The sequence below is a fragment of the Streptomyces hesseae genome, assembly GCF_031845785.1.
Lineage (GTDB): Bacteria > Actinomycetota > Actinomycetes > Streptomycetales > Streptomycetaceae > Streptomyces > Streptomyces hesseae.
In genome coordinates, this window is sequence record NZ_JAVRFI010000014.1 from 1 (window position 1) to 188363 (window position 188363).

The following is a 188363-nucleotide window of genomic DNA, read 5'->3' on the forward strand; positions in this document are numbered from 1 at the left end:
CGCCCGCCCGTACCCGCCGCCGCGCGACGCGCACGGCGACGGCTCCGGCCGGCGCGCCCGAGGGCGCTGCCGAGCCGGTCGCCGAGGAGGCGCCCGCCGCCGCTGCGGCCGAGGCCGAGGAGACTCCGGCCGCCGCTCCCGCCCGTACCCGCCGTCGCGCCACCCGTAAGGCGACCGCCCCGGCCGGTGCGCCGCAGGCCGCCGTCGAGCCGGCCGTCGAGGCCGCGCCCGCCGAGGCTGTCGCGGCTCCGGCCGAGGAGGCCCCTGCCGCCGCGCCCGCCCGTACCCGCCGCCGTGCCACGCGTAAGGCGACGGCTCCGGCCGGTGCGCCGCAGGCCGCCGAGGCCGCCGCCGCTGAGCCGGTCGTCGAGGAGGCGCCCGCCGCCGCTGCGGCCGAGGAGGCCCCTGCCGCCGCCCCCGCTCGTTCGCGCCGCCGCGCCACCCGTAAGGCGACCGCCCCGGCGGGTGCGCCGCAGGCAGCTGAGGTCGTCGAGGCCGAGCCTGTCGTTCCTGCTGCTGTGGAGGCCGTGATCGAGGCTGAGGCTGAGGTCGAGGAGGCTCCGGCAGCCGCGCCCGCTCGTGCCCGTCGTCGTGCCACGCGTCGTGCGTCCGCTCCGGCGGGTGCGCCGCAGGCAGCTGAGGTCGTCGAGGCCGAGGCCGTCGTGCCCGCTGCTGTGGAGGCCGTGACCGAGGTCGAGGCTGAGGTCGAGGAGGCTCCGGCAGCCGCGCCCGCTCGTGCCCGTCGTCGTGCCACGCGTCGTGCGTCCGCTCCGGCCGGTGCGCCGCAGGCCGCCGAGGTCGTCGAGGCCGAGCCCGTCGTGCCCGCCGCCGTGGAGGCCGTGACCGAGGCCGAGGAGCCCGAGGCCGCCGAGGCGCGCCCTGCTCGTTCGCGTCGTCGTGCCACCCGTAAGGCGACTGCCCCGGCGGGTGCCCCGAAGGCCGCCGAGGTCGTCGTCGAGGCCCCCGAGGCAGAGGAGGAGGCGGAGGAGGCCCTGGAGGCCGCCGCCGAGCCCGTCGCCGAGGAGGCCCCGGCCCGTCCGGCCCGTACGCGTCGCCGTGCCACGCGCGCCGCCGGTGCCGCCGAGCGGCCCGCCGAGGAGCCCGAGGCCGCCGCCGAGGCGCGCCCCGCCCGTTCGCGCCGTCGTGTCGCCCCCGAGGCCGCGCCGGTCGAGCAGGCCCCCGAGGGCGGCCGTCGCCGCCGCGCCGTCCGTCCGCCGACGGCCGTCTTCCAGGCGCCGGTCTTCGCCGAGCCGATGTTCCAGACGCCGGAGACCGCTGCCGCCGCCGCTGCGGCCGAGGCCGTCGTCGAGCAGCCGGAGGAGGAGGCGGCAGCCGTCGAGCCCGTCGTCGAGGAGCGCGGCCGTCGTCGCCGTCGCCGTCGTGGCGAGCCCGCCGAGCCGGTCGCCCAGGCCGCCCCGGCGGTCGAGGAGGAGCCCGAGGCCCTGGAGGAGCAGGCCGAGGAGGCCGTCGCCGAGGACGAGGAGCTGGGCGAGCGCCCGTCGCGCCGTCGTCGTCGCGGTGGCCGCCGTCGCCGTCGTGGCGAGGCCGCCGAGACCGAGGGCGCCGAGGAGGAGCCCGAGGCTCTGGAGGAGCAGGCCGAGGAGGAGGTCGAGGACGAGGAGTCCGAGGAGGCCTACTCGTCCGCCGGCAGCCGTCGCCGTCGCCGCCGCCGTCGTCGCAGCGGTGAGGCCCTGGAGGAGCCGGGCACCGACGAGCCGGAGCGCACGGTCGTCAAGGTCCGCGAGCCGCGCGAGCGCGCCTCCCGCACCGAGGGCGGCACGGGCTTCGACGAGGTCCAGTCCATCAAGGGCTCGACCCGTATGGAGGCGAAGAAGCAGCGCCGCCGTGAGGGCCGCGAGCAGGGCCGCCGCCGGGTGCCGATCATCACCGAGGCCGAGTTCCTGGCCCGCCGCGAGGCCGTCGAGCGGGTGATGGTCGTGCGTCAGCACGGCGACCGCACGCAGATCGGTGTGCTCGAGGACAACATCCTCGTCGAGCACTTCGTCAACAAGGAGCAGGCCACCAGCTACGTCGGCAACGTCTACCTGGGCAAGGTCCAGAACGTGCTGCCGTCGATGGAGGCCGCGTTCGTCGACATCGGCAAGGGCCGCAACGCCGTCCTGTACGCCGGCGAGGTCAACTTCGAGGCGCTCGGCATGGGCAACGGCCCGCGCCGCATCGAGACCGCGCTGAAGTCCGGCCAGTCCGTGCTCGTCCAGGTCACCAAGGACCCGATCGGCCACAAGGGCGCCCGGCTGACCAGCCAGGTCTCCCTGCCCGGCCGCTACCTGGTCTATGTGCCCGAGGGCTCGATGACCGGCATCAGCCGCAAGCTGCCCGACACCGAGCGCGCGCGTCTGAAGCAGATCCTCAAGAAGATCGTCCCCGAGGACGCGGGCGTCATCGTGCGCACCGCCGCCGAGGGCGCGAGCGAGGACGAGCTGCGCCGTGACGTGGAGCGCCTCCAGGCGCAGTGGGAGGACATCAAGAAGAAGTCCAAGCAGATCTCGACGAGCGCGCCGAGCCTGCTGTACGGCGAGCCGGACATGACCGTCCGGGTCGTCCGCGACATCTTCAACGAGGACTTCTCCAAGGTCATCGTGAGCGGTGACGAGGCGTGGCAGACCATCCACGGCTATGTCTCGCACGTCGCTCCCGACCTGGCGGACCGGCTCCAGAAGTGGACGTCGGAGGTCGACGTCTTCGCCACGTACCGGATCGACGAGCAGCTTTCGAAGGCGCTGGACCGCAAGGTCTGGCTGCCCAGCGGTGGCTCGCTGGTGATCGACCGGACCGAGGCGATGGTCGTCATCGACGTCAACACCGGCAAGTTCACCGGTCAGGGCGGCAACCTCGAGGAGACGGTCACCAGGAACAACCTGGAGGCGGCCGAGGAGATCGTGCGCCAGCTGCGGCTGCGCGACCTCGGCGGCATCATCGTGATCGACTTCATCGACATGGTGCTGGAGTCCAACCGGGACCTGGTGCTGCGGCGCCTGCTGGAGTGCCTGGGCCGGGACCGTACGAAGCACCAGGTCGCCGAGGTGACGTCGCTGGGCCTGGTCCAGATGACCCGCAAGCGGGTGGGCCAGGGCCTGCTGGAGTCCTTCTCCGAGTCCTGCGTCCACTGCAACGGCCGCGGTGTGATCGTCCACATGGAGCAGCCCACCTCCGTGGGCGGCGGTGGCGGCGGCGCCGTCGGCGGCAAGCGCGGCAAGAAGAAGGGCAAGGCCGCGGCCGAGCCGGTCGTCGAGGCCGCGCCGGCCGTCGCCGAGGCTCCCGCCGAGGAGCCCGAGCTGGAGCCGGTGACGGTGGCCGAGGCGGATCTGGTGCCCACGGTCGGCGGTGAGGACGAGTGGTTCGGCAGCCCTGCCGAGGCCGAGGCGGCCGCCCGTAGCCGCGGTGGCCGTACGCGTCGCCGGGCGACCCGCAAGGCGTCCGCGCCGCGGCCGGAGGCGCAGGCCGAGCCGGAGGTCGTGGTGGTCAAGGCCGCCCCGGCCGAGCCCGCCCTGCGGCCCGAGCCCGAGGCGGCCCCCGCGCCGGTCGTCGAGCCCGAGCCCGAGGTCGTGGCCGAGGCCGCCGCGCCGGTGGCGGAGGAGGCCGCCCCGGCCCGTCCGCGCCGTCGTGCCACCCGTAAGGCGTCCGCTCCGGCGGGTTCGCCCGCCGGGACCGAGGAGTCCGCTGTGGTCGTCGTCGCCGCGCCGGAGCCCGAGGCCCGGCCGGCCGAGGAGCCCGTGGTGATGGCCGAGGCCGACGTCGAGGTGATGGCCGACGCGGAGCCCGAGGCCGCCCCCGCCAAGAAGACGGCCCGTAAGACGGCCGCCAAGAAGGCGCCGGCGAAGAAGGCGACCACGGCCAAGAAGGCGGCGGCGAAGAAGACCACCACCGCCAAGAAGGCGACGGCGAAGAAGGCGGCCACCAAGACGGCCGTCAAGAAGGCGCCCGCCAAGCGGACGGCGAAGAAGGCCGTGGCGGCCGAGCCCGCCGCGGAGGACTGAGTCACCGCCCTCGCCGGGGCGGGCCCCTGAACGGGCCCGCCCCGGCGAGGGGGTCGGTTTGACCCCCTGGTCAAGGCCCCGTAACCTTGACCGTCGGCGTCTGTGCAAACCTGTACGACGCCAAACCCCTGAGCAAACACCCCCCGGCTCTGCCGTGGGAGGCCGCTCGTCCTCCGGGACAGTCACGGGCCGCGCCCGTGCGAACGGCTGGCATCAGAGGTCCCGTTCCTAGCGAGAGAGAGTTCCGCGTGTACGCGATCGTGCGCACCGGCGGTCGTCAGCAGAAGGTTGCTGTCGGCGACGTCATCGAGGTTGACCGTATTTCCACCAGCAAGGTCGGCGACACCGTCGAGCTCTCCACGCTGCTGGTCGTCGATGGTGACGCTGTCACCAGCGACCCGTGGGTCCTGGCCGGCGTGAAGGTCCAGGCCGAGGTTGTCGACCACCACAAGGGCGACAAGATCCGGATCCAGAAGTACAAGAACAAGACCGGTTACAAGAAGCGCATCGGCCACCGCCAGCTGCACACCGCGCTGAAGATCACCGGCATCGACGCCCCGGCGAAGTAAGGGACTGAGAACACATGGCACACAAGAAGGGCGCATCGTCCACTCGGAACGGTCGCGACTCCAATGCTCAGCGGCTCGGCGTGAAGCGCTTCGGCGGTCAGGTCGTCAGCGCCGGTGAGATCCTGGTCCGCCAGCGCGGCACCCACTTCCACCCGGGCGCCGGTGTCGGTCGCGGTGGCGACGACACCCTGTTCGCGCTGAACGCCGGTGCGGTGCAGTTCGGCACCCACCGCGGCCGCAAGGTCGTCAACATCGTCCCGGCCGTCTGATCACATCTGATCAGTACGCCGTAGAGCGATGAGCGAGGGCGGACCTCGCTTCCCTGCGGGGAAGCGGGTCCGCCCTTGTCGCGTTACAACAGAGACATTCCCGCACTTTCTGCGTATCTGGAGGCACCCGCTATGACCACCTTCGTGGACCGCGTCGAGCTGCATGTCGCCGCGGGTAACGGAGGCCACGGCTGCGCCTCCGTGCATCGCGAGAAGTTCAAGCCCCTCGGTGGCCCCGACGGTGGCAACGGTGGCCGTGGCGGCGATGTGACGCTGGTCGTCGACCAGTCCGTCACCACGCTTCTGGACTACCACCACAGCCCGCACCGCAAGGCCACCAACGGCAAGCCCGGCGAGGGCGGCAACCGCTCCGGCAAGGACGGCACGGACCTGGTCCTGCCGGTCCCGGACGGCACGGTCGTCCTCGACAAGCAGGGCAACGTCCTCGCGGACCTCGTCGGCGAGGGCACCACCTACATCGCCGCCCAGGGCGGCCGCGGCGGCCTCGGCAACGCCGCGCTGGCCTCGGCCCGCCGCAAGGCCCCGGGCTTCGCGCTGCTGGGCGTGCCGGGCGACGCCCAGGACATCGTCCTGGAGCTGAAGACCGTCGCCGACGTGGCCCTGGTCGGCTACCCGAGCGCGGGCAAGTCCTCGCTGATCTCGGTGCTCTCCGCGGCCAAGCCGAAGATCGCGGACTACCCCTTCACCACCCTCGTGCCCAACCTGGGCGTGGTCACCGCCGGCGCGACCGTCTACACCATCGCCGACGTCCCCGGCCTGATCCCCGGTGCCAGCCAGGGCAAGGGCCTGGGCCTGGAGTTCCTGCGCCACGTCGAGCGCTGCACGGTGCTGGTGCACATCCTCGACACCGCGACGCTGGAGTCCGAGCGCGACCCGCTGAGCGACCTCGACGCCATCGAGGCCGAGCTCAAGGAGTACGGCGGCCTCGAGAACCGGCCGCGCCTCGTCGTCCTCAACAAGGTCGACATCCCGGACGGCCAGGACCTCGCCGAGATGGTCCGCCCCGAGCTGGAGTCCCGCGGCTTCCGCGTCTTCGAGGTCTCGGCCGTGTCCCGCCTGGGCCTGAAGGAGCTCTCCTTCGCGCTGGCCGACATCGTGGCGAAGTCGCGTGCCGCGAAGCCGAAGGAGGAGGCGACCCGAGTCGTCATCCGCCCGAAGGCCGTCGACGACGCGGGCTTCACGGTCACCCAGGAGGAGGACGGCCTCTTCCGCGTGCGCGGCGAGAAGCCGGAGCGCTGGGTGCGCCAGACCGACTTCAGCAACGACGAGGCCGTGGGCTACCTGGCCGACCGCCTCAACCGCCTCGGTGTCGAGGAGACGCTGATGAAGTCCGGTGCCCGGGCGGGCGACGGCGTGGCCATCGGTCCCGAGGAGAACGCGGTCGTCTTCGACTGGGAGCCCACGATGGCCTCCGGCGCCGAGATGCTGGGCCGCCGCGGTGAGGACCACCGCTTCGAGGCCCCGCGCCCGGCCGCGCAGCGCCGCCGCGACCGGCAGGCGGAGCACGACGAGGCGGACGAGGAGTACAAGGGCTTCGACCCGTTCGCTTAAATCTTGTTCTCAAACGCCGGAGGGGCTGCGAATGCAGCCCCTCCGGCGTTTGAGGAGCGGGGTCCGGGGCGGAGCCCCGGGAAAGAACCTCAGCCACCCCTGGCGGCGTCAGCCCCCTCCGCGGTGGCGAGACGGGGGGCCGGGATCTCCGAGGTGCGGGCCTCCATCCGGGCCCGGCGCTCGTCCGACTTCGCGGCCAGCGCCAGCGCCGCCGCGTTGAAGCGGACGATCGAGGGCGGGTCGGCCGGGCCGAGCAGCCGGACCTTCAGCTCCGCGCGTGCCGCCGCCAGGCGGTCGAGGGCGGGGTCGCGGACGGCCGCGAGGAGCGCGGGGACGCCCTCGGCGCCGGGGGTGAGGATCGTGGCCGCCCCGACGGTGGGGAAGGCCGCCCGGAACTCCTCCTCCGTCAGCCCGCTCGTATTCGCGACCGCATACGGCTTCTCGCTGATCAGGTAGTCGGAGACGACGCTGGAGACATCGCTGATCAGTAGATCGGAGCGGTTGAAGCAGCCGAAGAGCGAGGGACGGGCGTCGGTGACGACCTGGTGTTCCCACTCCGGCAGCGACGCCCAGTACGCCTCCTCCCAGGCGGCCGCGGCGGCCTCGACGGTCTCGGCGCGGCCCTTGTCCGGCGTGCCCTGGAGCAGCATGCGCTCGATCTCATCCGCGCTGTCGTGGAAGGCGCAGGTGGTGAGCCGGTCCAACTCGGCCGTACGACGGGCGAGTCGGGCGGCCGCCTCCGGCCCCGGGCAGGCGCCGGACCGTTCGGCCGCGGCCTGGCGGATCAGCGCCTGGATGCGCTGGTCGGCGCGGCCCGCGCGCGGGTCGACGGAGCCCGTCATGGGGTGCGGCTTGTACAGCAGGCGCACACCGGGGTCGGCGAGCAGGGCGCGCACGATGTTCTCCCCGGCGAGAATGACCGACGTGTTGCCGGGATTGCCGTCCCAGCCCTCCCAGGTGGGGGCGTAGAGCACGGTCAGGTACGGCCCGGCGGGCGTGCCGCAGGCGGCGGGTTCGATCGGCGCCAGCTGCGGGCGGCCCACCTCGACGATGTCCTTGTCCTCCACGCCGATGTCGGCGAGCCGGTAGCGTTCCCGGGCGGCGGGGCCCGCGACCCAGACCTCGTCGTAGGCCTTCGCGTAGGGATTGCAGCTGGAGAGCTTGTCGCTCTCGCCGTGGTTGACGAAGGCGTGCTTGATGGACGGCATGCGCAGCACCTGCGAGGTCTTACCGGAGTTGGCCGGGTGCAGCATCATCTTCAGCGAGGACTTCTCCAGGGCCATCAGATGCACGACCTTGGGGATGCAGAGCACGGGCACGTCGGTGGCCTCGATCTTCTGCATCATGAACCGCTCGCGCAGCACGATCAGCGGATTGCCGTCCAGTGCGCCCAGGGTGGAGAGCCACATGTTCGCCTGGTACGCCGAGGTCGTCCCGCCGGAGAAGTACATGCCGACGCTGGGGCGGTAGTCGGCCAGCCAGCGGTCCAGCCACTCCAGCGCCCGCGCCTCGTCGACCGGCCGGTTCCCCGGGCGCAGCCAGCCCGCCAGGTACGCCGCGCCGCCGAGGGCGAGGGCGAGCGAGGCGCTGACGCCGGCCGCGGCCCAGAACTCCTCGCCGGTGGCGGCGGCCGTCAGCATCCCGGCCGTGGCCGGGACGGCGAAGCGCAGCAGCCGGCGGCCGTGCTGACGGGCCAGCAGCCGTGGCGGCGCGGTGGTCAGCCGCAGCCCGGTGGTGTCGATGTTCCGGGTGAGGAAGGGCAGGGTGCGGCTGCGGCGGACGAGGATCGCGGTGACCTGGCAGGCCAGGTGGGCGCCGTAGAAGAGGACCAGTCCGGCGACCACGGGGGCGTAGTCGCGGGGCGCGTCGTCGCCGCCCAGGCGCGTCAGGCCGAGCAGGATCAGTATGTCGCGTTGCAGCTGCCGGACCATGACATCGAAGCGGATCTTGCCGAGCACGGCGACCAGCCCCGGGTCGCGGTGCTGGAGGACGAGATCGAGCCCGAGGGCGGCCGCCGAGGAGGAGATCAGCAGCGGGACGTCCGGCAGGAGGGCGCCGACGAGCTGGGCGACGAAGAGGGCCAGCATCGAGAGCAGCGCCGCGAGCTGTGCCGCCCGGCGGGAGGCTGTTCCGGCAGAAGGCACGGGAAGGCTCCTGGCAGAAGTGCGTGGGGGAGGGACCGTCTGTGCTCTCCGGTGAGCAGCGCGGGGTGAACGGTCGGTGACAGACCGTATGACGGTGGCAGGCCGGTGGGCAATCTTCCATCCGGCCGATCGGCCCAAAACGCCTGCGAACGGACGCAATCGTCAGACGGTAGATTTGCGGGTCCGGAACAGGCCGCCGACCGGCGGGGCATCGAGGATCACAGGGGTGTACGTACGTTGACTGGGGCAGAGCAGCCGGAGGAGGCCCGGCGGGAGGTCGTCGCGGCCCGCAGGATCGTGGTCAAGGTGGGGTCCTCCTCACTCACCACCGCGGGTGGGGGGCTGGACGCGGACCGGGTTGACGCGCTCGTTGACGCTCTGGCCAAGACTCTGGCCGCGCGGGGTGCGGGGGAGAAGGAGATAGTCCTCGTCTCCTCCGGTGCCATCGCCGCCGGCCTGGCCCCGCTGGGCCTTCCCAAGCGCCCCCGCGACCTGGCCCGGCAGCAGGCCGCGGCCAGCGTCGGCCAGGGGCTGCTGGTCGCCCGCTACACGGCCTCCTTCGCCCGCTACGGCCGCCGGGTCGGCCAGGTGCTGCTGACCACGGACGACACCAGCCGCCGGGCGCACTACCGCAACGCCCGCCGGACCCTGGACCAGCTGCTGGCCATGGGCGCGGTGCCCGTCGTCAACGAGAACGACACCGTCGCCACGGACGAGATCCGCTTCGGTGACAACGACCGGCTGGCGGCGCTCGTCGCGCATCTGGTCCGGGCCGATCTGCTCATCCTGCTCTCGGACGTCGACGGCCTGTACGACGGCGACCCCAGCATCCCGGGTACCTCCCGGATCGCCGAGGTCACCGGCGAGAAGGACCTGGAGGGGATCTCCATCGGAAGCGCGGGCAAGGCCGGCGTGGGCACCGGTGGCATGGTCACCAAGGTCGAGGCCGCCCGGATCGCCGCCGCGGCCGGCATCCCCGTGGTCCTCACCTCCGCCAGCCAGGCCGCCGACGCGCTGCGCGGGCGTTCCACGGGCACGTACTTCCACCGCACCGGCCGCCGCTCCGCCGACCGGCTGCTGTGGCTCGCGCACGCCTCCACGCCGCAGGGCGCGCTGACCCTGGACGAGGGGGCCGTGCGGGCTGTCGTCAAGGGCACCGGCTCGTTGCTGCCGGCGGGCATCGCGGCGGTCGAGGGCGAGTTCAGCGCGGGCGATCCGGTCGAGCTGCGGGACCCGGCGGGCCGGGCCGTGGCGCGCGGGCTGGTGACCTATGACGCCGGGGAGATCCCCCAGCTGCTGGGCCGCTCCACCCGCGACCTGGCGCGCGAGCTGGGCCCGGGCTACGAGCGCGAGGTCGTGCACCGCGACGACCTGGTCGTGCTGCGCGCCTGAGCGTCGCGGTTCCGGTCGCGAATGCCGTGTCACTGACGGGCGTTAGCGGCCGAAGAGAGGGTCCCGGTAAGTCCAGCCTTTCCATTGACCCTTTCCGCAAAACCGTCACGCGGCCGCCCGCCGACTGGTCAACTTTGATACACGGGGCCGTCGTCGACGGGCGGACCCACGGCACCACACGGCTCCGCCGCACGCGCGCGGAGCGGCGAGCAACAGGAGGCCGCCGGTGAGACGAGGGCGCCCGGGGGCGCTGCCCCGAGGGACGGCTGGGCGGACACTGACCAGCGTCGGGACGGCCGGGACGGACGAGTGGACGGGGGAGTGGACGGGGGAGAGGGCCGAGGGCGCCGGCGGCGGCGCGGCCTCGCGGCTGTGGCACATCACCCTCAGCGTCTCGGGTGCCGAGGCGCCGCTGGGGGAGGTCCGGCGGGCGCTGGAGCAGCTCGCCCACGACCACCCGTTCCTGCTGACCAGCCGCTACGCCAACGACCACGCCGAGATCCGCTACTGGGAGGAGGCGCGTGACCTCCACGACGCGGCGGCCGTGGCGCTGCGGCTGTGGGGCGAGCACCGTTCCACGGCCCGGCTGCCGCCGTGGGAGATCGTCGGCCTGGAGGTCATCGACCGTGAGACGTATCACCAGCGGATCGCCGAGGGCTACGGCCCGCTGCCGGCCACCCCGGTCGGGGTGCACCCCTTCTGACCGCCGCCGGCGCAACTGATCGCCGCTGATCGCCGCTGATCCTCCAGGGGTCCGCGTGGTCGCGGCCGTCCCGGAGTGTGGAATTCCGGGTGGTCGCGGCCCGCCCGGAGTTAGGCTGCGGCCATGAGCAGCGTTTTCCCCTCCCCCCTCGCCGACCCCATGCCGCAGTCCCCGGTGCTGCGAGCCGCCTACCGTGCCCGTGCCGCGGCCGCCGAGCTCGCGCCACTGCCGCGCTCGGTGAAGGACGAGGCGCTGCTGGCGATCGCCGACGCGCTGGAGGTCCGTACCCGCGAGATCGTCGAGGCCAACGCCGAGGACGTCGAGAAGGCCCGGGCCGCCGGTACGAGCGAGAGCGTGGTCGACCGGCTCACCCTCACCCCCGAGCGGGTGCGGGCCATCGCCAAGGACGTCCGCGACGTGGTGGCGCTGCCCGACCCGGTGGGTGAGGTGGTGCGCGGCTCCACGCTGCCCAACGGCATCGACCTGCGTCAGGTGCGGGTGCCGCTCGGCGTCGTCGGCATCATCTACGAGGCCCGGCCGAATGTGACGGTCGACGCCGCCGCCCTGTGCCTGAAGTCCGGCAACGCCGTGCTGCTGCGCGGCTCGTCCTCCGCGTACGCCTCCAACACCGCCCTCGTGCGGGTGATCCGCGACGCCGTGGGCGGCGCCGGGCTGCCGGCCGACGCGGTGCAGCTGGTGCCGGGCGAGAGCCGGGAATCCGTACGGGAGTTGATGCGCGCCCGGGGCATGGTCGACGTGCTCATCCCGCGCGGCGGCGCCTCCCTGATCCGTACGGTCGTGGCGGAGTCGACCGTCCCGGTGATCGAGACGGGCACGGGCAACTGCCATGTGTACGTCGACGCCGAGGCCGACCTGGACATGGCCGTGGACATCCTCATCAACTCCAAGGCCAGCCGCGTCAGCGTCTGCAACGCCGCCGAGACCCTGCTGGTGCACCGGGACATCGCCGAGCGCTTCCTGCCGCGCGCCCTGGAGGCGCTGGCGGCGGCGGGCGTGACCGTCCACGGCGACGAGCGGGTGCTGGAGCTGGCGGAGGGCTCCCCGGCCACGGTCGTGCCCGCGACGGCCGAGGACTGGGAGACCGAGTACCTCTCGTACGACATCGCCGCCGCCGTGGTGGACGACCTGGACGCGGCCGTGCGCCACATCCGGCTGTGGACCTCCGGGCACACCGAGGCGATCGTCACCACTTCCCAGGCCGCGGCCCGCCGCTTCACCCAGCTGGTGGACTCCACCACGGTCGCGGTCAACGCCTCGACCCGGTTCACCGACGGAAGCCAGTTCGGTTTCGGTGCCGAGATCGGGATCTCCACGCAGAAGCTCCACGCGCGCGGCCCGATGGGGCTGCCCGAGCTGACGTCGACGAAGTACATCGTCACGGGCGACGGCCACGTGCGCTAGCCGCGCCCGGCGGCCGGTGCGGCGGACGGCCCCTCGTGGGCCGAATTCCCGTACCGGCCGCGCGGATTGACCGGTTCGGGTCTACGCTGGACGGGTGCCGGACGACGTGGGGGGCAAGCCGTTCCCGGACGGCGAGGAGCCCGACAGCCACCGCCGTGGGGGTGCGGACGACCCGTTCGCCTCCACGGTCTTCGACGAGGATTTCGTGCGGTCCGCGACGATCCACGAACCCTCCGCGGTCGAGCGGATGCTCGCCGCCGACCGGGCCCGCGCCGAGGCCGACGCCGCGCGCTCCCGGGCCGGGGGCGGCCCCGCCGACGACGATCCGTACGACCCCTACGACGCGCGCGGCGGCCCGGCCGGGCGCCACGGCCGGCTGGACGGGCCGCGGGGCCTCGCCCGGGACCTCGACCCGGACGAGGCCTACGGCCCCTACGGGCGCTACGGCATCGCGCGCGGGCCCTACCGGGGGCACGCCCGCTGGCACCGCCCGGTGGCCTGGGTGCTCGCCGTCGTCATGGGCATAGGCGTGATCGCCCTCGCCTTCACCGCCGTCTACCGGGGCGCCTCCTCGGGCGGCCGGCAGAGCCCCGCCCCGCCGCCCGCGACCACGGGTGTGGACGTCCCGGTGGGGGAGCAGCGGGCGCCGCTGCCGTCGGTCTCGGCGGACTCCGAACCGCCGGTGGCCTCCGCCGTGCCGCCCTCCCGCTGACGCCCTGATTCCCGGGCCGAATCGGTCACCGAAAGTGATTTTCCGTCGCCCGGAAGTCGCTTTCTGTCATCCGGTGACTGATCGCAGCAGTCCTGGCCAAGGCTCGGGTCCCCCGCCCGGCCCCTTGAAATTTCGTCGGAACTTGTCGTGTACCAGGGCGTTTACCGAAGCCGCCACGGACCTACTCTTGAGATATGAACGGGCCCGGAGACCCCCCTGAGGGCACGCCCGAAGGCCCCCAGGGAGGCGGCGACGAGGAGTACCGATCCGTCGTGTTCGACGAATCGTTCGTCCGGGCTGCCCGCCTCCAGGAGTTCTCCGCCCGCGAGCGGATGGACGACCACGCCCCCGCCGTCCGCACTCGCCACGCCTGGGCCCGCGTCAGCGCCTCCCGGCAGGTCCTGCTGCTGGTCGTACTGATCGCCCTCGCCTTCGGCACGGCCGTCTACATGGGGCTGCGCCACCCGTACAAGGAGCCGAAGCCGCCCGCCGCCGAGGCACTGCGGATCGCCCTCGTCCCCCTCGCCCCCCGCGACCCGGTGCCCGGCGCCCCGGCCGCGAAGGACCTCTTCGACAACGGTCCGGCCGCACGGCTGCGCGACGGAGTCGAGGGCGTCACCCTTCCGGCCGCACGGCGCACCCAGAATTTCTCCGAGAGCCTGGTGATGGCCGCGCTCGCCACGGCCAAGGAGTACACGGTCAAGTCCGCGCTCGACCCGGGCGTGCTCGTCGGCGGCAACCAGCGGGCCGTACGGCTGCTGCTCGCCCCCTCCCAGCTGGAGCAGTTCGACCACAGCTTCAGCCGCCCCACCGACGACGGGCGGCACGCGGCCACCGGCTGGCTGATCCGCTTCGACCCGGGCCAGGTGTCCCTCGCCGACCGGACCGTCCGCAGCCAGGGCACGTTCACGGTCGTGGAGGCGTCACCGGCCGCGCTGGAGGTCTCCTCCGACCACACCTTCGTCTACGCCCTCCGCCCGGCCGCCAAGGCGGGCGCGGCGGACGTCTCGCTGTTCGTCGTACGGCGCACGATGCGCTTCCGCTTCGACCGCGACGACCTCCAGGAACACCACGTCCAGGTGCTGCAGAGCCAGACGCAGGCCGGGCCGGAGTCCTGCTCGGCCGACGACGCGTCCTTCCTGCGCCCGCTGTTCGCGGGGGAGAAGGCCGCGACGGAGGGCCCGGCGGGCACCGACCCCTACGCCACGGGCACCACGACGGCCGATCTCTGCGGCACCCTGGCGCCCTCGGCCCAGCCGACGCCGCCCAGGCACTAGACCGCGGCCGAGGCGCTAGCGGTCCGTGGTGTCGTCCCGCTCCTGCCCGCCCTTGGGGCCTCCGCCCTTGGGACCGGGCCCGCGCCCGAACAGCTTGCCGCCCAGGTCGCTCGCCCCGCCCGCGATGTCCCGCACCAGCCCCATCAGCGGGTCCTTGCTCGCCCGCACCGACTCGGCGTAGTGGTTCGCCGACTCCCGGAAGGAGTCGGTCACCGAGGTGTCCTTGTCGTCCTCGCGCCGCGCGTAGTGACCGTCCATGATCCGCTGGTAGTCGCGGCTCTCGGACCACTTCTTCAGCTCCGCCGCGCGCACGGTGGTGAAGGGGTGGCTGCGCGGCAGCACGTTCATGATCTTCAGGACGGAGTCGCGCAGATCGCCGCCGCGCTCGTACTCCTCGGCCTGGGCGAGGAACGCGTCCACGTTCATCTCGTGGAGGTGGTTGCCGCCCGCGACCTTCATCAGGCCGCGCATCGACGCCCGGGGATCCTGGCCCGCCAGCAGCCCCGCCCGGTCCGCCGACAGCTCCGACTTCCGGAACCACTCGCGCAGCGCCGTCACGATCGCCGTCACCGCCACCCCGCCCAGCGGGATCCAGGCGACCTTGACCGCGAGCTCGGTCAGGAACAGCAGGATCGTGCGGTACACCGCGTGCCCCGAGAGGGCGTGGCCGACCTCGTGGCCCACGGCCGCCCGCATCTCCTCCTCGTCCAGCAGCTCCACCAGGCCCGTGGTCACCACGATGATCGGCTCGTCCAGGCCGACGCACATGGCGTTGGGCCGGGGGTCCTGCGCGACGTACATCGGCGGGACCTTCGGCAGGTCCAGGACGGCACAGGCGTCCAGCAGCATCGCGTGCAGACGGGGGAACTGGCGCTCGCCCACCCGCACCGAGTCCGACAGGAACAGCAGCCGCAGACTGCGCTCCGGCAGCAGCCCGCTCAGCGCCTTGAACACCGTGTCGAAACCGCTCAGCTTGCGCAGCGCCACCAGGGCGGAACGATCGGCCGGATGCTCGTAGGCCCGCGAGGAGATACCGGGGAAGTGCTTGCGCTCACGGCCGGGCAGCCGCTCCGGGCCCCCGTGCACGTACTCCTGGTCGTCGCTCATCGAGACCCCCTGACGTCGGCCGGCCGCGGTCCGCACCGGGCTTTCCGGACCCCAGCCTAGGCCGTGCCACCGACATGGCTACCGTGGAGGCATGCCCGACATCACCACTCTCGCCGCCCACCCCGGACTCACCGAGGTCCTCGCCGTCTCCAAGGGCGACCAGGGCCCCGGCGCCCTCCTGCGCACCGTCCTGCTCGTCGGGATCGTGGGCATCGTCCTCGTCGCCTGGTTCCTGCTGCGGGGCTATCGCAAGTAGCCACCGGCGCACCCGCCGGCCGGCCCCGGAGACGCCCTGGCGCCGGTCCCGTCGACCCCCGCACGTGGAGTCGGCGTGAGCTCCGCATAAGGGCCCGCATACGATGTGGCAGAAGTCTCCAACCGTTAACCCGATCCCTCCCGGATAGGTTCTGCCGACGTGAACATCGCCACCGCCCACAGCGCCCTGGTCTCCCTCGCCGCCGAGGAGCACCACGTGGACAACCACGAGAGCATCAGCCCCTTCATGACCGGCGGCGCCGCCCTCGTCATCCTGCTGCTCCTGCTGTGGATCACCACCCGATTCAACCGCGACCGCTGATCCCGGCGGTCCCTGGCTAACAGGCGTGGAAACGCGCCCAGTAGGGTCTGCACGCATGGGAGAGCAGACAGGGCCCGGGAAGCGGCGGCTCGGAGTGATGGGCGGGACGTTCGATCCCATCCACCACGGTCACCTGGTCGCCGCGAGCGAAGTGGCCTCGCAGTTCCACCTCGACGAGGTGGTCTTCGTGCCGACCGGGCAGCCGTGGCAGAAGAGCCACCGCGCGGTGTCCGCCGCCGAGGACCGGTATCTGATGACGGTGATCGCCACCGCGTCCAACCCGCAGTTCTCGGTCAGCCGGATCGACATCGACCGCGGTGGCCCCACCTACACCACGGACACCCTCCGTGATCTGCGGCGGCTCAACGAGAACGCGGACCTGTTCTTCATCACCGGCGCCGACGCCCTGGCACAGATCCTGACCTGGCGGGACACCGACGAGCTCTTCTCGCTGGCCCACTTCATCGGCGTCACCCGGCCGGGCCACATACTGGCCAACCCGGGGCTGCCCGAGGACCGGGTCTCCTTCGTGGAGGTCCCCGCCCTCGCCATCTCCTCCTCCGACTGCCGCGCCCGCGTGGCGCAGGGCGATCCCGTCTGGTACCTCGTGCCCGACGGTGTGGTGCGCTACATCGACAAGCGCAAGCTGTACCGTCACGACGGCTGAACCGCACGACGGCCGGCTCCGGCCCGCCGGCCACTTAGGGGCACTGGTGAACGACCGACAGGACCCGTACGCGCACGACCCGTACGCGCAGGCGCAGGTTTATGGCTACGACGTCTACGGACAGCCGGTCTACCGGCCGGACGCCCCTGAGCGCGTGTACGACGCCTACGGTCAGCCGATCCAGCAGCAGGTGTACGGCTACGACCCGTACACCGCACAGCCCCAGCAGCCGCAGGCGGCGTACGACTCCTACGCGACGCAGACCCAGCAGGCGCAGCAGGCTCAGCAGGAGTGGATCCCCCGGCAGACGGGCCCTGTCGGCGACGGGGACCCGGAGGGGGCGGTGGCGGACGGCCGCATCCCGGAGCCCCGGCCCGCGGCCGACTCCGTACCCCCGGCCGACTCCGGACCCGGTCCCGCGCCGGAGGCGGACGCGGAGGCGGAGGCGTACCGGACCGGGCAGTTCTCCTTCATCGAGGAGCCGGACGAGGGCTCCGAGGACGTCATCGACTGGCTCAAGTTCAGCGAGAGCCGCACCGAGCGCCGCGACGAGCGCAAGCGCAAGGGCCGCAACCGCGTCGTCGCCCTCGCCGTGGTGCTCGTGCTCGCACTGGGCGGCGGCATCGGCTGGTTCCTCCTCTCCGGAGGAGAGGAGAAGAAGAACACGGCCGCCGCGACGGGCGCGCAGAAGCGGGACGTGATCGTCGTGCATCTGCGGCAGACCCAGGGCGGCGACAGCTCCACCGCCCTGCTGGTCGACAACGAGACCACCAAGAAGGCCACCACCCTCCTGCTGCCGAACTCGCTGGGGCTCACCACCAAGGAGGGCGGCACCGCCACGACGCTCGGCAAGGCCGTCCAGGACGCCGGCACCGGGGCGACCAGGGACGCCCTGAACACCCTGCTCGGCGCGGACATCAAGGGCAGCTGGCGGCTGGACACCCCCTACCTGGAGAACCTGGTCGAGCTCGTCGGCGGCATCACGGTCGACACGGACGCGACCGTGCCCGGCGCCAAGCAGAGCGACGGCCCGCTGGTCGAGCAGGGCAAGGGGAAGACCCTCAACGGCCGGGCCGCGGTCGGCTACGCCACCTACCGGGCCACCGGCGAGGACCAGGGCCGGCAGCTGGCCCGGTTCGGCCAGGTCATGCAGGCGGTGCTCCGGAAGCTGTCCACCGACCCCCAGGCGGCCACCACGACCGTGGACTCCCTGGCCCAGATCCCCGACCCCTCGCTCTCCGTCCAGCAGCTGGGCGCCTCCCTGGCGCACCTCGCCGAGAAGGCCAAGGAGGGCTCGTACGCCACCTCCGTCCTGCCCGTGAAGACGGACGGGGCGCTCGGCGGGCAGGCGGCCGACACCATGGTCAAGGACGTCCTCGGCGGTACGGTGCGCGCCACCGCCAAGGGCGCGCCGCCCCGGGTGAGCGTGAAGAACGCCACAGGCTCCGCCGCCGCGTCCGGAACGGCGCAGGTCACGCTGGTCAACGGCGGCTACACCTACGTCGACGGCGGCGCCTCGGGCACGGCGGAGGCGGCCTCCTCGGTGACCTACACGGACGACGCCCGGGCGGCCGAGGCCAAGCAGGTCGCCAGGACTCTGGGCCTGCCGGAGAAGGCCGTGCGCAAGGGCACGGGGGCGGGCAACGCGGACGTCGCCGTGGTCCTGGGCAAGGACTACAAGAGCTGAGGGCCGAAGGCCGAGGGCCGGGGCCGGGCCGGGGCCGTGGAAAAACGCCGGGAGTGCCGTCGGTGGGTCGTGAGACCCTTGAGAGGTACTGACCCTCTTTACGAAAGCATGGCTTGTGACCGCCACGGACCGCTCCATCGAGCTCATCCAGGCCGCCGCCCAGGCTGCCGCCGACAAGCTCGCGCACGATGTCATCGCCTATGACGTCAGCGACGTACTGTCGATCACCGACGCCTTCCTGCTGGCCTCGGCCCCCAACGACCGCCAGGTCAAGTCGATCGTCGACGAGATCGAGGAGCGGCTGCTCAAGGAGCTCGGCGCCAAGCCGGTGCGCCGTGAGGGCGACCGCGACGCCCGCTGGGTGCTCCTGGACTACGTCGACATCGTCGTGCACGTCCAGCACAGCGAGGAGCGTGTCTTCTACGCCCTGGAGCGGCTGTGGAAGGACTGCCCGGAGATCGAGCTGCCCGCCGACGCCGTCGCCACCCGTGGCAAGGCCGAGGAGCACAGCCGGGACCAGGCCGCCGGCGGCGACCTGGACGGAGAGCTGAGCTGAACGGCCGCCCGGGCGGCCGTGGCCGCCGGCTGGTGCTGTGGCGCCACGGCCAGACCGCGTGGAACGTGGAGCGCCGTTTCCAGGGCACCACGGACATCGAGCTGACCGGCACCGGTGTCGCCCAGGCGCGCCGGTCCGCCCGGCTGCTGGCCGCGCTGCGGCCCGACGTGATCGTCTCCTCCGACCTGGACCGCGCCAGGACCACGGCGGCCGAGCTGGCGGCCGTCACGGGCCTCACGGTCACCCACCACTCGGAGCTGCGGGAGACCTACGCGGGCGCCTGGCAGGGGCTGACCCACGAGGAGATCGCCGAGCGCTACGGCGAGCAGTACGCGGCGTGGAAGCGCGGCGAGCCCGTGCGGCGCGGCGGCGGCGAGCTGGAGACCGAGGTCGCCGACCGGGCGGCGCCGGTGGTGCTGTCGCACGCCGACAAGCTCCCCGACGGCGGCACGCTCGTCGTGGTCAGCCACGGCGGCACGATCCGCACCACCATCGGCCGGCTGCTGGGCCTGGAGTCCCGCTCGTGGGAGTCGCTGGGCGGCCTCTCCAACTGCTGCTGGTCAGTGCTGGGCGAGGGCGCGCGCGGCTGGCGGCTGCTGGAGCACAACGCCGGGACGCTGCCCGAGCCGGTGCTCGGCGACGACGACTGAGCGGCGGCCTGGGTGCCCGCCGTGGGGCCGCGGTGGCCCGATTTCACATCCGGGCAGGTCACAGGCTAAAGTTCTTCTTGTTCGCGGGGAACGCGGGGGGAAACCACCGGGGAAACCGAGAACAGCGGGGCTATAGCTCAGTTGGTAGAGCGCCTGCATGGCATGCAGGAGGTCAGGAGTTCAATTCTCCTTAGCTCCACACTTCACGACGATCCCGTCTCCCCTCCCGGGGAGGCGGGATTGTTGCTGTTCCGGCGCGGTCCCGTGGCAGAATCGGACACCCGGGAGCGAGCGGGGCCGAGGGGGAGGGGAGGAGCGCGGTCATGGGTGCTCACAGCCGGAAGTGCGACTGGTGCGGCAGCGGGACGCCGATCGTCCGCGACATGGAGCCGCTCAACTCCGCATATCAGTACTGGTGTGTGGAGTGCGCGCGGGCGCTGATCATAAAAGGCGACCCCATCGAGACCTACCGGGAGCTCGAGGGCGAGCCGATCTACGGACGACTGCTCGACGAGCACTGCGCCCTCAAGCGGTTCTACTCCTTCGTCACCGCGTGAAAATCGGTCATACCGGGGCGTTGCGGGACGCCCGATGAACCGATTTGGCAGATGGGGGGGAGGTCCGTGTAATGTAATCCGTGTCGCCAGGGAGACCGCGAGGAAAACCCCGGCGGAAAACAAAACAAGGGGCTATAGCTCAGTTGGTAGAGCGCCTGCATGGCATGCAGGAGGTCAGGAGTTCAATTCTCCTTAGCTCCACAGTGGTTGAGAGGGTCGTCCGCGAGGACGGCCCTCTCGGCGTTTATGTGCTCATGCGCTCATATGCTCACGTGTTCCTTGTCAGGTGCCGTCGAGTCGTAGCGCCAGCGCGGGGCAGCGGCGTACGGCCCGCTGTGCGCGCCCCCGCAGATGTCCGGGCACCCCGGCGTCCGCGAGCGCCGGAAAGCCGTCCGCGCCCATCCGTACGAGCTCGGGCAGCAGTCCCGCGCACAGCCCGTGCCCCTCGCACATCGTCCAGTCCACCGCGAGCCGCTGCCCGGGCCCGTCGCCCGGCTCCGCGCCCCCGGCGGCGGGCAGCGGCAGCAGCCCGGCCGTGGGGCGCCCGCAGCCGCCGCCCAGGACATGCGCGGCCAGATCGTCCGTGAAGGCCGCCAGCGCGCTCAGCGCGAAGCGCGCCGCCCCGTCCGGGTGCCCGCACGCCCCCCGCCCCCGGACGGCCCCCGCCGCCTCCCGTACGGCCTCCAGGGCCCCGCGGCCGCCCCCGGCCACCACATCCGCCAGGGCCCCGGCCAGCGTCGGCAGGCCCAGCCGGCACGGGCCGCACTGCCCCGCCGACTCGGCCGCCAGCCAGTGGGCCACCCGCACCGCCTCGCCCAGCGGGCAGGTGTCGCCGGACAGCGGCAGCACCGCCCCCGCGCCCAGGGCCGCGCCGCGGGCGGCGAGGGCATCCCTGGAGAGCACCGTCCCGGCAGCGGCGGCCGCGTCCAGCCAGCCGCCGTGATAGCCCCCGACCAGCACGCCCTGGGGCGCGGCCCCGGCACCGCACTGGGCGAGGACGTACGACAGCGCCACCCCGCCGGGAGCCTCGACCACGCGCGGGAATGGCACCGCGCCGGAGACGGTGAGCAGGATGGTCCCCGGCTCGTCCGGGGTGCCCGTCGAGGAGTAGCGGGGGGCGCCGAGCCGGGCGGCGAGGGCGAGTTGGGCGTACGTCTCGGCGTTGGACAGCAGCGTCGGCAGGCCGCCCAGCCCGGCCGTCGTGGCGTGCCCGCGCCGCCCGGGCGGGAGCGCGGGACCGCCGCCCACGGCGCGCAGCAGCGCGGAGGACTCCCCGGAGACCATGCGCTCGGGGAGGCGTACGACCCGGGCGCGTACGGCCCGCCCGCGCCGGTGGGACAGGCCGCGCTCGCCGAGCGCCTCCCGTACGGACGCCTCCGTGCCCGCGCGCGTCACCCCGACCACGAGCGTCCGCGCGCCGAGCGCCTCTGCGGCCAGTAGCGCGCCGTCCAGCACGAGGTGCGGGGCGCGCCGGAGCAGTACCGCGTCCTTGCGGCACGCGGGTTCGCCCTCGCACCCGTTGACCACCACCACAGGCCGCACCCCACGCCGCCGCGCGGCCCCGCCCACCGCCCGCAACTTCCGCCCGAACGGAAACCCGGCCCCACCCCGCCCGCGCAACGCGACGGTCTCCGCCAGCCGCGTCAGCTCGTCCTGGCCGAGGGCGGGCATCGACCCGTGCACGGCCAGATGAGCGCGGCGATCGAGCCGCGCGGCGTCGTCGAGCCCGGCGGTGAGCCGGGGCAGCCCGAGGGTGAGCAGGTCGGGGAGCTCGGGGAGTGGGCCGTTCATGCGGACCGCCGGGGCGACAATTCAGTCCTTCCGGACGACGCACTCAGCCTCTCCGGCGTTTGAGGAGCGGGGGTCCGGGGGCGGAGCCCCTGGGAAACGGTGAAGGGGCGGGACTGGGGCCTCCTCCCCGCCGCATGAGCCCCCACCGGCCGACGATGTACGGCGAACCTCAGCGCCCCCGCCCCAAAACGCCGAAGCGCGAGCGCCCCCGCCACTCCCACCAAACACCCCACATAACACCCCGTCACCCACCCCGCCGCCTCCCGCCCCGCGTTCAACCCGTGCAGCAGCCCCGCGCACCACGCCCCGTACGCGCTCGCGTGCAGCATCCGCCAGCGGTGCGCCGCGCGCCCCCGCCCGGCGAAGGCGCTGCGCAGGGCGCCGGTCGCCGCCGCGAGCACCAGCAGATAGCCCGCGAGCGAGCCGAGCCCGATCAGCCCGGCCTGGCCGGCGGTGCCGGAGACGAAGGGGATCAGGGCGGCGGTCGCGGAGGCGTGCGCCTCGGCGACCTTGACGCCCACGTGCACGAGGAGGAAGCCGAGCGCGCCGACGGCGAGGGCCCGGTGCACGGCCTGGGCGAGCAGCCGGCCGCGCGGGCCGAGGGCCAGGCGGTCGGCGGCGACGAGCCCCCAGACGACGGTCGCGGTGAGCGAGACCAGGGCGAGCACGCCCCCGGCCTGGTCGAGGAAGCGGTGGAGTTCCATGCCCCGGCAGGCTAGGCAGCGCTCCGGCCCGTGCGGCCCGCTTCGCGCAACCCCGGTGCGCGGCGCTCCACCGCTGCTAACGTCTATCCGTTCGGCGGCAGTTCGATCCGTAAGCCGCCGCTTTCCCAACAAACCACCCTCGCAGGCGATTTGATTGCGTGCCCGTGGTTGTCCTTTGGTCACTTCTTGGTGAACACATGTCCCCCGAGTGAACGGTTTATCGGTCAGAGTGTGGCCGACCATTCGCATCGCAGGGGGTTTTCCTTGACTTCACGTCGAAGCCGTTCCGGCAGTCGTTCCAGAACGCGCGCGGCTCTGTCCCTGACGGCGGCTCTGCCGCTGGTCGTCGGGGCGCTCGCGCTCGGTGTGCCGGCGGCCCACGCCGCCTCCGGCCCGCACGACCGTCAGTCGCTGGCGGGCACCAAGCCGCTGTGGGCGACGCCCGGGGCCGACCGGGGTGCCGTTTCGGAGCAGAAGGCCGTCACCGCCCGGGTCTACCTCGCCGGCCGTGACGCCAAGGGTCTGGCCGCGTACGCGCGTGCCGTCTCGGACCCGAAGTCCGGCTCGTACGGCAAGTACTTGACGGCCCAGCAGGCGAAGGAACGTTTCGGCGCGACCAAGGACCAGATAGCCAAGGTCACCGGCTGGCTGAAGTCCTCGGGCCTGACGGTGACCGGCGTCAACGACCACTACGTCACCGTGACCGGTGACGCGGCCGCTGCCGAGAAGGCGTTCGGCACCGAGCTCCACAACTACGTCAAGGACGGGAAGACCTACCACGCCCCGGCGCGGAACGCCTCCGTCCCGGACAGCCTCGACGGCGCCGTCCTGACCGTCGTGGGCCTGAACAACGCCCCGCGCCTGAGCCACCACCGCGACACCCTGCCCGGCCCGAGCGCCGGCTTCCGCAACGCCGGGCCGTTCTCCACGTACTACGGCTCGAACGTGAACACCGGCCTTCCCTCCGCGTACGGCGAGCACGCCCCGTACGCCATCAAGGGCTACACCGGAAAGCAGCTGCGCGCCGTCTACGGGGCGAAGAACTTCACCGGCAAGGGCGTGACGGTCGCCATCACCGACGCCTACGCGTCCCCGACGATCGCCGCCGACATCCAGCAGTACGCCAAGCGCAACGGCGACAAGGCCTACCGCAAGGGCCAGTACTCCCAGGTGCTGCCCGCCGCCTGGACGCACGCCGACCCCAAGGAGTGCGACGCGGCCGGCTGGTACGGCGAGGAGACCCTCGACGTCGAGGCCGTCCACGCCGTCGCCCCGGACGCGAACATCGTCTACGTCGCCGGTTCCTCCTGCCAGGACGACGACCTGATCGACTCCCTGCACAAGATCGTCGACAACCGGATGGCCGACATCGTCTCCAACTCCTGGGGCGACGTCGAGGCCAATGAGTCCCCGGACGTGGCCGCCGCCTACGACCAGGTCTTCCAGAAGGGCGCCGTCGAGGGCATCGGCTTCTACTTCTCCTCCGGCGACGACGGCGACAACGTCGCCAAGCACGGTGTGAAGCAGGTCGACACGCCCGCCAACTCCCCGTGGGTCACCTCGGTGGGCGGCACCTCCCTGGCCGTCGGCAAGGGCGACAAGTACCTGTGGGAGACCGGCTGGGGCACCCACAAGGCCGCCCTGTCCAAGGACGGCCTGACCTGGGAGGGCATGCCCGGCGCCTTCACCGGCGGCGCCGGCGGCGGCACCAGCAAGGTCTTCGAGCAGCCCTTCTACCAGCGCGGCGTCGTCCCCGACACGCTGGCCAAGGCGAACGGCACCGACAAGCCGATGCGCGTCGGGCCCGACATCGCGGCCGTCGCTGACTCCACCACCGGCTTCCTCGTCGGCCAGACCCAGACCTTCCCCGACGGCACGGTGAAGTACGACGAGTACCGCATCGGCGGCACCTCGCTGGCCGCGCCCGTGATCGCGGGCGTCCAGGCGCTGGCCCAGCAGGCCCGGCACGGCGTCCCGATCGGCTTCGCCAACCCCGGCATCTACGACCGCTACGGCACCGGCGCCTACCACGACGTCACCGACCACCCGCTCGGCCAGGGCCGGAGCATCGGCGACGTCCGCGTCGACTTCGCCAACGGCGTCGACGCCAAGGGCGGCCTGCTCACCTCCCTGCGCACCCTAGGCGGCGACAGCTCACTCTCCGCGACCGTCGGCTACGACAACGTCACCGGCGTCGGCACCCCCGCCGACGGCTATGTGACCTCGTACGTGCCGGGTCAGCGCCGCTGACCCACCTGGCCCCCGGGGCCCGCCCGCACCACGCTTCGGTGCGGGCCCCGGGGCCGCTGGGGTAACCTGACCCCATGCGTGCCGTACGCCTTCTGCTTAGCGAGCCGCGCTGATCAAGCACCGGCAGGTGACCGCCGACCCTTCGGCGGTCCGGACCGGCATCGGCGCGGCATCCCCTCCTGTGCGAGGGGTTTTTTCATTTGCGGCCCCATCCCGGAGCCGCGAGCGGACAGGCGACATACGACGATCGATGGAGCTTTGAGGACGATGAGCGAGACCCCCACCGCCGCCGAGGTGGCCGCCCCGCACCGCTACACGGCCGCGCTGGCCGCTGACATCGAGGCGCGCTGGCAGGACTTCTGGGACGCCGACGGCACGTACGCCGCGCCCAACCCCAGCGGTGAGCTGGCCGGCGACGAGGCCGTCGTCGCCCGGCCCAAGAAGTTCATCATGGACATGTTCCCGTACCCCTCGGGCGCGGGCCTCCACGTCGGCCACCCCCTGGGCTACATCGCCACGGACGTCTACGCGCGCTACCACCGCATGACGGGCCACAACGTCCTCCACACCCTCGGCTTCGACGCCTTCGGCCTGCCCGCCGAGCAGTACGCCGTGCAGACCGGCACCCACCCCCGGGTGTCCACCGAGGCCAACATCGAGAACATGAAGGCCCAGCTGCGCCGGCTGGGCCTGGGCCACGACAAGCGCCGCTCATTCGCCACGATCGAGCCGGAGTACTACAAGTGGACCCAGTGGATCTTCCTCCAGATCTTCAACTCCTGGTACGACGCGGAGGCGAAGAAGGCCCGCCCGATCGCCGAGCTCGTCGCCGCGTTCGAGAGCGGCCGGCGTGAGGTCCCCGGCGGCCGCGCCTGGAGCGAGCTGAGCCCCGTCGAGCGCGAGGAGGTGCTGGGCGGCTACCGCCTGGCCTACGCCTCCGACGCCCCGGTGAACTGGTGCCCCGGCCTGGGCACCGTGCTGGCCAACGAGGAGGTCACCGCCGACGGCCGCTCCGAGCGCGGCAACTACCCCGTCTTCAAGTCCAAGCTGCGCCAGTGGAACATGCGGATCACCGCCTACGCGGACCGCCTGATCGACGACCTGGACGCCCTGGACTGGCCCGAGGCCATCAAGCTCCAGCAGCGCAACTGGATCGGCCGCAGCGAGGGCGCGCGCGTCGACTTCCAGGTCGCCGGCGCCGACGGCCGGAAGATCACCGTCTTCACCACCCGCCCCGACACCCTCTTCGGCGCCACCTACATGGTGCTGGCCCCCGAGCACGACCTGATCGACGCGATCGTGCCCGCCGCGTGGCCCGAGGGCACCAAGGACGTCTGGACCGCCGGCGCGGCCACCCCGGCCGAGGCCGTCGCCGCCTACCGCAAGCAGGCGCAGTCCAAGACCGACGTCGAGCGGCAGACCGAGGGCAAGGACAAGACCGGTGTCTTCACCGGCGCGTACGCCCTCAACCCGCTGACCGGCGAGCGCGTCCCCGTCTTCGTCGCCGACTACGTCCTGATGGGCTACGGCACCGGCGCGATCATGGCCGTGCCCGGCCAGGACGAGCGCGACTGGGAGTTCGCCACCGTCTTCGAGCTGCCGATCGTCCGCACCGTCCAGCCGCCCGAGGGCTGGGAGGGCGAGGCCTACGGCGGCCAGGGCCCGGCGATCAACTCCGCCAACGCCGAGCTGAACCTCGACGGCATGCAGATCGACGAGGCCAAGCGCACCGTCATCGCGCACCTGGAGGCGCGCGGCATCGGCGAGGGCACCATCAACTTCCGCCTGCGCGACTGGCTCTTCAGCCGCCAGCGCTACTGGGGCGAGCCCTTCCCGATCGTCTACGACGAGGACGGCGTCGCCCACGCGCTGCCCGAGTCGATGCTCCCGCTGGAGCTGCCCGAGGTCGACGACTACACCCCGCGCACCTTCGACGCGGACGACGCGGACACCTCCCCGGAGACCCCGCTCTCCCGCAACGAGGACTGGGTCAACGTCGAGCTGGACCTGGGCGACGGGCCGAAGACGTACCGCCGCGAGACCAACACCATGCCCAACTGGGCCGGTTCCTGCTGGTACGAGCTGCGCTACCTGGACCCGCACAACGACGAGCAACTGGTCTCCGCCGACGCCGAGCGGTACTGGATGGGCCCGCGCGAGGGCCAGCCGCACGGCGGCGTCGACCTGTACGTCGGCGGCGCCGAGCACGCCGTGCTGCACCTGCTGTACGCCCGCTTCTGGTCGAAGGTCCTCTTCGACCTGGGCCACATCTCCTCGGCCGAGCCGTTCCACAAGCTCTACAACCAGGGCATGATCCAGGCGTATGTCTACCGCGACGCGCGCGGCATCGCGGTGCCCGCCGCCGAGGTGGAGGAGAACGGCGGCGCGTTCTACTACGAGGGCGGCAAGGTCAGCCGACTGCTCGGCAAGATGGGCAAGTCCCTGAAGAACGCCGTCACCCCGGACGAGATCTGCGTCGAGTACGGCGCCGACACCCTGCGCCTGTACGAGATGGCGATGGGCCCGCTGGACGTCTCCCGCCCGTGGGACACGCGCGCCGTCGTCGGCCAGTACCGGCTGCTCCAGCGCCTGTGGCGGAACGTCGTCGACGAGAACACCGGCGAGGTCACCGTCGTCGACACCGAGGCCGACGAGGCCACGCTGCGCGCCCTGCACAAGGCGATCGACGGCATCGGCCAGGACATGGCGAACCTGCGCTTCAACACCGCCATCGCCAAGCTGACCGAGCTGAACAACCACGTCACCAAGCTGAGCGAGGTGCCGCGCACGGTCGCCGAGGGCCTGGTGCTGCTGATCGCGCCGCTGGCCCCGCACATCGCCGAGGAGCTGTGGCGCAAGCTCGGCCACGAGGGCTCGGTCGTCCACGCGGACTTCCCCGCCGCCGACCCGGCCTACCTGGTCGACGAGACCGTGACCTGCGTCGTCCAGATCAAGGGCAAGGTCAAGGCCCGTCTGGAGGTCGCCCCGTCGATCTCCGACGAGGAGCTGGAGAAGCTCGCGCTGGCCGACCCGGCGGTCGTCGCCGCGCTGGGCGGCGCGGGCATCCGCAAGGTCATCGCGCGGGCGCCGAAGCTGGTGAACATCGTCCCGGCGTGACGCTCGTGCCGTGACGCGCTGGAGCGCTAGGGGTATGTCCCTACGGGCAGGTTGGGGGTTCCGAAGGAACCCGCGGCCTGCCCGTTGCGTTTACGGTGGAGAGGAGGCGGGGGCGGCCCCGCCGACGGGCCTTTCGGGGCTCGCCGAGTGTCCCGCTTGTTGAGGAGCGCGTATGGCAGCCGCGGCCGTGATAATCGCCCTGATCTGTGCGCTCGTCGTGGCGCTGACGGTGATCGCCACGGTCAAGGCGGTCCGGACCGTCAAGAACGGCGTCGACCAGGCGGTCACCCAGGCCCGACGCACGGTCGAGGACACCCGGCTCAAGGCACGGCAGTACACCCAGAGCGGCCCGGCGGGCGAGGTCGCCGAGCTGCGCCTCTCGCTGCGGACATCGATGCGCGCCACGCAGGAGGTGCTGCGCGAGGGCCTGAAGGACGACCCCTCCCTGACCGAGTCCCTGGCCCTCTTCGACCGCCTCAGCGCACACGGCCGTGAGGTCGACGACGATCTGCGCAAGCTGGAGTCCGAGCCCGACCGGGACCGTGTCACCGCCTGCCTGCCCGACCTGCGGGAACGCACCAAGCAGATCACCCACTCCGCCGACTCGCTGCGCTTCGCCGCCCAGGACCGGGCCCGGCAGTTCGCCGGCGACGAACTGTCGCTGCTGAGCGAGCAGATCCGCATGGAGACGGGCGCGCTCCGCCACTGGGAGGCCGACGAGGGCCCGGGCGCGGAGCCCAAGGCGGAGCCGGGGGCGGGCTCGTCCCCCGCCGGTGCCGCCGGCTCCGCCGCGAGGCCGGAGCGACCCGCGATCAACGGGAGGGATGAATCCCGGCAGTGGGGGTACGGATGGGAAAAGGTCAAGCGTCCGGAAAGCCCCGCCTGAGCGAAGCGGCTCTGACCAGCGGAAACGATCAGGCGGCCCGGGCCCCGCACTGCCGGGGCGGCGGCCCGGCGGGTAACCTCCGGGGCATGTCCCGCCATGTCGCGATCATCACTGATTCCACGGCCTATCTGCCCGCTCAGGCGATGGAGCGGCACAGCATCGTCGCCGTACCGCTGACGGTGGTCCTGGGCGACGAGGCACTGGAGGAAGGCACCGAGATCTCGGCCCGGTCGGTCGCCCAGGCCCTGCAGAAACGCCGGCCGGTGACCACCTCACGCCCCGCCCCCGAGGACTTCGCGGCCGCCTACCGCGCCGCCGCCGAGGCCGGCGCCGACGGCATCGTCTCCCTCCACCTCTCCTCCGAGTTCTCGGGCACCTACGACGCGGCGGTCCTCGCCGCGAAGGAGGCGCCGGTGCCGGTACGGGTCGTGGATACCGGCATGGTCGCGATGGCCCTCGGCTTCTGCGCCCTCGCCGCCGCGGACACCGCCGAGGCGGGCGGCACGCTCGACGAGGCGGTGGCCGCCGCGGAGAAGCGCGCGCAGGGCACGGCCGCCTACTTCTACGTCGACACCCTCGACTACCTGCGCCGCGGCGGGCGCATCGGCGCCGCCCAAGCGCTGCTCGGCTCGGCGCTCGCCGTCAAACCGCTGCTCCAGCTGGACGGCGGCCGTATCGAGCTGAGGGAGAAGGTCCGTACGGCCTCGAAGGCGATCGCCAGGCTGGAGGAGATCGTCGTCGAGCGCGCGGGTGCCGCGCCCGTCGACGTCGCGGTGCATCACCTGGCCGCCCCGGAGCGGGCCGAGCTGCTCTCGGAGCGGCTGCGGGAGCGGGTGCCGGGGCTGGTGGATCTCCATGTGAGCGAGGTCGGCGCGGTCATCGGGGCGCACACGGGGCCGGGGCTGCTGGGCGTGGTGGTCTCGGCGAGGTGAGGAGGGGGCTGTGCCCCTCCTGTGAGTGACGGGATTTTCCACAACCGGCCGGTGTTCCACAGGAATTGAAGGCTCCGGACAGAATCGGGCGACGTCACCTAGCGTGACGGCATGACCTCTTTCGCACCCTCTTCGGCACGTACCGTGACCGCCCTCGACCTGGGCCTCGGCTCGCTGCGCGACCGCGCGGCGGCCGAGCCCGGGGCTGGGGCCGCGCGCCCGCGGAGGTGGCCGGTCCAACGCGGCGCGATGGCCGCGCTGGGGGACCGGCTGCCCATGTGGGTGCGGCTGCGGTGCGGCATCGCGCCGAGGACGCTCGCGGCGTTGACGGCCGTGCTGGTCGTGGCGGTCGCCCTCGGTGCGTACCACTTCTGGGCGGGGCGCCCACGGACGGTCCGGGTGCCGGCCCGCGAGGGGCCGGTCGCGGCACCGCCACCGGCGGCCGTCCCGACGGTGCCCGGTCCGACGGTGCCCGGTCCGGGGTCGTCCGCCCGGAGCGTGGTGGTGGACGTGACGGGCAAGGTCCTGCGCCCCGGGGTCCAGCGCCTGCCGCCGGGCTCACGGGTCGAGGACGCGCTGGAGGCCGCCGGGGGAGCCCGCCCGGGAGCGGACACGACGGGGCTCAATCAGGCGCGTGTGCTGATGGACGGGGAACTGATCGTGGTGGGCGCGCCGGCTCCGGGCGGCCCGGCGCCGGCGGCGGGAGGTTCGGCAGCGCCTTCGGGCGGGGGCGTGGCCGCCGGTCCGGTCAGCCTCAACTCCGCGACGCTCCAACAGCTCGACGCCCTCCCCGGCGTGGGGCCGGTCCTCGCCCAGCACATCCTCGACTACCGCACCCAGCACGGGGGCTTCCGCTCGGTCGCCGACCTCCGTCACGTCAACGGCATCGGAGCCCGCCGCTTCACGGACCTCAAGCCACTGGTCCAGCCATGACGCGGGCCGCTGTCCCCCGGGTTGATGCCCCACGGGCCTCTGTCACGCGGGACTCTGCCACCGGTCCCGGCGGTGAGGGCCGCACCCCGGCCGACCTGCGGCTGGTCGGCCCAGCGCTCGCCGCGTGGGCCGCCGCGGCCGCTGCCCTGACGGCGGAGGGCCGGACGGTGGCCATCGCCTGCGGGGCGGCGGTGCTCGTGTCCGGCGTGCTGCTTCTCGCGGCCGCTGCCCGCTGGAGGAGCGGCAGGGGCTCGGCGGAGTCGGCCGGAAGGGCCGGGAAGGCAGGGGCGGCGGGAGTCGCCGGCGCGGTGGCGGCCGTGCTGCTGTGTGCCGTCGCCGGGGCGGCCGTCGGGGCGTTGGCGGGGGCCGACACCCGGCGCGGGCCGGTGCCGGAGCTGGCGCGGCGCCACGCCGAGGCGACCGTAGAGGCGACGGTGACGGGGGACCCGAAAGCCACTCGGCCACGGGTGCGGGGCTCGGTGCGGGCCGTGCCCGCCGTCGTGGTGGAGGCCGAGGCGAGCCGGGTGACCACCACGCACGGGGTGACGACAGCGGTCCGCACTCCGGTGCTGCTGATGGCCCATCAGCCGTGGCTCGGGCTGCTGCCCTCCACCAAGGTGAGGGTGGAAGGCCGGCTCATGTCGCCCTCCCGGTCCGGTGACCGTGTCGCGGCCGTCGTCCGGGTCGGTGACAGCGGCCCGCCGCAGGTCGTCGCGGGGCCGTCCGTGGTGCAGCGGGCAGCGGGGAGGCTGCGCGCCGGGCTCCGCGAGGCGACCGACGGGCTGGCGCCGGACGCCCGGGCGTTGCTGCCCGGCCTGGTCGTCGGGGACACCTCACGCGTCCCATCCGACCTCGAAGAGGCCTTCCGGACCACGGATCTGACGCACCTTCTGGCCGTGTCCGGGGGAAACCTCGCGGTACTGCTGGCCGTGCTCATCGGACCTCCGCATCTCGCCTCGCGCGCGGAGCGCCGAGGGCTCGCGGCCCGGCTGGGGATCCCGTTGAGACTGACAGCGTTGCTGGGCGGCGGGCTGGCGCTCGGTTTCGTGGTGGTGTGCCGCCCCGAGCCGAGCGTGCTGCGGGCCGCCGTCTGCGGGCTGATCACCCTGCTGGCCATCGGTACGGGCCGCTCCCGCGGTCTGCTCCCCGCGCTGGCGGGTGCCGTGCTCCTGCTGGTCCTCTACGACCCGTGGCTGGCGCGGGGCTATGGCTTTCTGCTCTCGGTCCTGGCTACCGGCGCCCTGCTGACCCTCGCCCCGCGCTGGGCGGCGGCCCTGCGGCGGCGCGGGATGCCGCCCCGGGTCGCGGAGGCCCTCGCGGCGGCGGGCGCTGCGCAGGCCGTGTGCGCGCCGGTGATCGCCGTGCTGGCGGCGCGGGTGAGCCTGGTGGCGGTGCCGTGCAATCTGCTCGCCGAGCCGGCGGTCGCCCCGGCCACGGTCCTCGGGTTCGCCGCGCTCGCCGCTGCCCCGCTCGTGCCGCCGCTCGCCGAGGGTCTCGCCTGGCTGGCGGGCTGGCCCGCGCAGTGGACGGCGACCGTCGCCCGGACCGGCGCGGGGCTGCCCGGGGCCGAGCTGGCCTGGCCCGGCGGCTGGGCCGGCGGGCTGTGGCTGGCGGCGGCGACGGTGGTCGTCCTCCTGATCGCCGGGCGGGTGCTGCGCAGCCCGTGGGTCTGCGGGGCGTGCGCGCTGCTCCTGCTGCTCGCCGTGGTCCGTCCGGCGCCCCTGACGAGGGGCCTCACCGGATGGCCGCCGCCGGACTGGCGGATGGTGGCGTGCGACGTGGGCCAGGGGGATGCCCTCGTGCTCGCCACCGGCCCGCACAGCGCGGTGCTCGTCGACGCCGGACCCGAACCGAAGGCCATCGATCGCTGCCTGCGGCGGCTGGGTGTCGACGAGGTGCCGCTGCTGGTTTTGAGCCACTTTCACGCCGACCATGTCGACGGCCTGCCGGGGGTGCTGCGCGGCCGCGCGGTGGGGGCGATCGAGACGACGCCGTACGCCTTGCCGCCGGGCCAGGCGGCGTTCGTCCGGCGGGAGGCCGGGCGGGCGGGTGTGCCGGTCGTGGAGGCGGTGCCGGGGGAGCGGCGGAGCGTGGGCGGGCTGTCGTGGGAGGTGCTGTGGCCGCCGCCCGCCGGGACGTCCGCCGTGGCGGAGGACGGGCCCAACGACGCCAGCGTCGTCCTCCTCGTCCGTACGGGCGGGCTCACCCTCCTGCTGCTCGGTGACCTCGAACCGCCCGCCCAGCAGGAGCTGTGGGAGACGCATCCCGGGCTTCCGCCGGTGGACGTCCTCAAGGTCGCCCATCACGGTTCCGCTTATCAGGACCCCCGGCTGACGCGCGGGCTCCGCCCACGGCTGGCGGTGATCTCCGTGGGTGCTGGCAACCCCTACGGCCATCCGGCCGCCCGCACGATCGGCGCGCTGCGGGAGCAGGGGGCGGCGGTCCTGCGCACCGACACCGACGGCCCGGTGGCCGTCACGGGCGGGCACGGCGGGCCGATGGCCGTCACGGGGCAACGTCGCGGGAGGCGGAGGCGGCGACGCCCGGTACAAAGGCCGAGACGATCCAGGACCGTGGACGGATGCGGTGCCCTCCCCGCCCGGGGGATAACGGAATCATGCACGCAGCGAACATCGACGCCTATCTCCGTCACATCGACGCCACCCGCCCGGCCGCCCCCACCGCGGAGGCGCTACGGGACCTTCAGTTCCGCCACCTCGTGGCGGTGCCCTTCGAGAACCTCTCGATCCACCTCGGTGAGGAGATCGTGCTGGAGGGCGGGGCCCTGGTGGACAAGGTGGTGCGCAGGGGGAGGGGAGGCTACTGCTACGAGCTCAACGGCGCGTTCGCGGAGCTGCTGACGGCGCTCGGCTACCGGGTGACGCTGCTGGCGGCACGGGTGATGGGGCCGGACGGGAAGTTCGGGATCCCCTTCGACCACTTGGCCCTGCTGGTCGGGGCCGAAGGCGGGCAGGGCCGGGAGTGGCTGGTGGACGTCGGCTTCGGCCGGAACAGTCACCACCCGCTGAGCTTCACCGAGCGCGGTGACCAGCTGGACCCGGGAGGGGTGTTCCGGATCGCCGAGACGGAGGAGGGGGACCTGGACGTCAGCAAGGACGGCGCGGTGCAGTACCGCCTGGAGCGGCGCCCCCGGGCGCTGGCCGACTTCGAGGCCGGCAACTGGTGGCACCGGACCTCGCCGCTGTCGCCGTTCGGGCAGTCGGTGCTCTGCTCGCGGCTCACCGAGGACGGCGGGCGGGTCACCATCAGCGGCCGCACGCTCGTGACGACGACGGATGCCGGCGGGCGCGTGGAGCGGACGCTGGCGGAAGGGGAGGTGGCGGCCGCCTACCGGGAGCACTTCGGCCTGGAGCCGGAGCGGATCCCCGAGGTCCGGGGCACGGGCCAGGGGAACTGATCCCCTCCCGGCCACCGCCGCTGCCTCCGGTCATCGGTCCGGGGTGTCACTCCACCTCGGTCCAGCCGTCGTACTCCTCGGCGAGCTCGCGCAGCGCGGCGCGGTCGAGCGTGCCGTCGGCGTCGTCGATGACGACCAGCCACTGGGCGTCCTCGGCGTCGTCCTCACCGGCGAGCGCCTCGCGGACGATCTCGGGGTCGTCGTCGAGGACGAACCGCCGGCCCGCCTCCTCGGCCGCCTCCTCGGCGGCGTCGCGGTCGGGCAGCACCAACAGGTGCCGTACGGAGTCGGAAGACTGTGCAGAGAAGGGAGAAACGCTGGTCACCCGCTTATTGTGCGGTATGCCTCCGGCGGCTTTCGGAGGGGCCTGTCACTGGCGCATGGGATGCTGGTCCCGATGGCCAGGAAGACTGCAACCGACGACCTGCTCGCGCCCGTGACGATCGCCGTGGGCCAGGAGGATCTCCTCCTCGACCGCGCCGTTCAGGAGGTGGTGGCGGCCGCCCGCGCGGCCGACGCGGACACCGACGTCCGGGATCTCACCCCCGACGCGCTCCAGCCCGGCACGCTGGCCGAGCTGACCAGCCCCTCGCTCTTCGCCGAACGCAAAGTCGTGATCGTCCGCAATGCGCAGGACCTCTCCGCGGACACGATCAAGGACGTGAAGAGCTACTTCGGCGCGCCCGCCGAGGAGATCACCCTTGTGCTGCTCCACGCGGGCGGCGCCAAGGGCAAGGGGCTGCTGGACGCGGCCCGCAAGGTGGGGGCCCGTGAGGTCGCCTGCCCGAAGATGACGAAGCCGGCGGACCGGCTCGCGTTCGTCCGCGGGGAGTTCCGCGCGACGGGCCGCTCCGCGACGCCGGAGGCCTGTCAGGCGCTGGTCGACGCGATCGGCAGCGATCTGCGCGAGCTGGCGAGCGCCTGTGCCCAGCTCGTCGCGGACATCGAGGGCGTCATCGACGAGTCCGTCGTCTCCCGCTACTACACGGGCCGGGCGGAGGCCTCCAGCTTCACCGTCGCCGACCGTGCCGTGGAGGGCCGGGCGGCCGAGGCCCTGGAGGCCCTGCGCTGGGCGATGTCCACGGGCGTCGCCCCCGTGCTGATCACCAGCGCCCTGGCGCAGGGCGTCCGCTCGATCGGCAAGCTCGCCTCCGCGCCGCGTGGCGCCCGTCCCGGGGATCTCGCCCGTGATCTGGGCATGCCGCCGTGGAAGATCGACCGGGTGCGTCAGCAGATGCGCGGCTGGTCGGCGGACGGGGTGGCGGCCGCTCTCACCGCGATCGCCGAGGCCGACGCCGGCGTCAAGGGCGGCGGCGACGACCCCGAGTACGCCTTGGAGAAGGCGGTAGTGGCAGTGGCCCGAGCGGCCCGTAGCCGCACGTAGAACGCCGCACGTAGAACATGGGCCGGGGCCCCGAGGGCCCCGGAAACGCCCGGAGGCCCGCCTCCGCCCTGGGGAAGGGCGGAGGCGGGCCTCACGAGATCGTTCAGACGAGCCCAAAGGGCTCACACCGCACCCGCGTGGCGAACGACCAGGCGCGGCGGGGTGCCGGGAAACGGAGCGGTAGAGGGGCCGCTTCAGTCCGTTCCGGCGGGGGACCGGGGCTCACGCCCCGGAAAGGCTTCAGGCCTGGAGGGCAGCAGCCTGCTTGGCCAGCGCCGACTTCTTGTTGGCGGCGGCGTTCTTGTGCAGGACACCCTTGCTGGCGGCCTTGTCGAGCTTCTTGCCGGCGAAGGCGACGGCGGCGGTGGCCTTCACGGCGTCACCGGCGACGATGGCCTCGCGGGCCGCACGGACGGCGGTCTTGACCGAGGACTTGACGGCCTTGTTACGCAGGCGCGCCTTCTCGTTGGTCTTGTTCCGCTTCATCTGGGACTTGATGTTCGCCACGAAAAGAGCCTTTTCAGGTTCGTTGGATTTCGATAAGTGCGTGATCACACGGCCGGTGGCCATGGGATCCCGTCGTGTGAGAGGCACGACAGGCACAGTGCACCAGGCTACCAGCAGCCACTCGGCCGTCCCAAACCGGACCGTACCCGCCGCTCATGGGACCATGGTGGGGTCGTATACCCGACTCCCGCCGAGACCAGCGTTCAAACGCCGAAGTCACCGAATGGATCCTGCGTGCCCGCGACCCCTACCAACGTGCCGGAGCCGAGCCGTACCGACCCGGCTCTGATCCGTAACTTCTGCATCATCGCGCACATCGACCATGGCAAGTCGACGCTCGCCGACCGGATGCTCCAGCTGACCGGCGTGGTCGACCAGCGGCAGATGCGCGCGCAGTACCTCGACCGGATGGACATCGAGCGCGAGCGCGGCATCACGATCAAGTCCCAGGCGGTCCGTCTGCCCTGGGCGCCCACCGAGGGCGAGGCCGAGGGCACGACCCACATCCTCAACATGATCGACACGCCGGGCCACGTGGACTTCACCTACGAGGTCTCGCGCTCCCTCGCCGCGTGCGAGGGCTGCATCCTCCTCGTGGACGCCGCCCAGGGCATCGAGGCCCAGACCCTCGCCAACCTCTACCTGGCGATGGAGAACGACCTCACGATCATCCCGGTCCTCAACAAGATCGACCTGCCGGCCGCCCAGCCCGAGAAGTTCGCCGCCGAGCTGGCCAACCTCGTCGGCTGCGAGCCCGAGGACGTCCTGCGGGTCTCCGCGAAGACCGGCATGGGCGTCGAGGCGCTGCTGGACAAGGTCATCCGCGAGGTCCCGGCGCCCGTCGGCGTCAAGGACGCCCCGGCCCGCGCGATGATCTTCGACTCGGTCTATGACTCCTACCGCGGCGTGGTCACCTACGTCCGTGTCATCGACGGCGCGCTCAAGAAGCGCGAGCGCATCAAGATGATGTCGACCGGCGCCACCCACGAGCTGCTGGAGATCGGCACCAACTCGCCCGAGATGCTCCCGGCCGACGGCCTCGGCGTCGGCGAGGTGGGCTACATCATCACCGGTGTGAAGGACGTCCGTCAGTCCAAGGTCGGTGACACGATCACCTCCCAGCAGAACGGCGCCACCGAGGCCCTGGGCGGTTACAAGGACCCGAAGCCCATGGTCTTCTCGGGCCTGTACCCGCTGGACGGCTCGGACTACCCGGAGCTGCGCGAGGCCCTGGACAAGCTCCAGCTCAACGACGCCGCGCTGGTCTACGAGCCGGAGACCTCGGCCGCCCTCGGCTTCGGCTTCCGCGTCGGCTTCCTCGGCCTGCTCCACCTCGACGTGGTCCGCGAGCGGCTCGAGCGCGAGTTCGGCCTGGACCTCATCGCCACCGCGCCCAACGTGGTCTACAACGTGCGGATGGAGGACGGCGTCGAGTACGTCGTCACCAACCCGAGCGAGTTCCCCGAGGGCAAGATCGCCGAGGTCCACGAGCCGGTCGTCAAGGCGACCGTCCTCGCGCCCACCGAGTTCGTCGGCGCGATCATGGAGCTCTGCCAGTCCCGTCGCGGCACCATGATGGGCATGGACTACCTCTCCGAGGACCGGGTCGAGCTGCGCTACACCCTCCCCCTCGCGGAGATCGTCTTCGACTTCTTCGACCAGCTGAAGTCCAAGACCCGCGGCTACGCCTCCCTGGACTACGAGCCCACCGGCGAGCAGACCGCCGAGCTGGTCAAGGTCGACATCCTGCTGCACGGCGACAAGGTCGACGCCTTCTCCGCGATCACCCACAAGGACAAGGCGTACGCGTACGGCGTCCGCCTCGTCGCCAAGCTGCGCGAGCTCATCCCCCGGCAGAACTTCGAGGTGCCGATCCAGGCCGCCATCGGCTCGCGGGTCATCGCCCGTGAGACCGTGCGCGCCATCCGCAAGGACGTCCTCGCCAAGTGCTACGGCGGTGACATCTCCCGTAAGCGGAAGCTGCTGGAGAAGCAGAAGGAAGGCAAGAAGCGCATGAAGATGGTCGGCAGCGTGGAGGTCCCCCAGGAGGCCTTCATCGCGGTGCTGTCCAGCGACGAGAGTGGCGAGAAGGGCAAGAAGTAGCCCCCGCGCGAGCCCTCACGCGCTTTCGGCGCAGCGCACGACGTGCCCCGGCCGGTCCCGGTCGGGGCACGTCGTCGTTTGTGGGGTCCGGTGATCCGTCGGCCCGACGGTGACCCAAACCGTGTGTCCTCGCACTCTTACGCGAGAAGCCCTTCCGCTCTAGTCTGATCACTGCTCGCGGAGGTTACTCACCAGTCACCAGCGTGGGTCATGGCCGGCGCAGGTCATGAGCAGCCGAGCAGTCGAGCAGTGAAAGCAGTCCAGCAACGAAGCGGGCTCCGGAGGATGCCGTGACCGAGACACAGGCTCTGATCGAGAACAGGCCGCCCTCCGTGGCGACCCTCTTCCTCGAACGGGTCGAGGCCACACCGGACGCGGAGGCCTACCGCCACCCCGTGCCGTCCCCCTCCGGCGAGGGCCCCGACGCCTGGGCCTCGCTCACCTGGCGGCAGGCCGCGGACCGCGTCTTCGCCATGGCTGCCGGCCTGATCGACCTCGGCGTCCTCCCTCAGGAACGTGTCGCCCTCGCCTGCTCCACCCGGGTGGAGTGGATCCTCGCCGACCTCGGCATCATGTGCGCGGGCACCGCCACCACCCCCGTCTACCCGAGCACCAACGCCGACGAGACCGCCTTCATGCTCTCCGACGCCGATGCCCGGATCCTGATCGCCGAGGACGCCGCCCAGCTCGCCAAGGCCCGGCTGCGCCGCGCCGAACTCCCCGGTCTCGCCCACGTCGTCGTCATCGAGGCGGCCGACGCCGTCCCCGCCGAGGGCGACCCGGAAGGCTGGGTGCTCTCCCTCGCCGACCTGGAGAAGCGCGGCGCCGCCCACCTGGAGCGCCACCCTCAGGCCGTCAAGGACCGGATCGCCGCCCTGCGCCCCGAGCAGCTCGCCACCCTCATCTACACCTCCGGCACCACCGGCCGCCCCAAGGGCGTACGGCTGCGCCACGACGCCTGGTCGTACATGTCCCGCGCGATCCAGGCCACCGAGCTCGTCCGCCCCGACGACGTGCAGTACCTGTGGCTGCCGCTCGCCCACGTCTTCGGCAAGGTGCTCACCGCCGGGCACATCAGCGTCGGGCACATCACCGCCGTGGACGGCCGGGTCGACAAGATCATCGAGAATCTGCCCGTCGTCCGGCCCACCTATATGGCCGCCGTCCCCCGGATCTTCGAGAAGGTCTACAACGGGGTCGCGACCAAGGCCCGCGAGGGCGGCGGCGCCAAGTACAAGATCTTCCGCTGGGCGGCCGAGGTCGCCCGCGAGTACGCCAAGGTCTCCCAGGACAACTACCGCCGCACCGGCAGCAAGGCCGTCCCCTTCGGGCTCGCCGCCAAGCACCGCGTGGCCGACGCCCTCGTCTACTCCAAGATCCGCGACGCCTTCGGCGGCCGGCTGCGCGCCTGTGTCTCCGGCGCCTCCGCCCTCGCCCCCGACATCGGCTACTTCTTCGCCGGCGCCGGCATCCACATCCTGGAGGGCTACGGCCTCACCGAGACCAGCGCCGCCAACCTCGTCAACCCCGGCGAGGCCTACCGCACCGGCACGGTCGGCAAGCCCCTGCCCGGCACGGAGGTGCGCATCGCCGACGACGGCGAGATCCTGCTGCGCAGCCCCGGCGTGATGGAGGGCTACCACGGCCAGCCCGAGAAGACCGGCGAGGTCCTGGAGCCCGACGGCTGGTTCCACACCGGGGACATCGGTGAGCTCTCCCCGGACGGCTATCTGCGGATCACCGACCGGAAGAAGGACCTGATCAAGACATCGGGCGGCAAGTACATCGCCCCCGCCGAGATCGAGGGCCGCTTCAAGGCCGTGTGCCCCTACGTCTCGAACATCCTGGTGCACGGCGCCGACCGCAACTACTGCACCGCCCTCATCGCCCTGGACGGTCCCTCCCTGCTGGCCTGGGCCAAGGAACAGGGCATGGAGGACCGCTCGTACGCGGAGATCGTCGCCGCCGAGGAGACCGAGAAGCTCATCGGCGGCTATGTGCGCGAGCTCAACGAGGGGCTCCAGCGCTGGCAGACGATCAAGAAGTTCCGGCTGCTGCCCCGCGACCTCGACATCGAGCACGGCGAGCTGACCCCCAGCCTCAAGCTCAAGCGGCCGGTCGTCGAGCGTGCGTACAAGGACCTGATCGAGGACATGTACGCGGGCGCCAGGGAGAACTGACAGCCAGGACCGGCGAGCAGGGCCGGCAAACAGGCCCGACGGGGAGACCCGGGCGGCCGGCGTACTCCCATAGCGGTCACTTACTCAACTCGGCGCACCTGAGCACCGACAGTCTGTCAGTCTGTCGGTGGCGAAATCCGCACTATGCCGTACGCGGTCAGGAGCGCCACTGTGAGGACATCACCGAAGCCCCGGACGGACGGGCCGGTTCCGCGCACCCCGGCTCGTAGTCCCGACCCGCCGTCGTCCGGACCGCCCACGGCCCGTACCAGCCTGCCCGGCGACGCCCGCGCGCCCTCCGCCGCCCGGCGGTTCGTCCGCAGCGTGCTCGCCGGGTGGAACGCCCACGCCGTGGTCACCGACGACGCCACGCTGCTGGTCAGCGAGCTGGTGACCAACGCCGTGGTGCACGCCGGCACATCGGTCGACCTCGAATGCCGGCTCGACCCCGCGCGCGGCGGCAGCCTCGTCGTCGAGGTCACCGACCACCACCCCACCCGGGAGTTCCGCGCCCGCCCCCGCCAGGGCTGCGGGGACCGCGCCGACGGGCCCGCCCACGGCGGCCAGGGCCTGCGGCTCGTCGCCGAACTGGCCGAGACCTGGGGCACCGCCTACCGCCGCACCGACAAGACCGTCTGGTTCCACCTCCCCACCAGCCCCAGGGACCCCACGGGCCCCGCCTACGCCGTCGACCAGACCCTCCTCGGCGACCTCCGCGTCGCCGAGATCCTCGCCCCCGGCACCCCCTGCGAACCACCCGTCCGACGCCTCGGCGACAGCGGCCCGCACCGCGCCCTGTCCTTCCTCGCCGAGGCCTCCGAACTGCTCTCCGGCCAGTTCGACGAGGACACCGTCGCCTCCCTCGCCACCCAGCTCGCCGTCCCCCGCCTCGCCGACTGGTGCGCCGTCTGGCTCGACGCCGAGAGCTCCCCCGGCGGCCTCCGCCCCGCCCCGCGCCTCTCCCGCGTCTGGCACGCCCGCGAGAGCAGCATCGAACCCCTTCGGATCGCCCTCCAGCGCACCCCGCCCGCCCTCGCCGCCGCCGGCCGCGCCGTCCCCTGGCCCCACGCCCCCGCCGGCACCTCCGACGGCCCCGCCGGGGGCTCGGCCCTGGCCTGCCGGCTGGTCGCTGGCGGCCGGGGCGTCGGTACCCTTCTGCTGGGCCGCTCCGGCCCCACCGCCATGAGCGGCGACATCGTGTCCCTCACCGAGGACTTCGCCCGCCACCTCGCCCTGTCCCTCGCCTCCGCCCGCAAATACACCCGCCAGGCCACCATCAGCCGCATCCTCCAGCGCGGGCTGCTCCCGCGCCGCGTCGCCGAGATCCCGGGCATCGACAAGGCCGTCGTCTACGAACCCCGCGGCGACGCGGCCGCCGGCGGCGACTTCTACGACGTCTTCGCCGCCGGCCGCGGCCGCTGGTGCTTCGCCCTCGGCGACGTCTGCGGCAGCGGCCCCGAGGCCGCCGTGACCACCGGCCTCGTCCGCCCCTGGCTGCGGCTCCTCGCCAAGGAGGGGTACGGCGTCGGCGACGTCCTCACCCGGCTCAACCGGATGCTCGGCGAGGAGGCGGCCGAAGCGGAGACCGCCGGTACGGGCCCGCGCTTCCTCTCCCTCCTCTACGGCGAGCTCGCGCCCCACCGCGACGGCGTCCGCTGCACCCTCGCCAGCGCCGGCCACCCGCTGCCGCTGCTCCTGCGCCCCGACGGGTCGGTGCGCAGCGTGGCGGCGCCGCAGATGCTCCTGGGCGTCGTCGACGACGTCGGCTACGGCAGCCAGGCCTTCGACCTGGCGCACGGCGACACCCTGCTGTGCGTCACCGACGGCGTCACCGAGCGCAAGGCCGGAAACCGCCTCTTCGACGACGGCGACGGCCTCGCCGCCGCCCTCGCGGGCTGCGCGGGCCTCACGGCCGAGGGCGTCGCCGGGCGCATCCGCCGCGCCGTCCACGGCTTCGCGCCGACCCCGCCGGACGACGACCTGGCCCTGCTGGTGATCCGGGCGGAGTGAGACGGGGACGGCGCGGCATGCCGGACAATGGACGGTATGCCTTCCGTACTGCCCGATGGTGAGCCCATGCCCGAGGACGGGTCCCTGCCCCGCCATGCCCTCGACGGCTCCGGGCAGCGGCCCCTCGGCTTCTATCTGCACGTCCCGTACTGCGCCACCCGCTGCGGCTACTGCGACTTCAACACCTACACCGCGAACGAGCTGCGCGGCTCCGGCGGCGCCCTCGCCTCCCGCGACAACTACGCGGAGACGGTCGCCGAGGAGATCCGCCTGGCCCGCAAGGTGCTCGGCGACGACCCGCGCCCGGTCGAGACGGTCTTCGTGGGCGGCGGCACGCCCACGCTGCTGCCCGCCGCCGACCTGGGCCGGATGCTCGCCGCCATCCGCGACGAGTTCGGGCTCGCGCCCGGCGCCGAGGTCACCACGGAGGCCAACCCCGAGTCCGTCGACCCCCGCTACCTGGAGGAGCTGCGGGCCGCCGGCTTCAACCGCGTCTCCTTCGGCATGCAGAGCGCCCGGCAGCACGTCCTGAAGATCCTCGACCGTACGCACACCCCGGGCCGCCCGGAGGCCTGCGTGGCCGAGGCGCGCGCGGCGGGCTTCGAGCACGTCAACCTCGACCTGATCTACGGCACGCCGGGCGAGAGCGACGACGACTGGCGCGCCTCCCTGGACGCGGTCATCGGCGCGGGCCCCGACCACGTCTCGGCCTACGCCCTGATCGTCGAGGAGGGCACACAGCTCGCGCGGCGCATCCGGCGGGGCGAGGTGCCCATGACCGACGACGACGTCCACGCGGACCGCTATCTGATCGCCGAGGAGGCGCTCTCGGGTGCGGGATTCTCCTGGTACGAGGTCTCGAACTGGGCGACGAGCGAGGCGGGCCGCTGCCGTCACAACGAGCTCTACTGGCGCGGCGCGGACTGGTGGGGCGCGGGCCCCGGCGCCCACTCCCACGTGGGGGGCGTGCGGTGGTGGAACGTCAAGCACCCCGGCGCGTACGCCCAGGCCCTGAGCGAGGGCCGCTCCCCGGGAGCGGGCCGTGAGCTCCTCGCCGAGGAGGACCGGCGGGTCGAGCGGATCCTGCTGGAGCTGCGGCTGGAGGAGGGGTGCCCGCTGTCACTCCTGAAGCCGGCCGGCGCGGCGGCGGCCGCGCGGGCGCTGGCGGACGGCCTCCTGCGGCCCGAGGCGTACGAGCGGGGGAGCGCGGCGCTGACGCTGCGCGGTCGTCTGCTGGCCGACGCGGTCGTCCGCGACCTGGTGGACTGAGGTCCGCTGCCGGGTGCGGCCCGGTGGTCGGCTTGTGCCCACCCGTTCCGCCCTGCGGAACGCCTGCCCACAAGCCGGCCCGCTATCCCGCCGTCACGAAGTCGATCAGCTCCTCGACCCTCCCGAGGAGCTGGGGCTCCAGGTCCTTGTACGACCGCACGCCGGAAAGGATCCGCTGCCAGGCGGCCCCCGTGTTCTCCGGCCACCCCAGCGCCCGGCACACGCCCGTCTTCCAGTCCTGCCCGCGCGGCACGGACGGCCAGGCGGGAATCCCCACCGACGCCGGTTTCACGGCCTCCCAGACGTCCACGTACGGGTGACCCACGACCAGCACGTGCGCGGATTCCCCCGTCACCTCCGCCGCGATCCGTGACTCCTTCGAGCCCGGCACCAGGTGGTCGACCAGGACGCCGAGCCGGGCGTCGGGGCCCGGGGCGAAGGAACGGACGATCGACGGGAGGTCGTCGACGCCCTCCAGGTACTCGACGACCACGCCCTCGATGCGCAGGTCGTCGCCCCACACGCGCTCCACGAGCTCCGCGTCGTGCCGGCCCTCGACGTAGATGCGGCCCGCGCGGGCGACCCGGGCGCGGGCGCCGGGGACGGCGAGGGAGCCGGAGGCGGTACGGGCGGGGGCCGCCGGGGGAGCCGCGAGCGGGCGGACGAGGGTGACGACCCGGCCGTCCAGCAGGAACCCGCGCGGCTCCATCGGGAACACCCGGCACTTGCCGAAGCGGTCCTCCAGCGTCACCGTCGGCCCCTGGGCCGTCTTCTCGCAACGGATCACCGCCCCGCAGAAACCGGTCGTGACCTCCTCGACCACGAGACCCGGCTCGGCCGGGACCTCGGGAACGGGGGCGGACCGCTTCCACGGCGGAGTGAGATCAGGGCTGTACCGCTTGCTCCACATGCGGGCCATTCTGGTTCAAGATCCACACCCCGGTCACGACACGCCGAAGCGCTCCGCCAGCGCGTCGCGCTGCGCCCGTACGAACGCCGCGTCCACCACCGCGCCGTGCCCCGGCACGTACACCGCGTCGTCCCCGCCGAGGGACAGCAGCCGGTCCAGGGCCGCCGGCCAGGCGTGCGGGAGGGCGTCCGGGCCCGCCTGCGGCTCGCCGGACTCCTCGACGACGTCGCCGCAGAAGACGACCTCACGTTCCCCCGCGACCAGTACGGCCAGGTCGTGCGCCGTGTGCCCCGGGCCGATGTTGGCGAGCAGCACCCGCCGCCCGCCGCCGAGGTCGACCGTGAGCTCCCCGGACACCGGGTGGTGGGGGATGACGAGGAGGTCCACGGCCTCCGCCGCGGTGTCGGGGTCCATGCCGTGCCGGACCGCGTCGTGCCGCAGCTCCTCCCGCTCCCGCGCCATCAGCCCCTCGGCGCCCACCGCCGCGTGCACCTGGACGCCGGAGAACGCGGCCGTGCCCAGGACGTGGTCGAAGTGGGGGTGGGTGAGTGCGATGTGCGTCACGGGGAGCCCGAAGAGCTCCTGCACCTCGCGGCGGATCTCCACCCCCTCGTGGAGCGACGAACCCGTGTCGACGACGAGCACGCCGTCCGTCCCCGCGATCGCCCCGACGGTCGCGTCCCAGCCCGGCAACCTGCGGCGTACCACCCCCGGCGCGAGCCGTTCCCAGTGCTCCCCGCCGGCCGGCGCGGTGCCGGAATCCCCTTGCGTCTGCATACCGTGACGCTAGCGGCAGGACGGTACGGTTGCCTGCCCGGCGGCGGGCCGGGAAGGCGCCCGGAGGCTCGCGGCGAGGACGGCCCTTGCCCTTGCCGTGGGGCCCGGCCGTACACTGGCTGGAGGGATCTGGCACTCGTGACCATTGAGTGCCAGGGGTGAAGACCCTGTGAGACCCCGGTAAGAAACCGTAGGGACCTTACGGACCCGTATGGCCCCGTACGGTCGTACGACGGCTGGACCACTGGACTGGAGGTGCGCGCGAGATGCTGAGCGAACGCAGGCTCGAGGTATTGCGCGCCATCGTCCAGGACTACGTCGGCACCGAGGAGCCCGTCGGCTCCAAGGCGCTCACCGAGCGGCACAAGCTGGGCGTCTCCCCGGCCACGGTGCGCAACGACATGGCCGCGCTCGAGGAGGAGGGCTTCATCGCCCAGCCCCACACGAGCGCCGGCCGTATCCCGACCGACAAGGGCTACCGCCTCTTCGTCGACAGGCTCGCGGGCGTCAAGCCCCTGTCGACGCCGGAGCGGCGCGCCATCCATAGCTTCCTGGACAGCGCCGTCGATCTGGACGACGTGGTGGCCCGTACCGTCCGGCTGCTGGCGCAGCTGACGCGTCAGGTCGCCGTGGTGCAGTACCCCTCGCTGACCCGTTCGACGGTGCGTCATGTCGAGCTGCTCTCCCTGGCCCCGGCCCGGGTGATGCTCGTCCTGATCACCGACACCGGGCGGGTCGAGCAGCGCATGGTCGACTGCCCGGCGCCGGTCGGTGAGAACGCGCTGGCGGATCTGCGCGCGCGGCTGAACAGCCGCGTCGTGGGCCGCCGGTTCACGGATGTGCCGCAGCTGGTGCAGGACCTCCCCGAGTCCTTCGAGAAGGATGATCGCGGAACCGTTTCGACAGTCCTCTCGACCCTGCTGGAGACGCTGGTCGAGGAGACCGAGGAGCGGTTGATGATCGGCGGTACCGCCAATCTCACTCGTTTCGGTCATGACTTCCCGCTGACGATCCGGCCCGTGCTGGAGGCGCTGGAGGAGCAGGTCGTGCTGCTCAAGCTGCTCGGCGAGGCCAAGGGCTCGGAGATGACCGTACGCATCGGTCATGAGAACGCCCATGAGGGGCTGAACTCCACATCCGTGGTCGCCGTCGGCTACGGTTCGGGCGGCGAGGCCGTCGCCAAACTCGGCGTGGTCGGACCGACCCGCATGGACTACCCCGGAACGATGGGAGCGGTACGCGCAGTGGCACGTTACGTCGGACAGATCCTGGCGGAGTCGTAAGTGGCCACGGATTACTACGCGATCCTGGGCGTCCGGCGCGACGCCTCCCAGGACGAGATCAAGAAGGCCTTCCGCCGTCTCGCGCGCGAGCTCCACCCGGACGTCAATCCGGACCCGAAGACCCAGGAGCGGTTCAAGGAGATCAACGCCGCTTACGAGGTCCTCTCCGACCCGCAGAAGAAGCAGGTCTACGACCTCGGCGGCGACCCCCTGTCCTCCTCGGGCGGCGCGGGTGCGGGCGGTGGCTTCGGCGCGGGCTTCGGCAACTTCTCCGACATCATGGACGCCTTCTTCGGCCAGGCCTCGCAGCGCGGTCCGCGCTCGCGTACGCGCCGCGGCCAGGACGCCATGATCCGGCTCGAGGTCACCCTGAACGAGTCGGCCTTCGGCACCACCAAGGACATCCAGGTCGACACCGCCGTCGTCTGCACCACGTGCAGCGGCGAGGGCGCGGCCCCGGGCACGTCCGCGCAGACCTGTGACATGTGCCGCGGCCGCGGCGAGGTCTCCCAGGTCACCCGGTCCTTCCTGGGCCAGGTCATGACGTCCCGCCCCTGCCCCCAGTGCCAGGGCTTCGGCACGGTCGTGCCGACCCCGTGCCCGGAGTGCGCCGGCGACGGCCGCGTCCGGTCCCGGCGGAACCTGACGGTGAAGATCCCCGCCGGTGTCGACAACGGCACCCGGATCCAGCTCGCGGGCGAGGGCGAGGTCGGCCCCGGCGGCGGCCCCGCCGGCGACCTCTATGTGGAGATCCACGAGAAGCCCCACCCGGTCTTCCAGCGCCGCGGCGACGATCTCCACTGCACGGTCACCATCCCGATGACGGCGGCCGCGCTCGGCACGAAGGTGCCGCTGGAGACCCTGGACGGCGTCGAGGAGATCGACATCCGCCCGGGCACCCAGTCCGGCCAGTCGATCCCGCTGCACCAGCGCGGCGTCACCCACCTGCGCGGCGGCGGCCGCGGTGACCTCGTCGTCCACGTCGAGGTGACCACGCCGTCCAAGCTGGACCCGCAGCAGGAGGAACTGCTGCGCCAGCTCGCCAAGATGCGCGGCGAGGAGCGTCCGACGGGCGAGTTCAAGCCGGGGCAGCAGGGGCTGTTCTCGCGGCTGAAGGACGCGTTCAACGGCCGTTAGGTCCGATGACCACGGGGTAATCGGGGGCGGAGCCCCCGGTTACCCCACCTGTGACACGATGTGCTCATGGCCCCGTTGAACGGACTGTTCGAGCACCCGATCGTGCAGGCCCCCATGGCCGGCGGCGTCTCCACCCCGGCCCTCGCCGCCGCTGTCAGCGACGCCGGCGGCCTCGGCTTCCTCGCCGCCGGCTACAAGACTCCCGGGGCGATGTACGAGGAGATCAAGCAGCTCCGCGCCCGTACGTCCCGCCCCTTCGGCGTGAACCTCTTCATGCCCCAGCCGCCCGCCGCCGACCCGGCGGCCATCGAGGTCTACGCCGAGCAACTGGCCGGCGAGTCCACCTGGTACCGGACGCCGCTGGGCGAGACCGACCAGGGCTCCGACGACGGCTACGAGGCCAAGCTCGCCGTCCTCCTCGACGACCCCGTCCCCGTCGTCTCCTTCACTTTCGGGTGTCCCGACCGCACGGCCGTGGACGCCCTCGCCAGGGCCGGCACCGTGACCGTGGTGACCGTGACGTCGGCCGCCGAGGCGCTGGCCGCGCGGGAGGCGGGCGCCGACGCGCTCTGCGTCCAGGGCATAGAGGCCGGCGGCCACCAGGGCACCCACCACGACGATCCCCACGCCGACGGCGCGGGCGCCGGGGTCGGCCTGCTGGCGCTCGTGGCCGAGGTCCGGGAGACCGTCCCGCTGCCCGTCGTCGCGACCGGCGGACTGATGCGCGGCGCCCAGGTGGCGGCCGTCCTCGCGGCGGGCGCGAGCGCCGCCCAGCTCGGCACGGCCTTCCTCGCCTGCCCGGAGTCCGGGGCCCACGAGCTGCACAAGCGCGCCCTGACCGATCCGCTGTTCGTCCGCACCGAGCTCACCCGCGCCTTCTCCGGCCGCCCCGCCCGAGGCCTGGTGAACCGTTTCCTCCGGGAGCACGGCCCCTACGCCCCGGCCGCCTACCCCCAGATCCACTATCTGACCTCCGGCCTGCGCAAGGCGGCGGCCGCCGCCGGCGACCCCCAGGGCATGAACCTGTGGGCCGGCCAGGGCCACCGCCTGGCGCGGGAGCTCCCCGCCGGCGATCTGGTACGACTCCTTACGGCCGAACTGGACGCGGCGCGCGTGTCGTTGACCGTGCGGTGACGGCCGGAGGTACGGAAGTGGACACGAGTGTGATCACGAGTGTGATTCGGCGCGGCGAGAGAGCGAGTACGTCATGACAGCCCCGGTCTTCCTGGTCGAGGAGGACGCCCTCACGGGTGTCTTCCCCGGCACCGTCTTCCCGCTGGACGGGCCCGAGGGCCGCCACGCGGTCTCGGTGCGCCGGCTGCGCGTGGGCGAGGAGATCGTCCTGACCGACGGTTCCGGCACGGGCGTCCACGGCACCGTCGCCGCCGTCGAGGGCAAGGACCACCTGGACGTCGCCGTCACCTCCGTACGCTCCGAGCCGGAGCCGCAGCCCCGGATCACCGTCGTCCAGGCCCTGCCCAAGGGCGACCGCGGCGAAGTGGCCGTCGAGACCATGACCGAGACCGGCGTCGACGCGATCGTGCCCTGGTCCGCCTCCCGCTGCGTCACCCAGTGGAAGGGCGACCGCGGCCTGAAGTCCCTGGGCAAGTGGCGCGCGACCGCCCGCGAGGCCGGCAAGCAGGCCCGCCGGCTGCGCTTCCCCTCCGTCGACGAGCTCGCCACCACCCGGCAGGTCGCCCAGCTCCTGGCGGGCGCCGACTTCGCGGCCGTCCTCCACGAGGAGGGCAGCACCCCGCTCGCCACGGCGCCCCTGCCGGAGACCGGCGACATCGTCCTGGTCGTCGGCCCGGAGGGCGGTGTCTCCCCCGAGGAGCTCGCCGCCTTCGCCGAGGCCGGCGCCCACCCCTACCGCCTCGGCCCGAGCGTCCTGCGCACCTCGACCGCCGGCACGGCGGCCGCGGCCCTGCTGCTGGGCCGCACGGGGCGCTGGGGCTGACGGGCAGTGAAGCCGGGGGGCGGACGGCGGGGATGACGACACGGACCCAGCAGGGGATGGCACGGACCCAGCAGCTCCAGACGCGGGACTACGAGCGGATGCTCGACCTCGCCGTCGCCGTTCTGGAGAGCGACGACCCCGAGTCGTCCTGGCAACTGATCACCGCGCAGCTGCTGGAGACGGTGGGCTGCGACTCGGTCACCTTCTCGGTCGTGGACGTGGCCCGGCTGACCGGAAAGGTGGAGGGCTGGGCCCCGCCGCGGCTCGCCGCGTTCGTCGGGGACCTCGTCCAGCGCCGGGTGACCCAGCGCCATCCGCTGGTGTCCTACACCCTGAGCGGCGAGTCCGAGCCGGTGACCGTCGGCGAGATCTACGCCGGCTGGCGGCACACCCAGTGGTACAGCGAGGCGCGCCGGGACTTCGGCATCACCCAGCAGATGGGCCTGCCCCTCCCCGGCGCCCCCGGCACGGCACGGCTGGTGCTCATGGGCCGCGACGGCCGGTTCCGCCCCCAGGACGTGGCCTTCGCCGCCCGCCTCCAGCCCCTGCTCATCGGCGCGGCCAACCACATCCAGGAACTGCGCCGCCTGCGCACCGCCGCGCCCGACCTCACCACCACCCACCCCTCCGGGCACGGCCTGACGCCGCGCGAGCTGACGGTCCTGGGGCTGCTGGCGGAGGGCCTGACGGCGGCGGGGATCGCCCGCCGGCTGACGATCTCGCCGCACACGGTCAACCGCCATCTGGAGAAGATCTACCGGAAGCTCGGCACCAACAACCGTGTCTCCACCGTGCTCCTGGCCCAGCAGGTGGGCATCGTCCCCTGAACCGGCCCCGGGGGTATGGCTGGCCCCACCCCCGGGTGGGTAGTTCTTCCCATCGTGCGGCGGAGGGCCCGCGTGCGACCCTGACAGGGACGCGCGATCGCGCCGACGCCGGCCACGGGGGATTCGACGTCGGCGCGGTCCGTGTCCTCGGGTCTCGGCGTCCTTCCAGCGTTTTCACCGGTGTCCGGGCTCTCTTGGGCGTGATTCCCGCTGCCGGTAGCATGCGGCGGAGGGGGACCGAGAGGGGCGGGCCCGCCATGCCAGGACATCGTGGACACGGACTCCACGCGCGCGACTACGAGCGCATGCTCGATCTCATCGTCGCCGTCCTGGAACACGACGACCCCGGATCCCTCTGGTACCTGATCTCCGGACACCTGGTCGACACCCTCGGCCTCAACACGGTCGTCTTCGCCGTGGCCGACCCGGCGCGGGGCCGGGGCAAGGCCCAGGGCTGGGCGCCCCGGTCGCTGGGGCGGGACGTGAGCGACGTGGTCCAGCGCCGTGTACGACAGCACCACCCTCTCGTCTCCTATCTCGCCGCCCGCGCACTCCGTCCCGTGACCGCGAGCGAACTCTGCGACGACTGGCGGGACTCGCCCTGGTACAGCGAGGCCCGCCGCGACTACGGCACGACCCAGCAGCTCGGCGTTCCCGTACCGGCCGGCGACGGCACCCTGCGCGGCCTCGTCCTCGGCCGCGCAGGCGACTTCACCGACCACGAACTCGCCTTCGCCGCCCGGATCCAGCCACTTCTGATCACGGCCGACCGGCACGCGAGAGAGCTGAGACGATTACGCGAGGCGGCCTCGCCCCAAGCGGCCCCCGCCGTGTTCCCGGCCGTCGCCGTGCCCCGTCACGACCTGACGCCGCGCGAGCTGACCGTGCTGGGCCTGCTGGCGGAGGGGCTGACGGCCGCCGGAATCGCCCACCGTCTGGCGATCTCCCCGCACACCGTCAACCGTCACCTCGAAAAGGTCTACCGGAAGCTCGGCACGAACAACCGGGTGTCGACGGTTCTCAGCGCCCAGCAGGCGGGAATCGTGTCCAGGGCGCGGATTTTCTCCCACCCCGCCGACCGCGGGTAGCATGCGGCGAGCGGGGACCGAGAGGAAGCGGAACCCCCATGTCAGGACTTCACGCGCAGGACTACGAGCGCATGCTCGACCTCGTCATGGCCGTCCTGGAACACGACGACCCCGACTCCCTCTCCCATCTGATCGCCGGGCACCTCCAGGACGCCCTCGGCTGCGACACCGTCATCTTCGCGGGCATCCGCCTCACCGGCCGGGTCGGCTACGCCCAGGGCTGGGCTCCCGTGTCCCTCGGCCCGGGCGTCAGCGACGTCATCCAGCGCAGGGTCGAGCAGCGGCACCCCCTGATCACCTATATGGAAGCCGCCCACTCCAGCCCCGTCAGCATCACCAGCATCTGCGACGGCTGGCGCAACTCCTCCTGGTACAGCGAGGCCCGCCGCGACTACGGCACCACCCACCAGCTCGGCGTCCCCCTCCCCGGCGCCCCCGACGAGATGCGCGCCATCAGCCTCGGCCGCCGCGGCGACTTCACCGACCACGAACTCGCCTTCATCACCCGAGTCCAGCCCCTGCTCGTCAGGGCGGACCGCCACGTCCGCGAACTCCACCGCCTGCGCGGGGCGGCGGCTGCGGGGGCCGCGGCTTCCCCGGCCGCGCTCTCCCCGGCCCTCGCCGTGCCCGGCCACGACCTGACGCCGCGTGAACTGACCGTGCTGGGGCTGCTGGCGGAGGGCCTGACGGCGGCAGGGATCGGCCGCCGTCTGACGATCTCGCCGCACACGGTCAACCGCCATCTGGAGAAGGTCTATCGAAAGCTCGGTACGAACAACCGGGTCTCGACGGTGCTGGTCGCGAAGCGGGCGGGGATCGTGCCGTAGCCAGGGAGGCGGCCCGGCGGGGGGAAAGTCGCAGGCGGCGGCGACACCCGGCCCCTACCCTGGGGCCGCACCCCTCCCTCATCACGGAGACACCTTGCCCATACGCGTCACCGCCCTGACCGATCCCGAAGAGACCTCCGCCGGCCGCCGCCTGGCCTGGCTGGCCTCCGGCCCCGACGGCTTCCCCCTCGGATCCGCCTTCCTCCGCCTGTTCACCAGGGAGGGGCAGCGGCACCTCGCCGAACTGGACGTTCAGGTCCACCCCGCCGAACGCCGCCACGGCGCGGGCTCCCTGCTGCTCGACGCGGCCGTCGCCGCCGCCCGCCAGGACGGCCGCCGCAGCGTCATCGCCCAGGCCGAGGCGGACTCACCGGGCGCGGCGTTCCTCGCCGCGCGAGGTTTCCGCACGGCGCTGACGTTGACGTACGCCCGGCTGCCGCTGGCCGAGGCGGACCTGCCCGCCCTCGCGGCCGTCGCCGAGGCCCCGCGTGCCGGGTACCGGCTGACGGCATGGGAGGGAACGGTCCCCGACGCCCTCGCCGACACCTTCGTGGCATCGCGCCGGGCCATGGACGACATGCCCATGGGAGCCGTCGACTACGGCACGGTGGTCTGGGACCTCGACCGCGTACGGGCGGCGGCCGCCGCCGTGGCCCGGCGCGGGGACGTCCTCCACACCGTGGCCGTCGTCGACGAGTCGGACGAAACCATCGTGGGCTTCACCGAACTCGTCGTCCCCGGCGCCGGAACGGGCGACGGCCGGCACTACGGCACGGCCGTCCTCCCCGAACACCGAGGCCACGGCCTCGCCCGCTGGATGAAGGCCGCCGCCATCGTCCACGCCTGCCGGCACCACCCCCGCCTCGGCGGCCTGCTGACCGACACGGCGGACAACAACCCGTACATGCGGCACGTCAACGACGCGTTGGGGTACGTGCCGACGCACGTGACGTACGAGTATCAGCTGGATCTGTAGGCCGCGGGCCGGTAATCGGTCAATTCACCTGCACCCGCACCTTCCACGGCGTGACGACAAGCGGGCAGAGGTGGCCCTTGTCCGGGCGGCAGTGTCGTGCCGCGCTGAGGGTGGCGGTGCCGTCCTGCTCGACGTGGAAGCGCGCCTTGGCGTCGCCCCTCGGGGTCGTGCCGTCCTTAGTCCGATGGAGCATGTCGGAGTCGCTCGCCGGGATGCTCCAGCTGTAGGTGACCCCGTTCTCGCGGTAGCCCGTGAGACTGACCTCGATGTCGTCACCGGCCTTCGCGGGCACGGTCTTGCCGTCGTCCGCGTTCGTGAGAGCAACGCGTCCGGCCATCAGGTGCGATGCCTGGCTGTGAGCAGCCGCCGGCGCTGACGCACATGCCATGACGGTAACCAGGGCCAGCCCCACGCCCCATGGAGCGGCAGACCATTTCGTTCCCACCACGTTTCCCTCCCCTTGGTCCCGCCGGGCCGGACGTCCTTCCCGACGGCAACAGCAGCCCTTATCCTTCCGGCCGGCTCGACGTGACAGCGAAGGGCCGGTTCAAAACCACCCGACCGAGGAGTCGTGGAGCCGAGCGCGGCCGGGCGCGGGCGGAGGCGGGTCAGGTGAGGCCGAAGGCGGTGGCCAGCGTGGTCATCTGAGCCGTCAGGAGCGTTCGGGCGTGGTGGCCCATGCCCGTGTACTGGCCGGACACCTCCAGGCTCACGGTGCCGTGCAGGTGGGACCAGGCCAGTATCGGGCCGGCGAGGGCGCAGCCCGCGTTCGGGTCGTCGGGGGTGAGGCCCGCGTATTCGTGCAGCCACTCGGCGGCCGTTTCGTCCTGGCGCACCCAGGCTGTCATTTCGTCGACGACCGGCTGGACCGCGTCGGTGGGCCGGCCGGCGGCGAAGATCTTCACGAAGGGGCCCATGCAGGCGCGGGCGCGGCGCACCGTGTCGGACGGGGCCGCGTAGCCGGGGATCGGGTTCCCCTGGATCAGCAGGTAGCGGTGGGGTTCGGCGGTGGCCCAGTCGAGGTAGGCGCCGGCCAGGCGGTGGAGGCCTGCGGCGGGGCTGTCGGGCAGGTCGGCGGCCGCGCGCCCGATGGCGGCGGCGACGTCGTCGTAGGCGTCCCGGACCAGGCTGTGGAGGAGGTCGTCGCGGCTGGCGAAGTACCGGTACAGGGCCGGCCCGGTCAGCCCGGCCTCCTTGGCGATGCGCGTGAGGGCCACGGCGGAGGCTCCACCCTCGGCCAGCTGCGCCAGGGCGATCTTCTTGATCTCGGCGCGGGTCTGCTCCCGGTACCGGGCCCGGGGGCTGGATGCCGCAGCGGCCATGACGTTCCTCCTGTGCTGTCCGGGGCCACGGGCCCGGCGGGCTCCGTGGATCTTGCTGGAACTGCTTCCGATGCCCTCTTACGGCCTGCGCCAAAAAGAGTTACGGTGTCTAACAGTTGCGATCCATCGTAACGCGAAAGGGGCTCCTCATGAACGCCACTGATCTCCACGTCGTCCTGGGCTCCGGGCCCGCCGGCTCGGCACTCGCCGGTGAGCTGGCCCGCCGGGGATACGCGGTCCGCCTCGTCGACCGCTCCGGGACCGGTCCGGCCCCCGACGGAATCACCCGCCTCAAGGGCGACGTCAGCACCGTCGAGGGCGCCCGGGCCGCCATCAAGGGCGCCGCCGTCGTGTACCACTGCGTCAACGTCGCCTACCACCTACAGGTCGACCTGATGCCGGGCATCCAGCACGCCGTGCTCGGCGCGGTCGAGACCGAAGGCGCCCGCCTCGTCGTACTCGACACCCTCTACCCCTACGGCGAGACCCACGGCCGGACCATGACCGAGGACACCCCCTGGAACGCGACCAGCGCCAAGGGCCGGATGCGCGCCGCCCTCGACGAGCAGTACCTGGCCGCCCACCGCGACGGCCGCGCCCGCGTCGTCCTCGGCCGCTCGGCGGACTTCGTCGGCCCCGGCGTCCTCAACTCCACCCTGGGCGGCTCCGTCTTCCCCGGCGCCCTGACCGCGACCGAGGTGCTGGCCCTGGGCGACATCGACCTGCCCCACAGCTACACCGACATCCGCGACGTCGCCGCCGGCCTGGCCACCCTGGGAGAACACCCCGACGGCGACGGCCGCGTCTGGCACCTGCCCACCGGCCCCGCCCGAACCACCCGCGAGATCTTCCAGCAGATCGAGCGCAAGGTCGGACAGCCCCTCAAGACCACGCTCATGAGCGAGCCGCGCCCCTTTGGGCCGTTCGACGAGACGTTCATGAACTCCTACGCCGAGCTCTTCTACCAGCACACCGAACCCCAGGTGATGGACTCCACCGCGATCCAGGAAGCCTTCGGCATCAAGCCGATCGCCCTCGACACGACCCTGGACGACACCCTCGCCTGGTACCGCTCTTTCCTCGCTCTGGCCGAGTGACGTTTGGAGACTTCCGCTGTCACGTGGTGCGGCAGGGCCGAGGATGATGCGGTGACCTTCCTTTCGCGGCGACGTGTCCTGTCCCTGACGGCGGCCACGGCCGCCCCGCTCTCCCTGACCCGCGCCATGCCGGCCCGCTCGCGCGGTGCGGATGCGGATGCGTATGCGGATGCCGGGTGGGCCGGTGAGTGGCCCCCGCCCCTGCGCGAGGCTGTGTTGCGGGCCATGCCCGCGGCCGTGGAGTACGCCCGGGCGGCGGCGAAGTGGCCCTACGGGGCGGTCCTGGTCGACGCCGCGACGGGGGCGGTCGTCGCCGGAGCCGGCAACACGGGCGAGAGCGGCGACCTCACCGCCCACGCCGAGACGAACCTCGTACGGGAGGCCCTGGCGGGCGGCTTCGAGCTGTCGGAGCACGTTGTGGTGGCCACTGCTGAGCCTTGCCCTATGTGCGCGGGCGCGCTGGTGTGGGGCGGGGTGCGGGGTGTTGCTTATGGGACGTCGATGGCGAAGCTTGCGGGGTGGGGGGTGCCGCAGATCGACGTTCCGGCGGACGAAATCTTCCGCCGGGCGCGGGGGTTGTCGCGGCCCGCGCTGGCGAGTGGGGTGAGGGCGGATCTTACGGATCCGCTCTATCGGGAGCGGGAGTAAGGTCGCCGGCCTTTATGCGGGATATCAGGGGGCGCAGCCTCGCGGGGGTTGTGGAGAGGATGACGTCGGGGTCGTCGCTCTCGCGGAGGTGGATTCTTCCGGTGGGGCCTGGGGACACGTAGACGCACGAGGACCCGTACTCGCTGTACGAGGACTTCTGCCAGCTCAGGGTGCTCATCTTGGTCCTCTCAGATGCCTTGTGCGATACGGCGAATGAGGTCACGGGACGGGTCAGGCTTGAGGGCTGCGCCTTCCATCCGGTCCAGCACAAGGCGGCACCTTTCGAGCTGTGCTGTGGCATCGATGAGAGTGCCGTTGTGGGCGGTGTCGATGAGGGCCGTATCCAGCTGAGGCACCGGGCCCTGAAGGTAATCGATGCCGTGCCCGGCGCTGGGGAAGGACGTACCGTCGAAGGGGATGACCAAAACGGTGACGTTGTCGAGCTCGCTCATGTTGATGACATGATCAAGCTGAGCTTTGGAGGCGGCAGGCCCGCCGAACTGCATACGCAGAGCCGCCTCATGGATGGTTGCTGTGTAGGGCGGCGGGGCATCGCGGAAGAGAATCGCCTGCCGCTTGATCCGATGAGAGATTCGGTATTCGATCTCGTGGGGGAGGAGCGGTGGGACCGCCTCACGGAAGATCGCCCGTGCATACTCCGGTGTCTGTAGCAGGCCGGGGATGTTGATGACTTGGGAAACGCGTACACCCGTCGCGTAGTGCTCGATCTCCGCCAAGTCGATCAGGTTTGCCGGCAGGTGGTCACGGTGCTCCTCCCACCAACCTCGCTTGCGATCACCAATCATGCTGATGAGGCCGTTGATGAGCGGCTCGTCGGAGCAGGAGTAGTTGCGCGCCAATGTGCGCAGGCGATCCACACTCACCCCGATGCGGCTCGCCTCGATGTTGCTGATCTGGGTCTGGTTGGTCCCGAGGAGCCGTCCCGCCTCCGTAGAGGTCATCCCTGCGCGTTCGCGCAGCTTTCGTAGCTCCGCTCCCAGCCGGAGCTGACGCGCGGTTGGACTGTTTCGTACTGGCAAGCGGCATCCCTCTTCGTACGCAGTGTGTAGGCGTCACCCACCCGGGTGGCGATTGGGGAGATTCAGCCGCAACGACTTAAAGCCTTAAGCGGCCAGCGCTACGGTGTGGCGTAGGCCACTCAACCGGCAACCCGCCAGGAGACCTTCATGGCAACCGTATCGCCGCCTCAGCCCTGGTCCTACCTCCTCGAACTGCCGCGCGACACGCGCGCACCCGGCATCGCCCGGGTAACCCTCCAGGCGGTCCTGGACAGTCACGCGCTATCCGAAATCGCAGAGAAGGCAACCCTCTTGACCAGTGAGCTGGTCACAAACGCCCACCTCCACACCGACGGCCCCTGCACCCTCCGCCTCCACTGTCGGGAAGGCGACCGCATCAGGGTGAACGTGTGGGACACGAATCCCGTCGTGCCCGCCTTCTTCAGGCGCGGCCGGGACCAAGGGGCGACAACAGAACCCGCCGCGCACGCGGAAGCAGGGCGCGGCCTCCGGTTCGTGGAGCTGTGGGCCGACGACTGGGGGAGTCACACGTACGACCGGCGCAGGTTCGGCAAGACGCTGTGGTTCGAACTGGCGCACCCGCAGCGGAAGCCGAAGAAATCCACGCCGCGGTGGATCTCGCCCGCAGGGTGCACGGACTGCGTGGAACTGGAAGGCGAACGGCGGAAGGCCGTGGCCGAGAAGAGGGCGCTGGAGGAGATCCAGGACGCCTCGATCGCCATCCGCAGCCACTTCCGCGACACGCATCTGCTGCCGCAATGGGACGTGCGGTGAGCGCATCCACATAGCGCGGGCACTCGGGGCGGGGTTTACACCCCGCCCCGCCACGTCGGCATCGGCGCCCGGCCAGCGGCTGTCTCGAAGGCCGCGTGGGCGAGGAGGCGGGTGGAGTCGAGGGTGGGGAGCGGGGAGACGTCCGGGGTGATCAGGAGGGGGATCTCCGTACAGACGAGGGCTGCCGCGTCACAGCCGCGCGCGGCCAGCGCCTCGATGATCCGTACGTACTCGCGGCGCGAGCGCTCGTCGAGGATGCCGTTGAGGAGCTCGTCGAAGATGACGTCGTTGATCAGACGCCGGTCGGCCGGGTCCGGGACCACCGCCTCGATGCCGCGCCGGGCGAACGCCTCGACGTAGAGCGGGCCGTCCATTGTGTAGCGCGTGCCCAGTACGCCCACTCGCTTCCGGCCGTCGCGCGCGGCGCGGTCCGCCACGACCTCGGCGATATGGAGGCCCGGGAGGGCGAAGTCGGGGCCGGGGCGTTCGAGGGCCATGTGGGCGGTGTTGTCCGGGCAGACGAAGAACTCCGCTCCCGCGCGGGCGAGCCGGTCGGCGCTGACGGAGAGGAGGGCGCGGACCGTGTCGTGGTCGCCCGAGTCCCAGGCGGGCATGGAGCGGGCCATGGCGATGAGGTCGAGGGTGACGTCCGGGTGCTCGTGGGGACCGAGCTCCGCGAAGCCCTTCCGGCAGAACGTACGGAAGCACAGCGCCGCGCCCTCCGCGCTGTGTCCCAGGATTCCCAGATGTTTCATCGTGCCTCCAAACGGTCGCGGGTGGAGGGTCCGAATTCTTGCCTATGCCAGGTAGTCCGGCGCCTCTAGTGTCATGTGCGCCTTATGACATCGAGGGGGACGGGTATGGGGTTTGAACGGGACCGGAGGACCTTCCTGACGAGAGCGCTCGGCGCGACCACCGGGCTGGTCGCGGTCACGGCGGCCACCACGGTGACCGGCCCGGCCGAGGCCCACGCGGCCGACACGGGCGTCAAGGGTGCCAGGGGTGCCAAGGGAGCAGTCGGGCAGCGCAACTGGCGCTTCTGCCCGAAGTGCTTCGTCATGTTCTACTACGGCTACCCCGACAACGGTCACTGCACCGCCGGGGACGCGCACGGCATGGCGGGCTACGACTTCGACATCCCCCACGACGTTCTCGAAAACTCCAACGCCCAGGCCAACTGGCGCTTCTGCACCCGCTGCTACAGCATGTTCTTCTTCGGCTATCCGAGCGGCGGCTGGTGCCCGGTCGGTGGGTCCCACAGTGCGGCCGGGTACAACTTCGTCCTGCCGCACGACATCGTCGAGACACCGAACGCCCAGGCTTACTGGCGTTTCTGCAGCAACTGCTTCGCGCTGTTCTTCTGGGGCTATCAGGAAAAGGGCCGCTGCCCGGCCGGCGGTGGGCACAACGCGGCGGGATTCAATTTCGTCATCCCGCACTACTGAGCGCTCCGCGGGAAGTGGAGTGCGTCATCCGCGGGCCGGTGGTGGCTGGTCGCGCAGTTCCCCGCGCCCCTTCGGGGCACGGCCCCCGCTCAGGCGTACAGGGCGCGGGCGCGTGTCAGGTCGGCGGGGCCGTCCTGGCCAAGGCTGAAGAAGTACTTCACCTGCCATGCCTGGGTGGCGCCGGCCTGCCGGCTGGTCGTGGTCACCCACGGCGGATAGACGCGGAATCCGCGCTTCCCGCCGGAGCCGCCGCGGGAGACGATGCCGCGCTCGCACAACACCTCGCGCGGGAAGACGAACTGTCCGAAGCCGTCGTCGTCGCGGCTGCTGATGACGAACAGGTCCACCCCGTCGTCGGCGTCGAACGGCCGGATCGGCCCCTCCTCGGACCGCTGCCACACGGTGACGAACTGCCCCACCTTCGTCGGCGTGGTCTTGGCCACGCGGAACCGCACCGAGCGGCCGTCCAGCGTGAACGCGCACGCCGCGTACTCGGCGCTCTCCGGTTCGGGCACCGGCGGCGAGCAGACGAAACCGCTGGGGTCGTACACCCGCGCCTTCGCCGCCAGCAGGTCACCGTGAATCGCCGTCCATGGCTCATTCGTCACCATGCCGTCATCCTGCCATTGCGCTGGCGCCGCAGGTCACCGCTGTGGACGTAGCGCAGCCCGCAGCCGTCCTCATACGGGGCGCCGTCGTCACCGAACCAGGACCAGATCGGCTGCATCGGAAGCCACGTCAGGCCGAGGAGCCAGCGCCGGACGGCCTGCCAGAAGCGCGGGCGCCCCGCGTCGTCCGCGCGCACCACGCGCGTCATGCACAGGAACTTGCCCACTGTGGTGCGGAACAGCACGGCGCCCAGCACGTGATGGACGAAGGACAGACCGAAGAAGGCGATGGCGGCGCAGACCCAGTAGGCGCCCGTGCTCTTGCCCGCCGTGAAGTGCACGGCGATGCCGAACCCGCCGAAGAACGTGATCATCCCGTCGATGAAGGAGAAGAGGTAGCGGCGCAGATCCCCGACCTCCCGGGGGATGTGGGGAGACGGCTGGGCGTACGGGTACGCCTGCTGGTAGTAGGGCTGCTGATACTGCTGCTGGTAAGGGTGCTGCGGAGCGTACGGCTGCTGAGGCGCATACGGCTGCTGTGGAACCTGGTGGTGCTGGGGATCGATCACGGGGTGCCATCTTGCTGTACTCATGTGACAACTGATGCACAGGTTGATCTATGACCGGTATCGAACCCCAGCACCTGGCGCCCAGGCCATGGAGCCCTGCGGCCGCTCAGCCGCAGGCGCGCCCGTTGCGGTCCGGGTCCAGCTTCAGCGGGTCGGCACGGCCGTTGAGCTTCAGGACGCCGTAGTCGTGCGCCTTCAGCCACTCGCAGCGGCCCGCCGTCGTCGGCGGGACGGTCTTCGGGAAGACCGTCGGTACGCAGACGTTCTCCGCGCCGTAGTGGCGGTCGCAGCCCGAGATCGTCGCCGGTACCGGGTGGGACGTACGGGCCGGCTCCGGGTCCTTCGCCTTCTCCGTCATCTTCCCCGCGAAGTCGTGCACCATCGGTGCCGCCTTCCCCTTGGGCGCCTCCAGCGCGTCCGGGCCGCCGAGGTGGACCCAGGAGGCCACCGACGGGACGCCGTCCGCGTCCACGGCGAAGAGCATGTACCAGCCGGGCGGCGCCAGGTTCGGGTTGCTGGTGACATTGAGGTCGATCGTCGTTCCGTCAGCGCCCACCGTCATCGGCAGATCGACGAAACGCTGATTCGGGTCGGAGGAATGAGTGACCGCCGCCGGACGGATCAGCTCCGCCTTCACGACCGGACGGTCGACCGTCATCCGCTGCGTGCTCGCGTACTGCCAGCGGTTGTTCGCCACGGAGGTGATCTGCGGCCGCGCGCCCTTGTAGAGGTACGGCGGGGTGTAGATCGACACGTGGTCGTCGAAGGTCCCGTTGCCCGGGTTGTCGCCGACCGCCATCACCCGGCCGTCCGGCAGCAGGAACGCGGAGGAGTGGTACGTGCGCGGGATCGGGTCCGTGGCCATGCCCGCCTGGAAGCTGTTCGTCGCCGGGTTGAACATCGACGCCTCGTACACCGGGTCCGCCCGGTCGTGGAGCCCGCCGCCCGTCTCCAGCACCTTGCCGTCGGGCATCAGCACGGCCGAGACGTACATCTTGCCCTGCGCGCCCGTCTCGGGCTTGGGCCCCTGGCCCTGGTCGACCGTGCCCTGCGGGAGCAAGGGTCCGGGGGTGTAGCGGGGGTTGGGGGCCTTGAGGTCGATGAGGTCCGTGAGACGGCCGGCCTCGGGGTTGGTGTTGACCTGGCCGCCGCCCATGGTCAGGACGCGCTGGTCCTGCGCGGGCGGCAGCAGCACGCTCATCGACTGGTCGCGGTTGTCCTTGTCCTGGAGGCCCGGCACGTCCGTGATCTTGTTGGCGTCGTAGTCGTACACCGAGGCGCCGGTGCCCGGGGTGCCGTTGCCGAAGACATGGCTGCCGGAGTAGAAGAGCCGCCCGTCCTGCATCAGGATCATCGACGGGTACAGACCCCAGTACGACCAGGTCTGATTGACCTCCGTGCGCGGCAGCCACTTCTGCTGCGCCTGGGAGAACTTCTCGGCGGTCACACTGCCGGTGGAGTCCTCCTTCAGGCCGCCGAAGCTGATGACGTCGCCGTTGCCGAGGAGGGTCGCGGAGGGGTACCAGTGGCCCTCGTTCATGTCGTTCGTCTTCACGTACGACTCGGACGACGGGTCGAAGATGTAGCTGTCCTTGAAGCCCTCGTAGCCGTGGCTGCCGTCGGCCGCCGGATAGGCCTTGTTGCCGCTCATGATGAGCACCCGGCCGTCGGACAGCTGGACGTGCCCGGCGCAGAACATGTCGACCGGCGTCGGGATCGTCTTCATCGCGCCGGTTTTCGGGTCGTATACCGCCGAGGTGAAGGTGCCCGCCTTGAACATCGCCGGGTCGTTGCCGGAGCCGGCGACGAGCAGCACCTTGCCGTTGTGGAGGACGACCGAGTGCATGCTGCGGACCGGGTTCTTGAAGGGCATCACGGCCCAGCTGCCCTTGGCGCACGCGTCCCCGGCGGTGCAGGCGGCCCCGGGGGCGGGCTGGGTGGCGTCCTCCATGTCGTAGTCGTCGGTGGTGACGGTGCCCGTGCCGTAGACGGAGACGCCCCAGGTGATCTGGTCGGTGCCGGGCGGCACGACGGGCGTACGGACGGTGGCGCGCGTGTAGCCGGCGCTGACCGGCAGCGTCTTGAGGTCGGTCCAGTACTGCCAGCCCGCCTTCACGTCATGGCGGAAGACGGTGACGGAGGCATCCGGGGTGGTGCTCTTGTACCAGAGCGACAGGTCGTACTGGTGGGACGGCGTCACACTGGGCGCGCACGAGCTGTCCTCGGTCATCAGCGCCTTGCGGTCGCCGTTGACCCGGCGGGTGACGGAGATGGAGAGGGCCTTGCCGCCGCTGTGGGACTGGTCGGTGGTGGTGACGGTGGAGTCGTTGTCGCCCCAGCCCGACTTCTCCCAGCAGGTGGGCATGGCGTCCGAGGCCCGTAAGGACTCGAAGCCGGGGTTGACGACGAGGTTCGACCCCGCGCGGGCCGGGCCTGGCGCGGCCAGCAGGAGGCCGAAGGAGGCGCCGGAGGCGAGGAGCAGGGCGGCGGCGGTGCGGGATCGTTTGCGCCGGATGCCCCTGGTGCGTCTGCCCGTGGATCTCAGTGGTGTCATGCCATCACTTGTCCCTTCCCGGACGGCTTTCACGACGGTGTTTTCCGCTGCGGCTCGTGCGGCCGGGGCGTGACAGGCCGGTGCGCGGCAGATAGACGAGTGCCTCGGTCGCCGCGTAGCGCAGGACGAAGGTGGTCAGCAGGGCGACGGCGGTCGCGGGCAGGACCCCGAGGCCCGCCCCGTCCACCAGCGTCGCGATCAGGGGGATGCGCAGGAGCAGGTCCGCGTTGGCGAGCACGGCGACGCGGGCCAGCCGGTCCGCCCAGTGGCGGTGCGCGCGGCGGTCGCGGTAGAGCAGTGCTTCCGTCAGCAGGAAGTTCCAGACGATGCCGAACTGGTTGGCGACGATCTCCGCCGGGACGTAGTGGAGTCCGGCGGCGGTCAGCAGCTTCAGGCCGAGGAGGTTCGGTGCGAAGCCGGTGAGGCCTATGAGGCCGAAGAGGAGGATGCGGGAGAGGGGGGATGCAGGGGTGCGGGTGTTGCGTGTGGTGTGTGACGGGTGCGGTCGGGGCCTGGGTAACGCCTCCCGCGTGTCTCCTGTCACCGCGCTCCCGCCCGCGTCACCTTGCGGATCTCGATCCGGCCGTCGCCCTCGCCGAAGGAGGCGACGGTCTCCGAGTTCGTCAGCGCCGCCTTCACCAGCGGCAGCGTGGGCGCGTCGCGGCGTACGGTCGGGGAGGCGACGACGTAGTCCACGTCGCGCCAGCCGCGCGGCATCGTCTTGGCGATCGCCGGGTCGAGGTCGGCCTTGTAGAACCAGACGGCCCCGGTCCCCGGGCGGTATCCCGCGTGCACGAGGTCGAGCCAGATCGCGTCGTCGGCGAGGACGCGGGTGCGGGACGGGTCGGGGACGTTGCCCCTCTCGCGCAGCCAGTGCGCTGCCGCGCGGTAGGGGGCGTTGGCGTCGGTGGTGAGGGCGGTGCGGGTGGCGTCGTACCAGTGGGGCGTTACGACGGCGGCTGCCGTCACCGCGAGGGTGAGAGCGGCGGCTCGGCGGAGGAGCGCGGGTCTTCGGGGGTGGGTGGGATTTGCCCCTGCCCCGCCCCTTCCCGTTTCTTCCAGGGGCTCCGCCCCCGGACCCCCGCTCCTCAAACGCCGGAGAGGCTGGATTGAAGCCGCCCCCGCCACTGTCAACGCCAGGAACGGCAGCAGCTGGATCACGTACATCGCCGGCAGGTAGCCCGATGGCCGTAGTGCCACCAGCGCCAGGATCACCACCGCCGTCGCCGGGCCCGCCAAGGTGCGGGCCGTGTGGGACCAGCGGGCCGCGGCCAGGAGCAGTATCGCCGCCGCCAGGCCCGCGAGGGGCAGGACCCGGTCGTAGTAGAGCCAGGACCGCAGGACCGCGTGCGCGCCCGAACCCCCGTCCAGGATGAAGCCCGAACCCGCCCGGCCCATCTGGTACTTGATGCCGCCGAGCAGCGAGACGTGGCCGTCGCCCGGGAACAGCTCGTGGTTGAGCAGGGCGAACAGCGGATAGGCGAGGCCTGTGAGGACACAGGCGGTGATCGCGCCCGTCACCGCGAACTTCCGGGTGTCGCGGTGGGTGTGCCGCCACATGGTCACCAGCAGCGCGGGCAGGACGACCAGCATCGTCTCCTTGGTCAGCACGGCCACCCCCGCCGCCAGCCCGGCCCCGAAGTGGTGCCACAGGTGGCGGCGGGGCGAGGCGGCCAGGCAGAAGGCCAGCAGGATCCACAGCACGGCGATGTTGTCGAGGAAGATCTCCCGCTGGAGCACCACCGCCAGCGGCGACAGCCCGAACAGGGCCATCGCCAGGGCCGCCGCCCACCGTCTCAGCCCCAGCCGCCGCGCCAGGACGTAGAGCAGCACCGCGCTCACGGCCGTCACCAGCAGCATCGCGATCCGCATCGGGGCGACGGACATGACGTCGGGGAAGAGGGCGGCGGGGAGCCAGGTGACGAGGGCCAGTTGGAGCCAGCCCAGCGGCGGGTGGTCGTACCAGTACGTGTAGTGGGCCAGGCCCTTGCCCTCCTGCACTGCCCATGCCTGGGCGAGATAGGTGCCCTCGTCGTCGCTGAGGGCCGGGAAGCCCGCGGTGTTCCAGCCCTGGACGAGGAGGATCGCGGCCAGTACCGCCCCGCACAGCAGCAGGTCGGGGCGTAGGGCGCGCAGCCGGGTGGTGCCAGGGGTGGTGTCGAGGACCACCGGGCTCGCGGTGGCGGTCGGGAGGGTCGCGGTCACGACATGACGTCCTCTCGGGTGAGGTGCGCGCCGACGTGCCGGGTGAGCTCCCAGTCGCTCTGTCCCCGCTGCTCCCGCCAGACGGCGCGGAGGGCCGCGCCCGCGAGGAGCATCTGGTAGAAGGGGCCGCCGAGGATGAGCTTGAGGTAGTGGACGAGGCGTACGCGCAGGCCGTACTGCGTGCCGAAGTCGTGGAGGCCGACGACCTCGAAGACAAAGGTGACCAGCATGGCCACGGCGGGCAGGAAGGTGACCACGGCGACGCCGGAAGGGACGTCCAGCAGCAGGGCGATGGCTATGTTCAGCGGGATGACGATGCCGTTGAACGCCTGGAAGAAGGGCGTCATCAGGGTGTAGCGGGCGAGCATCCGCTGGGCGAGGGTGGGCAGTTGCCGCCAGTCCTTCTTCCGGTAGACCTGAAGGAAGCCCTGGTTCCAGCGGGTGCGCTGTTTGAGCAGGCTCATCAGGGTGCCGGGGGTCTCCTCGCGGGTGACCATCTCGGAGTCGTAGGCGACGACGACGCGCTTGCCGGCGCTGGAGAGCCGTACGCCCAGGTCGCAGTCCTCGGCCAGGCACCGGGGGTCCCAGCCCCCGGCCTCGCGCAGGACGTCGGTGCGGACGAAGACGGTGTTGCCGCCCAGCGGGATGAAACCTTTCTCCGCGTGGAGGTGGAGGCGGCTGCGGAACCAGAAGAAGTACTCCAGGCAGTTGCGCAGGCTGTACCAGCTGGAGTGGAAGTTGATCAGCTGCACCCCACCCTGCACCACGTCCGCGCCCGTCGCCCGGAAGGCGTGGTCGACATGGGTGAGCAGCTCGGGGTGGACCTGGTCCTCGGCGTCGAAGACGCCTACGACCTCGCCCCGGCAGTGGGGGAGCGCGGTGTTGAGGGCCTTGGGCTTGTTCTTCTTCTCATGGGTGTCGACGATCACCCGTACCCGGTCCGGGGCGGTGGTCGCGACCTTCTCGGCGACCTCGGTGGTCTCCGGGTCGTCGTGCCCGACGATCACCAGCACCTCGAAGCGGCCGTGCGTGGAGGTGAGCAGCCGGGTGACGGTGTGCTCCAGGACCGCCTGTTCGTGCCGGGCGGGCACCAGGAGCGAGAAGGAGAGCGCGCCCTCGCCCCCGGCGGGCTGGAAACGGGTGCCCGCGAGCGTCTCGGGCGTGCGCCAGGCGTGCATCTGCCACCAGAGTGTGAAGGCGGCCATCCAGAAGAGCGCGAGCGATACCGCGCAGACCACCATGGACGTCAGCAAAGGTGTCCCCCTACCCCCGGACGCGGCCCCCCAGCACGCGTGTGTGTGCTTCAGGGCAGAGAGAGTAAGGGGGGAAGGTGAAACTTGGGTGCGGAACCGATAAATCCTGTGTTTCCTTACGAACTCACGCAAGAGCATGAGAAGTTGGCCTGTATTCGGCCAACGGATCAGCGGCCGGAGGCCTCCTTTCCCCGGGGCCCGGGCCGGTGGGACACTCCCCGCTATGGGTGCGTCAAGGCGCATACGTTCCATTCGCCTCTCCAGGGCTCGGTACGGACCTCGGTACGGACCGGTTGCCGTCGTCCTCACCGGCGCCGCCGTCGTGGCGCTGTCCGGCTGCGATCCGGTCGCCGGGCTGGACGCGACGACCGTCGCCGTCACCACACAGCGGCAGGCCTCGCGCGCCCTCGACGGCGAGGGCGTCCACGCCGCCTGGCTGAGCTGCCAGGGCAAGGCCGAGGACGGCGGCAAGGACCCCGGCACGGGCAGCGCGCTGCCGGTGACCGTCGTCGGCGTCGACTGCGAGGGCCGTACGGACACCGGCAGGAAGATCATCGTCTTCGGCAGGGTCACGGGCATGACCGGTCAGGCGTGTGTACGCGGCCTGCTGACGGCCAATGTCGACGGGCGGACCGTCTTCCAGGTGAGCGTGCTCGGCGACTGCGACCGGACGGCGCCGGGCGACACCGGCGGCAGGCCCCCGACCGCCCAGGGCCCCGGCCAGCACAAACCGCCGCCCGCGCCGAGGCCCACGGGGCACCCGGGCCCCTCGGCGAGCTGCACCGACAGGCCTCCCGCACCGGGTAAGTAGCTCACCGGGCCAGTGGGCGAGGAGGGTCGCGGCGGCCGTGCGGACGGACCGGTAACATCCGGACGGTACGAGCCGATGACCCGGGAGGAGCCCACCGGTGGCGGGAGAACCGCAGGCGGACTGCCTGTTCTGCAAGATCGTCAAGGGAGACGTACCCGCGACGGTCGTCAAGGAGACGGAGACGACCATCGCCTTCCGTGACATCAACCCCCAGGCGCCCGTGCACTGCCTGGTGATCCCCAAGGTGCACTACCCCGACGCCGCCTCCCTCGCCGCCGCCGAGCCGCAGATCGCCGCCGACGTGCTGCGCGATGCGGGCGAGGTAGCCCTTCAGGAGAACGGGGACAACGGCTTCCGGATCGTCTTCAACACCGGTGCCGGCGCCGGGCAGACCGTCTTCCACGCGCACGCCCACGTCCTCGGCGGCCGTGGCTTCAACTGGCCCCCCGGGTAGACCGTTGTCCGTCCGCGAACTCGTCGTCCTCGGGACGGCCAGCCAGGTCCCCACCCGGCACCGCAACCACAACGGCTACGTCCTCCTCTGGGACGGGGACGGCATCCTCTTCGACCCCGGCGAGGGGACGCAGCGTCAGATGCTGCGCGCCGGGGTGGCCGCGCACGACCTCAACCGGATCTGTGTCACCCACTTCCACGGCGACCACTCCCTGGGCCTGGCCGGGGTGATCCAGCGGATCAACCTCGACCGGGTGCCGCATCCGGTCACCGCGCACTACCCGGCGAGCGGCGAGCGCTTCTTCAAACGGCTGCGGTACGCCACGGCCTACCGCGAGACGGTCAAGCTCGTCCAGGAACCGGTCGCGGGCACCGGCGCGGTGCTGGCGGCCACCGGCTCGTACACCCTTCAGGCCCGCCGGCTCTCGCATCCCGTCGAGTCCTACGGCTACCGCCTGGTCGAGCCCGACGGGCGCCGGATGCTGCCCGAGCTGCTGGCCGAGCGCGGCATCGGCGGGCCGGACGTCGGCCGGCTGATGCGCGAGGGCGCGGTCGGCGGGGTGACGCTGGACGAGGTCAGCGAGGTGCGGCGCGGCCAGCGCTTCGCCTTTGTGATGGACACCCGGCTGTGCGACGGCGTCCACGAGCTGGCCGAGGGCTGCGACATGCTCGTCATCGAGTCGACGTTCCTCGACGAGGACGAGTCGCTGGCCACCGAGCACGGCCATCTGACGGCGGGCCAGGCCGCCCGCGTCGCCGCGCGGGCGGGCGTACGGCATCTGGTGCTCACCCACTTCTCCCAGCGCTACGACGATCCGTCGGTCTTCGAGCGCCAGGCCCGGGAGGCGGGCTTCGAGGGCGAGCTCACCGTCGCCCGCGACCTGCTGCGCGTACCGGTGCCGAAGCGGCGCTGAGGCCGCGCCGAGGCCGCGCTGAACGGTCCGCGCCCCGGGCGGGGTCGCGGACCGGAGCGCCGTCGGCGCGCGGCTACTTGACTTCGGCGCAGGTCTTCTCCAGCGTGCCGTCGGTCGGGTTCCAGTCACAGACCCGGATCTTCAGGTACCAGACGTTCTTCGGCGGATTCTTGGGCTTGTAGGTGCCGTTGGTCTTCACCGGGTGCCACCCGTGCCACTCGTCCAGGCCGTTCCTGTACTGCCAGTACTCGAGGTACAGCCGGGCCGCGTTGTGCTGGGGGTCCTTGGGACACAGGTCCTTGACCTGGATGTCGAAAGCCGTCGTGAAGAGCTGGTACCCGCTCGGTGTGCGCTTGCCGGTGTCGTAGTAGTTGTACGTCCCCGCGGCCTCCGAGCAACCTCCGTGCGACTTCCCGTGTACATACGGATAGGGGCTCTGGGCGGTGGCGCCGGCCTGGCCGGCCAAGGTCAGCAGGGCCGTGGCGGTCACCGCGGAGACTGCCAGGGCGCGGCGCGTTCCGTTCCTCATCGGGGCCTCCCGTTCGGGTGTGGTGTCGGCGGCACGACGCTGGCAGGGCGGGCCCGGCCGGTCCACGCCCCGGGCCGTCCGGACCCGTCCGGGTGTGTCCGGCCGCAGGTCGGACAGGGTGTGGAAGGGGGTGCGGACAGAGGGATTGCGGCTCGCCGTGGGCATGCCACCATGTGCTGCATGGGCGAGCAGGAGAGACCCGACCCCGCGCGAGCGCGGGACGCGGCGGCTCTGGTGGCGCTGATGCGGGAACTGCGCGAGCACTCCGGACTCACCTACCGCCGGCTCCAGCGGCGCGCGGCCGAGGAGGGGATGGTGCTGCCCCGCAGCACGATCTCCGACGCCCTCGCCCGGACCGCCCTGCCGCGTGCCGAGGTCCTTGAGGCGTTCGTGGTGGCGTGCGGCGACGGGGCGCGGCGTGAGGCGTGGCTGGAGGCCAGGCGGAGGATCGCCGGGCGGGAGGGGAGCGCTCCGGCGCCGGGGCGGCGTTCGCGGTGGCTCCGGGTCCGGCTCCGGTGGCCGTCGGCGGTGGTGGCCGTGCTCGCTCTCGCCCTCACCCTCGCGTACTGGGTGTTCGCCGGCTCCCGGCCCGGGACGCCCGCTGGTGGACGGCCGTCCTCCGTGGCGCCCGCCGCCGACGCGGCACGTGGGCGCGGCGGGGCGTTCACCCTCTTCGAGGCGCGCAGCGCCAAGGGCGCCACGATCGCGGGCGTGGGCTATCGGTACTGGGACACCGGGGACGGGTGGTACGGCGTCGAGTATGTGATGCCGTATTCGCGGGACGACCGCGAGGCGTACGACGACGGCTGGGGCGGGCGATTGCTCATGCACTACGAGGACCGCCGGGGACGTCATACGGAGGTGCTGGTCGGCAATCCCGACGGCGCTCAGCGGGCGGGCAAGGACACCGTCCGTTACGGCATGAAGAACGTGTGGTTCGAGGTGTGCGACTTCGACGGACGGCAGTCGCGCGGCTGTCAGCGGTTGCGCATGGCCCGTGGCTGAGCGGCGGGGCGGACGGGGAGCGGGGTCGCCGAGGGCGACCCCGCCCGTACCGCGTCTACGCCTTACGGCAGGTAGTACATCGGGTTCGGCAGCTTGTACGTGTGGTTCGCGTAGCCGCCCTGGAGGTCGCTGTACTGGTCGCCGAAGTTGGCGACGATGTCGAAGCCCTTGGACTCGATGTACTTGCGGGTGCCCGCCTTGTACTCGACCGTCGTGCACTTGGCGCCGCAGGCGAGGTAGGCCGGCGGGGTCTTCTTGTTCTTCAGGAAGAAGTGGGAGGCGTCGGCGACGGGCTTGTAGCCGACGTTCTTGAGGTTGCGGACGCTCCACTCGCGCTGGTGCTCGTCACGGCCGGTGACGTAGAAGACCTCTATGCCCTTGGACTTGGCCCAGTTGACCAGCTGGGGCATGCCGAAGACGGCGGTCATGTCGGTGGACTTCAGGTACGCGTCCTGCGACTCGGGCGTGAAGCGGAAGCCCTGCTGGAGCTCGTAGTTGTAGGTCAGCAGGGTCGTGTCGTCCACGTCCAGGACGATGGCGGGCTTCTTCGCGCCCTTCTTGGCGTGCTGGGTGTTGCGGACGACGGTCTCCAGCTGGGCCTTGGCCTTCTTCTGGATGCCGGCGACCTGCTTGGCGTAGTTGCTGTCCGGCGAGGCGTAGTGCTGGCCGGAGGCGTCGACGGTGTCGCCGTAGAACGCCTTGATCTTGTCCTGGACCTGGGTGAGGTTCGGGATCTCCTTGTCCGTGCGGGGCACCGCGTGGTCGGCGGAGGCGGCGCCCGCGGTGTACAGGCCGGCGCCGACGGCGAGGGCGGCGGTGGCGGCGGCGACGCGCACACGCGTGGACTTCAGGGAGAGCGACACAGGTGACTCCTGGGTAACAAGGACGATGCAGCGCGAAGCTAAGGCCTGAGCCGGACGGGGTCAAGGTCCCGGCGGCGTGACGTTCTACGCGCGGAGAAAGATCGTTTGGGCGTACCGTGGTGTGCGGACCAGCGACACGAAGGGTGGGGCACGAGACCATGGCGCAGGAAGTACGCGGAGTCATCGCACCGGGGAAGAACGAGCCGGTGCGGGTCGAGACGATCGTGGTGCCGGACCCGGGGCCGGGCGAGGCCGTGGTGAAGGTCCAGGCGTGCGGTGTGTGCCACACCGACCTCCACTACAAGCAGGGCGGCATCAACGACGACTTCCCCTTCCTCCTCGGTCACGAGGCGGCGGGCGTCGTCGAGTCCGTGGGCGAGGGCGTCACCGAGGTGGCCCCCGGCGACTTCGTCGTCCTCAACTGGCGGGCCGTCTGCGGCCAGTGCCGGGCCTGTCTGCGCGGCCGCCCCCAGTACTGCTTCAACACCCACAACGCCAAGCAGAAGATGACCCTCCTCGACGGCACGGAGCTCTCTCCCGCGCTCGGCATCGGCGCGTTCGCCGAGAAGACGCTGGTCGCGGCGGGTCAGTGCACCAAGGTCGACCCCGCGATCGCCCCGGAGGTGGCGGGCCTCCTCGGCTGTGGCGTGATGGCCGGCATCGGCGCCGCGATCAACACCGGCGGGGTGGGGCGCGGCGACTCCGTCGCCGTGATCGGCTGCGGCGGCGTCGGCGACGCGGCGATCGCGGGCTCCCGGCTGGCGGGCGCGGGCCGGATCATCGCCGTCGACATCGACGACCGCAAGCTCGAGAAGGCGCGCGAGATGGGCGCCACGCACACGGTGAACTCCCGCTCCACCGATCCCGTCGAGGCGATCCGCGAGCTCACGGGCGGCTTCGGCGCGGACGTGGTCATCGAGGCGGTGGGCCGCCCCGAGACCTACGAGCAGGCCTTCTACGCCCGTGACCTGGCCGGCACCGTCGTTCTCGTCGGCGTGCCGACGCCGGAGATGAAGCTGGAGCTGCCGCTCCTGGACGTCTTCGGGCGGGGCGGCGCGCTGAAGTCGTCCTGGTACGGGGACTGCCTGCCGTCGCGGGACTTCCCGATGCTGGTGGATCTGCATCTTCAGGGGCGGCTGGATCTCGGGGCGTTTGTGACCGAGACGATCGGGCTGGGGGATGTGGAGAAGGCGTTCGCTCGTATGCACGAGGGGGATGTGCTGCGGTCGGTGGTCGTCTTCTAGGGGTACCCACCCCTACGGCCGGGGGCCGGGTCCGGGGCGCAGCCCCGGGAAACGGTGAAAGGGCGGGACTGGGGCACCCACTCCCGCCGCGACGGTGCCCAGCCCCCGCCGGGGAGTTCGGCGGTGCCTGACGGCGGTTGCCGCCGGTTCGGCACCGCCGGACTCCGCCGTGATGGCCACTCGCCGTCGCGGCGGAGTTGGGGTGCCCCGGACCCGCCCCTTCCCGTTTCCTGGGGGGCAAGCCCCCAGACCCCAGGGCGGGGCGCCCGGAATCCGGGTGGAGGCCCCGCGTCAGCGGTTCGCCCGGGCCAGGATGCGGGCCGCCACCGATGGCGAGTCGACCAGTGGGTGGAGGGCCAGCGCGCGGAGCGCCGCGTCGCGGTCCTCGTGGAGCGCGGCTTCGATCGCCGCGCGTTCGACCGCCTTGAGCTGGAGCATCAGCCCGAGTTGATCTTCCCGTAGCGGGGCGCACGGCAGTGGCCGCGCGCCCTTCGCGCTGACCTCGCACACGGTTTCGATGATGGCGGTGGCGTCCAGCGCGGGGACCGTCAGCCCGTTCGGGACGTTGAGGATCAGCCGGGTGCGTTCGTCCGCGCTGATCGCCCGCATCAGGGCGAGCGCCACCTGGTCGTAGCCGCCGCCGTCCAGGTCGCAGGTGTCGCGCTGCCAGCCGCCGGTCGCCGCGCGGCTCTCGGCCATGTAGGTCTCCTCGCGGCGCAGCCGGGTGTGCTCCCACAGTTCGAAGGAGCGCTCGGGTTCGGCGGCCGCGCGGGTGAAGAAGTCGCCCTGCTGCTGGTCGAGGAACTCGCCGCGGGTCTCCGCGGACTCCATGACCGAGCGGAGGGTCTCGCGGCGGAAGTAGTAGTAGTGGAGGTATTCGTTGGGCAGGGAGCCGAGCGCCTGGAGCCAGCGGGCGCCGAAGAGCTTGCCCTCCTCGAAGGAGGTCAGGGCCGTCTCGTCGCGCAGCAGCCCCGGGAGAAGGTCCTCGCCGTCGCGGACCAACGAGCGGAGCCAGCCCAGGTGGTTGAGGCCCACGTAGTCGTAGGTGACCCGGTCCGGGTCCGCGCCCGCCGCCCGGGCGGCGCGGCGGACCAGCCCCACGGGTGAATCGCAGATGCCGATGACGCGTGGGCCGAGCACGGCGGACATCGCCTCCGTCACCATCCCGGCGGGGTTGGTGAAGTTGATGACCCACGCGTCCGGGGCGATCCTCGCGACCCGTTCGGCGATCTCCGTGGCCACCAGGACCGTACGGAGCCCGTAGAGCACCCCGCCCGCGCCGACCGTCTCCTGGCCCAGGACGCCCTCGGCGAGGGGGATCCGCTCGTCGAGGACCCGGCCGGCCGTGCCGCCCACCCGGATCGCGGAGAAGACGAAATCGGCCCCGCGCAGCGCCTCGTCCAGGTTCTCCGCGAGCCGTACGGAGGGGGCGCCGGGCACCCCGGCGGCCTGGGATCCCAGCACGGAGGCGATCACCCTCATGCGCGCGGAGTCGGTGTCGTGGAGCACGAGTTCCGTGCAGCGACCCGGGGCGTCGCGCCGGGCGTCGTCCAGCAGGGCCCGGTGCACCAGCGGCACCCGGAATCCGCCGCCGCCGAGAATGGTGAGCCTCATGGAACGGAACGTACCTCAGCTTCGGGCACACTGTGCGGATCCGCATTTCGTGCATCCCTGAGAGGAGCGACGAGCGAGTATGACGGCCCCTTCCTCCACCCACACAGGTGCCCCTCGCGCGGGTTTCCCGCAAGGACCGCAAGCACAGCATGGACAGCAAGGGCAGCAAGGACACACGGGAACGGCGCCGGTCCTGGACCCGCTCGCCGCTCTGCGCACCGACGCCGACCCGCCCACCGACGTCTATCTGACCGGGACCGTCTTCCTCGACATCATCTTCACCGGCCTGGACTCCGCCCCCGTGCGCGGCACCGAGTCCTGGGCGCGCGGCATGGGCTCCAGCCCCGGCGGCGTGGCCAACATGGCCACCGCCCTGGCCCGGCTGGGCCTGCGCACCTCGCTGGCCGCCGCATTCGGCGACGACATGTACGGCGAGTACTGCTGGGAGTCCCTCTCCCGGGGCGAGGGCATCGATCTGAGCCTGTCGCGCACGGTGCCCGGCTGGCACTCCCCGGTCACCGTCTCGATGGCCTACGAGGGCGAGCGGACCATGATCTCCCACGGCCACGAGGCCCCGCCGCCGGAGGAGCCCGCCCCGGAGTGCCCGCCGCCCGCGCGGGCCTGTGTGGGGCTGCTGACGCCCGGGCGGCCGGAGGAGTGGATCGCGACGGCGGCCCGCCAGGGCAGCCGGGTCTTCGCCGACGTCGGCTGGGACGAGACCGGCCGCTGGGACCCGGCGGACCTCGCCGACCTGGAGCACTGCGAGGCCTTCCTGCCCAACGCCGAGGAGGCCATGCGCTACACCCGCACCGACTGCCCGCGCGCCGCCGCCCGCGCGCTCACGGACAAGGTGCCGCTGGCCGTGGTCACGATGGGGGAGCGGGGCGCGTACGCGGTGGACGGGCGCACCGGCGAGAGCGCCGAGGTGCCCGCGATCGTCGTCGAGGCCCTCGACCCGACCGGCGCGGGGGACGTCTTCGTGGCCGGCTTCGTCACCGGGACCCTCGCCGAGTGGCCGCTGGCCGACCGGCTGGCCTTCGCGGGGCTGACGGCCGCCCTGTCGGTCCAGGAGTTCGGGGGGTCGTTGTCGGCGCCCGGCTGGGTGGAGATCGCCGCGTGGTGGCAGCACGTCCGGTCCTTCGACGACCAGTCCCCGGCCACGCTGCGCCGCTACTCCTTCCTCGACGCGATCCTCCCCGAGGCCATCAGCCCCTGGCCGCTGCGCCGGGCCCTGCCGACGCTGGGCTTCCGCAGGCCGTCGTGACCTCGGCGATCCGCCGTCGTGACCTCGGCGATCCCCCCGGAAAAGCCCTCGGGATCGGCGGGGCACGCGTCGTACCCTGGTATTCCAAGGAAGGTTGTCGACACGGAAAGAGGGATGAGCAGGCCTTCAGTGCCGGCCCATGACTCAGACACCCACACGACCGCAGGCGACGGCGCGGTTCACGGTCCCGGCGAAGCACCCGATGGTGACGATCCTGGGCTCCGGGGACAAGCTCCTGCGGGTGATCGAGAAGGCGTTCCCGGCCACCGACATCCACGTTCGGGGCAATGAGGTGAGCGCCACGGGGGACGATCGCGAAGTCTCCCTCGTACAGCGCCTGTTCGACGAGATGATGCTGGTGCTCCGCACCGGGCAGCCGATGACGGAGGACGCGGTGGAACGCTCGATCGCCATGCTGAGGGGCGAGGAGGGCGAGGGCGAGACCCCCGCCGAGGTCCTCACCCAGAACATTCTCTCCAGCCGCGGCCGCACCATCCGCCCCAAGACGCTCAACCAGAAGCACTACGTCGACGCGATCGACAAGCACACGGTCGTCTTCGGCATCGGCCCCGCCGGTACCGGAAAGACCTATCTGGCCATGGCCAAGGCGGTCCAGGCCCTCCAGTCCAAGCAGGTCAACCGGATCATCCTGACCCGGCCGGCCGTCGAGGCGGGCGAGCGGCTGGGCTTCCTGCCCGGCACGCTCTACGAGAAGATCGACCCCTATCTGCGGCCGCTCTACGACGCCCTCCACGACATGCTCGACCCCGACTCCATCCCGCGGCTGATGGCCGCCGGGACGATCGAGGTCGCGCCGCTCGCGTATATGCGAGGAAGGACGCTCAACGACGCGTTCATCATCCTCGACGAGGCGCAGAACACGAGCCCCGAGCAGATGAAGATGTTCCTCACCCGGCTCGGCTTCGACTCCAAGATCGTGATCACGGGTGACGTCACCCAGATCGACCTGCCCGGCGGCACCAAGAGCGGTCTGCGTCAGGTGCGGGAGATTCTGGAGGGCGTCACCGACGTCCATTTCTCGTACCTCACCAGCAGGGACGTCGTCCGGCACAAGCTGGTCGGCCGTATTGTCGACGCGTACGAGCAGTACGACAGCCGCAACGGAAAGTAAGACCCGGTAACAGCATGTCAATCGACGTCAACAACGAATCCGGCACGGAGATCGACGAGCAGGCGATCCTGGACGTCGCCCGCTACGCCCTCACCCGGATGCGTATCCACCCGCTCTCCGAACTCTCGGTCATCGTTGTCGACGCCGATGCCATGGAGCAGCTCCACATCCAGTGGATGGACCTCCCCGGTCCCACCGATGTGATGTCCTTCCCCATGGACGAGCTGCGCCCGCCGGCCAAGGACGACGACGAGCCGCCGCAGGGTCTCCTCGGCGACATCGTCCTCTGCCCGGAGGTCGCGAAGAAGCAGGGCGAGGAGGCCCCGACCGGGCACTCCATGGACGAGGAGCTCCAGCTCCTGACCGTCCACGGCGTGCTCCACCTCCTCGGCTACGACCATGAGGAGCCCGACGAGAAGGCCGAGATGTTCGGCCTCCAGGCGGCGATCATCGACGGCTGGCGCGCCGAGCGCGGCATCGAAGGGCCCTCCCCGGCTCCCACGTTCACGTGACCGGCCAGCTGATCGCCGCCGCGGTCCTGCTGCTCGTCGTCGCCTGGCTCGCCGCCTGCGCCGAGGCCGGCCTCGCCCGGACCACCCGGTTCCGGGCCGAGGAGGCCGCCCGGGCGGGGCGGCGGGGCAGCGCCCGGCTCATGGCCGTCGCGGCCGACCCCACCCGCTATCTCAACGTCGCGCTGCTGGTGCGCGTCGCCTGCGAGATGGCGGCGGGCGTCTTCGTCACCTACGTCTGCCTGGAGTCCTTCGACGCCACCTGGCAGGCGCTGACCGTCGCCATCGCGGTGATGGTCCTCGTCTCGTACGTGGCCGTCGGCGTCTCCCCGCGCACCATCGGCCGCCAGCACCCGCTGGGCACCGCCACGGCCGCGGCGTACGTCCTGCTGCCGCTCGCCAGGATCATGGGCCCGGTGCCCCGGCTGCTGATCCTCATCGGCAACGCCCTCACCCCCGGCAAGGGCTTCCGCATGGGCCCCTTCGCCTCGGAGGCGGAGCTGCGGGCCATGGTCGACCTGGCGGAGCAGGAGTCGCTGATCGAGGACGACGAGCGCCGCATGGTGCACTCCGTCTTCGAGCTCGGCGACACCCTCGTCCGCGAGGTCATGGTGCCGCGCACGGACCTGATCGTCATAGAGCGCGGCAAGACCATCCGCCAGGCGCTCACCCTCGCGCTGCGCTCCGGCTTCTCCCGGATCCCGGTGACGGGCGAGAACGAGGACGACGTGGTGGGCATCGTCTACCTCAAGGACCTCGTCCGCAAGACGCATATCAACCGTGACGCGGAGAGCGAGCTGGTCTCCACCGCGATGCGGCCGGCCGTCTTCGTCCCGGACACCAAGAACGCGGGCGACCTGCTGCGCGAGATGCAGCAGCAGCGCAACCACTGCGCGGTCGTCATCGACGAGTACGGCGGCACGGCCGGCATCGTCACCATCGAGGACATCCTCGAGGAGATCGTCGGCGAGATCACCGACGAGTACGACCGGGAGCTGCCGCCCGTCGAGGAGCTCGGCGACGACCGCTACCGGGTCACCGCCCGGCTCGACATCGGCGACCTCGGCGAGCTCTACGGCCTCGACGAGTTCGACGACGAGGACGTCGAGACGGTCGGCGGCCTCCTCGCCAAGTCGCTGGGCCGCGTGCCGATCGCCGGCGCGACGGCGGAGGTCGCGCTCTCCGAGCACGTCGCCGAACACGGCAAGGACCCGACACTCACGGCCCTCCGGCTCACCGCGGAGGCCGCGGCGGGGCGGCGCAACCGCATCGTCACGGTGCTCGTGGAGCCGGTGCGCGCGCAGCGCGGTCCCTTCGGGGAGGACTGAGCGGGGGAATCGTCCCGTTCAGGGGAATCCTCCCGCGATGGTGCGGGAACCGTACTGGAATGGCGGTTCTCAGAACTCTCGCGCGGCCGCTGCTGGCGTCGGCGTTCATCAGCGCCGGCGTCCAGACCGTCCGCCGCCCCGAACTCCTCGCGCCGGTCGCGGCGCCCGTGGCGCTCGCCATCGCGGACTGGATCCCGGTCCTGCCGCGCGACGCGCGGGCGCTCGTACGGCTGAACGGGGCGGTGCACCTGGGAGCGGGCGGGCTGCTCGCCCTGGGCATCCTCCCCCGGGCCTCCGCCCTGGCCCTCGCCGCCAGCCTGGTGCCGACGACCCTGGCGGGTCACGCGTACTGGAGGGAGGAGGACGCGGGGAAGCGGATGCAGCACCGGGTGGCGTTCTTCGCGAACGTCTCGATTCTGGGCGGGTTGCTCATCACGGCCGCGGACCGTGTGCCGAAACGCCGGACGGGCTGACGAAGTCAGCCCGCCCGGCGCTTTGCGGACGACGCGCGTCAGCGCGCTCGCCGCAAGCCGAAGAATGTCGCGGCGGCCACCACCAGGACCACCGCGGCGTCGACGCCAAGCCCCAGCCGCACGCCCCCCAACGTCCCCTCCGCAAAGGACGCACCCGCGCCCCGCAGCGCGGAGACCCGCGCCGAAGCCAGCGCGCTCAGCAGCGGGATGCCGACGGTCAGACCCACCTGCTGGGAGCTGGTGACCAGCCCCGTCGCCAGGCCCTGCGAACCGTCCGGCAGTCCCGACGTCGCCGTCACGCCGTACGCGACGATCGCCCACAGATGGCCGACGCAGCCCAGCGAGCTCCCCACCAGCGCCAGCCAGGCACCGGCCGGGCCGTCGCCCAGGCCCAGCAGGGCCGCCGTGCAGACGGCCTGCACCAGCAGGCCCGCCACCAGCGTGGCGCGCGCCCCGAAGCGGGCGATGATCCGGGGCGCGGTCATCCCGGCGAGCGCCGCCGCCACGCCCGTCACACCGAAGATCAGGCCGGTGCGGACGGCCGACAGCTCCAGGACCTCCTGGAGGTACAGGGTGAGCAGGAAGATCACCGAGGACATCATCGCGAACGTGGTCAGCCCGGCCAGGTTCCCCCAGGCCACCGTCCGCCGGCGCAGCATCGGCAGGGACACCAGTGGCTCGGCCGCCCGGGACTCGACGACGACGAAGGCCACCAGCAGGACCGCACCGGCGATCAGCGCGAGCACGACGTCCGTGCCGCCGAAGCCCCGCTGGGCGGCGGTCGACAGGGCGTAGATCACCGCGAGCAGACCGCCCGTCACCGTCACCGCGCCCGGCAGGTCGAGGCGGGGGCGATCCGCCCGCCGGGACTCGGTCAGCAGGCCGGGCGCGGCGAGGAGCACACCGACGCCCGCCACCGCCAGCAGCCCCATCGTGGAGCGCCAGCCCAGCGTGTCGGTCATGACACCGCCGAGCACCATGCCGATGGTGAAGCCCAGCGACATCAGGGTGCCGCTGATGCCCAGCGCCCGCTCGCGCTGCGGGCCCTCGGCGAAGGTCGTGGTCAGCAGGGACATCCCGGTCGGCACGATCACGGCCGCGCCCAGGCCCTGGAGGGCCCGGCCGGTGAGGAAGGTCGCCGGGTCCCAGGCGACGGTGGCCAGCGCGGAGGCGACGGTGAAGAGGACGAGTCCGGTCAGGAAGAGCTTCCGGCGGCCGTAGAGGTCGGCGATCCGGCCGAAGAAGAGCAGGAAGCCGCCCGACGGCAGGGCGAAGGCCGTGACCGCCCACTGGAGGTCCGCCTGGCTCATGCCCAGGTCGTCGCCGAGGACGGGCAGCGCCACGTTCAGGATGGAGAAGTCGAGGGCGACGATGAACTGCGCCGCGCACAGCACCATCAGGGTCAGCTTGTCGCGGCCGGACATGCGCGGGGACGCGGCCTCGGCGGGGGAGGTGAGAGGAGGGGAGTCGATCGCCATGCGGCCACCCTCCGCCGGGCGGAGCGACCCTGGGGAGTGCGCGCTTATCGTGGTGGTCGCACCACCAGCCAAGGGGGAGAGTTGACCGTAGCGTTGCAGGAGAAGCCGCGCCGCCGTCCTGAGCTGCGCGAGTTCTTGATGAGCCGTCGGGCGAGGGTGTCCCCGGCCGAGGCGGGGCTGCCCGACGGCGGGAGCCGCCGCCGGACGCCGGGGCTGCGCCGCGAGGAGGTCGCGGTCCTCGCCGGGGTGGGGGCCTCCTGGTACCAGTGGCTGGAGCAGGGCAGGGACATCACCGTCTCGCCGCAGGTCCTCGACGCGGTCGCGCGGGTGCTGCGGCTGGCCGGGGCCGAGCGCCGGCATCTGTACGTGCTGGCGGGGCTGAACCCGCCGCTGCCCGAGGCCGAGTACGACGCGGAGTACCTGTGCGACGGGCTGCGCCGGCTCATCGACGGCTGGCTGCCCTCCCCGGCGCACATCATGGACCCGTACTGGAACCTGGTCGCCTACAACGAGTCCGCCAAACTGGTCCTCGGCTTCCGTCCCGAGAACCGGCAGAACTGCCTGATCGACTTCTTCACCGACCCCGTCTACCGCTCGCGCGCCGCGAACTGGGCGGAGAACGCCCCGCGCGTCGTCGCCTCCTACCGCGCCGCCTGCTCGGAGCGGCCCGGCGACGAGGGCTTCGAGGAGGTACTGGCCGACGTCTCCGCCGCGAGCCCGGAATTCACGGAGCTGTGGGCCCGCGGCGACGTGTGCCCGGCGGGCCTGGTGCGCAAGGCCCTCCACCACCCGCTCGTGGGCGACCTCCTCTTCGAGAGCACCCAGCTGCGCGTACCGGCCCGCCCGGACCTGACGATCGTGCTGCACAACCCCGCCCCCGACACCGGCACGGCGGAGAAGGTGGCGTGGCTGACCTCGCCCGAGGGCCGGCGCGGCGCGATGTACTCGGTGGCCGGCTGAGGGCGCCCGGGGGCGGCCGCGACGGCGCCCCTATGCTCCAGGCATGACGGATGCCCTGGACCCCGAAGACCGCAAGCTGATCACGCTCGCCCGCGCCACCCGCGCCCGTAACGCCGTGCCCGAGGGCGCGGCCGTCCGTGACGAGACCGGCCGTACGTATGTCGCCGGGACGGTCGCCCTGGAGTCGCTGCGGCTGAGCGCGCTCCGGACGGCGGTGGCCATGGCCGTGGCCAGCGGGGCGACGTCCCTGGAGGCCGCCGCGGTGGTCTCCGAGGCGGAAGCCGTCACCGACGCCGACCGCGCCGCCGTCCGCGACCTGGGCGGGCCCGCGACACCCGTGCTGCTGGCGGGCCCGGACGGGACGCCGGGGCCGGTGGTCACGGCCGGCTGAGCGCCGCGTCCGGCCGTTGGTCGGAGGCCGCCGGGGGATCGGGGAGAATATGGGGTATGGATAGAGCTTCCTCCCCGTCCCCGGCCTCCCACCGCGCGGGCTTCGCGTGCTTCGTCGGCCGCCCCAACGCGGGCAAGTCGACCCTGACCAACGCACTGGTGGGGACGAAGGTCGCGATCACCTCCAACCGTCCGCAGACCACCCGGCACACCGTGCGCGGCATCGTCCACCGCCCGGACGCCCAGCTCGTCCTGGTGGACACGCCCGGTCTCCACAAGCCGCGCACCCTGCTGGGCGAGCGGCTCAACGACGTCGTCCGGACCACCTGGGCCGAGGTCGACGTGATCGGTTTCTGTCTGCCCGCCGACCAGAAGCTCGGCCCCGGTGACAAGTTCATCGCCAAGGAACTCGCGGGGATCAAGAAGACCCCGAAGATCGCGATCGTCACCAAGACGGACCTGGTCGACTCCAAGCAGCTCGCCGAGCAGCTCATCGCCATCCAGCAGCTGGGCGACGAGCTGGGCATCCAGTGGGCGCAGATCGTCCCGGTCTCGGCCGTCGGCGACAAGCAGGTCTCCCTGCTGGCCGACCTGATCGCCCCGCTGCTCCCGGAGAGCCCGCCGCTCTACCCCGAGGGCGACCTCACCGACGAGCCCGAGCAGGTCATGGTCGCGGAGCTGATCCGCGAGGCCGCCCTGGAGGGCGTGCGCGACGAGCTGCCGCACTCCATCGCCGTTGTGGTCGAGGAGATGCTGCCGCGCGAGGACCGGCCCAAGGACAAGCCGCTGCTGGACATCCACGCCAACGTCTACATCGAGCGGCCCAGCCAGAAGGGCATCATCATCGGCCCCAAGGGCGCCCGCCTGAAGGAGGTCGGCATGAAGTCCCGCAAGCACATCGAGGCACTGCTGGGCACGCCGGTCTACCTCGACCTGCACGTGAAGGTCGCCAAGGACTGGCAGCGCGACCCGAAGCAGCTCCGGAAGCTGGGCTTCTAAGCGCTACGCGCCTTCCTTCAGCACCGTACGGATCAGCTCGCGCTGGTCCTCGGTGAGGTGGGGGTCCGCGAGGTGGACCGAGCGGCCGTCCACGTCGATGACGTAGTGGAAGCCGTCCGGCACGCCCCGGGCGTGACCGGGCGGCGGCTCCCGGCCCGGCGCAAGGGCGCGGTGGGCCAGGGCCTCCAGATGCGTGGCGTCGGGCCGGCAACAGGTGTCCAGCTCGGCCCGGCGCTCGATGCCGGCGAAACCGCCGGTACGGGTGATGGCGATACGCATACCGTCATCCCTACCCCACGGCTCGCGGTCATTCCCGGTCCGGGAGACCCGTATCAAGGGCCGTCCGGCCCTAGGCAGTGGGCACGCCCACCTGGCTCCACGCCTTGAGCACGGCCTGGACCGCGTCCCCCTCGCCGTACAGCGTCCGCGCCGAGGCCGCCGTCAGCCGGGCGAAGGCCGCGAAGTCGGCGTCCTGGGCCAGCTGCCCGCCGGTCAGCGTGGCGTACCAGATGTTCCCCGCCCGCTCCCACGCGTGCCCGCCGAGGGCGGTGGCCAGCAGGTAGAAGGCGTGGTTGGGGATGCCGGAGTTGATGTGCACACCGCCGTTGTCCCGGCTGGTGCGCACGAAGTGCTCCATGGTGGCGGGCTGCGGGTCCTTGCCGAGCTTGTCGTCGTCGTAGGCGGTGCCGGGCGCCTTCATCGAGCGCAGGGCCTTGCCGGTGACGTCCGGGCCCAGGAGGCCCTCGCCGATCAGCCAGTCGGCCTGGTCGGTGGTCTGCCCGAGGGCGTACTGCTTGATCAGGGAGCCGAAGACGTCCGAGATGGACTCGTTGAGCGCGCCGGACTGGCCGTAGTACTCCAGATTGGCGGTGTGCTGCGTCACCCCGTGGGTCAGCTCGTGGCCGATGACGTCCACGGGAAGGGTGAAGTCCAGGAAGAGATCGCCGTCCCCGTCGCCGAAGACCATCTGCTCGCCGTCCCAGAAGGCGTTGTCGTAGCTCTCGCCGTAGTGGACGGTGGCGTTCAGCGGCAGGCCCGCGCCGTCGATGGAGTGCCTGCCGTAGACCTTGAGATAGAGGTCGAAGGTGGCGCCCAGCCCGGCGTTCGCCCGGTTGACCGTGGCGTCCTTGCTGGGCGCGTCGGCCTCGGCGTGCACCTTGCGGCCCGGCAGGGTCTCCCGGTGCCCGGCGTCGTAGATCGTCCGCTGCGGGGTGTCGGAAAGGGAGCCCGCCGAGGACGAGTCCACGGTCGTCCGCACCGCGGCGATCCGGCGGCGGGTGCGCAGGGCGCCGTCGTGCTCCAGGGTGCGGCGCGCGGGCTCATGGTGCCGGGGGTCGTCGGACTGGGCCAGGCGGTCGAGTACGTGCGGCGGAATGATGCCGCAGAAGATCCCGTGCTTCTGGGTAGTCATGGGCCGAATCTGACACCCGCTCCCGGCCTTGTCAGGGCCCGGTGCGGGGATTAACACAAACGAGTGCCGGGGTTCCGTGTGCCCCGGGCCCGTCCCGCATCCCCGTCCCGCATGCTGAAACGGCCCTGCCCCGCCCCGCGCGTCTCGGCTAATCTGCTGAGCACCATGCGTGACGTGCTGCTTCTTCTTAGCTGCCGCGGCGAGGGTCTGTAGCGAAGGCCGACCCCCTCCCCGCGGAGTCCGGTGCTGCGCACCCACCGATCAGCAGCAGCCCGCAGCCCCGTCGGCCGTCCCGCAAGGACACACCGAGGAGCCTTCCGCACCATGCCCCAGCAGCCTTCCGTATCCGTCGGCCGTCCCACGCCCGTCACCGCCGCCACCGTCACCCAGCGGCCGTCCGGGATGCCGGTGCGCAAGTACCGCCCGTACGACGCCGTGGAGATCCCCGACCGCAGCTGGCCGGACCGGCGGATCACCAAGGCGCCCCGCTGGCTGTCGACCGACCTGCGCGACGGCAACCAGGCGCTGATCGACCCCATGTCGCCCGCCCGCAAGCGCGAGATGTTCGACCTGCTGGTGCGCATGGGCTACAAGGAGATCGAGGTCGGCTTCCCCTCCTCCGGGGCCACGGACTTCGACTTCGTCCGCTCGATCATCGAGGAGGGCGCCATCCCCGAGGACGTGACGATCTCCGTCCTCACCCAGGCCCGCGAGGAGCTGATCGAGCGGACGGTCACGTCCCTGCGCGGCGCCCACCGCGCCACCGTCCACCTCTACAACGCCACCGCGCCCGTCTTCCGCCGCGTGGTCTTCCGGGGCTCGCGCGAGCAGGTCAAGCAGATCGCCGTCGACGGCACCCGGCTGGTGATGGAGTACGCCGACAAGATCCTCGGCGATGACACCGCCTTCGGCTTCCAGTACAGCCCGGAGATCTTCACCGATACCGAGCTGGACTTCGCGCTGGAGGTCTGCGAGGGCGTCATGGACGTCTGGCAGCCCGAGGCGGGCCGCGAGATCATCCTGAATCTGCCGGCGACCGTGGAGCGCTCCACCCCCTCCACCCACGCCGACCGCTTCGAGTGGATGTCCCGGCACCTGTCCCGCCGCGAGTACATCTGCCTGTCCGCGCACCCGCACAACGACCGCGGCACCGCCGTCGCCGCCGCCGAGCTGGCGGTCATGGCGGGCGCGGACCGGATCGAGGGCTGCCTGTTCGGCCAGGGCGAGCGCACCGGCAACGTCGACCTGGTCACCCTGGGCATGAACCTGTTCTCCCAGGGCGTCGACCCGCAGATCGACTTCTCGCAGATCGACGAGGTCCGCCGGACCGCCGAGTACTGCAATCAGATGGAGGTCCACCCGCGCCACCCCTACGCGGGCGACCTGGTCTACACCTCCTTCTCCGGCTCCCACCAGGACGCCATCAAGAAGGGCTTCGAGGCGAGGGAGGCCGAGGCGGCCGCCGCCGGGAAGACCGTCGACGAGATCGAGTGGGCGGTGCCCTACCTGCCCATCGACCCGAAGGACGTCGGCCGTTCGTACGAGGCCGTCATCCGCGTCAACTCCCAGTCCGGCAAGGGCGGTATCGCCTACGTCCTCAAGCACGACCACAAGCTGGACCTGCCGCGCCGGATGCAGATCGAGTTCTCGAAGATCATCCAGACGAAGACCGACGCCGAGGGCGGCGAGGTCACCCCGCAGGAGATCTGGGGCGTCTTCCAGGACGAGTACCTGCCGGTGCACGACAACGCCTGGGGCCGGATCGCGCTGCTGCGCTCCACGCAGACCTCCACCACCGCCGAGGGCCTCGACGCGCTGACCGTCGAAGCGGTCGTCGACGGCGCGAAGACCGAGCTCACGGGCACGGGCAACGGTCCGATCTCGGCCTTCTTCGACGCGCTGGCCGGCATCGGCGTCGACGCCCGGCTGCTGGACTACACCGAGCACACGATGAGCGAGGGCGCCAGCGCCCAGGCCGCCTCGTACATCGAGTGCGTGATCGACGGCAAGGTGCTGTGGGGCATCGGCATCGACGGCAACACGACCCGGGCCTCGATCAAGGCCGTCGTCTCGGCGGTGAACCGCGCCTACCGCCGCTGAGGCCGCTGACGGTCCGTAACCTCCGTCGCTCAGCGTCAACCTGGCGCCGGTGAAAACACCGCATCCGGTGGGCTCATCGGCGCCTTCGGCCAGTACCCGCCCCAACTCGGCCGTCGGGGTACTGACGCGGCATCAACGATGTGGCTAACATCACGTCAACGCGGCACCCCGGCCGTGGCGTTATGGAGGTGCGCCGTGATGCACGCGCAAGGCCGACACAGCCCGGACCGGTGTGTGGTGGGCGTACGCACCGTATGGCGCACCGTCGGAGACGGCGAATTCTTCTGCCCCGGTTGCGGTGGCGACCGCAATTACCACCGTCGCACGGGCCGGCGCCGCCTTGTCGCGTTCGGGGTACCGCTGCTGCCGCGCGGCCTGGTGGGGCCCATCGTGGAGTGCACGGCCTGTCGCGGCCGCTACGCCATGGACGTCCTCGACCACCCCACCACCACCCGCTTCTCCGCGATGCTGCGCGACGCCGTGCACACGGTGGCGCTCGCCGTGCTGGCCGCGGGCGGCACCGAGGCCCGTACGGTCCGCCGCGCGGCGGTCGGCGCGGTGCGGGCGGCCGGCTTCGCCGATTGCAGCGAGGAGCAGCTCGTCACCCTGATCGAGGCGCTCGCCGCGGACACCGGACGACTGCCCGGGCGGTACGCGACGCCGCCGGGCGACGCGAGCCGCGACGGCTTCGACCCCTGCGGCACGGCCCTGGCCATCGAGCTCCACGAGGCCCTGGAGCCGCTGGCACCACACCTGGCGCCCGCGGGCCGTGAGCAGATCCTCCTCCAGGGGGCCCGGATCGCCCTGGCCGACGGCCCCTACCGGCCCGCGGAGCGGGAAGTGCTGGCGACGGTGGGGCGGGCGCTGCTGATCCGCCCCGAGGACACCGACCGGCTCCTGGCGGCGGCGCGCACACCGTCCTGAGCGCTCATGTCTCCGGGACCGGCCTGCTGATCTGATCGCGCAGGTCGACTCCGGCAGGGATTTCACCACATCGTGTGTATTGCGGATTGAAGGACGGTGGCCATGGGGCCCCGGTGGCGATGGCACCCGGCACGTCGCCCGTACGGGAGAATGGCTCCATGAGTCTGTTCCGCGACGACGGCATAGTGCTGCGCACCCAGAAGCTGGGCGAGGCGGACCGGATCATCACCCTCCTCACGCGCGGTCACGGCCGGGTGCGGGCCGTGGCCCGTGGGGTGCGTCGCACCAAGTCGAAGTTCGGGGCGCGGCTGGAGCCGTTCTCCCACGTCGACGTGCAGTTCTTCGCGCGCGGCAGCGAGCTCGTGGGACGCGGGCTGCCACTGTGCACCCAGAGTGAGACCATCGCTCCGTACGGTGGCGCGATCGTCACCGACTACGCCCGCTACACCGCCGGCACCGCCATGCTGGAGACCGCCGAGCGCTTCACCGACCACGAGGGCGAGCCCGCCGTGCAGCAGTACCTGCTGCTCGTGGGCGCGCTGCGCACCCTCGCCTCCGGGGCCCACGCCCCCCATCTGGTGCTCGACGCGTTCCTGCTGCGCTCCCTCGCCGTCAACGGCTACGCGCCCAGCTTCGGCGCCTGCGCGAAGTGCGGTATGCCCGGGCCGAACCGGTTCTTCTCCGCGGCCGCGGGCGGTGTGGTCTGCGGGGAGTGCCGGGTGCCCGGATGCGTCGTACCCTCCTCGGAGTCGATCGAGCTCCTGGGCGCGCTGCTGACGGGGGACTGGGCGACGGCGGACGCGTGCGAGGCGCGCCACGTCCGGGAGGGCAGCGGGCTGGTGGCGGCCTATCTGCAGTGGCATCTGGAGCGGGGGCTTCGCTCGCTCAGGTATGTCGAGAACTAAGCGAAACAGGGATCAAGGAGTAGTGGCACCCATGGTTGTACGCGGGATTCTGGGCCGGGCGCGACGCGAGTACCGCATCCCCGACCCGCACCCTTCGGGCGCCCGTCCCCCGAAGATCCCCGGCGAGCTCGTCCCGGAGCACGTGGCGATCGTCATGGACGGCAACGGCCGCTGGGCCAAGGACCGCGGCCTGCCGCGCACCGAGGGCCACAAGGTCGGCGCCGAGCGCGTGCTCGACGTCCTCCAGGGCGCGATCGAGATGGGCGTGGGCAGCATCTCCCTCTACGCCTTCTCGACCGAGAACTGGAAGCGCTCCCCGGACGAGGTCCGCTTCCTGATGAACTTCAACCGCGACTTCATCCGCAAGACCCGCGACCAGCTCGACGAACTCGGCATCCGCGTCCGCTGGGTGGGCCGCATGCCCCGGCTCTGGCGCTCGGTGGCCAAGGAGCTCCAGATCGCCCAGGAGCAGACCAAGAACAACGACAAGCTCACGCTGTACTTCTGCATGAACTACGGCGGCCGCGCCGAGATCGCCGACGCCGCGCAGGCGCTGGCGGAGGACGTGAAGGCGGGCCGCCTGGACCCGTCGAAGGTCAATGAGAAGACGCTGGCCAAGTACCTCTACTACCCGGACATGCCGGACGTCGACCTCTTCCTGCGTCCCTCCGGCGAGCAGCGCACCTCCAACTACCTGATCTGGCAGAGCGCCTACGCCGAGATGGTCTTCCAGGACGTCCTGTGGCCCGACTTCGACCGCCGCGACCTGTGGCGCGCCTGCCTGGAGTACGCCCAGCGCGACCGCCGCTTCGGCGGGGCGATCCCGAACGAGCAGATGCAGACGCAGGAGTAGTGACAAAGCCTGTGGGGCGCTCCCGTAAACTTCCGGGAGCGCCCCACAGGCTTTGCGTGATGGCCGGTGGTCAGCCCTTCGCCGCGCAGTCCCCGCAGGTGCCGAAGATCTCTATGGTGTGGGCGACGTCCACGAAGCCGTGTTCCTCGGCGATGGAGTCGGCCCACTTCTCGACGGCCGGGCCCTCGACCTCGACCGCCTTGCCGCAGGCGCGGCAGACGAGGTGGTGGTGGTGTCCGCTGGAGCAGCGGCGGTAGACGGCCTCGCCCTCGCTGGTGCGCAGGACGTCCACCTCGCCGGCGTCGGCGAGGGACTGGAGGGTGCGGTAGACCGTGGTCAGGCCGACGGAGGCACCGCGGTGCCTGAGCATGTCGTGGAGCTCCTGCGCGCTGCGGAACTCGTCCACCTCGTCGAGCGCTGCCGCGACGGCGGCCCGCTGTTTGGTGGCTCGGCCGCGTACCGGGGGACCGGCGGTCACCACAGTTGCCTCCTCAAGCTCGCCTGAACACTCGTGGCAACATTCCCATCGTGGGTGTTGCCACGACAATTGTGCCAGGCCCTTGGATCAGACCCGGACGTCGTCGGTGGCCGGGCCCGCGGTGGGCTCCTCCAGGGTGCAGCGTTCCTCGGCGGCCGCCCGGTCCGCGCGTTTCCTCGCCAGGGGGGTGGCGAGCGCGGTGAGCGCGAGGAAGACGCCGATGGCCATGAGGACGATCGTCGCGCCCGAGGGGACGTCCACGTAGTACGAGGTGACCGTGCCCGAAAGGGTGACGAGGACGCCGATGGCCACGGCCATGGCGAAGGTCGTCGCGAAGCTGCGGGCGAGCTGCTGGGAGGCGGCCACGGGGATCACCATCAGGGCGCTGACCAGCAGCAGGCCGACGACGCGCATGGCGACGGTGACGGTCAGCGCGGCGGTGATCGCGATCAGCAGGTTCAGCAGCCGCACCGGCAGGCCGGTGACGCGTGCGAACTCCTCGTCCTGGCAGATCGCGAAGAGCTGCCGGCGCAGCCCGACCGTCGTGACGATCACGAACGCGGCCAGTACGCAGATCGCCACGATGTCCTGCTGCGAGACGGTGGTGATCGAGCCGAAGAGGTAGGTGGTGAGGTTGGCGTTGGAGCCGCCGGGGGCGAGGCTCATCAGCATCACGCCGCCCGCCATGCCGCCGTAGAAGAGGAGGGCGAGGGCGATGTCGCCGCGTGCCTTGCCGTAGGAGCGGATCAGCTCCATGACCACCGCGCCGATCACACAGACGATCGTGGCCACCCACACCGGGCTGGCGTTGAGCAGGAAGCCCAGGCCCACACCGGTGAGGGCGACATGGCCGATGCCGTCGCCCATCAGCGCCTGGCGGCGCTGGACGAGGTAGATGCCGATCGCCGGCGCGGTGACGCCCACCAGCAGCGCGGCGAGCAGCGCCCGCTGCATAAAGGCGAGTTCGAGAATGTCCATCAGCTCAGCAGCCCCGTTCTGATCGGTTCCGCGTACGGGTCGGCGTGCGGGTGCACATGGTCGTGGCCGGGGAGGGCGTGCTGGCCCACGGCCTTGGGCGGGGGGCCGTCGTGGACGACGCAGCCGTCGCGGAGCACCACCGCGCGGTCGATGAGCGGCTCCAGCGGGCCCAGCTCGTGGAGGACGAGCAGGACCGTGGCGCCGCGGCCGACCTCCTCGCGCAGGGCCTTCGCCAGCACCTCCTGGCTGCCGAGGTCCACGCCGGCCATCGGCTCGTCCATGATCAGCAGCTCGGGTTCGCCGGCCAGCGCGCGGGCGATCAGCACCCGCTGGTGCTGGCCGCCGGAGAGGGCGTCCACGGAGTCCTTGATCCGGTCTGCCATGCCGACCAGGTCCAGGGCGCGTACGACGGCCTCGCGGTCGGCCTTGCGGGTCGGGCCCAGCTTCGTACGGGCCAGCCGGCCCGCGGAGACGACCTCGCGCACCGTCGCGGGCACCCCGCCGGCGGCGGTGGTGCGCTGGGGGACGTAGCCGACGCGGGCCCAGTCGCGGAAGCGCCGGCGCGGGGTGCCGAAGAGCTCCAGCTCGCCGCCGGTCAGCGGCACCTGGCCCACGATGGCCCGGACGGCCGTGGACTTGCCGGAGCCGTTGGCGCCGAGCAGGGCGACGACCTCGCCGCGCCGCACGGTCAGGTCGACGCCGCGCAGGACGGGGCGCGAGCCCAGCGAGGCCGTGGCCCCGCTCAGGGATATGACAGGCCGCTCCGCGGCGGTGGTCGGCTGCTCCATGGCTGCCTCCTCCTCAGAGGTACTCGCTGTGCTCACTTGGTGCCGAGCGCCTTCTTCAAGGCGGTGAGGTTGGACTCCATGACCTCGAAGTAGTCGTGGCCCCTGGACTTGTCCGTGATGCCCTCGAGCGGGTCGAGCACGTCGGTCTTCAGGTTCAGGTCCTTCGCCAGGGTCTTCGCCGTGGCGGGGTTGGCGAGCGTCTCGAAGAAGACCGTGCTGACGTGGTGGTCCTCGGCGAGCTTGTGGAGGTCCTTCATCCGGGCGGCGCTGGGCTCGGACTCCGGGTCCACGCCGCTGATCGCCTCCTCGGTCAGACCGTAGCGCTCGGCGAGGTAGCCGAAGGCGGCGTGGGTGGTGATGAAGGTGTCCGAGGCGCGGTTCTTCAGGCCCTCGGCGAACTTCTTGTTCAGCGCGTCCAGCTTCGTCGCGAGCACGGCGGCGTTCTTCTCATAGTCCGCCCTGTGGTCCGGGTCCGCCTCGCCGAGGGTCCGGGCGACGCCCTTGGCGACCTCGGCGTACTTCACCGGGTCCAGCCAGATGTGGGGGTCCGCGCTGCCGTCCTCGTGGCTGTGGCCCTCGTGACCCTGCTCGTCACCGGAGCCGGAGGTGTCCGAGTGGTTGTCGCCGGTGGTGTGGTGGTGGCCGTCGACCTCGTTGCCGTGCTTCTCCAGGGCGGTGAGGGAGGCCGCGTCGGCGATGTGCTTGTTTCCGGACTGCTTGATCGCCGTGTCCACGGCGGGCTGGAGGCCCTTGAGGTAGACGATCGCGCCCGCGTCGGCCAGCGAGCCGGTCTGCTTCGGGGTGAGCTCGAGATCGTGCGGTTCGACACCGGGCTTGGTCAGGCCGGTGACCTTCACATGGTCTCCGCCGATCTCCTCCGCCAGGTACTCCAGGGGGTAGAACGACGCTACGACCTGCAGTTTTCCATCCGGAGTCCGGCCGTCGGAGCTCATGGCCGAACAAGCGGAGAGGGAGACCAGGCCGAGCGTCGTGGCGAGGGCGACGGCGGCGCCGGTTATTCGGCGGCGGGAGCGAACGGGGCGGATCGGACGTACGTTCATGACACTCATTTTCAACAAAAGTGGAAACGATTGTCAACAGCAGCCCGGCTCGTCCGGTTGCGGATGATTGGGTCAAGCCAAGGCCATAGCCGATTTGATGAGAGGGGGTGGAGCGCCGGTAACCTGAATCATTCGCTGTTCGTCGTCGCAATGAAGAGAGCACCGTGGCCGCCGACAAGATCGACACCATCGTCAGCCTGAGCAAGCGCCGTGGCTTTGTCTATCCGTGCAGTGAGATCTACGGTGGCCAGCGCGCCGCCTGGGACTACGGTCCGCTCGGCGTGGAGCTCAAGGAGAACATCAAGCGCCAGTGGTGGCGCTACATGGTCACCTCGCGCGAGGACGTCGTGGGTATCGACTCGTCGGTGATCCTGGCCTCCGAGGTCTGGGTCGCCTCCGGCCACGTCGCGACCTTCAGCGACCCGCTGACCGAGTGCACCTCCTGCCACAAGCGCTACCGTGCCGACCACCTGGAAGAGGCCTACGAGGCCAAGCACGGCAAGCTGCCCGAGAACGGCCTGGCCGACATCAACTGCCCGAACTGCGGCAACAAGGGCCAGTTCACCGAGCCCAAGCAGTTCTCCGGTCTGCTCTCCACCCACCTCGGCCCGACCCAGGACTCCGGCTCGGTCGCCTACCTGCGCCCCGAGACCGCCCAGGGCATCTTCACCAACTTCGCCCAGGTCCAGCAGACCTCCCGGAAGAAGCCCCCGTTCGGCATCGCCCAGATGGGCAAGTCCTTCCGCAACGAGATCACGCCGGGCAACTTCATCTTCCGCACTCGCGAGTTCGAGCAGATGGAGATGGAGTTCTTCGTCAAGCCGGGCGAGGACGAGCAGTGGCAGGAGTACTGGATGGAGCAGCGCTGGAACTGGTACACCGGTCTCGGCCTGCGCGAGGAGAACATGCGGTGGTATGAGCACGCGAAGGAGAAGCTCTCCCACTACTCCAAGCGCACCGCTGACATCGAGTACCGCTTCCAGTTCGGTGGCAACGAGTGGGGCGAGCTCGAGGGCGTCGCCAACCGCACCGACTACGACCTCGGCGCCCACGCCAAGGCGTCCGGCCAGGACCTGTCGTTCTTCGACCAGGAGGCCGGCGAGCGCTGGACCCCCTACGTCATCGAGCCCGCCGCCGGTGTCGGCCGCACGATGCTCGCCTTCCTCCTCGACGCCTACATCGAGGACGAGGCCCCCAACGCCAAGGGCAAGCTGGAGAAGCGCACCGTGCTGCGCCTCGACCCGCGCCTGTCCCCGGTGAAGGTCGCGGTCCTGCCGCTCTCCCGCAACCCGGAGCTGTCCCCGAAGGCCAAGGGCCTCGCGGCGGACCTCCGCAAGAACTGGAACATCGAGTTCGACGACGCGGGCGCCATCGGCCGCCGCTACCGCCGCCAGGACGAGATCGGTACGCCGTTCTGCGTCACGGTCGACTTCGACACGCTCGAGGACAACGCGGTGACGGTGCGCGAGCGCGACACGATGAAGCAGGAGCGGGTGTCTCTCGACCAGATCGAGGGCTACCTGGCCAGCCGCCTGATCGGCTGCTGACCCCCGGACTCTCCGGCCGAGGCCCCGGTTCCCCGCGTGCTGCGGGGGCCGGGGCCTTCGGCATGTGTCGGGGAGGTCACACCTCCCAGTCGGCGGTGTCGAGCTCGCAGTCGAAAGGCGCGGGGATGTGGACCTTGTCGCCCAGCTTTACCTGGTGACGGGCCCGGTAGCCGCGGTCGGGTGACGGGTCGGAGTACGCCGTGACCGACTCTGCCAGCACATCGACGAGCACGTAGACGGGTACTCCGGCTTTGCCGTAGGCCTCTACCTTCTTCGTGCGGTCGGTGCCGGCTGTGGAGCGGGAAGTCACCTCGCCGGCCAGGGACAACGCATCGCCGGGGGCGTAGATGCCCTTGGTCTTCAGGGCTGTCCATTCCAGCGCGTAGAAGTCGGGGCCGTAGGACTCTTCTTGGGTGGGGAACTTGAAGAGCCGGGGGTAGCCTCGCACGCGGTGACCGTCAGGCGTATGCGGACTGAGCTGCTCGATGGCGCTCTCGATGATGTAGTCGTAGGCGCACTGCGACCACGGTGACATGACGATGTTTCCCCCGATGATCTCCGTGCGGTAGCCGTCCGGGAGACCTGCATCGACTTGCTCAAGAACCTGGCACAGCTCCTCGAACCCCCCCACGGGTTCCTGGGGATGGCTTATCGCCTGGGGCGGTGGTGTCTCGACCATGACGGCCATGATGCTCCTCCTTGACTGTGTAAGCGGGTCAATACACACCGTAGCCATCCCCGCTGATAATCACCCCGCGTCCGGCTCTCCCCAGCCCATCCGCCCGCAATCGCCACCCCCGCGCACGCCCCCGCCAGGGCCGGCCCGGGGTGGCACTGGTTTCACCCCCGGTTCGGGCGGCACTGCCATCGACCCCTCTGACCTGCGGGCATACCGTTTGACGCATGAGAATTCCCCGCCCGCTCCAGCAGCTCCTCCGGCCCTTCGAGGGCGCGGCCCGTGCCGCCGCCTTTCTCACTGTCGGGGCGCTGATCCAGGTCGGCTCGCTCTTTATGCTCGCCGTGCCGTGGCTGGACGGGGGGCCGACGCGGGCGTTGAGCTGTGTGGCGGCGATCCTGGGGATGCTCGCGGTGGTCGGGGCGGCCTCGCCGGTGCTGAGCGTCGCCCAGCGGAGGCGGTTCCGGACGCGGCTCGGGGTGGAGATCCCCGCACCGGCGGCCGCCGGTGGCGTACTGCGGTGGCTGCGCTCGGAGTCGGCCTGGCGGCAGGTGCGGTACCACCTGGTGATGGGGCCGCTGATCGCGGCGGGCGGGGTGTGCGTCCTGCTGCTGTGGGCGGCCTCCTTCGTGGCGGCCACCATCTACGTGTGGGTGTGGGTCGTGCCCCCGGAGTACCGGCCGACGGGCTATGCGGCGCAGGGCGGCTACCTCACCGCCGTCGGCATCGCCGGGCTCTACGGATCCGCGTGGCTGTCCGGCGCGCTCGCCCGCGTCGACACCCGGGCGGCGCTCACACGCCTCGGGCCCAGCCGGGCCGAGCAGCTGGAACGGCGGGTGGAGGAGGTCACCGAGGCCCGCGCCGGTGTCGTGGACGCCGCCGACGCCGAGCGCCGGCGCATCGAACGGGACCTCCACGACGGCGCCCAGCAGCGGCTGGTGTCCCTGGCCGTCAACCTGGGCCTGGCCAAGGTGACGATGCCCGATCTGCCCGACGACGCCCGCAAGGTCATCGACGCCGCCCACCGCGAGGCCAAGGAGGCCATCGCCGAGCTCCAGGACCTCGTGCGCGGACTGCACCCCGCCGTCCTGGAGGACCGCGGGCTGGACGCCGCGCTGTCCGGGCTCGCCGAACGGGCGCCACTGCCCGTGCGCGTGAAGGTGGACCTCGCCTCCCGGCCCGCCCAGGCGGTCGAGGCCGTCGCCTACTTCGTGGTGTCCGAGGCGCTCGCCAACGTGGTCAAGCACGCGCAGGCGTCGAGGGTGGATGTCACCGTCGAACGGTTCGGGGGCATACTGCTCGTCGTCGTCTCCGACGACGGCGTGGGCGGTGCCGACCCCTCGGGCGGCACCGGGCTGGCCGGGCTGGCCAAACGTGTCGCGTCGGTCGACGGCACGTTCTCGTTCAGCAGCCCCGTCGGGGGCCCGACCGTTGTGACTGTGGAGCTGCCGTGCGCGCTGTGATCGCCGAGGATTCCGTCCTGCTACGAGTGGGCCTGGTGAAGGTCCTGGAGGCGGCCGGATTCGAAGTGGTCGCGGAAGCCGGCGACGCGGAGTCGGCACTCGCCGCCGTCGAACTGCACCGGCCGGACCTCGTCGTCCTCGACGTACGGATGCCGCCCGGCTTCACGGACGAGGGCGTACGAGCGGCACTCGTACTGCGCGAGCGGTGGCCGGACACGGCGGTGCTGCTCCTCTCCCAGTACGTGGAGGAGCGCTACGCCACCGAGCTGCTGATCGGCGACACCGCGGGATTCGGCTACCTCCTCAAGCAACGGGTCGCCGACGTAGAGGAGTTCATCGAGGCGCTGCGGCGCGTGGCCGCGGGCGGCACGGCGCTCGACCCGCAGGTGGTCTCCCAGCTGCTGACGCGACGTCACAGCGATCCGCTGGACCGGCTGACGGCGCGCGAGCGGGAGGTCCTCGCCTCCATGGCCGAGGGCCGTTCCAACGCGGGCATCGCCGAGCGGCTGGTCGTCAGCGAGAGCGCCGTGGCCAAGCACATCAACAGCATCCTGGCGAAGCTGGACCTGCCGAAGGCCGAGGCCGACCATCGGCGGGTACTCGCCGTCCTGCGGTTTCTCGGGGTGGGGTGACCCCCCGCACGCGTGCGGGTTACGCGTGCAGGCCGCGTAGGACCAGTTCGCAGACGGCGTCGAAGGCGGGCTCGATGCCGGGCCGCGCCCACTCCGCCGCGTACGCGGGGTCGTGGAAGCGGTTGCTCGCGTCCCACACGGCGCGGGCGGCCGTCGTGGGCTCGACGGGCCTGAACTCACCCCGGCCGACGCCGCCTTCGATGATCCCGGCGATCTGCCCGATCATCGTCGCGATGTGGCGCTCCACGGTGGTGCTGTTCTCGCCGACGAGGACCATGTAGGTCGCGAACAGCTCCGGGTCGTCGCCCGCCTTGCGGCGCTTGGCCGCGAACAGTGCGGCCAGCCAGTCGCGCAGCCGGCCCTCGGCCGGGCCCTCCGCGTCGGCCAGCGCCGACAGCTCGGCGTGCGACTGGTCGAGCCAGCGCTCGGTGACGGCCTCCCGCAGGGCGGCCTTGCTGCCGAAGTGGCGGTAGACGCTGCCATGGCTGACCCCCAGCGCGCGGGCCACGTCGACCACGGTGGCCTTGGCGGGGCCGTAGCGGCGCAGCACGTCCTCGGTGGCTTCGAGGATGCGGTCTTGTGTCAGCGGTTCGGGGGGCATCGGGTGCGGATCCTTTCGGCTAGGGCGTGACTGGGGCACGCCCTTAGGACCGTACCCGGCCCGGAGAGGGTCGGCCGGGGCCGGGGTTGTTCACCGGGTGCGGCCCGGTGGTCCGGTTGTGCCCACCCGTTCCGCCCTTGCGGAACGCCTGCCCACAACCCGGGTCAGTGCTCGCTGTCCAGGTGGGTCATCTGGGAGTCGGGGTAGCGGGCGCCGGAGGCGGAGCCGGCGGGGATGGCTGCTTCGATGGCGGCGAGGTCGGCCGTGTCCAGGGTGAGGTCCAGCGCGCCCAGGGCCTCCTGGAGGCGGTCGCGGCGGCGGGCGCCGACCAGGGGGACGATGTCCTCGCCGCGCGAGAGGACCCAGGCGATGGCGGTCTGCGCGACCGTCGCGCCCCGGTCCTCGGCGACCTTGCGCAGCGCGTCGACGAGGTCGAGGTTGCGCTGGAGGTTCTCGCCCTGGAAGCGCGGGCTCATGCCGCGGAAGTCATTGGCGGCGAGCTGCCGGTCGCGGCCGAAGTGGCCGCTGATCAGGCCGCGCGAGAGCACGCCGTACGCGGTGATGCCGATGCCCAGCTCGCGGCAGGTGGGCAGGATGCGCTCCTCGATGCCGCGCGAGAGCAGCGAGTACTCGATCTGGAGGTCGGAGATCGGGGCGACGGAGGCGGCCCGGCGGATGGTGTCCGCGCCGGCCTCGGAGAGGCCGATGTGGCGGACGTGGCCGGCCTCGACCAGCTCGGCGATGGCGCCGACGGTCTCCTCGATCGGGACGTCCGGGTCGACGCGGGCGATCCGGTAGACGTCGATGTGGTCGACGCCCAGCCGCTGGAGGGAGTAGGCGGCGAAGCTTTTCACGGCGGCGGGGCGGCCGTCGTAGCCGGACCAGCCGCCGTCCGGGTCGCGCAGGGCGCCGAACTTCACGCTGGTCAGGGCCTTCTCGCGGTGTGCCGCGGGGGCCGAGCGGAGGGCCTCGCCGATGAGCATCTCGTTGTGGCCCATGCCGTAGAAGTCGCCGGTGTCGAGCAGGGTTACGCCCGCGTCGAGGGCGGCGTGGATGGTGGCGATCGATTCGGCGCGGTCGGCGTCGCCGTAGAGGGCGGACATGCCCATGCAGCCGAGGCCGAGGGCCGAGACCTGGGGGCCGGTGGTGCCGAGAGTGCGGTGCAGCACAGGGACTCCTTCGGAGGGGGAGGAGGTGGAGCGGGTACGCCAACCACAGTGACACATGGACTGACAGATTTCAATATCTGTCAGTCCATGTTTGCTCCACCCGCGAGTCCTCAGGCCCTCACGCCACCGAGCGCGGCAGCCGCAGGCTCAGCCCCACCGTGATGACCACCAGCACCAGCTGCACTCCCAGCGTGATCCCCAGTCCCTCCCGCATCCCCGCGCCCGGCGCCAGCGACAGGAACAGCGAGCCCAGCGTGGCCACGCCCAGCGCCATGAACGCCTGCTGGGTGGTGACCAGCACCCCGCCGCCGACCCCCGCCTGCGCCACCGGCACCTCGCTGAGCACCAGCCGCATCGTGATCGGCATCAGCAGGCCCTGGCCCAGCCCCTGGATGGCCAGCCCCGGCGCCAGCCCCAGCGCGCCCAGGCCGTCCCAGCCGAACCAGAACGTCGCGCCCACCGTGATCAGCCCCAGCCCCTGGACGAGCGCCCCCGCGGTCACCAGCCGACGGCCGAACCGCGAGGCCAGCCGGGGGCCCGCCAGCGAGCCGATCAGGAAGGTCGCGCACATCGGCACCAGCGCCGCCCCGGCCGCCATCGGGCCCAGTCGCAGCCCCTCCTGGAGCGCCACCGCGAGGACGAACATGAAGCCGCCCCAGCCGATGGAGAAGGGGACGATCACCGCCAGGCCGTCGCGCACCGAGGGCACCCGCAGCAGCGACGGCGGCACCAGCGGGGTCCGCCCCGCGCGCTCCTCGCGCCGCTCCACGAGTACGAACGCCACCGCCGCGATGGGGAACGTCGCCAGCAGCAGCCACGACCACAGCGGCCAGCCCGTCGAGCGGCCCTCCGTCAGCGGCACCAGCAGCGACACCAGCGTCAGCGACAGCAGGAGCGTGCCCCGGCCGTCCACCCGCGTCGGGTTGTCCGAGCGGGTCTCCGGCACCGAACGGACCGCGAGCAGCAGCGTCACCGCCGCGATCGGCGCGTTGATCAGGAAGATCGACCGCCACCCGGTGCCCAGCAGGTCGACCGACACCAGCACGCCGCCGAGCACCTGCCCGACCGCGCTCACCACACCGGCCGTGCCGCTGTACAGGCTCAGCGCCCGGGTGCGCTCCGCGCCCTGCGTCGTGGCCTGGATGGTCGCCAGCACCTGCGGGAGCATCAGCGCCGCCGCCGCGCCCTGCGCGATCCGCGCCGCCACCAGCGTCCAGGCGTCCGGGGCCAGGCCGCACGCCACGGAGGTCACGCCGAAGGCGGCCGTGCCCCACAGGAAGAGCCGGCGCCGGCCCACCATGTCGCCCAGCCGTCCGCCGAGCACGAGCAGAACCGCGTAGGCGACGCCGTAGCCGCCCACCACCATCTCCAGCAGCGCCGGACCGGCGTCCAGGTCGTGGTCGATCGTCGGCAGGGCGACGTTGACGATGAAGAAGTCCAGGAACGGCAGCGCCGCCCCCAGGAGGACGGTCGTCAGCCCCAGCGGGCTCAGGGCGGGCGAGGAGGCGGGCACACGGAGGGCAGCGGAGGCGGAGGCGGAGTCGGGAGTCGTCGGGACGGGGACGGGGGCTATGCGGGGTTCACTCACGGATACGACGATGACGGTGCCCGGAGCCTGGTACCAGAGTGTCCTTATCCTGGTACCGGCACTACCTGGAAACTGCCTGCTTGGGCCCGCACCCTTGGGTTATGACGACGATGATGTTCGAGCGCCCCGCCGTAGTCGTTCCTACGGCCGATGACGTACGCCGCCGGGAGCTGGCGGCCTTTCTGCGCTCCCGCAGGGAGCGCATCACACCCGAGCAGGTGGGGCTGCCGCGCGGTCCGCGCCGCCGTACGCCGGGGCTGCGCCGGGAGGAGGTGGCCCAGCTCGCCGCCGTGGGGGTCACCTGGTACACGTGGCTGGAGCAGGCCCGGGACATCCAGGTCTCCAGCCAGGTGCTCGACTCCCTCGCCCGGGCACTGGTGCTCGACCGGGGCGAGCGCGGCCATCTGTTCGCCCTGGCCAACTCCGTCGACCCGCTGCCCGGCACGGACGGCGCCGGCATCACCCCGGCGCTGCGCGAGATACTGGCGGGCCTCGAGCCGCTGCCCGCCTGCGTGCAGAACGCGCGCTACGACATCCTGGCCCACAACCGCAGCTACGGCCGGCTGATGGGCGACCTGGACGCCCTGCCGCCGGAGAACCGCAACTGCCTGTGGCTGCACTTCACCGACCCCCTCTGGCGCGCCTGCGCGCTCAACGGGGAGGAGGCCAGGCGGGCCATGGCCGCCAAATTCCGTGCCGCCATGGCCGAGCACATCGCCGAGCCCGCCTGGAAATGCCTGCTCAGGCGGCTGCTGGAGGCCTCGGCGGACTTCCGGGAGCTCTGGGCGCGACACGAGATCATGCCGGTCGACGACCACCGGGCGGCGATCCTCCAGCACCCCCGGGTGGGCCTGCTGCGGCTGAACCACACCAGCCTGTGGACCGGGCCCAACCCCGGCACCCGGCTGATCACCTTCACTCCCGCCGACGAGGACACCCGTGCGGCGCTGCACCGGCTCCACGCCCTGGCGCTCGCCGAGGCACGGGGGGTCTGCGCCGAATGAGGGACAATGGACGGTCAGCCCGAACGTCCGCACCACTTCGAGGAAGCTCCTCCATGACGCTCCAGATCGGTCCGCACCCGGTGCAGCCGCCGGTGGTCCTGGCCCCCATGGCGGGGATCACCAACGCTCCTTTCCGCACGCTGTGCCGTGAGTTCTCGGGTGGCAAGGGGCTCTTCGTCAGCGAGATGATCACCACGCGCGCGCTCGTGGAGCGCGACGCCAAGACGATGCGGCTGATCCACTTCGACGGGACCGAGAAGCCCCGCTCGATCCAGCTCTACGGCGTCGACCCGGTGACCGTCGGCAAGGCCGTCCGCATGATCGTGGACGAGGACCTGGCCGACCACATCGACCTGAACTTCGGCTGCCCCGTCCCCAAGGTCACCCGCAAGGGCGGCGGCTCCGCCCTGCCCTACAAGCGGAACCTGCTGCGCTCGATCCTCCGCGAGGCCGTCGGCAACGCCGGCGCGCTCCCGGTGACCATGAAGATGCGCAAGGGCATCGACGACGACCACCTCACCTACCTCGACGCCGGCCGGATCGCCGTCCAGGAGGGCGTCACCGCCATCGCCCTCCACGGGCGCACCGCCGCCCAGCACTACAGCGGCACCGCCGACTGGGACGCCATCGCGCGCCTCAAGGAGGCCGTGCCGGAGGTCCCGGTGCTGGGCAACGGGGACATCTGGTCGGCCGAGGACGCCGTGCGGATGATGCGGGAGACCGGCTGCGACGGCGTCGTGGTCGGCCGCGGCTGCCTGGGCCGCCCCTGGCTCTTCGGCGACCTCGTCGAGGCCTTCGAGGCGGCCGAGGAGGGCCGGGAGCCCTCGTACGCGCGGCCCACGCTCCGCGACGTGGCGCGGGTGATGGTGCGCCACGCGACGCTGCTGGGGGAGTGGCTGGAGGACGAGACGCGCGGGGTCATCGACTTCCGCAAGCACGTCGCCTGGTACACGAAGGGCTTCTCGGTCGGCTCGGAGCTCCGGAAAAAGCTGGCAATCGCCTCATCCCTGGAGGAACTGGACGCTCTTTTGAGCGGACTGGACCTGGACCAGCCCTGGCCGGCCGGTGCCGACGGGCCGCGCGGAAGGACCTCCGGGCGCGATCGAGTGGTACTTCCGGACGGGTGGCTCGATGACCCGTTCGATGGCGCAACCGTGGGTACGGAAGCGGAACTGGACACTTCCGGCGGCTGACGGGCCGGTGGATGCGGCGTGATTCTCGCCACCTCTGATAGGTGACACGCTCAGATGAGCGGCGAAATCAGGGGTGCACCTTTCCAAGGGGTGGCACTGCGTGCCACCCCTTTTGGCTTCAAGTCCTGATGGCACTCAGCGCCAGACGGCGGGAATCCTCGACGAAGCGTGATCGGGCGATGATTTTTGGTCATCTTTCCTTCAAGGGTTAAAAGAGGTGGGGTCAAACCTCAGATGAGCGCTCGACTTTCGATCTGCTGGCGGATGGGTGGTCACGCCCCCAAGTTGGCGGAGTAGACCTCCAAATCAGCCTTCGATCTGGGTACGCTCCCCGCCGTCAGGGCAAGCCCTCCCAGCTCTGCGTCCGGGAGGCCCCAGTGAGGAGTCGATTCCCGTGCCGGTATCCGAAGATCGCCAGAAGTTCGTCTACGACTTCACCGAGGGCAACAAGGACCTCAAGGACCTGCTCGGCGGGAAGGGTGCCAACCTCGCCGAGATGACCAACCTCGGTCTGCCGGTGCCGCCCGGATTCACGATCACCACTGAGGCCTGCAAGGTCTACCTGGAGGGCGGCGAGGAGCCCCCGTCCATGCGCGACGAGGTCACCGCCCACCTGGAGGCCCTCGAGGAGCGGATGGGCAAGAAGCTCGGCCAGGCCGACGACCCGCTGCTGGTGTCGGTCCGTTCGGGCGCCAAGTTCTCCATGCCCGGCATGATGGACACGGTCCTCAACATCGGCCTCTCGGACGAGTCCGTGGCCGGTCTCGCGGTCCAGGCCGGCGACGAGCGCTTCGCCTGGGACTCCTACCGCCGCCTCATCCAGATGTTCGGCAAGACCGTGCTCGGCGTCGACGGCGAGCTGTTCGAGGAGGCGCTGGAGGAGGCCAAGCGGGCCAAGGGCGTCACCACCGACGTCGACCTCGCCGCGGCGGACCTCAAGGCCCTGGTCGCGCAGTTCAAGGACATCGTCGCCAAGGAGACCGGCCGCGACTTCCCGCAGGCCCCCCGCGAGCAGATGGACCTCGCCATAAGGGCGGTCTTCGACTCCTGGAACGGCGACCGCGCCAAGCTCTACCGCCGCCAGGAGCGCATCCCCGGCGACCTGGGCACCGCCGTCAACATCTGCTCCATGGTCTTCGGCAACCTCGGCCCCGACTCCGGCACCGGCGTCGCCTTCACCCGCGACCCCGCCAGCGGCCACCAGGGCGTCTACGGCGACTACCTCCAGAACGCCCAGGGCGAGGACGTCGTCGCCGGCATCCGCAACACCATGCAGCTCGCCGAGCTCGAGCAGCTCGACAAGGCCTCCTACGACCAGCTGATGCAGATCATGGAGACCCTCGAGACGCACTACAAGGACCTGTGCGACATCGAGTTCACCATCGAGCGCGGCAAGCTGTGGATGCTCCAGACCCGCGTCGGCAAGCGCACCGCGGGCGCCGCCTTCCGCATCGCCACCCAGCTGGTGGACCAGGGCCTCATCGACGAGGCCGAGGCGCTCCAGCGCGTCACCGGCGCCCAGCTCGCGCAGCTGATGTTCCCGCGCTTCGACGAGAAGGCGAAGGCCGAGCTGCTGGGCCGGGGCATCGCCGCCTCGCCGGGCGCCGCCGTGGGCCGGGCCGTCTTCGACTCGTACACCGCCGTCAAGTGGTCCCGCTCCGGTGAGAAGGTCATCCTGATCCGCCGCGAGACCAACCCCGACGACCTCGACGGCATGATCGCCTCCGAGGGCATCCTGACCTCGCGCGGCGGCAAGACCTCGCACGCCGCCGTCGTCGCGCGCGGCATGGGCAAGACCTGTGTCTGCGGCGCCGAGGAGCTGGAGGTCGACACCAAGCAGCGCCGGATGACCGCCCCCGGCGGCGTGGTCGTCCAGGAGGGCGACGTCGTCTCCATCGACGGCTCCAGCGGCAAGGTCTACCTGGGCGAGGTCCCGGTCGTCCCGTCCCCGGTCGTCGAGTACTTCGAGGGCCGCATGCACGCGGGCGCCGACGACGCGGACGAGCTGGTCCAGGCCGTCCACCGGGTGATGGCCTACGCCGACCGCATGCGCCGGCTGCGGGTGCGCGCCAACGCCGACAACGCCGAGGACGCCCTGCGCGCCCGTCGCTTCGGCGCCCAGGGCATCGGCCTGTGCCGCACCGAGCACATGTTCCTCGGCGAGCGGCGCGAGATGGTCGAGCGGCTGATCCTGGCGGACACCGACACCGAGCGCGAGGAGGCACTCAGTGCCCTTCTCCCGCTCCAGAAGGCCGACTTCGTGGAGCTCTTCGAGGCCATGGACGGTCTCCCCGTCACCGTCCGCCTCCTCGACCCGCCGCTGCACGAGTTCCTCCCCGACATCACCGAGCTGTCGGTGCGCGTCGCGCTGGCCGAGGCCCGCGAGGACGCCAACGAGAACGACCTGCGCCTCCTCCAGGCCGTGCACAAGCTGCACGAGCAGAACCCCATGCTGGGTCTGCGCGGCGTCCGCCTCGGCCTGGTCATCCCCGGCCTGTTCGCCATGCAGGTCCGGGCGATCGCCGAGGCCGCGGCCGAGCGCAAGAACGCCAAGGGCGACCCGCGCGCGGAGATCATGATCCCGCTGGTGGGCACCGTCCAGGAGCTGGAGATCGTCCGCGAGGAGGCCGAGCGCGTCATCGCCGAGGTCGAGGCCGCGAGCGGCACCGGTCTCAAGCTGCCGCTGGGCACGATGATCGAGCTGCCGCGCGCCGCGCTGACGGCCGATCAGATCGCCGAGGCCGCCGAGTTCTTCTCCTTCGGCACCAACGACCTCACCCAGACCGTGTGGGGCTTCTCCCGCGACGACGTCGAGGCCAGCTTCTTCACCGCCTACCTGGAGAAGGGCATCTTCGGCGTCAGCCCCTTCGAGACCATCGACAAGGACGGCGTGGGCTCCCTCGTCCGCTCCGCTGTCGAGGCCGGCCGGGCCACCCGCCCCGACCTCAAGCTGGGCGTCTGCGGTGAGCACGGCGGCGACCCCGAGTCGGTGCACTTCTTCCACGAGGTGGGCCTGGACTACGTCTCCTGCTCCCCGTTCCGGGTGCCGGTGGCGCGGCTGGAGGCCGGACGCGCGGCGGCGCTGAACGGCAAGGGCGGCAGCGACAGCCGCTGAGTGCCGGCCGGCCGGAGCCGGCTCATTGAACTCCGGAGCCGTCATTGGGATGACCTCGACCCTCGGACCTTCGACGGCTCCGGTCAGCTCCGGGGCCGCTATTGGGATGACCTCGACCCTCAGACCCTCGGCGGCTCCGGACGACGGAGGGGCAGCACCCGTGCGGGGGGCTGCCCCTCCAACACGTTCGAGGGCGCCGGTACGTTCGCGGGCGGCCGTACGCCGGTAACCCCGTCGTAACGGGCCGGACGGGCGCGGACGGGCGCGGGGCATGGCGAAGGGGCGGCGCCCGTGCGGGAGCGCCGCCCCTCTTTACTCCCCCACCGGGAGTTGTTGCCGCCCGCATCGGCTCGGGCGGCAACTCGCGTACTCAGCGGCCGCTTTTTCGCTCGCCACCCCCCACGGGAACGAGCGGGGCGGCCCTGAGTGCGTGAATAGCATTTCGCTTCTGCGATGTTCGCCGCGAGTCCTTTCAACTGTGGCCAAAAGGGCGTGGTAACAGCTCGTATCGGTGTGCATACTCAGTGAGCGGGGGGTGGTGACGGATGTCTCATGTGGGGGTTTGGTGCTGCGTGTCCATTTCACTGGACTCGATCTGGCCCGGTTGCGCCTGGCCGGCGACCCGGACGTGCTCTGGGAAACCGTATTGAGCCTGCACCGGCTGCGGGACAAACAAGGCGAGTCGATCTTCGGAGATTGGCGCTCGGAAACCCGTGCTCGGTTGAATGGTGAAACGCGGCTGCTGGCGCCGCTGGTTCCGCCCCGGGGATATTTCCCCGACTTCCTCACACCGCCCGAAGGGTTACTCGGACTCGACTCCGGCATGGAGGCGCTGCGGGCCACCCCCGCCGACCGGGTGCACGACGAACTCGGCCGGCTCTCCACCGTCCGCACCCTGCCGGCTTGGATACGATCGCTGGCCGAGGGGGACTCCCGGGCGTTCGGGAAGCTGATCGGCGCCCTCCACGCGTACCACCAGGCGGCCATAGCCCCGTACTGGGCGCACATCCAGGCCCAGATCGAGGCTGACCGCGCCGTACGCGGCCGGGCGCTGCTCGACGGTGGGGCGGACGCGCTGCTGTCCTCGCTGCCGCCGACGATGCGCTGGCAGGCGCCCGTGCTGGAGGTCGACTACCCCGTCGACCGCGATCTGTACCTGAACGGGCGCGGCCTGGTGCTGCTGCCCTCGTTCTTCTGCCGCCGCACCCCGGTGACGCTCCAGAACACCGAGCTCACGCCCGTGCTGGTCTACCCGGCCCGGACGATGTCGGAGACGGCGCCCGTCGTCCCCGAGGCCCCGCGCTCGCTGGGCAAGCTCGTCGGCCACACCCGCTCGGCGGTGCTCGGCTCGATAGGCGGTGGCTGCACGACGAGCGAACTGGCCCGCAGGGTGGGCGTGTCGGCGGCCTCGGCCAGCCAGCACGCGGGCGTCCTGCGCGAGGCCGGGCTGGTACTGACCCTGCGGCACGGCAGCGCCGTGATGCACACCCTCACCCCGCTCGGCGCCGCGCTGCTGCGCGGCGGCCACCGCGGGCCGGGCCGCGCCCGGGCCGGTCAGTCGTCGATCCCCGATCGCTCGACCCCCGCCACGATGTAGCGCTGGAGGAAGAGGAACACCAGCAGCAGCGGCAGGATCGAGACCGCGGCCGCCACGAACAACTCGTGAACGGTGACGGTCTGCGCCGTGGTGAACGTCGACAGCGCCACCTGGACGGTCCATGAGCTCCGCCCCTGGCCGATGACCAGCGGCCACAGGAAGGAGTTCCAGGCGCCGATGAACACGATGGTGCCGACCGCCGCGAACACCGGCCGGGAGTTGGGCACGACGACGCGCCAGTACGTGCGCCAGTACCCCAGCCCGTCGACCTGCGCGGCGTCCTCCAGCTCCCGGGGGAAGCCCAGGAAGTACTGGCGGAAGACGAAGCACGCGAACGCGCTGAAGAGCGTCGGCACGATCAGCCCGCGCAGCGAGGAGACCCACCCCAGCGAGGACACCAGCACGAACGTCGGCACGAACGTGACCGCCGCCGGCACCATCAGGGTGCCCAGGATCGCGTAGAAGACGGCGTTCGCGTGCCGGTAGGGGATCCGGGCCAGCCCGTAGCCCGCGAGGGAGGCGAGCAGCAGGGTGCCGGCCGTCGTCGCCACCGCGATCAGCGCCGAGTTCAGCAGGGCGTGCGCCATCGGCACGTCCGGGTCGGTGAACAGCTCCCGCACGTTCGACCAGTGCGGATCGCGGGGGAACGGCGTCCAGCCGGGCGCGGTGATCTCCGCCTCGGAGGCCAGCCCGTTCCGTACGAGCAGATAGAACGGCAGCAGGAACAGCGCGGCGAGCGCGATCAGCAGCGCCAGGCGCAGGGCGCGCCCCGCGCGGACGAGGGCGTCGTGCACGGCTATGCCTCCTCCGTGCGGCCCAGCCCCGCCCAGCGGGCCTGCACGATCGTGACGACGGCGATGACCAGCGCCAGGACCACCGCTCCCGCGCTGCCCAGACCCAGGTCCTGACCCTGGCCGAGGGCGAGGTAGTAGAGGTGGACCAGCGGCGGGCGGGCGTAGGGCGGATAGCCGCGCGCGTCGGAGAGCAGGTTGTAGAACTCGTCGAACGCCTGGAAGGAATTGATCACCAGCAGCAGGACCACGGCCACGGACGTCGCCCGCAGCGCCGGGAAGGTGATGTGGCGGAACGTCTGCCAGCCGGGACGGGCGCCGTCGAGCGCGGCCGCCTCGTAGAGCCGGACCGGGATCCGCTGGAGCCCGGCCAGGAACAGCACCATGTAGAAGCCGGTCTGGAGCCAGAGCCGGACGGTGACGACGACCAGCCAGTACCAGGGCGGGTCGGGGGTCGCCAGCCAGGCCACGGGGTCGGCGCCGAACCAGTCGAGGACGGTGTTGGCCAGCCCGAAGCGGACGCCGTTGAACACCGACAGCTTCCACACCAGCGCGGCCACGACGTACGAGCAGGCGGTGGGCAGGAAGAACACCGAGCGGAAGAACGCCTGGGCGACGCGCAGCCGGTTCACGGCCAGGGCCAGGCCGAGCGAGAGCGCGTAGGTGGCGGGGACGATGAAGGCGGTGAAGACCACGAAGGTCACGAGCGAGGAGCGGAAGGCCGGGTCGCCCAGCACCGTCGCGTAGTTGTCCAGGCCCACGAAGTCGGTGGGGGAGACGGTGTTGTGGGCGTCGAAGAAGCTGAGCCAGACGCTCCACAGCAGCGGTACGTACGTGAAGAGCGCGAGCCCGGCCGCGAACGGGCCCACGAACACCCAGAACCAGAAGGCGCGGCTGCGCTGCTGCCGCATGTCAGCTCTTCTTCCGTACGCGCGTGAGCTCGGCCTCGGTCCTGCGGGCCGCCGCCCTCAGCTGGGCGGCCGGGTCGGCGCCCTCCTGGATGATCCGGTGCAGTGCGTCCTGGTAGGCGACCTGGCTCGCGGGCGTCCACAGCAGGGACTGTGCGTAGCCGTGGTCCTTGGTGAACCGCACCACCTCCGCCGCCGGGCCGGACGCGAGCCTGTCCGCCTTCGCGGTGAGTGAGGCGCGGGCGGGGATGTGGAAGCCGTAGGAGAGCGCGAAGTCCAGCTGGTGGTCGGCCCGTTCCACCCACAGCCACTTCACAAAGGCCTTGGCCGCGTCCCGGTGCCCGCTCCGGGCGTTCACGGCGGCCGCGTACGCCCCGACGGGCACGGCGGGTCTGCCGGCCGGGCCGTCCGGCGGGAAGGGCAGTACGCCGAAGTCGTCACCGAGCTCCCTCTTGATCCGCGGCAGTGCCCACATCCCGGACCACTGCATGGCGGTGAGCCCCTGGACGAAGGCGGAGGGGTCGGACCAGTCGGTGGGCGCGCCCAGCAGCAGCGACTTGGCGGCGTACAGCCGGTGGAGCTTGCCGAGGGTGCGGGCGGCGGCCGGGTCGTCGAAGCCGACCTTGCCGTCCGGGGTGACGAGCGACAGCCCGGCGGCGTGCAGCGGGGTGCCGGCGAGGACGCCCGCGCCGCCGTCGTTACCGAGGAAGAGGCCCTTGGTCTTCGTCTTCCGGTCGGTGAGCCGGGCGGCGGCGTCGATCAGTTCGTCGAGGCTGCGTGGTGGGCTTACGCCGGCGGCGGCCAGCAGGCTCTTGCGGTAGTAGAGCAGTTGGGTGTCGACGACCTGGGGGACGCCCCAGACGCGGCCGTCGTGGGTGCGGGGCGCGAGGACGGCGGGGAGGAAGTCGTCCCGAATGTTCTCGATGAGGTCGGTGACGTCGGTGACCTGGCCGCCCCGGATCTGGTCCAGGGTGGGCCCGGTGGTCTCGAAGACGTCCGGCCCGGAGTCGGTGAGCAGGGCGGCCGCGGTCTGCTGGTCGTAATTGCCGGGCCGCCACTCGACGTGGACGTCGGCGCCCGGGTAGGCGGCGGCGTACCGGCCTACGGCCTGCCGGGTGCCCACTTCGCCGTACTGGTGGTACCACTGCGTCAGCCGCGTGCGTGAACCTTCGCCGCCGCGGCCGGTGTTCGAGCCGCAGGCGGATAGCGCGGCGGCGGTGAACGCGAGGCCGGCTCCACCGGCCATGAGCTGTCTTCGGCTGATCGGCATGACGACTCTCCCCTCGCGGGCCGGGATCGCACGGATCAACGATCAGCGATGGAGGGGGATTACGACAGAGGGCGTCGGGGCGTGGGGTGCCGGTGGGTCAGTCCGCTGCTGGACGGTCGCAGATCAGGTAGGGGATGCGCTGCTCGCAGGGGCCGCAGGAGTGGGCCGTCCACGAGCCCGGCCCCTTCCCGGAGGAGCCCTCGCCACGCCAGGCGATCTGCTCCTTGGGCCTGCCCGTCCTCCTGTCTATTTCAGGGACGAAATCAGGCCCCCGGTAGTACTCCTCGGCGAGCCGTACGTACTCCACGGGCCCCCATGGATTCGATCCGGCGACTTTACCGGCAAGCGCGGCAAGGAGTTTCATGGCGGCGCATGGACTGGTGACGCCGGTGATGCTCTCCGGCAGGTCGATGTTGCCCCACCGGATGTTCTTCCACCCCTTGCGACTGTTGGGGAGCGGGGTGTCCGTGAGTGTCCAGATCTTAGGGCGGTCCAGGCTCTTGAGGTGCTTCTGCTGGACCCACGGCGGGTCCTGGTTTCCACTGGAGGCGACAAACCGGTACTCGACGCCGCGTATTTTGGCCTCCAGTACCCCGATCATGAATGCCTCTTTTTGCAGAGTCGTCTCCTCCTCCCTCCCGTCTTTCCTCTTCGTGCGCGTCGACGTGTCCGCCCGGACCTCCGCCACTATTTGGCCGAGCGCCTTGCGGAGGGCCGGGTTCTCGGGCACCTCCGGGACCCCGTGGGCGTTCTTTCCCGCTGCGCCCCGCCATTTCCCGCACCGCAGGCAGGTGTCGTTCCGCCTGCCGCCGTGCAGGAGATTGTCCTTGGGGTCCGGGGCTCCGGGCATTCTGAGTTTCGTGTCGGGCATGCGCCTCGTCCTGGAATCGTCGACTGGTCCGGCAGGGTGGCACGGTACGCGCGCGCGGGCGAGTGGCGGCTGTTTTCGGACGGGCCGGCGCAGGCCGTCGCGAGCGCGTTTCGGACTGTCATGGCCATGAAGAAGAGCCGGTCGTGGCCGGTTTTCGGCAGGGTTCGGCCACAAAGCACGGTATGTCGTGACAAAACATCTGACAAGGGGACTGTCTCGATCACTGCCGACCATGATCCAGACACTGCTACCGTCCCGCCGGATTTGGTGATTCGACATCCATGACGGCCCGTGCCCAGCGCGGCCAGAACGGTCGGGAGGGAATGCGTTGTGGCGATGACCGTCGGCGAGCTCAAAGAATGGCTCACCGGTCTGCCCGCGAAGTCGGAGCTGGCCGTTCCGGGCGGCCTTCCCGATGAGTTGGGAGACCTCAAAGGCGCGATCGAGCCCGGTGCTCTCGAGAAGTGGTTCACTTTAGGCTCCGAGCTTACGGGCATCGATACGGATCCCGCGAAACTGCGGCTCAGCGGAACCTTGTTCGCCGATGCGCCGGCCGTGTCCTTGTGGTTCTTCGCGGAAAAGGAAGCGCCCGCCGACGGGGACGAAGTCATCGGTGTCCAGATCGCCGTGTCACTGAGCGGAAATCCCATTCTCGGGGCGTTGTCCGGCATCGGCCTCCAGGGCCTCATGCTGGTTTACGAGATCCGCATGCTCGATGGCGCCGCCGTCCGTAAGCTCTCCGCCCAGGCGGACATCGAGCTTTCGGAGACCGAAGCGCTCACCATCACCTGCGCGCTCGATTTCGAAGCCGACCGCACAAGCTACGACTTCACGATCGAGCCCGAGGAAGGCAAGCAGTTCCACATCGCCGAAGCGTTCTTCGGGCTGTTCGGCGTCACGCCGCCGCCCGTGCTCAAGGGCGTCGAGCTCGAGCGCCTGGTGTTGGGGTTCGACCGGGGCGGTAGCCCCGGGTTCCGGGTCGAGGTGGACGCCGCGTTCCCGCTGGGGGACGTCGGCGCGGACTTCGGCGTCAAGGCCGCCCTGACCAAGCGGACGGGCGAGGGCGCGACCGGCTACGACCAGGAGTACGAAGCCCACCTGTCGCTGGCCCTCCCTGCCCCCGAGGGCATCGATCCCCGCGCCCTGACCTTCACCGTCAAGGACGCGCAGCACGCGGACTTCTCCGCCGTCTGCGAGGACAGCAAGGGCGTCACCCTCGCCGATCTGGCCGGCCTGCTGGGGATGGCGGACGGCGCGAGCGCCGATGTCCTGGACCTGCTGAAGGTCACCATCGACAAGCTCACCGTCGGCTACTCCGCCGCCCGCAAGTCCATCGTGCTGGCCGCCACGAGCGACCAGGACAAGGGCGGCGGCTCGCTGGTCGTCGTGTCGGACAAGCCGGTCGCCACCGAGGCCCGGGCCTGGGCCGTGCGCGTCGGGGTGACGCTGGAGGCCATGCTCTCGCAGGTCCCGCTGCTGCACGGGCAGATACCCGATGGGCAGGACGCCGGCCTGCGCGGCCTGGGCGTGCTCATCGCCTCCCAGGACCTGACCGCCGAGCGGATCGGCGAGCTGAACAAGGCACTGGCCGCGAGCGATGAAACGTTGCCTCTGCTGCCCGCCGACGGGCTGACCAAGGGTCTGGCCTTCCTCGTCGACCTCCAGCTGCCGGGCCGTTCCGGGACCACCTCGCTCGTCGTACGCGGTGGCGCGAGCGCCAAGCCGCCGACCCCCGTGCACGCCCCGCACCAGCCTCGGCTGATCCGCGAGGACGGCAGCCCCGTCGCCGCGCCCGCCTCCGCTCCGGCCACCGGCCTGCCCCTGGTCGCCTGGGCCGACATCCAGCGCTCCGTGGGCCCCCTGCGCCTGCGCCGGATCGGCGCCGGCCTCGCGGGGGAGACCGTCTGGGTGCTCTTCGACGGCTCCCTCGGCATGGCCGGGCTCGAACTCGGCGTCGAGGGGCTCGGCGTGGGCATCGACCTGAAGACCGGGCAGCTGCACGTCCGGCTCGACGGCATCGGCGTCTCCTACTCCCGCCCACCGCTCGCGATCACGGGCGGACTGGTCTACAAGCCCGACGACCCCGCCTACGACCCGCTGGTCGAGGGCGTACTGGCCGTCTCCGCCGAGAAGTTCGGGATCACCGCGCTCGGCGCGTACGCACGGGACCGGAAGAACCCCGACGGCGAGCCGTCGATGTTCCTGTTCGGCAAGGTGACGGGGGAGTTCGGCGGCCCGCCGCCGGTCCAGATCACCGAGATCATGGCCGGATTCGGCTTCAACACCGATCTGCGGCTCCCCGAGGGCGACGAGGTCCTCCGGTTCCCGTTCCTCAAGGACATGACCGCGCAGGATCCGGACTCCGACCCCATGGCCGTCCTCCAGACGCTCATGGGCAGCGGCGACGACGCCTGGGTGCGGCCGGAGACCGGACAGCTGTGGTTCGCGGCCGGACTGGGCTTCAAGGTCTTCGAGTTCCTGGAGGGGCAGGCCCTGCTCGTCCTGGAGGTCGGCGACGACTTCGCCGTCGCTGTCCTGGGCACGGCGGAGGCGCGCTTCCCCAAGGACGTGGGCCTGAAGGCGTATGCGCGGGCCCGGCTGGGGATCTCCGCGAAGTACCGCGAGAGCGAACGCACCCTGAAGATCGCCGCGCAGCTCGCGCCGGGCTCGTTCCTCATCGACGAGGCGTGCGTCCTGACCGGTGGCTTCGCGCTGTACACGTGGTTCGACGAGGCGCACGCGGGCGATTTCGTCCTCACGCTCGGCGGCTACCACCCGGACTTCCCCGTCCCCGCGCACTATCCCCAGGTGCCGAGGCTGGGCTTCAACTGGCCCGTCACCTCCGAGCTGACGATCAGCGGCGGTTCGTACTTCGCCCTCACCCCGGGCGCGGTCATGGCCGGTGGCGCGCTGGACGTGAACTACCGCTCCGGCGATCTCCACGCCTGGCTGAAGGCCGGCGCCAACATGCTCATCGAGTGGGCCCCGTTCCACTTCGACGTCGGCATCGACGTGAGCATCGGCGTCAGCTTCGTCCTCGACCTGTGGCTGGTGCGCGAGACGATCAGTGTCGAGGTGGGTGCGTCCTTGCGGCTGTGGGGGCCGCCGACGGCCGGCGAGGTCACCGTCCATCTGTGGTTCATCTCGTTCACCATCGGTTTCGGTGACGGCAGCGCGAAGGACGGCCGCGAGGCCACCTGGCCCGAGGTGCTCAAGCAACTGCCGGACGCGAAGGACGCCGTCCGGCTGACGCCCATGGCCGGTCTGTCCCCGGCGCGGGCCGAGGACGCGCAGGGGGAGGAGCTGTGGGTCGTGGGCCCCGGTGCGTTCTCGTTCGCCGTCCGTACGGCCGTCCCCGTCTCCGAGCTGCGGCTCGGCAAGGACACGGGCGCCAAGGAGATCACCGGTCACAAGGTCGACATCCGCCCCCGGCGCGGCGACGGCAAGGGCCTGGACTCGGTCCTCACCGTCTCCCTGACCAAGGACCACGGCACCGACCAGCCCGACCTGGGCGCCTGGACCGTCACGGAGACCAGGGAGAGCCTGCCTGCCGCCCTGTGGGGACGCTACGAGGGCGAGCTCTCCGCCAAGGGCGCACCGCGCGTCCCCGATCAGCTCATGGGCGTCGACCTGATGCTGCCGCCGCCCACCGAGGGCGACACACCGGGTCCGATCAAGGCGGGCGTGCTGGCACACGACGACCGCAGGCCGGACGGGACGCTGCCGCTGCACGCGCCGGCGCCGGCCCTGCGGACCATCGCCGCCGAGCTGTTCACGGAACCGGTCCGCGACGTCGCCCGCGTGGGCGACGCCACCGGCGCCATGGCCGGGACGCTGATCGACCAGTCCCGTGACCGGCTGTTCGCGGCCATGGGCTACCTGGGCGTCAGCCCGGGCTCCGACAGCAACGACAGGCTGACCGCCGAGGACAGCCTCGTGGCGGGCGACGTCACCGCGAAGATCGCCGATACGGTCCCGGGCGAACCGACCGTCAGCGAACGGCTTTACGTCCTGGGCACCGGGAAGACCGTCACCCCCGTCGACGCCCAGGGCCTGACGCCGTACCCGCCCTTCGCCCTGGAGCACGAGGACCCCACCCACCTGGCCGTGAGCCCCGACGGCAGCCGGCTGTACGCGGTCGGCGGCTCGGAGCACATCGACGTCTTCGACACCTCGGCCGATCAGCCCGACACGACGATCGCCCTGGACGCGAGTTCGTTCACGCTGGCGAAGGACGCGCGCGGAGCGGTCTTCTCTCCCGACGGCAAGTGGGCCTACGTCACCTACCCGCAGCCGAACCAGATGGTGATCCTCGACCTGCGGGGCAAGGCGGCGCAGCGCGTACACGAGTACGGCGTGATGACAAAGGACTGGGCGCAGGCGATCCCCGCCGACGTGGCCCCCGCCTTCCCGTGGGACGAGAAGCACCAGCAGGTGTACATCGCCCTGCCCGCGGAGGACAGGGTCGTGAGGGTCGACGTCTCCAGCCTGGCCAACCCCACCGGGCAGGCATGGCCGTACGCCGGCCCCTCGCCCACCCGCCTGGCCGCCGACCCCAAGGGCCGCTGGCTCTACGCGCTCAACGCGGGCAGGTCCACCGTCACGGTCGTCGACGTCCACGCCGCCACCGACGAGGCCGCCGACACCGTGGTCGCGACGCTGCGCACCGGCACCGACCCCAGCGCCCTGGTCGCCTCCCCGGACGGCACCCGGCTGTACGTGGCGAGCGCCACCACCGGCACGGTCTCGGTGTTCGACACCTCCGGCGACAAGCCCGTCGAGGCGGGCGAACCCGTCTGGGTCGGCCCGAAGCCCGTCGCGCTCGCCGTGTCCACCGCCGGTGACCGGCTCTACGTCGCCCTGTCGGAGGGCCGGACGCTCCGCGTCGTCGACGTGGCCGCGAACCCGCCCGTCCTGCTGCCCGACACGGTCCCGCTCACCGACGCCCCGCTGGCGCTGGCCGTCGCCCTCCCGGCCGCCGACAACTCACGAACCAAGGAAGGCGGTGCGGCGTGAACCGGCCCGAGCACCTTTCCGACCCCGACCCCACGCTGAACGTCGAGTTCCGCGACTCGCTCGTCCCGCGGATCACCGCGGGCGGCTACACCCTCACCGCGTCCCAGACCCTGACCGGCGCCCCGGAGTACCTGCCCACCGCCGACAAGCCGGTGACCCGGCACATCGAGGTGCGGGCACCCCGTTTCACCGTGGAACCCGAGTGGGTGCACGGTGCCTACCCGCCGCCCGGCGCCACCGGCCTGTACGACGACGTGCTGCCCCACCTGACGCTCGACCGGCCCACGCTGCCGTGGGAGCGGGAGGAGCACACGGACGACGACGGGAAGCGCCTGCCCTGGCTGGCCCTCCTCGTCTTCGGCGAGGGCGAACTGCCCGGCGACCCGCACTGCCTGGGCCAGACCGACCAGCGCACTGTCGCCCAGCTCACCGGCCACGAGGACGGCGTCGTCCTGCCCGCCTTCGACACGACCACCGAGCCGATCGCGGACGACGAGACGAAGACCGTCTGCCGCACCGTCCTCGTGCCCCCCGCCGTCTTCCACGCCGTCGCACCCGCGCAGCACGAACTTCCCCTCCTCACCCACGTCCGCCACGTCAACGAGCAGCACCAGGGCGTTACCCTCACCGAGGACCGCATCCGGATCGGCGACTACGCCGTCGTCACCGGCAACCGGCTGCCCAGCCCCGACGGCGGCCGCTACGTCGCCCACCTGGTCTCCCTGGAGGGCTGGCTGGACCGTCTGCCCAGTGGCGAGGAGGCCGAGGAGGCGTACACCGGCACGCCCGAGCAACTCCGGCTGATCTCCCTGTGGTCCTGGTCCTTCGAGACCCTCGCCGACCACGCACCCGGCTTCGCCGCCCTCACCGAGCACTTCGTCGACACCGAGGGCAAGGACGGGACCGAGCTGCTGCTGCGCGTCCCCGTGGCCGACCTGCCGTCGCCCAGCGCCGAACAGCGGGAGGTCACCGAGCGGCTGCACGACGGATACCTGCCGGTCTCGTGCCGTACGGAGTCCGGGCGCGCCACCTTCGGCTGGTACCGGGGGCCGCTCGTCGCGCAGCCTGTCAAGGAACAGTCCGCAACGGACCGGCGCCGGTGCGCCGCCGAGGCGCTGATCCACCTGGAGCAGTACGGCGTCTTCGACGTCAGCCTCGCCACCGCCTTCACGGCGGGCCGGGGCGTGGCTCTTTCCGACCACCAGTTCGCGGCGGCTTTGCTGCGACTGCGCGGAAAGGTGCGTACGGCGGCCGAGCAGGCCCTGAACCCCACGCCCGCCGGGGCCGCCCGGGCGCGGATCGAGCACCTGGCCGCGGGCGGGCTTGTCGGCCACCTCCGGGAGGCCCACCGGCAGCCCGTGGTCGCCTCCGCCGCCGCGAACACGGTCCGTGCGGCGGTCACCCCCGTGGCCGGGGCGACCGCCCTGCCCGCCCTCGCCGACATCACCGTCCAGCGGCTGCGCGACGACGCCGAACTGCGCGACCGGCTGGGCAAGGCCGTCGGGGACATCACCGGCGGCAGCGGGGAGCCGGCCGGCCCGGACGAGGACTTCGCCGCCGTACGCGACTGGCTGCTGCGGCTGCGGAACCTCACGGGCGTGCCCTTCGCCCACCTCGTCCCCGACGCCCGCATGCTCCCGGCCGAGAGCCTGCGCTTCTTCCACGTGGACGCCGACTGGACGACCACCCTGGTCGAGGGCGCCCTGAGCGTCGGCCTCGCCCACCGCTTCGACTTCACCGGCGACGACCTGCTCTTCGGCCCCCAGGGAGCGCTACCGGAGCCCACCGCGCCGGTCACGGGCATGCTGCTGCGGTCCCGGCTCGTCAGCGGCTGGCCGGCGCTGGAGATCCGCCCGTACGCGAACCCCACCGAGACCGGCGGCGAGACCCCGCTGACCGTCCTGCGCCGGGAAGCGCTGGCCGAGGACGTGCTGCTCGTCCTCTTCGAGGGCGTACCGGGCCGGGTCGAGATCGCCGAGCCCCAGCAGGGCGTCCACTTCGGCATCGACGAACCGGACAAGGGCCGCAGCGACGCGCCTCTGGACGACGGCATGATCCGGCTGCGGTCGGTCAAGGCGGAGACCGGGCCCATCGGGCAGGAGATGAAGGACGCGTACTTCCCGAAGGACGGCGGCGGACTGCGGGACTACGTGCGTGAGCCGGGGGAGGGGAGCCCCGGCACCGTGCTCCGCACCGGCAGGCTCGCGGACGGGCTCGCCGGCGCGCTGGGCCTGCAACCGCCGCTCAGCCCCGCCCGGTTCGCCATCCAGATGATCAACGCGGCCCAGCGCCGCATCTTCACCACCGCACCCGTCACGACAGGAGACCACCGCAATGGCTGACCGAGACGACACGCTCATCGTCCCGGTGACCGTGGACGCCCTGGTGGTCAACCAGACGCTCCGCCAGCGGGACGGCCAGGGCTTCCGCCGCTGGCAGCCGAACTTCAACCTGCTGCGCCACAACCGCACCCCCGAGCCGGACCCCTTCACCGATGAGGAGAAGTGGAAGGCCACGCAGAAGGGCGAGGACGACACCGATTACAAGCAGTACGACGGCGTGTACGTCCGCTGGGAGCTGCCCGAGGCGCTGCGCCGGGGAGCGTCCCGTATGGAAGGCGGCCGCACCGAGTTCCCGCTCGTCCCGAACCGCTGGCTGGTGGTCCGCCATGTGAAGGACCGGCCCGAGCATCTGGCGGCCTGGGTGGTGGAGAGCGACTTCCTGGACCCGAAGGAGGGCACCTCGCGCTTCGTGCACCCCTTCAAGCCGGGTGTCCAGGACCCCTCGGTCACGCCGTTCCGTTCCACGGTCATCACGACGAAGGCCGGCCGGGCCCTCGGCATCGGCCCGGACGGCACGGAGTGGCACGAGCCCACCGACGAGTCGCGCAAGGAGCTGTTCCTGACGGCGGTCGGCCCGGGCCTGATGACCTTCCACGCCTACCAGCCGTACCACCAGAACGTCTTCTCCTTCCACGACCCGCTGACCGGCATCGGCCTGGAGACCGTCGACTACCAGGTCCTCGGCTGGTACTCGGACGCCGCGCAGGAGGAACTGCGCCGTCTGCTCGCCGCGCCGGACGCGACCGTGGAGGGTGTGCTGGCCGGGCTCGGGTGGGCCGTGGACGGCCTGCCGCAGGGCTGGACGCCCGGCAGCACGACCTACTGCGGCCGGGTCGCCGGCGTGGCCTGGGACCGCGACGGCGCGGCCCCCGCGTCGGACCGCCCGGACAAGAGCAGCGTCACGATCGCCGTCGGCAGCAGCGTGGACGAGGCCCACGCGGCGCTGACGCCCCTGGCCCGCGCCGCTGCCCTGCCCGACGGTTCCGGCAACACTTTCGAGGACACCGACCACGCTCTGCTGCACGTGCTGACGAGTGGCCTCGCCGACACCCTGGACGGTCCGGACGGCGCGGTCCGTACCGCGCAGGAGCTGCACAAGGGCTGGTTCGGCCAGGTGCCCGGCGGCTACGTGTGGCGGCTCGCCGACAGCGGCGGCGACGGCAACCCCTCCGGCGACCCGAAGTCGGTCACGTGGTCCGGGGTGGCCCCCGGGCATGAGCAGTGGCTGGTGGGGCTCAACACCCTCCAGCACGACCACGACACGAAGGCGCGCGAACTCTCCTATCTCCAGCAGCGGTTGTACGCACTGTGGTGGATGCACGGCCTGCCCCTCATCCCGCGCCACTACACCCGTGAGCGGTTCCGCGCCGAGATCGACCCGGCCAACGCGCAGGGGCTCGCCGCCGAGGTGGCCGCGCGACAGGCGGACCTGGCGGAACGGGAGCGTGCCCTCAGCGCGTACGCGGCCGGCCGTCCCGAGGGCTGTGAGCTGCGCCGCGAGGCCCAGCCCCCGTTCTGGCAGGTGACCGACCCGTCGGTGGTGCTGTCCGGGACGAAGGGCCACGCGGCGCCGCACGCCGCGCCGGCGGGCGCCGAGGACGGGCTCGTCTGCCGGACGCCCGGACAGATCACCGGGGGCGTCCCCCTGGGCGGGCAGCTGCCCGCGCCGTTCGCCGCCCTCAAGGCCGGCGGACTGCCCCCCGTCGTGCCCGCGCTTCTGGGCGAATTCCTTCAGCTGCTGGGCGACAAAGCGCTGCCGCAGTGGCGGCAGCCGTGGAAGCCGCTGCTGTACCAGTGGCAGGTCCGGCACTGGAACGTCCCCTACGAGGACTGGGAGTTCGACGGCACCCGCTACCAGTGGCAGCGCGGTGAGGCCGACAAGGATCACACCGTCGACGCGACCGGGCGGCGCTTCCTCGTCCCCCTGATCCAGCACAACCTCAACGGCGCCCTCGAACGCCACGGCGCCGCCGCCGAGGCCGGGCAGGCCGGGGACCTGGATCTGCTCTCCCAGAAGCTGGACGGCCTCACCGGCCGGCTCGCCTGCCGGGACACCGCGCCCAACCTCAGCCCGCCGGGCGCGATCGGCGATCTCGTCGGCGACGTCCGGGGCCACCTGCCGCACACGGGACCGCTGCCGGTGCCGTTCGAGGGCTGGCTGCCGTCCGGGTTCGCCCAGATCAGGGCCGGGCAGTTCGCCATGGCCGCGCTGAGCGTCGTCGACGAGTTCGGCCAGAGCCTGGACGTCCTGCTGCCCGGCGATGCCGACTACCTGCGCCCTGTCGTGGGCGACAGCCTGCTGCCGGGCGAGAAGCGCGCGGACGAGGAGCTGAAGGACCGCTTCGTCCAGCTGCCGCCGCGCCTCCTCCAGGCCGCCCGGCTGCGCTTCGACTTCGTCGACGAACGGCAGGACGACCGGCTCGTCGACCTCGAAGCCGGCACCACCCCGGTGTGCGCCTGGATCATCCCCAGCTACGTGGACCGCTCGCTGCTCTGCTACGCCCCCGACGGCACGCCGCTCGGCGAGCTGCGCCTGAAGCTGCGCGCGGACGCGACCTCGCCCGACGGGGTCACCACCGTGCTGGGCTGGGACTCGCTGCCGGACTCGTCCGTCCGTACGCTCGACGGCCTGGCCGACGCGCGGCCGCAGTTGCACGCGTTCCTGCGGGAGCTCGTCGCCAAGGGCGCCGACGCCTTCGCGGACCTGCTGTCGACCGTCGACCGCTCCCTGACCGGCATCGACCCCGGCAACCCTTACGGCGACGAGGTGCTCGGCGCGCTCCTCGGCCGGCCGCTCGCCCTCGTCCGCGCCCGCCTCGGCTTCGAACTGGACGGGCCGCCGGTCGCCGACCCGGGCTGGCAGTACGCGCTCGACTGGCGCACCCCGCTGGCGTGGGACGAGGGGAAGCCCGTACCCCCGCAGATGAAGCACCTGACGTATCAGTGGCCTGTACGGCTCGGCAACGCCGGGCAGCGGGGAGACGGCCTGATCGGCTACTTCACCGAGACCGACTACACGAGCTTCCACGCGGTGACCACGCCGGACACCGAGCGGCCCACGGACTACGTGAGCGAGATCGGCGAGGCGAACTGGCCCCGCCTGGCGGCCGACTCCAAGCAGCACACCCACCTGACGCTGCTGCTCGACCCGCAGGCCGCCGTCCACGCGACGACCGACCTGCTGCCCGTCACCGAGCTGCGCCTGCCGGCCCGTTTCACGCGCAACGCGATGGCGGCCCTGAAGCCGGCCCTGCGGCTCAGCCCCGTGCTGACCACGACGCGCAAGCTCCCGGCCACCACCGCCCAGGCACACACCCCTGCCCCGATCGCCCTGCCGCACCCCACATCCCCGCAGGGCACCTGGGACTGGGCCGAGCTGACCGTGCCCGACGCGGCGGCGGACCCCCAGTGGGCCCACCAGCCGATCGTCCAGATCGACCAGAAGGCCCGCCTGGACGAGGACGGCCCGGTCGTCCGCACCGGCTTCCTGCGCCTGACCAACCCCTTCGACGGCGGTGCAGCACAGTGACCTCTTCCCCGAAAGGAACCAACCCCGTGACCGAGCCGTCCCCCCTCGGCCAGCCGCTGCTGGACTACGCCGTCATCACCGAGCCGTTCCCGCTGTACGCGGCGACCGAAGGCGCCCCGCCGACCACGCTCCATATCGTCGTCTCCAACGGCGGCGCCGAATCCGTCTACTGCCGGGAAATCATCCTCTCCCTCCCGCACGGCGACCTCGCCCAGAGCCTGGTGGTCGGCGACAAGGACGGCGAGGGCAGCGCCACCGGCTGGACCGTGGAGCAGCTCCAGACGGGCGCGGTCGCCGGCCTGCCGGAGGGCGACTACGAGCACTTCCGCGCCACACACCAGGACGAGAAGGCGCCGGTGGACCGCTCGGGCATCACCATCACGCTCAAGAACCTGAGCATCAGCAAGGAGCCGGGCACGGCAAGGGTGGAGATCCGCGAGACGGCCACGAAGGATTTGGGCAACTGGCCGACCAGCGTGGGCTACACGACGTGCACGCTCACGAAGTTCCCGGCGCCGGAGATCCCCGCGCAGATCGTCAACGACTTCCGGGCGGAGAAGCCGGAGGCCGTAGCGCCGGACCGCGGCGTCCACCTCACGTGGCGCGGCCCGAAGACGCTCAACTACACGGTCTCGTACGGCTCGGGCGCGAAGGCGGCCGACGGGCAGGACGACACGGTCCGCGACCTGGAGTGGAAGGGGACGGTCACCCGTGACACGACCTTCTACCTGACGTACGAGATCGGCGGTGTCACGCACTGCCTGACGACGACGGTGACGGTGCCGGATCCGCAGCTGACGGGGCTGGGTGTGGACGGTGCCGCGACGGTCGGCGGCACGACGACGCTCGGGGTGCTCACGGTGGGCGGGATGCTCACGGCCAAGAGTGATCTCGCCGTTGAGTACGCCGGTGCCACCAAGCTCACCACGAGCGGGGTCACCGGTCTCCAGGCCGTCGGGCTCCAGGTCGATGGAGACGCCACCATCGACGGCGACACCACCATCAAGAAGGACCTCACGGTCGGTACCGCCTACGCGAGCCCACACAAATTCACCACAGGTGGTACCGGCATGGGCGTCGAGGTCGTCGGACAGCTCCACACAAAGGGTGATTTCGTGGCCTCCGGAGCGGTCGACCTCTTCAGCGGGAGCGTGTACACGAAGCACAGTGACTACATTGGAGACGGCGGTGAATGGAACTACACGGCACCGACTGATGGATTCATCGGGGTCCACCTCGTGTGTCTGACACACGAGGGGTCCACTGACGCCCGTGAACTGACCGCTCAATGGGCGGCGAATGTGGATGTGTCCAGCGGCGCATCGTACTCGGCAGGCATCCCGCAGGGCTACCTGGATGGCGGCACCAAGGCGACCGACTCCATCACCGCGCCAGTGCACAAGGGGGAATCCGTGAAGATCACAACACACGGTCCCCAGGTCATCAAGGGATCGGGCTACATCACGATCTACTGGCATCCGATGGGGGAGCAGCGGGATCTCCAGTAGTCGCTGTGAGCCGGCCGCGTCGGCCGGTGTTTGGCGGGGGCCGACACGACCGGCCGCATCGCTCACCCCGCCTGCGCCCCGATCCGGAACCGCAACCGGCAAATAACCGCATCCGTATCCCGCCGCACCGCGTGGGCGACGACCGCGCCGCGCTGGTTCTGGAGCAGCCGCTGCCACAGGCGGGCGGGCTCGACCTCCGGTATCAGCACCGTGACCCGGGTGTCCGGGTGGCGGTCCGACAGTTCGCGGACGTAGTCGACGATCGGCCGGCCCAGCGCCCGCGTCGGCGCGGGCAGTTCCACCAGGTCGACGCCCGGCCGCCACAGCTCCCAGTCCCGCCGCAGCGACTCCGCCGCACGGCGGCCCTCGGTGTCCGGCTGGGTGACCGTCACAGCCACCACCTCGTCGCCCAGCGACACCGCCGCCGTCAGCGCCTTGCTCGTCAGCCGGGACAGCGAGGAGACCGGGACGACGACCACGGAGTGACAGCGGCGCGGAGCCTCGGGCACCCGGCCCAGCTCCAGCCGCTCGCCGATCCGCTCGTACGCCCGGTGGACCACCTCGAAGGCCAGGACCAGCACGGGCAGCGCCACCACGATCAGCCAGGCGCCCTCGGCGAACTTCGTGGACGTGACGACCACCGCCGACACACCCGTCAGCACCGCGCCGAAGCCGTTGAGGAGCGCCTTGCCCCGCCACCCGGCGGAACGTTCCTGCCGCCAGTGGCGCACCATGCCGATCTGGCAGATGGTGAAGCCGACGAACACGCCGATCGCGAAGAGCGGCACGAGCGTGTTGACGTCGCCGCCGGAGAAGAGCAGCAGCAGCGCGGAGACGGCGGCCAGCGCCAGTACGCCGTGCCGGTGGACCTGGCGGTCGGCCTTGAGGCCGAAGACGTGCGGCAGGTAGTTGTCGCGGGCCAGCAGGCCCATCAGGACCGGGAGCCCGCCGAAGGACGTGTTCGCGGCCAGCGCCAGAAGTATGACGGTGGCGAACTGCACCACGTAGAACGCCCAGTTGTGGCCCAGTGAGGCGTCCGCGAGCTGGGCGAGGACGGTGACGCCCTCGACCGGCTGGAGGTGGAAGCGGCCGATCAGTACCGACAGGCCGATCAGCATGACGCCGAGCAGCGCGCCGAGGGCGACCTCCGTGCGTTGTGCCCGCCGGGTGGCGGGGGCGCGGAAGGACGGGACGGCGTTGGCGACGGCCTCGACGCCGGTGAGCGCCGAGCAGCCCGCGGCGAACGCCTTCAGCAGCAGGAGCGCGCCGACGGCGGTGGCGTTGCCGGCCAGGGCGGAGGCGTGCCCGGCGGCGGCCTCGGTGCTGGCGGGGGCGGAGCGGAAGAGCCCCACGACGATCATGGCGAGAATCGAGCCGACGAAGACGGCGGTGGGCACGATGAACGCCTTGGCGGACTCCACGATGCCGCGCAGATTGACGCCGGTGACCAGGACCAGCACGGCCAGGCAGATCCACAGCCGGTCCGCGTAGAGGGAGGGGAAGGCGGAGGTCAGGGCGGCGACGCCGGCGGTGACCGAGACCGCCACGTTCAGCACGTAGTCCAGGACCAGGGAGGCCGCCGTGAACAGGCTGGTGCGCCGGCCCAGGTGGCGCTTGGCGACCGCGTAGGAGCCGCCGCCGTCGGGGAAGGCCGCGATGACCTGCCGGTAGGAGGCGACGAGGACGGCCAGCAGGGCGGCGATCGCGAGCGTGACCGGCAGGGTGAACCCGAGACCGTGCGCCCCGGCCGCCGCCAGTACGAGAACGATCGACTCGGGCCCGTACGCCACCGACGCCATCGCGTCGAGCGACAGGGCCGCCAGGCCCTGGACGGCCGTCAGCCGGTGCCGGTCCTCGGCGGACCGCGCGGAGCCGGTATCAGGCGGTTCCTCGCCGGTACCGGCGGCAGCGTTCTCCGAATTGGCCAGCATGGACATGTTTTGTCGTACCTCCGTGGTGTCCGAGCGCTCAGCGTGCGCTGGCGTGGAGGAGGCCGCGACCAGCCTTGGCGGCGTCTTGGCGCGCCTTGGCGTTTTCCATACGCGTTATTGACGCGGGAGATGGAAGGGGCGTCAGAGCGGCGCAAGGATTGGCCAAGGCCACGTCAGTACGCCGTCAACATCCCGCGCCGCATTCGGGGAGCGGTTCTAGCGTCAGGAGCATGGGACGGCGACAGACGCTACGAGCGCGGCACGGTGGCTACGTACGACGGACGCACGCCGGGAAGCCCGGAAAACCCGGGGCGCCGGGCCGCGTTCTCGCCCGGGACCTCGGCTGGCGGCGCGAGGCCCGCTCGGCCTGGTGGTGCGGGCTGGGGCTCGGCGGGGCGCTGCTCCTCGCCGACGTCGCCCGGGGCAGCGTCAACTGGCCGCGCGGCGGCTGCTGGACGGTCATCGCCATGACGCTCGTCGCCGTGCTGTGGCCCCCGTACGTCACGGCCGGCGAGAACTGGCTGGCGGTGCGGGGCCTGCTGCGCGAGCGCCGGGTACGGACCGATCTGCTCACCCGGGTGCGCAGATCCGACGGCATGTCCCCGCGGCTGGTGCTGCGGGACGTGGCGGGCAACCGCGTGGAGTTCGACCCCAAGGTCCTGACCGCGAACCCGCTGCTCTGGCACCACCTCGACAGGGGCGTGCGCCGCGCCCGCGAGAGCGGTCTGCTCCGCGAGGGCGCGATGCCGCTGGGCGCGCTGGCGGACCGCATCGACAGTGAGGGCGCGCGCAGACTGCTGCGGTCGGCGGGGCTGGAGTAGGGACGGGGGCCTGCGCCCCACCGGCCACCGCAAGGCCGTCCTGGCCCGTTGCCGGCCCCCGTCAGGGGTACGTCGTCAGGGATACGTCGTCCCCCCCGGTCAGGGATACGTCACGCCCGTCATCCGCTCCGACACCGCCCACAGGCCCGCGCTCGCCCGGTCGTCGCGCGTCCACCACGCCCGTACCGAGCGGGTGGGCGCGCCGCGCAGCAGCTGGACGCGCGGGCCGATGAAGTCGTCCTGGCGTACGTCCGCCGCCGTGGCGGCGTAGAGCGACGGCAGCGCCCCGTCCTCCGCGCTCTGCGCGACGACACGGTTCAGGAGCTCCGCGCCCCGCTCCATCCAGGCCCGCCCCTCCATCCGGGCTCCCGCTGTCTGGAGATTGGTCGCCGCGTACCCCGGATGCGCGGCCGCCGCCACGACGGCCCCGCCCTCGGCGGTCAGCCGGCGCGACAGCTCGTGCACGAACAGCAGGTTGGCGCTCTTCGAACGGCCGTAGGCGATCCAGCGCCGGTAGCGGTGGTCCATCTGCGGGTCGCGCGGGTCGACCGTGCCGAGGAGGTGCAGCCCGCTGGAGACGGTCACCACCCGCGCCCCGGGGCCGGCGGCGCGCAGCCGGGGCAGCAGCAGGCCCGTCAGCGCGAAGTGGCCGAGGTGGTTGGTGCCGAACTGCATCTCGAAGCCGTCCACGGTCCGGCGCTGCGGCAGCGCCATCACCCCGGCGTTGTTCACCAGCAGATCGACGCGGTCCTCCGGAAGTTCCTTCACGAAGGCCCGTACCGACGACAGGTCGGCGAGGTCCAGTGTCGCCAACCGCAGGTCCGCGTCCGGCACCTGAGCTCGCATCAGCTCCTCGGCGGCCTTGCCCCGGGTGACGTCCCGGCAGGCCAGCACCACCCTCGCGCCCCGCCGGGCCAGTTCCCGCGCGGTCACATAGCCGATGCCGCTGTTGGCGCCGGTCACCACGGCGGTGCGGCCGCTCTGGTCGGGGATGTCCTTCGCGCTCCAGCCAGTCATGGCGCCGACACTACTCGCGCCCGTACTTGTACCCGTGCGGGGGCCCGCGCGCCGGGGCGGCGCCGGAGGGAATTCATCGGTCATTCGCACTACCGACCTTCCGGAAAGCTGCTCGGTGCGCTGCGATCCCGGTTGTTGCGGTTAGCCTGTCGACAGCCTTCCTGACGTGGTGGGGGTGCCTGTGCGTTTCCTCCGGTGGTCCAGGGTCCCTTGGGTCCGGGCCGTGCTCGCGGGCCTGTACGTCGTCGCGCTCGCGGCCGCCGTGCCCAGGGGGGCCGGCGGGCACGGCCGGGGCGGCAACTGGTCCAGCGCGGAGGCCCGCCGCTTCTGGGGGCCCACCCGTACGGCGGACACCGCCGACGGCGCGGACGGCGCCGGGGGCGAGGTCCGGAGGATCTCCGGCAGCGCGCGCCACTTCGACGGGGTGCCCTCGGTCGGCGTGCTCTTCTACGCCGGCGAGGACATGAAGGACCACCACTGCACGGCCAGCGTGGTGCACAGCCCCAAGGGCAACCTCATCGTCACCGCCGGCCACTGCGGCTTCGGCGAGGGCGCCTCCTTCGTCCCGGACTACCGGCAGGGCGCGGGCTCCCAGCCGTACGGGGTGTGGACCGTGGACCGCGCCTTCGCCGACCCCCGGCGCGACGACTACGGCGACGGCTCCGACCTGGACTTCGCCTTCGCCACGGTCAGACCCGACGGCCGGGGCCGGCAGATCGAGCGGGTCACGGGCGCCAACCGGCTGGTCCGCACGCCCGGCTTCACCGATCTGGTCACCGTCATCGGCTATCCGAGCGCCGACAGCGACCCCGCCGACCAGGCCGTCCGCTGCACGGCCCTGACCGCCCGGCTGGAGGGGCACAACCAGCTGAAGATGCGCTGCGACGGGTTCACCTCGGGCACCTCGGGCAGCCCCTGGCTTCTCCACTTCAGCGAGAAGACCGGAACGGGCGACCTCGTCGGCGTCCTCGGCGGCCTCAACGGCGGCGGCCCCGACGGCGATGACGCCGACCGGGTCTCCTACAGCCCCGTCAACGACGACGAGATCTTCAAGCTCTACCTGGACGCGATCAATGGGCGGGAGCCAAGGAGGTGACGGGAAGCCGCCAGTGACGGCGTTCCGGGAGCGGGCCGGGCCGGTCTTCGAGCACGGTGTCCTTCTTCGTAGCCGAACAGGTCGAACAGGGGGACAACCATGTCGAGGAGCTGGAGACCCGCCGCCGTCGCCACGGCGGCGCTGCTGGGACTGCTGATACCGACCGGCACCGCCCGGGCGGAGGACGACGCGGGCAAGCGCGTCCACGCGCGGGTGGTCGGCACGCTCGAGGGGGAGTCCGCCGCCCCCGCCGTCAACAGAAACGGAGAGGTCGCGTTCACGACCAAGCAGGGCGACCAGATGGTGTGGAACGCGACGACGGGGGAGCGCCGGGCGCTCCAGAAGGTGCCGGACGCCGCTCCCTCCGACCTCACGGACGACGGCCGGGTCGTGGGTGTGCACCACACGGACGGCCTGATCCTGTGGGCCGCCGACGGCTCCGTGACCAGGATCGGGATTCCCCCCGGCCAGGTGGCGGTGCTCTACGGCTCGCCCCGGATCGGCGAGGACGGCACCGTGCTCCTCACGGCGTACCACCTCGTCCGCCCCGACCCCCGCCGCCCCGAGCCCGTCTACATGTCCTACCGGTGGACCCCCGGCGGGGGCTTCCAGCTGCTGGGCGCGGCGGGCGAGGGCACCACCGCCATGGCCGTGAACGAGGCGGGCCTGATCGTCGGCAGCAGCAGGAACACCGCCGCCGCCTGGCACCCCGACGGCAGCGTCGAGACCTATGCGCCCACCCCGGGACACACCTCGCGGACCTGGGCGAGGGGCGTGAGCGACCGGGGCGTGCTCGTGGGCGGGCAGCGGCGCCCGGGCTCCGACGGGCGCGCCACCCCGACGCGCTGGGACGGGCCCGCCGAGCCGCAGGAGCTGACGGACCTGGGCTTCGGCGGAGAAGCCGCCGGGGTCAACAGCCGGGGCTGGATCACCGGCACCGTCCACACGTCGGCCACCGACTACCGCACCGTGCCCGTGGTGTGGGACCCGCACGGTGGCCCGCACCGCCTCGATGAACTGCTGGACGTGCCCGACGGCGGCACGCCGGCCGACGTCGAGGCGATCAACGACCGCAATCAGCTGCTGGTGCGGATGTACACCGCGGACTGGAAGCCCCTGGACCAGGTGGTCCAGCTGAACTGACCCCGGCCGCCGTACGGCTACCGCCCCGCCGTCTCCAGCGCCCGCTCCACGCCCGGCTCGTGCGGGCCCAGGAAGGCCGGGCCGGGCCGTACGACCGCGTCCAGCGCGGCCTTGCCCGCGGCGAGGACCTCCCGGGCCCCGCCCGCCAGCCAGGTGATGTCGTGCTTCTCGCCCGCCCCGACGCCGTACGCGTCGATGCCGGCCGCCCCGCACAGCGCCACCGCGCGCCGTATGTGGAAGTCCTGGCTGATCAGGACCGCCCGGTCCACCCCGAAGACCCGCTTGGCGCGGGCGCACGAGTCCCAGGTGTCGAAACCGGCGAAGTCGCTGACGATCCGGTCGTCGGGCACCCCGCGTCTCGTCAGATACGCGCGCATCGCGTCCGGTTCGTCGTAGTCGTCACGGCTGTTGTCGCCCGTCACCAGCAGCACCCGGACCTTGCCCGCGCGGTACAGGTCCACCGCCGTGTCCAGGCGGTGGGCCAGATACGGGGACGGCTTGCCGCCCCACAGGCCCGCGCCGAAGACCATGGCGACCGGGGCCGCCGGGACGTCACCGGCGGTCCGCACCCGGGGCGTGCCCGCCGCGTGCACCCAGGTGACGGGCAGCAGCGCCAGCACACAGCCCGCCATCACACCCCGCACCGCCCGCCTCCGCCCGGCGACGGTCGCGGGCAGCCGCAGCCGCGGCCGCGCCCGGCGCAGCCGGTACCGCAATCCGGGCAGCCCGGCACCGCTCGTCACACCCATATGGACCTCCCCCGTATCGCGAAGGGCCAACGTCGCGGCGGAGCCGCGGGTTCCCGAAGCGCCCCGGCACCGGCGGAGGGCCCCGCGAAGTCCCCGTGAAGACCCCCGCACGCATCGCTGCTGTCACACCCTGGGGCTACCGTCGGGGGTATGAACGGCAGCGCAGCAGGGCCCGTGACAGAGCAGGACGGCATCGCCGGATACGACCCGGCCGACCTGGAGCGGTGGGCTCCCGAGCCCGACAAACGGCCGGGCCGCACCGCCTTCCAGCGCGACCGGGCGCGGGTGCTGCACTCCGCGGCGCTGCGCCGGCTGGCCGGCAAGACCCAGGTGGTCACCCCCGGCACCAGCGCCCGCGGCTGGGACGCCAGCCCCCGCACCCGGCTGACGCACTCCCTGGAGTGCGCCCAGGTCGGCCGGGAGCTGGGCGCCGCCCTCGGCTGCGACCCCGACCTGGTGGAGGTCGCCTGCCTGGCCCACGACCTCGGCCATCCGCCCTTCGGCCACAACGGCGAGCAGGCGCTCAACGAAGTCGCCGGTGCCTGCGGCGGTTTCGAGGGCAACGCCCAGTCGCTGCGGCTGCTCACCCGCCTGGAACCCAAGCGCTTCGTCACCGTCCCCGCCACCGGCGAGGTCGTCAGCGTCGGCCTCAACCTGACGCGCGCCGCCCTGGACGCAGCCACCAAGTACCCCTGGCCGCAGGGCGGCCACCCCACCGACCCGGACTCCCCGAAGTTCGGCGTCTACGCCGACGACATGCCCGTCTTCGCCTGGCTGCGCCAGGGCGCCCCAGGCCACCGCCGCAGCTTCGAGGCCCAGGTCATGGACTGGGCCGACGACGTCGCCTATTCGGTGCACGACGTCGAGGACGGCCTCCACGCCGGCCACCTCGACCCCCATGTCCTGCTCGCCGAGTCCGAGCGCCGGGAGATCTTCGCCGTCGCCGCCGGCCGCTACGCCCCGGGCGCCGCCCCCGACGAGCTCGCCGACGCCCTCGACCGGCTCCTGGAGCAGGAGTGGTGGCCGCACGGCTACGACGGCTCGGCCGTCTCCCAGGCCAGCCTGAAGGACGCGACGAGCCAGCTCATCGGCCGCTTCTGCCTGGCGGCGGAGGAGGCCACAAGGGCCGCATGGGGGTACCTCCCAGGCCGTTCAGGCTCTGGGGGAGGGCCCGGTCGGCTCACCCGGTACCGGGCCGAACTGGTCGTCCCCCGGGGCACCCGCCTGGAGTGCGCCGTGCTCAAGGCCGTCGCCGACCGCTATGTGATGCAGCGCGAGGACCAGGAGAAGCTCCGCGCCGAACAGCGCGTCGTCATCGCCGAGCTCGCCGAGGCCCTCGTGGCCCGCGCCCCCGACGGCCTCGACCCGCAGTTCCACTCCCTGTGGACCGAGGCGAAGGACGACGCCGGGCGGCTGCGCGCGATCGTCGACCAGATCGCCGCCCTGACCGACAGCTCCGCCCGCTCTCTCCACGCCCGGCTCGTCGGCGGCGGGGCCGCCCGGCCCCGGTCGTGACCCGCCCGACCCCTTGCGGCGGCCGCCCCGTCCGGGGTACTCCCTCTACCGGCGGCACGCGGGGTACGGCACGCTCGGCGTTGGCGCCTTCCGAGGTGGCGCGGTCCGCCCGGAGGCGTGGCCCGCGGACGTGAGACCCGATGGCCGTACCACGCACGGCGTGGCACGGCGGCAGCGAGGAGGCAGCAAGTGGTGGACGCGAACCAGACGTTCGTCATCGTCGGAGGAGGACTGGCCGGCGCCAAGGCGGCCGAGACCCTCCGGCAGGAGGGCTTCACCGGCCGGGTGATCCTCATCTGCGACGAACGCGAGCACCCCTACGAGCGCCCCCCGCTCTCCAAGGGGTACCTCACGGGCCGCGACGCCCGGGACAGCGTCTTCGTCCACAAGCCCGACTGGTACGCCAAAGCCGACGTCGAGCTGCACCTCGGCCAGCCCGCCGTCCACCTCGACCGGGCCGCGAAAACCGTGCGCCTGGGCGACGGCACCCTCGTCCACTACGACAAGCTGCTGCTGGCCACCGGCGCCGAGCCCCGCCGCCTCGACATCCCCGGCACCGGCCTCGCCGGCGTCCACCACCTGCGCCGCCTCGCCCACGCCGAGCGGCTGCGCGGCGTGCTGTCCTCCCTCGGCCGGGACAACGGCCACCTCGTGATCGCCGGAGCCGGCTGGATCGGCCTGGAGGTCGCCGCCGCCGCCCGCGGCTACGGCGCCGAGGTCACCGTCGTCGAGGCCGAGCCCACCCCGCTGCACACCGTCCTCGGCCCCGAACTCGGCCAGCTCTTCACCGACCTCCACGCCGAGCACGGCGTCCGCTTCCACTTCGGCGCCCGCCTCACCGACATCGCCGGCCACGACGGGATGGTCCTGGCCGCCCGCACCGACGACGGCGAGGAGCACCCCGCCCACGACGTCCTCGCCGCCATCGGCGCCGCCCCCCGCACCGCCCTCGCCGAAGCCGCCGGCCTCGCCCTCGTCGACCGCGCCGACGGCGGCGGCATCGCCGTCGACGCCTCCCTGCGCACCTCCGACCCCGACATCTACGCCGCGGGCGACGTCGCCGCCGCCGAGCACCCCTGGCTGGGCACCCGCCTGCGCGTCGAGCACTGGGCCAACGCCCTCAACGAGGGGCCCGCCGCCGCCCGCGCCATGCTCGGCCAGGAGGTCTCCTACGACCGGGTGCCGTACTTCTTCTCCGACCAGTACGACGTCGGCATGGAGTACTCCGGCTACGCACCGCCCGGCTCCTACGACCAGGTCGTCTGCCGGGGCGACGTCGGCAAGCGCGAGTTCATCGCCTTCTGGCTCGCCGAGGGCCGGGTCCTCGCCGGGATGAACGTCAATGTGTGGGACGTCACCGAGGACATCCAGAAACTCATCCGCGCCGGTGCCCGCCCGGACCTCGACGCCCTCGCCGACCCCTCCGTGCCCCTGGACCGGCTCCCCGGGCGCCGGGACTGATGGAAGGCGACGGCGGCGCCGCCCGGCGGCCGTAGAATTCACGGCGTGGCAGGCAGGATCAACGATGACGACGTGAAGGCGGTCCGGGACGCGGTCCCGATCGACGCCGTCGTGTCCGAGTACCTCCAGCTGCGCAACGCGGGCGGCGGCAACCTCAAGGGCCTGTGCCCCTTCCACGACGAGAAGTCCCCGTCCTTCCAGGTGAGCCCCGCCAAGGGGCTCTTCTACTGCTTCGGCTGCCAGGAGGGCGGGGACACCGTCGACTTCATCATGAAGATCGACCACCTCTCCTTCTCCGAGACGATCGAGCGCCTGGCCTCCCAGGCCGGCATCACCCTGCGCTACGAGGAGGGCGGCTACACCCCGGGCCGCCAGCAGGGCGAACGCATCCGCCTGATCGAGGCCCACAAGATCGCCGCCCGGTTCTACGCGGACCAGCTGGCGAGCCCCGAGGCCGAGATCGGCCGGAAGTTCCTGGCGGGCCGGGGCTTCGACCAGGCCGCCGCCGAGCACTTCGGCGTGGGCTACAGCCCGGCCGGCTGGGACCACCTCACCCGCTTCCTGCGCGGCAAGGGCTTCTCCGACAAGGAGCTGCTGCTCTCCGGCCTCGCCCAGGACAGCCGCAGCGGCAAGCCCATCGACCGCTTCCGCGGCCGCCTGATGTGGCCCATCCGCGACATCACCGGCGAGGTCATCGGCTTCGGCGCCCGCAAGCTCCGCGACGACGACAACGGCCCGAAGTACCTCAACACCCCCGAGACGGCGATCTACAAGAAGTCGCATGTCCTCTACGGCATCGACCTCGCCAAGAAGGACATCGCCAAGACCAACCGCGCCGTCGTCGTCGAGGGCTACACCGACGTCATGGCCTGCCACCTGGCCGGCGTCACCACCGCCATCGCCACCTGCGGTACCGCTTTCGCGGGCGACCACATCAAGATCCTGCGGCGGCTGCTGATGGACAACGCCGCCTCCGAGGTCGTCTTCACCTTCGACGGCGACGCCGCCGGCCAGAAGGCCGCCCTGCGCGCCTTCGAGGACGACCAGAAGTTCGCCGCCGAGACCTCCATCGCCATCACCCCCGGCGGCATGGACCCCTGCGAGCTGCGCCTCGCCGAGGGCGACGCCGCCGTGGCGGCCCTGGTCGACGCCCGCACCCCGCTGTTCGCCTTCGCCATCCGCCAGGGCGTCGCCCGTCACAACCTGGACACCGCCGAGGGCCGCGCCGCCGCCCTGGAGGCGGCCGCGCCCATCGTGGCCAACATCAAGAACAGCTCCATCCAGCACGAGTACGCCGTCCAGCTCGCGGGCATGCTCGGCATCCTCGACACCCAGTTCGTGGTGCGCCGCGTCGGCCAGCTCGCCCGCTGGGCCCGTGAGCGGGGCCAGCGCCCCGACGGCCGTACGCCCGCCCGGCAGAGCGCGCCGCCGGCCGCCGCGCCGCAGCCGCAGGCCGCGCGCGGGCCCGCGCTCAATCTGCGCAGCCCGGCCGCGCTCACCGAGCGCGAGCTGCTCAAGCTCGCCCTTCAGCACCCCCACCTGGTGGCCCCGGCCTTCGACGCGTACGGCGAGGACGAGTTCACCGCCGCGCCGTACGTGCTCGTACGCCGCGCCATCGAGGCGGCCGGCGGTGTCACGGGTGCCGACGCGGGCTATCTGGCGAAGGTCCGCGACGCCGCACCCGACGACACGGTGCGTTCCCTGGTGACCGAGCTCGCCGTCGAGGCGGTGCGCGCGAAGACCGTCGACGAGGTGTACGCGGGCGTCCAGCTCGTCCAGGTGCGGCTGCGGGCCGTCGAGCGGCGCATCAAGGACGTCCAGGCCGGCCTGGTCCGCCTCGGCGACCGCCCCGACCCCGAGCACCTGGCGGCCGTCCAGAACGAGCTGTGGGTCCTGGAGCAGTACGGGCGCGCGCTGAAGGACCGCGGGGCCGACGCGCTTTAACCAGCCCGTTTGTGGGCAGGCGTGCCGCGGGGCCGGGGGAGGGTGGGCACAAACCGGCCCACCGGGCCGCACCCGCAGGACATAAGTACGCCCGGTCACGATCCGGGCTCAGAAAGTGAGCGCACGCCCCTCGTGGCGGGCACGCGTCGTGCCCCACACTGGTGGGCGGTGCCTCATGGGGCCCGGAGCGCGGCAGGTCCGGCGTGCCGGACCGGAATCCCCCCGATGTCCGACGCCGCGTCGGCTCCCCGGCCGCCGTACGTCCAGCCGCTCGTTCTGCCGCCTCAGCAGCGATCACCTGGAGGTCGCCCCCGTGCAGACCCGGACCCCGACCCTGAAGGCCCCGGCCCACCCGCTGGCGGCGGTGCCCCAGCAGGCCGAGCCGCCAGCGTCCGAGACCCTGGCCCTCCCCGACGATCCCGCCCCGGAGCCGGTCCCCGAACGGGCCGAACGGGCCGCACGGGCCGATACGAGCGGCCCCTCCTCCGACCTCTTCCGCCAGTATCTGAGGGAGATCGGCCGGATCCCGCTGCTCTCCGCCGCCGAGGAGGTGGATCTCGCCCGCCGTGTCGAGGCGGGCCTGTTCGCCGAGGAGAAGCTCGGCAGCACCCCGGACCTCGACACCCAGCTCGCCCTCGACCTCGACCGGCTGGTCGTGCTCGGCAGGATGGCCAAGCGCCGTCTCATCGAGGCGAATCTGCGCCTCGTCGTCTCCGTCGCCAAGCGCTACATCGGCCGCGGGCTGACGATGCTCGACCTCGTCCAGGAGGGAAACCTCGGTCTCATCAGGGCGGTTGAGAAGTTCGACTACGCGCGCGGCTACAAGTTCTCGACGTACGCGACCTGGTGGATCCGTCAGGCGATGTCCCGGGCGCTGGCCGACCAGGCCCGGACCATCCGCGTCCCCGTCCACGTCGTCGAGCTGATCAACCGCGTGGTGCGCGTCCAGCGCCGGATGCTCCAGGAGCGCGGCTACGAGCCCACAGCCGAGGAGGTCGCCGCCACCCTCGACCTGTCGGAGGAACGCGTCAGCGAGGTCCTGCGGCTGGCCCAGGAACCGGTGTCGCTGCACGCGCCCGTCGGCGAGGAGGACGACGTCGCCCTCGGCGACCTCATCGAGGACGGCGACGCCGCCTCGCCCGTGGAGTCGGCCGCCTTCCTGCTGCTGCGCGAACACCTGGAGGCCGTGCTCTCCACCCTCGGCGAGCGCGAGCGCAAGGTCGTCCAGCTGCGCTACGGGCTCGTCGACGGCCGGCCGCGCACCCTGGAGGAGATCGGCCGGATCTTCGGCGTCACCCGGGAGCGCATCCGCCAGATCGAGTCCAAGACCCTCAACAAGCTGCGCGACCACGCCTTCGCCGACCAGCTGCGCGGCTATCTGGACTGAGCGGGCTCACACGGGTACACGGGTCACTGACCGCGTCTCACCGGCCCGCGTCGAAGGCTCCCGGGTGGGTCTGCTCGCGCACGGTCGCGTACTGCTGGCGCACCGCCTGCCCGACCGCCACATCCTCGCCCGCGACGTCGAAGACCTGACTGGCCGCCGCGGGCCACAGCGGGGGCTGCTGCGGGGACAGCACGCCCTGCTGCGCGCCCAGCGCCCAGGCCGCCTGCCGGGCCGCGCCCAGCGCCGCGTAGTCGGCCGGCTGCGGCACGACGACCTGCGCCCCGAACAGCGACGGCGCGATCGCCTGCACGGCCGGCAGCTCGGCCGTCGCGCCCAGCAGGAACACCCGGCGCACCTCGACACCGCGCCCGCGCAGCACGTCCAGGGCGTCCGTGAGGCCGCACAGCATGCCCTCGAAGGCCGCCCGGGCCAGGTGCTCGGGCTTCATGCTCTCGCGCCGCAGACCGGACAGGGTGCCCGCCGTGTGGGGCAGGTGCGGGGTCCGCTCGCCCTCCAGGTAGGGCAGGAGCACCAGGCCGTAGGAGCCGGCGGAGGAGCGCAGGGCGAGCTCGGAGAGGCCCGGCAGGTCCGTGCCGAGCATCTCGGCGGTGCCGCGCAGTACCCGCACGGCGTTGAGCGTGTGGACGACGGGCAGGTGCATGCCGGTCGCGTCGGCGAAGGACGTGATGGTGCCGGTCGCGTCCGCGAGCGCGGAGTGGTGGACGGCGAAGACGGAGCCCGAGGCGCCCAGCGAGACCACCGCGTCGCCCGGCCCCACGCCCAGCCCGAAGGCCGCCGCCATCGTCTCGCCCGTACCGGCGGAGATCAGCAGCCCCTCGGGGGTGTGCCCGGCCGGCTCGGCGGGCCCCAGCACGTCCGGGAGCGTCGCCTGGCGGCCCAGGGCCAGCTCCACCAGATCGGGCCGCCACTCGCCCGTGGCCGCCGACCAGAAGCCCGTGCCGGAGGCGTCGCCGCGGTCGGTCGCGCAGCGTACCGGGCGGCCCAGCAGCTGCCAGACCAGCCAGTCGTGCGGCTGGAGGACCGTGGCCACCCGGGCCGCGGACTCCGGCTCGTTACGGGCCAGCCAGCGCAGCTTCGCCACGGCCTGCCCGGCCTGCGGCACCGAACCGACGGCCTCCGCCCACGCGGCCCGGCCGCCCAGGGCGTCGGTCAGCTCGGCCGCGGCGGCCTGGACGCGCTTGTCGTTGCCGAGGAGGGCGGGACGGACGAGGACGCCGCCCGCGTCCAGCGTCAGCAGCCCGTGCTGCTGCGCGGCGACGCCGATGGCCTGGACGCCCTCCAGGACTCCGCCGGTGGCCGCCTCGCCCAGCGAGATCAGCCATGCCTGTGGGTCACCCTCCGGAGCGGACGCCGGATGGGGCGCGTAGCCCTGCCGCAGCACGGCTCCCGACTCCGCGTCGCAGACGACGACGCTCGTGCCCTCGGAGGAACTGCCCAACCCCGCGACTATGCCCATGCCGAGATGATGCCAAACCTTTTGGCATCGGCGGCATCCGGACGGCCATTCGAGTGCCGGTCAGGTGTTGCTCGTGCCCCAGTCGTCCTCGACGCCGCCCTGTCCCCGCTCGCGCAGGGAGCGGATCCGCTCCGCGACGGGGCCGGGCAGCCGGTCCCCGACCTTGTCGAACGTCCGGGTGACGAGGGCCCGGCCGTTCACGGCGGCGGTCTCGGCGGTGTTGCGCACCGCCGGGTTCTGCGCGATCCGCCGCGCGCCCTTGCGCAGCTCCTCGTACCGCTCGCGCCCGGCGCGCGCGCCGAGCACGTACCCCACAGCCGCGCCGGTGATGAAGGTCAGCCGGTAGCGCATCGCGCCCGTCCTTCCGTTGGGTCCGCTGAGCCCGCCGCCAGCCGCCTACCCGGCCGGGCCGAAGGTCACTCCCGGGGCCTGCGGGGATACCGATTGGCGGAGCACCCCCCTGCTTGCGCTAATGTATGTCTCGCAGCGAGCGCGCGCCGCCCGGGAGACCGGCCGGACGAGCATTCGAGGCAAACGCGACAATCCCCTGTAGCTCAATTGGCAGAGCAGCCGACTGTTAATCGGCAGGTTACTGGTTCGAGTCCAGTCGGGGGAGCGCGGTCCCCTGTAGCTCAATTGGCAGAGCAGCCGACTGTTAATCGGCAGGTTACTGGTTCGAGTCCAGTCGGGGGAGCAGTGAGATCAGGACCCCTCGGGGTCCTTTTTTCATGCCGGAAACCGCCGGAAGCGGGAACCGAACCGGCGTGATCGAAGTCCTCATGGTCAGACCGATCACACGATACGGACCCACCGGGGCAGCAGATCGTATGAGCGGCTATGCTGCGGCAGACGGCGCGCACAGTTGTGCGCGACGCGCCGTGAACGGGGCGGTAGCTCAGCCGGTTAGAGCAGCGGACTCATAATCCGTCGGCCGTGGGTTCGAGTCCCACCCGCCCCACACGCGCGGTTCAGGTGCAGAAACGATCTCGCCTGCCGTTTCGACGCCCCGACCGGGATCTTCCGGCCGGGGCGCGGTGTTTTCCGGGGGCGTACGCTGGCGCGGCGCCCGGTGTGACACCGGTCTCACCCCGGCCGACGGTGGGCCGGCGTGGGGGACGGCACGGGGGCGGCCGCCGGAATAGGCCGCCTTCCCCGCCTGTTGGCGTGCTTGGGCCACACTGGCCCGGACGCGACGGACAACCGGAAGCGGGAAGGCGCTCATGAGCAGCAGCACCGTGGAGCTCACCAAGGACAACTTCGACGAGGTCGTCTCCGGCAACGGATTCGTGCTCATCGACTTCTGGGCCGAGTGGTGCGGCCCGTGCCGGAACTTCGCCCCCGTCTTCGAGCGGGCGGCCGGGCGCCACCAGGACCTGGTGTTCGCCAAGGTGGACACCGAGGCACAGCCCGAGCTCGCGGCGACGTTCGAGATCCGGTCGATCCCCACGCTGATGATCGTGCGGGACAACATCGCCGTGTACGCCCAGCCCGGCGCGCTGCCGGAGGCCGCGCTGGAGGACATCATCGGGCAGGCGCGGGCCCTGGACATGGACGAGGTGCGGGCCTCGGTGGAGCAGGCCCGGACCGAGGGGGCGGCGGCTCCCGGCAACGATGGGTGAGCTGCTGCTGATCCGGCACGGCGAGACGGCCTGGAGCCGGGACGGCCGGCACACCAGCTGGACGGACCTCCCGCTGACCGAGCGCGGGGAGCGGGAGGCCGAGGCGCTGCGGCCGGCGCTGGAGGGGCGCGACATCGCCCTGGTGCTCACCAGCCCCCGGGTCAGGGCCGTGCGCACGGCCGAGCTGGCGGGGCTGAAGGGCGCGGAGACCGAGCCGGATCTGCGGGAGTGGGACTACGGCGGCTACGAGGGCGTCACCACGGCCGCCATCCAGCGGGACCGGCCGGGCTGGTTCCTCTTCGACGACGGGGTCGCGCCCGGTCCGCCGGAGCACCCCGGCGAGTCACCGGAGGAGGTCGGCGCCCGTGCCGACCGGGTGCTGGCCCGGATCGTCTCCCGCCTGGCGGACGGTGTCCCCGGTGACGTCGCGCTGGTCGCCCACGGGCACTTCCTACGGGTGCTGACGGCTCGTAGGCTCGGGCTGCCGCCGTCGGCCGGCGCGCTGTTCCGGCTGGACACCGGCACGGTCAGCCGCATCGGCACCGAGCACGGCCGCCCCGCCCTGGTCGCCTGGAACGGGCGTGTCGGAGCCTGAGGGCGGCCGCCGGGCGCAGGATGATCGGGGCGGTTTCCGCTTCGTAGAGTCGTCCACTTCACAGACCACTTCATAGAGGAGACAGCGTGGCCACCAACCGCATCGCCACCACCGTCTGGAACGGTGAGCTGATCAAGGGCAACGGCGAGATCGCCTTCGAGTCGTCCGGCATCGGGACGTACCCGGTCACCTGGGCCTCCCGCGCCGAGCAGGCCAACGGCAGGACCAGCCCGGAGGAGCTGATCGCGGCCGCCCACTCCAGCTGCTTCTCCATGGCCCTCTCGCACGCCCTGACCGGCGCCGGCACCCCGCCCACCCGGCTGGAGACCAAGGCCGAGGTGACCTTCCAGCCCGGCGAGGGCATCACCGGCATCCACCTCTCCGTCCGCGGCGAGGTGCCGGGTCTGGACGAGGAGGGCTTCGCCGCGGCGGCCGAGGGCGCCAAGAAGAACTGCCCGGTCAGCCAGGCGCTCACCGGGACGACGATCACCCTGGCCGCCGAGCTCGCCTGACGTCTCCCGTGTGCCGTCTACGCGAGCTTCGCGTAGACGATCAGGTTGCCCGCGCAGGTGACCAGGCGGAGCGCCTTCTCCCGGGTCTCCCCGTAGACCTTCCGCGTGGGGAAGGCGCTCTCGGTCACCTTCTCCGTGCCGGTGACCGTGAAGTGCAGTATCTTGCCGTCGCCGCGCTCGACGTCGATCACGTCGCCCTCCTTGATCCTGTGCAGGTCCTGGAAGACGGCCTTGCCGTCGAGGGTCGCGTCATGGCCGATGATCACGGCGGCGCCCCGGGTGCCCGGCCTGGCGCTGCCCCGGTACCAGCCCGCGACCCTGCCCTTCTCCGGCGGCGGCACCCGCACGGCGCCGTCGTCGCCGCGGCCCAGCCGCATCAGCGGGCTGTCCACGCCGAGGGACGGGATGGCGACCCGGGACGGCTCCTCGGCCTGCGCCGGGCCGCCGATGACCTTGCCGGTCCCGCCGCCCGGCGTACAGGCGCAGGCGCCGAGCAGCACGGCGGCCACCACCAGCAGCAGGGCCGTCAGGGAGCGGCGGAAGCGGGGCGTGGACGTGGACATGGACATGCGCCCCAACCTAGGACCCGCCCCAGCGCTCCCGCCTCGGCCGAACGGCCACTCCGCCCTCCGCCGGGAGGCGGACCGTGCCGGGAGTGCCGCCGCTAGGGAATCAGCCGCTGGAACAGCCCCCACGTGAACTCCGCGACGTACTCCCCGCGCACCCCGGCCGCGTCCGGCGCCGTGAAGGCCAGCCGCCAGCGCGTGGGGGCGGTGCCCTCCATCGGCCGGGCGGGTGGGAAGGCCCGGGCGACCTCGTCCACCGTGCAGGACCAGGGCAGCAGCTCCTCGACCGTACGCGGCACGGCCGGCCCGGCCCCGGGCGCGCGGACCAGCCACTCGTTCCACACCGCGCCGCCGGGGGCGCTCAGCACCTCGAAGCGCAGCCCGGGCCAGAGCGGCACCGGCCAGGACGCCGCCTCGAAGGCCAGATCGCCGACGCGGCGCTCTCCGGTGCTCTCCGGCGGGCCCAGGACGGAGCGGTAGCGGGGCCCGGCGCCCCGGCCGCGCGGGGAGCGCGTCATGGCCTGCCAGCGGCGGTTGGCCTCACGCATCTCGGCGCGTCCGACGCCCAGTTCGCGCAGCGCGTCCTCGACCAGTCCGGGCTGGTGGTCGGCCATCCGGCGCAGCAGCACGAGCTGGAACTCCAGGGGCCCGAAGGCGGCGACGGGCCCGGGGGCGGGCTCGGAAGACGGTCTCATGCGTGCCATCGTGGCGCACCCGCCCCGCCTTTCGGCAACGCATCGGAAAACCTCGGCGAGTTGGCCGGCCGCGTACCCCGAAGTCGTCCTTCGCGGAACCTTTACCTACCGGCAGCCGTGAGCTGGCCCGGAGGCCGCCCACGCCGAGGTCGCGGCCGGTACGGTCTGTGGCCATGACGGAACTCGACCCCCAGCGCACCGCACTCGTCCTCGTCGACCTCATGGAGCGCCTCGTGGCGTTGCCCCTCGCGCCCCACCCGGGCGACGAAGTGGCGCAGACGGCGGCGGAGTTGGCGCGTTCCTTCCGCAAGGCGGGGGCGCCGGTGGTGGTCGTCCGGGTGGAGCGGCCCGGCGTCGCCGAACAGCCTCCCGGCAGCGGGCTGCTCCCGGGGGTCGCGGAGCCGGGGGACATCGAGATCGTCAAGCGGACGGTGGGCGCGTTCCACGGCACCGGGCTCGACGACCGGCTGCGCGAGCGCGGGGTGCGGACGCTGGTGCTCGCCGGGGTCGCCACCAACCTCGGGGTGGAGTCGACCGGCCGGGCGGCCGCCGACCACGGCTACGAGCTCGTCTTCGTCGAGGACGCGATGAGCGCGCTGACGGCCGAGGAGCACCGGGCGTCGGTGGCGCTGGACATGCCGCGGCTGGGGACGGTCGTCACGGCGGGGGAGCTGCGGCTGCCCGCGTAGGCGTCGGCGGCCGTCTGCGGCGTCAGGCCTGTTCGCCCAGCATCCGCCTCAGCAGGTCCCGCAGCGTGGCGCGCTCCGTCTCGGACAGCCCGGCCAGCGGCTCGCGCGCGAAGTGCAGCGACTCCCGCAGCCGGGCGGCCGTTCGTCGGCCCTCCTCTGTCGCCGCCGCGAGCTTGACCCGGCGGTCGTCCGGGTCGGGGCGGCGCTCGACCAGGTCCCGGGCCTCCAGCCGGTCGACGATCCCCGTGATGTTCGACGGCTCGCACTTCAGCTTCAGGGCGATCTTCCGCATCGGCAGCGGCTCCCGGGCCAGCAGGGCCAGGACGCGGGCCTGGGCGCCGGTGAGCGAGTGCCTGGCGGCCGCCTCCTCGTACTCCTCGTGGTAGCGCGCGACGACGGTCGCGATGAGGTCGACCACCTCGAGGGTCAGGGCGTCGGCGGGTCGCGGAGGGGGTGTCATGCAAACCAGACTACTCGGTTACTTGACATAGTGAAATATCGAGGCACATGATTGGTTGAGGTTCTTAAGTATCTGGAGGGTTGTTCCCATGACCGCCACAGCCGCCCGCATTCCCGAGACCGCCCGGGAGTGGCACCTCGTCGCCCGCCCCGTGGGCTGGCCCAAGCCGGAGGACTTCGCCCTGCGCGAGGTTGCCCTCCCCGAGGTCGCCGAGGGCCAGATCCTGGTCCGCAACGTCCACCTGTCCGTCGACCCCTACATGCGCGGCCGCATGGACGAGCGCGAGTCCTACATCCCGCCGTACCAGCTGGACCGGCCGATGGACGGCGGCGCGGTCGGCGAGGTCGTTGCCTCGCGGGCCGAGGGCTTCGAGCCCGGCGACCACGTCCTGCACGGCCTCGGCTGGCGTGACTACGCGGTGGTCGACGCCACCCGCGCCGCCAAGGTCGACCCGAAGATCGCCCCGCTCTCCGCCTACCTCGGCGTACTGGGCATGCCCGGCATGACCGCCTACGCGGGCCTGCTGGAGGTCGCCTCCTTCAAGGAGGGCGACACCGTCTTCGTCTCCGGCGCCGCCGGTGCCGTCGGCAGCCTCGTCGGCCAGATCGCCCGGCTCAAGGGCGCCGCGCGCGTCATCGGCAGCGCGGGCTCGGCCGAGAAGGTCCGCGTGCTGCGCGAGGAGTACGGCTTCGACGCCGCCTTCAACTACAAGGACGGCCCGGTCGTCGACCAGCTGAAGGCCGCGGCCCCCGACGGCATCGACGTCTACTTCGACAACGTCGGCGGCGAGCACTTCGAGGCGGCGCTGAGCGCCCTCAACCTCCACGGCCGCGTCACCATCTGCGGCATGATCGCCCAGTACAACGCCACCGAGCCCGTGCCCGGCCCGCGCAACATGGTCAACATCCTGGCCAAGCGGCTGCGCGTCCAGGGCATGATCGTCTCGGACCACGACGCGCTGCGCCCGCAGTTCGTCGAGGAGGTCGGCGGCTGGATCCGCTCCGGCGAGCTCAAGGTCCGCGAGACCGTCGTCGAGGGCATCGAGCACAACGTCGACGCGTTCCTCGGACTGCTGCGCGGCGAGAACACCGGAAAGATGATCGTCACGCTCTGACGGCACGGGGCCGCCCACCCGGGCGGCTACGATGTGCCGCCATGCGAGATCTTGTGACGGGCATGTCGTACCTGGTCAAGGGCCAGCGCTGGGTGGGGCGCAACCGCCGGCAATGGGGCTTCGGGCTGCTGCCCGGGCTGATCACCCTGATCGGGTACGCGGCGGCGATGACCGCGCTCGTCTTCTGGGCCGACGACGTCGTCGACTGGGCCACGCCCTTCGCCGACGGCTGGGGCTCGCCCTGGCTCGGCCTCTTCCGCGGCGCGCTGACGGCGCTCTTCTTCGGCGGCTGCCTGCTGCTGGCGATGCTCTCCTTCACCGCGGTGACGCTGCTCGTCGGACAGCCCTTCTACGAGGCGCTGTCCGAGCGGGTCGACCTGGCGGAGGGCGGCAGTGCCCCGTCGTCCGGGCTGCCGCTCTGGCGCGAGCTGTGGATCTCGGCCCGCGAGAGCCTCGCCGTGCTCGTCCGGGCCGCGTCGTGGGGCGTCCTCTTCTTCGCCCTGGGCTTTGTGCCCTTCGTCGGCCAGACGGTGGTCCCGGCCATCGGCTTCTGCTTCTCCGGCTTCTTTCTGACGGAGGAACTCTCCGCCGTCGCCCTTCAGCGACGCGGGGTGCCGCTGCGTCAGCGGCTGGAACTGCTGCGCTCCCGCAAGCTGCTGGTGCTGGGCTTCGGAGTGCCGCTGACCCTGCTCTTCCTGGTGCCGCTCGTCGCGGTGTTCGTGATGCCGGGCGCCGTGGCGGGGGCGACGCTGCTGGCGCGGGACCTGATGGGGGAGGACGAGGCGGCGGAGGCCGCCACCGAGTTCACGGCGGAGGTCCGGGAGTAACCAGGGGCCATGCCCCCGGCCGCTCCCGGACCTCGAACCCCTGGTGTTACTCCCGGCCCGCCGACGTGAAGGTCATGTCCGGGTAGCGGTCGCCGGCCACCTTGCCGGCGATGGGCTCCAGGGCCGCCAGCTCGTCCGCCGTCAGCTCGACGCGGGTGGCACCCACGTTCTCCTCCAGACGGGAGCGCTTGCGCGTGCCCGGGATCGGAACGACCGTCAGGCCCTCCACCGCCGCCCGCTGCTGCACCCACGCCAGCGCGACCTGGGCGAGCGTGACGCCCCGCGCCTCGGCGATCCGCCGCAGCGGCTCCAGCAGGGCGACGTTCGACGAGGCGTTGTCACCCGTGAAGCGCGGCTGGGTACGGCGCCAGTCGTCGGACGACAGCTCCTTCTCGGCGTTCGCGAAAGCACCCGTCAGGAAGCCGCGGCCCAGCGGCGAGTACGGCACGAGGGCGACGCCCAGCTCACGGGCCACCGGGACGACGTTCTCCTCGATGTCCCGGCTGAAGAGCGACCACTCCGACTGCACGGCGGCGATCGGGTGCACGGCGTGCGCCTCGCGCAGCTCGCTGCCCGTGACCTCGCTCAGGCCCAGGTGCTTGACCTTGCCCTCCGCCACCAGCTCGGCCATCGCGCCCACCGACTCCGCCAGCGGGACGGCGGGGTTGCGGCGGTGCATGTAGTAGAGGTCGATCTGCTCCACGCCCAGCCGCCGCAGGCTGCCCTCGACCGCCTCACGGATGTACGCGGGCTCATTGCGGATGACGCGCTTCGCGGTGTTCGTCGGGTCCTCGGGGTCCGGGGAGATCGCGAACTTCGTCGCCAGCACCACGTGTTCCCGGTTGGCCTGAATGAAGGGGGCGATGAACTTCTCGTTCTCGCCCATCCCGTACATGTCGGCGGTGTCATAGAGGGTGACGCCCAGCTCCAGCGCCCGCTCCAGCGTCGCCCGGGCCTCCCCCTCGTCCGTCGTCGGGCCGTAGGCGAAGCTCATGCCCATGCAGCCCAGGCCCTGGACGCCGACCTCCGGGCCGCCGTTGCCGAGGGCCACGCGTGCGATCTTCTCGTTGCTCATCTGTCATGCCCCTTCGGACGCCCGGCGGGCGTCGGCATAGATGTCGATCTTGTAGTCCAGTACTTCCAGCGTGCTGCGCAGCTCCGCGATGCGCATCCGCACGTCGTCGCGGTGCGCGCTCAGCAGCCGTTCGCGCTCGGGGAAGGTGTGCTCGCCCTGGCGGACCAGTTCCGCGTAGCGGACCATGTCGGCCACCGGCATCCCGGTCAGCCGCAGCCGGCCCACCAGGTCCAGCCAGTCCAGGTCGCGGTCGGTGTAGCGGCGCTGCCCCGTGTGGGAGCGGTCGACGTGCGGCATCAGCCCGATCCGCTCGTACCAGCGCAGGGTGTGCGCGGACAGCCCGGCGTACGTGGCCACTTCGCTGATCGTGTAGCGCTCCCGGCCCTCCGGGCGGCGCTGACGCTGGCGGGCGAGCGGGGAGCAGCGGCGGTCGTCCACCGCTCCGGCCGGCGCGCTCTCGGTGTCCATCAATGTCATTGCCGCATCCCCTCGCTCACCCCGTGCGGTGCGTCCCCAACGCTAGAGAGTTGGAGTGCACTCGAAGCAAGCGGGATCCCGACGTGATCCGGCCCGATCCCCCCTCGCGTTAGGCTCCTTGCCATGGAAAGCCTGCGGATGATCGAGAACTGGCCCGTCAAGACCGCGGCGGCCGTCGTCGTACGCGCCGACGGCACCTACGCGGGTGCGCACGGCCCGACCCGCCACCGTTTCCCGCTGGCCTCCGTCACCAAACCGCTGGCCGCGTACGCCGCGCTGATCGCCGTCGAGGAAGGCGCGATCGAGCTCGACGAGCCGGCCGGCCCGCCCGGTGCCACGGTGCGTCATCTGCTCGCCCACACCTCCGGCCTCGCCTTCGACGAGTACCGCTCCATGGCCGAGCCGGGCTCCCGGCGGCTGTACTCCAACGCCGGCTTCGACGCCCTGGGCGACCACATCGCCAAGGCCACGGACATCCCCTTCGCCGAGTACCTCCGGCAGGCGGTGCTGGAGCCCCTCGGCATGACCTCCACGGACCTGCCCGGCTCGCCCGCGAAGGACGGCGTGTCGACGGCTCTGGACCTGGCCCGGTTCGCCGCCGAGCTCCAGGCGCCGCGACTGCTGTCGCGCACCACGCTGGACGAGGCCACGACGGTGGTCTTCCCCGGTGTGACGGGCGTGCTGCCCGGCTACGGGCACCAGCGGCCCAACGACTGGGGCCTCGGCTTCGAGATCCGGGACGGCAAGTCCCCGCACTGGACGGGCACGTCGTCCTCGCCGCGGACGTTCGGCCACTTCGGCCAGTCCGGCACGTTCCTGTGGGTCGATCCGGACCTGGGCGCGGCATGCGTAGCCCTGGCGGACCGGGCCTTCGGCTCCTGGGCGATCGAGGCCTGGCCGCTGTTCACGAACGCCGTGATCGCCGAACTCCGCGCGGGGTAATCGGGCGGGAGGGCGGGCGAATCCCGGCGCGTAGCGCCGGGGCTACTCAAAACGCGGCTCCGCGTGCATCTCCCACACGAGCAACTCCACGGCGGAGCCGATCGCGTCAGCCGTGATGCCGGAGGCATCGAGAACCCGAGCCGCGTCGCCCTCACGCAACACCTCGCCGGCCAGCCGCGCCGCGCCGCGTACCACGTGCACGTACAACCAAGGCGCGTCCGGCAGCGCGGCCTGCCCGCCCGGGGGGAGGCGCCGGACATGCAGCACCGCCTCCGCCCTCTCCAACGCGTACGGCGTCCCGTCGGCGATCCCCCGCACCACCTCGTACGACGGTTCGCCCCCGAAATCGGACGGCGTCAGCCACATCTGTACGAACCGCAGTGGAACGGACCCCGCGTTGCGTTCGGTGTGCCGGACGCCGGAGCCGGCGCTCAGCCGCTGGAGGTCGCCGGGGCGGACGGTCACGGTCCGCCCGGTGGAGTCCTCGTGCGTGAGCTCGCCCTCGATCACCCAGGTGACGATCTCGACGTCCCGGTGCGGATGCTCGGCGAAGCCCGCGCCGCCCGCCAGCCGCTCCTCGTTGCAGGCCGCGAGCGGGCCGAACCGTACATTGTCGGGGTCGTAGAAGCCCGAGAAGGAGAAGGCGTGCCAGGTCTCGATCCCGGCCGCCGGATCGCCGCCGCGGAAGCGATCGGCGGCCCGCTGCACGTACGTCATCGGCCCACCGTAGCCCCGCCGGGCGCCCCGGAGGGGTCCCGGCGGCTCCGTATCGCACCCGAATAAGGCAGGCTTGTCCCCGTGCCCGAACCAGCCGCTCATCCCCCCCACCCCCACCGCGCCACCCTCCGCAACCTGGAACAGTCATCCGGGACGCTGGCCGCCGCGGCCATCGCCCGCATGGACGCCCAGCTGCCGTGGTACCGGGCGATGCCCCCGGAGAACCGGTCGTGGATCGGCCTGGTCGCCCAGGCCGGTATCGCGGCGTTCACGGAGTGGTTCCGGCATCCGGAGACACCGCAGGCCATCAGCACGGACGTGTTCGGCACGGCGCCGCGCGAGCTGACCCGGGCGATCACCCTGCGCCAGACCGTGGAGATGGTCCGGACGACCATCGAGGTCATGGAGTCGGCCATCGACGAGGTGGCCGCCCCCGGCGACTCGTCGGCGCTGCGCGAGGCGCTGCTGGTCTACGCCCGGGAGATCGCCTTCGCCACGGCCCAGGTGTACGCCCAGGCCGCCGAGGCGCGCGGCGCCTGGGACGCCCGGCTGGAGTCGCTGGTCGTCAACGCGGTGCTGTCGGGCGAGGCCGACGAGGGCGCCCTGTCGCGCGCGGCCGCGCTGGGCTGGAGCGCTCCGGCGCATGTCGCGGTGGTGCTGGGCACGGCGCCCAACGGGGACAGCGAGCTGACCGTCGAGGCCATCCGCCGGGCGGCGCGCCACGCCAAGCTTCAGGTCCTCACGGGCGTGCTGGGCGACCGGCTGGTGGTGATCGCGGGCGGTTCGGACAATCCGCTCCAGACGGCGAAGGCGCTGATCGGCCCGTTCGCGGCGGGCCCCGTGGTGGCCGGGCCGGTGGTGCCCGACCTGCTGGCGGCGACGAAGTCCGCGCAGGCCGCGGCGGCCGGGCTCAAGGCGTGCGCCGCCTGGCCGGACGCCCCCCGGCCCGTACTCGCGGACGATCTCCTGCCGGAGCGGGCGATGGCCGGAGACCCGGCCGCCCGTGAGCAGTTGGTGGAGGAGATCTACAGACCGCTGGAGGAGGCGGGCTCGGCCCTGCTGGAGACGCTGAGCGTCTATCTGGAGCAGGCCAGCAGCCTGGAGGGCGCGGCGCGGATGTTGTTCGTCCACCCCAACACCGTGCGATACCGGCTGCGACGTGTGACGGACGTCACCGGATGGTCACCCTCCGATGTCCGCTCCGCCTTCACTCTGCGCATCGCACTGATCCTCGGGCGGCTGGCCGACGCGGAGTGACACACTTACGCTTTTGTTGAACGCCAACAATTCCCCTGACGGTTCTTGGTCCCTGTCCTCACGGGTGGGCGGAGCCGTCCACGAGAGAGAGTGTGAGGGTGCTCGTACTCGTCGCTCCCGGCCAGGGCGCTCAGACGCCCGGCTTCCTGACCCCTTGGCTCGACCTCCCAGGTGTTGAAGACCGCCTGCGTGAGTGGTCGGCTGCCATTGACCTGGACCTTGTCCACTACGGCACGGCCGCCGACGCCGACGAGATCCGTGACACCGCCGTGGCCCAGCCGCTGCTGGTGGCCTCCGCGCTGCTCTCCGCCGGGCAGCTGTTCCCCACCGCCGGTGACCTCTCCCGCCTCGTGGGCGCCGTCGCCGGGCACAGCGTGGGCGAGCTCGCCGCCGCCGCGCTCACGGGCGTGCTGTCCGAGGAGGAGGCCATGCGGCTGGTGCGCAAACGCGGGCTGGCCATGGCCGAGGCCGCCGCGGTCACCGAGACCGGGATGTCCGCCCTGCTGGGCGGCGAGCAGGACGTCGTCCTGCCGCACCTGGAGAAGCTGGGCCTGACCCCCGCGAACGTCAACGGCGCGGGCCAGATCGTGGCCGCCGGTACGGCGGAGCAGCTGGCGGCGCTGGCCGAGGACAAGCCCGAGGGCACCCGTCGTGTGGTGCCGCTCAAGGTGGCGGGCGCCTTCCACACCCACCACATGGCACCGGCCGTCTCGGTCCTGGAGTCGGCGGTCGCGGAGCTCACGCCTGCCGCCCCCCACACCCGTTACGTCTCCAACAAGGACGGCGCCGTCGTCGCCGGCGGCCCCGAGGTCGTCGCGCGGCTGGTCGGCCAGGTGGCCAACCCGGTCCGCTGGGACCTGTGCATGGAGACCTTCAAGGAGCTGGGCGTCACGGCCATGATCGAGGCGGCGCCCGGTGGCACCCTCGTGGGGCTGGCCAAGCGCGCCCTGCCGGGTGTCACTACGCTCGCGCTCAAGACCCCGGAGGACCTCGACGCCGCCCGCGCGCTCATCGCCGAGCACGCCGGCGCCGAAGTCACCCCGGCCGAATAAGGAGCCCGAGAAGCATGACCGCGAAGATCAAGCCCGCCAGGGGCGCCGCGTACGCGCGCATCATGGGCGTCGGCGGTTACCGTCCCGTCCGTGTGGTGCCGAACGAGGAGATCCTCAAGCACATCGACTCCTCGGACGAGTGGATCCGCTCGCGCTCGGGCATCGCCACCCGCCACTGGGCCGGCCCGGAGGAGACCGTCAGCGCGATGTCCCTGGAGGCCGCCGGCAAGGCGATCGCCGACGCGGGCATCACCGCCGACCAGATCGGCGCCGTCATCGTCTCGACGGTGTCGCACTTCAAGCAGACCCCGGCCGTCGCGACCGAGATCGCCCACAAGGTGGGCGCGGGCAAGCCCGCCGCCTTCGACATCTCGGCCGGCTGCGCGGGCTTCGGCTACGGCCTGGCCATGGCCCGGGACATGGTGACCGGCGGCTCCGCCGAGCACGTCCTGGTCATCGGTGTCGAGCGGCTCTCGGACCTCACCGACCTGGAGGACCGCGCGACGGCCTTCCTGTTCGGCGACGGCGCCGGCGCGGTGGTCGTCGGACCGTCCGCCGAGCCCGCCATCGGCCCGGTCGTCTGGGGCTCCGAGGGCGACAAGGCGGAGACGATCAAGCAGACCGTCGCCTGGGACGTCTACCGCGAGGAGACGGACGTCCGCTTCCCCGCCATCACCCAGGAGGGTCAGGCGGTCTTCCGCTGGGCCGTCTTCGAAATGGCGAAGATCGCCCAGCAGGCGCTGGACGAGGCGGGCGTCAGCCCCGAGGACCTGGACGTCTTCATTCCGCACCAGGCCAATATGCGGATCATCGATTCGATGGTGAAGACCCTCAAACTGCCGGAGAGCGTCACGGTCGCCCGTGACGTGGAGACCACGGGCAACACTTCCGCGGCCTCCATCCCGCTCGCCATGGAGCGGCTCCTGGCCACCGGCGCGGCGAAGAGCGGGGACACCGCGCTCCTCATCGGCTTCGGGGCGGGTCTCGTGTACGCCGCCACGGTCGTTACCCTCCCCTAGGCGGGATTCCCGGAACGGCACCCGCTGCCGGCCGCCGAGGACCCCGCCACCCCAGCAGTTCCCTTAATCAGCAGCACATCGCAAATGCATAGAAGGAGCGCCACCATGGCCCACACCCAGGAGCAGATCCTCGAGGGTCTCGCCGAAATCGTCAACGAGATCGCCGGCATCCCGGTCGAGGACGTCAAGCTGGACAAGTCCTTCACCGACGACCTGGACGTCGACTCGCTGTCCATGGTCGAGGTCGTCGTGGCCGCCGAGGAGCGCTTCGAGGTCAAGATCCCGGACGAGGACGTCAAGAACCTCAAGACGGTCGGCGACGCCGCCGAGTACATCCTGAAGCACCAGGTCTGACCGTAGCGTTCGTCGCCACCCCGGCGGTGGCGGTTCCAGCACCTCTACACGTGGAGACAGAATCCCGATGAACTCGACCAATCGCACCGTGGTCGTCACCGGTATCGGCGCAACCACACCGCTGGGTGGCGACAGCGCTTCGACCTGGGAGGGTCTGCTCGCCGGCCGCTCCGGCATCAAGCAGCTGGACGGCGAGCGCTTCGCCGACCTCCCGGTCCGTATCGCCGCCCCCGTGGCGGTCGACCCCGCCGACGTCCTGCCCCGCCCCCTGGTCCGCAAGCTGGACCGCTCGGCGCAGCTCGCGCTGATCGCGGCGCGCGAGGCCTGGGCCGACGCGGGCTTCGCCGACAAGGCCGGCCCCGACGCCGGCGTCACCCCCGAGCGGCTGGGCGCGGTCGTCGCCTCCGGCATCGGCGGCGTGACCACCCTGCTCGACCAGTACGACGTGCTCCGGGAGAAGGGCGCCCGTCGCGTCTCCCCGCACACCGTGCCGATGCTGATGCCCAACAGCCCCTCCGCCAACGTCGGCCTGGAGGTGAACGCCCAGGCGGGCGTCCACACCCCGGTCAGCGCCTGCGCGTCGGGCGCCGAGGCCATCGGCTACGCCTTCGAGATGATCCGCTCCGGCCGCGCCGACGTCGTCGTCGCCGGCGGCACCGAGGCGGCCATCCACCCGCTGCCCGTCGCGGCGTTCGCCAGCATGATGGCGATGTCGAAGAACAACGACGAGCCCACCAAGGCCTCCCGCCCGTACGACAAGGCCCGTGACGGCTTCGTCCTCGGCGAGGGCGCCGGCATCGTCGTCCTGGAGTCGGCCGAGCACGCCGCCGCGCGCGGTGCCCGCGTCTACTGCGAGGTGCTGGGCCAGGGCCTGTCCGCCGACAGCCACCACATCGCGCAGCCGGAGCCGACCGGCCGCGGCATCGCGGCGGCGCTCCAGAACCTGCTCGACAGCAGCGACCTGAAGCCGGCGGAGGTCGTCCACCTCAACGCCCACGCCACCTCCACGCCGCAGGGCGACGCCGCCGAGATCAAGGCGCTGCGCAAGGTCCTGGGCGACGACCTCGACCACGTCGCGGTCTCCGCGACCAAGTCGATGACGGGCCACCTGCTGGGCGGCGCCGGCGGCATCGAGACGGTCGCGACCGTCCTCGCCCTGTACCACCGCACGGCCCCGCCGACCATCAACATCGACGAGCTGGACGAGGACATCGACGCGGACATCGTCCGCGACGAGCCCCGCCCGCTGCCGCAGGGCACGATCGCGGCGATCAACAACTCGTTCGGCTTCGGCGGCCACAACGTGGTGCTCGCGCTGCGCACGGTCTGACGGTCCCGCGACGATCGAAGGGCCCGCCCCGGCCGGGGCGGGCCCTTCGCGCTGCTCACTTCGTGAAGCTGGCGAAGTACGAGGCCGCCATGTCCTCGTCGCCGTGGCCCTGCTCGATCGCCCGGCGGAAGCGCTCGGCGCCCGCCGCCGCGACGTCGAGGCGCACCCCGGCGGCCTCCCCGGCCGCGACGATCAGCCGCGCGTCCTTCTCGGCCGTGGTGGTCGCGAAGGACGGCGGGGTGAGGGCGCCGTCCCTCAGCAGCCCGGCCTTGGCGCGCAGATAGCCCATGTCGAGCGGGCCGCCCGCGACCGCGTCCAGGAAACCGGCCGGGTCCACGCCCAGCCCGTCGGCCAGCGCGAGGGCCTCGGCGGTGCCGTGGGTGACGGCCAGCACCCAGCTGTTAATGACGAGCTTGAGCCGGGTCGCGGCGCCGCCCGCCGCGTCGTCCCCGACCCACACGGTCCGGGAGCCGATGGCGTCGAAGACGGGCGCCAGGGTGTCGCGGGTCTCCTCCGGCCCGGCGGCCAGCACCGTGAGCGTGCCCTCCTCGGCGGGGCGGCGGGTGCCCAGGACGGGGGCGTCGACCAGGACGAGGCCGTGCTCGCGGGCGAAGTCCGAGAGCACGGCCGTGCCGTCGAGCCCGGCGGTGGTGGACTGCGCCCAGACCGTCCCGGGGCGCAGGGCGGGGGCGGCGGCGCGCATCACGTCGAGGGCGGCCGGGCCGTCGTACAGCATGGTGACGACCACATCGGCGTCGGCGACCGCCTCGGCGGGCGTGTCCACGACGGTGACACCGTCCGCGGCCAGCGGCTCGGCCTTGCCGCGGCTACGGTTCCAGGCCCGGACGGACAGCCCGGCCCGGGCGAGATTGCGGGCCATGGCGAAGCCCATGATGCCGGTGCCGAGGACGGTGACGGTGGTGGTGCTGGGTGAGGTCATGCGCCGACGCTAGGCCTTGGAGCGGGCTCCAGCGCAAGGGCGCACCCCGTGTGCCGAACGGCGCGGGCCGTGGTCACACCACCTGGTGCAGCCACCGCACCGGCGCGCCCTCGCCCGCGTGGCGGAAGGGTTCCAGTTCGTCGTCCCACGGCTTGCCCAGCAGTTTCTCGACCTCCGCCCGGAGGTCCGTCTCGCCCCGGTCGGCGCGGGAGAGCGCGGCGCGGAGGCGGTCCTCCGGGATCAGGATGTCGCCGTGGATGCCGGTGACCGCGTGGAAGATGCCGAGGTCCGGGGTGGAGCTGTAGCGCTCGCCCTCGGCCGTGGCGCACGGCTCCGCGGTCACCTCGAAGCGCAGGAGATGCCAGCCGCGCAGCGCCGAGGCGAGTTTGGAGGCGGTGCCCACCTGGCCCTGCCAGGAGAGCTCGGAGCGCCAGGTGCCGGGAGAGGCGGGCTGCCGGATCCAGTCGAGGGTGACGCGCGCGCCGAGGACACCGCCCACGGCCCACTCGACGTGCGGGCAGAGCGCTCGGGGCGCGGAGTGCACATACAGAACTCCACGTGTCGTCACCGGGTCCTCCAGTGCGGTTCGAGGTTCGCCTTCCCCAGCGGCCTCGCAGCCGAACCGGTCCCGCCCGGGACAGCATCAGACATTCTGCCCCAATGGCCACTCCCGCACCAGCCCGCGAGGTTACCAACAGTAAACACCATCGGGAGCAATTCTCCTGAAAAGGGACAGGATGTGACGTGTTGTGATTTGGTGCCGTCGTAGAGCGAAAGGCGGAGCGAAAGATGCCGGACCGACTCGATCACCCGGGAAAAAGCTACCGTGCGGGCGTGTCGCGGGCGTGACGTACCGTCGGACCCGGACAGATATCACCCGGCCGGAGGGGATCACGAGCATGAACGTCGCACGGGGGAAGAGGCGAGGGGCGGTCGGCAAAGCGGCCGTGGCGGTGGTCTGCGCCGCCCTGCTGGCCTCGGGCTGCGAGAGCGCCGGCGACGCCGGTGCCGCCGCCGGCGAGAAGCCGGCCGCCGCCCCGGCCAAGCCCAAGCCCGTCCGCCCGGCCTGGAACACCCGCCCCGCGTCCATCGCCTCCCTCGGCGACTCCATCACCCGTGGCTTCGACGCCTGTTCCATGCTCAAGGACTGCCCCGAGGCGTCCTGGGCCACCGGCACCTCCGTCGACAGTCTCGCCCGGCGGCTGCTGGCCTCGCCCGGGACCAGCAGCTGGAACCACGCCCGCACCGGCGCCCGGATGGCCGACCTGCCGGAGCAGATGCGCTCGGCCGTCGTCGACAAACCCCAGCTCGTGACGGTGCTGGTGGGGGCCAACGACGCCTGCCGTAAGAACGTGGACGACATGACCACCGTGGACGACTTCCGCGCCGACTTCGAGAAGTCGCTGCGGGAGCTGCGCACCGCCCTGCCGAAGTCCCAGGTGTATGTGGCCGGGGTGCCGGACCTGCGGCGGCTGTGGGCGGAGGGGCGCAAGAGCCTGATCGGGCCGGAGATCTGGAAGCTGGGCTCGGTCTGCCCGTCGATGCTGGCCGACGCCGTCTCCGACGACGCGGCGGCCGAGGCCCGGCGCGTACGGGTCGAGCAGCGGGTCCTCGAGTACAACACCGTGCTCAAGAGCGTCTGCGAGCGCGACGGGCTGTGCCGCTTCGACGCCTCGGTCCACGGCTACGACTTCAGTGGCCAGGCGCTCAGCAAGTGGGACTGGTTCCACCCCAGCAAGCAGGGGCAGGGCGAACTGGCGGACCTCGCCTACCGCACCGTCACCGCCGCCGAGCCGCCCACAGCGTAGGTCGCCGGGCAGGCCGCGGGGGCGGGATCTGTCAGGTGACCCCGCCCCCGCCCCACGCACGGCCCGGTCCGCCACCGGCGTACCCGGCGCGGAACCTCCGGCACCGGGGCCCGTACCCTCGCCCCGGACTCCCGGTGCCGACCGCGCCCGCGCGATGGCGCCCCGGGCCGTGACCGAAGGCGGGCACGGGTGGCCGCGACCGGCCCGTACCGCCTTCCGCCCCGCACGTTATCCGATGAACGAGCGCTTCTCATAAGCGAGTTCACCCGCGCGGGGACGTTCCGTGCGGATCGCTCCGCCCGTCACTCCGTGCTCTCGCGATGGGCGTGGAGATCGATGTCGAGGATGCCCTCCCACTCGGCGAGCTCCTCCATCAGCGGATGCGCAGATCCCTTGCCCTCCAGGCTCAGCACCACGCCCGCCTCCCTGACCTTGCCCCTGGCCCGTTCCGTGCCCTCCTCCGACTGCGCCCGGGCGTGGACCTGGACGTCCGTGACCCGGAAGCCGGACCGGGTGCACAGCTCCAGCACCCGGCCCAGCAGCCCCTTGCGGGTGCGGTAGGACAGGCTCAGCTCGACGTACTCCAGCGAGGGCGTCGCGGCCAGTCGCCGGGTCACCACCGGGAAGCCGCGCACCACCAGGAAGTGCACCGCGGCCGCCACGCCGCCCAGCAGGGGCAGCCCGCCGCCGCACGCCATCCCCACGGCACAGGTCAGCCAGATCGTGGCGGCCGTCGTCAGGCCGCGCACGGCGTCGCGGCGGACGAAGATCAGGCCACCGCCGATGAAGCCGATGCCCGAGACGATCTGCGCGGCGACCCGGGAGCCGTCGAACTGGCCCGCCCCCGAGAATCCGTGGATCGAGACCTCCATGAACAGCGCGCTGCCCACGCCGACCAGCGTGTGGGTGCGCAGCCCCGCGCTCTTCTGCTGGAGCTCCCGCTCCAGCCCGATGAGTGAGGAGAGCAGCAGGGCGAGTGCCAACTCGGCTAACTGGCGGGTGCCTTGACCCGCCCCGGGATCGAACAGTGGGGCGGCGTGGGCTCGCCCGGCGGATATCAGTGGGTCCATGAGGAGCTGCACTGAGTTCATCTCGCCATTGTGGCCTGAAATCGCCGCTGTACGAAGGGTGTTGACCAGCCTCTATCGCTCCATGCGGTCACGGTGATTTCCTTCCGTCCCATGAGACCCCGTGATATATCCCGGACGCCGGGCCCGCTCCGGCTGGCCGTCCTCGGCGCCGTCCTGCTCGCCTGCTCCCCTCTCACTCTCGCCGCCCCCGCCGGGGCCGTGCCCGCCGCCCCCGCGCTCACCGTGGAGGAACAGCGGCTCTCCGGGCCCGTACCGCAGGAGATCCTGCGCCGCAGCGGCTTCGACGACGTTGCCCCCGGCTTCGCCCGCGCCCTGGCCCGTACGCGCGGCGCCGCCGATGCCGAGCGTCTGGCGGCCGCCGACGGCCGGCGGCTGTGGCGGCGGGCAGTGGACCGGGCCCAGGGGCGCGGCCCGGACGGCGGCGATCTGAGCCGGGACGACGACCGGCCGCTGTACTGGGCGCGGCTGGGCATGACGCGGGCGCTGCGCGAGTGGCGGCCGGCGTTCCCGCTGCCGGAGCGGCGGCGCGCGGCCCTGGAGGCCGCCGTGGAGCGCGCCTCACGCGGCCAGGACTCCCTCGACCTCCCGGCGGGCGAAGCGGTGAAGCGGGTGCTGATCACCGGCTTCGACCCGTTCCAGCTCGACTCCGACATCCGCCGCTCCAACCCCTCCGGGGCGGCCGCGCTGGCCCTGGACGGCACCGTGATCGACACCCCGGCCGGCCCGGCGCGCGTGGAGGCGGCCGTCTTCCCGGTGCGCTGGACGGACTTCGCCGACGGCACGGTCGAACGCACCCTGCTCCCGTACTTCCGGCCCGGCCCCCGGCAGGTCGACCTGTTCACCACCATCAGCCAGGGCCGCCCCGGCCGCTTCGACGTCGAGCGCACGAACGGCGCCTGGCGCGGCGGCGCCCCGGACAACGCCAGGCTCTCGCGCACGGAGACCGTGCCCGTGCCGCCGGGAGTACCGACCGTGACCCCGCAGCCGCAGTGGACGACCACGACCCTGCCGTACGCGGCCATCACGGCGGCCACGACCGGCCCGTTCCCGGTGCGCGACAACACCTCCGTCACCGAGATCCCGGCGGGCGGCACGGAACCCGTTGCCCGGCCGGACGGCCCCACCCCGGGCTCGACGGCCCGCGCGGGAGGCGGGGGCGACTACCTCTCCAACGAGATCGCCTACCGCGCCACCCTGCTCCGCGACGCCGTGGGCCTGAAGGTGCCCGGCGGCCATCTCCACACCCCCGTGCTGAACTTCGGCGCGGGCAACACGGACCCCGCCACCGGGCGGATCACCGACCCCGCCTTCGTCCATGAGCGGATGGCGATCACCGCGCAGATCAGGGCCGTGCTCGCGGTGGCCGTGGGAGCCACGGCCGGGTCATGATGTGGGCATGATCATCGCAGCAGCGCAGTTCACCGCCCGGCCGTGCGACGTCACCGCAAACGTGACCCGCATGGCCGGCCTGGTCGCCGAGGCGGGCGAGCGGGGCGCGGCCCTCGTCGTCTTCCCCGAACTCGCCGTCACCGGCTACGAGCTCGACGCCATCACCGGCGACCCCGGCCGGCTGACCCTGGCCCCGGACGACGCCCGGCTCGACCCGCTGCGCGCGGCCTGCCGGACGGCGGGCGTCGCGGCGGCGGTGAACTGCGCCGGCCGCGCCCCGGCCGGCCCGACGATCAGCACCTTCGTGTACGGCCCCGACGGGGAGCTCCTCACCCGCTACGACAAGCGCCACGTCACGGAGACGGAGGCCGCCGCGGGCTTCACGACGGGCACGGAGGACGGCCGTTTCACACTGGCCGGGGTCGCCTTCGGCCTCGCCATCTGCTTCGACGCCCACTTCCCCGACCTCGCGTGCCGAGCCGCCGCCGACGGCTGCGACGTGCTGCTGGCGAGCTCGCTCTACGGCCGGGGCGGCGGCGCCCGCGAACGGATGGAGATCTTCCCCGCCCTGGCCGAATCCAACGGCCTCCACGTCCTGCTCGCCAACCACGTCGGCGAGGCAGGCCCCTACGACGCCTGCGGCCTGAGCGCGATATGGGGCCCGGACGGGGGATTGCTGGCAGAAGGACCGAGTGAAGAGGCGGGGCTGACACTGGCGAGGGTGGCCCCGTAAGGGGCGCGGGGCAGTGTCGATATGCGGCTGCCGCCGCGTGGGCGCGCCCAGCCCCCACCGGCCGTCAGTGGCAAATAAACCGCCGCTCCCCACCCCGATGCTCCGTGATCGGAGACCGGCACCCCCGAGGACAGGGCGCCGGCACAGCCGCCGAGTTAAGGGCCCGCTCCGGCGGATGCGCACACACCGAGCAGTACCAGGACGGCTGCTGTCCAGGCGTCACATCCCACCACATGGCGTTGTGACAGCGATTGCACCGCATCATGTCGGCCATCGTCGCGCGCCCGCACCCGCCCCGTCCCCGTTTCGGCCCCACCGCCACCCGTACCGGGGAGGTAGGGGGCGGTCAGCCCTCGCCCGGGGTGACCAGCCCCGATTCGTAGGCGAAGATGACCGCCTGCGCGCGGTCCCGGAGGTTCAGCTTCGCCAGGACCCGTCCGACGTGCGTCTTGACCGTCTGTTCGGCCAGCACCAGCCGGTCCGCGATCTCCTGGTTGGACAGGCCCCGCGCGATCAGCTCCAGCACCTCCGTCTCCCGGGGCGTCAGCCCGCCGGGGCGGACCGTGCCCGAGCGGCGGCGCGGGGCCGGGCGCTTGGCGAAGTCCGCGATGAGCCGACGGGTGACGGAGGGGGCCAGGAGCGCCTCGCCCGCGGCGACCACCCGGACCGCCGAGATCAGGTCGGCCGGCGGGGCGTCCTTGAGGAGGAAGCCGGAGGCGCCCGCGCGCAGCGCCTCGTAGACGTAGTCGTCGACGTCGAAGGTCGTCAGCATCAGCACCTTGGGCCGGTGCGTCACCCCTCGGGGCGGGTCGAGGATCTGCCGGGCCGCCTCCAGGCCGTCCATCTCCGGCATCCGGACGTCCATCAGCACCACGTCCGGGTGGGCGGAACGGCTCAGGGCCACGCCCTGCCGGCCGTCCGCCGCGTCGCCGACGACGTCGATGTCGGACTGGGCGGCCAGCAGCGCGGCGAAGCCCGCCCGCACCATGGCCTGGTCGTCGACGATGATCACCTTGATGGTCATACGGTGGGAGGTTCCTCTTCTGTACGCAGCGGGAGCCGGGCCGCGACCCGGAAGCCGCCCTCCGGCAGGGGGCCGGTGTCGAGCGTGCCACCCACCAGCCGGACCCGCTCCCGCATCCCGACCAGACCGTGGCCCGTGTCACCGGTCTCCAGCGGCGGAGTGTCCTCCTCCGGTGCCGCGTTGACGACCAGGACCACCAGGCCCGCCCCGTCCGGGTCCGGCGAGACCGAGACCCGGGTGGCCGAGCCAGGGGCGTGCCGGACGACATTGGCCAGGGCCTCCTGCACGATGCGGTAGGCGGACAGATCCACGGCCTGCGGCAGCGCGGGCAGTTCGGGCATCGACAGCTCCACCGGCACCCCCGCCCGTACCGTCGCCTCGACCAGTTGCGGGATCCGCTCGGCCCCCGGCTGCGGCGCCCGCTCGGCCGCGCCGGGACCGGCGGCGGTGTCCTCGTTGCGCAGCACGCCCAGCAGCCGGCGCATCTCCGTCAGCGACTCCCGGGCCGTTGCCGCGATCGACCCGAACTCCTCGCGGGCCGCGTCCGGGAGGCCCTCGATGCGGTACGGGGCGCTGTCCGCCTGCACGGTGATGACGGACATGTGGTGGGCGACGACGTCGTGCAGCTCACGGGCGATCCGGGCGCGCTCCTCCAGCAGGGTGCGGCGGGACCGTTCGGCCTCGCTGATGGTCTCCTGCTCGGCCAGCGCCCGCTGGGTGACGGCGCGTTCGCGCAGCAGGCCGCCGATGACGAGCAGCACCCCGCCGATGACGAACAGCGCCACCCAGGAGCCGTTGCTGCGCCCGGGGGCGATGAACTGGAAGACCACGCTGACCGCGCCCGTCAGCGTCCACACCGCGATCAGGGTGCGGTTGCGCTCGCGCAGGCCGACGGCGAGCAGAAGCAGCAGCTGACCGATGATGCCCATCGGCGTCCACGGCCAGGGCTGGAGGTGCGGGCCCGGCGGAAAGCCCAGGATGGCCGCCGCGCAGACCGTGTGGGCGGTGAAGGCGACCGCCCAGGCCAGTAGCGGCCGCCGCACGGCGAACAGCAGCGGCAGCACCTGGAAGAGGCCGAGCACCAGCGCCAGATCGGGGTTCAGGTGGTAGCCCTCGCCCAGGAACATGACGGTGACCGGCAGCAGGATGGCGACGAACACGATCGCCACGGCATACGGCAGCCGCCGGACGAAGCGGCGCGGGGAGTGGCCGAAGAGCGGGGTGGGCGGCCCGGCGGGGGTGAAGGTCTCACGCAGCCGGGCGAGCGGGGGCAAGGTCTTGGTGGACATGGCCCGACCAGCGTAGATCGCGGGCCCGCCACCGGGCGTCACACCACGGTGCCGACCCCGGGGGCCGGGTCATACCGTGGTATCACATGCTCCGGCCGCCCCTGGAGCCCCGCCCTGGAGAGCTCCGCCCTAGAGCTCCGCCAGCAGCTGTGCCTTCTTCGTGCTGAACTCGTGGTCGGTCAGCAGTCCCGCCTCGTGGAGCTCGCCCAGATGCCGGATGCGCTCGGCGATGCCACCGGGGTCGGGCCGGGCGGTCACGCGATGGTGGCCGGGGGCGGCGGGCACCTTGGCCCGTACGGCGGCGAGGACGGCCGCCGCGAACGGCAGGGACTCGTGGACGAGCCCGTAGCCCATGCCGAAGGCCACGGCAGCCGGGTCCTGGTCGGGGTCGGCGGGGCGCCGGTCCCCGTCGTCCCCCCGGAGCACCAGGCGCAGATGGCCGCCGGCGGCGTCGGGGGAGCGCCACTCGATGCCGGTCAGCTCGTCGAGGGGGAAACGCTGGTCGCCGGCCTTCCACTTGGCGGAGGAGGCGCCGGTCCAGAACCAGCGGAAGGAGACGGCCCGGCCGTCGAAGGACGCCTTGCCGTCGTAGGCCTTGAAGGCCAGCGGGGGCGTCGGCGCGGTCACCAGATGGCGCTCGGCGGGCTCGGTGGCCAGGGGGCCGAGCCCGTCGCGTATCCGCTCGGCGTAGTACTCGGCGAGCAGCTCGCGCTCGGCCGGGAGCACCAGCCGATAGGGGTCGTTGCCCTCCTTGAGCTGGCCGTCGGCCACGTCCATCAGCGGATCGGCGCCCGGTCTGGGCACGGCGCGCAGCACCACCGTCCCGTGCTTCCCCGGGGCCTGCTCGACGGCCGCGAGCGCCTCGAAGGGAATGCGTCGCTCGCCGAGCGCCTGGAGCAGCTTCGGTGTGCGGATCCCCCGTTCGAAGCGGATGAGCACGGAGTCGGTGCCGAACTCCCAGACGGTGTGGAAACCGGCCAGCACATCACCCATGCCGCTCATCGTAAGCGGCGCCCGCCCGCCCGTCCCCCCTCGTGGCGCTACGCGCGTCAAACGGCCGCGGCCTCGGCGTCCGGGCCCAGCCCGTCCGCGCAGTCACCGCTGTCGCTCGCGCACCGGACGGAGGCGGGGACTCCGACGCCGATCCCGGCGAAGTTGGCGAGGCTGGTGGTGCCGGGCGCGAAATAGCCGGTGTGGCCCTGGGCGTCCCCGGCGGACAGCACCCGCGCCCCGAAGCCCGCCGAGACGGGGTCGGCGCCGTGGCCGAGGCCGCCGACCTCCATGTGGGGAACGCCCTGGATCCAGTCGTCCGCGTCGCGCATCGCCCATATCCGGGCGGTGGTGTCCAGGTCGGAGACGCTCTGGGCGCGCATGCCGGGGCTGCCGGCCACGGCCACGTCGGTGACCCGGGGGGAGAGCTCGCGGGCGGCGACGCCGCACACCACCGAGCCGTAGCTGTGGCAGAACAGCGCGACCTTCGAGTCGCCGGGCAGGGTCGTGACGAGCCGGCGCAGCCGCAGCGCGCCCTCGGCCGCGAGCTTGCCGGTGGCGGCGTCCATCCCGACGCCGACGGGCGAGGTGTAGTCGGCCCAGGCGATGACGGCCGTCCTGGTGCCGGGGCTCGCCTTCCGCTCGGCGGCGTAGAGGGAGCGGCCCATGCCGACGGGGGCGCTGTAGGCGCGCTGGGTCTTCTCGAAGGTCAGCACATTGGTGTCGACGCCCGGGACGACGACGGAGACCCGCCGCGCCGCGTCGAGGTCGCCGAAGACCTCCGCGACCCGGCCGTCCCCGGCGGGGTCGAAGGCGATGATCTGCCGGTCCGGACCGAGCAGCGACTCGAAGCGGTGCATCCGGCGGGAGGCCTCGTAGCGGCCCGCGGGGGTCAGCCCGGCGTCGTGGGTGCGCTGCTCCTCGACCGTACGGGCCTGGGCGAGCGCGGCGCGGTTGGCGCGGTAGCGCAGCTCGGTGGGGGCGCCGCCGAGGTTGCCGACGACGAGCGGATAGCGGTCGGCGAGGCGCTCGCGCTGGTCGGCGGTGAGCGTGGTGAAGAAACGGGACAGCGCCGAGGGCTCCGCGTCGGGGGAGGGCAGCGGCCGGCCGTTCACGGAGCCGTGCCGCCAGGCCTTGAGCGAGACGGCCCGGGGGTCCGGCGCGCCCTTGTGGCTTCTGACCGCCGTCCAGCCTGTGGTCGCCAGCATCACGAACACCACGGCCAGCGCCAGCAGTGCGCGCCAGGCCGTGGAGGCGTTGGTCCAAGGAATGGAGGAGGAGCCGAGCTCCGGGAAGGAAGTCACCGCCGACCACCCTAGGAGAAATCGGCTTGCGTCCGGGGGGCCGGTGAGCTATCTCACGTTTCAATGGCCGTGATTGAGCGCACTCGTACATCTACGGCTCAGGAACGCCAGTTTTCCGCCAGTGCGGGACCGATCTGATCCAAATAAGCGGCCGTACGCTGCCGGAACCCCTCCATGTCCCCGTCCAGCAGATCGCCCCAGCGCTTGCCCACCTCGCGCATCACCCCGCTGAACGCCGCGACCAGGATGCGCGGCCGGGGGTCCTCCGCCGGCAGTCCCTCCCGGCGGGCGATCTCGTCGGTGAGCCGGTCCTCCAGCTCGGCCAGCCTGCGCAGATGGGCCGCCAGCAGCTGCGGGGTCTCCTGGATCATCCGGTACGTCCGGACGTAGAGCTCCAGCGGGACGACCGACTCGATGGCCTCCCCGATGCCGTCCCAGCACTCGACGACGGCCGTGCGCAACGCGGTGAGCGGCGGCTCCGCCGCCGGGCGGGCGCACACGGCGGCGAAGATGTGCGACTCGATCGTCCGCTGGACGGCGAGGGCCACGTCCTCCTTGCCCGCGAAGTAGCGGAAGAAGGTGCGCTGCGAGACCTCCGCGGCGGCCGCGATCTCGTCGACCGTCGTGCCCTCGTACCCCCGGAGGGCGAACAGCTCCTGGGCGCACCGGACGAGGGTCTCGCGGGTGCGGCGCTTCTTGCGCTCACGCAGGCCCGTGGTGCTCTCGATCGTGTGCATCGCCGCCTCTTCTCGGTGCGTTTCCGCTGCTCAGGATAGTTGTGGCCAAGATGACAGATCGCGCCTCCTGGCATTGATTGTCGATTGTCAGCAGCTGCCATAATCTCGGTGGCATGACTCGGACCACCGTCGCCGAGGCGACGCCGGACCAGAAGCCCCGCAGCGGCTTACGGGGCAATCCCTGGCTGACCCTGTTATCCGTCGCGATCGGCGTGATGATGGTCGCGCTCGACGGCACGATCGTCGCCATCGCCAATCCCGCCATCCAGAAGGACCTGGGCGCCTCGCTCGCCGACGTCCAATGGATCACCAATGCCTATCTCCTCGCCCTCGCCGTCGCCCTGATCACCGCGGGCAAGCTGGGTGACCGCTTCGGTCACCGTCAGGTCTTCCTCATCGGTACCACCGGATTCGCCCTCTCGTCCGGACTCATCGCCCTGTCGGGCAGCGTGTCGCTCGTCGTCGCCCTCCGGGTGCTCCAGGGCCTGTGCGGCGCGCTGCTGATGCCGACGGCGCTCGGACTGATCCGCGCCACCTTCCCGGCCGGGAAGCTCAACATGGCCATCGGCCTGTGGGGCATGGTCGTCGGCGCCTCCACGGCCGGCGGCCCGATCGTCGGCGGCCTGCTGGTCGAGCACGTCAACTGGCAGTCCGTCTTCTTCATCAACGTCCCCGTCGGCGCCCTCGCGCTGGCCCTCGGCTCGGTCTTCCTCGCGGGCCACCGGGTCAAGGACGCGCCCCGGTCCTTCGACATCCCGGGCATCGTCCTGCTGTCCGCCGCGATGTTCTGCCTGATCTGGGCGCTGATCAAAGCACCCGCCTGGTCCTGGAGCGACGCCCGGACCGTGATCTTCCTCAGCGCCTCGGCCACCGCCTTCCTCCTCTTCGCCGTCCGGCAGACCCGCAGTCGCGAACCACTGCTCCCGCTGAGCCTGTTCCGCTCCGTGCCGCTGTCCGCCGGGGTGGTCCTGATGGTGCTGATGGCCTTCGCCTTCATCGGCGGGCTGTTCTTCGTGACCTTCTATCTCCAGAACGTCCACGGGATGTCCCCGGTGGACGCGGGCACGCATCTGCTGCCGCTGACCGGGATGATGATCGTCGGATCGCCGTTGGCGGGCGCGCTCATCACCCGCATCGGACCGCGGATCCCGTTGATGGCGGGCATGATCAGCGCTGCCGTGGCCTGCTTCGGGCTGGCCACGCTGGACGCCGGTACCGGCACGCTGACGATGTCGCTGTGGTTCGTACTGATGGGCGTGGGCCTCGCGCCGGTCATGGTCGGCGCGACCGAGGTCGTCGTCGGCAACGCGCCCCTGCGGCACGCGGGCGTGGCCGGAGGTCTCCAGCAGTCCGCCATGCAGGTGGGCGGCTCGCTGGGCACGGCCGTCCTCGGCGCGGTGATGGCGTCCCGGGTCGAGCACCTGCTCCCGGAGAAGTGGGCCGCGGCGGGACTTCCCCGGCTCGCCCCCGAGCAGCTCGCCCAGGCCACCGACGCGGTCTCGGTCGGGGTGGCCCCGGTGCGGCCGGGTACGCCGCCGCAGTACGCGGAGATGATCTCCACCGTCGCGCATGACACGTTCGTGTCGGGGATGCGGGTGGGATTCCGGGTCGCCGGGTGCGTGGCGATCGTGGCGGCGCTGGTCGCGGTGCTCACGAAGCGGGGGGAGAACGCGGGGGGTTCGGCGGGGGCCGGGCACCTCTGAGCTTTTCCTGATCTTCCCCTATCAGGGCATGGATCGGCGGAAGCCCTTGGCGGTGGTGATCACGAGTCGTGAGACTCGTCGCACCATCGGACTGGGGGAGTGATTTCTGTGGTGCGTGCTGTTGTCTTCGGGCTCGCCGCCGCCGTTCTGGCCCTGGCGGGGGCGCCTGCCGCGCAGGCGCGAGCCGGTACGGGCGCCTCGGGCGCCTGCTCGGCAGGGCAGCTGTGTCTCTGGCCCAAGCCGGGCTACCGGGGGGCCGTCCATGCCAGTGAGCTGGCGGGCATCGACATCGAGAGCTGTATGGCCCTGCCGGCCGGGGTGACGGGTGCTTCGCTGGCCAACCGGACGGGGCGGCCTGTTACCACGTACCAGAGCGCCACCTGCGCGGAGACGGGGGAGTTCGACACATATCCGTCGGGGACGTGGACGCCCGAGTCTCCGTACGTGGTGCGGGCGTACAAGATGTGGGAGCACTAAAAAAATTTGCCCCCCGACCGGCGAAGCCGGGCGGGGGGCAAATCCTTATGCGTTACGCGTCACCGCCGGCAGCGCCGGGGTCGGCCGCCGCCACGTCCAGGAGCTGGTAGCGGTCGATGGCCTGCTTCAGGGCCGAGCGGTCGATCTTGCCCTCCTTGGCGAGCTCGGTGAGCACCGCCAGGACGATCGACTGCGCGTCGATGTGGAAGAAGCGACGGGCCGCGCCACGCGTGTCCGCGAAGCCGAAGCCGTCGGCACCCAGCGAGGTGTACGTACCCGGCACCCAGCGCGAGATCTGGTCCGGGACGGCGCGCATCCAGTCGGACACGGCCACCTTCGGGCCCTCGACGCCGGTGAGCTTGCTCGTCACGTACGGGACGCGCTGGTCCTCCTCCGGGTGGAGCAGGTTGTGCTCCTCCACCGCGATGGCGTCACGGCGCAGCTCGTTCCAGGAGGTCGCCGACCAGACGTCCGCCTTGACGTTCCACTCCTCGGCGAGGATGCGCTGGGCCTCGATCGCCCACGGCACGGCCACACCGGAGGCCATGATCTGCGCCGGGATGGCGCCCGCCTCAGCCTGCTTGAACCGGTACAGACCCTTGAGGATGCCCTCGGCGTCCACGTTCTCCGGCTCGGCCGGGTGCTGGATCGGCTCGTTGTAGACGGTGAGGTAGTAGAAGATGTCCTCCGCGTTCTCGCCGTACATCCGGCGGAGACCGTCCTGGACGATGTGCGCGATCTCGAAGCCGAACGCCGGGTCGTACGCGACGACACCCGGGTTGGTCGAGGCCAGCAGGTGCGAGTGGCCGTCGGCGTGCTGGAGGCCCTCACCGGTCAGGGTGGTGCGACCGGCGGTGGCGCCGAGGACGAAGCCGCGGGCCAGCTGGTCGGCCATCTGCCAGAACTGGTCACCCGTGCGCTGGAACCCGAACATCGAGTAGAAGACGTAGATCGGGATCAGCGGCTCGCCGTGGGTGGCGTACGCGGAACCGGCGGCGATCAGCGAGGCGGTGCAGCCCGCCTCGGAGATGCCGTCGTGCAGCATCTGACCGGTCGGGGACTCCTTGTACGCGAGGAGCAGCTCGCGGTCCACGGCCTCGTACTGCTGGCCCAGCGGGTTGTAGATCTTCGCCGACGGGAACAGCGAGTCCATGCCGAAGGTGCGGTACTCGTCGGGGGCGATCGGCACGAAGCGCTTGCCGATCTCCTTGTCCCGCATGAGGTCCTTCAGCAGGCGGACGAAGGCCATGGTGGTGGCGATCGACTGCTGGCCGGAGCCCTTCTTGGTGGGCGCGTAGGCCTTCTCGCCCGGCAGGACGAGCGGCTTGGAGCGGTCCACACGGGTGGGTACGTAGCCGCCCAGCGACTTGCGCCGGTCGTGCATGTACTGGATCTCCTCCGAGTCGCGACCCGGGTGGTAGTACGGCGGCAGGCCGGACTCCAGCTCCTTGTCGGCGATCGGGATGTGGAGACGGTCACGGAAGCGCTTGAGGTCCTCGACCGTGAGCTTCTTCATCTGGTGGGTCGCGTTGCGGCCCTCGAAGTTCGGGCCGAGCGTCCAGCCCTTGACCGTCTGCGCGAGGATCACGGTCGGCTGGCCCTTGTGGGCCTTGGCCGCCGCGTAGGCCGCGAAGATCTTCTTGTGGTCGTGGCCGCCGCGACCCAGGTGGAGGATCTGGTCGTCGCTCATGCCCTCGACCATCTTGCGGAGACGCTGGTCGTCGCCGAAGAAGTGCTCACGGATGTACGCGCCGGTCTCGGTGGCGTACGTCTGGAACTGGCCGTCGGGGGTGCTGTTGAGCTTGTTGACCAGGATGCCGTCGCGGTCCTGGGCGAGCAGCGGGTCCCAGGAGCGGTCCCACACCAGCTTGATCACGTTCCAGCCGGCGCCGCGGAACTGCGACTCCAGCTCCTGCATGATCTTGCCGTTGCCGCGGACCGGGCCGTCGAGGCGCTGGAGGTTGCAGTTGACGACGAAGGTCAGGTTGTCCAGGCCCTCACGGGCGGCCAGGGACAGCTGGCCGAGCGACTCGGGCTCGTCCATCTCGCCGTCGCCCAGGAACGCCCAAACGTGGGACTTGGAGGTGTCGGCGATGCCGCGCGCCTCCATGTAGCGGTTCATCCGGGCCTGGTAGATCGCGCCGAGGGGGCCGAGGCCCATCGAGACGGTCGGGAACTCCCAGAAGTCCGGCATCAGACGCGGGTGCGGGTACGACGACAGGCCGTAGGGGGCCTTCGACTTCTCCTGGCGGAACGCGTCGAGCTGCTGCTCGGACAGTCGGTCCAGCAGGAAGGCACGGGCGTAGACACCGGGGGAGGCGTGGCCCTGGAAGAAGATCTGGTCGCCGCCGTCGCCGCCGTCCTTGCCGCGGAAGAAGTGGTTGAAGCCCACGTCGTAGAGCGAGGCGGAGGAGGCGAAGGTGGCGATGTGGCCGCCGACGCCGATGCCCGGGCGCTGGGCGCGGGAGACCATGACGGCCGCGTTCCAGCGCGTCGCGTTGAGGACCTTGCGCTCGATCTCCTCGTTGCCGGGGAAGAACGGCTCGTCCTTGGTCGCGATGGTGTTGACGTAGTCCGTGCTACGCATCTCGGGCACGGCGACACGCTTCTCACGCGCCCGCTCGATCAGGCGAAGCATGAGGTAGCGGGCACGTTCCCGGCCCCGCTCGTCGACGGCAGCGTCGAGCGAGTCGAGCCATTCCTGGGTCTCTTCGGGATCGAAGTCCGGGACCTGGCTGGGCAGACCGCCAATGATGATCGGGTTGCGATCGGATCCGGAAGCCACGCTGTTCCTTCGCTGTTCGGTCGTGTCGTGCTCTGCGCGCACGGGATGCTGCGCACGGGGTCAACACTGTCTTTGCTTATATGTCGCGCCGGCTCCCATCGTGGACCTCGGCGGCGCAAACGTCATCTCTACTGGGCGGTAACCACCGCACATGAGACGAATCGTCGAGGGTTGGTCGCCTGGGGCGGCCAAATCGCAACCATACGCCCCCATTGGGAGTCGCTCGCGTACGGCCGTTCGGGCTCGACCCCGGCCATCGCAAGGAGTAACTTCGCAAACCCGGCAGAACGCTGTGGCGTGAATCACTCGCGCTTGTTGCCTCATGGTTGGAGTTGCCATGAGACGTCCGCGTCCGTCAACGTTTCGGCGGGCCTGGCGGCCGGGTACTTGCGCGATCGGTCCGGCACGTGTGGACTACGCCCAATGCCTTGCGTACGCGAGGAACACAAGACAATTTCTCGAAACATGACAGGAGGCAATCCGTGAGCGCGACCGCGGACCACGCGGAGGAACGGACCCTGGCCGTGAGGCTGGGTTTCCAGCCCGGGCAGGTGGTCCAGGAGATCGGTTACGACGAGGACACCGATCAGGATCTCCGTGAGGCCATCGAAGAGCATGCCGGCACGGAGCTCGTCGACGAGGATTACGACGACGTCGCCGATGCCGTCCTGCTGTGGTTCCGCGATGAGGACGGCGACCTCACAGACGCGCTGGTGGATGCCATCGGCTTCCTGGAGGAGGACGGCATGATCTGCCTCCTGACCCCCAAGACGGGCCGTGACGGCTACATCGAGCCGAGCGACATCAGCGAGGCCGCGCGCACCGCGGGCCTCACCCAGACCAAGACCATCAGCGTGGGCAAGGACTGGAACGGCAGCCGTCTGGCCACCCCGAAGGGCGCCAAGACCGGCGGCCGCCGCTAGTCCACCAGGACCGGCATCGGGACGCCCGCGAGCCCCCGGCGACAGCTGTCGCCGGGGGCTCGCGCGTTTGCTCCTGTTCGCGCGGGGCGAACCCGCGCCGGCGGCATCCGGACGGTATCCGGACGCGGGGATCACCCGCCGCGTGACGGCCGTGACGGCAGTGACAGACTGGGCCCGCCGACAGGCTCCGTCACCAGAGAGGTGTTACCCCCATGGCTATCGCCGCAGGCGACAAGGCGCCCGACTTCGCCCTGAAGAACCAGCACGGTGAGACCGTCCGGCTCTCCGACTTCCGCGGTGAGAAGAACGTCGTGCTGCTCTTCTACCCCTTCGCCTTCACCGGCGTGTGCACCGGCGAGCTGTGCGCCCTGCGCGACAACCTGCCCACCTTCGCCAACGACGAGGTGCAGCTGCTGGCCGTCTCCAACGACGCCCCCTTCAGCCTGCGCGTCTTCGCCGAGCAGGAGGGCCTGGACTACCCGCTGCTGTCCGACTTCTGGCCGCACGGCGAGACCAGCCGCGCCTACGGCGTCTTCGACGAGGAGAAGGGCTGCGCGCTGCGCGGCACCTTCATCATCGACAAGGAGGGCGTCGTCCGCTGGACGATCGTCAACGGCCTGCCCGACGCGCGTGACCTGAACGAGTACACCAAGGCTCTCGCCGCGCTCTGAGACCGCCGTTCGAGCATGTTTCCGAGCCGCCCGGGGCAACCCCTACAGGTGTCCCGGGCGTCTGAAGCGCAAGAGCCTGTTTACGGTGGGAACCGGTCACTAGGATCAAACCGTTGATCGGGTGCCATCGAACAACCGGGGGCGCGGGAATCGCCTGGCCCCCCGAACCAATGGAGGACTCGTGGGAGTCAGTCTCAGCAAGGGCGGCAACGTCTCCCTGACCAAGGCGGCCCCGAACCTGACGGCCGTCGTCGTCGGTCTCGGCTGGGACGCCCGGACCACCACCGGCACGGACTTCGACCTGGACGCCAGCGCCCTGCTCACCAATGACCAGGGCAAGGTCACCAACGACCAGAACTTCGTCTTCTTCAACAACCTCAAGAGCCCCGACGGCTCCGTCGAGCACCAGGGTGACAACCTCACCGGTGAGGGCGAGGGCGACGACGAGGTCATCAAGGTCAACCTGGCCGGTGTCCCGGCGGACGTTCACAAGATCGTCTTCCCGGTCTCCATCTATGACGCCGAGACCCGCCAGCAGAGCTTCGGCCAGGTGCGCAACGCCTACATCCGCGTGGTGAACCAGGCCGACAACACCGAGCTGGCCCGCTACGACCTCAGCGAGGACGCCTCGACCGAGACCGCCATGGTCTTCGGCGAGCTCTACCGCAACGGCGCCGAGTGGAAGTTCCGGGCCATCGGCCAGGGCTACGCCTCGGGTCTGCGCGGCATCGCCCAGGACTTCGGCGTCAACGTCTGACGTTTCGCGTCCGAGCCGCCCGTCCGGCGCCGCAGCCCCGCCTTTCGCCGGGGGTGCGGCGCCGGACGCGCACCGGCGACACACCGCTCCGGCCGGCGAGCAACGGGCCGCCGCCGGGCAGCACCACAACTCGGGGAGGAAAAGACCATGGGTGTCACGCTCGCCAAGGGAGGCAATGTCTCCCTCTCCAAGGCCGCGCCGAATCTCACCAACGTCACCATCGGCCTCGGCTGGGACGCGCGCTCCACCACCGGAGCCCCCTTCGACCTGGACGCCAGCGCGCTGCTGTGCTCCACGGGCCGGGTGCTGGGCGACGAGTACTTCGTCTTCTACAACAACCTCAAGAGCCCCGACGGCTCCGTCGAACACACGGGTGACAATCTCACCGGTGAGGGCGAGGGCGACGACGAGTCCATCCTCGTCGACCTCACCAAGGTGCCGGCCACCTGCGACAAGATCGTCTTCCCGGTCTCCATCCACGAGGCCGATGTGCGCGGGCAGAGCTTCGGCCAGGTCAGCAACGCCTACATCCGGGTCGTCAACCAGGCCGACGGCTCCGAACTGGCCCGCTACGACCTCAGCGAGGACGCCGCCGGCGAGACCGCGATGATCTTCGGCGAGGTCTACCGCTATGGCGGCGAATGGAAGTTCAGGGCCGTGGGCCAGGGGTACGCGTCGGGCCTTCGGGGTATCGCCCTAGACTTCGGGGTCAACGTTTCGTAAAGCCGCGTCCGCGCGGAGACCCGGACAACGAAGGATTGGGTGGCCAGTGCTCCTGAAAACCTTTGGTTGGTCGTTCGCCATCACGGCGGCCGGACTGGCCTTGGCAGGCGTTCTCTGGGGATGGCAGGGGCTGGCGATCGTCGCGATCCTCTCCGTCCTGGAGATCTCGCTCTCGTTCGACAACGCGGTGATCAACGCCGGAATCCTCCGGAAGATGAACCCGTTCTGGCAGCGGATCTTCCTGACCGTGGGCATCCTCATCGCCGTCTTCGGCATGAGGCTCGTCTTCCCGGTCGTGATCGTCGCGATCACCGCCAAACTGGGGCCGATCGAAGCGGTCAAGGTCGCCATCCAGGACCACGCCCGCTATGAGCAGCTGGTCACCAGCGCCCACCCGGCCATCGCCGCCTTCGGTGGAATGTTCCTGCTGATGATCTTCCTGGACTTCATCTTCGAGGACCGGGACATCAAGTGGCTGAACTGGCTGGAGAAGCCGCTGGCCCGGCTGGGCAAGCTGGATACCCTCTCCACCGTCGTCGCCCTGGTCGTGCTGCTGATCGCCGCGACCACCGTCGCCACCACCGTCCCCGTCCACGGCGGCGAGGGAACGGTCGACAAGGCGGCCACCGTGCTGCTGGCCGGCATCGGCGGTCTGGTGACCTATCTGATCGTCGGCGGCATCTCCGGCTTCTTCGAGGACCGGCTGGAGTCGGCCGAGGAAGAGGAGGACGAGGAGAACGAGGGCGGCGTCCGGGACGCCGCGCCCGCGAAGCAGGACAAGGGCCCGTCGGTCGTCGGGCTGGCCGGCAAGGCCGCCTTCTTCATGTTCCTCTACCTCGAGGTCATCGACGCCTCCTTCTCCTTCGACGGTGTCATCGGCGCCTTCGCCATCACCAACGACATCTTCGAGATGGCCCTCGGTCTGGGCATCGGCGCGATGTACATCCGTTCGCTCACGGTCTTCCTCGTCCGCAAGGGCACCCTGGACGACTATGTGTACCTGGAGCACGGCGCCCACTACGCCATCGGCGCCCTGGCCGTGATCCTGCTGATCACCATCAAGTACGAGATCAACGAGGTCATCACCGGCTCGATCGGCGTGGTCCTGATCGGCCTGTCGTTCCTGTCCTCCGTGGTCCGCAACCGCCGGGAGGCGGCCACGGGCGAAGGCTCCGGTTCAAAGGCCGAGGTCTCCTCCGGGGTGTGACACCGGCACATTTGAGGAACGCTCTCACCGGGGCGGTCACGAGGATCATCCTCGGGCCGCCCCGTGGCATGTGTGCTCAAAGTGGGGGTGCTCGGCAATGATCAGGGAGAAGTTCTTCGGCAACTGGGGATACGCCGCCACGCGTCAGTTCGACGCGAGCGGCACCAACGGCGCGGTCGAGCTGACCAAGCGCCATCCCACGTTTTCGCTGACCAAGCAGGGTGCCATCACCGGCAATCTGCGGGTCAACCTGTCCTGGCGGATGCGGACCTCGGACTTCGACGACCGGGGCTCCTCCCTCGCCTCCTCGCTGCGCCATCCGCTGCGCAAGTTCACCCCCGACGTGGTCCAGGCCCAGGGCCAGGCGATGGTCAACGTCGACCTCGACCTCGCCTGTATGTACGAGCTCCAGGACGGGGCGAAGGGCGTAGTCCAGCCGCTCGGCAACATACTGGGCAGCATCAACGCCCCGCCGTATATTCAGCTCAGCGGTGACGACCGTTTCGGGTCGGGGTCGGGCGAGACCATCTACATCAACATGGACCACCGCGATCAGTTCAAACGCCTGCTGATCTTCGTCTATATCTATGACGGCACACCCGCGTTCGACCGTACCCACGCGATGGTGACCCTCTACCCGGGCAATGGCCCCCGGCTGGAGGTCTCGCTGCACGAGCGGGCCCCGGAGGCCCGGTCCTGCGCCGTGGTGCTGATCGAGAACATCAAGGGCGAGATCCTCGTACGGCGTGAGATGAAGTACGTCTACGGCTTCCAGTCCGAGCTCGACCGGCTGTACGGGTGGGGCCTCCAGTGGGGCCGGGGGTACAAGAGCAAGGTGTGATTCTGGCTTTTGTCCGTCAGCGGCCGGGCAGGAACTGCGGACCCTGCGGGGGCAGCCGGAAGGCCGGGTCGGGCGCGGGCTGGTGCGGCGGGTAGCCGTAGGACGGCTGGGGTGACTGCTGCGACTGGTGCTGCTGTTGCGGGTAGCCGTAGGCGGGTGCCGGGATCGAGGGCGGGCCGGCCGGCGGCGGGGGATAGGCGTAGCCGCCGGAGGACGCCGGGGGCGTGACCGGCGCGGGTGCGGGCTCGGGCCGGCCCCCGTCGCCGACCGGGCCGGTGGCCGGCTCGGGTGCCGGTACGGGCGCGGCGGCGCCGTCCTCCCCCGGCTCGTCCACCGAGATGCCGAACTCCGTCGCCAGCCCCACCAGCCCCGAGGCGTAGCCCTGCCCGAGCGCCCGGAACTTCCAGCCGTCCCCGCGCCGGTAGAGCTCGGCGCAGAGCATGGCCGTCTCGTCGCCCGTCTCGGCCGTGACGTCGAAGCGGGCGACGGGCTCCGCGTCGGTGGAGCCCGTACCGCTCCGCGCGGTGTCGTAGAGCAGTACGCACAGGTCCCGGACGAGCCCGAAGGGCCCGCCGTCGGCGGACGCGGCCAGCACGACGCGCGTCACTGACGGGTCTAGGGCCGACAGATCCGCCTCGACGGAGTCCGTCGCCCCCTCCACCAGCCGTTTCTTGGGCAGATGGCGGACCAGGCCGGAGGGGTGGCGCGGCTGGTTGTAGAAGACGAAGTCCTCGTCCGAGCGCACCCGGCCCTCGTCCCCCAGCAGCAGGGCGGAGGCGTCCACGTCAGGGATGCCCGGGCCGGGTGTCCAGCGCAGCACGGCCCGCACGGTGGGGGCGTCCAGCGGGATGTTCGACCCCTTCAGCATGGCGTGCGTCATGTCCGCAATCCTGCCTTCCCGTGCCGCTCCGGGACAACGCAGGGGTCCCGGAGCGGGAAGTCGCGCCCGTACCCGCGCACCGAAGCGTTTACCTGAAGGAACTGTGCAGGTCATGAGCTTGTCTCAGACTTGGGGAACTCTTGACCCGTCCCCGGACGTACCATAATCGGCCACACTTCCGCGTCGTTCGACCGGCGGGAAGGCGCCCACACCGTGGCATTCGGGGAGAACTATGAGGCATTTCGGATACCTGCCGCCCACGGTGCGGAGGGGACTGTTCCATAGGGAGCCGGGCGAGTTCACCGCCGGTTCTCCCGCCCGTACGCTCTCCGTCGCTCTCGGGGCCACCCTCTACTGCCCCGCCACCCGGCCCTCCCTCGCCCAGGACGTGCGCAAGCAGGCACGGCGCGGAGTGGTGTCCATGGTGCTGTGCCTGGAGGACTCCATCGACGACGCGGACGTCACCGGCGCCGAGGAGAACCTCGTCCGGCAGCTCACCGAGCTCGCGGGGGCCGAGGAGGACCTCCCTCTGCTGTTCGTCCGCGTCCGCGAGCCCGGCCAGATCGGGGATCTCGTCCGCCGCCTCGGCCCGGCGGGCCGGTTGCTGTCCGGATTCGTACTGCCGAAGTTCACCGAGGAGCGCGGGCTTCCGTTCCTGGAGGAGCTGACCGCCGCCGAAGAAGCCTCCGGACGGCGGCTCTTCGCCATGCCCGTCCTGGAATCACCCGAACTGCTCCACCTGGAGAGCCGCACCGAGATGCTGACGGGCATCGCCAGAACCGTCGAGAAGTACCGCGACCGCGTCCTCGCCGTGCGGCTCGGCGTCACCGACTTCTGCTCCGCCTACGGGCTGCGCCGCGCCCCCGACATGACCGCCTACGACGTCCAGCTCGTCGCCTCCGTCATAGGCGACGTCGTCAACGTCCTCGGCCGCGCCGACGGCAGCGGCTTCACCGTCACCGGCCCGGTCTGGGAGTACTTCCCGCAGCCCGAGCGGATGTTCAAGCCCCAGCTGCGCCGCAGCCCCTTCGCCGGCCCCGCCGAGGCGCTGCGCACGGCCCTCATCGAGCACGACATGGACGGCCTCCTGCGCGAGATCCACCTCGACCGCGCCAACGGCCTCCAGGGCAAGACCTGCATCCACCCCTCGCACGTCGCCCCCGTCCACGCCCTCTCCGTCGTCAGCCACGAGGAGTACAGCGACGCGCGCGACATCCTGCGGCCCGACCGCGACGGCGGCGGAGTCCTGCGCTCCGCCTATACGAACAAGATGAACGAAGTGAAGCCGCACCGCGCCTGGGCCGAGCGGACCATGCTGCGCGCCGAGGTGTTCGGCGTCGCACGGGAGGACGTCAGCTTCGTGGAGCTGCTGTCGGCGGGGTTGCAGAGCGCATGAATCAGATGAATCACGTGAAAGGCGCGGAAGAATTGATCTGGTCGGGACAGTGGGTCGCGGACCGGCTGGGCGTGGCGCTGGAAGGCGACACCCGGCTGCCGGAGTTGCTGGGGCTGGCCCTGCGGCGCAACCCCAAGCGGGCGCATCTGCTGGTCTCCAACGTGCTGGGCAAGCACGTCCCGGCGTCGCCGGCCGCGGTGTACGAGGCGGGGGCCGGCCTCGGCCGCCGGGTCCGGGCCCTGCTGGGTGACGCGGACGCCGCCCGTGCCGTCGTCCTCGGCTACGCCGAGACGGCCACGGGCCTGGGCCACGCGGTCGCCGACGGCCTCGGCCTCGCCCCCTACCTCCACTCGACACGGCGCGCCGTGCCCGGGATCGCCTCCGTGGGCGGCTTCGAGGAGGAGCACAGCCACGCCACGTCGCATCTGCTGCTCCCGGAGGACCCGGCGTTCTTCGCGGGCGACGGCCCGCTCGTCCTCGTCGACGACGAGTTCTCGACGGGGCGCACGGTGCTGAACACCGTGGCGGCTCTGCACGCGCGCTTTCCGCGTGAGCGGTATGTGGTGGTGGCGCTGGTCGACATGCGGTCGGGCGACGACCGGGCGCGGCTGGACGCCTTCGCGGCGGAACTCGGCGCGCGGGTGGAGCTCGTCGCGCTGGCGTCGGGGACGGTGTCCCTCCCGGAGGGGGTGCTGGAACGGGGGCGGGAGCTTGTGGAGCGGTACGAGGGGGAAGCCCCAGCCCCGCCCTTTCTCCCCCAGCTACCGCTGGGAGGTGCCCCCAGTTTCCCGGGGGCGAGCCCCCGGACCCCCGCACCGACCCGCGTCGAGCTCGGCTGGCCCGCCGGCCTGCCCGACGGCGGCCGGCACGGCTTCACGCCCGCACACCGGGCGCGTCTGGAGGCCGCCCTGCCCGACATGGCGGCCCGCATCGGTGGAGCCCTCCCGCAGGGAGTGCGGCGCGTCCTCGTCCTCGGCACCGAGGAGCTGATGTACGCCCCCCTGCGCCTCGCGCAGGCGCTGGAGAACGAGGGCGCCTTCGAAGAGGTCCGGTTCTCGACCACCACCCGCTCACCCGTCCTCCCCGTCGACGACCCCGGCTACGCGATCCGCTCCCGCATCACCTTCCCCGCCCACGACGCCCCCACCGACGGCCCCGGCCCCCGCTACGCCTACAACGTCGCGGGTGGCGACTTCGACGCCGTCGTCGCCGTCGTCGACTCCACCGCCGACACCCCCGCCCTCCACGCCCCCGGCGGCCTCCTGGACCGGCTCGCCGGCCACACCCCGCACGTGGTACTGGCCGCCATCCCCTCGTACGTACCCGAACGACAGGCTCCCCCCATGCCCGACCCCCTCCGCGGCCCCGCGTTCTCCTCGTACGACCCCGAGGACGTCGGCTGGCTGCTTCAGGACCTCTCCTCCGTACGGCTGGAGGCGCCCACCGAGGAGCGGGAGGAGGCCATCCAGAGCGGCGGCGCGCACTACGCCGAGTCGCTGCCCGTGGAGTACCAGCCCGACGAGCGCTACCAGGCGCTCTACCACTCCGCCCTCGACGCCTCCGCGCACCGGATCGCGCTCGCCGTCGGCACGGTCACCGAGACCGTACTGGCCGAACGCTCGCCCCGGCCGGTCCTGGTGTCGCTGGCCCGCGCCGGTACGCCCGTGGGCGTGCTGATGCGCCGCTGGGCCCGGTACGCCCACGGGCTGGACCTGCCGCACTACGCCGTCTCCATCGTGCGCGGCAAGGGCATCGACACCAACGCCCTGCGCTGGCTGGCCGAGCACCACGACCCGGCCGACGTCGTCTTCGTCGACGGTTGGACAGGCAAGGGCGCCATCACCCGCGAACTCGCCGAAGCCCTGAAAGACTTCCCCGGCTTCGACCCGCGCCTGGCCGTACTCGCCGACCCCGGCCACTGCGTGACCACCTACGGCACCCGCGACGACTTCCTCATCCCCTCCGCCTGCCTCAACTCCACCGTCTCGGGCCTGATCTCCCGCACCGTGCTCCGCGACGACCTCGTCGGGCCGGACGACTTCCACGGCGCGAAGTTCTACCGCGAACTCGCCGGTACCGACGTCTCCCGGGCCTTCGTCGACACCGTCGCCGCGCGCTTCGCCGACCCCGGCCTCCAGGACGACGTGACCCGCGCCGCCAAGGAGCTCGCGGCCGCCGACCGCACCGCCACCTGGGCCGGCTGGGCGGCCGTCGAGCGGATCAGCGAGGAGTACGGCATCCACGACGTCAACCTCGTCAAGCCGGGCGTCGGCGAGACCACGCGCGTCCTGCTGCGCCGCGTGCCCTGGAAGGTCCTCGCCGCACGCGGCGCGGGCGCCGACCTGGACCACGTACGGCTCCTGGCCGAACAGCGCGGGGTACCGGTGGAGGAGGTGGACGGCCTGCCGTACCGCTGCGTCGGCCTGATCCACCCCCGCTACACCCGCTGCGCCACCGGCGCCGACGGCAAGGCGGTCGCCGCGTAATGACCGTGCTCGTCGCCAGCGACCTCGACCGCACCCTGATCTACTCCACCTCCGCGCTGAGCCTGTCCATGCCGGACGCCGAGGCCCCGCGCCTGCTGTGCGTGGAGACATACGAGAGCAGACCGCTGTCCTATATGACGGAGACGGCCGCCGGGCTCCTCGCCGAGCTGGCCCGTACGGTCACGTTCGTCCCCACCACCACCCGCACCCGCGAGCAGTACGAGCGGATCCGGCTGCCCGGCCCCGCGCCGGAGTTCGCGATCTGCGCCAACGGCGGCGAGCTGCTGGTGGCGGGCGAGCCCGACGCCGAATGGCGGGCCCGGGTGGGCCGGGCACTGGCCGCCGAGTGCGCCACGCTCGCCGAGGTCCACGCGCACCTGCTGCGCGTAGCCGACCCGGCGTGGCTGCTCAAGGCGCGTACGGCGGCGGACCTCTTCGCCTACCTCGTCGTCGACCGGCCGCTGCTGCCCGCCGGCTGGCTCAAGGAGCTGACGGACTGGGCCGGCGAGCGGGGCTGGACGGTCTCGCTCCAGGGCCGCAAGGTCTACGCCGTGCCGAAGCCGCTCACCAAGAGCGCGGCCGTCGCGGAGGTGGCCCGGCGCACCGGGGCGGCCGAGGTGCTCGCCGCCGGGGACTCGCTGCTGGACGCCGATCTGCTGCTGGCCGCCGACCGCGCCTGGCGGCCGGGTCATGGCGAGCTGTCCGACGTGGGCTGGAGCGCGCCGCACGTCACCGCGCTGGAGACCCGGGGGGTCGCGGCGGGGGAGGAGATCGTCCGGGCGTTCCTGGGAGGGCGGCGGCGGGAGCGCTAGTCTCGGGGGCGCGTCACCGGGTGGTACAACCACGTTTCACAGCCGAGGAGATCGCGTGTCCGAGACCAAGAGCCCTCCGCTCACCGCCGAGCTCTACACGTACGTCCTGGCCCACAATCCGCCGCTCGACCCCGTCCAGCAGGCCCTGGTCGCCTCCACCCGCGCGCTCTTCCCCGGCGACGCGATCAAACAGGTGGCCGAGGAGCAGGCGTCGCTGCTGGCGTTTCTCGTCCGGCTCACGGGCGCCCGGCACATCGTGGAGGTCGGCACGTTCACCGGGCTGTCGGCCCTCGCCATGGCCCGGGCGCTGCCCGCCGACGGCAGGCTGATCGCCCTGGACATCTCGGAGGAGTGGACGGCCCCCGCCCCGAAGGCGTGGGCCGAGGCCGGGGTCGCCGACCGGATCGACCTGCGGATCGCCCCCGCGCTGGACTCGCTGCGCGCCCTGCCCGCCGAGCCGCACATCGACCTCGCCTTCCTCGACGCGAACAAGGACGGCTACATCGCCTACTGGGAGGAGCTGGTGCCCCGGCTCCGCCCGGGCGGGCTGATCGTCGTGGACAACGTCCTGTTCTTCGGCTCGGTCGTCGACCCGACTGTCACCGACGGACCGGGGGCGGCCGTACGGGAGTTCAACGCGCACGCGCTCGCGGACAAGCGGATGGAGTCGGTGATGCTCACGGTCGCGGACGGGCTGACGCTGGCGCGTAAGGTCGGCTGACCGTTCGCCCTGTGCGGCCGTCAGCCGCAGCAGCCGCCCCCGCAGCACCCGCCGCCACCGCCTGCGCGCGGGGCGGCCGAGGGGGCGGCCGAACCGGTCATGGCGACGGTCGACAGCAGCTTGACGGTGTCCGTGTGCCCGCCGGGGCAGGTGGCCGGGGCGGCGGACTCGGCCATGGGGCGGGTCAGCTCGAAGGTGTCGCCGCAGGACTTGCAGCGGTATTCGTAACGAGGCATGCGGGCAGCATAGGTCAGCGGTTCTCGCCGCGGCCCCGCTCGTCGCGGATCTCCTGGACGACCCGGGCGGCGGTGTCCCGCACGGCCTCCGTCTCGGTCAGGAAGTGCCACCAGTCCGGATGCCGGCCCTCCAGCCCGTCGACCGCCCGCTCCAGCCGGGCCACCGCGTCGTCGAGGGGGCGGGCGTGCCGGGGGTCGGGGGTGCTGCGGCCGTCCATCGCCAGGCGCTGGGCGTCCCGGAGGGCGAAGCGGGTGCGTTCGACCTCCTTGCCGTGGTCGAAGGCCACCTCGTCCAGCCGCCGCAGCCGGTCGCCGGCGGCGGTGATCCCCTCGTCGGTGGTGTTGAGCAGCGCGCGCGTGGTGGCCAGCAGCGCGGTGGCGTCCGCCCAGCGCTGCTCGTCCCGGGCGGTACGGGCGTCCGCGAGCTTCGCCTCGGCCGCGGCGACGGCCTGCCGGGTGTCGTCGGGCACCCGCTGGAGGTCCTGCCAGCAGGCCGCGCTGTAGCGGCGGCGCAGCTCGCTGAGGACCGGGCCGACGCCCTCCGCCCGGGTGGTCAGCGCCTGGGCGCGGGTGCGCAGGGAGACGAGCCGTTTGTCGAGGTCGGCGGCCCGTTGCGGCAGCCGTTCGGCCTCGTCGCGGATGGCTTCGGCCTCCCGCCGTACGTCCTCGGCGCGCTGGACGGTCCCCTGGACGCCGTGGCGTCCGGCGCCCTCGTTGAGCTTGGTGAGCTCGGGGCCGAGCGCGGCCAGCCGGGCGGCCAGGTCGTCGGCGCGCAGGCCCGCCCCCCGGGCGCCGTCCAGCGCCTCGCTCGCCGCGCGCAGCCCCTGCCGGGCCCGTTCCACGGCGGGCGCGACCTGTGCGAGCTGGCTCTCGGCCCTGGTCAGGAGGGGGGCAAGGCTCTGCCCGAACCGCTCCAGGTCGTCCTTGACCCGGACGAGCTCGTCCTTGGCGCGGGTCAGCTCGCCCCGGGCGCGGGAGGCGGCCGAGGACTCCAGGTCGTCGCGGTCGAGGTCGTGGGAGTCGACGGTGGCGATATAGGCGGCCGAGGCCTCGTCGATGCGCCGGCCGAACTCCTCGAAGTCGGCGGCCGCCTTGCGGGCGGCGGGGGAGGAGTCGACGGCCGTGATCGTCTCGATGGTGATCCGCAGCTCGCGCTGGGCGGTGTCCAGCTCGTAGAAGGCGGCGGCCGCCGCGTCCTTCGCGGCCTGCGCCTCCTCGCGGCGGCCGTCGCCGCGCCCCCAGCCCCAGCGGCGGGTGCCACCGCCACCGCCGGTGAAGGCGGCGGGCGCGAACGCCACGGCCGCGGCGATCAGGGGGAGTGGCAGCAGTGCCAGCGCGAGGGCCTCACGGGCCGCAGCCGTCACCGTACGCGAGAACGTCGCCGTCACTTGCCCTCTCCCGATGGATCGCCCCAGGCCCGGGTGCCATTCTCCCACCCGGCCGGAGCGAGCACACGGGCCGGTCAGCCGACGGCGCGGATGTCGACCTCGCCGTTGGAGCTGTGCGCGCGGACCGAGTGCCCGGAGGCGTCGTCGCGGGGGACGCCGACCTTGGCGCCGCCGGAGTCGCTGCGGGCGTCGACCTTGTAGCCGGTACGGGGGAGGGTGACGCGGATGCCGCCGTTGTCGGTCTCGGCGTCGATGCTTTCGGGGGCCTTCGTCGCGCTGATCGCTATCCGCCCGTTGGAGGACCTGGCCTTGACCCTCGGCGCGCCGACGCCGTCGGCGATGATCTCGCCGTTGGAAGTCTCCAGCTCCAGGGCGCCGTTGGAGTCGCGGACGTCGATGCGGCCGTTGCCGCTCGTGAGCGTCAGCGGGGTCTCGAAGCCGCTTGCCTTGATCTCACCATTGGAGTCGTCGACCTTGACGGAGACGCCGCGCGGTACCTCGATCCGGTGCTTGGCCTCGCAGCCCACGCTGATGCCGCTGCACTTCAGCCGCAGCTTCAGGGTGTCCCCCCGCATCTCCCACGACACCCCGGCCGACCCGCCCAGCGTCCACCCGTCGAACCACCGGGTGACCTTGATGTCCTTGCCGTCCTTGGCGACGGGCACGAGCTCGATCGCGGAGTTGTCGGAGTCGACCGTGAGCTGCTTCCCGCTGATCGAGAACGTCCGGTCCTCGGGCGTGGCGTCCTCCGCGTTGGCCGTACCGCACCCGGTGAGGACCGTCGCGGCGACGAGGGCCCCACCGGCGAGGGCTGATACGCGGACGGCGCGTCGGACGCGGGCATTCATGGGCTGTCTCCAAGGTCGGTGCGGAGGGGCGGTGCGGGAGGTCGTGTACGAGACGGGCTCGCTGTTGACTCCTTGATCGTAAGTACGGAGCCACTGCCTCCGGGATCCCGCTCTCTACCGGATCGGGGGTGGGGTTAACCCCCGTACGCCATGGGTTTGCGAGGACCGGGGTGGGGCAAGGTAAGCTGCCATTTCGTGCCCGGGCGCATAGCTCAGCGGTAGAGCGCCGCTCTTACAAAGCGGATGTCGGCGGTTCAAATCCGTCTGTGCCCACCCTTGCGAAGGCCCCCAGTCGATCATGACTGGGGGCCTTCGGCATCCCCGGATGACACCGACGGGGACGGCGCCCGAGCGGCACCGCCCGGCCCGGCTGAGGGGAGCGGGCTGCCGCCGCGCTGGGGCTGAGCCCGTCGGGGGCGCATACTGGGGACGATGACTAAGCCTGCTGCACCGAAGCGTCATTTGCCTACCAGCCCCTTCAAGGAGCCGGTCACGCCGGCTCCGAAGCACTTCGCCGTGGGTGACCAGGTCACCCACGACATGTACGGACTCGGCCGGGTGACCGGCATCGAGGACGGAATCGCGGCGCTCGTGGATTTCAGCTCCGCGGAAATCCGGATCCTGAGCCCGTACGCGAAGATGACCAAGCTGTAGGACCACTGTGCCCGCTCACGGCACGCCAGGCCCCTACAAGGGCCTGCAACGAATCAGAAAGGCCCCGCCCCGTCCCTGCCCACCAGTACCAAGGCCCCCAGTCGATCAAGTCTGGGGGCCTTCGCTGTCGGAGCGGGCCGGGCTCAGAGCGGGGCGAGGACCATGAGGATCTCGTCGCGGGTGTCATCGGGCGCGAACCGGAGGGCCTCGGGCCACCGGCCGACCTCGCGCCAGCCCAGCCGGCCGTAGAACTCCTCCAGCCCCTCGCCGCCCCGGGCCGCCAGCCGCAGCTGCTCCAGCCCGAGCTCGTCACGGGCGATCCTCCGGAGCTCGTGGACTAGGGCGGAACCGATGCCGCGACCGCGGAAGGCGGGGTGGGTCTGGAGGTGATGGATGGTGCCCCAGTGCCCGACGAGCCGGTAGGGATCGCGCTTGAGGACGACCCATCCGGCGAGCTCACCGTCGACCCGGGCGACGAGGAGCCGGCCGCTCCGCGGGTCGAGCCGGCCGAGGAGCTCGTCCATGACGGGAGCGACGTCGCCCTGCCCGACCGGCGGGAACGGGAACCCCGCGGCGCCGCCGGCGTTGGTGACGTCGATCCAGCAGCCGATGAGCTCTTCCCGGAGTCCGGGAGCGACGTCGTGGGGGCCGGCTATCTGGGTGAGGTGGGGGGGGCTGTCGTGCGGCATGAGGCGCAGGATGCCAGAGCCGCCGCCGGGCGGCTTCGGGCCGGGTGGCGGTTCGGGTGCTACGGGCTGGCGACGCCGGGCGGCTGAGCCGTGTCCGTCCCTCAGTGACTCCCCACCGACGGCAGCAACGGACTGCCGTTGCGGTCCAGCCAGGCGCGGTAGGTGGGGTTGGCCCCGGCGACGGCCACGTAGGCGTCCATCAAGTCGCCGTAGAGCGCGTCCAGTTCCCGGAGGGGTAAGGAGCCGTGGCGGGAGGCCAGGGCGAGCTGGGCGGTGAGGGGGTCGCCGGTCAGGGGGCGGATGACCGTGCCGGGGGCCGGGTCGGCGGTGGGCTGGCAGGGGCGTACGGCCTCGCCGGAGGCGACGAGGTCGGCGGCCGTGGTGTTGTCGCGGACGTGGACGAGGCGGGGGTCCAGGCCGGTGGCCGTGAAGACCCGGCGCAGGGCCGCGGCCTCCTCGTCCGCCGTCGGGTCGACGATCCAGGCGTCGTGGGCGAGCTCGGCGAGGCGGACCAGCGGCCGGGCCGCCGCCGGGTGCGCGGCCGACAGGGAGACGAAGCGCGGCTCGCCGGCGATCAGGACGCGCCGCTCCACCCCCGCCGGGATGTGGAGGGGGAAGCCCGCGGCCTCGTGGACGAACGCGACGTCCAGCTGATTGGTCGCGAGGAGCTGGAGCAGGGTGTTCGAGGACACCTCTATATGAATGGTCGTATCGGTGTCCGGCAGCCGCTGGTGGATCCGGCGCAGCCAGCCCGTCACCGCCCGGCTGCCGATGCTGCCGATGCGCAGCCGCAGGCCCCCGACGCCGACGGCGGCCTCCCGTGCCGCGGTGACGAGCGCCGACATCTCCGCGATGATCGGCCGGGCCCGGGACAGGACGGAGTGGCCGAGCGGCGTGGGGCGACTTCCGGTCTGTCCCCGGGTGAACAGCAGCCCGCCGATGGTGCCTTCGATGCGGCGGAGCTGCGTGGTGAGCGAGGGCTGGGTCATGCCCAGCTGCAACGCGGCCTTCCGTACGCTCCCGGTGTCCGCGATGGCGCAAAGTGCACGGAGGTGCCTGACCTCAAGCTCCACGAGAGGGAGCATATCCGCGCCCCGTACGTCACACCAGACACATCCCGGACGCATATGGGCAGTTGAACGGGTTGGTGTGGCGAGGGTGGCGGAGGATAGGCGATTGGATGGCGTTATGGCCAACTGGCATCATCCGCACCATTGATAACTCGTCAGAGACTCAAGGGGAACAAGAGTTCACCCGGTGAACCCCTGTCGTCACGTCCCACCTCGTGACGGCCGAAGCGGGTTCTCGGCATGAATGGAGTCCCCCACATGAAGCGCTCCACGATGGTGCTGTCGGCCGCGCTCGGCCTCGGCCTCGCCGCCACGATGACCGCCGGACCGGCGGTGGCGGTGGATCACAGCTCCTCGCAGGCCAGCACGGTCGCGTCGCGGTCCGCCTACGTCGGCTCGGCGGCCGAGGAGGCCAACAACAAGGCGTTCTTCGACGCCGTCATGAAGTCCGCGAAGGCCAAGCAGGCCGCCAGCCCGGGCCTGAGCACGGTCACGGTCACCTACGACCCGAGCAGCGCGCCGAGCTTCGCGCAGGAGATAGCCAACAGCGCCCAGATCTGGAACAGCTCCGTCCGGAACGTTCAGCTGCGCGCCGGCTCCAACGCCGACTTCAGATACTACGAGGGCAACGACTCCCGCGGTTCGTACGCCAGCACCGACGGGCACGGTCGTGGCTATGTCTTCCTCGACTACCAGCAGAACGAGCAGTACGACTCCACTCGCGTCACCACGCACGAGACCGGCCACGTCCTCGGTCTGCCGGACCACTACTCCGGCCCGTGCAGCGAGCTGATGTCCGGTGGCGGCCCCGGCCCGTCCTGCACCAACCCCTACCCGAACACCACCGAGCGCAACCGGGTCAACCAGCTCTGGGCGAACGGCCTGAAGGCCGGCTCGCTCGACAAGGGTCTCACCAAGATCGTCCGCTGACCCGACGTCGCTAGTCGTGTAATCGCGTAGTCGCGTAGTCGAACGCACGCGGCCCGGCTCCGCCACACCACGGAGCCGGGCCGTCGCGCATACTGGCGCCGTGACGACCGCGACCACCCCGTTCACCTACGCCGAGGTCGGCGCCACGGCCCGTACCCCGCTGCCCGCCGGCTACCACCACCTGCGCGTCACCACGCGCCTCGGCCGGGGCCGCGCCGTCTTCCGGACCGCCGCCGAGGCCGTGCTCGACTGGCGGATGCACCGCGCGATGACCGGGGTCCGCATCCCCGCCGGCACCCCGGCGGTCGCGCCCGGCGTCCGGGTCCGGCCCGCGATCGGCTTCGGGCCGCTGCGGCTGTCGGGGGAGTGCGCCGTGGTCCGGGTCGTACGGGAGGAGACGACGGCCGGATTCGCCTACGGGACGCTGCCCGGGCACCCGGAGTGCGGGGAGGAGGCGTTCGTCGTGGCGATCGACGAGGACGGGTGGGTGACGCTGACCGTCCTCGCCTTCAGCAGGCCCGCGCGCTGGTTCACCCGTGCCGCCGGGCCGCTCGTGCGGATCGTCCAGCGGGCGTACGGGCGGGAGTGCGGGCGGGCGCTGAGAGGCCTCGTTACGAGGCCTGCGCCTCCGGCTCCTCCGGCCGGCGCATGAGGTAGACCGCCCCGGAGCCCGCCAGGAACAGCGCGAACACCGACACCGCCGTGCTGAGCCAGCTCGCGCCCAGCCACTGGCCGCCGAAGTAGCCCAGGCTCACGCTGTACGCCGCCCAGGTCAGGCCCGCCAGCGCGGACCAGGGGAGGAATTCGGCCACCCGGCGGTGCATCACGCCCGCGCCGAGGCTGACCACCGAGCGGCCGGCGGGCGCGAAGCGGGCGAGCACCACGAGCGGGCCGCCGCCGCGCAGCAGGGCCGTGCCCAGCTTGGCCTGGGCGGCGGTGAGGCGGCGGGACCGGGCGATCGCGCGGTCGAAGCGGTCGCCGCCGCGCCAGGCGAGGCGGTAGGCGACCATGTCGCCCATCACCGAGGCCGTGGCGGCGCACAGCACCAGCGGGAACATGTCGGCGAAGCCCGCGTGGGCCTGGGCGGCTTCACCCACCGCGCCCGCGGCCGAACCCGCCGCGGCGGTCGCGGCAGCGATCACCAGCACCCCGCTGGGCAGCACGGGGAGGAAAACGTCCAAGAGGACGGACAAGCCCACGATTACGTATATCCAAGGGGTTCCGGCCAAGGCCCCCAACTGCTCCAGCACGTCCTGATCTCCCGGTACGGTCCCCCGCCGCGACGTCGCAGGGGAGCGGCAGGGGCGGCCTTGACAACCGTACAGCGTACGCCTGAAAGCGGCGGGAAATGAGCGCGGGGTGCGTGATGTTGTTCGCATCACGCACCCCACGGATATGTCGGGATGTATCCGGTACTGCCCGGACCTGCTCAGTTCCGCTTGCCGCGACCGAGGAACCGGTCCACCGACAGCGCGCCCGGGCCGGTGAAGACCAGCAGCAGGAAGGCCCAGGCGAACATCGCGGAGGCCTCGCCGCCGTTCTGTATCGGCCACAGGGCCATGCTCTGGTGGACGTCGAAGTACGCGTACGCCATCGAGCCCGAGGCGATGAAGGCGGCGCTGCGGGTGCCGGCGCCCAGCAGTACGAGCACGCCCGCCACCAGCTGGATCACCGCGGCGTACCAGCCCGGCCAGGTGCCGGCCGGGATCGTGCCGCCGTGGCTGCCCGCGGCTCCGCCGAGGATGCCGAAGAGCGACGCGGCGCCGTGGCAGGCGAAGAGCAGGCCGACGACGACGCGGAAGAGCGACAGGGCGTACGGACGGGCGGCGTCGAGGCGCGCGGAGAGCGTGGTCCCGGCCGTGGCCGGGGTGCGTGCGCCGGCCGTCGGGGATGCGGCGGTGGGCGTGGGGGACATGGGTGGGGCTCCTCGTATCGGGTCGTATCGGGGACGGGGAAACGACGAGGGCTTCAGGTTAGGTGGGCCTAATCAGTACTTGCAAGTTCAATAATTAAGTTTTGGATGATGTCACATTTCCTTCATCGGGGAATAGGGGGCGGGAGGAAGCGGGAGGGGCGGGCGCGGTGACCCAGGTCAC

Annotated in this window: 169 protein-coding genes, 6 tRNA genes and 1 pseudogene; 111 read left to right on the plus strand and 65 right to left on the minus strand. The window is 71.8% G+C overall.

Annotated features, from left to right (window positions below; genetic code table 11):
• The 4 genes from RM609_RS20940 to obgE form a co-directional block, all read left to right on the plus strand.
• A partial coding sequence (locus RM609_RS20940) for an Rne/Rng family ribonuclease (RefSeq protein WP_311613022.1) occupies positions 1 to 3998 on the plus strand: 3998 nt, incomplete at its 5' end.
• A gap of 248 nt (positions 3999 to 4246) precedes the next feature.
• Positions 4247 to 4567, plus strand: a complete 321-nt coding sequence (rplU, locus tag RM609_RS20945) for a 50S ribosomal protein L21 (RefSeq protein WP_018538042.1) — start codon at positions 4247 to 4249, stop codon at positions 4565 to 4567.
• Positions 4568 to 4581: 14 nt separating this feature from the next.
• Positions 4582 to 4836, plus strand: a complete 255-nt coding sequence (rpmA, locus tag RM609_RS20950; RefSeq protein WP_311613025.1) for a 50S ribosomal protein L27 — start codon at positions 4582 to 4584, stop codon at positions 4834 to 4836.
• Positions 4837 to 4968: 132 nt separating this feature from the next.
• Positions 4969 to 6408, plus strand: a complete 1440-nt coding sequence (gene obgE / locus RM609_RS20955; protein WP_311613026.1) for a GTPase ObgE — start codon at positions 4969 to 4971, stop codon at positions 6406 to 6408.
• An 89-nt stretch (positions 6409 to 6497) separates the two neighbouring features.
• On the opposite strand, the gene RM609_RS20960 is transcribed toward obgE, so the two are convergent.
• Positions 6498 to 8552, minus strand: coding sequence for a hypothetical protein (locus RM609_RS20960; protein ID WP_311613027.1), 2055 nt, complete (start codon positions 8550 to 8552; stop codon positions 6498 to 6500).
• Between the two features lie 237 nt (positions 8553 to 8789).
• On the opposite strand from RM609_RS20960, the gene proB reads away from it, so the two are divergent.
• The 5 genes from proB to RM609_RS20985 all read left to right on the plus strand — a co-directional run bounded on the left by proB (position 8790) and on the right by RM609_RS20985 (position 14058).
• Positions 8790 to 9944, plus strand: coding sequence for a glutamate 5-kinase (gene proB, locus RM609_RS20965; RefSeq protein ID WP_311613028.1), 1155 nt, complete (start codon positions 8790 to 8792; stop codon positions 9942 to 9944).
• A gap of 226 nt (positions 9945 to 10170) precedes the next feature.
• On the plus strand, positions 10171 to 10647 hold the full coding sequence (locus tag RM609_RS20970) for a DUF8830 family protein (RefSeq protein ID WP_311613029.1): 477 nt from the start codon (positions 10171 to 10173) through the stop codon (positions 10645 to 10647).
• Positions 10648 to 10770: 123 nt separating this feature from the next.
• Positions 10771 to 12069 carry a glutamate-5-semialdehyde dehydrogenase gene (locus RM609_RS20975; RefSeq protein WP_311613030.1) on the plus strand — a complete coding sequence of 433 codons (1299 nt, stop codon included), beginning with the start codon at positions 10771 to 10773 and terminating at the stop codon, positions 12067 to 12069.
• Positions 12070 to 12163: 94 nt separating this feature from the next.
• Complete coding sequence (locus tag RM609_RS20980) at positions 12164 to 12781, plus strand: SCO2584 family spore wall biosynthesis protein (protein WP_311613031.1); 618 nt, start codon at positions 12164 to 12166, stop codon at positions 12779 to 12781.
• Between the two features lie 194 nt (positions 12782 to 12975).
• Positions 12976 to 14058 (plus strand): SCO2583 family membrane protein, encoded by a 1083-nt coding sequence (locus tag RM609_RS20985; RefSeq protein ID WP_311613032.1) that lies wholly within the window; start codon positions 12976 to 12978, stop codon positions 14056 to 14058.
• Positions 14059 to 14073: 15 nt separating this feature from the next.
• Here RM609_RS20985 and RM609_RS20990 read toward each other — a convergent pair whose 3' ends face one another.
• The gene (locus RM609_RS20990) at positions 14074 to 15165 is read right to left on the minus strand and encodes a M48 family metallopeptidase (protein WP_311613033.1); all 1092 of its coding nucleotides are present in this window, start codon (positions 15163 to 15165) and stop codon (positions 14074 to 14076) included.
• A 91-nt stretch (positions 15166 to 15256) separates the two neighbouring features.
• On the opposite strand from RM609_RS20990, the gene RM609_RS20995 reads away from it, so the two are divergent.
• The 9 genes from RM609_RS20995 to RM609_RS21035 all read left to right on the plus strand — a co-directional run bounded on the left by RM609_RS20995 (position 15257) and on the right by RM609_RS21035 (position 20060).
• Positions 15257 to 15421, plus strand: coding sequence for a hypothetical protein (locus tag RM609_RS20995; RefSeq protein ID WP_311613034.1), 165 nt, complete (start codon positions 15257 to 15259; stop codon positions 15419 to 15421).
• A 159-nt stretch (positions 15422 to 15580) separates the two neighbouring features.
• Entirely contained in the window at positions 15581 to 15742 is a 162-nt protein-coding gene (locus RM609_RS21000; RefSeq protein WP_311613035.1) for a hypothetical protein, read from the plus strand.
• Between the two features lie 55 nt (positions 15743 to 15797).
• A complete protein-coding gene (gene nadD / locus RM609_RS21005) occupies positions 15798 to 16409 on the plus strand; it encodes a nicotinate-nucleotide adenylyltransferase (protein WP_311613036.1) in 612 nt (203 codons plus the stop codon).
• A 46-nt stretch (positions 16410 to 16455) separates the two neighbouring features.
• Complete coding sequence (locus RM609_RS21010; protein WP_311613037.1) at positions 16456 to 18096, plus strand: LCP family protein; 1641 nt, start codon at positions 16456 to 16458, stop codon at positions 18094 to 18096.
• A 115-nt stretch (positions 18097 to 18211) separates the two neighbouring features.
• Positions 18212 to 18652 (plus strand): ribosome silencing factor, encoded by a 441-nt coding sequence (rsfS, locus tag RM609_RS21015; protein WP_311613038.1) that lies wholly within the window; start codon positions 18212 to 18214, stop codon positions 18650 to 18652.
• Positions 18649 to 19302: a histidine phosphatase family protein gene (locus RM609_RS21020; protein WP_311613181.1), complete on the plus strand. Its 654-nt coding sequence runs from the start codon at positions 18649 to 18651 to the stop codon at positions 19300 to 19302. The genes rsfS and RM609_RS21020 overlap by 4 nt, the downstream gene beginning before the upstream one ends.
• 126 nt (positions 19303 to 19428) lie before the next feature.
• Positions 19429 to 19501 (plus strand) — tRNA-Ala (locus RM609_RS21025).
• A gap of 124 nt (positions 19502 to 19625) precedes the next feature.
• The gene (locus RM609_RS21030; protein WP_126914103.1) at positions 19626 to 19859 is read left to right on the plus strand and encodes a hypothetical protein; all 234 of its coding nucleotides are present in this window, start codon (positions 19626 to 19628) and stop codon (positions 19857 to 19859) included.
• A 128-nt stretch (positions 19860 to 19987) separates the two neighbouring features.
• Positions 19988 to 20060 (plus strand) — tRNA-Ala (locus tag RM609_RS21035).
• 81 nt (positions 20061 to 20141) lie between these two features.
• Here RM609_RS21035 and RM609_RS21040 read toward each other — a convergent pair.
• Entirely contained in the window at positions 20142 to 21650 is a 1509-nt protein-coding gene (locus tag RM609_RS21040) for an NADH-ubiquinone oxidoreductase-F iron-sulfur binding region domain-containing protein (protein ID WP_311613039.1), read from the minus strand.
• A complete protein-coding gene (locus RM609_RS21045) occupies positions 21647 to 22354 on the minus strand; it encodes a ferric reductase-like transmembrane domain-containing protein (RefSeq protein WP_311613040.1) in 708 nt (235 codons plus the stop codon). Before RM609_RS21045 ends, RM609_RS21040 begins: the two co-directional genes overlap by 4 nt.
• A gap of 264 nt (positions 22355 to 22618) precedes the next feature.
• Here RM609_RS21045 and RM609_RS21050 point away from each other — a divergent pair, with 264 nt between their 5' ends.
• The 7 genes from RM609_RS21050 (at position 22619) to RM609_RS21080 (ending at position 33890) form a co-directional block, all read left to right on the plus strand.
• Positions 22619 to 24604, plus strand: coding sequence for a S53 family peptidase (locus tag RM609_RS21050; RefSeq protein ID WP_311613041.1), 1986 nt, complete (start codon positions 22619 to 22621; stop codon positions 24602 to 24604).
• A 267-nt stretch (positions 24605 to 24871) separates the two neighbouring features.
• Complete coding sequence (gene leuS, locus RM609_RS21055) at positions 24872 to 27721, plus strand: leucine--tRNA ligase (protein ID WP_311613042.1); 2850 nt, start codon at positions 24872 to 24874, stop codon at positions 27719 to 27721.
• Positions 27722 to 27893: 172 nt separating this feature from the next.
• Complete coding sequence (locus RM609_RS21060) at positions 27894 to 28607, plus strand: hypothetical protein (protein WP_311613043.1); 714 nt, start codon at positions 27894 to 27896, stop codon at positions 28605 to 28607.
• Positions 28608 to 28693: 86 nt separating this feature from the next.
• A complete protein-coding gene (locus tag RM609_RS21065; RefSeq protein ID WP_311613044.1) occupies positions 28694 to 29539 on the plus strand; it encodes a DegV family protein in 846 nt (281 codons plus the stop codon).
• Positions 29540 to 29650: 111 nt separating this feature from the next.
• Positions 29651 to 30472, plus strand: a complete 822-nt coding sequence (locus tag RM609_RS21070; protein WP_311613045.1) for a ComEA family DNA-binding protein — start codon at positions 29651 to 29653, stop codon at positions 30470 to 30472.
• The gene (locus RM609_RS21075; protein WP_311613046.1) at positions 30469 to 33333 is read left to right on the plus strand and encodes a ComEC/Rec2 family competence protein; all 2865 of its coding nucleotides are present in this window, start codon (positions 30469 to 30471) and stop codon (positions 33331 to 33333) included. The genes RM609_RS21070 and RM609_RS21075 overlap by 4 nt, the downstream gene beginning before the upstream one ends.
• The gene (locus tag RM609_RS21080; protein ID WP_311613182.1) at positions 33219 to 33890 is read left to right on the plus strand and encodes an arylamine N-acetyltransferase family protein; all 672 of its coding nucleotides are present in this window, start codon (positions 33219 to 33221) and stop codon (positions 33888 to 33890) included. Before RM609_RS21075 ends, RM609_RS21080 begins: the two co-directional genes overlap by 115 nt.
• Positions 33891 to 33936: 46 nt before the next feature.
• Here RM609_RS21080 and RM609_RS21085 read toward each other — a convergent pair whose 3' ends face one another.
• Complete coding sequence (locus RM609_RS21085) at positions 33937 to 34215, minus strand: hypothetical protein (RefSeq protein ID WP_311613047.1); 279 nt, start codon at positions 34213 to 34215, stop codon at positions 33937 to 33939.
• A 72-nt stretch (positions 34216 to 34287) separates the two neighbouring features.
• Here RM609_RS21085 and holA point away from each other — a divergent pair, with 72 nt between their 5' ends.
• Positions 34288 to 35274, plus strand: a complete 987-nt coding sequence (gene holA, locus RM609_RS21090) for a DNA polymerase III subunit delta (RefSeq protein WP_311613048.1) — start codon at positions 34288 to 34290, stop codon at positions 35272 to 35274.
• 240 nt (positions 35275 to 35514) lie between these two features.
• Here the strand turns inward: holA and rpsT are convergent, their stop codons facing one another.
• Positions 35515 to 35781 carry a 30S ribosomal protein S20 gene (rpsT, locus tag RM609_RS21095; RefSeq protein ID WP_311613049.1) on the minus strand — a complete coding sequence of 89 codons (267 nt, stop codon included), beginning with the start codon at positions 35779 to 35781 and terminating at the stop codon, positions 35515 to 35517.
• Between the two features lie 234 nt (positions 35782 to 36015).
• On the opposite strand from rpsT, the gene lepA reads away from it, so the two are divergent.
• The 4 genes from lepA (at position 36016) to hemW (ending at position 43343) form a co-directional block, all read left to right on the plus strand.
• The gene (gene lepA, locus RM609_RS21100) at positions 36016 to 37884 is read left to right on the plus strand and encodes a translation elongation factor 4 (RefSeq protein ID WP_311613050.1); all 1869 of its coding nucleotides are present in this window, start codon (positions 36016 to 36018) and stop codon (positions 37882 to 37884) included.
• 290 nt (positions 37885 to 38174) lie between these two features.
• On the plus strand, positions 38175 to 40064 hold the full coding sequence (locus RM609_RS21105) for an AMP-dependent synthetase/ligase (RefSeq protein ID WP_311613051.1): 1890 nt from the start codon (positions 38175 to 38177) through the stop codon (positions 40062 to 40064).
• A gap of 144 nt (positions 40065 to 40208) precedes the next feature.
• Positions 40209 to 42074, plus strand: coding sequence for a SpoIIE family protein phosphatase (locus RM609_RS21110; RefSeq protein ID WP_438828493.1), 1866 nt, complete (start codon positions 40209 to 40211; stop codon positions 42072 to 42074).
• 36 nt (positions 42075 to 42110) lie between these two features.
• A complete protein-coding gene (gene hemW / locus RM609_RS21115) occupies positions 42111 to 43343 on the plus strand; it encodes a radical SAM family heme chaperone HemW (RefSeq protein WP_311613053.1) in 1233 nt (410 codons plus the stop codon).
• 82 nt (positions 43344 to 43425) lie between these two features.
• On the opposite strand, the gene RM609_RS21120 is transcribed toward hemW, so the two are convergent.
• Both RM609_RS21120 and RM609_RS21125 read right to left on the minus strand, forming a co-directional pair.
• The gene (locus tag RM609_RS21120; RefSeq protein ID WP_311613054.1) at positions 43426 to 44253 is read right to left on the minus strand and encodes a DUF3097 domain-containing protein; all 828 of its coding nucleotides are present in this window, start codon (positions 44251 to 44253) and stop codon (positions 43426 to 43428) included.
• Between the two features lie 33 nt (positions 44254 to 44286).
• Positions 44287 to 45030 (minus strand): MBL fold metallo-hydrolase, encoded by a 744-nt coding sequence (locus RM609_RS21125; protein WP_311613055.1) that lies wholly within the window; start codon positions 45028 to 45030, stop codon positions 44287 to 44289.
• Positions 45031 to 45296: 266 nt separating this feature from the next.
• Here RM609_RS21125 and hrcA point away from each other — a divergent pair, with 266 nt between their 5' ends.
• From hrcA to RM609_RS21165, 8 genes are all read left to right on the plus strand, one after another.
• Positions 45297 to 46313, plus strand: a complete 1017-nt coding sequence (gene hrcA, locus RM609_RS21130) for a heat-inducible transcriptional repressor HrcA (RefSeq protein WP_311613056.1) — start codon at positions 45297 to 45299, stop codon at positions 46311 to 46313.
• Positions 46314 to 47450 carry a molecular chaperone DnaJ gene (gene dnaJ, locus RM609_RS21135; RefSeq protein ID WP_311613057.1) on the plus strand — a complete coding sequence of 379 codons (1137 nt, stop codon included), beginning with the start codon at positions 46314 to 46316 and terminating at the stop codon, positions 47448 to 47450. It begins immediately after the preceding gene.
• 66 nt (positions 47451 to 47516) lie between these two features.
• The gene (locus RM609_RS21140; RefSeq protein WP_311613058.1) at positions 47517 to 48584 is read left to right on the plus strand and encodes a nitronate monooxygenase; all 1068 of its coding nucleotides are present in this window, start codon (positions 47517 to 47519) and stop codon (positions 48582 to 48584) included.
• Between the two features lie 73 nt (positions 48585 to 48657).
• Positions 48658 to 49407 (plus strand): 16S rRNA (uracil(1498)-N(3))-methyltransferase, encoded by a 750-nt coding sequence (locus RM609_RS21145; RefSeq protein WP_311613059.1) that lies wholly within the window; start codon positions 48658 to 48660, stop codon positions 49405 to 49407.
• Positions 49408 to 49439: 32 nt separating this feature from the next.
• On the plus strand, positions 49440 to 50234 hold the full coding sequence (locus tag RM609_RS21150) for a response regulator transcription factor (protein ID WP_311613060.1): 795 nt from the start codon (positions 49440 to 49442) through the stop codon (positions 50232 to 50234).
• Between the two features lie 257 nt (positions 50235 to 50491).
• Positions 50492 to 51322, plus strand: a complete 831-nt coding sequence (locus RM609_RS21155; RefSeq protein WP_311613061.1) for a helix-turn-helix transcriptional regulator — start codon at positions 50492 to 50494, stop codon at positions 51320 to 51322.
• Between the two features lie 38 nt (positions 51323 to 51360).
• Entirely contained in the window at positions 51361 to 52149 is a 789-nt protein-coding gene (locus RM609_RS21160; RefSeq protein WP_311613062.1) for a helix-turn-helix transcriptional regulator, read from the plus strand.
• A 94-nt stretch (positions 52150 to 52243) separates the two neighbouring features.
• Positions 52244 to 53125, plus strand: a complete 882-nt coding sequence (locus RM609_RS21165) for a GNAT family N-acetyltransferase (RefSeq protein ID WP_311613063.1) — start codon at positions 52244 to 52246, stop codon at positions 53123 to 53125.
• 19 nt (positions 53126 to 53144) lie between these two features.
• On the opposite strand, the gene RM609_RS21170 is transcribed toward RM609_RS21165, so the two are convergent.
• Together RM609_RS21170 and RM609_RS21175 are read right to left on the minus strand one after the other, a co-directional pair.
• Positions 53145 to 53462, minus strand: a complete 318-nt coding sequence (locus RM609_RS21170; protein WP_311613064.1) for a hypothetical protein — start codon at positions 53460 to 53462, stop codon at positions 53145 to 53147.
• A gap of 271 nt (positions 53463 to 53733) precedes the next feature.
• A complete protein-coding gene (locus RM609_RS21175; RefSeq protein ID WP_311613065.1) occupies positions 53734 to 54447 on the minus strand; it encodes a TetR/AcrR family transcriptional regulator in 714 nt (237 codons plus the stop codon).
• Positions 54448 to 54596: 149 nt separating this feature from the next.
• Here RM609_RS21175 and RM609_RS21180 point away from each other — a divergent pair, with 149 nt between their 5' ends.
• On the plus strand, positions 54597 to 55544 hold the full coding sequence (locus RM609_RS21180; protein WP_311613066.1) for an NAD-dependent epimerase/dehydratase family protein: 948 nt from the start codon (positions 54597 to 54599) through the stop codon (positions 55542 to 55544).
• Positions 55545 to 55595: 51 nt separating this feature from the next.
• Positions 55596 to 56192 (plus strand): nucleoside deaminase, encoded by a 597-nt coding sequence (locus RM609_RS21185; RefSeq protein ID WP_311613067.1) that lies wholly within the window; start codon positions 55596 to 55598, stop codon positions 56190 to 56192.
• On the opposite strand, the gene RM609_RS21190 is transcribed toward RM609_RS21185, so the two are convergent.
• The gene (locus RM609_RS21190; RefSeq protein ID WP_311613068.1) at positions 56161 to 56493 is read right to left on the minus strand and encodes a DUF397 domain-containing protein; all 333 of its coding nucleotides are present in this window, start codon (positions 56491 to 56493) and stop codon (positions 56161 to 56163) included. The two genes, RM609_RS21185 and RM609_RS21190, sit on opposite strands and share 32 nt — an antisense overlap.
• A complete protein-coding gene (locus RM609_RS21195) occupies positions 56381 to 57232 on the minus strand; it encodes a helix-turn-helix domain-containing protein (RefSeq protein WP_311613069.1) in 852 nt (283 codons plus the stop codon). The genes RM609_RS21190 and RM609_RS21195 overlap by 113 nt, the downstream gene beginning before the upstream one ends.
• A 147-nt stretch (positions 57233 to 57379) precedes the next feature.
• On the opposite strand from RM609_RS21195, the gene RM609_RS21200 reads away from it, so the two are divergent.
• The gene (locus tag RM609_RS21200; protein WP_311613070.1) at positions 57380 to 58006 is read left to right on the plus strand and encodes an ATP-binding protein; all 627 of its coding nucleotides are present in this window, start codon (positions 57380 to 57382) and stop codon (positions 58004 to 58006) included.
• A gap of 35 nt (positions 58007 to 58041) precedes the next feature.
• Here the strand turns inward: RM609_RS21200 and RM609_RS21205 are convergent, their stop codons facing one another.
• Complete coding sequence (locus RM609_RS21205; RefSeq protein ID WP_311613071.1) at positions 58042 to 58761, minus strand: aspartate/glutamate racemase family protein; 720 nt, start codon at positions 58759 to 58761, stop codon at positions 58042 to 58044.
• 105 nt (positions 58762 to 58866) lie between these two features.
• Here RM609_RS21205 and RM609_RS21210 point away from each other — a divergent pair, with 105 nt between their 5' ends.
• Complete coding sequence (locus RM609_RS21210) at positions 58867 to 59451, plus strand: hypothetical protein (protein WP_311613072.1); 585 nt, start codon at positions 58867 to 58869, stop codon at positions 59449 to 59451.
• An 89-nt stretch (positions 59452 to 59540) separates the two neighbouring features.
• Here RM609_RS21210 and RM609_RS21215 read toward each other — a convergent pair whose 3' ends face one another.
• The 6 genes and pseudogenes from RM609_RS21215 to RM609_RS21240 form a co-directional block, all read right to left on the minus strand.
• Complete coding sequence (locus RM609_RS21215; protein WP_311613073.1) at positions 59541 to 60062, minus strand: MepB family protein; 522 nt, start codon at positions 60060 to 60062, stop codon at positions 59541 to 59543.
• The gene (locus RM609_RS21220) at positions 60056 to 60628 is read right to left on the minus strand and encodes an RDD family protein (protein ID WP_311613074.1); all 573 of its coding nucleotides are present in this window, start codon (positions 60626 to 60628) and stop codon (positions 60056 to 60058) included. The genes RM609_RS21215 and RM609_RS21220 overlap by 7 nt, the downstream gene beginning before the upstream one ends.
• A gap of 106 nt (positions 60629 to 60734) precedes the next feature.
• On the minus strand, positions 60735 to 63182 hold the full coding sequence (locus RM609_RS21225) for a galactose oxidase early set domain-containing protein (protein ID WP_311613075.1): 2448 nt from the start codon (positions 63180 to 63182) through the stop codon (positions 60735 to 60737).
• Positions 63183 to 63186: 4 nt separating this feature from the next.
• Positions 63187 to 63648 (minus strand): annotated as a pseudogene (locus tag RM609_RS21230) (GtrA family protein); the annotation flags it as partial.
• Between the two features lie 74 nt (positions 63649 to 63722).
• Positions 63723 to 65387 carry an ArnT family glycosyltransferase gene (locus tag RM609_RS21235; protein WP_438828494.1) on the minus strand — a complete coding sequence of 555 codons (1665 nt, stop codon included), beginning with the start codon at positions 65385 to 65387 and terminating at the stop codon, positions 63723 to 63725.
• Complete coding sequence (locus RM609_RS21240; RefSeq protein WP_498073168.1) at positions 65384 to 66628, minus strand: glycosyltransferase; 1245 nt, start codon at positions 66626 to 66628, stop codon at positions 65384 to 65386. The genes RM609_RS21235 and RM609_RS21240 overlap by 4 nt, the downstream gene beginning before the upstream one ends.
• Positions 66629 to 66863: 235 nt before the next feature.
• Here RM609_RS21240 and RM609_RS21245 point away from each other — a divergent pair, with 235 nt between their 5' ends.
• The 3 genes from RM609_RS21245 to RM609_RS21255 all read left to right on the plus strand — a co-directional run bounded on the left by RM609_RS21245 (position 66864) and on the right by RM609_RS21255 (position 68818).
• Positions 66864 to 67451: a hypothetical protein gene (locus tag RM609_RS21245; RefSeq protein WP_311613077.1), complete on the plus strand. Its 588-nt coding sequence runs from the start codon at positions 66864 to 66866 to the stop codon at positions 67449 to 67451.
• Between the two features lie 97 nt (positions 67452 to 67548).
• Positions 67549 to 67905, plus strand: coding sequence for a histidine triad nucleotide-binding protein (locus tag RM609_RS21250; RefSeq protein WP_311613078.1), 357 nt, complete (start codon positions 67549 to 67551; stop codon positions 67903 to 67905).
• A gap of 4 nt (positions 67906 to 67909) precedes the next feature.
• Entirely contained in the window at positions 67910 to 68818 is a 909-nt protein-coding gene (locus tag RM609_RS21255) for a ribonuclease Z (protein WP_311613079.1), read from the plus strand.
• Between the two features lie 73 nt (positions 68819 to 68891).
• On the opposite strand, the gene RM609_RS21260 is transcribed toward RM609_RS21255, so the two are convergent.
• Positions 68892 to 69347 (minus strand): hypothetical protein, encoded by a 456-nt coding sequence (locus RM609_RS21260; protein ID WP_311613080.1) that lies wholly within the window; start codon positions 69345 to 69347, stop codon positions 68892 to 68894.
• 180 nt (positions 69348 to 69527) lie between these two features.
• Here RM609_RS21260 and RM609_RS21265 point away from each other — a divergent pair, with 180 nt between their 5' ends.
• Complete coding sequence (locus RM609_RS21265; RefSeq protein WP_311613081.1) at positions 69528 to 70352, plus strand: hypothetical protein; 825 nt, start codon at positions 69528 to 69530, stop codon at positions 70350 to 70352.
• Positions 70353 to 70414: 62 nt separating this feature from the next.
• Here RM609_RS21265 and RM609_RS21270 read toward each other — a convergent pair whose 3' ends face one another.
• A complete protein-coding gene (locus RM609_RS21270; protein ID WP_311613082.1) occupies positions 70415 to 71215 on the minus strand; it encodes an HAD family acid phosphatase in 801 nt (266 codons plus the stop codon).
• A 158-nt stretch (positions 71216 to 71373) separates the two neighbouring features.
• Here RM609_RS21270 and RM609_RS21275 point away from each other — a divergent pair, with 158 nt between their 5' ends.
• Entirely contained in the window at positions 71374 to 72459 is a 1086-nt protein-coding gene (locus tag RM609_RS21275) for an S-(hydroxymethyl)mycothiol dehydrogenase (RefSeq protein ID WP_311613083.1), read from the plus strand.
• 291 nt (positions 72460 to 72750) lie between these two features.
• On the opposite strand, the gene RM609_RS21280 is transcribed toward RM609_RS21275, so the two are convergent.
• Positions 72751 to 74073 (minus strand): family 4 glycosyl hydrolase, encoded by a 1323-nt coding sequence (locus RM609_RS21280; protein WP_311613084.1) that lies wholly within the window; start codon positions 74071 to 74073, stop codon positions 72751 to 72753.
• A gap of 79 nt (positions 74074 to 74152) precedes the next feature.
• Here RM609_RS21280 and RM609_RS21285 point away from each other — a divergent pair, with 79 nt between their 5' ends.
• The 5 genes from RM609_RS21285 (at position 74153) to RM609_RS21305 (ending at position 78779) form a co-directional block, all read left to right on the plus strand.
• Positions 74153 to 75337, plus strand: a complete 1185-nt coding sequence (locus RM609_RS21285) for a carbohydrate kinase family protein (protein WP_311613085.1) — start codon at positions 74153 to 74155, stop codon at positions 75335 to 75337.
• 139 nt (positions 75338 to 75476) lie between these two features.
• A complete protein-coding gene (locus RM609_RS21290; protein WP_311613086.1) occupies positions 75477 to 76469 on the plus strand; it encodes a PhoH family protein in 993 nt (330 codons plus the stop codon).
• Between the two features lie 14 nt (positions 76470 to 76483).
• Entirely contained in the window at positions 76484 to 76981 is a 498-nt protein-coding gene (gene ybeY, locus RM609_RS21295) for an rRNA maturation RNase YbeY (RefSeq protein ID WP_311613087.1), read from the plus strand.
• Entirely contained in the window at positions 76978 to 78306 is a 1329-nt protein-coding gene (locus RM609_RS21300; RefSeq protein WP_311613088.1) for a hemolysin family protein, read from the plus strand. The genes ybeY and RM609_RS21300 overlap by 4 nt, the downstream gene beginning before the upstream one ends.
• 59 nt (positions 78307 to 78365) lie before the next feature.
• Positions 78366 to 78779 carry a DoxX family membrane protein gene (locus RM609_RS21305; RefSeq protein ID WP_311613089.1) on the plus strand — a complete coding sequence of 138 codons (414 nt, stop codon included), beginning with the start codon at positions 78366 to 78368 and terminating at the stop codon, positions 78777 to 78779.
• Between the two features lie 38 nt (positions 78780 to 78817).
• On the opposite strand, the gene RM609_RS21310 is transcribed toward RM609_RS21305, so the two are convergent.
• The gene (locus RM609_RS21310; protein ID WP_311613090.1) at positions 78818 to 80257 is read right to left on the minus strand and encodes an MFS transporter; all 1440 of its coding nucleotides are present in this window, start codon (positions 80255 to 80257) and stop codon (positions 78818 to 78820) included.
• A 138-nt stretch (positions 80258 to 80395) separates the two neighbouring features.
• Here RM609_RS21310 and RM609_RS21315 point away from each other — a divergent pair, with 138 nt between their 5' ends.
• Genes RM609_RS21315 through era form a run of 3 tightly spaced genes read left to right on the plus strand, consistent with a single transcriptional unit; the run spans position 80396 to position 82606 of the window.
• A complete protein-coding gene (locus RM609_RS21315) occupies positions 80396 to 81217 on the plus strand; it encodes a helix-turn-helix transcriptional regulator (RefSeq protein ID WP_311613184.1) in 822 nt (273 codons plus the stop codon).
• Positions 81218 to 81260: 43 nt separating this feature from the next.
• Positions 81261 to 81608, plus strand: a complete 348-nt coding sequence (locus RM609_RS21320) for a cytidine deaminase-like protein (protein WP_311613091.1) — start codon at positions 81261 to 81263, stop codon at positions 81606 to 81608.
• 56 nt (positions 81609 to 81664) lie between these two features.
• On the plus strand, positions 81665 to 82606 hold the full coding sequence (gene era, locus RM609_RS21325) for a GTPase Era (RefSeq protein ID WP_311613092.1): 942 nt from the start codon (positions 81665 to 81667) through the stop codon (positions 82604 to 82606).
• 3 nt (positions 82607 to 82609) lie between these two features.
• On the opposite strand, the gene RM609_RS21330 is transcribed toward era, so the two are convergent.
• Both RM609_RS21330 and RM609_RS21335 read right to left on the minus strand, forming a co-directional pair.
• Positions 82610 to 82885 carry a protealysin inhibitor emfourin gene (locus RM609_RS21330; protein WP_311613093.1) on the minus strand — a complete coding sequence of 92 codons (276 nt, stop codon included), beginning with the start codon at positions 82883 to 82885 and terminating at the stop codon, positions 82610 to 82612.
• Positions 82886 to 82955: 70 nt separating this feature from the next.
• The gene (locus tag RM609_RS21335; RefSeq protein ID WP_311613094.1) at positions 82956 to 84017 is read right to left on the minus strand and encodes a M4 family metallopeptidase; all 1062 of its coding nucleotides are present in this window, start codon (positions 84015 to 84017) and stop codon (positions 82956 to 82958) included.
• A 324-nt stretch (positions 84018 to 84341) separates the two neighbouring features.
• Here RM609_RS21335 and leuA point away from each other — a divergent pair, with 324 nt between their 5' ends.
• The 4 genes from leuA to RM609_RS21355 all read left to right on the plus strand — a co-directional run bounded on the left by leuA (position 84342) and on the right by RM609_RS21355 (position 88799).
• Complete coding sequence (gene leuA, locus RM609_RS21340) at positions 84342 to 86117, plus strand: 2-isopropylmalate synthase (RefSeq protein WP_311613095.1); 1776 nt, start codon at positions 84342 to 84344, stop codon at positions 86115 to 86117.
• Positions 86118 to 86315: 198 nt separating this feature from the next.
• Complete coding sequence (locus RM609_RS21345; RefSeq protein WP_311613096.1) at positions 86316 to 87041, plus strand: TerB family tellurite resistance protein; 726 nt, start codon at positions 86316 to 86318, stop codon at positions 87039 to 87041.
• A gap of 158 nt (positions 87042 to 87199) precedes the next feature.
• The gene (gene recO / locus RM609_RS21350; RefSeq protein ID WP_189452132.1) at positions 87200 to 87946 is read left to right on the plus strand and encodes a DNA repair protein RecO; all 747 of its coding nucleotides are present in this window, start codon (positions 87200 to 87202) and stop codon (positions 87944 to 87946) included.
• 31 nt (positions 87947 to 87977) lie between these two features.
• Positions 87978 to 88799, plus strand: a complete 822-nt coding sequence (locus RM609_RS21355; RefSeq protein WP_311613097.1) for an isoprenyl transferase — start codon at positions 87978 to 87980, stop codon at positions 88797 to 88799.
• A gap of 70 nt (positions 88800 to 88869) precedes the next feature.
• On the opposite strand, the gene RM609_RS21360 is transcribed toward RM609_RS21355, so the two are convergent.
• From RM609_RS21360 to RM609_RS21375, 4 genes are all read right to left on the minus strand, one after another.
• Complete coding sequence (locus RM609_RS21360; RefSeq protein WP_311613098.1) at positions 88870 to 89280, minus strand: Fur family transcriptional regulator; 411 nt, start codon at positions 89278 to 89280, stop codon at positions 88870 to 88872.
• An 84-nt stretch (positions 89281 to 89364) separates the two neighbouring features.
• Positions 89365 to 90255 carry a metal ABC transporter permease gene (locus RM609_RS21365; protein ID WP_311613099.1) on the minus strand — a complete coding sequence of 297 codons (891 nt, stop codon included), beginning with the start codon at positions 90253 to 90255 and terminating at the stop codon, positions 89365 to 89367.
• Positions 90255 to 91043: a metal ABC transporter ATP-binding protein gene (locus RM609_RS21370; protein ID WP_311613100.1), complete on the minus strand. Its 789-nt coding sequence runs from the start codon at positions 91041 to 91043 to the stop codon at positions 90255 to 90257. Before RM609_RS21370 ends, RM609_RS21365 begins: the two co-directional genes overlap by 1 nt.
• 32 nt (positions 91044 to 91075) lie before the next feature.
• On the minus strand, positions 91076 to 92104 hold the full coding sequence (locus tag RM609_RS21375; protein ID WP_311613101.1) for a metal ABC transporter substrate-binding protein: 1029 nt from the start codon (positions 92102 to 92104) through the stop codon (positions 91076 to 91078).
• A gap of 164 nt (positions 92105 to 92268) precedes the next feature.
• On the opposite strand from RM609_RS21375, the gene RM609_RS21380 reads away from it, so the two are divergent.
• Positions 92269 to 93651, plus strand: coding sequence for a glycine--tRNA ligase (locus tag RM609_RS21380; RefSeq protein WP_311613102.1), 1383 nt, complete (start codon positions 92269 to 92271; stop codon positions 93649 to 93651).
• Positions 93652 to 93727: 76 nt separating this feature from the next.
• Here the strand turns inward: RM609_RS21380 and RM609_RS21385 are convergent, their stop codons facing one another.
• Complete coding sequence (locus RM609_RS21385; RefSeq protein WP_311613103.1) at positions 93728 to 94339, minus strand: Uma2 family endonuclease; 612 nt, start codon at positions 94337 to 94339, stop codon at positions 93728 to 93730.
• A 215-nt stretch (positions 94340 to 94554) separates the two neighbouring features.
• Between RM609_RS21385 and RM609_RS21390 the strand changes: the two genes are divergently transcribed.
• Positions 94555 to 95790, plus strand: coding sequence for a sensor histidine kinase (locus RM609_RS21390; protein ID WP_311613104.1), 1236 nt, complete (start codon positions 94555 to 94557; stop codon positions 95788 to 95790).
• Positions 95778 to 96422 (plus strand): response regulator transcription factor, encoded by a 645-nt coding sequence (locus tag RM609_RS21395; RefSeq protein ID WP_311613105.1) that lies wholly within the window; start codon positions 95778 to 95780, stop codon positions 96420 to 96422. Before RM609_RS21390 ends, RM609_RS21395 begins: the two co-directional genes overlap by 13 nt.
• Positions 96423 to 96441: 19 nt before the next feature.
• Here the strand turns inward: RM609_RS21395 and RM609_RS21400 are convergent, their stop codons facing one another.
• The 3 genes from RM609_RS21400 to RM609_RS21410 all read right to left on the minus strand — a co-directional run bounded on the left by RM609_RS21400 (position 96442) and on the right by RM609_RS21410 (position 99780).
• The gene (locus RM609_RS21400; RefSeq protein WP_311613106.1) at positions 96442 to 97023 is read right to left on the minus strand and encodes a TetR/AcrR family transcriptional regulator; all 582 of its coding nucleotides are present in this window, start codon (positions 97021 to 97023) and stop codon (positions 96442 to 96444) included.
• A 164-nt stretch (positions 97024 to 97187) separates the two neighbouring features.
• On the minus strand, positions 97188 to 98192 hold the full coding sequence (locus RM609_RS21405; RefSeq protein WP_311613107.1) for an aldo/keto reductase: 1005 nt from the start codon (positions 98190 to 98192) through the stop codon (positions 97188 to 97190).
• Positions 98193 to 98310: 118 nt separating this feature from the next.
• Positions 98311 to 99780 carry an MFS transporter gene (locus RM609_RS21410; RefSeq protein ID WP_438828495.1) on the minus strand — a complete coding sequence of 490 codons (1470 nt, stop codon included), beginning with the start codon at positions 99778 to 99780 and terminating at the stop codon, positions 98311 to 98313.
• 101 nt (positions 99781 to 99881) lie between these two features.
• Between RM609_RS21410 and RM609_RS21415 the strand changes: the two genes are divergently transcribed.
• The 4 genes from RM609_RS21415 to RM609_RS21430 all read left to right on the plus strand — a co-directional run bounded on the left by RM609_RS21415 (position 99882) and on the right by RM609_RS21430 (position 106689).
• Complete coding sequence (locus tag RM609_RS21415) at positions 99882 to 100784, plus strand: helix-turn-helix transcriptional regulator (RefSeq protein ID WP_311613108.1); 903 nt, start codon at positions 99882 to 99884, stop codon at positions 100782 to 100784.
• A gap of 53 nt (positions 100785 to 100837) precedes the next feature.
• On the plus strand, positions 100838 to 101977 hold the full coding sequence (gene dusB / locus RM609_RS21420; RefSeq protein WP_311613109.1) for a tRNA dihydrouridine synthase DusB: 1140 nt from the start codon (positions 100838 to 100840) through the stop codon (positions 101975 to 101977).
• Positions 101978 to 102371: 394 nt separating this feature from the next.
• Positions 102372 to 105092, plus strand: coding sequence for a pyruvate, phosphate dikinase (ppdK, locus tag RM609_RS21425; RefSeq protein WP_311613110.1), 2721 nt, complete (start codon positions 102372 to 102374; stop codon positions 105090 to 105092).
• A 565-nt stretch (positions 105093 to 105657) separates the two neighbouring features.
• Positions 105658 to 106689, plus strand: a complete 1032-nt coding sequence (locus RM609_RS21430; protein ID WP_311613111.1) for an ArsR/SmtB family transcription factor — start codon at positions 105658 to 105660, stop codon at positions 106687 to 106689.
• On the opposite strand, the gene RM609_RS21435 is transcribed toward RM609_RS21430, so the two are convergent.
• The 4 genes from RM609_RS21435 to RM609_RS21450 form a co-directional block, all read right to left on the minus strand.
• Positions 106647 to 107483 carry a carbohydrate ABC transporter permease gene (locus RM609_RS21435; RefSeq protein ID WP_311613112.1) on the minus strand — a complete coding sequence of 279 codons (837 nt, stop codon included), beginning with the start codon at positions 107481 to 107483 and terminating at the stop codon, positions 106647 to 106649. The two genes, RM609_RS21430 and RM609_RS21435, sit on opposite strands and share 43 nt — an antisense overlap.
• Positions 107484 to 107485: 2 nt before the next feature.
• Positions 107486 to 108391: a carbohydrate ABC transporter permease gene (locus tag RM609_RS21440; protein ID WP_311613113.1), complete on the minus strand. Its 906-nt coding sequence runs from the start codon at positions 108389 to 108391 to the stop codon at positions 107486 to 107488.
• Between the two features lies 1 nt (position 108392).
• Entirely contained in the window at positions 108393 to 109658 is a 1266-nt protein-coding gene (locus tag RM609_RS21445) for an ABC transporter substrate-binding protein (RefSeq protein ID WP_311613114.1), read from the minus strand.
• A gap of 97 nt (positions 109659 to 109755) precedes the next feature.
• On the minus strand, positions 109756 to 110529 hold the full coding sequence (locus RM609_RS21450) for a hypothetical protein (RefSeq protein ID WP_311613115.1): 774 nt from the start codon (positions 110527 to 110529) through the stop codon (positions 109756 to 109758).
• 336 nt (positions 110530 to 110865) lie between these two features.
• On the opposite strand from RM609_RS21450, the gene RM609_RS21455 reads away from it, so the two are divergent.
• From RM609_RS21455 to RM609_RS21470, 4 genes are read left to right on the plus strand one after another with little or no spacing between them, the layout of a single operon-like run.
• On the plus strand, positions 110866 to 115545 hold the full coding sequence (locus RM609_RS21455) for a DUF6603 domain-containing protein (protein WP_311613186.1): 4680 nt from the start codon (positions 110866 to 110868) through the stop codon (positions 115543 to 115545).
• A complete protein-coding gene (locus RM609_RS21460) occupies positions 115542 to 117887 on the plus strand; it encodes a hypothetical protein (protein WP_311613116.1) in 2346 nt (781 codons plus the stop codon). The genes RM609_RS21455 and RM609_RS21460 overlap by 4 nt, the downstream gene beginning before the upstream one ends.
• On the plus strand, positions 117880 to 121416 hold the full coding sequence (locus RM609_RS21465) for a hypothetical protein (RefSeq protein WP_311613117.1): 3537 nt from the start codon (positions 117880 to 117882) through the stop codon (positions 121414 to 121416). Before RM609_RS21460 ends, RM609_RS21465 begins: the two co-directional genes overlap by 8 nt.
• Before the next feature lie 26 nt (positions 121417 to 121442).
• Positions 121443 to 122924 (plus strand): hypothetical protein, encoded by a 1482-nt coding sequence (locus tag RM609_RS21470; protein ID WP_311613118.1) that lies wholly within the window; start codon positions 121443 to 121445, stop codon positions 122922 to 122924.
• Positions 122925 to 122986: 62 nt separating this feature from the next.
• Here the strand turns inward: RM609_RS21470 and RM609_RS21475 are convergent, their stop codons facing one another.
• Positions 122987 to 124855, minus strand: coding sequence for an APC family permease (locus RM609_RS21475; RefSeq protein ID WP_438828496.1), 1869 nt, complete (start codon positions 124853 to 124855; stop codon positions 122987 to 122989).
• Between the two features lie 230 nt (positions 124856 to 125085).
• On the opposite strand from RM609_RS21475, the gene RM609_RS21480 reads away from it, so the two are divergent.
• Positions 125086 to 125676, plus strand: coding sequence for a hypothetical protein (locus RM609_RS21480; RefSeq protein WP_311613120.1), 591 nt, complete (start codon positions 125086 to 125088; stop codon positions 125674 to 125676).
• 99 nt (positions 125677 to 125775) lie between these two features.
• Here RM609_RS21480 and RM609_RS21485 read toward each other — a convergent pair whose 3' ends face one another.
• Entirely contained in the window at positions 125776 to 126693 is a 918-nt protein-coding gene (locus tag RM609_RS21485) for an oxidoreductase (RefSeq protein ID WP_311613121.1), read from the minus strand.
• A 223-nt stretch (positions 126694 to 126916) separates the two neighbouring features.
• Here RM609_RS21485 and RM609_RS21490 point away from each other — a divergent pair, with 223 nt between their 5' ends.
• A complete protein-coding gene (locus tag RM609_RS21490; protein WP_311613122.1) occupies positions 126917 to 127789 on the plus strand; it encodes a trypsin-like serine peptidase in 873 nt (290 codons plus the stop codon).
• 99 nt (positions 127790 to 127888) lie between these two features.
• Positions 127889 to 128932 carry a hypothetical protein gene (locus tag RM609_RS21495; protein ID WP_311613123.1) on the plus strand — a complete coding sequence of 348 codons (1044 nt, stop codon included), beginning with the start codon at positions 127889 to 127891 and terminating at the stop codon, positions 128930 to 128932.
• A 17-nt stretch (positions 128933 to 128949) separates the two neighbouring features.
• Here RM609_RS21495 and RM609_RS21500 read toward each other — a convergent pair whose 3' ends face one another.
• Complete coding sequence (locus tag RM609_RS21500; protein WP_311613124.1) at positions 128950 to 129681, minus strand: SanA/YdcF family protein; 732 nt, start codon at positions 129679 to 129681, stop codon at positions 128950 to 128952.
• Positions 129682 to 129831: 150 nt separating this feature from the next.
• Between RM609_RS21500 and RM609_RS21505 the strand changes: the two genes are divergently transcribed.
• The 4 genes from RM609_RS21505 (at position 129832) to RM609_RS21520 (ending at position 135988) form a co-directional block, all read left to right on the plus strand.
• Positions 129832 to 131196 carry a deoxyguanosinetriphosphate triphosphohydrolase gene (locus tag RM609_RS21505; protein WP_311613125.1) on the plus strand — a complete coding sequence of 455 codons (1365 nt, stop codon included), beginning with the start codon at positions 129832 to 129834 and terminating at the stop codon, positions 131194 to 131196.
• Between the two features lie 189 nt (positions 131197 to 131385).
• Complete coding sequence (locus tag RM609_RS21510) at positions 131386 to 132657, plus strand: NAD(P)/FAD-dependent oxidoreductase (protein ID WP_311613126.1); 1272 nt, start codon at positions 131386 to 131388, stop codon at positions 132655 to 132657.
• Between the two features lie 45 nt (positions 132658 to 132702).
• Entirely contained in the window at positions 132703 to 134601 is a 1899-nt protein-coding gene (gene dnaG, locus RM609_RS21515) for a DNA primase (protein ID WP_311613127.1), read from the plus strand.
• Positions 134602 to 134776: 175 nt separating this feature from the next.
• Complete coding sequence (locus RM609_RS21520) at positions 134777 to 135988, plus strand: RNA polymerase sigma factor (RefSeq protein WP_438828497.1); 1212 nt, start codon at positions 134777 to 134779, stop codon at positions 135986 to 135988.
• 37 nt (positions 135989 to 136025) lie between these two features.
• Here RM609_RS21520 and RM609_RS21525 read toward each other — a convergent pair whose 3' ends face one another.
• A complete protein-coding gene (locus RM609_RS21525; protein WP_311613128.1) occupies positions 136026 to 137465 on the minus strand; it encodes an FGGY family carbohydrate kinase in 1440 nt (479 codons plus the stop codon).
• A gap of 60 nt (positions 137466 to 137525) precedes the next feature.
• A complete protein-coding gene (locus tag RM609_RS21530; RefSeq protein ID WP_311613129.1) occupies positions 137526 to 137816 on the minus strand; it encodes a YtxH domain-containing protein in 291 nt (96 codons plus the stop codon).
• Between the two features lie 192 nt (positions 137817 to 138008).
• On the opposite strand from RM609_RS21530, the gene RM609_RS21535 reads away from it, so the two are divergent.
• The 6 genes from RM609_RS21535 to RM609_RS21560 all read left to right on the plus strand — a co-directional run bounded on the left by RM609_RS21535 (position 138009) and on the right by RM609_RS21560 (position 140191).
• A tRNA-Asn gene (locus RM609_RS21535) sits at positions 138009 to 138081 on the plus strand.
• Between the two features lie 5 nt (positions 138082 to 138086).
• Positions 138087 to 138159 (plus strand) — tRNA-Asn (locus tag RM609_RS21540).
• A 190-nt stretch (positions 138160 to 138349) separates the two neighbouring features.
• Positions 138350 to 138423, plus strand: a tRNA-Ile gene (locus RM609_RS21545).
• 262 nt (positions 138424 to 138685) lie between these two features.
• A complete protein-coding gene (gene trxA, locus RM609_RS21550) occupies positions 138686 to 139084 on the plus strand; it encodes a thioredoxin (RefSeq protein WP_311613130.1) in 399 nt (132 codons plus the stop codon).
• Positions 139077 to 139679 (plus strand): histidine phosphatase family protein, encoded by a 603-nt coding sequence (locus RM609_RS21555; RefSeq protein ID WP_311613131.1) that lies wholly within the window; start codon positions 139077 to 139079, stop codon positions 139677 to 139679. Before trxA ends, RM609_RS21555 begins: the two co-directional genes overlap by 8 nt.
• 86 nt (positions 139680 to 139765) lie before the next feature.
• A complete protein-coding gene (locus RM609_RS21560) occupies positions 139766 to 140191 on the plus strand; it encodes an OsmC family peroxiredoxin (protein WP_311613132.1) in 426 nt (141 codons plus the stop codon).
• A 17-nt stretch (positions 140192 to 140208) separates the two neighbouring features.
• Here the strand turns inward: RM609_RS21560 and RM609_RS21565 are convergent, their stop codons facing one another.
• Together RM609_RS21565 and RM609_RS21570 are read right to left on the minus strand one after the other, a co-directional pair.
• Positions 140209 to 140760 (minus strand): sortase domain-containing protein, encoded by a 552-nt coding sequence (locus RM609_RS21565; protein WP_311613133.1) that lies wholly within the window; start codon positions 140758 to 140760, stop codon positions 140209 to 140211.
• A 95-nt stretch (positions 140761 to 140855) separates the two neighbouring features.
• Complete coding sequence (locus tag RM609_RS21570; protein WP_311613134.1) at positions 140856 to 141452, minus strand: hypothetical protein; 597 nt, start codon at positions 141450 to 141452, stop codon at positions 140856 to 140858.
• Positions 141453 to 141625: 173 nt separating this feature from the next.
• On the opposite strand from RM609_RS21570, the gene RM609_RS21575 reads away from it, so the two are divergent.
• Positions 141626 to 142141 (plus strand): isochorismatase family protein, encoded by a 516-nt coding sequence (locus RM609_RS21575; RefSeq protein WP_311613135.1) that lies wholly within the window; start codon positions 141626 to 141628, stop codon positions 142139 to 142141.
• Between the two features lie 22 nt (positions 142142 to 142163).
• Here the strand turns inward: RM609_RS21575 and RM609_RS21580 are convergent, their stop codons facing one another.
• Positions 142164 to 142601: a MarR family winged helix-turn-helix transcriptional regulator gene (locus tag RM609_RS21580; protein ID WP_311613136.1), complete on the minus strand. Its 438-nt coding sequence runs from the start codon at positions 142599 to 142601 to the stop codon at positions 142164 to 142166.
• Positions 142602 to 142689: 88 nt separating this feature from the next.
• Between RM609_RS21580 and RM609_RS21585 the strand changes: the two genes are divergently transcribed.
• Positions 142690 to 143715 (plus strand): NADP-dependent oxidoreductase, encoded by a 1026-nt coding sequence (locus RM609_RS21585; protein ID WP_311613137.1) that lies wholly within the window; start codon positions 142690 to 142692, stop codon positions 143713 to 143715.
• A gap of 41 nt (positions 143716 to 143756) precedes the next feature.
• Positions 143757 to 144542 carry an EI24 domain-containing protein gene (locus tag RM609_RS21590; RefSeq protein WP_311613138.1) on the plus strand — a complete coding sequence of 262 codons (786 nt, stop codon included), beginning with the start codon at positions 143757 to 143759 and terminating at the stop codon, positions 144540 to 144542.
• 46 nt (positions 144543 to 144588) lie between these two features.
• Here the strand turns inward: RM609_RS21590 and RM609_RS21595 are convergent, their stop codons facing one another.
• Positions 144589 to 145617: an aldo/keto reductase gene (locus RM609_RS21595; RefSeq protein WP_311613139.1), complete on the minus strand. Its 1029-nt coding sequence runs from the start codon at positions 145615 to 145617 to the stop codon at positions 144589 to 144591.
• Positions 145618 to 145620: 3 nt separating this feature from the next.
• A complete protein-coding gene (locus tag RM609_RS21600; protein ID WP_311613140.1) occupies positions 145621 to 146094 on the minus strand; it encodes a MerR family transcriptional regulator in 474 nt (157 codons plus the stop codon).
• 123 nt (positions 146095 to 146217) lie between these two features.
• On the opposite strand from RM609_RS21600, the gene RM609_RS21605 reads away from it, so the two are divergent.
• A complete protein-coding gene (locus tag RM609_RS21605; protein ID WP_311613141.1) occupies positions 146218 to 147036 on the plus strand; it encodes a serine hydrolase domain-containing protein in 819 nt (272 codons plus the stop codon).
• A gap of 42 nt (positions 147037 to 147078) precedes the next feature.
• On the opposite strand, the gene RM609_RS21610 is transcribed toward RM609_RS21605, so the two are convergent.
• Positions 147079 to 147753 carry a pirin family protein gene (locus RM609_RS21610; protein WP_311613142.1) on the minus strand — a complete coding sequence of 225 codons (675 nt, stop codon included), beginning with the start codon at positions 147751 to 147753 and terminating at the stop codon, positions 147079 to 147081.
• Positions 147754 to 147834: 81 nt separating this feature from the next.
• Between RM609_RS21610 and RM609_RS21615 the strand changes: the two genes are divergently transcribed.
• The 5 genes from RM609_RS21615 to fabF all read left to right on the plus strand — a co-directional run bounded on the left by RM609_RS21615 (position 147835) and on the right by fabF (position 152765).
• Positions 147835 to 149010 (plus strand): PucR family transcriptional regulator, encoded by a 1176-nt coding sequence (locus RM609_RS21615; RefSeq protein WP_311613143.1) that lies wholly within the window; start codon positions 147835 to 147837, stop codon positions 149008 to 149010.
• 98 nt (positions 149011 to 149108) lie between these two features.
• Positions 149109 to 150062, plus strand: a complete 954-nt coding sequence (locus tag RM609_RS21620) for an ACP S-malonyltransferase (protein WP_311613144.1) — start codon at positions 149109 to 149111, stop codon at positions 150060 to 150062.
• A 14-nt stretch (positions 150063 to 150076) separates the two neighbouring features.
• Entirely contained in the window at positions 150077 to 151081 is a 1005-nt protein-coding gene (locus RM609_RS21625) for a ketoacyl-ACP synthase III (RefSeq protein ID WP_126913985.1), read from the plus strand.
• A 105-nt stretch (positions 151082 to 151186) separates the two neighbouring features.
• On the plus strand, positions 151187 to 151435 hold the full coding sequence (locus tag RM609_RS21630) for an acyl carrier protein (RefSeq protein WP_311613145.1): 249 nt from the start codon (positions 151187 to 151189) through the stop codon (positions 151433 to 151435).
• Between the two features lie 67 nt (positions 151436 to 151502).
• Positions 151503 to 152765 carry a beta-ketoacyl-ACP synthase II gene (gene fabF / locus RM609_RS21635; protein ID WP_311613146.1) on the plus strand — a complete coding sequence of 421 codons (1263 nt, stop codon included), beginning with the start codon at positions 151503 to 151505 and terminating at the stop codon, positions 152763 to 152765.
• A 55-nt stretch (positions 152766 to 152820) separates the two neighbouring features.
• Here the strand turns inward: fabF and RM609_RS21640 are convergent, their stop codons facing one another.
• Together RM609_RS21640 and RM609_RS21645 are read right to left on the minus strand one after the other, a co-directional pair.
• Positions 152821 to 153705, minus strand: coding sequence for an NAD(P)-dependent oxidoreductase (locus RM609_RS21640; RefSeq protein ID WP_311613147.1), 885 nt, complete (start codon positions 153703 to 153705; stop codon positions 152821 to 152823).
• A 73-nt stretch (positions 153706 to 153778) separates the two neighbouring features.
• Positions 153779 to 154273, minus strand: coding sequence for a DUF3145 domain-containing protein (locus tag RM609_RS21645; RefSeq protein ID WP_311613148.1), 495 nt, complete (start codon positions 154271 to 154273; stop codon positions 153779 to 153781).
• Positions 154274 to 154604: 331 nt separating this feature from the next.
• Between RM609_RS21645 and RM609_RS21650 the strand changes: the two genes are divergently transcribed.
• Complete coding sequence (locus RM609_RS21650) at positions 154605 to 155513, plus strand: SGNH/GDSL hydrolase family protein (RefSeq protein WP_311613149.1); 909 nt, start codon at positions 154605 to 154607, stop codon at positions 155511 to 155513.
• A gap of 302 nt (positions 155514 to 155815) precedes the next feature.
• On the opposite strand, the gene RM609_RS21655 is transcribed toward RM609_RS21650, so the two are convergent.
• Positions 155816 to 156604 carry an MgtC/SapB family protein gene (locus tag RM609_RS21655; RefSeq protein ID WP_311613150.1) on the minus strand — a complete coding sequence of 263 codons (789 nt, stop codon included), beginning with the start codon at positions 156602 to 156604 and terminating at the stop codon, positions 155816 to 155818.
• Positions 156605 to 156694: 90 nt separating this feature from the next.
• Between RM609_RS21655 and RM609_RS21660 the strand changes: the two genes are divergently transcribed.
• Positions 156695 to 157993: a PA0049 C-terminal domain-containing protein gene (locus RM609_RS21660; RefSeq protein ID WP_311613151.1), complete on the plus strand. Its 1299-nt coding sequence runs from the start codon at positions 156695 to 156697 to the stop codon at positions 157991 to 157993.
• A 7-nt stretch (positions 157994 to 158000) separates the two neighbouring features.
• Positions 158001 to 158726 carry a carbon-nitrogen hydrolase family protein gene (locus RM609_RS21665; protein WP_311613152.1) on the plus strand — a complete coding sequence of 242 codons (726 nt, stop codon included), beginning with the start codon at positions 158001 to 158003 and terminating at the stop codon, positions 158724 to 158726.
• A gap of 346 nt (positions 158727 to 159072) precedes the next feature.
• Here the strand turns inward: RM609_RS21665 and RM609_RS21670 are convergent, their stop codons facing one another.
• The 5 genes from RM609_RS21670 to RM609_RS21690 form a co-directional block, all read right to left on the minus strand.
• The gene (locus RM609_RS21670) at positions 159073 to 159750 is read right to left on the minus strand and encodes a response regulator (protein ID WP_311613153.1); all 678 of its coding nucleotides are present in this window, start codon (positions 159748 to 159750) and stop codon (positions 159073 to 159075) included.
• Complete coding sequence (locus tag RM609_RS21675; RefSeq protein WP_311613154.1) at positions 159747 to 161039, minus strand: sensor histidine kinase; 1293 nt, start codon at positions 161037 to 161039, stop codon at positions 159747 to 159749. Before RM609_RS21675 ends, RM609_RS21670 begins: the two co-directional genes overlap by 4 nt.
• A 129-nt stretch (positions 161040 to 161168) precedes the next feature.
• Positions 161169 to 162032, minus strand: coding sequence for a DUF4429 domain-containing protein (locus RM609_RS21680; protein WP_311613155.1), 864 nt, complete (start codon positions 162030 to 162032; stop codon positions 161169 to 161171).
• 56 nt (positions 162033 to 162088) lie between these two features.
• Entirely contained in the window at positions 162089 to 163333 is a 1245-nt protein-coding gene (locus RM609_RS21685; protein ID WP_311613156.1) for an alpha/beta hydrolase, read from the minus strand.
• A gap of 98 nt (positions 163334 to 163431) precedes the next feature.
• A complete protein-coding gene (locus tag RM609_RS21690) occupies positions 163432 to 164070 on the minus strand; it encodes a TetR family transcriptional regulator (protein WP_311613157.1) in 639 nt (212 codons plus the stop codon).
• 113 nt (positions 164071 to 164183) lie between these two features.
• On the opposite strand from RM609_RS21690, the gene RM609_RS21695 reads away from it, so the two are divergent.
• Positions 164184 to 165773 (plus strand): MFS transporter, encoded by a 1590-nt coding sequence (locus tag RM609_RS21695; RefSeq protein WP_311613158.1) that lies wholly within the window; start codon positions 164184 to 164186, stop codon positions 165771 to 165773.
• A 111-nt stretch (positions 165774 to 165884) separates the two neighbouring features.
• Positions 165885 to 166250 carry a peptidase inhibitor family I36 protein gene (locus RM609_RS21700; RefSeq protein ID WP_438828498.1) on the plus strand — a complete coding sequence of 122 codons (366 nt, stop codon included), beginning with the start codon at positions 165885 to 165887 and terminating at the stop codon, positions 166248 to 166250.
• Positions 166251 to 166302: 52 nt separating this feature from the next.
• Here RM609_RS21700 and aceE read toward each other — a convergent pair whose 3' ends face one another.
• Entirely contained in the window at positions 166303 to 169035 is a 2733-nt protein-coding gene (aceE, locus tag RM609_RS21705; RefSeq protein WP_311613159.1) for a pyruvate dehydrogenase (acetyl-transferring), homodimeric type, read from the minus strand.
• 482 nt (positions 169036 to 169517) lie between these two features.
• On the opposite strand from aceE, the gene RM609_RS21710 reads away from it, so the two are divergent.
• The 6 genes from RM609_RS21710 to RM609_RS21735 all read left to right on the plus strand — a co-directional run bounded on the left by RM609_RS21710 (position 169518) and on the right by RM609_RS21735 (position 174157).
• Positions 169518 to 169958, plus strand: coding sequence for a DUF3052 domain-containing protein (locus RM609_RS21710; RefSeq protein ID WP_311613160.1), 441 nt, complete (start codon positions 169518 to 169520; stop codon positions 169956 to 169958).
• Between the two features lie 212 nt (positions 169959 to 170170).
• The gene (locus RM609_RS21715) at positions 170171 to 170629 is read left to right on the plus strand and encodes a peroxiredoxin (RefSeq protein WP_311613161.1); all 459 of its coding nucleotides are present in this window, start codon (positions 170171 to 170173) and stop codon (positions 170627 to 170629) included.
• A gap of 181 nt (positions 170630 to 170810) precedes the next feature.
• On the plus strand, positions 170811 to 171386 hold the full coding sequence (locus RM609_RS21720) for a TerD family protein (RefSeq protein WP_311613162.1): 576 nt from the start codon (positions 170811 to 170813) through the stop codon (positions 171384 to 171386).
• Between the two features lie 147 nt (positions 171387 to 171533).
• Entirely contained in the window at positions 171534 to 172109 is a 576-nt protein-coding gene (locus RM609_RS21725; RefSeq protein ID WP_311613163.1) for a TerD family protein, read from the plus strand.
• 46 nt (positions 172110 to 172155) lie between these two features.
• Positions 172156 to 173316, plus strand: coding sequence for a DUF475 domain-containing protein (locus tag RM609_RS21730; protein WP_311613164.1), 1161 nt, complete (start codon positions 172156 to 172158; stop codon positions 173314 to 173316).
• 97 nt (positions 173317 to 173413) lie between these two features.
• Positions 173414 to 174157 (plus strand): TerD family protein, encoded by a 744-nt coding sequence (locus RM609_RS21735; RefSeq protein ID WP_311613165.1) that lies wholly within the window; start codon positions 173414 to 173416, stop codon positions 174155 to 174157.
• Positions 174158 to 174173: 16 nt separating this feature from the next.
• On the opposite strand, the gene RM609_RS21740 is transcribed toward RM609_RS21735, so the two are convergent.
• Entirely contained in the window at positions 174174 to 175037 is an 864-nt protein-coding gene (locus RM609_RS21740) for a TerD family protein (protein ID WP_311613166.1), read from the minus strand.
• Between the two features lie 232 nt (positions 175038 to 175269).
• Here RM609_RS21740 and RM609_RS21745 point away from each other — a divergent pair, with 232 nt between their 5' ends.
• The 4 genes from RM609_RS21745 to RM609_RS21760 are packed head-to-tail and all read left to right on the plus strand — an operon-like array spanning position 175270 to position 180452.
• Positions 175270 to 176433 (plus strand): HpcH/HpaI aldolase/citrate lyase family protein, encoded by a 1164-nt coding sequence (locus tag RM609_RS21745; RefSeq protein WP_311613167.1) that lies wholly within the window; start codon positions 175270 to 175272, stop codon positions 176431 to 176433.
• Between the two features lie 5 nt (positions 176434 to 176438).
• On the plus strand, positions 176439 to 178919 hold the full coding sequence (locus tag RM609_RS21750; RefSeq protein ID WP_311613168.1) for a phosphoribosyltransferase: 2481 nt from the start codon (positions 176439 to 176441) through the stop codon (positions 178917 to 178919).
• Positions 178919 to 179731, plus strand: a complete 813-nt coding sequence (locus RM609_RS21755) for an HAD family hydrolase (RefSeq protein WP_311613169.1) — start codon at positions 178919 to 178921, stop codon at positions 179729 to 179731. Before RM609_RS21750 ends, RM609_RS21755 begins: the two co-directional genes overlap by 1 nt.
• Before the next feature lie 55 nt (positions 179732 to 179786).
• A complete protein-coding gene (locus tag RM609_RS21760) occupies positions 179787 to 180452 on the plus strand; it encodes an O-methyltransferase (protein ID WP_311613170.1) in 666 nt (221 codons plus the stop codon).
• A gap of 20 nt (positions 180453 to 180472) precedes the next feature.
• On the opposite strand, the gene RM609_RS21765 is transcribed toward RM609_RS21760, so the two are convergent.
• The 3 genes from RM609_RS21765 to RM609_RS21775 form a co-directional block, all read right to left on the minus strand.
• Positions 180473 to 180688 carry an FmdB family zinc ribbon protein gene (locus RM609_RS21765; RefSeq protein ID WP_311613171.1) on the minus strand — a complete coding sequence of 72 codons (216 nt, stop codon included), beginning with the start codon at positions 180686 to 180688 and terminating at the stop codon, positions 180473 to 180475.
• A 14-nt stretch (positions 180689 to 180702) separates the two neighbouring features.
• Positions 180703 to 182076 (minus strand): hypothetical protein, encoded by a 1374-nt coding sequence (locus tag RM609_RS21770; RefSeq protein ID WP_311613172.1) that lies wholly within the window; start codon positions 182074 to 182076, stop codon positions 180703 to 180705.
• A 74-nt stretch (positions 182077 to 182150) separates the two neighbouring features.
• Complete coding sequence (locus RM609_RS21775) at positions 182151 to 182924, minus strand: DUF4097 family beta strand repeat-containing protein (protein ID WP_311613173.1); 774 nt, start codon at positions 182922 to 182924, stop codon at positions 182151 to 182153.
• Between the two features lie 201 nt (positions 182925 to 183125).
• Between RM609_RS21775 and RM609_RS21780 the strand changes: the two genes are divergently transcribed.
• Positions 183126 to 183197 (plus strand) — tRNA-Val (locus RM609_RS21780).
• A 159-nt stretch (positions 183198 to 183356) separates the two neighbouring features.
• Positions 183357 to 183578 (plus strand): hypothetical protein, encoded by a 222-nt coding sequence (locus tag RM609_RS21785; RefSeq protein ID WP_311613174.1) that lies wholly within the window; start codon positions 183357 to 183359, stop codon positions 183576 to 183578.
• Between the two features lie 143 nt (positions 183579 to 183721).
• Here the strand turns inward: RM609_RS21785 and RM609_RS21790 are convergent, their stop codons facing one another.
• Both RM609_RS21790 and RM609_RS21795 read right to left on the minus strand, forming a co-directional pair.
• A complete protein-coding gene (locus tag RM609_RS21790) occupies positions 183722 to 184267 on the minus strand; it encodes a GNAT family N-acetyltransferase (RefSeq protein WP_311613175.1) in 546 nt (181 codons plus the stop codon).
• A gap of 101 nt (positions 184268 to 184368) precedes the next feature.
• Positions 184369 to 185352, minus strand: coding sequence for a LysR family transcriptional regulator (locus tag RM609_RS21795; RefSeq protein ID WP_311613176.1), 984 nt, complete (start codon positions 185350 to 185352; stop codon positions 184369 to 184371).
• Positions 185353 to 185595: 243 nt separating this feature from the next.
• On the opposite strand from RM609_RS21795, the gene snpA reads away from it, so the two are divergent.
• Together snpA and RM609_RS21805 are read left to right on the plus strand one after the other, a co-directional pair.
• On the plus strand, positions 185596 to 186267 hold the full coding sequence (gene snpA / locus RM609_RS21800; protein WP_311613177.1) for a snapalysin: 672 nt from the start codon (positions 185596 to 185598) through the stop codon (positions 186265 to 186267).
• Positions 186268 to 186367: 100 nt separating this feature from the next.
• Positions 186368 to 186919: a DUF1990 domain-containing protein gene (locus tag RM609_RS21805; RefSeq protein ID WP_311613178.1), complete on the plus strand. Its 552-nt coding sequence runs from the start codon at positions 186368 to 186370 to the stop codon at positions 186917 to 186919.
• Here the strand turns inward: RM609_RS21805 and RM609_RS21810 are convergent.
• Both RM609_RS21810 and RM609_RS21815 read right to left on the minus strand, forming a co-directional pair.
• The gene (locus tag RM609_RS21810; protein ID WP_311613179.1) at positions 186879 to 187517 is read right to left on the minus strand and encodes a DedA family protein; all 639 of its coding nucleotides are present in this window, start codon (positions 187515 to 187517) and stop codon (positions 186879 to 186881) included. The genes RM609_RS21805 and RM609_RS21810 overlap by 41 nt on opposite strands.
• A gap of 179 nt (positions 187518 to 187696) precedes the next feature.
• The gene (locus tag RM609_RS21815; RefSeq protein ID WP_311613180.1) at positions 187697 to 188182 is read right to left on the minus strand and encodes a DoxX family protein; all 486 of its coding nucleotides are present in this window, start codon (positions 188180 to 188182) and stop codon (positions 187697 to 187699) included.
• Between the last annotated feature and the right edge of the window lie 181 nt (positions 188183 to 188363).

Bases quoted from the DNA above. Each gene is read 5' to 3' on its own strand.
- RM609_RS21610 (WP_311613142.1), bottom strand. From the start codon at position 147,753: ATGACGTACGTGCAGCGGGCCGCCGATCGCTTCCGCGGCGGCGATCCG.
- RM609_RS21440 (WP_311613113.1), bottom strand. From the start codon at position 108,391: ATGCGGCAGCAGCGCAGCCGCGCCTTCTGGTTCTGGGTGTTCGTGGGC.
- RM609_RS20990 (WP_311613033.1), bottom strand. From the start codon at position 15,165: ATGAGCGACGACCAGGAGTACGTGCACGGGGGCCCGGAGCGGCTGCCC.
- RM609_RS21180 (WP_311613066.1), top strand. From the start codon at position 54,597: ATGAACGCCACTGATCTCCACGTCGTCCTGGGCTCCGGGCCCGCCGGC.
- RM609_RS21355 (WP_311613097.1), top strand. From the start codon at position 87,978: ATGGTTGTACGCGGGATTCTGGGCCGGGCGCGACGCGAGTACCGCATC.
- RM609_RS21735 (WP_311613165.1), top strand. From the start codon at position 173,414: ATGATCAGGGAGAAGTTCTTCGGCAACTGGGGATACGCCGCCACGCGT.
- RM609_RS21530 (WP_311613129.1), bottom strand. From the start codon at position 137,816: ATGCGCTACCGGCTGACCTTCATCACCGGCGCGGCTGTGGGGTACGTG.
- RM609_RS21145 (WP_311613059.1), top strand. From the start codon at position 48,658: ATGACAGCCCCGGTCTTCCTGGTCGAGGAGGACGCCCTCACGGGTGTC.
- RM609_RS21655 (WP_311613150.1), bottom strand. From the start codon at position 156,604: ATGAACTCAGTGCAGCTCCTCATGGACCCACTGATATCCGCCGGGCGA.
- RM609_RS21045 (WP_311613040.1), bottom strand. From the start codon at position 22,354: ATGGAACTCCACCGCTTCCTCGACCAGGCCGGGGGCGTGCTCGCCCTG.
- RM609_RS21445 (WP_311613114.1), bottom strand. From the start codon at position 109,658: ATGCCGATCAGCCGAAGACAGCTCATGGCCGGTGGAGCCGGCCTCGCG.
- RM609_RS21390 (WP_311613104.1), top strand. From the start codon at position 94,555: ATGAGAATTCCCCGCCCGCTCCAGCAGCTCCTCCGGCCCTTCGAGGGC.
- RM609_RS21305 (WP_311613089.1), top strand. From the start codon at position 78,366: ATGGCGGTTCTCAGAACTCTCGCGCGGCCGCTGCTGGCGTCGGCGTTC.
- recO (WP_189452132.1), top strand. From the start codon at position 87,200: ATGAGTCTGTTCCGCGACGACGGCATAGTGCTGCGCACCCAGAAGCTG.
- RM609_RS21590 (WP_311613138.1), top strand. From the start codon at position 143,757: ATGCGAGATCTTGTGACGGGCATGTCGTACCTGGTCAAGGGCCAGCGC.
- holA (WP_311613048.1), top strand. From the start codon at position 34,288: ATGGCCAGGAAGACTGCAACCGACGACCTGCTCGCGCCCGTGACGATC.
- RM609_RS21280 (WP_311613084.1), bottom strand. From the start codon at position 74,073: ATGAGGCTCACCATTCTCGGCGGCGGCGGATTCCGGGTGCCGCTGGTG.
- RM609_RS21125 (WP_311613055.1), bottom strand. From the start codon at position 45,030: ATGCAGACGCAAGGGGATTCCGGCACCGCGCCGGCCGGCGGGGAGCAC.
- RM609_RS21605 (WP_311613141.1), top strand. From the start codon at position 146,218: ATGGAAAGCCTGCGGATGATCGAGAACTGGCCCGTCAAGACCGCGGCG.
- RM609_RS21110 (WP_438828493.1), top strand. From the start codon at position 40,209: ATGCCGTACGCGGTCAGGAGCGCCACTGTGAGGACATCACCGAAGCCC.
- leuA (WP_311613095.1), top strand. From the start codon at position 84,342: ATGCCCCAGCAGCCTTCCGTATCCGTCGGCCGTCCCACGCCCGTCACC.
- RM609_RS21595 (WP_311613139.1), bottom strand. From the start codon at position 145,617: ATGAGCAACGAGAAGATCGCACGCGTGGCCCTCGGCAACGGCGGCCCG.
- RM609_RS21585 (WP_311613137.1), top strand. From the start codon at position 142,690: ATGACCGCCACAGCCGCCCGCATTCCCGAGACCGCCCGGGAGTGGCAC.
- RM609_RS21465 (WP_311613117.1), top strand. From the start codon at position 117,880: ATGGCTGACCGAGACGACACGCTCATCGTCCCGGTGACCGTGGACGCC.
- RM609_RS21670 (WP_311613153.1), bottom strand. From the start codon at position 159,750: ATGACCATCAAGGTGATCATCGTCGACGACCAGGCCATGGTGCGGGCG.
- RM609_RS21660 (WP_311613151.1), top strand. From the start codon at position 156,695: ATGAGACCCCGTGATATATCCCGGACGCCGGGCCCGCTCCGGCTGGCC.
- RM609_RS21795 (WP_311613176.1), bottom strand. From the start codon at position 185,352: ATGCTCCCTCTCGTGGAGCTTGAGGTCAGGCACCTCCGTGCACTTTGC.
- RM609_RS21210 (WP_311613072.1), top strand. From the start codon at position 58,867: ATGGGGTTTGAACGGGACCGGAGGACCTTCCTGACGAGAGCGCTCGGC.
- RM609_RS21485 (WP_311613121.1), bottom strand. From the start codon at position 126,693: ATGACTGGCTGGAGCGCGAAGGACATCCCCGACCAGAGCGGCCGCACC.
- RM609_RS21120 (WP_311613054.1), bottom strand. From the start codon at position 44,253: ATGTGGAGCAAGCGGTACAGCCCTGATCTCACTCCGCCGTGGAAGCGG.
- RM609_RS21630 (WP_311613145.1), top strand. From the start codon at position 151,187: ATGGCCCACACCCAGGAGCAGATCCTCGAGGGTCTCGCCGAAATCGTC.
- RM609_RS21205 (WP_311613071.1), bottom strand. From the start codon at position 58,761: ATGAAACATCTGGGAATCCTGGGACACAGCGCGGAGGGCGCGGCGCTG.
- RM609_RS21170 (WP_311613064.1), bottom strand. From the start codon at position 53,462: ATGGCCGGACGCGTTGCTCTCACGAACGCGGACGACGGCAAGACCGTG.
- RM609_RS21385 (WP_311613103.1), bottom strand. From the start codon at position 94,339: ATGGCCGTCATGGTCGAGACACCACCGCCCCAGGCGATAAGCCATCCC.
- RM609_RS21775 (WP_311613173.1), bottom strand. From the start codon at position 182,924: ATGAATGCCCGCGTCCGACGCGCCGTCCGCGTATCAGCCCTCGCCGGT.
- RM609_RS21400 (WP_311613106.1), bottom strand. From the start codon at position 97,023: ATGCCCCCCGAACCGCTGACACAAGACCGCATCCTCGAAGCCACCGAG.
- RM609_RS21790 (WP_311613175.1), bottom strand. From the start codon at position 184,267: ATGCCGCACGACAGCCCCCCCCACCTCACCCAGATAGCCGGCCCCCAC.
- RM609_RS21785 (WP_311613174.1), top strand. From the start codon at position 183,357: ATGACTAAGCCTGCTGCACCGAAGCGTCATTTGCCTACCAGCCCCTTC.
- RM609_RS21320 (WP_311613091.1), top strand. From the start codon at position 81,261: ATGACGGATGCCCTGGACCCCGAAGACCGCAAGCTGATCACGCTCGCC.
- RM609_RS20985 (WP_311613032.1), top strand. From the start codon at position 12,976: ATGAACGGGCCCGGAGACCCCCCTGAGGGCACGCCCGAAGGCCCCCAG.
- RM609_RS21160 (WP_311613062.1), top strand. From the start codon at position 51,361: ATGTCAGGACTTCACGCGCAGGACTACGAGCGCATGCTCGACCTCGTC.
- RM609_RS21505 (WP_311613125.1), top strand. From the start codon at position 129,832: ATGAACGGCAGCGCAGCAGGGCCCGTGACAGAGCAGGACGGCATCGCC.
- fabF (WP_311613146.1), top strand. From the start codon at position 151,503: ATGAACTCGACCAATCGCACCGTGGTCGTCACCGGTATCGGCGCAACC.
- hrcA (WP_311613056.1), top strand. From the start codon at position 45,297: ATGCTGAGCGAACGCAGGCTCGAGGTATTGCGCGCCATCGTCCAGGAC.
- dusB (WP_311613109.1), top strand. From the start codon at position 100,838: ATGACGCTCCAGATCGGTCCGCACCCGGTGCAGCCGCCGGTGGTCCTG.
- snpA (WP_311613177.1), top strand. From the start codon at position 185,596: ATGAAGCGCTCCACGATGGTGCTGTCGGCCGCGCTCGGCCTCGGCCTC.
- obgE (WP_311613026.1), top strand. From the start codon at position 4,969: ATGACCACCTTCGTGGACCGCGTCGAGCTGCATGTCGCCGCGGGTAAC.
- trxA (WP_311613130.1), top strand. From the start codon at position 138,686: ATGAGCAGCAGCACCGTGGAGCTCACCAAGGACAACTTCGACGAGGTC.
- RM609_RS21140 (WP_311613058.1), top strand. From the start codon at position 47,517: ATGGCCCCGTTGAACGGACTGTTCGAGCACCCGATCGTGCAGGCCCCC.
- RM609_RS21330 (WP_311613093.1), bottom strand. From the start codon at position 82,885: ATGCGTATCGCCATCACCCGTACCGGCGGTTTCGCCGGCATCGAGCGC.
- RM609_RS21725 (WP_311613163.1), top strand. From the start codon at position 171,534: ATGGGTGTCACGCTCGCCAAGGGAGGCAATGTCTCCCTCTCCAAGGCC.
- RM609_RS21315 (WP_311613184.1), top strand. From the start codon at position 80,396: ATGAGCCGTCGGGCGAGGGTGTCCCCGGCCGAGGCGGGGCTGCCCGAC.
- RM609_RS21565 (WP_311613133.1), bottom strand. From the start codon at position 140,760: ATGTCCATGTCCACGTCCACGCCCCGCTTCCGCCGCTCCCTGACGGCC.
- RM609_RS21740 (WP_311613166.1), bottom strand. From the start codon at position 175,037: ATGACGCACGCCATGCTGAAGGGGTCGAACATCCCGCTGGACGCCCCC.
- RM609_RS21040 (WP_311613039.1), bottom strand. From the start codon at position 21,650: ATGAACGGCCCACTCCCCGAGCTCCCCGACCTGCTCACCCTCGGGCTG.
- RM609_RS21285 (WP_311613085.1), top strand. From the start codon at position 74,153: ATGACGGCCCCTTCCTCCACCCACACAGGTGCCCCTCGCGCGGGTTTC.
- RM609_RS21755 (WP_311613169.1), top strand. From the start codon at position 178,919: ATGACCGTGCTCGTCGCCAGCGACCTCGACCGCACCCTGATCTACTCC.
- ybeY (WP_311613087.1), top strand. From the start codon at position 76,484: ATGTCAATCGACGTCAACAACGAATCCGGCACGGAGATCGACGAGCAG.
- RM609_RS20975 (WP_311613030.1), top strand. From the start codon at position 10,771: ATGAGCAGCGTTTTCCCCTCCCCCCTCGCCGACCCCATGCCGCAGTCC.
- RM609_RS21335 (WP_311613094.1), bottom strand. From the start codon at position 84,017: ATGACTACCCAGAAGCACGGGATCTTCTGCGGCATCATTCCGCCGCAC.
- RM609_RS21815 (WP_311613180.1), bottom strand. From the start codon at position 188,182: ATGTCCCCCACGCCCACCGCCGCATCCCCGACGGCCGGCGCACGCACC.
- RM609_RS21245 (WP_311613077.1), top strand. From the start codon at position 66,864: ATGGGTGCGTCAAGGCGCATACGTTCCATTCGCCTCTCCAGGGCTCGG.
- RM609_RS21030 (WP_126914103.1), top strand. From the start codon at position 19,626: ATGGGTGCTCACAGCCGGAAGTGCGACTGGTGCGGCAGCGGGACGCCG.
- RM609_RS21745 (WP_311613167.1), top strand. From the start codon at position 175,270: ATGAGGCATTTCGGATACCTGCCGCCCACGGTGCGGAGGGGACTGTTC.
- RM609_RS21650 (WP_311613149.1), top strand. From the start codon at position 154,605: ATGAACGTCGCACGGGGGAAGAGGCGAGGGGCGGTCGGCAAAGCGGCC.
- RM609_RS21155 (WP_311613061.1), top strand. From the start codon at position 50,492: ATGCCAGGACATCGTGGACACGGACTCCACGCGCGCGACTACGAGCGC.
- RM609_RS21475 (WP_438828496.1), bottom strand. From the start codon at position 124,855: ATGCTGGCCAATTCGGAGAACGCTGCCGCCGGTACCGGCGAGGAACCG.
- RM609_RS21455 (WP_311613186.1), top strand. From the start codon at position 110,866: ATGACCGTCGGCGAGCTCAAAGAATGGCTCACCGGTCTGCCCGCGAAG.
- RM609_RS21570 (WP_311613134.1), bottom strand. From the start codon at position 141,452: ATGAGACCGTCTTCCGAGCCCGCCCCCGGGCCCGTCGCCGCCTTCGGG.
- RM609_RS21580 (WP_311613136.1), bottom strand. From the start codon at position 142,601: ATGACACCCCCTCCGCGACCCGCCGACGCCCTGACCCTCGAGGTGGTC.
- RM609_RS21695 (WP_311613158.1), top strand. From the start codon at position 164,184: ATGACTCGGACCACCGTCGCCGAGGCGACGCCGGACCAGAAGCCCCGC.
- RM609_RS21190 (WP_311613068.1), bottom strand. From the start codon at position 56,493: ATGCCACAGCACAGCTCGAAAGGTGCCGCCTTGTGCTGGACCGGATGG.
- RM609_RS21070 (WP_311613045.1), top strand. From the start codon at position 29,651: ATGACCTCTTTCGCACCCTCTTCGGCACGTACCGTGACCGCCCTCGAC.
- RM609_RS21075 (WP_311613046.1), top strand. From the start codon at position 30,469: ATGACGCGGGCCGCTGTCCCCCGGGTTGATGCCCCACGGGCCTCTGTC.
- RM609_RS20995 (WP_311613034.1), top strand. From the start codon at position 15,257: ATGCCCGACATCACCACTCTCGCCGCCCACCCCGGACTCACCGAGGTC.
- RM609_RS21265 (WP_311613081.1), top strand. From the start codon at position 69,528: ATGGGCGAGCAGGAGAGACCCGACCCCGCGCGAGCGCGGGACGCGGCG.
- RM609_RS21415 (WP_311613108.1), top strand. From the start codon at position 99,882: ATGACGACGATGATGTTCGAGCGCCCCGCCGTAGTCGTTCCTACGGCC.
- RM609_RS21520 (WP_438828497.1), top strand. From the start codon at position 134,777: ATGGGGCCCGGAGCGCGGCAGGTCCGGCGTGCCGGACCGGAATCCCCC.
- RM609_RS21260 (WP_311613080.1), bottom strand. From the start codon at position 69,347: ATGAGGAACGGAACGCGCCGCGCCCTGGCAGTCTCCGCGGTGACCGCC.
- era (WP_311613092.1), top strand. From the start codon at position 81,665: ATGGATAGAGCTTCCTCCCCGTCCCCGGCCTCCCACCGCGCGGGCTTC.
- RM609_RS21680 (WP_311613155.1), bottom strand. From the start codon at position 162,032: ATGGGTGATGTGCTGGCCGGTTTCCACACCGTCTGGGAGTTCGGCACC.
- leuS (WP_311613042.1), top strand. From the start codon at position 24,872: ATGAGCGAGACCCCCACCGCCGCCGAGGTGGCCGCCCCGCACCGCTAC.
- RM609_RS21175 (WP_311613065.1), bottom strand. From the start codon at position 54,447: ATGGCCGCTGCGGCATCCAGCCCCCGGGCCCGGTACCGGGAGCAGACC.
- RM609_RS21375 (WP_311613101.1), bottom strand. From the start codon at position 92,104: ATGAACGTACGTCCGATCCGCCCCGTTCGCTCCCGCCGCCGAATAACC.
- RM609_RS21665 (WP_311613152.1), top strand. From the start codon at position 158,001: ATGATCATCGCAGCAGCGCAGTTCACCGCCCGGCCGTGCGACGTCACC.
- RM609_RS21625 (WP_126913985.1), top strand. From the start codon at position 150,077: ATGACCGCGAAGATCAAGCCCGCCAGGGGCGCCGCGTACGCGCGCATC.
- RM609_RS21345 (WP_311613096.1), top strand. From the start codon at position 86,316: ATGCACGCGCAAGGCCGACACAGCCCGGACCGGTGTGTGGTGGGCGTA.
- RM609_RS21290 (WP_311613086.1), top strand. From the start codon at position 75,477: ATGACTCAGACACCCACACGACCGCAGGCGACGGCGCGGTTCACGGTC.
- RM609_RS21200 (WP_311613070.1), top strand. From the start codon at position 57,380: ATGGCAACCGTATCGCCGCCTCAGCCCTGGTCCTACCTCCTCGAACTG.
- RM609_RS21150 (WP_311613060.1), top strand. From the start codon at position 49,440: ATGACGACACGGACCCAGCAGGGGATGGCACGGACCCAGCAGCTCCAG.
- RM609_RS21715 (WP_311613161.1), top strand. From the start codon at position 170,171: ATGGCTATCGCCGCAGGCGACAAGGCGCCCGACTTCGCCCTGAAGAAC.
- RM609_RS21690 (WP_311613157.1), bottom strand. From the start codon at position 164,070: ATGCACACGATCGAGAGCACCACGGGCCTGCGTGAGCGCAAGAAGCGC.
- RM609_RS21215 (WP_311613073.1), bottom strand. From the start codon at position 60,062: ATGGTGACGAATGAGCCATGGACGGCGATTCACGGTGACCTGCTGGCG.
- RM609_RS21275 (WP_311613083.1), top strand. From the start codon at position 71,374: ATGGCGCAGGAAGTACGCGGAGTCATCGCACCGGGGAAGAACGAGCCG.
- RM609_RS21525 (WP_311613128.1), bottom strand. From the start codon at position 137,465: ATGGGCATAGTCGCGGGGTTGGGCAGTTCCTCCGAGGGCACGAGCGTC.
- RM609_RS21500 (WP_311613124.1), bottom strand. From the start codon at position 129,681: ATGGGTGTGACGAGCGGTGCCGGGCTGCCCGGATTGCGGTACCGGCTG.
- RM609_RS21480 (WP_311613120.1), top strand. From the start codon at position 125,086: ATGGGACGGCGACAGACGCTACGAGCGCGGCACGGTGGCTACGTACGA.
- RM609_RS21060 (WP_311613043.1), top strand. From the start codon at position 27,894: ATGGCAGCCGCGGCCGTGATAATCGCCCTGATCTGTGCGCTCGTCGTG.
- RM609_RS21310 (WP_311613090.1), bottom strand. From the start codon at position 80,257: ATGGCGATCGACTCCCCTCCTCTCACCTCCCCCGCCGAGGCCGCGTCC.
- RM609_RS21495 (WP_311613123.1), top strand. From the start codon at position 127,889: ATGTCGAGGAGCTGGAGACCCGCCGCCGTCGCCACGGCGGCGCTGCTG.
- rpmA (WP_311613025.1), top strand. From the start codon at position 4,582: ATGGCACACAAGAAGGGCGCATCGTCCACTCGGAACGGTCGCGACTCC.
- RM609_RS21450 (WP_311613115.1), bottom strand. From the start codon at position 110,529: ATGCCCGACACGAAACTCAGAATGCCCGGAGCCCCGGACCCCAAGGAC.
- RM609_RS21365 (WP_311613099.1), bottom strand. From the start codon at position 90,255: ATGGACATTCTCGAACTCGCCTTTATGCAGCGGGCGCTGCTCGCCGCG.
- RM609_RS21750 (WP_311613168.1), top strand. From the start codon at position 176,439: ATGAATCACGTGAAAGGCGCGGAAGAATTGATCTGGTCGGGACAGTGG.
- RM609_RS21370 (WP_311613100.1), bottom strand. From the start codon at position 91,043: ATGGAGCAGCCGACCACCGCCGCGGAGCGGCCTGTCATATCCCTGAGC.
- RM609_RS21240 (WP_498073168.1), bottom strand. From the start codon at position 66,628: ATGGTGGTCTGCGCGGTATCGCTCGCGCTCTTCTGGATGGCCGCCTTC.
- RM609_RS21575 (WP_311613135.1), top strand. From the start codon at position 141,626: ATGACGGAACTCGACCCCCAGCGCACCGCACTCGTCCTCGTCGACCTC.
- RM609_RS21765 (WP_311613171.1), bottom strand. From the start codon at position 180,688: ATGCCTCGTTACGAATACCGCTGCAAGTCCTGCGGCGACACCTTCGAG.
- hemW (WP_311613053.1), top strand. From the start codon at position 42,111: ATGCCTTCCGTACTGCCCGATGGTGAGCCCATGCCCGAGGACGGGTCC.
- RM609_RS21600 (WP_311613140.1), bottom strand. From the start codon at position 146,094: ATGACATTGATGGACACCGAGAGCGCGCCGGCCGGAGCGGTGGACGAC.
- RM609_RS21640 (WP_311613147.1), bottom strand. From the start codon at position 153,705: ATGACCTCACCCAGCACCACCACCGTCACCGTCCTCGGCACCGGCATC.
- RM609_RS21675 (WP_311613154.1), bottom strand. From the start codon at position 161,039: ATGTCCACCAAGACCTTGCCCCCGCTCGCCCGGCTGCGTGAGACCTTC.
- nadD (WP_311613036.1), top strand. From the start codon at position 15,798: ATGGGAGAGCAGACAGGGCCCGGGAAGCGGCGGCTCGGAGTGATGGGC.
- RM609_RS21225 (WP_311613075.1), bottom strand. From the start codon at position 63,182: ATGACACCACTGAGATCCACGGGCAGACGCACCAGGGGCATCCGGCGC.
- RM609_RS21065 (WP_311613044.1), top strand. From the start codon at position 28,694: ATGTCCCGCCATGTCGCGATCATCACTGATTCCACGGCCTATCTGCCC.
- RM609_RS21555 (WP_311613131.1), top strand. From the start codon at position 139,077: ATGGGTGAGCTGCTGCTGATCCGGCACGGCGAGACGGCCTGGAGCCGG.